Origin of the sequence: Candidatus Campylobacter infans (assembly GCF_013416015.1) — a bacterium.
In the GTDB taxonomy this organism is placed as follows: Bacteria; Campylobacterota; Campylobacteria; order Campylobacterales; family Campylobacteraceae; genus Campylobacter; species Campylobacter infans.
Map to the genome: position 1 here is coordinate 1491943 of NZ_CP049075.1, position 228998 is coordinate 1720940.

The following is a 228998-nucleotide window of genomic DNA, read 5'->3' on the forward strand; positions in this document are numbered from 1 at the left end:
ATCGCTTTTAATAGTTAAATCCAAAAAATAAGCTGTCGCTTCAAGCGTATCAGTGCCGTGAGTGATCACTATACCATCGACATCTTTTCTTTTTAATAACTCATTTACGCGCTTAGAAAGTTTAAGCCAAATTTCATTTGTCATAGCTTGTGAGCCGATATTTGAAACCTGCTCGCCCTTGATATTTGCTATATCTTTTAGCTGTGGGACAGCTGCAATAATAGCATCAACGGTGATTGTCCCTGATGTATAAGCAGTGTCTAGCTGGCTACTAGCTGAGCCTGCTATCGTGCCACCAGTAGCCAAAATCACAACATTTGGCTTTGCAAATAACGCTGTAAATGAAAGCGCTAAAACTACAAGAAGTTTTTTCATCTTGCCTCCTTTAAATGAAAGTTGGAAATTATAAAACTTTTAATCTTAGCGTTGTTTTAAAATTTAATAAAATTTTTAAATGAGCTGATATTAAAATTTATAAAATTTTAAGGGCGATTTTAAGCAAAATAGCTATAATGCGCGCACCTGAGTGGTTCGTGGCACGCTTTTTTGGGGGTCCAACGAAGAGTATTTAGTGGCGAAGTGGCTTGTATGGTGTGCGCTGCTTAATTTGCGTTTATCGCTGCAAGTGCCTAAAATACGAGGCTAAGCCACAAGTTTGGCTAATGTGGGCCGAGCTTAATTAGCGGACGGCCATTTGGGCTAAATTACACACTGCTTAATTCAATCATAGGATAAATCAATGAAAATTTTAATCATAGGAAATGGCGGCAGAGAATTTGCCCTAGCACTTCGCCTAAAAGCTGATAATAACGATATATTCATTGCTCCTGGCAATGCAGCAAGCAATGCAATAGCAAAAAATATCAATATACAAAATTTTAATGAACTTGCGCTTTGGGCTAAAAATGAGGGCATTGATTTATGTGTGGTTGGTCCAGAAAATGCGCTAGATGCGGGCGTGGTGGATATTTTTAAAGAACAAGGGCTTGCAATTTTTGGCCCAAGCAAAGCAGCTGCTAAATTAGAAAGCTCAAAAACTTTTATGAAAGACTTTTTGGCCAAAAATAATATCCGCACGGCAGCTTTTTTAAACACGCATGATTATAGCCACGCTTGCGAGTTTATAGATGAAATTTTTGCTAAAAACGCTAGCAAGGTAGTAATAAAAGCCGATGGATTATGCGCTGGCAAAGGCGTAATAATCGCAAATAACGCCGATGAAGCCAAAATGGCCACAAAAGATATGCTAAATGGGCAAAGCTTTGGCGATGCTGGCAAACGCGTGGTGATTGAGGAATTTTTAGATGGTTTTGAGCTTAGTTTTTTTGCTATTTGTGATGGAGAAAATTTTCTAAGCCTGCCAGTAGCACAAGATCATAAAAAATTATTAGATGGCGATATGGGGCCAAATACTGGTGGAATGGGAGCTTATGCGCCTAGTATGCTAGCTAGTAGTGATCTTATTTTGCGAGTTGAAAATGAAATTTTACGCCCGAGCTTAGAGGGTATGAAGCGCGATGGCACGCCTTTTTGTGGGGTGCTTTTTATAGGTTTGATGATTGTGGATAATGAGCCTTTTGTGCTTGAATATAATGTGCGTTTTGGTGATCCAGAGTGCGAGGTGCTGATGCCTTTAATTGGCGGTGATTTTGGCGAAATTTTATTAAAAGCAGCAAATGGCGAGCTTGAAAATATAAAATTAAATGGGCGTTTTGCTGTGGGCGTGGTAATGGCAAGCAAAGATTACCCTTATAAAAGCTCACAAGCGCAAATAATTAGCATAGATAATAAAGAACTAAGCGTAAATGAAGCCACTTCTTATAACACAAACGATTGTCATATTTGCTTTGCTGGGGTTAGCCAAATAAATGGCAAACTAGCAGCAAATGGCGGGCGCGTGCTTGTGTGCGTTGGGCTTGGCGATAGCATTGAAAAAGCACAAGCAAAAGCCTATGAGCTAGCAAAAAAAATTAGCTTTACAGGCGCGCAATACCGAAAAGATATAGCATATCAAGCACTTAGATAAATTAAAATTTATTTTTGGCGATGTAAGATTATTGAGCGCGGGGCTAAAAAGCCCGCTAATGCGGGCTAAATTTTAAAATTTAACTAATTTTTTGAAGCTTAGTTAAAAGAAAAAACCAGCCAATACATAAAATAAATAAAACACCAGCTAAAACGCTAAATCCAAGATATTCTAACGCACTAGATGAAACAAGCGAGCCAAAAAAACTGCCCACATACCCACAAGCCGTACTAAGCCCCAACCCAGCGCCCCTAAACTCAGGCTTTACAACCTTGCTAACATAGCCTTGAAGCATTGGCTCGTGCATATTAAAAGCTATGAAAAACAAAGCAGCCGCCATTACAAAAACAAAACGCAAAGCATAAAATTCCCCAAGCCAAAAAAGCACAAAACAACAAGCAAAAAGCCCCGTGCCAAAAAGTAAAATTTCTTTACCAAGCCCCTTTTTATCGCCTAAGGCTCCACTAAATCCCATAGCAAAAAATCCAAAAATCGTAGCCAGAGCATAAACTTGCCACAAATCAGCCTTAATATAATTCATTTTATTTACCAAAATTAAAGGCATAGCGACAAATACAGCATTTAGCAAGGCTTTTTGGGCTAAATTGCTTAAACTTAAAATGGCTAGGTTTTTATTAGCAAGTAGCTCTAAAATGCTAGGGCTTTGCTGGATATTGCGCGCTTGATTAGGGCTTGATGGCAAAAATAAAAAGAGCAAAATAAAACAACAAACACAAATAATCATACACAAATAAAACAGCGAACTAAGCCCAAATTTTGATGCCAAAATCGGCCCGCTAATCATCGCCGCGCTAAAACTAAGACCCATACCAACGCCAATAATTGCCATCGCGCGTCCGCGTTCATTTGCCCTGCTAAGATCAGCCACAAAAGCACTAGCCACACCGCCAACAGCACCAACGCCTTGGATAAACCGCCCTAAAATCATTATATATTCATTATTTGCGCTAGCACAAATCAAACTGCCAACAAAAAACACACCAAGCCCTAAAGCTAGCGTATTTTTGCGCCCTATTTTATCACTTAAACGCCCAAAAGGAAACTGAAAAATGATTTGAGCTAGCGCGTAAGAGCCTACTATCAGCCCGGTTAATACGCCATTTGCCCCATTAAAATCTTGCGCATAAACGCTCAAAACTGGCAAAACAACAAAGAGCCCATAAAAATGCGCACAAACTATAAAAGCCAAAACAAAAATTGATTTAAACATAAAAAATCCTAAAAAGGCGAAATTGTAGCAAAATTATCATAGTGTGAGTTTAAACTTTTAAATTAAAATTTTAAAATTTAGCCTTGTCAAAATCTAGCTAAATGCGTAAATTTTATTACAAATATCCAAGATTTTGCATTATAAATTTTATTATCAAAAACGCTATATAAAACATCAAACAAGCAATCAAACTATCCAAAACTCGCCAAATTTTTGGATTTGTAAAAAAGCGTGAAAGCATTTTTGAGCTATAACCAAGAGCAAAAAACCACACAAACGAAGCAGTGATGGCACCAGTGTAAAAATATGATTTTGCCGTATTTTCAAGCGTAGCACAAAAGCCACCCACGATGATAAAAGTATCAATATAAGCGTGAGGATTTAATAAACTAATGGCTAGGGTTTTAAGCGTGGTGGCTTTTAGGCTTTGAGGTTTAGCGCTTTTAATCTTGGCAAAATGCGTGCCTTGGATAGCCGATTTTAGGCTAGTTGCGCCGTATAATAATAAAAAAATCGCACCACAACTTCCTAGCAAAAGCATAAAATTTTGATTTTTTAAAGCAATAGCACCAATGCCAAAAACGCCAAAACCAAACAAAACACAATCACCCAAAAACGAAAGCAAGCAGACCAAAAAAATGCGATTTTTAGCCAAACCTTGCTCTATTACATAAAGATTTTGCACCCCAATCGCAGCAATCAAAACAAAACAAAAAATCACGCCATTAAGATAAGTATTTAACAAAAATAATCCTTCTTAGCCTTTTAAAATTTTAAAATTTATAATTCCTAGCAAAAGGGCATTTTAAACCGCTAGCTTAGCTAACAAGCAATTTTTTGGCCCCCACCCCCGCTTTCATATGCGCTTTTATTTAAAATTTGCGCTGGGTTTTTGGCGTTAAATAATAAATCAATAATGCTAAGAGATTGTATAAAATTATTTTGCTTGCCTTGTTGCTTATAAACTGGATGATTCATCGCAAAATATTCTATATTGATATTAGCCTTGGCAAATAAGGCCCTTGCTTCATCTTTTTGTAAATAATCTTTTGCGCCAATTGGCGAGAGATATTCATTAGCTTTTAAAATTTGACAAATTTCAAGCACTAATTTTTCTTTTTTTTGCGAGGACAAAGCCAAAGATGAAGCTTTTATAAAGGGAGTTTTTAATTTTAAAATTTGAGAAAATTGCTCGATTAAATAAATATTTAGCTGGCTTAAACTCTCAAAATTAAAAAGCGCGTATTCTAAAATTTCATAAATTTCTTTAAAATTTTGACTTTTTTGGTAATTTTGGCGCAGGGTTTTTAAAAGCACCATTTTCCATTTTTTCATATCACAAAGGCGCATATCTTGGATTAGGGTTTGAAGCGGGGCTTTTTGTAAATGCAAACTAATAAGAAAAGGCGCATCATTTACTTTAATTTTATTTCTACTATGCCAAGATTGCTTTTGAAACTGAACACAATCTAAAAACACAAAAGCATCAACCCTTGCAATCATCACAAAATACCCAATCCACGGGCAAAATGTAGGTTGCATAATCGCTATTTTCATTCAAATTCCTTTTAGCCTTAGCTTTATCAGGGCATTTTAATGCCACAAAAATGCCACGCATTTATAAAATAAATTAAAATTTTAAGTTTATTGCTTGATTTGTATTACTATGGTTTTTGTGATTATATCGTGTAAATTGCGCTTATTTTTGGTGAAAAAACACAAAAACGAACCGCCTATTAAAAAAAACACAACAAAACAAACATAACGCAGAAAATAGCACAAAAAACCTGCCCTTTTGCCTTGTAAGTTTAGAGCATAAATGCCTTGTGCTTTATATCCAGGACTTGCGCCCTTAAAAGCAAAAAACGCACTTTGAATCAGCCCAAAAATCAGCCAAACAGCAAAAATGGCAAGTTGATTTTGTAAAAAGTCGTTCTTGCCGTTTAAGATTATATAAGTAGTAAAATATAAAAGCGGTATAGAAATTAAAAATAAATCAATAATAAAAGCCTTAAAACGAGCAATTATGCTCGCTGGGAGAGCTTTTGTGCTCATTTTTAGTTGCCACGAGAGCCGGGCTTGATGGCTTTTTGACCGCTAGCACACAGCGGACAATTATCAGAGCTAAACATCTCAAAATCAAAATTTCCAAGAGCAAAAAACGGCTTATCGCTTGGTAATTTTGCATTTATTTTTGATGGTTTATCATCGCCATACATCGCACAAAACCCACGACTAGCAAGCGCGCCATATCCTACAACCTCGCCGCCTAATTCTTCGATGATTTTTGCACTTTCAAGGGCTGAGCCGCCAGTGGTGATAATATCCTCACAAATAATAAATTTTTCGCCCTTTCTTACCTCAAAACCACGGCGCAAGGTCATTTTGCCATCTACTCTTTCGGTAAAAATAAAGCGTTTTTTGCCAGCTCTTGCTAGCTCATAACCAGCCAAAATGCCACCAAGTGCTGGCGAGCAAACACTATCAAAGCTAATATTTGCGCTCTTAATTAAAGAAAATAATTCATCTGCTAATTTACCAGCAAGCTCTGGGTTTTCAAGCACTTTTGCGCTTTGAAGATAAAATTTTGAATGATTGCCACTACTTAATAAAAAATGCCCTTGCAAATAAGCGCCGGCATCTGTGTAAATTTTTTCTAAGTTCATATTTTTAAAAGCTCTGCTTCTTTATGTTTTACTAATTCATCGATTTTGTCTATAAAAGCATCTGTGTGCTTTTGAATATCATCATAGGCGCGTTTAATATCATCTTCGCCCATGGTTTTTTCTTTTTCTATTTTTTTTATTTCATCATTTGCGTCTTTGCGAATGTTGCGGATAGAAACCTTAGCCTTTTCGCCCATTGCCTTTGCTTCTTTTGCGCTTTTTTCGCGATCTTCGCGTGTCATAGGCGGGAAAAATAACTTCACACATTCGCCATCATTGTTAGGATTTACGCCTATATTTGCAGCTGCTATCGCGCTTGTGATATCTTTTAGCATTTTTTTCTCCCAAGGGGTTATGCTTATGGTGCTAGCATCGCTAGCAAGCACGGTAGCTACTTGATTTAATGGGGTTTGCGTGCCATAATAATCCACGCTGATATTATCAAGGATATTTATACTAACCTTACCTGAGCGCAAAGTAGCAAAATCGCGTTTTAATGCTTCTATGGCTTTTTGCGCGGCTTCATCTTGGGCTTTAAAAATATTATCAAGCATATTTTAATCCTTTGTGATATTTACATCGCTTGCTGATGTGCTGGTATTTGTATCTAGGCTAATGGGCGCGCTTGGTGCGTTATTTTGATTTGTTTGGCTAGCTTCTGGGACCAAGGATTTAAACTCTTTGCTTTGAACGACTGAGTTTCTTAGTGATTGATTATAAGTGTAGCCAAGTGCTAAGGTATTTAAAATAAATAAAAAGCCGATGAAAAATGTAAATTTAGCTAAAAATCCTGCTGGTCCTTTTGCGCCAAATAAGCTTTCATTACTGCCACTATATGCGCCAAGTCCTATTGAGCTTGATTTTTGTAATAAAACCGCTATGGTCAAAACCACAGCGAAAATGAATTGTAAAACTAAAAAAAGCGTGCTCACGGGTGCCTTACCTATTATTATTTATTGCACCAAGTATCTGCAAAAGTGAAATAAATAAGTTAAGTATATCAAGATACAATGCAACAGCTGCAAGCACAGGGCTATCGTATCCGCCACGGATTATCATTTGTGTATCATATAAAATATAAGCACTAAATAAAATAGCGCCAACGCTTGAAATCACCAAAGCAAGCACTGAGCTTTGCGTAAAAATATTTATAAGCGAAGCAACCACAACCACAATCAAAGCGATAAATAAAAATTTGCCCCAAACGCTAAAATCTCTTTTAGAATACATAGCAAACACGCTAAGTCCGCCAAAAGCCGCTGTCGTTAGCAAAAAGGCCTGAGCTATCACATCGCCCATACCTCTACCCACATAATAATTAAGTGTAGGCCCTAGCGTAAGTCCGCTTACAAAAGTAAAACCAAAAAGCATAAATAAAGCAAGTGCTGGCTTTTTCTTGCTCATAATTAGCCCAAATAACAAAGCAAATTCTAAAATTAAAAACAACCAGCTAAAAGTTTTAAGCACATGAAGGCCGATATATGCGCCAGCCGTGCCAGCTAGTAAAGATGCTGCTAGTAGCTGGTAAGTTTGCCTAATAAACACAGAACGAGAACTAGGGCTTACTTGCTCGCTTGCGTAATTTTCGTAACTTCTACCAAAATCTGTATTTTGCGTCTCTTGAACACTTTTGGTGTTTAACGCGCGATTTCTATCGTATAAACTCATTTTTGCTCCTTTTTAAAATTAAGTGGCGGAGTATAGCAAAAAAACATAAATTTATGCTAAATGTTTAAATATATTTACTTATGATGAAATTTTAAAATTTATAAATCAACTAATGGCAGCTTAAAAAATGACTAACGCTAGGCGATACAAACTTTGGCGAATAACGCACACTTACACTAAAAGGGCGCGCTAGGCCAGCTTTTAATCCCTGGCCTATAACAAAACTTTCTTCAACCGTGCTTATTTCAAATTTTCGTCTTTTCATCAAAAAAGTCTCCCACGAGCTTTTTGGCACGAAAAGATCAGGTTTTAAGCCCTCTAATTTTGATGGAGAGTTTATCACCCTAACATTTAAAGTGCATGAACTTATATCGAAGTTGCCTACATTTGTGATTACTCCGCTTATTTGCATGCTTTCATTCATTAAAATTCTAGTGTATTTGATGTTAGAAATTACTGCTTTTTTAGTGTATTCATCTATAAAAAAGCAAGCCATCACAGCTATTAAAAAATAGAGCATAAACAACGAACCCGCCGTTAAAATAATGCTTTTTATTGTTTTTGTTTTTCTCAAAGCTAAAAAGCCAATCCCGCCAAAAATCAAAAGCAATAAAATAAGAAAAATTATATGAATTATCGTAAAATAACCCATTAAAAACACTCCGAATTAACAACTACATTAAAATCGCTTGGGCGAAAATCTTTGATTACCATTTTTATATTATGGCTTTGATGTGGCGCGATGGTCGCATTTAGCTCGCTCATTCTGTGTTTAAATGGCTTTAAGCTATTTAAAAACTCCCTAAGAGCATTTTTGCCGTTTTTATGAAATTTTACATTAACACGGCAAAAATTAAAATCACGCTTAGAAAGATTTGTAAGATTTAAATCCACTATAAAAACATCACTATATTGTAATTGTTTGAGTTCGTTAATGTTAATTTGCCTTGTCCTCGTGCTACTATCTACAATCTTATAAGCAAAAAACAATCCAAAAAACAAAAACCCAGTAGCCAGCAAAAATAAAAAAGTGCCGATAATTTCGTGTTTTAGCACGGTCATAGTCGCTAAAATAAGCAATACCAAAAAAGTAGCAAGCACTAAGGATATAGCGATATAATCATAAATTTCAAAATGATTTAAATAAAAAAATATCTCAGTTCTAAGGTTGGTTATTAAATCTTTCAAAATAAACCCTTAATTATTTTTGCGTGAGTTTTTTTCATCAATTCCACTTAGCCCTTGCCTGCGCCTAAGCTCGCTTAATACGCGCTCAGGGTGGATATTTGCTTCTCCAAGTGCCACAATTAAATGAAAAAGCAAATCCGCACTCTCATAAATAGCATCATTTATAAAATCATTTTTGCTTTTTTCATCATTTAAAGTGCTTGCATTTTTTAAATCTTTTAAGGCAAAACAAAGCTCACCAGCTTCTTCGCAAATCTTTTTAAGATAAGCGTTTGTGCCGTTTTTATAAAGTTTTGCTATGTAGCTTTTGCTTGCATCGCCTTTTAATTTGCGCTCTAAGCAGGTGTGGTAAAGTTGGTCTAAAATTTCATATTGTGGTGCTGGGTTTTTTGCTGGTGCTTGGTTTAAAATTTGCGTGTTTTCATTAAAATTTACTTCATTAAAAAAGCAAGAAAACGCGCCCGTGTGGCAAGCACAACCCTTTTGCTCTACTTTTAATAAAATACTATCGCCATCGCAATCAATTTTTATTTCACAAATTTTTTGGGTGTTGCCACTGCTTTCGCCTTTTTGCCAAATTCGCCCTTTTGAGCGCGAAAAATAATGCGCAAAGCCAGTTTTTTTGCTTAGATTAAAAGCCTCTTCATTCATATAAGCTAGCATTAAAATTTCATTACTTCTACTATCTTGAACCACCACTGGCACGAGATTAGCGCATTTTTGCCAATCAATTTGCATATTAACCCCTAAAAAAACGGCAATTTTAGCCTAAAACGCATAAAAATAAAATTTAAAATTTAAAATTTGCTAGTAAATTTTAAAGAAGTTGCGTGGCAAAAAGCTTAACGCATTTAGCCCAAATGCCACGCTTTAAAGAAGTAATTAAAAATCATCAAAGCTTAGCGAGCCTTTTGAATAATTTGTTACCTTGCTTTCAAAAAAGTTAGATTTTTGATCATTAAATTTTGAAAAATCATCTACCCATTTGATTGGATGGCGCGCGTTGTAGAGCTTTTTTAAGCCAATTGAGCTTAGGCGGTTATCCACTAAATAATGAATGTATTCTTCGATTATTTCATCAGTAAAGCCCATTATTTGATTTTGCGTGATGTATTTGCCCCATTCGATCTCTAAAATTCCAGCTTGCTCGAACATTGAGTAAATTTTATCTGTGGTTTGCTTGGTAAATAAATCCTCGCGCTCTTTTCTAACGCTATTTATCATATTTTGAAATAACAATAAATGCGTGATTTCATCGCGTTGAATAAAGCGAATCATCTGCGCTGAGCCAAGCATCTTGCCAGCCCTTGCTAGCGCGTAAATGGCTGTAAATCCGCTATAAAAATAAATGCCCTCTAAAATTTGATTTGCCACCATAGCTAGCAAAAGCTTTTCATCTGTTACATCGCCTGCTAATTCTTCATAAACGCTTGAAATATAGTCATTTTTGCGCCTTAAAACCTCATCGTGTTTTTCCATTTCATAAATCAAATCTGTATTATCGCAAATGGCTTCAACCATCACCGCATAAGATTTGCTGTGATTTGCCTCTTCATAAGCTTGGCGCGCTAAAACCGCATTAATCTCAGGCGCGGTGATGTAAGGATTGATGTTATCTGCTAGATTGTTTGTTTGAAAGCTGTCCATTGAGATTAGCTGCGACCAAACCAAATCATACATTCGCTTTTCTGCTATGGTAAGATTATGCGCATAATCACGCACATCATCGGTGGTATCTACTTCTTTTGGAAACCAAGTGTTTGCCTCCATTAAATCCCAAAGTTTAAGCGCCCATTCGTATTTTGCTTTTGTAAAATTTAAAATTCCGTGCGGATTGCCGTTAAATACGCGCCTTTGGCTTAAATTTTCATTTGATGATGGGTTATAGATTTTTTTTCTTTGCATTTTTTTACCTAAATTTACTAAATTTTTTGGGCTTGGCATTATAGCTTAAAAGTTAAAATTTTTTGCCTATTAAAATTTTAAAATTTGTATTTTTAAATATTATCATCACAAATTTTAAATATTGATATTAAAATTTCTTTCATTTAACCATAAATTAAAGTTTTTTATAGCAAAATACGCGCTTTTATATTCTCAAAAAAAGGATTTGCCATGCAAGAGCAAATGAGCTTTAAGCAAAAATTGCTTTTAGTTTTAGCAGCTGTTATTGGGGCGTGGGCTTTTGGCGTGCTTGCGCTAAATAACGGCGAAGAAAAAATTAGCGCTACTTGGCTAGTAGTAGCTGCTGCTTGTATTTATATCATCGGCTATGGTTTTTATGGGCGTTTTGTAGCGATGAAAGTAATGGGCTTAGATGAGCGCCGCGCAACGCCAGCATATACGCTAAATGATGGCAAGGATTATCATCCAACTGGCAAATATGTGCTTTTTGGGCATCATTTTGCTGCCATTGCTGGTGCTGGCCCGCTTGTAGGCCCTGTGCTAGCAGCGCAAATGGGCTATTTGCCTGGTATGCTTTGGCTACTCGTTGGTGTGGTGCTAGCAGGCGCGGTGCATGATTTTGTGGTAATGATAATCTCAGTGCGCCATAACGGCAAAAGTCTTGGCGAAATGATAAAATTAGAAATGGGCAAATTCACCGGTGGCGTTGCGATGGTGGGGATTTTCTTTATTATGCTTATTTTAATTGCTATTTTGGCTATGGTTGTGGTTAAAGCTCTTGCTGATAGCCCGTGGGGTTTATTTACTATTACTATGACTATACCGATTGCTCTTGCTATGGGCGTTTGGACGCGTTATATTAGACCTGGTAAGGTTTTAGAAGCTAGCATTGTTGGATTTATCGCGCTTTTAGTTAGTATTTGGGCTGGGCATTATGTGGTAGCAAGTCCTTTTTGGAATAATTTTTTTAGTTTAAGTGGCGAGGCATTAGCCTGGGCGATTATGATTTATGGCTTTTGTGCGGCTGTTTTGCCTGTGTGGCTTTTGCTTGCACCGCGTGATTATTTAAGCACCTTTTTAAAGCTTGGCGTTATATTTTTAATGGGCGTTATTATTTTAATCGTTGGCCCTGAGATTAAAATGCCAGCTGTTACGATCTTTGCTAGCACGGGAGATGGACCTGTTTTTGCTGGGGATTTGTTTCCGTTTTTATTTGTAACTATTGCTTGTGGCGCAATTAGCGGTTTTCATGCTTTAATTAGCTCAGGGACTAGCCCAAAAATGGTTCAAAAAGAAACCCAAACTCTTTTTATTGGTTATGGCGCGATGCTAATGGAAAGCTTGGTTGGCGTAATGGCGCTAGTATGCGCTGTAATGCTAAGTCCTGGTGAGTATTTTTCTATAAATATGGGAGGATTAGGCACTGATATAGCAGCGGCTGTGCCTAAAATACAAGTTGTTTTAGACAGCATAAATGCTAATGGATATAATTTTACCATCACAGCTAGCGAGCTAGAAGCCCTAGCAAAAGGCGTAGGCGAAGAAACAATGCTTTCACGCACAGGCGGTGCGCCTACTTTTGCGCTTGGGCTTGCCTTACTTTTTCATGAGGTGTTAGGCGGAGTGGCGATGATGCCTTATTGGTATCATTTTGCCATACTTTTTGAAGCACTTTTTATTTTAACAGCTGTTGATGCTGGCACGCGCACTTGTCGCTTTATGATACAAGATATTTTAGGCAATATCTATCAAAAAGCAGGCGATACCACAAATATGACCTGGGCGATTATAGCTACACTAATAGGCGTAGCTGGCTGGGGGTATTTGCTCTATGCTGGCGTAACTGATCCTATGGGCGGAATTTACACGCTTTGGGCTTTATTTGGAGCTAGCAATCAAATGCTAGCAGGTATGGCTTTGTTATTTGCTACTGTTTATATCTTTAAAATAGGCAAGGCAAAATACTCTTTTGTTACGATTATACCGCTTGTTTGGGTGTGGATAGCTACCATGTATGCAGCACTTTGTAAAATTTTACCAAGCAATGGCGACCCAACTAGCGTGCATGATAAAGTAAGCCATGTAGCCACCGTGCAAAACAAAAGTGCTGAGTTATTAGAAATGACCGATATGGCCTTAATCGAAAAAACCAAAATTATAATTTTTAATAACACAGTAGATGCCATTCTTTGCGTATTATTTATGGTTGTTGTGCTAATCGTAACTTTTCAAGGCATTAGAATTTGTATTGCTTATGCAAGAAATAAAGGCAAAGAAGATTATCCATTAAAAGAAAGCAAATACATAGATATTAGCGAAGTTGAAGATAAAAAAACCAAAAATGAATATGCGTATGTTTAAAATTTGTTTTAGCTTTTTAAGGCGTGTTTGGAGTAGGATTGATGATGTTTTTTCAGCCATAGCTGGCTTGCCAAGCTATGATGAATATGTAAAACACGCCAAAAAAAAGCACCCAGATAAACCAATACTTAGCAAAAAAGAGTTTATTAAAAGCATTCAAAATGCCTCAACTAAACGCCCAAGATGCTGTTAGCACGCCCAAGCTTTGAGTTTCAAAGACCACGATTTGTGCTAAATAGCCAAATTTTAATGTAAAAAAGGCTAAATATGAAGCATTTTTTCATCATCGGTGGCTCATCTTTACAAAGAGATTTTTTACATTGTGTAAAAAGAGCTGGTTTTATTAGCCATGTATTTGATTATGACAAAAATTGCGTTTGTAAGGGCGAAGCTGATTTTTTTCACCTTATCTCCGTAGATGAAAAAGAACAAATCCTTGCCCTTGCTTTAAAATATCAAATCGCAGGCATTGGCACTAGCGCAAGCGAGCTAGGAAATATCACGGCGTGTTATGTGGGCGAAAAATTAAACCTAGGCACAAACTCATACCAAACAGCCCTAAACACAACAGACAAAAGCAAAATGAAAGAAATTTTTAAACGCTTTAATATACCCTGTGCTTCTTATTTAGTAGTTCAAGACATAAAAGAGCTTGAAAAGCTGGATTTAAAATTTCCACTTGTAATAAAGCCAAGTGATAGAAGTGCTGGCAGGGGTGTAATGCTTGTGCGTGATAAAAGCGAGCTTTTAGAGCATTTTGGATATTGTCAAAGCTTAGCTTATAATAAAAAAGTTTTGCTTGAAGAGCTTTTATATGGCAAGCAGTTTTCAGTAGAAACCATCAGCTCGCATTCAAAACACCGCATTATTGCTATTACAGAGGAGTATTTCAACGACTCAAATGATTTTTGCGAAACTAACAACCTAATCCCAGCAAGAATAAGCGATGATGAAAAAACTCTAATCCACAAAGAATGTTTAAGAGTGCTTGAAGCTTTTGATATAAAATTTGGCGCAGCTCACATAGAATTAAAACTAAATAAAAATAAAATAAACTTTATAGAAATAGCTAGCAGAACGGGTGGCTTTCGCGATGAATTAATACACAATGCCTTTGGCGTTGATTATAATGAGCTTTTACTTCAAAGCATACTTAAAGAAAACTTGCCAGATTTTAGCTTAAAGGCTAGGCAATTTTGTTTAGTTAAAATGATTTTACTAGAAAACATTTTGAGTTTTATAAGGCAATAAAAGCAAGCAAAGCCAAAATGCTTGTGCGCGATGAATGCGCTAATATAAAAGAAAACGCAGGTGATGAGTTTTTTAATGGATTTTCTAATTTACTTGATGCGAAGGGATATTATTATTTAAATATCCCTTTAAATGAAAATCCAGATTTATATATAAATGAAAATACTAAGGCTATTTTTGCGCGATAATTCTTATTTAAATGGCGCAAAACCTTTATCTTCTTTGGCAAAAAGTAAATTAAAGCCTAAAATTTTAAGTTCATCACATAAAATTTCAAAATCCAAAAATCTTCTGTAATGTTCATCATAAATAAAAGCATTATCCCCAAGAGCTAGGCCTTGATTATAAAGAGAGTTTTTAAGCCCTCTAGCTTCTACACAAAAAATCCCTTGCGCTTTTAAGGCCTTATACACAAAAGGCAACAAGCTTTCTTGCTCAGCCTTAGTAATACTATGTAAGGTAAAGCGCGAATAAATCACATCATAAGCATTAGAAATTTCATTTAAAGCACAAAAATCAGCATTTTCAAATTCTAAATTATTTTTTGCGTAATTAGCCTTTAAATACTCAATCTCGCTCTTACACGCATCAATTGCTTTTACGCGCATACCTTTTTCATAGAAAAACACGCTATCTCTACCATTGCCACAACCAAGCTCTAAAAGTTGCGCGTTTTTTGGAGCGTATTTTAAGATAAATTTTGCAAATAAAGATGGCAAAAAGGGGCTTTGATTGTTTTGATAAAATTTCGCCCAGTAATGTTTATCGTCATTTTTGCGCCCTTTTATATTTGCATAAAGCTCAATCAAACGATAACACAAATCAAAAAGAAAAATCCCACCCACAACATAACACATCAGCTCAAAAGAGCCTAGCATTATCCCAGTAGAAATTAAAATCGCCAACAAACTAGCATCAATGCCAAGCAAAAAACCACGATCTAAAAACCATTTTTTTAGCCCAAAGCGTTTGATGGATTTTAATTTTCTTAGCTGATTTAAGATATAAAAAGTAGTTATGCAATTATAAATATTCATACTAACAAGAGCAAAAATGCAAGCTTGTAATGAAATCAAATCGCAAAAAAATAAAAATATAAAAATCCCATTAAATGTTAAATTATCCACGCTTGCATCAAGCAATTTACCAATTTTTGATGAAAGATTTTTATAGCGCGCAAGCATTCCATCGATATGATCAAGCAAGCTATAAAGCAAAAATAATAACCCAGCGCAAATAAAATGCCCCAAATATATAAAGTAAAACGACAAGGCCGCAAAAATTGCGCTTAAAATGGTAATGAAATTTGGCGTTATTGGAGTTTTAGCCAGTGGCAAAAGTATAAATTTTTGAATAATTAGCACCCTAAAAAGATATTCACTAATATAATAAGACTTCTTTTCAAGCCTTTGGGCTTTTTTTAATTTTTCATCTAAATCCATTTTCTATCCTTTATAAAATTGTAAAACGCCAAATCGGTTTTGATTTATTTTTTTAAAGACCTAAAAGCGTAAAAAATAAGCTTTTAAAATTTTCATCTATAAAAATTGGGCAAAAATTTTGATTAATATTTGCTCTTAAATTAAGCCTTGTTTCAAAGCTCATTTTTTCAAGCTCCATTGCTATATTTTCAGGCCGAGTAAATATCAAATAGCCTTGATGAACGCCAAAAAGAGCAAGATTTTTTTGGTTGCTTGCAAGGACAAAAGAAATTATTGGCACACCTAAGCTTAAAAACTCATATACCGTTTGCCCACAAGCACAAACCCCTACATCACAACCAAGCATAAGCTCAGCCATTGGCGCATTTTCATAGCATTTAATAAACGAACTTTCTAAGCCCAAAAGCTCTTTTTTGTATTTAAAAGCCTTAGCTATTGCTATGTGTAAAATAACATTACGGCTTAAAAGATAGTTTTGAATACTCTTAGCAATAAAATAGCTTAAATTTTTATCATCACTCCCGCCAAGAGTAAGAAAAATATTTTTTATATTTTTGTTGATAGTAATTTTTTTAGCCTTTATAAACTCAGTTCTTAAAAACAAAAGCCCAAAAAGCGTTTTAGTTCGTGGGCTTAATTTATAAGGCAGTGTGCTTGCGTAAGGATTTGGGTTTATAATTAAATCTACATCATAAAATTTAAGCTCGCATTCATCATCTATACAAACTACTTTATAAAAAAATTTCTTTATATAAGTAAAAAAATCAGCTCTTACATCATAACTATCTATAAGTAAAATTTGCGCATCCAAGCTTGCCAAGGCTTGATGATTTGGTATTTTATAAAGCTTAAAACCTGCGTTTTTTATAAGTTCGTGTCCGTGGCTTAGCCACTTTTTATCATCACTTGCAAAGCTAATATCACAGCCTTTAAGATAAAAAGCTAGTCGCAAACAGCGCATTATATGCCCTAAGCCGATTTTTTCTCCGCCGTTTGCGTAGATTAAAATTTTCATTTTTCACAAATTATTACAAAATCATCATCAGCATAGCTATCATTATCAAAAGAAGTGCGGATGCGGTTTATTTCTAAATTTTTAAAGTGATAAAACACTCTTTTTACCTCGTCTTTATCAAAAAAATACATAGGCATATCATTTTCTTTAAAGGCTGAGCGTTTTTCATCGTTTTCTTGGATTATCACCTCGTATTTGCTAAGTTTTTTTGCCTTTTCATAGCGATAATCTTCTAAATTTCGCACAAGGATTAAAGCCTTTGAGCCTTTTTTAAGCACTCTAAATATTTCACCGGCTGCTTTTTGTATGCTTTGTTTATCATTATAATAAAGCACGCCAAAACAAATCAAACCATCAAAAAATTCATCATCATAAGGCAAATTATCAACACTTGCAATTTCAAAATTTGCTTTTAAGTTTGCGCTTGCTAGCAATTCTTGGCTTGCTTGTATGCCACTTGATGAATAATCGCAGCCATAAGCTTCAAAGCCATTTTCAGCTAAAAATTTTAAATGCCTGCCAGCTCCACAACCCAAATCCAAAATCGCTCCGCCTTGTTTAAAAGTGCGCAAGGCAAATGAAACGACTAATTGATGAGGATAGCGTGGCTGGTGGCGTTTTTGCTTATGTAGATTTATCCATTGCTCTTGATTTTTATTCATTTTTGTCCTTTAAGTTGCGATACAATCGCTAAAATAATTTTAATATTTTGTTTAATTTGCTTTTTACTTATACTCTCATCACACCATAAATTAACTATTTCTTTTTCAAGGCGCGCTGATTTTGGCGAAATTTTAAACCCAAAAATTTTTTCATTATTCATATACCAGCTACTACAATCAATGCCTTTTGCTCTAAGTGCTTGTAATAATTCATCTCTAAAATTTTTCATTCTAAAAGTATAACGCCAAGCAATGGAGCCATTTTGAATTTCTGGTTGTTTTATTAGCTTATGCTTTAAAAGCTTTTGATAGAGTTTTGCTTTTTGTTTTCTTTGCTTAGAAATTTTATAAAGGCTTGTTAGTTTTGTGCTTAAAATTTCATTTTTTCTTTCATCTTTAAAAATAAAGCAATACTTTAAAAATAAATTTTTTAATTCGTTTAAATAATTTTTATCAAGTGGATTTAGGGCGTAATATGTTTTTTTGTATTCATCAAATAATTCATTAAGATTAAATGGGCGCGGCAAAAGCTCTTTATTTAATGCTTTTAGCGGGCTAAGATTGTGCTTAAAGCTCACAATACCCCCCCCCCCGCATTAGAGAGAAATTTAGTATGCCCAAAGCTTAGCACAGAAAAATCGCTTTTTGAATTTACTTTATAAGTTTGCGCGCTATCTTCAATAAGTAAAATTTTATGAGTTTTAGCAAAATCAAAAACGCGCTCATCGCATAAATGCCCATAAAGATGAGCCACAAGCAAAATATCGAATTTTTCTTTTTTATAAAGAGCTTTGATGGCTTTAAAATCACTATTATAATCTTTAAAATTTGGCTCGCAAAAATAAATTTTTAATCCAGCTTTTAGCGCAGCAGATACGACTTGCGGGCAAATAATGCTAGGCAGAGCGATTTTATTTTTGCCTAAAATTTTAGCGCGCAAAAAGCAAAGATATAAAGCACTTGTGCCATTTGCGGTGTAAAGAGCGCGTGACACATTAAAAGCGTGAGCAATTTTTCTTTCTAATTTTGTCATTGTTTTAGCTTTTTGGCATAAGCGATTTAATTATTTATAATATTTAAAAATTCTTCATTATTTTTAGTTTTTTGCATTTTTGGGTATAAAAATTTAAGCGCTTCTACATCATCCATTGTAGCTATTACATTGCGAATAGCCCAAATTTTTGCTAAATTTTCAGGTTTTAGTAGCAATTCATCTTTTCTAGTGCCAGATTTTAAGATATTAAGTGCTGGGTAAATTCGGCGATCTGAGATATTTCTATCAAGCACCATTTCGCTATTGCCCGTGCCTTTAAACTCTTCAAATATCACATCGTCCATTCGCGAGCCTGTGTCGATAAGTGCAGTTGCCACGATAGTTAGCGAACCGCCACATTCTATATTTCTTGCTGCGCCAAAAAAGCGTTTTGGTTTGTGAAGTGCGTTTGCATCCACGCCACCGCTTAAAACCTTGCCTGAGCTTGGCGTTGCGGTGTTATAAGCACGCGCAAGACGCGTAATGCTATCAAGCAAAATCACCACATCGCGCCCGGTTTCTACCATACGCTTTGCCTTTTCTATTACTAGTTCGGCTACGCGCACATGATTAAATGCTGGCATATCAAAAGTAGAGCTAAACACCTCGCCCTTTACGCTACGCTCCATATCGGTTACTTCTTCTGGGCGCTCGTCTATTAAAAGCACGATTAATTGCACTTCTGGGTGATTGCGGGTAATGCCTTGTGCTAGTTCTTTCATTAATTCTGTTTTACCTGTGCGTGGCGGGGCTACTATCAATGCGCGCTGTCCTTTGCCAATAGGCGTGAATAAATCAAGCACGCGCCCTGTTAGGCGAAGTGGGTCGTATTCTAATTTTAACTGCTCGGTTGGAAAAATAGGCGTTAGGTTATCAAATAATGGTCTTTGCTTAGCTTCATTTATGCTTTTATAATTTATGGCTTCTATTTTTAAAAGAGCGTAATATTTTTCTTGCTCTTTTGGTTCGCGCACTTGGCCGGTGATTATATCGCCTACGCGCAAGGCAAATTTTTTGATTTGGCTAAGGCTAACATAAGTATCATTTTGGCTATCGCTTAAATCGCTTCCCATAGCTCGCAAAAAGCCAAAACCATCAGGCACAATCTCCAAAATACCAGTAAATAAAATATATCCGCCTTGTTTGGTTTGAGCTCTTAAAATTTCAAAAACCAACTCTTGGCGGCGGAATTCGCGTGGATTTTCTATATCCATAGAGCTGGCAATTTCTATAAGACGCTCTAAATCAAGCTCTCGCAATTCTTCAATAGTATGCCCATCTACTGGCGTGTGAGTTTGCATATGTTGCTTTTTGGTGCGAATATTATTTTCACCAGAATTTTGTGGATTTTCCATAAAAAACCTTTAAAATATTTGATAAGTTTAAGCTAAGATGTCATAGATAGCGCATTTGCGATATAAACGAAATGTGGCAATTCTAACTAAAAAAACTTAAATATAACTAAAACTTAAAAATATATAAAAGCACATTTAGCCGACCACAAAACGCTTTTAAATTTTAAAAGTTAAGCAAAACTTAAATCAAGCCATAAAAGTAAAATTTCAAGCTTTTATGCTAAAATGCGCGATTTTAAATTTTAAAATTTTAAATTACAGGCAAAACATGGAAACAATAGCTGAAAAATTACAACGAGAGGGCATTGAATTAGCAAGCATTCAAAAAAGAGCCCTTGCTTTTTTGATAGATGATATATTGCTTAATGGCTTGCTTTTTATAATATATTTGCCTAGTTTAATGCAGCTTTTTAATGACCCTCAAGCCCTAAGTGCTGCGCTTTCTAGCTTGATTTTAGAGATAATTGCCCTAAACTTGCTTTATCATACTTTTTTTATTTGGAGATTTGGTGCGACAGCTGGCAAAATGGCGTGTAAGATTATTTGCTTAGATACTACTATGCTTTCAACGCCTAGTTTTTTGAATGCTTTTTTGCGAGCTTGTATGAGATTGCTTAGTGCGTGGTGCTTTTATTTGGGCTTTGTTTGGGCTTTTGGCAATAACGAGCGTCAAACCTGGCAAGACAAAATCGCAAGGACAATAGTCTGTGAAGTCAAATAAAAATTTTATAAAAAGCATAATTTTATACGCTTTTATAATAAGCCTTTTAAACGCACAAAGCCAAAAGGTTCAATTTTTAGCAAGTAAGGTAGAAAAAAATGGCGATATCACAGAAGCTAGCGGTGATGTGCTGCTTTATTCGCCCTCTTATTTAATAAGTGCTAAACGCGCTATATATGATGAAAAAAATGAGATTGTAGAGCTTTTTGATGATGTTTATGTGCTAAAAGATGACAACCAAACCTCAAATAGCACCTACGCTAAAATAAATCTAGCAAATAACGAAATTTTAATAAACAATACCTTTGGATTAGACAAAAAAAGCGAACTTTGGGTGCAAGCAAAAAAGGTCTGCTCTAATGAAATTTTACTTCAAACGAACTCATCAATTACTTCAAGTTGTAATGTAGAAAACCCCGATTGGTTTATAAAATACTCGCGCGGAGAATTAGATAAAAAAGATGAATATTTAAGGCTTTATAATTCTGTGATGTATATAAATTTCCCATTTATTGGTGCTACGCCGGTTGCGTATTTGCCTTATTTTGGTTATAGCACAAATAAAAACAGGCGTAGCGGGCTTTTAACCCCAGAGCTAGGCTACACGCACCGCGAGGGTTTATACTACCAACAGCCCTTTTACATAGCCACGCACGATAATTGGGATTTAGAACTAAACCCACAAATTCGCTCAGTGCGTGGCGCAGGATTATATGGCACATTTCGTTTTGTGGATTCGCCTTATTCGCAAGGGTTAATTAGAGGCGGAATTTTCACAGATAAAAAATCTTACCAAATAAAAGAAAATCTCAAATACCAAGAACACTACGGCATAGAATTAGAATACGATAGAGATAAATTAGCCAAATATTTATATAATGGCGATTATGATGAGGGTTTATTATTAAGGGTAACGCAATTAAATGATGTGGATTATTTAAACTTGCGTAGCCGTAAAGAAAGTTTGGCTTATTCATCGCTAATTCATTCTAAATTAAATTATTATATCAACACTAGCGAGCATTATTTTGGCTTATATGGCAATTATTATATAGACACGGCAAAAATCGGCACAGAGCATAAAAACAAAGCCACAATCCAAGAATTGCCCGCCTTACAATACCACAGCTATTATGATACCTTTATAAACAAGCACTTTACCTATTCATTTGATGCCAAATACCACAACTACACGCGCTCAATTGGCACAAAAGCCCACCAATACGAGCTTTACGCGCCATTTGGATTTAATATAAATTTATTTGATGATTGGCTAAATCTTAGTTTTAATGAGCATTTGTATGCTAGCCGTGTGGATTATGTAAAAAATCAATTTTATGTGCCGTATTTAAATGATTTTTATTTAATGGATAAAAAGCACGATCAATACATTAGAAACTGGCATGAAATTTTATTAAATACAGACCTTGCAAGAGCGTATGATGTTTTTGGCGGTGTGTATCATAGTTTAAACTTAGAGCTACAATACATCAAACCAGGCTACAAGCACGGCGATATCAGCAGGTATATATATTCGAGTGATTATATTTTAGAGGATAATTTTATCAACGAACTTGATAGCGCCTACACCAGCCAAAGCGTCCAAGCAAGTATGGCGCAGTATTTATTTAATAACGATGGCAATAAAATTTTACGCCATTATATAAGCCAAAGCTACAATTTTAGCGCAAATAAATTAGGCGATACAAAAAATAAAATAGATTTATATTATGCTAGTTCAAAATTTTATAATAAATTAGTCTATTCTAATGCCCACAAAGATTTTACCGCCCTTCAAAGCGGCGCAAATTTTAATTATTTAAATTTTAGCCTAGATATTTTACACAACTACACCAAACGCTACGATAGCGATGCTGATACTAGCTTCGTGCGCTCAAATTATTTCCAAACAAACGCTGCTTATAAATTGCCACAAGATTATCAAATCTTTGGTGCGTGGGCTTATGATTATGAAAGAGATAATACAAAAATGTGGCTTTTAGGACTAACCCAAAGGCGCAGATGTTTTAGCTATGGCTTGTATTTTCGCCGTGATATAACGCCTAAAATCACATCAGCAGGCCCTGAAAGCGAGAGAAAAAGCGGGGTTTATGTGTATTTTACTTTTTATCCATTTGGAGAGTTTAATTATGGATTTTCTTTAAAAGAGGATGATAATAGTTAATGAAATTTACAGATCAAAATGACGCTGGCTCTAAGCTTTTAGAGATTTTGCCACGAAACGAGCTAAAAGCAAATAATTTTTTAATTCTTTGTTTGAATATAAAAAGCGTGATTATGTGCGATTTTGTAGCAAGAGGGCTAGATTTAGGCTATGAAATACTTTTTAGCGAAGATATCAAAACGCCAAATAACGATGAATGCGATATAGCTTGCGTTAGTGAAAGCGAAGATGTGGTAATAAATGAAGCCTTGCGGGTTAGTTTTGAGATCACAAAAGACTATATTTATGGGCGAGCCAAAAAATTGTATGAAGAAAAAATTTTAAAAAATGTCTATAAATACCGCAAAGGCGGGCTTTTAAGCCCGTTAAAAGATCGCAATATTTTATTGATTACTGATAGCTGTGAAACAGGCGCAAGACTAGCAGTGGCTACAAAATCACTAACTAATATGGGCGCAAAAAGCGTAATTTTAGGCATAGCCCTAATGCCAAGCGATATGGCCGAATACGCAAATACAATAGTCGATGATGTTTATTGCGCCTTTAAAATAGACGGCTTTGTAAGCACGGATTTTTACTATGAAAAAACCCTAGACAATGACGAAAACGCCATACTTAAAATTTTAGAAGATAGCCCATATTATCTACCATTAAAAAAGCAAGGAGTAAGCAATGCAAATTAACATTCAAGCAAACAATCAAGAACAAATCTTTGATATCAATCAAGTAGCCAAACAAGCAGCAGGTGCTGTTATGCTTAAAGTTGGCAAGGCTGTTATCTTAGCCACAATAGCAAGAGATGAAAATCAAGTAAGTGAGGATTTTTTACCGCTAACCGTTCAATACATAGAAAAACAATACGCCGCAGGCAAAATCCCTGGTGGATATATTAAACGCGAAACAAAACCTGGCGAGTTTGAAACGCTAACTAGCAGGATAATTGACCGCTCTTTACGCCCGCTTTTCCCAAAAGGCTATGCTTATCCTACGCAAATTACTGTGCTTGTATTAAGTGCTGATAGCCAAGTGGATTTACAAGTTGTTGCTCTAAATGCGGCCTCAGCTGCGTTATTTTTAAGCGATATACCAGTAAATCGCAATGTATGCGGGGTGCGCGTAGCTTGCGTGGATGAAAATTTTGTGCTAAATCCTAGTTTAGATGAACTAAAACAAAGCACGCTTGATTTGTATCTTGCTGGCGTTGATGATGAGCTTTTAATGATAGAAATGCGCTCATTGCCTAGCAAAAATGAAATTAGCGCTATACCTGTGGTAGCAATGGATTCTCTTATAGATATCCCAGCAAATTTTAATCAAAATATGAATGAGTTTAGCGAAGAAAAAATGCTTATGGCAATTGAGTTTGGCACAAAGGCTATCGCAAATGGCTCAAAAGCCTACAATGAAGCCTTTAAAGCGTATAAAAAAGCTGATGCCATCATCAATCTAAAACCTCAAATTGACAATTTAGACGCTTATGAGCTTGTGCGCGGTATGTATGGAGCTGATGTAAAATCAGCCATAAATCAAATGGCCAAAAGCGAACGGGCTAGCGAGCTAAGCAAAATCGCCCAAAATATCCTTCAAAGCGATATTTGCATCGCCCAAGGATGGAGCGAGGCTGATATTGTGAATGCTTTAAATAAATACAAAAAAGAAGTAGTTAGGGCTCAAATTTTAAATGAAGGGCTTCGCGCTGATGGGCGAAAGCTTGATGAAGTGCGCCCAATTAGCATACAAACAAATATCTTGCCAAGCGCGCATGGTAGTTGTCTTTTTACGCGCGGACAAACGCAAGCCTTAGTAGTAGCCACTCTTGGCAATGATAATGATGTGCAAATGAGCGAGCTTTTAACGCAAAAGACGCCAGTTAGTGAAAAATTTATGTTTAATTATAATTTTCCAGGATTTAGCGTAGGCGAAGCAAGCCAGCTAAAAGCACCAGGACGCCGTGAATTAGGCCACGGCAATCTAGCCAAACGCGCGCTATATCCAAGCATTGATGTAGATTTACCACAGAGCATTCGCTTAGTAAGTGAAATTTTAGAAAGCAATGGTTCAAGCTCGATGGCTAGTGTGTGCGGTGGCGCCTTAGCACTTAGAGCAGCTGGAATAGCAAGCATTAAATTAGTAGCTGGCGTGGCGATGGGACTTGTTTTAGAAGATGATAAATATGCGATTTTAACCGATATAATGGGGCTTGAAGATCACGATGGAGATATGGATTTTAAAGTAGCTGGCACGCACGAGGGCATCACAGCCTTACAAATGGATATAAAACTTGGTGGAATTTCAATGCAAATTTTATCCCAAGCCTTCAATCAAGCAAAGCAAGCAAGAGAGCATATTTTAAATATAATGGAAGAAGCAAATCGCCAAATAATCATCAATGAAGATGTTTTGCCAAAACTAGAATTATTTAGCGTAGATCCTAGCAAAATCGTAGATATTATAGGCCAAGCTGGCAAAACAATCAAAGAAATCATCGAAAAATTCGGCGTTAGTGTGGATTTAGACAGAGATAAAGGCGAGGTAAAAATCGCCGGAGATGAGCAAAAAAATGTCCGCGCAGCAAAAGATTATATAATCGAAATAACCCAAAAAGATAACGGCCGAAATTTTAAATCAAATTTTAAATCCCACAAGCCAGATATTAGCGCATTTAGCGTGGGTGCTGAGTTTGATGGCGTGGTTAAAACCACTACAAACTTTGGCGCGTTTATCGCTATAACTTCTGGATCAAGCAGTGCTGATGGCTTGCTTCACATAAGCAAAATTAAAAGCCCGTTAAAAACCAGCCAGAGCGTAAGGGTAAAAATCGCTGAGATTAAAAACGGCAAAATTTCACTTGATTTGCTTTAAAATTTTATTCTAGTTGGTGGGATTAAAATTTAAAAGCTAACTAGCCTTTTTAAGCCTTAATGGCGTAATAATGCCATTAAGCAAAGGCTAATAAATCGCCAAATTTTAAAAGCCAAAATCCATAAAGAAACAAAATGCAAAATCCTTTTATAGCTCTTAAATCTCGTAATTTTCGCATTTACTGGCTAGGGCTTGGTGCTAGCCAAACAGGCACTTGGATGCAAAATATCGCCCAACCCTGGCTTGCGCTTAAAGTTACAAATGATCCTGTGCTTGTAGGCATCGTCTCAGCCATGCATTTCTTGCCGATTATGATTTTTTCGTTATTTTCTGGGGTTTTGATTGATAGAATGGACAAAAAGCGGATTTTATTTTTCACTCAAGCTGGGCTTTGCGTGGTTTCGTTTATTTTTGCTCTTAGCGTGTTTATGGATTTTGCTAGTTTTGGCGTGATTTTAGTGCTGGCTTTTTTAACTGGACTTTTTAATAGCCTTGATTCGCCGACCCGCCATAGTTTTATTTATGAACTTGTAGAAAATCGCGCCCTTGTGCCAAATGCCGTTGCGCTTAATTCAATGAGCGTGAGCGTATCGCGCATTTTAGGGCCTGCGCTTGCTGGGATTATCATGGCTAGCTTTGGCATTGGCGCTTGTTTTTTATTTAATACCTTTTCATTTGTGGCGATTTTTGCTAGTTTGTTTTTGGTTAAACCAAAGCGCGCGCGCACGGCCAGAGCGCATTCAAGTATGCTAAAAAGCATAATTAAAGGCTTTATTTATATAAAATCGCACGAGCATTTACTTTCGCCCTTAATCGTGCTTTTAATTGTAGCCACCTTCGTGCCAAATTACAGCGTTTTGGTTTCAGCTCTTGTGCATTTTAATTTAGGTGGCGATGATACTAGCTATGGATATTTAATGGCATTCTTAGGCGTTGGAGCGTTTTTTGGAGCGTTTTTTGCAGCTAGCTTAGGCCAAAACTTAGCCAAAACCAGCAAAAACTCCAAAGAAATTTTAAATCAAAACACAAATAAAGCTCAAAAATCTAGCCAAATTTTAAATGCCCCGCCTTTAAACCATGAAAAACCCGCATTAAACACCAGCCAAAAAATCACGCTTTATTTGCCGTTTTTATCGGCTTTGATGCTTGCAAGCGTTGGCGTTTGGGATAATTTTTGGCTTTGTGGGCTAAGTTTAATTTTTACATCATTTTGCCTAATCATTACAATTAGCACGATAAACTCGCTCTTACAGCTTGGCTCAGATGATAAATACAGAGGGCGCGTGATGAGCGTTTATAGCTTGTTTTTTTTAGGTTCTACGCCCATTGGAGCGAGTTTTGCTGGCTTTGCGGTAAAGCATTTTGGCCCAGATGGAGCGTTTTTTATTAGTGCTTTTGTGGCTTCTTTTTTTCTTGGATTGTGGCATTTATTTGCCAAAAAATTTTAAAATCCAAATGCTAGCTTGCGCGCCAAATTTTAAAATTTTAAAATTTAAAATATCGCTGTTTTAAATTTTAAAATGTTAAAACAACAAATAAATTTTAAAATTTAGAGTTTTAAAATTTAAAACATCAAAATATCGCGCCCTTATTTTAAATTTTAAATTTTAAAATATCGCTATCTTAAAATTTTAAAATGTTAAAGCAATAAATAAATTTTAAAATTTTAATCCAAAAGTTTTTTAGCAAAGCTTTTTGCCTCATCGCTTATATGCTCGCCACTTATCATCCTAGCTAGTTCTCCCGCGCGCTCGTTTTTTTGGAGCTTTCTAACTTGTGAAATGCCATCTGTTTTTTGAACTATAAAATGATGATCGGCTTTTGAGCTAAGTTGTGGCTGATGCGAAATAGCAAAGATTTGATAATGCTTAGCTAGCATCGCAAGCACGCAAGCTATGCTCATAGCTTCTTTGCCGCTTAAATTCGCATCTATTTCATCTAAAAATAGCACTCCATTTTTTGCGCCAATTATTTGCGCGCTAGTTGCTATAAAAGCTAGGCGCAAGCGATTTAATTCACCACTTGAAATATTTTTAAAACTAGCTTCATTTAAGCTTAAATTAACCTCATCGCAACCAAACTCACAAAGCTCGCAACGCTTTAATTCTAAACTAAGCCCTTCTAAATAAAGCTTGTTAAGGTATGAATTTAGCATATCTTCAAGCATTTTGATGGATTTTTTTCTGTGTTTAGTTAATATCTGGCAAAGCTTGCTAGCTTGCTCGTTTAATTTTAAAATTTTACGCTCCAAATCGGCCTTTTCAAACTCGATTTTTTCGTATTTTTCTAATTCCATCTGGCGAATTTTTAGCACATTTAAGGCCTCGTCAATGCTGCCATAACGCCTATTTAACGCATTTAACGCTTCTATTCTATCTAGCAAACGCTCAATTTGTTCATCACTTAATTCTTCAAAACTTAAATTATCACGCACGCTTTTTAACTCATTTAAAGCAATACTTAAAAACTCCCCATCTACCCCACTAAGCTCTAATGCTCTAATAGCCGCGTTTTCATACTCAAAAATCCCGCTTGCCTTGCCCCAAGCTTCTATGATTTTATCTTTTTTGCTAATTTTATTTTTAAGCTCTATTAACTCGTCTAATTCGCCTATTTTTGGATTCACACCAGCGATTTTATCGATCTCAAATTTTAAATATTCCTTAATCTCTTCAATTTTATTTTCATCTTCATTTAAGGCATTTAAGCTTTCTTTTGTGGCTTTTAAATCCTTAAAAAGCGCGCTAAAATCGTTTTTTGCCCTTATAAACTCATCAGCACTAATTAAAGCATCACAAAGCATTAAAAGATTTTTATTTGATATTTCGTTGTTTTCTTTTGCGCTTAGATAGCTTATGTATGGTTTTATCAAGCCTTGGAGCTGTTTTTTGCTAAGGGATTGATTGTTTATAAAATACCTTGTGCTTGTTTGCTTGCTTGCTTTAAAAACATTGATTTCATCGCATTCTATGCCAAGGTCTATAAAATTTGCGCCAAAATCCTTGCTAGTATCGATCTCGCAAACCCCGCTCATACACTCTTTAAAGCCAAAAACGCTCAAAATCGCATTCATAAGAACGCTTTTGCCAGCCCCACTGCTACCAGTAAATACGCTAAAACCGCCATCAAAACAAAGCTCCACCTCGCCAAAACCTACTAAATTTTTAGCGTAAAATCTCTTTATCATTGATGACCCCAGCGAAGTTTTTGCCTTAAAACATCAAAATAATCATGCCCCATGCGCCTTATTAGATTTATGCTAGTTTGGCTTATGCCTACTTTTAGGCTATCATAATCTTTTAATCCCACATAATCTTGCCCGTCCATTAGCACCACTACATCATCATTTGAGCGAAACTCTACTTCAAAATTTGAAGGCAAAATCAGTGGGCGTTGCGTAAGGGCGTGCGAGCAAACCGGCGTGATGGCATAAATTTCACATTGTGGATGCATTATGGCTCCGCCAGCGCTCATATTATAAGCAGTTGAACCCATCGGCGAGCTTATTATAAGGCCATCACCTATATAAGAATTAAAATATTTTCCATCTAAAAATGCGTCTATTTGCGTAATGGAGTTGATTTTTTCGCGCATTAGCGTTATGTCGTTAAAGGCTAGTTTGCTTATGAAATTTTGACCTTTGATGAGTTTTGCTTGTAAAAATTTTGGCTGTTGGAGATAAAATTTGCCATTTTTAAGCTCAGCCAAAAATACCGCGCATTCATCAATTACCACATCAGTTAAAAAACCAAGCCTGCCAGTATGAACCCCAAATAAATACGCCCCATACTCCCAAAATTTTCTACAAGCACCGATATAATTACCATCTCCGCCAAGACAAATCACAAGTTTTGTGCGCGAAAAAATCTCATCTTTGCTTAATCCATCATTGCGCCCTAGTTCTTTTGCGCTGTGATTTTCAAGCAACATAGTAATGCCAAGATGAGATAAAATTTGCTCTAATTTTAAAATGGCATCTTTTTGAGTGCTAGCATCTTTTGTGGTAACTAATGCGCAATCTAAGCTTGAAAAATCAATCATTTTGTGCCTTTTTAAGCACATTTTTTATGAAAGCAAAATACAGCGCGCTTGCAAAAAATACACAAGAAAATATCACGAGAGCAAGCATTGATGGAGTATTAGCATTTAAAAAACCAACGCTAAAACTAAGCAAGCCAGCCAAAATAAATTGAATTGTCCCAAGCAAAGCAGATGCCGTGCCAGAATGCTCTTTAAAGCGCGCCATAGCAAGAGTTGTGGTATTTGGCATAATAAACCCTAACATCGCAATAGTAAAAAATAGCATTGCCTCATAAGCCAAAAAGCCAAAATCAGCGCACAAAAATAAAACCAAACTAAACCCGCTCATAGCCAAAAAAGCAAAGGCAAGAATTTTTTTTGGCTCTTTTTTTAGCACTAATTTTGCATTTATTGCGCTCATTATGATAAAACCTAGCGCATTAAAACCAAAAAGCAAGGCATAAATTTGCTCACTCAACCCAAAATGTGTAATAAAAACAAAACTTGATGCCGTAATGTATGCAAACATCGCAGCCATCGCAAAACCAGCTGATAAAACATAAATTAAAAAAACCTTATCTTTTAGCACGAATTTATAATTTGCAATGATTTTCTTTTGAGAAAAAATCTCGCTTCTATCTGTTTTGGGCGCGCTTTCATCAAGTTTAAAAATAATTAATCCTAGCAAAATAAAACCAAGAATAAACAAACTTATAAAAATGCTCTCCCAGCTAAAAAATTCTAATAAAATCCCGCCAAGCGAAGGCGAAAGCATAGGCGCAAGCGATGAAACTATCATCATTAAAGCAAACATCGCGCCAGCTTCATGCAATTCAAACAAATCATTTACAACAGCACGCGCAATCACCACGCCAGCACAACCACCAAGTGCTTCAAAAAATCTTAAAATTATAAAGGTATTGATATCAGGTGCGATCACACAGCCAAAACTAGCCAGTATAAAAAGACAAATTCCAAAAAGCAAGGGCTTTTTCCGCCCAAAAATATCGCTTAATGGCCCATAAATCAGCTGACCAAAAGCAAAAGCTATAAAAAAACTAGCAAGCGAAAGCTGAGCGTAAAACTCATTTGAATTAAAACTTTCTTTAACGCTTGTAAGAGCGGGCAAATACATATCAGTAGATAGCGGAGCGACTGCGCTCATCAAAGCTAAAATCACTACTAATTCTACTTTTTTATAACCTTCAATTTTAGTTTTTACTTGCATTTTTCGCCTTTAAAAAAATCTCAAATTATAGCAAAAAAGCACATTCTTGCTGGCAAAATTTTAAAATTTATTTGCTTTAAAATTTAAGATGAAAACCTGCTAGATATTTTGGCCTGTTTATTTTAGAATTAAAATTTATGCCTGAAAAAAGCATAAATTTTAAATATTAAAGGCCTCATCAATGGCTGCACAAAGTGTGTGGATAATTAAAATATGCATCTCTTGTATTCTAGCTGTATCATCGCTTGGAATGATTATAGCGTTATTACAAGCCTTCATTGCGCCTCCATCTTTGCCTAAGAGCGCAATTATTTGTATGTTTTTTTGCTCGGCGCAATTGATGGCTTCAAGCACATTTTGGCTATTGCCACTGGTTGAAATCGCCACTAACACATCGCCATCTTGCCCAAGAGCTAGCACCTGCCTAGCAAAAACAAACTCAAATCCATAGTCATTGCCAATAGCACTAAGTGCTGAGGTATCGGTACTTAGCGCAATAGCCGGCAATGGCGCACGCTCGCATTTATAACGCCCCGTTAGCTCAGCTGCAAAATGCTGGCTATCAGCTGCGCTGCCGCCATTGCCACAAATTAAAATTTTTTTGCCATTTTTTAGCGCGCTAATTATAATTTTGGCACATTCATTTATTTTTGGCGCAAGCGCGCTTATTTTTTCTACAACTTGCTTGTGAGAGTTTAATTCTGCCTCAAAATAATTCATTATTAAGCCTTTTTGCTGTCTTTTGCTGTTTTGTTTAAAAAATAAAGTCCGATAGTTAAAAATACAGCTATTACTAACACTGCGTATGCTGATGCGTCCATTTAATCCCCTGCCTCAAAACAATTCATTATTAAGCCTTTTTGCTGTCTTTTGCTGTTTTGTTTAAAAAATAAAGCCCGATAGTGCCAAATATAACTATCACCACCGCTGCATATGCTGATGCGTCCATTTAATCCCCTTTATCTAAATTTTTGGCTGTAATTATCGTAGCTAATAAAAAATAACTCCCTACAAATATAATCACAACCGCTGCTATAATGCTAGTAAAATCCAAAACCAGTTTTAAAACCCCACCAGCAATTAAAGCTATGCTTAAATTCATAAAAGAATTAATCGTCAATTCTTGCCATTTTTTCATTTTTACCCTTAAATTTTAAACGCCCAAAGAAACTAAAATATTAAAATTTAACATTCATTTTGGATTTTTTTTATTAAGTTTGTTGTGCTTTTGCCCTCTATAAACTCTATTAATCTTACCTCGCCAGCAAATTCTGCGCCAACCACGCTTTTACCGGCATAATCTGCGCCTTTAACCAAAATATCAGGTTGTAATTCTTTTATCAAATTAAGTGGCGTATCATCATCAAAAAGCACCACAAAATCCACGCATTCAAGTGCTGCTAGCATTGCTGCGCGGTCGTTTTGAGAGTTTATTGGCCTTTGTTCGCCTTTTAATGCCTTGATACTGCGATCTGTATTTAAACCAACAACTAAAATATCACCTAAATTTTTTGCTTTTTCAAGGTAGCTAATATGCCCAAAATGCAAAATATCAAAACAGCCATTTGTGAAAATAATTTTTTTGCCATTTTTGATGTGTTTTAGCTCATTTTGCGTGATAATCTTACGCAAAAAGCCATTTTTTGAGCTTTTTAATGCGTTAATCTCGCTCCAACTCGCATCAGCTGAGCCAACCTTTCCTACAACAACAGCAGCTGCTAAATTGGCCGTTTGAATAGCCTGGCTTATACTAAAACCATCTGCTAAGCAGTATCCAAGAGTGGCTAGCACGCTATCGCCAGCACCAGTTACATCAAAAACTTCTTTTGCCAAGGCTTCATACTGGCTAAAATCTCGCCCATCATAAAGCCCAATGCCCTGCTCGCTAAGCGTGATTAGTCCGTATTTTAAGCCATATCGCTCTTTTAATTGTTTTAGCGCCCATTTTATGCTTTCATCATCTTTTAAAACCCTGTTTAATGCTTGGCTAGCTTCTTTGCGGTTTGGGGTCAATAAAGTAGCGCCCCAATACTTACTATAATCCTTGCCTTTTGGATCGACTAAAACCATTTTGCTGGCATCTTTTGTGATTTTAATTATTTGCGTGCATAAATGCTGGCTTAGCACGCCTTTTGCATAATCGCTTAAAAGCACGATATCATAGTTTTTTAAAATTTGTGGGAATTTGGCGATTATTTCATCGCTTAAAGTAATTTCTTGAACACTTTCAGTATCCAAGCGTAAAACCTGCTGATGGCTTACAATAATACGGGATTTTTGGCTAGATTTTCGCCCGCGCTCTTTTAAAACTAGCTCACTTTTTGCCCCGCATTCATCAAGCAATTTTGATATTTGCCTGCCTGTTTCATCATCGCCAAGCACGCTTATTACGCCTGTATCTGCCCCTAGTGCGATTAGATTTGAGATCACATTTCCACATCCTCCAAGTCGCTTGCTTTCGCTATTTTTTAGCACGACTTGCACAGGTGCTTCTGGCGAGATGCGCTCACAACTCCCCCAAATATAATGATCCATCATCAAATCGCCAACCACTAAAATTTTAGGCATTTATTTCATCCTTAAAAATGCGTTTAATTTCATCTTTATAATCACTTATGCCAAGCTCTAAGCTAAATTGTGGCTGATATTTAAGGGCTGTTTGGCTTGTGCTTAAATCAGCTTGCGTGTGAAACTGATAACCGCGCTTGAAAGGATTTTTAATATATTCTCTTTGGCATTTTATATCTAACTCGTTTTCTAAAATATCTACTATTTGACTAAATGATCGCGCCTTGCCTGTGGCTGCGTTATAAACGCCGTTTGGAGCATTTAAGGCCAGTTCATTTGCAAGTATTATATCCTTAATATATACAAAATCCCTATATATCTTTTGGCTACCCTCAAAAAGCTTAACCTTGCCGTCTTTTAAAATTTGTAAGCCAAATTGTAAAATCATCGAAGAGGTTTTATTTTTGTAAAATTCCCCTGCGCCATAAACATTAAAATACCGAAGTCCCACTAGCTTTGCGCGCGGATTTTGAACGCAAAAATTATGCGCCATTTTATCCATCATTAACTTACTAAATCCATAGGCATTTAGTGGGTTTTCATTTTTGCCTACTGTTTGTGGGCTTGGCGCATCTCCATAAGTTGCCCCAGAGCTTGCGTATATTAAATTCGCATCGCATTTTAAACTTAATTTTAAAAGCTTAGTAAAGCTGCTTAGATTTACTTTCATCACCTGACTTTGCTCGCTTACGGTGGTATCTGAAATGGCTGCTTGATGAAAAATCGCCCTTGGGGCAAAATCAGCTATCATTTCAAGCGTGGCATCATCGCAAATATCGCCACAATAAACATCTCCGCCAAATCCTAGCAAATTTTTATAATGCCCAAAAGAGCGCAAATTGCCATTAGAAAAAATTTCTAAATCCCTAAAAATATCAACCACCAAAACCTCATCACCCCGAGCAGCGAAGTATTTGGCTAAATTTGAGCCGATAAAACCAGCCCCGCCTGTAATTGCAATTTTCATTTTTGACTTTCTTTTTTTTGTTCTTTTTTGTTTTCTTGTAACTTTTGTAATGGGTAAATTTTATATGTTATGTTTGCTATTGTATTGCCCATTGTGATTTTTAAAATATCGTTTTTTGGGATTTTAGCGACAAATTCCTCGACCTTATTTAAAAGATCTATGCTATTTTTAGCAACAATCATTTCATGCTTGGTTTCATAATCTACTTTTTTTACTTTAAATAGATCTTGAAAAAATTTTGGCGGCTTCATACACACTCTTTAAATTTTGTTTTTCGTTTATTTTGTAGCAATTTTTTATGCCAGCATTTTTGCCTGCTTGGATATCGCTATCTTTATCGCCTATTAAAATAGACGCATTCAAATCCACATCAAACTCAGCTTTTGCTTGTAAGATCATACCTGGTTTTGGTTTGCGACAAGCGCAATTACTTTGTGGTGCGTGCGGGCAAAAATATACTTTCTTAATATAAATTTCGCGCTTTTTAAAATTTTCAAGCATCCATTCATTTAATCTTAAAAAATCATCTTGCGTGTAATATCCGCGCCCAATGCCTGATTGATTGGTGATAATAAAAAGCGCATAACCAAGATTGCTAAATCCTTTTAAAACATCAAAAACATCAGGCATAAACTCAAAATCAGCAATCTTATAAACATAATTTTTATCAGCGTTAATCACGCCATCTCTATCCAAAAACACAGCCTTGATCATAGCGTAAGATTTTACACCAAATTTTATTTTTTTTCAAATTTTAGCTAATAAAAATTTTAAAATTAACATTTTATTTGGCGATTTAGCTATTTTTTAGTTATAAGATTTTAAAATTACGCCTAAAATTTTTCAAAGGAGGATACAATGAAAAAATTTTTGTTAATTGGTTTTGGAGCCGCTTTGGCATGTAGTATGAGCTTTGGTGCTGATGGTGCTGTTGTTTTTAAAAAATGCATAGCTTGCCACGGGGCTAAGGCTGAAAAAGCTTATTTAAATAAAGTTCCTGTGCTAACGACAGTAGATCCTGCTGAACGCCTTGAATTAATGAAAGGCTATAAGGCTGGCACGGTTGAAGGCGGTAAAGGCAAAATCGGCCAAGGCGCGATCATGAAAATTCAAATGAGCACATTAAGCGAAGAAGATATGGCTGCTGTAAATGAATATATAAGCACGCTAAAATAAGCATTTAACGCAAAGGCGGTGATTTTCACCGCCTAATTTAAAATTTCAAATTTTCATCATTTATTGATTTAAAATTTCAAAATTTATCCCTTAAAAAACATTTCAAGCGCAAGAATAAAGGCTTAAAAATATCTTAAAACAAAATTTTACTTTTGATTTTTAATCGTTTTATCTGCCTAAAAGTCTTACAATTTCAAATAAAAAAGGTGTGATATGCAAAAAAATATTTTGATTTTAGGTGGCGGATATGCTGGCTTGGCTTGCACGATGGGACTTGAAAAACGCCTTAAAAACGAGATTATAGCTGGCAAGGTTAAGCTAACACTAATCAACAAGCACGACTACCATTATCAAACCACCTTACTTCATAGGATCGCGCTTGGGACATATTCTGAGCGCAAGGGTCGCATATTTTACCGCAAAATTCTTCACAATACAAATTTCATAAAAGACATAGTTACAGACATTGATTTAAACGCGCGCAAAATTTATGGCGTAAATGGTTGCCACGAATACGATTATTTGGTAATTGCCCTTGGTTTTGAGCCAAATTTTATGGGCATTAGCGGAGCAAAAGAGCACACCTATAAACTAGCCACCATGAATAGCGCGCTCGAACTCTTACACGACTTGGAGATGAAATTTAAAAATTTTAGCCCAAAATCTAGCCCGCAAGATCTACATTTTGCCGTAGTTGGTAGCGGATTTACAGGCGTAGAATACGCAGCCGAGCTAAAAGACCGTATCGATGAATTATGCGATATTTGCGGGATTGATAGAAGTTTGGGCAAGATTTATTTAATCGCGCGTGGCGGCAAGGTGCTACCTATGTTTAGCAAAAAACTCTCCAATCTTTCACGCAAAAAGCTAACAAAGCGCGGCATTGAAATCATTAATGGTAGCGTAATAGAATGCTTTGATGGTGGTGTGATAGTAGAAAATGAGGGCAAAAAAGAAAAAATCCTAGCAAATACCGTGCTTTGGAGTGCGGGCGTAAAAGGCAATGAAATAATAAACAAACTAAGCGCGCAAAATGTAAGCGTGAAAAACTCGCGCATTATGGTAGATGCGTGCTTGCGCGTGGAAAATTTTGATAATGTTTTTGCGCTTGGGGATTGTGCGATGGCCTGTGAGCAAGACATAGTGCATGCGCCCACGGCTCAGCTAGCTACGCAAATGGGCGAGTATTGCTCCAAAAGTCTTGCAAAAATCATACAAGCTGATATCAAGGGCGATAAAAACGCTTGCCAGATTAAGCCATTTAAGTTTCATCACAAAGGCACGGTTTGCTCAATTGGCCATACAGACGCCGTAGGTTTTGCTTTTGGGGTTGGAATCGCTGGCGAAGTGGCGGCATTTTTAAAGAATTTCATAGAAAACAAATGGCTTTATGCCATCGGCGGCCCAGCAATGGTAATCAAAAAAGGGCAGTTTAGGTTTAGAAGTAGCGATTAGGGCAAATTTTCAGTTTAGTTTTAATTAAAATTTGCTTTTTGCTTTAATTTGTTTTTTGCTTTATAAATTTTAAAATTTAAGGTTTAAATTTAATTTTTTTTAGCAAATTTTTAGCGCAAATACTGCGCGCGTGTAAATGAATTTTAAAATTTAGAGTTTAAATATTTGGCTTATTTAAAAGCCTTTAAAAATAAAATTTTAAAGGCTAGATTTTAGCAAGTGGCTAAACTTAAAAATAAAATTTTAAAATTCAAACTTTAAAAAATAAAATTTTAAAGATTAACTTTTTAGCAAGTGGCTTGGCTTTTAAAATTTTAAATAAAATCAGCTAGTATTAAAAAGCCAAATTTTAAAATTTAACGCAAATTTTAAAAGCCACTAGCCAAAGTTCTAGCAAGTTCGCCTAAACTCTTTCATAAACTCTACCAAAGCTCTCACATCATCAATGCTTACCGCATTATAAATGCTAGCCCGCAAACCACCTAAAATGCGATGTCCTTTAAGGCCTATCATATTTTGCGCATTCGCAAGCTCTACAAAGCGCGCATCAAGCTCGGCACTTGGCGTTTTAAAGCTCACATTCATTAATGAGCGCGAATGGCTTTTTGCGTGCCCTGTGTAAAAATCATCTTCATCAATAATCTCATAAAGCATTTTGGCTTTTTGCTCGTTTTGCTTATAAATCGCGCTTAGACCGCCTTGCTCTTTTATCCAATCAAGCACCAAATCAAGCATATAAATAGCAAAAGTCGGCGGAGTGTTAGCTAGGCTATTTGCTTCAAGCTGAGTTTTGTAAGATAAAATAGTCGGCACATGCCCAAAAAATGGTGCTTTAAAACTGCCCTTTGGCTCAGCTTGGACGCGCTGGGCTAAATCTTTGCGGATTATTACTAGCGTTAGGCCTGCTGGGCCTGCGTTTTTTTGCGCCCCACCCCAAAATAGCCCGATATTATTTGCTTTAAAATCAATCTCCCTGCTTAATAAATCCGAACTAGAATCAATCACAAGTGGCGCGCCTTTTGTGTTTGGAAAACTTTTATATTGCGTGCCGTATATTGTATTATTTGAGCAAATATAGCAATAATCAGCATCGGCGCTAAAATCTATATTTTTTGGAATTTCATCAAAATTTGTGCTCTCACTACTGGCTACAATCTCATAATTAATGCCTAAAATTTTGGCATCTTTAATGGCTTTTTGCGTCCAAACGCCTGTATTTGCGTATTGTGCTACACCGCCAAAATACAAATTCATCGGCACTTGCGCAAATTGCATATGCCCGCCACCTTGTAAAAATAACACAGCATATTCATCGCCTAAATTATAAAAATCGCGGATTTTTGCGATAGCGCCATTGTGCATGGCTTCATAATCCTTGCCGCGATGGCTTACTTCCATTATATTAAAGCCTTTTTGATGGTAGCTTAAAAACTCATCTTGGGCTTTTTTTAGCACGCCCAGTGGCAAACCGCTAGGGCCTGCGCTAAAATTTTTCACTCTCATTAACATCTCCTTTAATTAGTGCTGATTTTGTCGCAAATGGCGATTTTAGCGTTACTTCATCGCCTGCTTTTAATTTATCTAGGCTGATTTTTTGCTCGTTTTTATAAATACTGACTAAATCTTTTGCTTTGTTAAAATATTCTTGCTTGCTTTTTAATAACAATTCGCATTTTTCTAAGTTGTGTTTGTAGCGGTTAAACCTTGTATCAAGCGCGTTTTGCATATTGTTTTGGGAATTCAAAATTTTAGCATTAAACACAGAAATTTTAGAATCCACACTAACGCTTGTTAATAAACGCATTTCATAATTTAATTGCGAACTTAGCGCATTTAGCTTTTCTTGCATTATTTCATTTAATTCATTAGCCATATTATCGATAAATTGTGCCAAATCAGCTCCATTTGGCAGCAAATCCTCTATGCTAGCTGTTGGCGTGATAGAGCGATGATCGCTTACAAAATCGCTTATTGTGTAATCAATCTCATGGCCTATGGCTGAAATAATGGGCGTTTTAAGAGCTAAGATTGTGCGCGCTAGGCTCTCATCATTAAAGCACCACAAATCCTCTTTGCTCCCGCCACCACGCGCTAAAATAATAACATCTAGCTCGGCATTATCTGCCATTTCTAAGGCGTTTATGATTGAATGCGGGGCATTTGCGCCTTGAACCAAGGTATCAAAACTTAAAAATTTGCTTAAAAAATATCCGCGCGCTTTGATTCTGTTTAATATATCAGCAAAAGCGGCTGAACTTAGGCTAGTTACGATCCCTACGCGTTTTGGGAATTGTGGCAAAGATTTTTTACCCACTTTTTCAAAGGTTTTGGCATCTTTTTGCTTAATCAATCCTTGAAATTTTAATTTTTCACACAAGGCATTAAAAGCCGCATCTAAATCTCCACTGCCTGCTAATTTTAAGCTCGTTAGGTTGATTTGATAGTTTCCACTTGGGCTATAAATGCTTAATTTACCGCGCCCAATCACCTTTAAACCATCTTTTAGAGCAAAATTTACGCGCGAGTTTGCGCCTTTAAACATCGTTGCGCTTATGCTTGATTTTTCATCTTTTAGCACAAAATACCAATGCCCGCTAGAATGCCTAATAAAACGCGAAATCTCACCCTCAATCTCTACATCATTATAATGGCTTTCAAGCAAAGCACTTGCTGCAAGGTTTAACTCTGTGATTGTCATTTTTTATCTCTTGCCTTCTAAAATCGGCTTTAATTTTAGCTCGTATTGGAGTTTATTTAATGAAGTGCTAAATAATTCAAACTCATTTGCAAGGCTACTTTCTATTCTAAAATCATTATCGATGAAAAGCCCGGCGATTATGTCGTAGTTGTGTTTTTTGCGGGCTGAATTGATGATTTCAAGGTAGGTTCTTGTGTTTAGTTCGCTCATATCCGCATCGCAAATTACTATTTTATATGGCCTTGCGCTTAAATGCTCGCCAAGATTTACCATATTGCGCGCGGTGTCGATTTTATCGCTGAAATTTCTAAATGCGCTAGCGTAGATATTGTTTGCAGCGGCTGATTTTTTAAATATCAATATATCGCGCAATTTATCATTTGCTAGCATTGCGTTTTGCTTGCGTTTAGTTAAAATTTGAGAAATTCTGCTTTTTAATAATTCTTTGCCCTGAACAGAATCATAATCTGCTTTAAGCAAATAATCATCAAAAACTAATTTATTATTTACAAGATTGTCGCTTCTATCGCTTATTGCGATAAATGAACAAGGCCTTTGTATGGCATCGATGTTTTGTTTATCCATTAAATCCAAATCCACAAAAACCACATCATAATGTAATAACGGGTTGATTTGAGTATGCACATGGCTTACTAATTCGCCCAAAGTGCTTGAAATAATAGCATCGCCAAGGACAAGCACGCTTAGATTGATGCGTTTTGTTAAAGATGAACTTGTTTTTTTGCCAGTGATTTTTTCATAAGCGTTAATAAACTCGCTAAGTGAAACAGGCTCTTTAAGCCAAATGGTGTAAGCATCGGTAAATTCTGGTTGCTTTGCTGAGATTAGTATGGTTTTTGCATCATCAAAGGGCTTTTTTGTCCCACGAACTATATATAAACTTTTTGGCAAGTAAGTATCTCTTAGCTTATAAGCTAAACCCAGATGGCTTAAATATGATTTTACAATATCAAAAAAGCTAGGCAATTTTTCGCCATCTAGGTTTGGCAATTTTGTTTCGTATATATTATCTGCTGAATATATCACAACCTCTTCGCCTTGGAATTTATTTTTATACCTAAAATCGCTCTTAAACTTAGCCTCTATGCTAAATCCTATTTTTGTGCCTGTGTTTGCCTTGCTTGTTATATCAAATTTTGAACCAAGCATTTGTAAGTATTGATTACAAAGCCTTAGATCCAATCCACCACTATTGTAAATTTGAAGTTTTGAAGCATTTGTATCTGTAAAGCCTTCAAAAATAATCTCGTGCTTTATGCCACTACCACCATCAACTACTGCGAATTTAATGCCAGTTTTATCATCTTTTGTTTGGTTTAATTTTGAAATTTGTAATAAAACCGCGCTACCATCGCCAATGCTGTATTCTATGGCATTATCTAATAAAGAAGTTAAAATAAACTCGATTTTTTCTTTATCTGCATCTAAAATACCCTCTAAATTAGGATCTACAAAAATCAAAAGTTCTATATTTTTACTAGATATTTTCTTGCTAAATTGCCCTACGAGATTAAAAGGTAAATCTAAGATTGAAAATTTTGTATTTTTTATTTTTATGGTTTCGCATTGTAGTTTGGATATGATTATTAGATTATTTAAAAGCTTTAAGAGCTTATTTGAGCTATCATCCATTTCTTCTAAATATTTAAGCAAATCTTTATGCTCCGTATTTGCTAGCTCTGTGCGTAAAATTTCATTATAGCCCATTCTTACATTCAATGGTTCTTTTATTTCAAAGCTGATATTTGATAAAAATGTTTTATGCTCTTTTTCGTCCATTTTTTTAGCATTATCTTTATCTAGGATTTTATTGGCTGTTTCATCGAATAATTCAAAAATTTGCTTGCTATCCATCGCGATGTTATGGTTAGCGGCTATTATTTGTAAGCGTTTTTTATATTCGCTTAATAATTGTATTTGCTTTTTGATATTGGTTTTATTAGAGATAAAAAGCCAAAGCATAAAAATAATATAAATTATAACGCCTATGGCTATAAGCAAATAAGTAAATAAGAGATTGTTGGATTGTTTGATGTTATTTTGCAAATCTGCGCTTATTGCGTAAATTTTTGAATTATAATTATTTTCTATGGTGTTTGTAAAATTAAAAAATTCCTCAAAACCAAAATCAGGTTTTTCGCCACGCAATAAAGCAAAATACAATTTATCTAAATTTTCGTGGGCTAAAATATAATCTTTATTTTCATCTATTTTTTTAATCGCATTTTTTAATTTATCATTATTGCCTTTATAAATGGCAAAAATATGGCTAATCCCCGCAGGACTATGTGCTATGATATTTGAATAATCTCTTTTTTGCTTTAACATAAAAGATAAAATTTCATTTCCCGTTTTATCTAAGGCTTGATTTTTTATAATATAGCCAATTAAAAAATCTCGCTTTTTATCTAGCTCGATAATATCCTTAAACACCGACATCATCACCAACACAGGAACGGTTTGTTCTATATCATTTGTGTAGGAATTTAAGCTTTGGACGCTTTGGAAAATTTCTTTATCAATCTCATCATAACGCGAAAATAGCTCAGCATTAAAATCGCTTCTGTTTTGATCTAAATCATTGCGGATATTAAATAATTTATCTAAGGCGTTATTTAGGCTATTTAGCTCGCGCATGGCTTTATTGCTATCTATGCGCAAAATTTCTATATTTTGATGATCCACATTAGCTTGTGAATATAAAAGCGCTTGCATGGCGCGCTCTTTATGGAGCTTTTGGGCGATTTGGGTTAGTTGGTTTATTTGTGTAAGAGCTTTATTTAAACGATTGTGCGAATTTATCTCAGCTATAACATAAAGCAAGAAAATTAAAGCAAAAATGCTAGCAATCGCCATCATAGAATAATTTGCCGCGTCATAAGTTTTAAGCTTATCATCTTTTTTGTAAAAGGTAAATTTTTGAAAAAATTTATTCATCTTTATTCTTAAAATTTAGTGTAAAAAATTTTGGGATTATATCACCGCTAGGCTTGAAATTTACTAAAATATTTAAAAATAGCTTTTGCGTTTATATTTATTTTAAACGCCTTATATCATCAAAAAATCCACTCTTAAAGAAAATTTTAATATTGATAAAAAATAAAATTTTAAATTAAACCAGCCCTAAGATGAGCACCTTAGGGCTAAAAATGCGCAAAATATAAATTTTAATTATTGCTCGCTTATATTGCTCCCAGCGTTAGTCACTTCGCTTATTTCATCGCTAGAAGCAATCAGCTCGCCATTTTCATCAAAAATTTCTTCATCTTTTTCTTCTTTTGGGCAGCAAGCAATGCTAACAACGCTTTCTCCATCTACATTTACAACCCTTACGCCACTTGTATTACGCCCAGCTTTTCTAATGCTTTGCATATCGGTGCGAATCATCTTGCCGCTTGTAGTAAGCGCCATTAAATCCATATTTTCATCTACCATCACCGCGCCGATTAAATCGCCGGTTTTATCTGTTAATCTCATACAAATCACGCCCTTGCCGCCGCGATTTGTTAGGCGATATTCATCGGCTGTCGTGCGCTTGCCAATGCCATTTTGGCTAACGCTTAAAATTTCTTGTGAGTTTGATTCTATAAAGGTTGCGCCCACGACAAAATCGCCCGCTTCTTTAAATCTTATTCCAGTTACGCCACGGCTGATTCTACCCATTTGGCGCACTTTATTGATGCGAAATTTCACGCACATACCCTTGCGCGTTATTATTAAAAGCATTGCCCCTTCATCATTTGGGCTTAATTCTTCACTCTCTGTGCTTAATTCTTCATTGCTTGTGCTTTGAGATAAAATTTCATTCATTTCATCTTTTATTTGGGCTAACTGCTCGCTAATTTCAATATCTAAATTAGGATTTTCTTCATCTTCAAGCCCATAATTTACGCGCGGAGCTACTTCGCCTGCTTCATTTTGGATAATTAAAGCAGTTACTAATTCATCGTTTTCATCAAGTTTAATTGCGCGCACGCCTATTGTGCGAATATTTTTGTATTCGCTTAAATTCGTGCGTTTAACCAAGCCGTTTTTAGTAAAAAACGCTAGCGATTTACTAGCATCAAAATCGCTTGTTGGGATAATGGCTTTAATCTTTTCATCAGGTTGAAGTGAGATTAAATTAACCACAGCCTTGCCCTTAGCCGTGCGCGAACCCTCTGGGATTTTATAAACTTTTAGCCAGTATAATTGCCCGCGATTAGTAATAAACATTAAAGTATCGTGGCTCATACAAGTAAAAAAGCTCTCAATAAAATCATCATCATAAGTCGTTACTGCCACCTTGCCCTTGCCACCGCGTTTTTGCTTTTCATAGCTTTTGCTTGGCACGCGCTTAATGTAGCCACGATGAGTGATTGTTACTACCATATTTTCATTTGGTATTAAATCCTCTATATCAATATCATCATAATCATCGATTATTTCGGTTTTGCGCGGACATTTAAATTTATTTTTTATCTCTAAAAGTTCATCTTTTATCAATGCTTCGATTTTTTGCTCACTTTTTAATAGAGCATCTAGCTGGGCTATTAGCTCAATAAGCTCAGCTAGCTCAGCTTCTAGCTTTTCGCGCTCTAAGCCTGTTAGCTTGCTTAATCGCATTTCTAAAATCGCCTTGCTTTGTTCTTCGCTTAGATTAAAATTTTGAATTAAACCAGCTTGTGCGCTTTGTATATCAGCACTTGCGCGAATTAGCGCAATTACTGCGTCTATATTATCAAGTGCTATTTTAAGACCTTCTAAAATATGCGCTCTTGCTCTTGCTTTTTGAAGTTCAAAAATAGTTCTACGGATAATTACGGTTTTTCTATGATTTAAAAATAACCTTAAAAGCTCTAAAAGATTGAAAATTTTTGGCTCTTTATTATGAATGGCAAGCATTATCACGCCAAAAGTAATCTCCATTTGCGTGCTTTTATATAAATTATTTAACACAATCTCGCTCATAGCATCGCGCTTTAATTCAATCACCAAGCGCACGCCATCTCTATCGCTTTCATCGCGCACCTCAGCTATGCCATCAATTATTTTTTCTTTGCCAAGTTCTGCTATATCAGCGTGTAATTTTGCCTTATTTACTTGATAAGGCATTTCATCTATTACTATTACATCTTTATTTGGTTTTTTTTCTATGTGGGTTTTGGCTCTTAATTTAATGCGTCCGCGCCCCGTGCGGTAAGCTTCAATAATGCCTTTTTTGCCAAAAATTGTCCCGCCTGTTGGAAAATCTGGTCCTTTTATATACTCCATAACCTCTTCAATACTTGCATTTTTATTTTCAAGCACTAAAAGCAAGCCATCAATTAACTCATCAAGGCTGTGTGGTGGAATATTTGTCGCCATACCAACAGCTATACCGCTTGATCCATTTAATAATAAATTTGGCACACGAGCAGGCAATACATCTGGCTCGATCTCACTATCATCATAGTTTGGCACGAAATCAACGGTATCTTTTTCTAAATCCTCTAAAAGCGCTTCAGCAAGCGTAGTCATACGCGCTTCTGTATAACGCATAGCCGCTGCGCCATCGCCGTCCATTGAGCCAAAATTGCCTTGTCCATCAATAGCAGGTATTCGCATACTAAAATTTTGTGCTAAACGCACCAAGGCATCATAAACTGCTATATCGCCGTGTGGGTGGTATTTACCTATTACATCACCTACTATGCGGGCTGATTTTTTGTGCTTGGATTTTGAACCAACGCCTAATTTTTCCATTGCGTATAAAATGCGTCTATGCACTGGCTTTAAGCCATCGCGCGCATCAGGCAAAGCCCGCCCGATAATCACGCTCATTGAATAATCCAAATAACTAGTTTTTATAGAGTCTTCTACATCAATTGTTTGAATATCTTGATTTTGTAGTAATTCCATTAAAGCGCCTTTGAAATTTTAAAATCGCAGATTGTATCAAAAATAAAGTTAAATTTCTTTTAAGAATTTGCTTGTGTTTTAAAATTATTGATATTTTGTGAGTTTAAAATTTGTGATTGTAGGTTTTAGCCTGCGTTGCGCGCTAACTTGGCGCGCAAATTTTAATCTTTATCTTGGTTGAATGCTAGAATTATCAGCTCCGCCATTTTTACTAAGTGCTTCTAGGCTTTGCCATATTGTATTTGCCGCGTTTTCATAGGCTTTTGCGCTAAGAGAGTTTGGGGCATAAAAGCTAAGTGGCTTACCATCATCGCCGCTTTGTCTAATAGCTGGTTCTAATGGAATTTGGGCTAAAATTTGGCATTCGTATTTTTTAGCTAGGGCATTTATGCCCTCACTAGAACCAAAAATTTCGTATTTTTCCCCGCAATTTGGGCAAATAAACCCGCTCATATTTTCTATTAAACCGCCGATTTTTATGCCTAATTTATTAAACATATCCAAAGCACGCGCACTATCATCTAAGGCTACTTTTTCTGGTGTGCTAACGCAAATTCCAAGACTTACAGGGACATTTTGTGCTAAGCTAAGCTGAGCATCGCCAGTGCCTGGTGGCATATCTAAAAATAAAACATCTAGCTCGCTCCACGCCACTTCATTTAAAAGTTGCTCTATTGCTTTCATTATCATAGCTCCACGCCAAATCAAGCTTTGGTTTGGTTCAATTAGCAAGCCCATACTCATCATCTCAATCCCATGGCTTAAAACTGGGCTTAATTTATTGCCCTTGATATTTGTTTTTGCTAGGCTAGCACCCATCATCGCAGGGATATTTGGCCCGTAAATATCAGCATCTAAAAGCCCCACACGCTTACCTAATTTAGCTAGGCTAATGGCTAAATTTAATGTAGTAGTTGATTTACCCACTCCGCCCTTACCGCTTGAAATCATCACAAAATGCTTGATTTGCGGGGCGATATTTTTGCTTTTTGGCCCTTGGCTTTGTTTAGCCTCTTTAAGCTCTGGCGTTAATATTTCGCACTCTATGCCAAGATTTAGCGCGCTTATTTCTTTAAGCAGTTTTTCTTTAATTTCAGGCTTTGAGCTAGGAATTTCTAATATAATTTTTGGTGTTGTAGCTTTTACAAAGCCAAAATCTACTATGCTTTTTTCAAAGCCCGGATATATTATCGTCTTTAAAAGTTGAATTATTTTCTCGTCCATCGTTTTCACCTGTGTTGTTATTTTCTGCATTTGCAAGCGTTTCTTTTGCTTCTTGCGTTTCTTGCTTAGCTTGATTTTCTTGTGCTTTTTGGCTAGCATTTTCATCAAAGCCTAAGCCTTTTGGCGTCATACGCATTTCTACGCTGTTTTGGTATTTTTGGCTTAATTGCTCTGTGGTATTTTGCTTAATTACATCAGCCTTGTTATACATAAAATAAACAAAACCAGCAATTATCGCCACTAAAATTAAAATTTTCATCTTACCCCCCTTAAAATTTGAAGATAAAAAAGCGCATTCTACAAAATTTTAAAAAATTTTAAACTTAAATTAGCATAAAATTTTAAAATTTGTAAATATTAAAATTTGAATTTTTAAGAAAATTAAAAGCATCTTTAAGATACAATCCGCGCTTTTAGTTTTAGGACTCGAGGCTGACGAAGAAGTGTTTTTAAAATCGCCACTATTTTAAAAACAGTTGGTTTGCTAAGGCAAACCTAAAAGTCCAATCCCAAAGTGGCCAATTATCAAAAGGACAGCAAATGAAGGTGCGACCATCAGTAAAAAAGATGTGCGATAAATGCAAGATTGTAAGACGCAAAGGCGTTGTGCATATAATCTGCGATAATCCAAAACACAAACAAAGACAAGGATAAAAAATGGCTCGTATAGCAGGTGTAGATTTACCAAAGAAAAAGCGCGTAGAGTATGGATTGACCTATATTTACGGCATAGGGCTATTTACTTCACGCAAAATTTTAGACGCGGTTAAAATTTCTTATGATAAACGCGTGCAAGATTTAAGCGAAGATGAGGCTGCAGCTATCCGCAAAGAAATCCAAGAGCATTATGTAGTAGAAGGCGATCTTAGAAAAAGTGTCGCTATGGATATTAAGGCATTGATGGATTTAGGTAATTATCGTGGTTTAAGACATAGAAAAGGCTTACCAGTGCGCGGGCAAAAAACCAAAACAAACGCTCGCACTCGCAAAGGTAAGCGCAAAACAGTTGGCGCTGCTGCTAAATAAGGATAAATAATGGCACAAAAAAAAGTAGTAAAGAAAAAAACAGCTAAAAAAAATATAGCCAAAGGTATAGTTTATATCTCAGCAAGCTTTAATAACACTATGGTTACAGTAACCGATGAAATGGGAAATGCCATAGCGTGGAGCAGTGCTGGTGGTTTAGGCTTTAAAGGTAGCAAAAAATCAACCCCTTATGCAGCACAACAAGCAGTAGAAGATGCCCTAAACAAAGCCAAAGAACACGGCATTAAAGAAGTAGGCATAAAGGTGCAAGGACCAGGATCTGGTCGCGAAACAGCTGTAAAAAGCGTAGGTGGCGTAGAGGGCATTAAGGTTCTTTTCTTAAAAGATATCACGCCACTAGCGCACAATGGTTGCCGCCCACCTAAACGCAGAAGAGTTTAAGTTAGTGTGTGCTTTACGCAAATATAAAAATTTAGCATTCACAAAACTTAATTTTTCATTTTTGAATTCTAATTTATATAGAATTCCCTAAATATATAGAAATTCTAAGGATAAAAAATGGCAAGATATACTGGAGCAGTAGAAAAACTTGAAAGGCGTCTTGGCGTATCTTTGGCACTAAAAGGTGAGCGTCGTTTAGCTGGCAAAAGCGCACTAGATAAAAGACCTTACGCACCTGGCCAACACGGACAAAGACGCGCTAAAATTAGCGATTATGGCTTACACCTAAGAGAAAAACAAAAAGCCAAATTTATGTATGGTTTGAGCGAAAAACAATTTCGCCGTTTATTTAGCGAGGCCGCTAGAAAAGATGGAAATACCGGAGAGCTTTTAGTTACACTTTTAGAGCAACGCTTAGATAATGTAGTTTATAGAATGGGCTTTGCTACAACGCGCCGCTTTGCTAGACAGCTAGTAACTCACGGACATGTGCTAGTAAATGGCAAGCGTGTAGATATACCATCATATCGCGTAGCCGAAGGACAAAAAATAGAAATTGCTGAAAAAACTAAGCAAAATCCACAAGTTGTCCGCGCCGTAGAACTAACTAACCAAACTGGCATAGTTGCTTGGGTAGATGTAGATAAAGACAAAAAATTTGGAATTTTCACAAGAATTCCACAAAGAGCAGAGCTTACAATCCCAGTAGAAGAGCGCTATATAGTAGAGCTTTACTCAAAATAGTGGGAGGCTCATATGAAAAAGGTAACCACAGAAGCATTTACCCCTACTGAAATTTCAGTAGAACAACTAGGCGGAGATAGCGCGAGAATTTCAGCGTGGCCTTTTGAAAATGGCTACGCAGTAACACTAGCTCACCCTTTACGCCGTTTGCTATATACTAGCACGGTAGGTTTTGCCCCAGTGGGCGTAAAAATCGAAGGCGTAAGCCACGAGTTTGATTCTATGCGCGGTATGCTTGAAGATGTTACTATTTTTATAGTAAATCTAAAAAATTTACGCTTTAAGCTTAAAAACGGCTCTAAACGAGAAGTAATTCATTATGAGTTTGAAGGCCCAAAAGAAATTAGCGGTAAAGATCTAAGCAATAATTTAGTTGAAATTGTAAATGCCGATGCGTATTTAGCCACCATCAATGAAGATGCCAAACTTTGCTTTGATTTAATCATAGAAAAAGGCATAGGCTATGTGCCTAGCGAAAATATTAGAGAATATTTAGAAAGCGGATATATCGCACTTGATGCGTTCTTTACGCCTGTTAAAAAAGCCGTGTATGAAATACAAAATGTGCTTGTTGAAGATAACCCAGATTACGAAAAAATCGTAATGACAGTTACAACCGATGGGCAAATCACACCGCTTGAAGCCTTTAAAAATGGTGTAGAGGCTATGTATAAACAAATGAGCATATTTAACAATGTCTTAAATGTAGATGCAAATAGCGCTATTAGCACAAGCACAAGCAAAAAAGAACACAGCAAATTATACGAAGATATAGATGGCTTAAATCTTAGCGTTCGTAGCCTAAACTGCCTTAAAAAAACAGGCTTATCTTTAATAGGTGAGCTAGCTTTAATGACTGAAAGCGAATTAAAAGAGCTTAAAAATTTAGGCAAAAAATCCCTTGATGAAATAAAAGAAGTGATGGCAGAAATCGGCTATCCTTTTGATAGCGGAGCATTAGAGGGACAAAAAGAGGCAATCCGCAAAAAACTTGCCGAGTTTAAAAAACAAAAGGAAAGTAAAAAATGAGACATAATCACGGATATAGAAAATTAGGGCGCACAAGCTCTCATCGCGCCGCTTTACTTAAAAATCTTAGCATAGCCATTATCAAAGCTGGTAAAATCGAAACCACCTTACCAAAGGCAAAAGAACTAAGAAGCTATGTAGAAAAACTAATCACAAGAGCTAGAAAAGGCGACAGCCAGGCGCACAGAGCTATTTTTGCTAGCTTACAAGATAAAGAAAGTGTTAAAAAGCTAATAGGAGAAATTGCTCCAAAATTTGTAGGCGTAAATGGCGGATATGTTCGTATCATCAAAACCCGCACTCGCAAAGGCGATGCTGCTCAAATGGCCTATATAGAGCTTACTAAGTAATTTTTGTGCTTGCATTAGCAAGCACGCTTCTTTATAAATTTTAAATAAAATCTACTTTTAAAATTTGTGCCAATTTTAAAGTCTTGTTTAAATTAATATCAAAACCAATCGCCTAAAATTTTCTTTTTAAAATTTGCGCCCAAATAAATTTTCAACAGGCATTTTTAAAATAAAAGATAAAATTTTATCTTAACTAGCTTTATTTATAAATAATTTATGCTAGCTTTGCTTTAAATTTGCTACAATGCGCGCTTAAATTATGATTTAGGCGATAAAATGATACCTTTTAGCGATGAAGAACTTTTAAATCCAGTAAAAGAAAGTTTAAAAAGTGTTTTGCCTATGCTTGAACGCGATGGTGGTGGTTTAGAGCTAATAGGCATAAAAGAAGGCATTGTGTATTTGCGCTTAATAGGCCATTGCGTGGCTTGCCCAGCTAGCGATATGACGCTAAAAAACGGCATCGAGCGCCAATTACGCATAGATATTCACCCAGAAATTATAGTAAAAAATGTAAGCAAGGATTTTAAACTATGAGCGAAAAAATAGCCACAAAAACAAAGCACGAAATCCCGCAAAATAACCGCGCCAAAACCGCATTAACTAAAAAAAACATCACCAAACCATCACCCGCTGCAGCCAAAAACCTTAGCGCAATTCAAAAAAACGCCAAACAAGCCCAAAGCGCGCGGGCAAACCGCACCCGCCAAAAACCACTAAATTTTAAAATTTTACGCCAAAAGGGCATAAGTTTATTTCGCAAAAAACTCTACGATCAAGCAAAAATCGCATTTTGTCTGGCTTACGAGCAAAACCCAAACAATGAACTTTTATCTTTTATAGAATTATGCACCTTAGCCAAGCACGATCAAAACGGCGTTAGCGGACTTTTTGAGCTATATTGTGCCAACATTTCAAAAAACCAAGAAAAAAATCTAACCCTTATAATTGATATACTTCAAAAAACAACCTACGCCCAAAGCGCGCAATCATCGCAAGATTCTAGCATTAGCTATGAAGATTTTTGCGATATTGTGCGAGCAAACGGCGATTTTGGCTCAACCTTTCAAAGAGTTATCCACTCTACGCGCATAGTAATTTCAAATAAAAAATCGCTAGTAGATTTTATCTCGCGCTTAATTGATAGCGGTTTTACCGATCTTGCCATTCATTATATGGAAACCACGCACACCTACCTTACAAATGAACTAGACGCATTAGCACAAAAATTAAAGAGCAAAGATGACTTTTAATGCCGGATTTTATTATATCGGCTCACTTTTTGGGCTTTTGCGTTTTGAGCTAGCAAGCCTTATAAAAACTGGTTTTGGCGAGATTAAAATTAGCGATCTTTACAGGCTTTACCCAGATAGCGATTTTAGCGATTTGGGCGAGTTTTGCGCGGATTTTAGCCAAGAAATTTCAATACAATATGCTAATTTTTTTATCGGCCCAAAAGATAGCACACTAAGTGATAACACAGGCTTTAAATACAGCATTGAGGGCGAACACATAGGCATCATCAATCTAAGCGCGCTCACTCAAAACGCCCTTGATACCAAGCTTTTAACCTATCGCCATAACCGCGTATGCTCAAAATTTTCAGAGTTTAATTACGGCCGTAGCGCCCAATTTAATGAAAATTTCAAAGTGCTAGAAAAGCACGATAAAATCATAATCGCCGATATTGTGATTTTTAAAAATCACAATTTAGGCTAAATTTTAAAATTTTAAGCAATAGCGCAAATTTTAAAGCAAAGGACAAAAATGCAAGAAGCCGTTTTTTTGATAACAAATCAAGTTCTTTTTGCGCTTGGGGCTACTTTATTAGCCTTTATTTGCGCCTTGCCCGGCTTTTTGCTAGATTTATTTTATGATATTAGCAAGTATAAGAATTATTTATTTTTTGGCTTTGCTTTAATTGTGGCTTTCATAAACACCATTAAAAACGGCATAGATTCTGGCTTTTTGATAAATATCTTGCTTAATTTAGCCGTGGTTTATTTTGGTCTTTTGATTTTAATTGCCTTTAAAAATATGGCTTCGCGTTTTGGAGCGTGTAAAATGTGCGATAAAATCAAAGCAAAACTAAGGAAAAAAATATGAAAATTTTAAATATAATAGACTCTTTTGGCTTTTTTTTTAGATTATTTTATGCGATGAATTCGCTAAAAAGTAGCGATGGCAAGCCAAGCGGTATGGTAAATGGATTTGCAAATTTTATTAGCAAACTAAAAAGCGATTTTGCTAGCGATTATATAGTATTTGCCCTAGATAGTGGTGGTGATACTTTTAGAAGTAAAATTTACCCAAACTACAAAAAAAACCGCCAAAGCCCGCCAAATGAATTAAAAGAACAATTAAGCGTTTGTATTCAAATGATACAAGATATGGGTTTTGCGAGCCTAGGCATAAAGGGTTATGAGGCCGATGATATCATCGCTAGCTTTGTGCGAGCATACAAAAACGAGCTTAAAATCAACATTTTAAGCCACGATAAAGATTTATACCAGCTAATAGATGAAAATGTAAGCATCATCTCCCCAGCTACCAAAACGCGCTACAATCGCGATGGCTGCTATGAAAAATACGGCATTTACCCAGAGCAAGTTAGAGATTTTTTAGCAATCACAGGCGATACATCAGATAATATCCCAGGCGTGCGTGGCATAGGCGATAAAGGCGCAAAAACCTTGCTCCAAACTTACACAAATCTAGAAAATATCTACGCAAATATCGATCAAATCGCAAACGAGCGGAGCAAAAAATGCCTAATTCAAAGCAAAGAAAACGCCTTTTTATCGCGCCAATTAGTAGAACTTTATGATAAATTAGAAGTTTTAAGCTTACAAGATTGCCTCTACCCAGCAAGCAACCCATTAGAGCGCGTTATACCAACGCTTCAAAGCTATTCGCTCAATAAAATACTATCAAGCTTAAATTTAAGCGCGCAAGCCAAAAATTTGAACGCCAATAATCAAAATTTTAACGCCCAAAACCCAAATTTTAACGCCCAAAAAAGCCAAGAAAATCAAACAAACATAAATCAAAATTTCACAGCCCCTAATTTTACTCTAATCAGCGATGAAAACGCCCTAAACTCCGCCCTTGATGGCATAAATGAAAACTCAAAAATAGCCCTTAATCTAATATCAAGCACCCAAAATTCCTACACCAAAATCACAGGTTTTAGCTTTGCTTTTAATTTAAATGAAGTTTTTTATGTAAGCATGGGGCATAATTATTTAGTTCAAAGCACGCAAATTAGCCAAAGCGTTGCCAAGCGAGCCTTAGAGCGCATTTTAAAAGCCAAAGTAATAAGCCATAATATTAAAGATGATTTTGAAATTTTAAAAAATTTCTTTAATTTTGATTTAGCTCAAAATTACGCCGATACAATGATTTTAGCGTGGCTTAGCGACCCACAAAGCAAATTAGAACTAGAAAATTTAGCAAGCAAAATTTTAAATTACCAAATGCTTAAACACGACCCAAAACAAGGCAATTTTTCTAGTATGGATCCAAAAATTTGTAAAGATTTTGCTTGCCAACGCGCTTATATCACCCTTAGGCTTTATGAGCATTTTATGCTTAGCTTGCCACAAGATCTTTTAAAGCTAGCAAACGAGCTAGAATTCCCATTTATTCGCACCTTATTTAATATGCAACAATGCGGAATCACACTAAACATTCAAGCCACAAAAAATCTCTCAAACAGCCTCCAAGAGCGCATTAGAGGCCTTAGAGATGAAATTTACGCCCTAGCAAACGAAAGCTTTAATATCAATTCACCAAAACAATTAGCCAGCGTGCTTTTTTCTAAACTAGGCTTAGAAGCAAGCAAAAAAACAAAAACAGGTTATAGCACCGATGAAAGCGTGCTTTTAGCCATTAAAAATGCGCATCCAATCGTGCCAAAAATTTTAGAATACCGCGAACTTTTTAAGCTAGAAAGCACTTATTGCCAGCCGCTAATCACCCTAGCTAGCAAAGACGCTAAAAGCAAGATTTACACGCATTTTAGCCAAACAGGCACAGCCACAGGTCGCCTAAGTAGCGCAAATCCAAATCTCCAAAATATCCCAGCCCGTGGCGATCTAGCAAATGATATGCGCTCGTGTTTTATCGCGCGCGATGGCTATATTTTGGCATCGCTTGATTATTCACAAATCGAACTTAGGCTTTTGGCACATTTTAGCGGTGATCAGGCCTTGCTTAGGGCATTTAGAAATGGCGAGGATATTCACATGCGCACGGCTATTTCGATATTTAAAGATGATTTAAAAGAGCACCGCGCCATAGCTAAGAGCATAAATTTTGGCTTAATTTATGGTATGGGCGCAAGACGCCTAGCAAGCCAGCTAAACATCAGCACCCAAGAGGCCAAAGATTATATAGCGCGCTATTTCAACGCCTTTGGCACGGTAAAAAGCTACCTTTCTAGCATAAAAGACAGCGCGCATAAAAATGGCTTTGTAAGCACGATTTTAGGGCGCAAACGCATTTTTGATTTTGCCTTTGCTAATGAAAGAGAAATAGCAATGTATGAGCGCGAAGCCGTAAATACGGTATTTCAAGGCTCAGCAGCTGATATTATAAAACTAGCGATGAATAAAATCACGCCTTTATTAAATGATGATTTTAGGCTAATCTTACAAATCCACGATGAATTGATTTTTGAATTAAAACAAGAGCTAGCAAGCACGCATTTAGCGCGCGCACAAGAGATTATGCAAAATGCTTGCGCGCTTAGCGTGCCTTTGCTTACCACATTAAGCACGGGCAAAACCTGGGGGCAATTAAAATAAGTTTTTAAATTTTGCTTTAAAATTTTAAACTTTGCCTTTTGGCTCGCGCGAATTCTTAGCGGATTAAAATTTGCTTTAAAATTTTATGCCAAATTATTAGCTGATTAAAATTTTAAAATTTGCCCTAAAATTCGTTTAAATTTTAAAATTTCAAACAATCTATAAAAAAAATTTAATAAATTTCTACAAAAAAATTTCATCAAAACGCTAAACAAATTTTACTCTTACCGATATGGCATTTGTTAACACGAAGTTAAACATCAAATTACACGCAAGCAGCGTAAGAAAGGTGCAGAATTTACCCGCGATTTCGCTAAAAAAGCTCTAAAAGCTCTAAAAGCTCTAAAAGCTCTAAAAGCTCTAAAAGCTCTAAAAGCTCTAAAAGCTCTAAAAGCTCTAAAAGCTCTAAAAGCTCTAAAAGCTCTAAAAGCTCTAAAAGCTCTAAAAGCTCTAAAAGCTCTAAAAGCTAAATCACGCTAAGTTCAGCTCCAAATAAAAGGAGTCCCAATGGGTTTTCGTATCAACACAAACATTTCGGCGATGAATGCTTATGTCAATTCATCATCAACCAGCAGAGCGCTTGATGAGAGTATCTCAAAGCTTAGCTCAGGTCTTAGGATAAACAAAGCAGCAGATGATGCCTCAGGTATGACCATAGCTGATAGCCTAAAAGCCCAAGCAAGCGCGCTAGGCCAAGCCATAGCAAACGGCAATGACGCAATAGGCATTGTTCAAACTGCCGACAAAGCAATGGACGAGCAATTAAGCATTCTAAATACAATTCGCACCAAAGCAGTTCAAGCAGCACAAGATGGCCAAACCTCACAATCACGCGAAGCTCTACAAAGCGATATTTCAAGACTACTTGAAGAGCTTGATAACATAGCAACAACTACTAGCTTTAATGGCCAACAGCTCTTAAATGGTAACTTCTCCAATAAAAATTTCCAAATCGGTGCATATGCTAATCAAACAGTTCAAGTCTCAATCGGTGCTACTGCTAGTGATAAAATCGGGCTTACTAGGTTTGAAACATCACAATTAATGGCGTATTCAGATGGCGGTATAAAAGATATTGTTCTAAAACTTAGCGGTATAGACGGCTATCCTAGTGGATATGAGTTTCAAACTATTAGCTCTACTGAATTTGAAAAATACGGTCTTAAAGCAGTAGCTGATAGAATAAATGGCGTGAGTGATTTAACAGGCGTAAGCGCAAAGGTTCTAAACTCAATCACCTTTTCAAATGTAGTAGCAGCTGGCGATATTAAAGGCCTACAAATAAATGGCATTGGCATAGGCGATGTTACAACAGTAGCAGGCGATAAAAATAATGTGCTAGTAAATGCCATAAATAAGGTAAAAGAGCAAACAGGCGTAGAAGCTAGCACAAAAGATGGTAAATTAACCCTAACAGCAAGAGATGGCAGGGCTATAACAATAAAAAGTACTCAAAGTCAAGCAAACTCTCAGCTTGGTACTGGAAAAGCTGGATTTAGCGTGGGCACTACTATCGTAGGCAAGCTAACTCTAATACGCCAAGATGCTAGGGATATAGTATTTAGAATGAGCGGATGTGAAGAAGTTAAAGCTATCAGCCTAGGCGCTGAAATAATAACAGGCGAGATGAGTGTAGCTGTAGGCACAGGCGTTACACAAAAAACCGTGAGCTTAGGCGATATGAATAGCGGTATATTAGATAAAGATTTGGCAGCTGCCATGGGATATTTTGCAGGTGGTATAAGTAAAACAGACCAACTAAGTGGCGTAACCACCTATTACGGCGCGCAGGCGATGATTAGCATATCTGAATCAGCCCAAAAAATACTTGATAGAATTCGTTCAGATCTAGGCTCCGTTCAAAACCAACTCCAAAGCACGATCAACAACATCAGCGTAACCCAAGTAAATGTAAAAAGCGCAGAAAGCCAAATCCGCGATGTGGATTTTGCCACAGAAGCAAGCAATTTCAACAAATACAACATCCTAGCCCAATCAGGCAGCTACGCGATGAGCCAAGCAAACACAATCCAACAAAATGTTATGAGATTGCTACAATAACTAGCTTTTAAAGCTTTAAAAGTTTTAAAAGATTGAAAGACTTTAAAAACTTTAAAGGGCGGGCATTGCGCCCGCCCCATCAAAGCAAAAAGTTTAAATCCCCCCAAAAATTTTAAACACTCAATAAATTTTAAAAATAATTTTTATAAATTTTAAATCTTGGCAAATTTTAAAAATCCACTAAAATTTTAAAAATAATGTTCATAAATTTTAATGATTTTTAATAAGTAAATTTTAAAATTTGACAAATTTTAAAACACAATTTTTATAAATTTTAAAAGCTTGGAGATTTAAAATTTGGTTATTTTTTGCTAGCAAGAATTAAAAATATCTAAGCAACAAAGGCTTGGCGGGGCTGAAATCGCCCCGCCCGTCCTAGCGTTGGAGCAATATTATCTCAATTTTAGCGCCAAAAACGCTAATTTTAAGATATAATACCACCTTAGGACGCTTGTTTTGCTTTCGCATACAAGATCCTTTGTTACTTATTAGCCTCCGCCAAAGCTTCGGCGGTGGCATTATATCAAAATTTTAAGCTACTTTTAAAAAATATCACAAAATTAAAAAATCTACAAATTTTAAAAATATTTTTATAAATCTTACACGAAGTTTGAAATAATAAATTTTAATCTAACACCAAAAGGACGGGGCTTTGCGCCCTGCGCCCTGCGCCACGCGCCACGCGCCCTAGCCTTTAAGCACAATAATCTTAAATTTAACGCCAAAAATTTTAAAAAAATATTTTTATAAATTTTAGAATTTGGCAAATTTTAAAATTTTAAACAAGCAAATTTTAAAATTTTTGCTACAATCAAGGCTTTATTTTAAGGCAAATAAGGCAAATTATGAAAAAAATCTTTTTTATCTTTGTTTTAGCTTCTATGGCTTGGGCTAAAATTTTAATCGTTTCATCTGTCGCGCCAGTTAGTTTTTTGGCTCAAAAAATCGGCGGCGAAAATGTAGAGCTACACACGCTAATTTCAGCCGATGCGCATAATTACGAGCCAAAACCTAGCGATATGAAAATCATCGCAAAGGCTGATGTTTTTTTGGCTATTGGGGTGGAGTTTGAGCGCGTTTGGCTAGAAAAGTTTAAAGCAAATGCCAAAAATCTCTTAATAACAAAACTTGATGAAAATATCACAAAAATCAAACAAGAGCATAGCCACGACCACGACCACGACCACGAAAGCGACCACGAAAGCGACCACGACCATGAGCTAGACACGCACATTTGGCTTGATCCACTAAATGCAAAAATCATCGCCCAAAACATCGCAAACACGCTAATAAAAATAAACGCCCAAAATCAAAAAACCTACGAGCAAAACCTAAATGCGCTCTTAAATGAACTTGATGAATTAGATAATTATGCAAAAACCGAACTAGCAGGGCTTAAAAAGCGCGCTTTTATCGTGTATCATCCAGCTTGGGGATATTTTGCTAAGCGTTATGATTTAGAGCAAATCAGCATAGAAAAAAACGCAAAAGAGCCAAAAATCAACGAGCTAGCAAGTATCATCAAAGACGCCAAAAAGCACGGCGTAAGCGTGATTTTTACAAATCCGGGATATTTAGGCCATAGCCCACAAGTAATAGCAAGCCAAATCGGCGCAAAAATAATCCAAATCGATCCTTTAAGCAATGATTATTTTAACGCCTTAAAACACGCCATTAAAGCCTTTAAAGATGCAAATAGTAATTAAAAATTTAAGCTTTTCTTATCAAAATGATCTTATACTTGATAATATCAGCTTAGAGTATAATAGTGATGAAATTTTAAGCATTATTGGCCCAAATGGAGGCGGTAAAAGCACGCTTTTAAAATTAGTTTTGGGATTATTAAAGGCGCGTTCTGGCACGATAAGCGCGCCAAAAAATCTAGGCTATGTGCCACAATTTATTCCGCTTAATGCGAATTTTCCATTAAGCGTGCTAGAAGTGGTGCTAATGGCTAGGCTAAATGGCAAGATTTTTAATTTTTACACAAAAGAAGATTATAAAATAGCCACAAGCGCGCTAGAAGCGGTGCAAATGAGCGAGTTTAGCGCGCGTAAAATCCAAGAGCTTAGCGGCGGAGAGCGCCAGCGCGTTTATATAGCGCGCGCAATCGCCACGCAGGCTAAAATTTTAATCCTAGATGAACCCACAGCCAGCCTAGACCCAAAGGCCGCAGCGCAAATTTACGAACTGCTAAAAACCTTAAATGAGCGTAAAATCGGCATTTTTATGGTAAGCCACGATGCGCAAATGGCACTAAATATCGCAGATAAAATCGCCTTTGTTAATAAAAGTTTATATTTACACGAAAATGACGCTAAAAATAACGCAAATATTTTTACGCTAGCAAAAAACAGCGAGCATTTTTGCGGTGTGGAGATGGCAGCGCTTTTACATAATGCCAAATGCGCGTGTAATAATTAAAATTTATTAACGCAAATCAAGCATAAAATATTTAAATAAATGAATTTTGGATTTTTGGCTATAATCGCGGGTTTTGGCTTTGGCGGATTAATTTATTTTATGAATTACAAAAGCAAAAATGGATTTGGCTTATTTTATGAATTTTAAAAGTAAAAAAAAATGATAGAAATTTTAAGTTTTGATTTTGCGCAAAATGCGATTATTGCGAGCTTGCTTTTAAGTGTTTGTGTTGGGATTATTGGCACTTTGGTAGTAATTAATAAAATGAGTTTTGTAGCAAGTGGCATAGCTCATGGGGCTTATGGTGGCGTTGGCATAGCGTTTTTTGCGGGCTTTTCGCCTAATCTTGGGGCTTTGGGTTTTGGGCTAATTCTTAGCGTTTTGATAGCTTATTTTAGCTTTAATGAACGCGGGCGTTTTGATAGCGTAATTGGCGCTATTTGGGCTTTTGGTATGGCTGTTGGCGTGATATTTGCTGATTTAAGCGATAAAATGAATGTGGATTTAATGAGCTATCTTTTTGGCTCGATTTTAGCCGTGCCAAAAAGCGATTTATACATTATCGCAGGGCTTGATGTGCTGATTTTGTGCTTTGTTGGTTTATTTTATAGAGCCATTTGCGCTGCTAGCTTTGATAGTGAGTTTGCCTTGCTCCGTGGGGTTAGCACGCGCGCGCTGTATTACGCACAAAGCGTGTTTATGGGGCTTTGCGTTGTGGTAAGCATTAGGCTTGTGGGGCTTGTGATGGTAATAGCCTTGCTTACAATCACGCCTTATATAGCAGAAAAATTTAGTAAAAATCTAGCCTTGATGATGGCTCTTAGCACCGCTTTTAGCGCGCTTTTTTGCCTTGGCGGGCTAGGACTTGCTTTTTATTTTGATTTAACAAGCGGGGCTAGTATTATTTTGCTAGCAAGCTTGACATTTTTTTTAATGAAAATTTTAAAGGACTAAAATGAAATTTAAAGCCTTAGAATTATGCGATAAAAACGAGCTAGAAAGCTATTTTAAAGCTTGCGGGGTCGAAGTTTCTGATTTAAGCTTTACTAATCTTTTTTTATGGCATTTTGGGCGCGAAATTAGCTGGGGCATACAAAATGAATGCCTAATAATCAAAACAAAATACCCAGATTCCAATCCTTTTATTTTTTATCCCTTACATAAAAATGGCGATCTCTTGGCCATAAAAAATGCGCTTGAAGCGTGTATTTTGTATTTTGAGAGCATTAAAATGCCTTTTAGCATTCATTCAATAAGCAAAAATCAAATGCTTCAATGCCAAGAGCTAATGCCTGGGCGTTTTGATTTTATTTATAACCCAGACCGCAGCGATTATGTTTATAGCGTAAGCGAACTAATAGCACTTGCGGGCAAAAAATATCACAAAAAAAAGACACATTTTAATAATTTTTTAAAGCAATATAATTTTAGTTTTGAGCTTTTAGATGAAAATAATGCGCCTGAGCTAGCGCGCGTTTATAATGGCTGGTTTGATAGCCTAAGCAATAAAAGCGATGGGCTTAAAAATGAATATATCGGCATTATCGCTTGTTTAGAAAATTTTAGTAGGCTTAGTTTTAGTGGCGGGATTATCCGTGTTGATGGACAAATCGCTGCTTTTAGCTTTGGGGAGGCTTTAAATGAGCGTTGCGTGGTGATTCACATCGAAAAGGCCGATATAAATTACAATGGCATTTATCAAGCCATTAATAGGGAATTTTTAGCTAGGTGCTGGGCAGATTATGAGCTAGTAAATCGCGAAGAAGATCTAGGCATCGAAGGACTTCGCAAGGCCAAACAAAGCTATCAGCCTTTATTTTTACAAGAAAAATTTGAAGCTAGCTTAAAAATTTAGCCTTGAAATTTTAAAATTCTGGGTTTAAAATTTGGGATTTAAAATTTTAAAATTTGTGCTTGAAATTTTAAAATTCTGAGTTTAAAATTTTAAAAAAACTTAAAATTTGGATTTTTAAATTTTAAAATTTGAGATTTAAAATTTTAAATATTTTAAAATTTAAAATTAAAATTTTAAAGCAGTTTTCTAAATCTTAAAACCATCTCAACGCGCCCAAGCGTGATGTGTAAATCCTTGGCGATACTTTCAATGCTCTTGCCGCTTTTATAAAGATCTACTATGTAATCTTCTTCTTTTTCAAAGCTTGGCGGAGTGATTTTGCTAAAATTTTCTGTGCGTTTTTCTAAATCATACATTCGCTCATTATGCTCGCTAGCAAAATCGCCCATATTATCTTCAAGCCGTTTTAAGCTCGCAATCATCGGCAAAATCTTGCTTGCGATGGCTTCATTTATCTTAGCATCAAGGCTTTTATTTATTTGCTCCATTTCAAGGCTGGTGCTTTGAGCGCTACTTATAAAGCCTTTGATTGATTCTTTTAAATGCGCGTTTTTCTTGCTTAATTCATAATTAGCTTGCATCAATTTATCAATGCTTCTAGCGTGATTTCTTAATCTTTTATTAAAAGATTGCATCCCAAGCCACACCCACAAAAACAACAATCCTATCAACACCAAAATTCCAAGTAAAATAATCAAATCATTACTCATAGCTTATCCATTATCTTTGCTCGCTCTAATCGCGCTTAATTCAGCTCTTGCCACATTTTGCGCCCATTCTTTTTCATCGCTTTTGCTAAAGCGCGTTATTTTAGCCGTTTTATCATCAAGGGCGATAAAATACAGCCCAATATGCTTTTTTACAAAACCTTGAATTAGCACCTTGGCAAAATACAGCTCGCCACTTTTTAAACACGCCTCATCAAAAGCAAAACCCTCATAGCCCAAACTAACCGCAAGATTTGAATTAGCAAGCTCTAAATTTTGTCCCTGCGCCTTGCTTTGGAGCAAATTTTCAATATTTTCAAGCTTTCTTAAAACTTCTATTAAAAGTTTTAGTGTGAGCGGATCTGTATTTTCGCCCTCGTCTTTTGCGCGCGCAAGGCTTAGCCATTCATCAAGGCCATTATTTAAACTAGCAAAAATACTCTCAAATCGCGCCTTATTTTGCTCGCTTACTAGCTCATAAGATACTTGCGCGCTTGCGTTTATTAGTCTTAATTGCTCTACCATAAATCCACCCAAATAAAAGCTACAAACAACACACTAACCCAAGCATTTAGCGTAAAAAATGCCTTATTTATTTTATTAGCATCCTTATCCACAATCAAATGCTCTGCATATAAAATAATCGCGCATATGAAAACGCCCAAATACGCCCAAAATCCAAGCCCCACAGCACCAACAAAAAATAACCAAAACACCACCGCGCCACTATGAAAAAGCCTAGCTATAAACATAGAAGCTTCTTTGCCATAATTAGCTGGTATGCTATAAAGGCCAAATTTTTTATCAAATTCTATATCTTGTAATGAATAAAGCACATCAAAGCCAGCAGTCCAAAGCATTACCCCACAACACAGCAACAACGACCAAAGCGGTATTTCTTCAAGCACAGCCACAGCACCAGCCACAGGCGAAAGCCCCAAACAAAGCCCCAAAAACACATGCGCCAAGGGAGAAAAACGCTTAAAATACGAATACGCGCCTAAAATAATTAAAATCAAAAACGAAAGCCAAAAAGCAAGCCAATTTATAAAAAATGATGAAAGTATGAAAACAAAAGCATTTGCCAAGATAAAAAGGGCTAAATTTTTACGCCCGATGCGTCCATCTACGCTTGGACGATTTGCCGTGCGTGGATTTAGCGCGTCAATTTTAGCATCTAAGTATCTATTTACGGCCATTGCGTAGTTTCTAGCACTTATGGCACAAAACAAAGCTAAAATTAACAATCCCCAGCCAAACCACAGCGTTTGATTTTGCATTTTAGAGCTAACCAACATCGCACAAAATATAAAAGGCAAAGCAAAAATCGAATGCTTAAAGACAATCAAATCACAAATATCACGAAGTTTATTAAACATAAAAAGCCTTAAAAAAGCATAATTTTATCAAAATAAACTCAAATAAATTTTAAAAAATAAGGCTTTTTTGGCAAATTTTAATCTAATTAGCAAAAACACAAAGATATTTTCAGCCATTTTAATAATAAAATTTTATGAAATCATTAAAAATTTTGTTACAATCTACAAATTTTATTTTAAGGATTTGATATGCCAAAACTTCTATGGGTAAGCCCTTTTAATCTCCACGACACTTCAAGCGGCGCAGCCGTTCAAGCGCGCCTAATGCTCCAAAAGCTAGCCCAGCGCGGTGTAAGCGTGCGCGTGCTTGGGAGCTTTTGTTTTGATAGTATGGCTGGGGCTAAGTCGCATTTCCCAAAATTAGAAGAAGAAATGAAAGAAAGCTCCAAAAAAAGCGCGCTTAATTTTAATCAAAATGGCATAGATTATACTTATTTGCCTTGTGCTAGTATAAATATGGGCGAAATGACCCACGATGAAAGCTGGAAGCTGTTTTCTAGGTTTTGCTCTATGCTTAGCACTTTTAGGCCTGATGTTTGTATGGGCTATGGTATGGGTTGTCTTGGCGCAGCAATCCACGCCGAATGCCGCAGGCGCGGTATCCCGCACGCTTATCCTATTTTTAATGGCAATCATCCATATTATAATTTTTTTGATAGCGATTTGCTTTTTACCGATAGCGATGCAAATGCACACCTTTATGGTATGCGCGATAGATTAAATCTAGCTACAACTGGCATTTTTGTAAATAAAGAAGATTATGTGGCCGATGAAAAAGATAAAACAGCAGAATATATCACTATGATAAACCCTGAGCCGCGAAAAGGTGGCGGGATTTTTGCTAAAATCGCCCTAATCGCACAAAAAGACCCAGAGCTTAAAAATGAAAAATTTTTATGCGTTAATAGCCGTGGGCATTTTAGCGCAACCATAAACGCGCTAAAAGATAGCAAGGGCAAAGGCTTAGAAGCTGCAATGTTTGAAAATGTCCAAATGGCTGAAAATACGCGCAATATGAAAGGCATTTATGCTATGACAAAACTTTTGCTTGCTCCAAGCGTGCCGAATTTTTGGTATGAGGGCTGGGGGCGAGTAGCTAGCGAGGCTGTGCTAAATCGCATACCTGTTTTGGTGGCTAAAAATGGTGGCTTAGAGCAAGCAATGGCCGGTGCTGGCATAGCCCTTGATGTGCCAAAAAGCGTAAATGAAGATATGCTAGCCTTGCCAAGCGATGATGAGATTAAGCCTTGGGTTGATGCGCTTAAAAAACTCTTAAAAGATAAAAAAGCAGGTGCGATGGAGCAGGCATTTGACGAGGCCGAAAAAGCCCTTGATATCGAGCGTAGCACAGATAGAGCCATGGAAATGCTAGCACCGCTTTTTGCTAAAAAAGCTAGCCAAAATCCACATCTTTTTATAAACGGCAATTTACGCCTAGATATTAGCGGAAATATAAAATAAATTTTAAAATTTGCTTTAAAAGCGCGCCTAAATCAAGCTAAATTTTAAAATTTTAAATTAAAAAGCGTAAATGATGATAAATTTTAATCAACAACCTTTATTTTTGGCTCCGCTTGCAGGGCTAAGCGATCCGCCCTTTCGCTCGCTCATTAAGCGCCATGGCTGCGATGTAACAATAAGCGAAATGATAAGCGCGAATGCTTTAATATACGAAAACGCAAAAACGCTTAAAATGCTTGAAAAATCGCCACTTGAAAGCCCTTACATCGTGCAATTAGAAGCAAGCGATGAGAGCGTTTTAGCGCGCGCAGTGGCTGTGCTAAATGAAATAAATGGCATTAGCGGGATTGATTTAAATTGTGGTTGTCCGGTGCCAAAAGTAATAAAACAAGGCGCAGGCTCAGCCCTTTTAAAAGAGCCAAAAAAACTTTGCAAACTCATTGAAACCATCAAAAAAACTAGCACAAAATCCTACACAAGCGCAAAACTTCGCCTTGGTTTTGATAGCGTGGTTTTGCCTAGTTTTGTGCGCGATATTCAAAATGCCGGAGCTGATTATATTTGCGTGCATGCGCGCACTAGAAGTGGCGGGTTTTCTACTCCGCCACTTTTTGAAATTTTAGGCGAGCTTAAAACGCTAAGTAATATCCCAATAATCGCAAATGGTAGCATTGATGAAAAAAATTATAAAGAAATTTTAAATATAAGCAGAGCCGATGGACTGATGATAGGGCGCGCAAGTATCGGCTCGCCGTGGATTTTTAACATTTTAAAAGGGCAAAATCCGCCAAATGCACAGCAAAAAAAGCAGATTATAAAAGAGCATTTTGAGCTTGTGTGTGGGCATTATGGCGAGTTTGGTGCTAGTATTTTTAGAAAGCATTTACACGAATATTCTAAAAATATGCGTGGCGCAAGCGAGTTTCGCACAGCAATAAATAGCGCAAATAACGAACAAATGAAAAATTTAATACAGCAATTTTTTTAAAATTTTAAAATTTTAATTATTTTTTTTTGCGCTTTAAACTCCGCACGGGTTTTTTAAAATTTTATTTAATTCATTATGATATGTGGAATTTAAGAAATAACGAGTTTATGCGAGTATATCAACTACTACTAGCTCAGGCTCAAATAGTAGAATTCAAAGCTCTAAGTGGCGGTAAGATGATTTAAAGCTAAAATTTTATAAATTTATAATAAAATTTGCGTTTAAACTTTAAGGGGGTAAAATGAAAAAATTCTTAGTTATTTGCGCTGTTTTAGCATTATGCGTGAGCGCGCAAGCCAAAACCAAAAACAAAAGCCTAGCCGAACAAGCAAAAATCGCGCTAGAAAACGGCAAACAAGAACAAGCTTTTAGAATGGCAAAAAAATCTTGCCAAGGTCAAAATCCAAAAGGTTGCGATCTTTTGGCGTATTTTTATACTGGCGCAGGGCATATTAAAAAAGACGATAATTTAGCCAAAAAATACTACACCCAAGCTTGTAATGGCGGTGTGGCAAGCTCTTGCGTGCAATTAGGCTCACTTGCTTTATCTGGGCAAACGCGCGATATACAAACGGCGATAAAATTTTATAAAAAAGCCTGCGCGCTTAAAGATAAAGTCGCCTGCCAAACAGCCAAAGAAATAGAACAAAACGAACATTGAAAGCTTGATCAAGCTTATATTTGGCTAGCTTTTAGCTAGCCAAAACGCAAATTTTAAACTCAATTTCTGCCTTATTTTAAAATTTCACATTTTTTTGCATTTTATATAAAGCTTTTTGTTTTATTGTCGATTTTTATTTTATTGTCGATTTATGAAGCATTTAAAATTTTAAAGAGATATTATGAAAAAAATTGTTTTAGCAATTATGCTTTTAGCTTATGCTCTTTTCTCAGCAGATAATTTTACTTTTGAAAAAGTAAATAATGCGCAAGAAGTTTCTAACAAAAAATTTACCCTAATAACAGGCGGACTTGATAAATTTAGCAATTTATGTAATAAGGAATGATTTATGGATATAAAATCTTTTCAAACAAATTTAGATTTAAACAACTTAAATTTTGACAAATATGCCGATATCATAAAACAAAATGCACAAATATCTAAAACAAGAACTCAACTTTATGGCGATAGAAATTTTAATACAATCAGCCAAAACAAAAATGAAAACTACATAGCTATAAAAAATAATAAGCCTATAACATACACAAGATATAAAGATTATACTATATACTCAAATAATATGGATTTATTATATTATGAAGGCACTAATTCAAATTATATTATCAACAAAAATACCGACACAAATTTAATCTCAAAACTAAGCTTAGTTGATAAAATGTTTTTACTTACTAAAAATGATGCCTTAGACAACGCACCTATTATAAAAGATGAAGCATATTTTATGCGAAAAATGCTTAATGATATGATAGCAGAGCAAACATATTTTATGCTTGGAAAATCGCTAGTTTCAAACGGACATCTCACAGGCGCTGAATATAATATGAATTTTGCTAGAAATTACAGCTACGCAAACAAATTCACTCCAAATGCTGGATACGCCAATAGCGATAATTACACAAATTCCATGCCCTTAATTCCAAATTCTTACTACCTAAACTCTTATGCAAACTCAAATTTAATTAATACAAAATTTGGCAAGGCTGAGATATTTTTGGATTTAGCTGGCAATAATGATGAACTTGGCATTGGCACTCTTAATAAAAACGCTCAGCTTTTTAGATTTGATAGCGATGGCAATGGCTTTGTAGATAAAAATGATATGTATTTTGATAAATTAAAAATAAGAGCTTATGATAAAAATGGTAATGAAATTATTAAAAAACTTAGCGATGTGGTTGATAGAATAGATTTAAAAGATTTTATAGATAGCAAAGAAAATGCCATTAAAAAATGGGATAAACAAGTAAGCAATTATGGCTGGGACGAAAAAACATACAATGCATCTTACGAATATATCAGCTCGTATAATCCATACTCACATTTTAAAGCCGAAGTAAGATATCAAAGTATGAATGAAAATGATTTAAAAGAGCTTGCAAAACTAGCAGATAATGATGGCTGGATAGATGCTTCAAAGCTAAAAAATTTAGCAAATTTAGCCTACGCAAAAATAAATTTTGATGGAAATTACAAACTAGAAGAGCTAAATTACGCAAAAGATCAAACAAGCAAAAATAGCGATCAATATTTAAAATTTAAAGCCTTATATGATGATTATATGGCTGAGCTTAACGCATTAAATGGCTTTTTTGATAGCTACAAGCAAGTAGCAAGCGATGAAATTATGGCTGAGTTTGGAGATATTATAAATAACCCAGAGTTTAAATCAAGCAAAATGCTAAAAATACAAAGCGAATTTGTGGCAATAACTGGCTTAAAATTTAGCCTAGAAAATCTCCAAAAAGTAAAAGATAGCTTTGAAACAGATAAAAAAGCCGCAGCAAATATGCTAATAGATACAGATTCGCTAACTGCTATAAGAATAAATGAAAACGGCACTTTTACGCTTAGATTTAATAGCGGCAGAGAAATAAATGTAAGCAAGCTTTACAAAGACAGCGGCAAGGCTTTTAACGAGGCATTAAATGTAAATGCTGATTTTATGGATGAAAAAGAGCTAAATGAAAAAATAGATTTAAGCGTGAGCGTGGTTAAAATCAAAAATGAAACCACAGGCAAATTAGAAGAAAAATCCCTAAAAGATTTAGGCGTGGAGCTAATCCAAAAAACCACAAACGGCAAGCTTTTTATCCTTAGAACCAAAGAGGGCAAAAGCATAGTTGTAAATCAAATTTACACCAAAACGCAAAATGAAGCACAAAACAGCCAAAACGCCCAAAGCGTCATAGATGAAAAAGAGAAATTTTATCCAAAGCCACTTAAAATTTGGGCTTAAAAGATAGCGGGATTAAAATTTTAATTTAAACCCGTGATGAATTAAAATTTAAGTTTAAATATCGCGCCAAAGAAAATTTTAATTTAAATCGCGCTTAAAAAAATTAGTTTAAATTGAGATGAATTAAAATTTATTTTTATCCCCTAACTAAGCCATAAAGCTTGCCAAACACATCATTTTGGTATATAAATAAAATTTTTCTTAGCCATTGCGCGCCGTTTTTTACGGCGATTCGGCGCACATCATCGCAAATGCCATCTGGGCGATTTATCCCGCGTTTTGTGGTAAAAAACAATTCATAGCCTAAGTTTTTAGCGATATTTAGCATATTTGCATCAAAGTTCCCGCGCGGCCAGCAAAGCACGCTATCATCGATGCCCAAGCGAGTTTTCATTATTTTTTTACAAAGCCCTAAATCACTAGCAAAATCATAACTACCAAAATAATCATCTCCGTGCGTATGCGTATGGGAGGCAAAATCGCAAATATCGCGCATTTGCGCAATTTCATCCCAGTTTAATACCACGCGCCCAGGCTCATTTGGGACGATTTTTTTACATTGACTATGCGAGCAAGGGCTAAATTCAGCCTTTTGCTCACTTGCTTTTTGCACCCAGCTAGTAACTAAAAATATGCTTGCGCGCAGGTTATAACGCTTTAAAATAGGATATGCGAAATAAAAATTATCCCGCCAGCCATCATCAAAAGTAATCAAAACACTTTTTTTAGGCACTTTTAGCTTGGCTTTTTTATACAAAAAAAACTCTTCCAAACTTAAAGCCTTATAACCACAGCGCGCCAAATACGCCATTTGCGCCTCAAACTCACTCACATTAGAACTTATAAAACTACTTTTTGGCAAAATATGATGATACATTAACACGCTTACGCTCAAAGTTTGGCCTTTTTTCGTGTTATAATAGCCAAAAATCTTAAAGGCTGAGAAAAAATGCGAAAAATCCGTATCTTACACACAGAATGGAGCGATGGATGGGGCGGACAAGAAATGCGAATACTGGCTGAAATGAAAGGCTTTATGGCTCAAAATTTTAAAATCGCACAAGATGATAATGCTTGCTTAATCGAATGCGAGCTAGCTTGTAAAAATGGAGCAAAGATCGCTAATTACGCGCTAGATGCAGGATTTGTCGTGCATTATTTGCCCTTTAAATCAAAATTTGATCTAAAAAGCATTTTTTCATTAGCCAAACTTTTAAAAGAGCGCAAAATAGATATTTTAAACACGCATAGCGGAATTGATACTTGGTGTGGAATTTTAGCCTCAAAGCTTGCTAATGTGCGCTCAATCCGCACTCGCCATCTCTCAGCGCCCATAAATCCAAGCAGATTAAATTTCATAAACGAATTAGCCGATTTCGTGCTAACAACTGGCAAAGGCGTAAAAGATGCGATGATAGCAAACAACCGCATAAACCCAAACAAAATAGCTTCAATCCCAACAGGCATCGATGAGAGCGTATTTGCGCCAAATCTTTACGATAAAAACGAATGCAAAAGCGCGTTTAATTTACCCAAAAATGCCGTAATTATAGGCTCTCTTGGGGTTTTGCGCTCGGTAAAAAATCAGCAAATGCTCTTAAATGCCATACTTGAAATTCATAAAATTCATAAAAATATTTATTTTATACTAGCAGGTGATGGCCCAAAAAAAGATGATTTAGAGCGTTTTATAAATGAAAACAAAATGAATGCTTACACAAAACTTATAGGCCACATAAATGAGCCTGCTAAATTCTTATGCGCGCTTGATATTTTCGTGCTTAGCTCCAAAAATGAAGGCGTCCCACAAGCCCTAGCCCAAGCACTTTTTATGCAAAAAGCCTGCCTTAGCACAGATGTTGGCAGTATAAAAGATTTATATGATGGGAGCAATTTTATTTTGTATGAAAATAGCTTAAATGCTTTAATTAGCGCGCTTGATGGGCTTTTAAGCAAGCCAGATAGTATTAAAAACCTAAGCCAAAATCCCCAAAATTTCGTGCGCCAAAATTTTAGTTTAGAGCAAATGTGCGCCAAACTAAAAAATATCTACTTAAAACTAAGCAAAAATTAAAGGTAAAAAATGACCCTACTTGATAATGCAGAGCTTTTATTTATCGCTATAATCATCATCTTAGGCTTAGGCTTGATAATTTATGTGCTTTATAATGAAAAAAAAGCAAATAATTAGGCAAATTTTAAAAAACTAAAAATTTTTTAAAAAATTTAAATATTGCTTGAAAAATTAAGCAAATTTTAAAAGAAATTTTAAATCCATTGCTAAATTTAGCCATTTTAGCCCCACGAGGGGCTAAATCCACAACAATAAATTTTAAAACTCAGTAAGTTAAAAAAAATTAAAAGCAAATTTTAAAAAAGTAAAAATTTCAAAATAAATTTTAAAAGCAAATTTTAAAAAAGTAATTTTTTTTAAAATTTAAAAATTACTTGAAAAATTAAGCAAATTTTAAAAGCAATTTTAAATCCATCGCTAAATTTAGCCATTTTAGCCCCACGCAGGGCTAAATCCACAACAATAAATTTTAAGCTCAAAAAGTAAAAAAAATTAAAAGCAAATTTTAAAAAAGTAAAAATTTCAAAATAAATTTTAAAATTTTCTATATTTTAGGTGAATTAAAATTTGATATTAAATCTAAGCTTTTTTGCTTAAAATTTCACAACCATCGTGCCAAATTTTAAGCAAAAGCCCTTAAAATTAAAATTTAAGGGCGTAAATTTTAATAACCTTGATCAATCATCGCATCGGCTACTTTTCTAAATCCTGCGATATTGCCACCAAGCACCAAATCGCCCGGCTTGCCAAACTCCACAGATGTTTCATAGCTAATGTCAAAAATATGTTTCATAATGTTTTGAAGCTCTTGATCAACCTTTTCAAAGCTCCATTTAAGCATACCAGCATTTTGGCTCATCTCTAAGCCGCTAGTGGCCACGCCGCCAGCATTTGCAGCTTTTGCTGGCCCATAAAGAAAATCGCTTTTTTCGCTCATAAATTTCATCGCATCAAGCGTGCTAGGCATATTCGCACCCTCTGCGAGCAAGCGACAACCATTATTATAAAGCACCTTAATATCTTCAAGGTTTAGTTCATTTTGCGTAGCGCAAGGAAAAGCCGCATCACAAGGCACATCCCAAACGCCATTTCTACCAGCTGGATATGCGCTAACTGGCGTAAATTTCGCATTTACGCGCTCTTTGGTGTAGTTTTGTAAGCCAACGCGCTCAACCTCTTTTAACCTTTTTAAAAGCTCTACATCAATGCCATCTTTATCATAAATATAACCCGTAGAATCACTCACTGTTACAGGTTTTGCGCCTATTTGGTAGAGTTTTTCGCAAGCATAAATTGCCACATTGCCAGCGCCTGAGATCACGCAAGTTTTGCCCTCTAAGCTGGCATTATTTTTAGCTAGCATTTCCATAGCAAAATAAATTAATCCATATCCTGTGGCTTCTGTGCGAACTAGCGAACCGCCCCAATTTAGCCCTTTGCCAGTTAATGCGCCATCAAAACGGCGGGTTATTTTTTTGTATTGTCCAAATAAATAGCCAATTTCGCGTCCGCCTACGCCTATATCGCCAGCTGGCACATCTATTACATCGCCAATTACGGTTTGAAGTTCTAACATAAATGCTTGACAAAAGCGCATAATTTCACTATCGCTCTTGCCTTTTGGGTCAAAATTTGCGCCACCTTTTGCTCCGCCCATACTAAGACCAGTTAGGGAATTTTTAAAAATTTGCTCAAAACCAAGAAATTTTATAACATCTAAATTCACACTAGGATGAAAGCGCAAACCGCCTTTATATGGGCCAATGGCTGAGCTAAATTGCACGCGATAGCCAAAATGCGGACACGCCTCGCCCTTATCATTTATATAAGTTACGCGAAACATTGTCGTGCGCTCAGGCATAACAATGCGGTCTAAAATGCGATGTTTGTGGTATTTGCTCTCTTTATCTAGCAAGGGCTGTAATGAGTTTAAGATCTCTGTTGCAGCTTGTAAAAATACGGTTTGCCCGGGGCTAATTTGTTTGATGCGTTCAAGTGTAGAACTTACATAAGATTGTCCGTCCATTTTGTATCCTTTAAGGTAAAATTGCGAAGTGATTGTAAAGAATTTTTGTTTAAGTTTAGCTTAATATATAAAATTTAGGCAAAAGTATTTTTAACTCTTTAAAATTTTAAAAAATAGCTTTGAGCATATCATTTAACGCATAAATCGCCCTGCCATACTCTTGAGCTGGCGTAAAAATAAAAATATAAAAACCTTATGCTTTAATCAAAAAGAGGAAAAAAGCTAAAAATTTATATTAGTGGCTTTAAAATTTGGTCTAAAATCTTGATTTTTTTCTAAAATTTTAAAATTTTCTAATTTTATGGCTTAAATTTTAAAGCCCTAGCGCGAGAAATAAAGAGATTTAGGGATTTTTTTTCTTTTAACCCTATATTATAATGTAAGTATTGTAAATACCATAAAATATCATCAGCAGGGATATTTCTGCTTTTTGCATAAGAGTTTAAAATGTATCTTGGTATTTTTATTTTTGTTTTTAAGAATTGTTTAATAATCTTTTCATAAGTACTTTTATTTTTAACATAAGCAAAATGCCCAAAAACAAAGGACAAATTAGTTTTTTTATGCCAAAGCTCTGCCATATCATAAAAATTATCCTTACCCTCTTTTAAATAAGCCTGCAAGGCTTTATCGCCTATAATAACCTCTCCATCAAGCCCTAAAATACGCGCAAGCATATTTGAACTATGGCTAGCAGGGTCAAGTTTGTGAGGGCTATTTTTGCGAACTAATACAGAAATTACTTCATTTTTAGCGCAAATTCCCATATTTAAAGTGCGGTATTTTCGCGCTTGTATGCTTGAAATGACAGCAGCATCGACCCGCCTTGCCTTTAAATCAGCACAAAGCTTGCTTGGTGTGCCAGTTTTGCGCGCGCTAGCCATTTTAAAGGCACTTTGCGCGCTCATAGATTTTAAGAAAATGTGAAAAGGTAGTAAGTTTAAATAATCTATTTTTCCAAAAAGCATTTGCAATTATAACAAATTTTAATCTAGCAAGGCAAAATTATCCAAAACTTAAAACGCCTTATTTAAACGCCGTTATATTCAAGCCAAAGCCTGAAAGTGCGGCAAATTCTCTATTTTTATTTTTGCTTAATAAGGTGATATTTTTTAGCTTAAATGCTAATAAAATTTGCGCGCCTATGCCATAACTTTTAGTGCTTTCATCAGCTTGTGGCGACAAAAACACAGCCACGCCGCCCTCGTCATTTAAAATTTTTAAATCCTCCATAAGTTCTTTAAATTTTACACTCTTTAATAAGCTCAAATCATCGCCAATGCGGTGAAATTTTACATTTACACTTTTATTTTGGCTAAGCCCACCAAAAACAAAGGCATAATGCTTGGCATTTGTGTGATCGCTTATTTCATAACTAAGGGCTTTAAAGCCAGCAAGTGATGATTTTTTGGGCTTATTTAATGTAATTAGGCTTTCATGGTGAAGGCGGTATTCGATAATTTCGCGAACGCTTATCATATTTAAGCCGTGTTCTTTACAAAATATTTCTAAATCAGGCTTTCTTGCCATTGAGCCATCATCTTTAACTATCTCACAAATCACAGCCACAGGCGCAAGCCCTGCTAAATGGCATAAATCCACGCTACCTTCTGTATGCCCTGTGCGCTCTAAAACTCCGCCACTTTTTGCAATTAAAGGAAAAATATGTCCAGGTCGCACAAAATCGCTAGCTTTTGTGGCTGGATTTACTAGCATTTTAATTGTCATATTTCTTTCATCAGCGCTTACGCCAGTTTTTGCGTTTTTTGCGTCAATGCTAATTGTAAAGGCGGTTTCGTGCTGGCTGGTATTTGCCCTAACCATTGGTTCAAGCTCAAATTTTTTAGCCAAACGCGAAGTAAGTGGAGCGCAAAGCACGCCTTTTGCGTGAGTTATCATAAAATTTACCTTTTGACTATCACAAAAAGCCGCCGCGCACACTATATCGCCTTCATTTTCTCTATTTTCATCGTCTATCATTACTACCATTTTGCCGTTTTTTATATCATCAATGGCTTGTAAAACATTCCTAAAAGGCATTTTCTCCCCTTGTTAGATTAAAATTTAAGCGCGCATTTTATATTTTTTTTGTTAATATTAAGACTAAATGGCTACAATTTTGGCTTTATTTTAAGGAGGCATTATGAAGGTTTTACTAATTAAAGATGTAAAAGGCTTAGGTAAGGCTGGGGAAGTAAAAGATGTAAAAGATGGATACGCCAATAACTTTTTAATAGCCAAAGGTTTTGCTCAAATAGCGACAAATGCGGTGCTTAAACAATTTGAAGCAAATAAAGTTAAAATGGCAGAATTACAAGCTTATGAACTAAGCCAAACACAAAAATTCGCAAGCGAACTAGAAAAAATCCAAATCAATCTAATAGTTAAAATAGGCGCAAATGGCGCGCTTTTTGGCTCAATCACAAAAGATGAAATTTCAAACGCCCTAAAAACTCAAAAAGGCTTAGAACTTGATAAAAAATGCCTTGAGTTCGAGCATATAAAAACGCCAGGAATTTATGAAATAACCGCAAAATTAAAACACGGCATAAATGCAAAATTCAAGCTAGAAATTAAAGGCGAATAATGTTTCACGCAACCACAATTTTAGCTTATAAAGGCAAAAATGGCTCAGTTATTGGCGGTGATGGGCAAGTAAGTTTTGGCGCAACGATTTTAAAAGGCAATGCTACTAAAATTCGCAAGCTTAATGACGGCAAGATACTAGCTGGATTTGCTGGCAGCACGGCTGATGCGTTTAATTTATTTGATATGTTTGAGAGAATTTTAGAAAGTAGCAAGGGCGATTTGATGCGTGCGGCCGTGGATTTTAGCAAAGAATGGCGCAAGGATAAATATTTGCGCAAGCTTGAAGCTATGATGTTAGTGCTTAATAGAGAGCATATTTTTATACTAACTGGCACCGGCGATGTAGTAGAACCCCAAGATGGCGTAATAGCAGCCATAGGTAGTGGCGGCAACTACGCCCTAAGTGCTGCAAGAGCATTACACGCTCATTATGATAAGCTAAATATCAACGAAGAAGAGCTAGTAAAACAAGCCCTAAATATCGCTGGCGATATTTGTATTTACACAAATAATAATATTAAAACCTTTGCTTTATGGGATGAAAAATGAATAAACAACCTAAACAAATAGTAAAATTTTTAGATGATTATGTAATAGGCCAAAACGAGGCAAAACGCGTAATAGCCGTAGCCTTACGCAATAGATGGCGCAGAATGCAACTAAGCCGCGATATGCAAGATGACATAATCCCAAAAAACATCTTAATGATAGGCTCAACAGGCGTGGGCAAAACAGAAATAGCGCGCCGTCTTTCTAAGATGTTTGGCTTGCCTTTTGTTAAAGTAGAAGCTAGCAAATATACAGAAGTGGGCTTTGTCGGGCGCGATGTAGAAAGTATGGTGCGCGATTTAGCCACAGCTAGCCTAAACTTGCTAAAACAAGAAGAACGCGAAAAAAACGCCGATAAAATCAACGACTACATAGAGAAAAAAATCCTTGAAAAGCTCTTGCCACCATTACCAAAAGGCGCAAGCGATGAAAAAATAAACGATTATGAGCAAAGTTATGCCAAAATGCGCCAAAGACTCCAAAATGGCGAGCTTGACGAGCTTAGCGTAACGCTTGAAATAGATCAATCCACCTTTGAGGCTAATAACAACCTACCGCCTGAAATGAGCCAAATGCAAGAAAGTTTTATTAAAGTAATAGGCATAGGCAGCAAAAAAGTAAAAAAAGAGCTTAAAGTAAAAGACGCCAAAGATGCGCTTAAAAACGAAGCTAGCGATAAAATTTTAGATATGGAGAGCCTAAAAAGCCAGGCTTTAAAACGCGCACAAGATGAGGGCATAATTTTTATCGATGAAATTGATAAAATCGCTGTTTCAAACTCAAATTCAAGCAGACAAGACCCTAGCAAAGAAGGCGTTCAGCGCGATTTACTGCCTATTGTTGAGGGCTGCACGGTTAGCACTAGCCTTGGCGCGCTTAAAACCGATCATATTTTATTTATTGCAGCCGGGGCTTTTCATATTAGCAAGCCAAGTGATTTAATCCCCGAGCTTCAAGGCCGTTTCCCACTTCGCGTAAATCTCGATAGCCTAGATGAAAACACCCTTTATGAAATTTTAACCAAGCCTAAAAATTCGCTAATCGCACAATACAAAGCCTTATTAAAAACAGAAAACATAGAGCTAGATTTTAGCGAAGATGCCTTGCGTAAAATCGCCCAAATCACGCATAACGCAAACGAAAAAATCGAAGATATCGGCGCTAGGCGTTTGCATACAATTTTAGAAAGAGTGCTTGAAGATATTAGTTTTGCTAGCGATGAATACAGCTTTAAAAGCGTCCAAATCACCGCCCAATTAGTAGAAAGCAAGCTTGAAAGCATAGCCCAAAATCAAGATTTAGCAAAATATATTCTTTAAAATTTTGCTATTAAAATTTAAAACCTTACTTTTAAAATTTCGCTAAAATTTCTAGCGAAATTTTAAAATTTTAAAGAAAAACAATGAACCTAAACATTCGCCTTGCTAACATAAATGATATAAAAGATGTTTTTATGCTAGCAAATGATGATATAGTAAGAGCAAACTCAATCAATACCTCAAAAATCAAATACGATGAGCATGAGCGTTGGTTTAAGGATAAAATCAGCTCAAAAGATACGATTTTTTATGTTTTAGAAGTTGATACAATCTTTGCTGGCTGTGCGCGAATAGATAGACAAGAAGATAATTTATGGCTTGTTAGCATAAATATTTTAGAGCATTTTCGCACTAAAAAGCTAGGTTATTATTTGCTAAAAAACATTTGCGAGCAAAACGCCACAAAATCCTTGCTTGCTTATATCAAAATCAACAATCTTGCGTCCAAAATAATCTTTGAAAAAAATGACTTTGTCCTTAGTGATGAAATTTTAATCAACGCCCAAAAATACTACATTTTTAAACGCCAGCAAAGCTCAAATTAAAATTTACGCATTATTTTTTAGCGCGCTTTCGTATAAATTTTGAATTTCTTGCGTGGTGCGTTTTATATCAAACTCACTCTCACATAACAAACGCGAGTTTATTTGAAACTGCCTAATTCTTGCTTTATCGCTTAAAGCCTTATCTAGCGCGCTAGCAAGGCCATTTATATCGCCAAATTTCACGCAAAATCCATTATATCCATCTTTTACTTGTTCAGCATTGCCACCAGCATTTGATGCCACAATAGCCTTAGCACAAGCCATCGCTTCAAGCAAAACCCTAGATAAACCCTCCCAAGCCGAATACAGCACAAAAAGCGTGCTTATACGCATTATTTGCTTAATTTTTTTGGATTCGCCATAGATTATTACGCGCTCATTTAGGGCTAAATTTTGTATTAAATCTTGCATTTTGGCTAGATATTCTTGCTTTTTGCTTCTATCTTGGCCCACTATTAAAAGGCGCGTGTTTTGATATTTTGGCGCGATTTTAGCATAAGCTTGGATTAGCTCTAAAATCCCCTTGCGCTCTTCTAGGCTTGCTATGGTGCTGATATATTCATTCTCATCAAGCCCTAGCTCTTTTAAGCATTGCTTAGGATCTAAATTAGCATTATACGCGCTTAAATCTATGCCATTTCGTATAGTTTTTAGTTTATTTGGATTAACTAAACTCATATTTTTTGCGCTATCGTATGAGACGGTAATTATTTTTGTAGCAAGGGCATTTAAATAGCGCATTAATCGCAAGCAGCGCTTTTTAGTAGGATCTTCACGCACAAACCAAAATATAGGCTTTTTGGCGATTTTTGCAGCAAAGGCTGGATATTTATAGTATGAAGTAAGCGTATTTAAATGAACTATATCGATTTTTTCATATTTTATGATTTTAAGCGTTTTAAGGCTAAGTCCAAGCCCTAAAAATCCGCTTTTTTTTGCGATATACACGCTAAATCCTTCATTTTTAGCCATTTGTGCTACTTGCTCATCTTCGCCAAATAAAAAAACAGGCCTAAAACGCGTTTTATCAATAAACCTTGCTATATTTAACGCAGAAATTGGGCTCCCACCAAGTGCTGCTCCGTGGCTAACAATTAGCACATTTTTCATCTTTTGCCCTTAAAATCATAATCAAAAATCCTAATAAATAAAACAAATAAAGCACCCGCAAATTATAACACTCAAACAATCCGCGCACGCCAAAATACGCCAAAACCGACAAAAACACCGCTAAAAGCAGTGGATTTTTCGTGCGGTAAAAGCCCTTAAAACTAAGCATTAGCACGCAAACAAAAAGCCCAAAAATACAAAGCGCACCAAAGACGCCATAATAATACAAATAACCCAAAAAAAACGGCTCATCATTCCAGTAATTTTGACGCCCATTATCTATCGTGCCATATTTTTTAGCAGTTTTTAGCCCCAATTTATCGGCATTTATTAGCGCGCTATCGTATTGTTCTTTGCCATATCCTAAGCCAAAAACCAAGCCATTAGTGGCCAAAATTGCATTAAATCGCTCTTTTATAATAAGCGTGCGCCCAGAGCTATCAAAGCCTTGTGTGAGCTTAAATTTTAAAACAGTCGAATGCCAAACAAGCGCGCCAAAAGCCACAAAAAAGCACAGCAAACAAACAACAAAAAGCTTTAAATGAGCTTTTATAAATGCCTTTATTTGCGCATTTTGCGTTAAACTAAGAAAAATTATCAAACTAAACGCACAAGCTAGCCACGAGCCGCGCGAACCAGTAAAAAGATCTAAAAATAAAGGCAAAATCACGCCAACAATCGCCACAAACACCCTTAAACGCGCGCTTTTAAGCAATAATAAAGCACAAAGCCCAAAAGGCAAAAATCTATCCACAAAATCCGCATAAGAACGACTCACCAAAACAGCTTGTAAGTAGTTATTTGCGCTTAAATTTTCAAAAGAGCTAATTAAAGAATAAAAATCATCGCCCCCGCCAATAACAAAAGCGCATAAAAAGCTATAAAATAGCCATAAAATCACTCTTTTATCCCCATTAAAAAGCAATAAAATCACAAGCAAAAACGCAATTGCCCTGCCAAAATGCCTAAACGCTCTAAAAAGCGAGGGATAATTTTCATCATAAGCAAAACTTGAAACCACAAAAACGCACGCTATAAAGGCACTTGCAAACATCAAGCCAACTTTGGCTGTTTTGTAATTTTCAAAAATATTATTTAGCGAAATTTTAAAATTTAAAAAAGCATAAAACAAAGCCAAAAATAAAGCTAAATAAAGGCTAGCATTTTTAAGCCCGCGCAACCAATCAATATGTTCTAAAAACACAAAAACGCTAAGCAAAAAAAAGCTTAAAATATATAAAATTTGAGAAAAATTTTTTTTATTTACAAAACTCATTTTTTGCCTTTTCTAGCGCGTTTTGTATGGATTCTAGGCTGATATTTTGTGCTAATTTGCTTTCATCTTGTAAGGCTATACAACACTTTCCCCAAGGTCGCCAACAAGCTAAATTAGTGCGCCCAAATAACGCAATTATCGGCACTTTAAGCGCAGGCGCAAGATGCGTTATCCCGCCATCAAGCGTGATTACTAATTTTGCTAAACACAAATAATTAGCCAGTTCATCTAGGCTTTTAGTATTTAAATGCTCAACCTTGCTAAGTGTTGCGATTTGCTCGCTTAAATGCTGATCTTGAGCCGTTATTACAATATCTTTAAAATTTGCTTTTAAAAGCTCTATGATGGATAGAATTTTATCTTTATCAATTTGATTTTCACGCACTCTTGAACTAATGTGAAAAAACACAAAATTTTGATACTTTTGATTTGGGTTTAATGGCGAATATAGCGTGCTTTCATCATTGTAAGTAATGCCAAGAGGCTCTAAACACAAAAAGCAAGCCATAACCTCATGCGTAAATGGTGCGATGATAATAGGGTGCGTGATGGAGCTTTTTTGATTATTTGGGGCTACGCCAATTATTTGCTTTGCCCTAGCAGTTTTTGCAAAAATCTCAGCCCAAGGCGAATAAGACGAGCGCAAAATCACGGCGACATCGTATTTGCGAATGAAAATTAAAAAAAGCACTCTAAGTTTTGAAAATCCAGCTTTTAATTTAGCAAGTAGATTTTTTTTATGTTTTGGCTTTGTGTAAGAAAAAATTTCATTAACAAAAGGATTATTTCTAATAGCGCAAAAATTATAACTATTTACCACTATATCAATATTTTCTGCGCCATATTTTTTGGCTAGGGCTTGGATTGCTGGCGTGGTACAAATCAAATCGCCAATATTATCATTTCTAATAAGCAAAATTTTCATCACAAACCTAAAATTTTATAATTTAAAAGCGCGAATTTTAGGCAAATTTTAATTAAAAGGTGCTAAAACTAGGCATTTATGATACAATAAGCAAAAATTAAGGCAACTTGTGGCAGACATCAAAAAAAACATAGTATTTTTAAGGCTAAATCCAAATGCCATAGGTGGCGCTCAAAATTACCTTTTGCGCCTAAAAAACGAGCTTGAAAGCGCTGGGATCAACTCAACAATCCGTTCATTTAAAAAGGCAAAATTTTTACCAAATTTTATTTATCCATCATGGCTTAAAGCATTGTTATTTAATGCTTTTGCCAAAAAAACAAAAGCCAGTGATGAGCTTTATTTTAGCTTAGAGCGCGTTACTTGCGCTGAGATTTATAGAGCAGGTGATGGCGTGCATAGAAAATACCGCACTTTAAAGCCATTTTGGTTTTTAAATCCACTAAATTTTGTTTATCCTTACCTTGAAAAACATTGCTTTAATTTTGCAAAGCTAATAATTACTAACTCAAATATGATAAAACGCGAAATAACCGAGTTTTATGGCATTGATGAGAGTAAAATTATCACTATTTATAATGGCATAAATTTACCCCAAAACATAAATAAAACTCACGCAAAACTTAGCTTAGAAAAAGAATTTCACATAACCTTTGATAAAAATGTGATTTTATTTGTAGGCTCAGGCTTTAAGCGCAAAGGTTTAGCTGAGTTTTTATTAGCTCTAAGCAAGCTAAAAAGCGAACATATCGCAATAATCGTAGGCAAAGATAAAAACAGCCAAAAATACAAAAATTTAGCCAAAAAGCTAAAAGTAAATGCAATTTTCACAGGACAAAGAAAAGATGTGAATACTTTTTACGAAGCTAGCGATTTATTTGTGCTACCAACGCATTATGAACCATTTTCTAATGTGATTTTAGAGGCTATGAGCTATGAAAATGCCGTCATCACAACAGCACAAAACGGCGCAAGCGAAATTTTAGATCAAAACTTTGTGCTAAATGCCCCAAATGATGAAAAATGCGCTATTTTGATAGATAAATTACTAAACAATCAAGCACTTTTAAAAAGCACACAAAGCCAAAATGCAAAAATAGCACAAAATTTTAGTATCGCAAAAAACGCAAAACTTACTTTAAAGGCGATAAATGCGTGTGTTTATTGAATTACCATCGTGGCTAGGCGATAGCGTGATGGCAAGTGCTAGCATAGAAAACTTAGTTCAAAATTTTAACTCATCAGCTTTAAAAATCGTATTTTTTGGCAGTTTTGTAAGCTGCGAGTTGTTTAAATCTAGCCCAAATTGCGAGCAAATTTTAATCGATAAAAGCAAAGAACAAACGCCTAAAATTTCATTATTTAAGCCATTTTACCGCCTTTTATATCTTAGAAAAATCGCTAAAAATTTAGGCCATTTTGATGTGGCACTTAGTTTTAGATCTCACCTTGCCAGCAAAGTCTTGCTAAATGCGATAAAAGCGGACAAAAAGGCGATTTTTAAACCAACGATAAACGCCACTCACCAGGTGCTAAAATATTTAAAATTTCTCAATTCCGCCCTAAACTTAAAGCCACTAAACAACGCCCCAAAACTACATTTTACCCCGCTAAATAAAGGCCAAAAAAAACGCCTTGGCCTAAATCCTGGCGCAAGTTATGGCGATGCTAAACGCTGGGGAGCGCATAATTTTGCCAAAGTCGCGCTAGAACTAGCAAAAGATTATGATATATTCATCTTTGGCGCGAAAAACGAAACACAAATAGCAGAGCAAATCGCGCAAATTTTAAATGAAAATAAAATAAAATTTACAAATTTATGTGGCAAAACAAGCATTAAAGAGCTGTGCGAAAATATCGCAGCACTTGATTTGTTCATCACAAACGACAGCGGGCCTATGCATATAGCAGCCGCTTTTAAAGTGCCGATGATAGCGATTTTTGGCCCCACAAAAGCAGACGAAACCGCCCCCTTTGGCAACGAGCGCGCAAAAATCATTAAATTAAATCTACCCTGCCAGCCTTGTATGCGAAGAACTTGCCCACTAAAACACCACAATTGCATGGAGCAAATAACGCCAAAAATGGTGCTTGATAGCATTTTGCTTTGAGCTAAAAAGCGCGCCAAATCAACGCGCAATTTAGCCTTATTACAAATAAAATCAGCATTAAAATAAAAGCAAATTTTAAAAAATTTAAGCAGTGAATTTTAAAAATAAATTTTAAAATTTTAAAGCAAAAAGGCTAAGTTTTTACCAAAATAATTTAAAATTTCAAGCAAATTTTAAAAATAAAATTTTAAATAACATAAAAAATTAAGAAATTTTACAAGCCAAGCTAGTGGCTGCTTCTTTTGCTAATTTATCGCAAAGCTCGTTTTCTTCGTGGCCGGCGTGCCCTTTAATCCAAATGGCTTTTACCTCGTGGCGCTTTAATTGCTCTAATAATTCAAGCCAAAGATCAGCATTTTTTACCTTTTGCTTGCTAGCTGTTTTAAAGCCGTTTTTAAGCCAAACTTCTAGCCATTCATTTATGCCCTTTACCACATAAGAGCTATCGGTGTAAAGCACCACAGCACAAGGCTCGCGCAAGGCTTTTAGCCCGTTAATGCCTGCTTGAAGCTCCATTTGGTTGTTTGTAGTATTTGCCTTAGCTCCGCTAGCGATTTTTTGCCTGCCGTTATAGCGTAAAATATACGCCCAGCCACCATCGCCCGGGTTTTTTAAACAGCTACCATCGCAAAATAATTCCACTTTTTTTAATTTATTCATTAGCTTTTTTGCCTTGAATTATTTTAGCTTTTATCATCACGCTGTTTGCTTGCATGCAGTTTGGACAGCGGTTAAAAAACACAGGATAGCTTAAAGCGCAATTTTTACATTCATAATCAAAAGCCAGTTTTGCGCTAATATTTTGCCCCTTGGCAAGCTTTAAAAGCTCGATTAAAAAGGCATTTTGGCTTTCATCATTTTGAATTAAAAAAAGCATTTTTTCATCAAGCAAATCAATACAAATTTCAAGTGGTGGCAAATCTTCTTCATTAACGCCCAAAAATCCAGTAATTTTGAGCTCTAAAATCAAGCGTTTAATAAAAGGCGTGCGAGGTTTTATCTGGCTTAAAAGCTCGATTTTTTGGGCAAGGCTTATGCTTTCATATGTGATTTGTAAGCCTTGCAAATACGCTCTAAGCTCGCTTACATCGATACCTTGGGCATAAAGCACATCACAACACTCAAAGCAAGCCTTAAAATCCCTTAATTTTTCTTGAATAAAAATCAAATCCTTTAAGGCCTGTTCATCTCTTGGCGAAGTGGCTAAAAGCTGCATATAAGCATCTTTTGCGCGCTCAAAAAACCCGGTTTTAATATAAGCTAAGCCTAATTTTTTAAGCAAATTTTCTCTTAAATTCGCTTCTTTTTTTAAAGCCTGTAAATACATCAAAACAGCATTATCCCAGTCGCCATTTTTAGCTAGCGCGTCGCCTACTTTTATTAAATCATGGCTTTTTAGCGTGCTAAGAGCATTAAAAATCGCGCTAGTATCATCGCTCTCGCGCTCAAATTTTTGTAAAAATTTATCAATGATTTTTTGCTTATTTTTACTAAGCAAAATACCCCAAAAATAGCTTAAAACGATAATCAACAAAACAGCAGTTATTAAAATAATTAATCCAAAAATAGGATCGCGGTAACCCGTGAATAAAAAATCCATAAAAATCCTAGCAGATTATGTGTGAGTAAGTAGTGGCCGGGAGAGAGGGATTCGAACCCCCGGAGGCTCTCACCTCAACGGTTTTCAAGACCGCCGCTTTCGACCACTCAGCCATCTCCCGACTTGGAGGCGACACCCAGATTCGAACTGGGGATCAAGGATTTGCAATCCCATGCCTTAGCCACTTGGCTATGTCGCCAAATAAGGCGCGAATGATAGCTAAGTAAAACTTAATCTTAGCTTTTCTTAAAATTTATTTGCCAGCCAAACACTAGATAAACCTTGCTAGCCAAATTTTAAAATTTACTTTTGCAAATCCCATAATAACGCTGTTTTGCCATCATCATCAAGGCCAACATCAGCCATACCTAAAATATTATATCCGCCATCTACATAATGAATCTCACCCGTAACCCCACTAGCCAAATCGCTTAGCAAATACGCCCCGCTTTTGCCGATATCTTCAATGCTCATATTGCGTTTTAGCGGAGCATTTATTTCATTATAGCGCAAAATCATCTTAAAATCCCCAATCCCACTAGCTGCTAGTGTTTTAATAGGGCCAGCGCTAATGGCATTTACGCGCACACCGCTTGCGCCAAGATCCCTTGCTAAATACCTAACACAGCTTTCAAGTGCTGCTTTTGCAACGCCCATTACATTATAATGAGGCACATATTTTGCCCCGCCAAGATATGAAAGAGTAAGAATGCTCGCATCCTTACTAAGCGTTGGCAGCACCGCGCGCGTAAGCGATACTAGCGAATACACGCTAGTTTCCATAGCCACATTAAAAGCATCTTTTGTGGTATTTATAAAATCATTTTCTAAGGCTTGTTTTGGAGCAAAAGCCACAGCATGAAGCACAAAATCAATCTTTCCAAAATCACGCTCAATTTGTGGTGCTAGCGCGTTTAAATGCTCATCATTATTTACATCTAATTCATAAATTTTATCGCTGCCAAGCTCATTTGCGATTGGCTCTACGCGCTTTTTAATCGCATCATTTAAAAAAGTAAATGCCATATCTGCGCCTTGATTTTTACACGCTGCGGCAATGCCATAAGCTATGCTCATTTTATTTGCCACGCCTACAATTAAGCCCTTTTTGCCTTGCATTATCATTTTTGATCCTTTGTTGCTATGTTTATTAGGTTTATGAAATTTTGCACATCCCAGCTAGCTGAGCCAACAAGCACGCCATCACAATGCTTTAAAGATGAAATTTCATTTATATTTTGGCAATTTACGCTCCCGCCATAAAGCAAGGGCGCATTGCTTAAACTTCGCAAATATTCTAAAATTTCAGCTATGTATTGGGTTTTAGCACTAACGCCTGTGCCTATGGCAAATATCGGCTCATAGGCGATTATAAGCTTTTCATAATTTAAATCAATCCCGCTAAGCTCATCGCTTAAAAATTCCTTAGCACTCGCATTCATATAAGTTATATCGTCCTCGCCAACGCAAAAAATAATCTTATAGCCTTTTTGCTTAGCAAAATTAAACTTTGCCTTGATCAGCTCGTCATTTTCACCAAGCCCGCGCCTTTCGCTATGGCCAATCAAAACAACATTTACGCCAAACTCATCAAGCATATTTGCGCCTACTTCACCAGTAAAAGAACCACTATCGCAAGGATAGAAATTTTGTGCGCCCTGGCTAAAATACTTACAAGCACTAGCCTCTACAAAAGCAACACTTGGCGGAAAAACAATTATTGAATTAAAATTTGCCTTGTTTGAATTAAAATTTTGAATATTATCCAAAAGAGTAAAATTATGGCAAATATCTCTTAATCCATCATTTAACGCCATCGCGTAGTTTTGAAAACTCGCCCTTGTGTGATTACATTTTAAATTCCCAGCAATTATCATTAAAATCCTTTATTCTTAAATTTTAAACACTTCTTTTAATCTATTTTCAAAATTTTCAATCGGCTCTAAATCTTGTAAAGTAAGCTTAAAATTTGCGCGTTTTGAGATGGCAAATTTTTGCCAATTTGCCCAACAGCATTGCCTTAAAATTCGTTAATTTTCTCAAAAATTCCATTTTCTTTGAATTTGGCAAGCTCGTTATACTTTTCCTTAATCAATTTTTTAAGCAAATCATTTAAATTCATCTTGCAAACCCCTTGTTTGCAAAATTTTTTGATTTTTTTTCATAAATCCGCCATTTGCATATCTTAATTTTTCAGGCATTAAAATTCCTTCTTTAACAGCACGCGCACGCCTGGGAGTTCTTTGCCTTCAATTAGCTCTAAACTTGCGCCACCGCCAGTGCTTACAAAGGTCATCTCATCGCTATCGCCAGCGCGCTCAACCACATCGGCTGTATCGCCACCACCTACAACGGTAGTTGCAAAACTCTCAGCAATAGCATGGCTCATTTTTATGCTACCTTTACTAAACTTATCCATTTCAAAAACGCCCATAGGCCCATTCCACCAAATCGTTTGCGCATCAGCAATTGCTTCTTTAAATAATTTCACACTCGCAGGGCCAATATCAAGCCCCATCCATCCAGATGGTATTTCTTGAACTGGCACATATTTTACAGCACTATCAGCGCTGTAAGTTTGCGCTGCTACCACATCAACTGGCAAATAAATTTTTACGCCTAATTCCTTGCCTTTTATTAAAATATTTGCTGCTTCTTCAATTAGCTCTTCTTCAAGCAAAGAATTACCAATATCTTCGCCCAAGGCCTTTAAAAAAGTAAAAGCCATACCGCCACCAATTATTAATTTATCAATGCGTGGCAAAAGATTAGTAAGGGCTTGGAGCTTGCCGCTAACCTTTGAGCCACCAGTTACAGCTACAAAAGGCCTGCTAGGACGGCGGATTAAATTTTGACCAAATTCAATCTCTTTAATCAGCAAAAACCCAGCCGCCCTATGCTCTTCATCAAAAAATTTCGTAATAGCATGAACGCTAGCGTGCGCCCTGTGGCACACGCCAAAAGCATCATTTACAAAAAAATCCGCCAAACTAGCAAGCTCTTTTGCTAAGTTTTCATCATCTTTTGTTTCGCCTTTTTCAAAACGGATATTTTCAAGCATTATAATCTCGCCCGCTTTTAGCTCGCTTGCGCGCCTTTTAGCATCAGCACCTATCACATCAGCGCATAGCTCCACATCGCCACATTCGTGCTTTTCAAGCAAGCGTGTCATTCGCTTTGCGATGGGCGCTAGGCTTAATTTATCATCCCAGCCTTTTGGCCTGCCAAGATGCGTGCATAAAATAATCCCACATCCTTGATCTAATAAATATTTTATCGTAGGAATTGCGCTTGCGATGCGCCTATCATCTGTGATATTACAAAACTCATCCATAGGCGTATTAAAATCACAACGCACTAAAACCTTGCTACCTTGTTTAAATTCTAAATCTTTAAGGGAGATTATTTCACTCATTAGTTTTATCCTTTTAGCTAAATCTATTACATTAAAAGTATTTTAAAATTTCAAGTATTTTAAAATTTTAATTGCGCTTTTACTTGGCTTAGCAAAAGCGCAAAATTACGAAAATTAAGAGTTTATAAATCCTGCCATCTCAACTAATCTAGCCGAATATCCCCATTCATTATCATACCACGCCATAATCTTTACCATATCCCCACAAATTACTTGTAACAAATCCGCTGCTACAATGCTAGAATAAGCGCAGGTGTAAAAATCAGAGCTTACACGCTCATCAAAATCCACAAGCATAATGCCTTTTAAGCTTGTATTTGCCGCGTTTATAAAAACTTGGGTTAATTCATCTTTGCTTGTGCTTTTATTTAAAACCGCCGTTAAATCCACCATAGATACATTTGCTACTGGCACGCGCACGCTTTGGCCGTGTAATTTACCATCTAAGTTTGGCATTACAAGCTTCATCGCTTTTGCCGCGCCTGTGCTTGTGGGGATAATGTTTTGCGCGGCTGCGCGACTTCTTCTTAAATCACGGCATTTAACATCAACTAAGCTTTGTCCATTTGTATAAGCATGAATTGTAGTCATCAGCCCTTTTTGTATGCCAAAATGATCATCAAGCACGCGCGCTACTGGCCCTAGGCAGTTTGTGGTACAACTCGCATTAGAAATAATCGCTTCGCCATTATATTTTTGATGATTTACGCCAAGCACAAATGTAGGCGTATCGTCTTTTGCTGGTGCGCTCATTATTACCTTTTTTGCGCCTTGTTTTAAGTAGGCCTCGCATTTTTGCGTGGTTAAAAATTTGCCCGTGCATTCAAGCACTACATCAATCCCGCTTAAATCCATATCACTAATCTCGCGCGTGCTATAAACGCGGATCTTTTTACCGCCAATGCTGATATAATCATCATCTATAATATCTACTTCTTGATTAAACTCGCCATGAACTGAATCATATTTAAGCAAATAGCGCGTCATTTTGCGCTCGCCAGTATCATTTATAATACAAAGTTCGTAATTTGGGTCATTTAGCACGATTCTACTAGCACAGCGCCCTATTCGCCCAAAGCCGTTTATTGCAATTTTTATAGCCATGATTTATCCTTGTTTTTGGGTATAATGGCGCGGATTTTACTAAAAATAGGATTAAAAAACATTGAATATCGCAATTTTTGGCGGGAGTTTTGATCCGCCACACACAGCTCACCTAACCATCGCAAAAAACGCCCTAGCCACGCTTAATATCGATCTTTTAATAATCACACCAGCTTTTTTAAATCCTTTTAAAACTAGCGTTTTTGCTAGCGCAAAACTGCGCCTAAAATGGTGCCAAATGCTTTTTGGCAAGCTAGAAAAAATTAAAATTAGCGATTATGAAATAGCCCAAAACCGCCCAGTAGCTAGCATACAAAGCGTTAGATATTTTAAAAATTTATACAAGCCAGATAAAATTTATCTAATCATCGGCGCTGATAATCTAGCAAATCTAACAAAATGGCACGATTATAATCACTTATGCGAACTTTGCGAGTTTGTGGTGGCTTTAAGAGATGATATAATCATAAATCCGCAATACAAAACCCTAAAAATAAATGAAAAAATTTCATCAACTTTTATAAGAAATCAAAAAGATTTTAGTAAAATACCGCCTTTATTACGCGAAGAGATTAAAAAATTTTATACACAAAGGTTAAAAATGCAAGATAGAATCAATAAAATAATTAAAATTTTAGAAGACAAAAAAGCAGAAGATGCCCAAGCTATCGATATGAGCGGGCGCGATTATATCGCTAAGTTTGTAATCATCGCCACCACTTTACACGCCAAGCACGCCGCAAGCCTAATCGATGAGCTAGCAACGCGCCTAAAACCCCTTGGAGAGCAGTTTTTAGGCAGTGAATGTAGCGATGAATGGAGTGTGATTGATTTAGGCGATATAATCATTCATCTAATGAGCCAAAACTACCGCGCAAAATACAATATAGAAGAGTTCTTAGATAAATTAAAAAAAGAAAATTCCTAAATTAAAATTTTAAAATTTATAAACAAAGGATAAAAAATGAGCTTTACCCAAGAAGATTTGTTACGAAAAGTAACACTAAAAAGCGGTGATATTGCACCAGAGTTTAGCGCGCTAAATCAAGATGGCGTAAATATCGCGCTTAAAGATTTTGCCGGCAAAAAAATAGTGCTTTATTTTTATCCAAAAGACAACACGCCAGGATGTAGCACGCAAGCTTGCGAATTTAGCCAAAATTATGATGATTTTGCCAGCAAAAACGCCGTAATTATCGGCATTAGCCCAGATAGCGTAAAAAGCCACGAAAGCTTTATAAACAAACAAAACTTAAAGCACATTTTATTAAGCGATGAAAGCCATGAAATTTGCAAGGCCTATGGAGTGTGGCAGGTGCGAAAAAATTACGGCAAAGAATACTTAGGCGTGGCGCGCACAACTTTTATTATAGACGAAAATGGCAAAATAATTAAAATTTACAAAAGCGTAAAGCCAGCAGGCCACGCAAATAAAGTGCTTAGCGAACTTTAACAATGCAAAATCGCCCCGATGAGCAAATCATAAAATTTCTTAAAAAACGCCACATTTTAAGCCTTTGTGTTTCTTGTGATGCGAAGCTTTTGAATTTAGATGAATTAGCCTTTAAAAATGCGGGGCTTTGCACGCCAAATCCAGCTCAAAACATCATCACTCACACAAACTCTTGCTTTTATGCATATTGTGAGGATTTAAACGCTTTAATAATTGCTAGCTCGCCACGCAGCGCCCATATTCAAATCGCCTTACAAAATCCTAAAATTTGCCTAAATATCGCACTTGATACTAAGATTATAGGATACATTCAAGGCATTCAAGCAAGGGCTGATTTTTTTGCCCTATCAAGCCTAAATCAAAACAGTCAAAAGCTTTGTGCGCGCGCGTATTTCGTGCGCTATCCTTATGCCATAAGCCTTAATCCCACACTTTATATCCTAAAACTCACCTGGCTAAAATACACAAACAACGCACTAAAAAACAAACTAATTTGGCAAAATCTTATTTAAGCAAATTTTAAATAAAAATTTTAAACTTATTAAGCTATAATGTAAGCTTTATTCTGCCATTAAAATTTTAAATATTTAAAATTTTATAGAGCAAATTTTAATCCAAAAGTAAAAATAATGGGCTTTAAACTAGAAAATAGCACGCTTTTTTTACAAGGCGAATTAGATTATAAAATCAATAAAAACGAACTTGCCAAGCTCCATAATCTTGCCAAAGAAAATATCACAAACATCGATATAAGCGAGCTTGTGCGCATTGATTATGCTATGGCTTGTTTGATTAATGCTTATTTTACTAAGGCTAAGATTACCGGCCAAAACGACAAAATAGTGCGCATTTTTGATTTTGTAAAAAATTCCAGCTTTGCCTTACCCTTACATAAAGAACGAAATTTAATAGAAAAAACCGGCAAAAATCTTTTTGATTTACAAGAGCAATTTATTAGAATTTGTAACTTTTTAGGACAATTTTTATTTTCTTTATTTATGTTTTTGGCTCCATCTAATTTACGCTTAAAAGAGCTAAGCAATTTTATCGCAAGTGCCGGAGTTAGAGCCATTTTTATTGTGTGCTTGACCTCATTTTTAATAGGCATAGTTTTAGCCTATCAAGGTGCTAGTATGCTTAGTGGTTTTGGGGCTAGTATTTTTGTTGTCGATATAATGGGCATTATCACCTTGCGCGAAATCGCCCCGTTAATTGCGGCTATCGTGGTTGCTGGGCGCAGTGCTTCAAGCTTTACAGCCCAAATTGGCGTTATGAAAATCACAGAAGAACTACCCGCAATGCAAACAATGGGTTTTGAAATTTTTCGTTTTGTGGTGTTGCCACGCATTTTTGCGCTTATGCTAGCCTTGCCTTTTGTGATATTTTTTGCCGATATTGTTAGTATTTTCGGGCAGATGGTAGTGTGTGCGTGGTATATGGATTTATCTTTTAGTGATTATTTACAAAGATTTAGAGAAAATGTAGAGCTTAGGCATTTTTGGATTGGGCTTGTAAAAGCGCCTATTTTTGGGGCTGTTATAGGGATAATAGGCTGTTTTAGGGGTTTTGAGGTTGATGGAAGCACGCAAAGTGTAGGCACGCTAACTACAAAAAGCGTAGTAAATGCGATATTTTGGATAATCGCCCTAGATGCTGGATTTAGCGTAATTTTTACCCAATTAAATATTTAAAATTTTAGGATAGTAATGATAAAAGCCACAAATATCAGCACCGCTTATGGTTCGCGCCTAATGCAAGATAAGGTAAGTTTTAGCATAAATGATGGCGAAATTTACGGGCTTTTGGGAGGCTCTGGCTCTGGTAAGACAACCTTGCTTAAAACGATGATTTATCTAAACGAACCAACCACTGGCGATATTTATTTTAATGGCATCAATCTATGGCAAACACCGCAAAATAAACGCCAAGCCATTAAATTACAAATGGGTGTGATGTTTCAATTTGGCGCGCTTTTTAGCTCTATGACCGTGCTTGAAAATATCGGCATAATGCTTAGAGAATACAGTCAGCTCAAAAATGCCGAAATTGACGAAATAGCAAAGCTTTGGCTACTTAAAGTAGGACTTGATAAAACAAGTGCCACTCTTTATCCATCACAACTTAGTGGCGGTATGAAAAAACGCGTAGCATTAGCGCGCGCACTTGTGCTTAGCCCAAAGGTGCTATTTTTAGACGAGCCAAACTCAGGCCTTGATCCGCTTAGTTCGCGCGCTCTTGATAGCCTTATTTGCGAGCTTAGAGATAGTTTAGGGCTTAGTGTGGTGATGGTTACGCACGATATTGATAGTATTTTTAATATCTTAGATAGATTTTTGATTTTAAACGGGCATAAAATCGCTTATGAGGGCGATTTAAACGGAGCAAAACAGCTTGAAAACAATCCCCTTGGCGATTTATTTTCAATGCGTAAAAATTAAAGGCAAATTTTATGGAAAACAAAAACTCTTATTTTATTGCTGGCTTGATTTTTGTAATTTTTTCTTTTGGCGCGCTTATTTTTATTTTGTTTATGAATGGCTACAAAAATGATTACGCAGATGAATATTTCATTCAAACCGATGAATTACCACGCGGAATTAAAAAAGGTGGTGCGGTGTATTTTGTGGGCGTAAATGCTGGGATTATAAAAGATGTGTATTTTTTGGATGCAAGTAGCGCAAAAGTAGAAATTGCCATATTAATGCAAAAAGGCTTGCCAATTAGTGCTAATAGCCTAGCACAAGTAGAAACAGCAGGCATTAGCGGAGTTTCATTTATAAATATTAGCCGCGGCGATGGCCTTGCATTTAGCCAAAAAAAGCGCATAATCCAAATCAAACAAGCAGGGCTTGCGCAAATTGAAAGCAATGTTTTATCAATTAGCCAAAAGCTTGATTTAACCCTAACTCATATAAATGAAATTTTAGGCGATGGTAATACTAGCGGGCTTTGGGGCTTTTTAAATCAAATCGCTAGCAAGCAAAACGCCGATAATTTAAGCGAAATTTTAATTAACGCAAAAGATTTTAGCGCAAATCTAAAAAACCTAGAACTAAACCAAACCATAAATAACCTAAACGCCCTAAGCACAGATATTCAAAAAAGCGCGCACACCTTTAATGCGCTAGCAAATACGCTCAATGCCCGCTTAGAGCGTGGAGAGTTTAATTATAAAGCCATTTTAATGGATACTAGCGATGATCTAGCCCTTACAAACGCCCAGCTAAGAGCTACGCTAAAACAAATCAGCCAAGCCTTAATAAGGCTTGAGCGTGATCCTTATGGCTTTTTCTTTAACAGCCCAAAAAAGGATAAAAAATGAAAAAATTATTTTTAATTTTTAGCTTTGCTTTTATGGCGATTTTATTTAACGCTTGCCTTGCCAAAAATGTAAATGAAATCAAATATTACGAGCTAGGGCTTGATTTTATGCCTAAAAATTGCGCTAATTTTGATGAAAATTTTAAAATTTCACCCAAAACAAGCCAAAAAATCAGCCTAAAACTCCGCCCAGTTACCGCAAGCCAAAACCTACAAACAAACGATATATTAATAAAATCCAAGTCCTTAGAGCTTTTTAGCCTAGATGACGCTAGATTTACCACAAGCCCAGCTCAAATGCTTGAAAACACGCTTATTAAAGCTTTAAGCAGTGATTGCGATATAAATCTTAATCAAAATTTCGCCCAAAACTCGCTTTTAGTTAAAATTTTAGAGTTTTACGCTACTAGCCAAAATGCCACCATCACAGCCACTTTATGGCTAAATGAAAAAGCAATCCTACTAAGCCAAAGCGCACCCATAAAATCTAGCTCAAATGATGAAATAATAAAGGCTATGGATATAGCAATGCAAGAATTAACCAAGCAAATTTTAATGATAATAAAAAATAATTAATTTATAAATTTTAAACTTTGCCTTTTGGCTCGCGCGAATTCTTAGCTGATTAAAATTTGCCTTTTGGCTCATGCGAATTCTTAGCTGATTAAAATTTGCTTTAAAATTTTATGCCAAATTCTTAGCTGATTAAAATTTTAAAATTTGCCTTTAATTCGCGCTAATTAGCCCAAATCTGCCCTTAAATTTTAAAATTTCAAACAATTTATAAAAAAATTTAATAAATTTTACAAAAAATTTCATCAAAAAGCTAAACAAATTTTTACTCTTACCGATATGGCATTTGTTAACACGAAGTTAAACATCAAATTACACGCAAGCAGCGTAAGAAAGGTGCAGAATTTACCCGCGAATTTCGCTAAAAAAGCTCTAAAAGCTCTAAAAGCTCTAAAAGCTCTAAAAGCTCTAAAAGCTCTAAAAGCTCTAAAAGCTCTAAAAGCTCTAAAAGCTCTAAAAGCTCTAAAAGCTCTAAAAGCTCTAAAAGCTCTAAAAGCTCTAAAAGCTCTAAAAGCTCTAAAAGCTCTAAAAGCTCTAAAAGCTCTAAAAGCTCTAAAAGCTCTAAAAGCTCTAAAAGCTCTAAAAGCTAAATCACGCTAAGTTCAGCTCCAAATAAAAGGAGTCCCAATGGGTTTTCGTATCAACACAAACATTTCGGCGATGAATGCTTATGTCAATTCATCATCAACAAGCAGAGCGCTTGATGAGAGTATCTCAAAGCTTAGCTCAGGCCTAAGGATAAACAAAGCAGCAGATGATGCCTCAGGTATGACCATAGCTGATAGTCTAAAAGCCCAAGCAAGCGCGCTAGGCCAAGCCATAGCAAACGGCAATGACGCAATAGGCATAGTCCAAACTGCCGACAAAGCAATGGACGAGCAATTAAGCATTCTAAACACAATTCGCACCAAAGCAGTTCAAGCAGCACAAGATGGCCAAACCTCACAATCACGCGAAGCTCTACAAAGCGATATTTCAAGGCTACTTGAAGAACTTGATAATATCGCCACCACCACTAGCTTTAATGGCCAACAGCTCTTAAATGGCAACTTCTCCAATAAAAATTTCCAAATCGGCGCCTATGCTAACCAAACAGTTCAAGTTTCAATCGGTGCTACTGCTAGTGATAAAATCGGGCTTACACGCTTTGAGACTTCGAGTTTGATGGCGTATTCATCTGGTGGTATAAGCGATGTAGTATTTGAGCTTAGCGGTATAGATGGCTTTCCTGGCGGGTATAAATTCCAAACCATTAGCGCGACTGAATTTAAAAAATACGGCCTTAAAGCCATCGCTGATAGAATAAATGCTGTAAGTGATTTAACAGGCGTGAGCGCAAAGGTTTTAAACTCAATCACCTTTTCAAATGTAATAGCAGCTGGCGATATTAAAGGTCTTAAAATAAATGGCATATCAATAGGCGATGTTACAACAGTAGCAGGTGATAAAAACCAGGTGCTAGTTAATTCTATAAATAAATTAAAAGAGCAAACAGGCGTAGAAGCTAGCACAAAAGATGGTAAATTAACCCTAACAGCAAGAGATGGCAGGGCTATAAATATAAATAGTTTAAGCACAGCAGGCTCTCAGCTTGGTACGGGAACAAATGCTAAATTTAGTGAAGCCAGTGGTACTACCATCGTAGGCAAATTAACCCTAATCCGCCAAGATGCTAGGGATATAGTATTTAGAATGAGCGGATGTGCAGAAGTTAAAGCTATAAGCTTAGGTGCTGATACAATCACAGGCGGTATGAGCATTGCTGTACAATCAGGTGCCACACAAAAAACTGTAAGCCTAGGTGATATGAATAGTGGAATTTTAAGCTCAACCTTGGCTGCTGCTATGGGGTATTTTGGTGGTGGTATAACAGGCACAGATCAACTAAGTGGCGTAACCACATATTACGGCGCGCAGGCGATGATTAGCATTTCTGAATCAGCCCAAAAAATACTTGATAGAATACGCTCAGATTTAGGTTCAGTTCAAAATCAGCTACAATCAACCATAAACAACATCAGCGTAACACAAGTCAATGTAAAAAGCGCAGAAAGCCAAATCCGCGATGTAGATTTTGCCACAGAAGCAAGCAATTTCAACAAATACAACATCCTAGCCCAATCAGGCAGCTACGCGATGAGCCAAGCCAACACAATCCAACAAAATGTTATGAGATTGCTACAATAACTAGCTTTTAAAGCTTTAAAAGTTTTAAAGACTTTAAAGGGCGGGCATTACGCCCGCCCACACTAAATTTTAAAATCATCTTAATTTTATGCCAAAAACTCTTTATGCCAAAAACTTTTTATGCCAAAACGCAAGATTTAAAATAATTTTTATAAATTTTAATGATTTTTAATAAGCAAATTTTAGAATTTAGCTAGTTTTGCTAGTAGATTTAGACAATATGTGAGCGATAAAGGTTAGCGGGGCTTTGCGCCCCGTATCCTAACGCTTGTGAAAATTATAAGATTGTTCTAAAAAATCGTCATTTTTGGTAAGTTCGCCTAATAAATCAAACTGCTTACCAATATTTGTAACTTTAAATTTTAAAACACAATCTTTTATCCACGGAAGTTCTTTTCTTAATTCTTTTACAAGACGAGTAATTTCTGCCTCTTTCATTGATTTTATAGAAACATAACCTGAATATTGATCGTGTTCAAAACCGTTCTCAAGCATAAAATTTTTAAGCTGTGAATAAGGTATGCTTGTATGGCTAAAATGTTCTAATAAAGCATTTGTAGATAAATCAAAATTTATTGATTTTCTCATTGCCATAACCTTGCTTTTTTTCCTTTTAAAAAAATAATTAGATTGTCGTTATTGCTTTCTTCTTCATCACTAAGCCACAACCAAGATTTAACAGATTTCGCAAAAAGATTATTTTCTTCTAAATAATCCCAACAAAAAGCACCTAAATCTCCTAGTTCTTTATCACTACCATCGCCGTGATATTCACACTTACCGACTTTAATTAAACCTATTTTTTGTGCTACTTCATCAATTTTTAACTCAAATTCTTGCGGGTCATAGCCAAGTGCAATGAGTTTATCATTGTCAAGCTCAAATTTTGTTCCTAACATTATTGCTCCTTACTTACAAATTCTAATAATTCAAGCTTAGGATGTTTGCTTTGCTTACGCATCGCAAGCTCCTTTGGAAAAATTGCCTCCGCCAAAGCTTCGGCGGCGGCATTATATCAAAATTTTAAGCTAATTTTAAAAATCTCACAAAATTAAAAAATCCACACAAATTTTAAAAATCTTTTCATAAATTTTAAAAGTTCAAAATCCAAGTAAATTTTAAAATTTTATAAAATCCAAAAATTTTAAAATTCGCCAAATTGTAACGATTTTAAGCAAGCTAAGTTTAAAATTTCAAGCTCCAAAACGCATTATTTAAAATTTTCTAAAAGCTTTTTAATTTTGCCACTTTGGCCTAATCTATACAGGGCAAAATCGTATTTTATGGGGTCGTTTGGGTCAAATTGTTTTAGATTTTGTGTGATTTCTAAGGCGGATTTGAAGTCATAAACACGGCGTGAGCATAATTTAAGCGCTTGGGCAACCTTGTGGGTGTGCGTATCAAGTGGCAAAATCAGCTCCGATTTTGGCAAATTTTTAAAAATCCCAAGGTCAATATCGCTATCTCTCACGCACCAGCGAAGCCACATATTATAGCGTTTATAAGGGGCTTTTGGGCTTTTTTCAAAGGCCTTGGCAAAATAAAAATTATAGCCCAAACTTCTATATTCATTAAGCCCATAAATACACGAAATAAGCGCGTTTATCCCATCAATCATCATAGCATTTTTTTCAAAACCCTTTTTTATTATGGCTTGAATATCCAAATCCTTTAAACGCGAAAAAGTAATGAAAATTTGCTCTAAATCCTTAGCATTTTCAAAGCGATAAATGCGCGGATTATCCCTAAAATACGCGCTTATCTGGCTTTGGCTTTTGTAAATTAATGAAAAATCAAGCGATTTTAAAAATTTCACAATCAACCTTGCATTCCCATACGCAAAAAGCGCGCAACAAAGCATTATAACAGGATCTTTAAACTCCCTTGCCACTTGTAACGGATCAGCCTCGCTAAAAAGCCCATCTTGGGAGCAATGAGCGTTATATTCATCATCTAATAGTCTTTTTAATTTTAAAATTTCCATTTTTATTCTTCTTGGTAAGATAAAATATCATCACGGCGTAAAATTTCACGCAAAAAAATCGTAGCATATGCGCCCTTAACAAGGCTAAAAGATAGCCTAAAATGCGCGTTTTGCTCATCGTATTTATAGCTAATATCGCTTGGGTAAATCACGCCGTGTCTGCGCCCACCACTAAGCAAACTCTCATAAATATAAAATGGCGCAAATACCGCATCTTCAAGCTCTTTTGCGAGATCTTTTGAGCCGAATGCTTTTTTGCCTAATAATAAAATTTGCGGGCTTTTTCTTTTTTCATTAAACGCGATTATTTCATCATCTAAGCTCTCACATAAAAATAACGCCCCGCTTGGATAATGCCCTAAAACCTCGCCTCTTATTAGCTTAAAAAATTGCTTTTGAGCTTTTATTTGCTTGGCGTCATCTTTGTTTATGTTAAAAATTTTGGCTAATTCTTGCGCGCTAAATTCCCTAGCAAAATGATTTATTTTTAAGCGAAAACTAAGATAGCGATTAAAAAGCTCGCTTTGAAAAGCTGAGAGTAAGAAATTTTGCATTTTTGGGTTTAGTTTGGATTTTTGTCCGTTATTTAGGGCATTTAAAAGCTCTAAGCCTTTAAGCGCGTTATCGCCAAACTTGCCAAATCTTTGAAAACCAAAATAATTAGGCAGGCCGTTTTGGCTTATAAAATTTATGGCATTTTCCAAACGCACAGCATCGCTTGGGCTTACTTTTTTAAGGCGGATAAAAAAGCTATTGCCTTTTAAATGGCCTGTGCGGATTTTATTATTGTGCTTTGTTATGTTTAAAATGCTTAATTTATCGCTATTTAGGTGCTTTAAGGCATTTTCAAAAGCACTTGGCAGGCTAATGAATTGCGATGTAAGACCTTGTTTATCTTTTAGCCCAGCAAAGCCCATATCACGGATTTTTGCGCCAGTTGCGCTAGAAATAATGCTAAGAGCTTGTGGCGTGGTTAAATCCTTTTTTTGAATATGTAAAATCAAATGCTCGCCATCACCGCTAAAATCATAAAGTGGCAATTCGCGCACCACAAAATCAGCCGAGCATTTGTTAAAATGTGCGTTTATTGGCGCGTGAGAACTAGCAAAAAGCAAAGGGCTAGAAGTGGCTAAAAGCTCTAAACTTTGGGATATTTGATCTTGCATTTGTAACCTGTCCTATTATGTTTAATTTTAAACGGCATTTTTTGGCTATGTTTTGTATTTTTGGCTTATTTTTAGGCGAAAAAGTAAAAAGCGCTTCGTATTCTTCGCCACTAAGTAGCTCAAACTTGCTTAAAATTTTATTTAAGCGCGCTCTTTGGTGCTTTTTAAGCAATTTTGGCAAATCATTTAATAACCCATCGCTTATATCCATACACGAACTTAAATATCTAGCACTCAAAAATATAAAATTTGAGCGTAAAACAGGCTTTTTAAAGCGCGCATTTTTGGCTAAAAATCCGCCGTTTTGTAAAATTTTTAAACCCTTTAAACTATTGCCTAATTCTCCGCTAAATGCGATAAAATCGCCATTTTTTGCTCTTTTTCTATATAAAATTGGCCTTTTAGTTTTAGCTATTATGCTTAGGCTAATGCTGATTTTATCGCCCTTTGTGGTATCTCCGCCTATGATTTTTACACCATAAGATGCGCAAACTTCTTTTAAACCAGCACAAAGCGCGTTTATTTCATTCATTGGCATAGTCTTAGGCAGGCTTAGAGCGCATAAAGCATAGCAAGGTTGCGCGCCCATTACAAAAGCATCGCTAAGATTTATAAGAGCGGCTTTTGCGCCTATTTCATAGCTACTAAGCCATTCTTTTTTAAAATGCACGCCCTCAATAAACAAATCCTTGCTAAAACAAAACTCGCCTAAAATCGCGCCGTCATCGCCATTTAAGCGATGTGAAAATAAATTTATAATGCTTTGTTCTTTATCCATAATGTGCTTTGTTTTTTGGCAAGATTTTAGACAAAAGCCACTTAAAAAGTGCTATAATTTTGCCCAAAAAGTCTTAAAATGCTTAAACAAAAAACACTCCAAAATCTAAATTTTAACGCAACAAACCCAAATTTTAGAGAGCTAAAAAACACAAAAATTAGCTCACGCTTCATCTATCAAAACGGCCAAAAATTACTAAACCTAGCAAGCAATGATTATTTGGGCATCGCAAGCGATAAGAGCCTAAGAGATGAGTTTTTAAATAATCTTAGCGATGAATGCTTTTTTGGCTCAGGTGCTAGCCGTTTGATATATAGCCCAAGCTATGATTACGGCGAGCTTGAAAGCAAATTTCAAAAATTATTTAAAAATAAAAAAGCCTTAATTTTTAATTCAGGTTATAGCGCAAATCTAGCCACGATAAATGCTTTAAATGATGAAAACACGCTCTTTTTGGCTGATAAATTAATTCATGCTTCAATGATTGATGCGCTTAAAATGGCAAATTTTAAACGCTTTAAGCATAACGACACAAACGAACTTGAAAATTTGCTAAAAAAATATAGAGCTAAGTTTAAGCGCATAATAATTTTATGCGAAGGCCTTTATAGTATGGATGGCGATTATGCGAATTTGGCAGATTTTAAGCACCTAGCAAATGAATGGGGCGCGCTTTTATTTGTTGATGAAGCTCATAGTTTTTTTAGCTTGCATGAGCTTGGAGAATGCGATGCTTGCGGGATTAGTAGCGATTTTATGCTTATTACTTTTTCAAAAGCTCTTGGGGGTATGGGAGCTGCGATTTTATGCGATGAAAACACGAAAAATCTGCTTGTAAATACAGCGCGATCTTTGATTTATTCAACCGCGCTAGCACCTATAAATATAGCCTGGACTAAGTTTATTTTAAGCAAAGATTTTAGCCAAAGGCGCAAAAATTTAGCCAAAAACATCGAACTTTTAGGGCTAAATAACAGCGCGATTTCTCCGGTGCTTTGCCAAGACAGCCAGCACGCTTTATGCGCTAGTAAAATGCTAGCAAAGCACGGCTATTTCATACCAGCCATTCGCCCGCCATCAGTAAAGCAAGCAAGGCTTAGAATTAGTTTGCGCGCAGATATTTTAGAGGCTGAAATTTTAAAATTACGGGAGCTTTTGGGTGAAATTTGAGCTAATTAAAGACGCAAAAAAATTAATTTTATGCTTTTTGGGCTATTCATTTTTGCCAAGTAGCCTAGCGCATTTAGAGCTTGGAGAATACGGACTTGGCGTGTTTTATGATTATAGCGATGTGAGTTTTGATTTAGAAAAAATTAATTTTTTTGCCTATGGAGATTCGCTAGCAAATTTTATCTTTAAAAAAGAGCTTTTTTTAGTTGGCTTTTCTCTTGGGGTTTTCATAGCTAGCAAAATAAAATTTCAAAACCCCTTAAAGCGCGCTGTGGCGATAAACGGCACGCCTTTTGGCATTGATGAAAACTTTGGCATAAAACAAAGCGATTTTAAGCAAAGCTTAGAAAATTTTAATTTTGCTGAGTTTAAAAAAGGCTGTTTTTTAAAAGATCTTGGGCGCGTAAATTTTGAGTTTAACAAACAAGCAAAAGCCGAGCTTAGCGCACTTTATCAAAGCATAATAAACTCTAAAAAAGATGAAAATTTCATCACCTGGCATAAGGCAATAATAAGCAAAAAAGATTTTATTTTTCCGCCTACTGCTACGAAAAATTATTTTAGTAAATTTGCCATAAACTGCGATATACAAACAATTAACGCGCCTCATTTTGCCTTTTATAATTTTAAAACTTGGGAGCAAATCCTTGCGCTTTAAAAATGCCAAAAATTACGATGAATTCGCCAAGGCTCAAAAATTCGCCGCAAATAACCTAATATCTTTGCTTACAAGCATTCAAAGCGATTTTAATGTGATTTATGAAATCGGCTGTGGTTCTGGGATTTTAAGCAAGATGCTTATGGCTAATTTGGGCTTTAAAAGGCTGATTTTAAATGATTTATTTAAGAGCCAAATTATGAATGAATGCGAGGCGCAAATAGGCGATATTACGCAAATATCAATGCCAAGCGGGCTTGATTTGGTTATTTCAAGTAGCGTTTTTCAGTGGATTTATCCGCTTGAAATTTTAAGCACTAAGATTTTTAAAAGCTTGAATAATGGCGGATTATGCGCGTTTTGTATGCTTTCGCTTGGCTCGCTAAATGAACTTAGCAGTTTTACAAATCAAAGCTTAGAATACAAAAACCCAGACCAAATTGATAAAATTTTTAGCCAAGATTTTCAAATTTTAGCCAAGCAAAATTATAATTTTATAGATAAATTTCAAAATTTAAAAGAGCTTTTAAACAGCCTAAAACAAACAGGCGTGAATAATTTAAATGGAAATTTTAAATTAAACAAAAGCTCGCTAAATGCGATGGATAAGCACTTTAATCAAAATTATAAGCTAAGCTATAATTTTTATTCTCTAATAATGCAAAAAACTTAAAATTTGCTTATTTAAAGCCTAAATTAAGGCGCAAGAGTTTTAAAATTTTATATAAAATCAAGCCTAAATAAGATATTATTGTGCGATGATTTTTCGTGTTTTTTTCATATCGGTTTTGTTGTTTAGCACGATATTTGCAAGGGATTTATTTCACGCTATTACGCCCATAGAAAATGCAAATGATTACGATCCTGATCGGGCGTTTTTAGGTAAAGAATTGTTTTTTGATACTCGCCTTAGTCCCAAAAAAATTTCTTGCCACGCTTGCCATAATTTAGAAGGCAAGATTAGCGGCACATCACAAACCTGTAATCTGCCAGTGCCTACTATTTTGAATGCTAGTTTAAATTATTATTTTGGACTTGATGGGCAATTTTCTAGCTTAGAAGATTCTATTAAGGCAGTAATTGAAGATACCGATCTTTATGCAAGTTCATCTACTTTTATGATAAAACAAATCAAAAAAAATCCATATTATGTAGAAAAATTCCAAGAAATTTACGGCACAAATATCATAAGCTATAAAAATATCATAAATGCGCTAGCTGAGTTTATAAGAGCGCTTAAAACTCCAAGCCGTTTTGATAAATTTTTACTAGGCGATGATGATATTTTAAGCCAAGAAGAAAAAAAGGGCTATAATGTTTTTGTAAAAAAAGGTTGCGTAGCCTGCCATAATGGCACAAATATCGGCGATGGCATCACCATAAAAATACGCCAAAACAATGGCACTATCCAAAATCACAGAGTGCCTACTTTACGCAATATCTTACGCACAGCACCTTATATGCGTATAAACTCGCCAAATATCTACGCCGCCATCACTTGGCTAAAAAATTCCATAATTGGACTTCATGTAACTCATACAGATATAGCACAAATAATAATATTTTTTGAAGCATTAAATGGCGATACGCCACTAATTTTAAAAGCCACAAGCGCAGAAGAGCTAAAAATGCTTTTAGATGAGCAGTTAGATTAAGGATAAAAAAGTGCAGCTAAAATCCCATAAAATGGCCATAAATTTTACATTTATATTTTTATTAACCCTTGCCGTAGTTGGCACTTGGTTTTTATACTATACAAACGCCACATTAAAGCACGGGCAAATCTACATCTCTTATATACTAGATATCCGCAAGCTAAATGATGAAATAGATGTGAGTATGTCTAGCCCTAATACCATAGTAAATTTTGATACCATCAACAAAAAAATGGATGAAATGATCCAAAAATTAAAAGCCACTTCAAGCTATAAAGGCTTTGATGATTTTTTCTTAGATCGTAGAAATAAGGCTATATTTTTGGATTTTCATAGGGCTGTTATGGCTAAAAAAACCCTGCTTGAAGATTATAAAACCCATAAATCTAGTTATATTGAGGGCTTGATATATTTATTATCAAACCTGCGAAATACAAAAGATGTGCGGATTATGTCAGGGCTTTTTACTAAGCTTGCTTTGATTCGTTTTGGCGATAATCTTAATGTTGATGAGTTTGAGCAAGAAATAGCCACCCTACACGCAAAATTAGCCCAATCAGAAACCCACGCTAGCGTTGATTATACTTACATAGGTAGGCTTTTAAAATTAAATGAAGAAGTAAAAATAGTTTCAAATATCGAAGTAATGAACACCCAGCTCAATATCTCCGCAAAAGCTTCTAATGTAATAACGGCTTTAAATAATTACAACAATAGAAATTTTACAATCTTACTTGTAGGTATTTTCATACTAGGCATTATTGTGCTGGTATTTTTTGTGCGTATTTTAAAATATTATTTTGAAAACCAAAAACTTAAAAAATACACAAACCAACTAGATGGAATTTTAGTCCTTAGTGATAGCTCGCTAGTGGCTATAAACTTACAAGGCCAAGTAATTCGCGCCACAAGAAGTTTTAAAGAAAACAATCAGCAGTATTTAGGCAAAAAATTAGAGTTTTTTTATGAAAACGGCGCAAAAATAGAAATCATAAACGATGTAAGCCAAACAAAAAGCACGCAAAAATATAATTTTTCAATGCGCAAAAACTCAAAAGGCAATTTAATTTATGAAAAAATCATTGCCGTGCCAAATTTTGATATGGCGGGCAAATTAATAGATATAGATATAATCTTACAAGATTTTACCGAAAACTACACCGTTAAAAATATGATAAAACGCGCTAAGTTTAAAGAAAAAGAAGCCTCTATTATAGATAGAGAAACCGAGCTACCAAATCACCTAGCCCTAAATGAAATGCTCAAAAAACAAGAACACGCGCATGTGCTTTATATCAGCTTAGATCAATTTAGCAATATAGTATTTTTCTACAATCAAGCCACCGTGCTTTTAATCTTAATAGAAGTTGGCAAAACCATAAATTTATTTATAGAAAACAACCACCTAGACGCCACCTTATACCACTTACAAGAAGATAAATTTTGTATATATTCTAAAAACAGAAGCATTGAAGCAAGCGCTAAACGCTTGCTTGCGTATTTTACACCTAGCATTATAATCTCAGATGATACCGGCCATGATATAAATATAGATCTAAATATCACAATCGGCATAAGCTTAAATGTAGATACCACCATAGCAGATCGCCTAACCCAAGCCAAACTAGCCCACCAAAAAGCAAAAAATAACGAAGAAAATCTAGCCTTTTACGAGCAAAACGATGAAAGCGAAAAAAATTACCGCCAAAATCAATACATCTCACGCCTAATCCGCTACGCCCTAAACACAAATAAAATAGTAGTAGAATGCCAGCCGATTTTTGATTTACAAGAAATTGATACTTACAACAACACCTATAAAGTTCATAGCTATGAAATTTTAGCCCGTATGCTTGATGAGCAAAATAAAGTCCATTATCCGGGCGAATTTTTAGGCGTTGCTAAGCAAGCTGGGCTTTATTTAAATATCACGCGCGCTGTGATAATCCGTGCTTTTGAGCTAATCAACCGCTTTGATTACCGCTTTTCTATAAATTTATCCACTGCTGATATGATAAACCCTAGCGTTAGAGAGCTTTTATTACAAAAACTAGATGAAAGCGAGCATTCTAGCAATGTAACAATAGAAGTGCTAGAAACCGAGGATGTCGAGGGCGCATTTGATGAAGTTTTTGAGTTTTTAAAGCTTGTGCGCTCGCATGGGTGTCGCGTGGCTATTGATGATTTTGGTAGTGGGTATGCCAACCTTGCGATGTTGCTTGAATTAAATGTCGATTATATCAAGCTTGATGGCTCTATCGTGCGCCGTTTGCCTTATGATAAAGACGCTGTCCAGCTAATAGGCGCACTAGCAAGCTTTACTAATACCGAGGGCTACACGATGGTAGCTGAGTTTGTAAGCGAACAAGAAATTTTAGATGTGGTTAAAAGCCTAGGGATTCGCTACGCACAAGGCTTCTTGCTAGGCAAACCTGTTACTTTAAATTAAAATTTTAAATTTATTTTAAGGCGCGCTGGCTTGGGATAATTTTTATTTTAAGGCGCACTGGCTTTAAAATTTATTCTGCGCGTTTGCTTTTTAAAGTAACCGCGCGCATTTAGTTTAAAATTTTATCTTTAAAAATAAATTTTATTATAAGGGCGAAATTTTAAAATTTACTCAAATAATATTTTGGCTGATTTTAAAATTTAAAAATCAGCGCAAATTTTAAAATTTTTTCTTTTAGATTTAAGGTTTTGATTGTGTATTTGTTAAATTATCATTTAAATTTAGATTTTCAAAGGCGTAATCATTTGGATTATCTAAGGCGTGGCGGAATTTTTGCATATCGATTTTTTTATCCCAAATCGCCACTATCAAACAGGCCACAGAATTACCGCAAAGATTGCCCACAGCGCGCATTTCACTCATAAACTTATCCACACCAAGCAGCACAGCCACCGTTGCTACTGGTATGACATCGTGCAAACTAGAAAGCGTCCCAGCAAGCACCACAAAACCACTCCCAGTAACGCCCACAGCGCCTTTTGATGTGATCATTAAAATTATCAAAATGCTAAGTAAATGCATAAAACTTAGCTCAATGTCAAAAGCTTGCGCTAAAAATATAACGCTCATTGAAAGATAAATATTAGTACAATCCAAATTAAACGAATAGCCAGTTGGCACAATCAAGCCCACACAGCCTCTATGAATGCCAGCTGCTTCTAGCTTTTTCATAAGCGGAGCAAGGGCAACCTCGCTAGAACTAGTCGCAAACACCACCAAAACTTCTTTTGCGATAAAGCGCATAAACTTAAAAATATTGATTTTTACAAAATAACAAATCGCCCCAAGCACGCCAAAAATAAAAATCAAACAAGCTATGGCCATCACAACAAGCAAACTAAGCATTCCAACAAGGCTAGAAATTCCAAATTTCCCAATCAAATAAGCCATCGCACAATACGCCGCTAGCGGGCTAAGCCACATAAAAACACTTAAAATTTTAAGCACTATGCTTTGGGCTTTATTTAGCGGGATTAAACAAGCTTTTTTGATTTTTGCGGGAGCAAAACTAAGAGCAATAGCCACACAAATTGCCATAAAAAGCACTTGTAAGGTCATAGCCTTAATAAAAGGCGTTATAACCACGCTTAAAGCTATAAAGAAATTTGCAATTAAGCCAAAAATGCTGGTATTTTCTAAATAAGGAATTAGCGGAGTGCTTGGTATGGCGCTTTTTAAAATCGCGCTAATTGAGCCTACATCGCGCGTATTTTGCGTGAATTGCTCCACACTGCTAGCGTCTAAATGCGTGATATCAAGGTGCATTCCATGCCCTGGAGCCAAAAGCAAAGCAGCGCCAATGCCAACGGCTAATGCCAGCGTGCTAACTAGCTCAAAATACACAAAACCTTTTAGCCCAATCGAACCTACATCGCGCAAATCTTCAAGCCCCACAATGCCCGAAATTATCGTTAAAAAGATAATTGGTCCAACCATCCATTTAAGGATTTTAATAAACCAATCAATGCCGATTTTGCTTTGTATGCCAAGCTCAGGCATAAAAAAGCCCACACACACGCCAGCCACGATAGCCAGCACCACCCAAAATGCAAGATTTGTGAGTAGTTTTTTCATAAAATTCCTTTTTGCGCTCAGGCTGGAACTAGCGCGTTTTATAACGATTTTTAAACAAAGCCTAAAAAATTTTTGAATTATAGCGCAAATATAAAACTTTAAGCCCAATTTAAGTGTATTAAAAAATTTTAAAATTTTATGCGAAAACGACGCTTTTTTGCGGGCAATTTAAGCAAGATAAAAAATTTGCGGGCGTTTAAATTAAAATTTTAATAGATTATTAAGTTAAAATTCGCGGGCCAAATTAAAATATTGCGCCTTTTGGCTGAAATTTTAAAATTTGCTCGATTTAAAAAATAAAATTTTAAAATTTACTAGATTAAAATTAAAATTTTAAACTTGCGCGCTACTGAGAATTTAATTTTGTTATAAAAAATTATTGATTTTCTAGCATTTTTAAAATCGTTAGCAAAGCATCGCTAGCGCGCGCTCTGTGCGAGATTTTTGCCTTTATACTCTCATCAAGTTCGCCAAGCGTGCGCCCAAAACCATCAGCAATAAACATAAAATCATAGCCAAAGCCGTTTTCGCCGCGCTCAAATGGTATTACTTGCCCGTGTAAAAAACCATGGACGATATAGCAAATTTCATTTTGACTAGCGTTTTGATTAAGATTAAAATTTGCGCTAAAATCCGCATTTTTTGCGCCATTAGCGTTTTGATTAAAATTTGCGCCCTTGCCTTGATTTTTGCCAAAATTGCCATAAATTAACGCCAACGCCGCCGTGTAAAAAGCGCGCGAACTTTTTAAATTAAGCTCATTTAATTTAGCTATCATCTTGGCTCTATTGCTTGCTGGCGTGGGCTTAGCGCAAATATCGCTACTATAACGGGCTGAAAAAATGCCCGGCTCGCCATTTAAAGCCTCCACGCTTATACCGCTATCATCGCTAAGCACGGCTAAATCGCCATTTTCCCATGCACTTTTGCATTCGTCTAATAAAGGATTTTTTGCCCCATCAAAGGCCTTTAAAAGCGCGTTATAAACGGCTTTTGCTTTGATTTTTGCATTTTTGGCAAAGCTGTTTTCATCCTCAATAATTTCAAAAGGTTCTAAAATTTCGCTATAAGCGATGATTTCGTGCGGAGCTAGCAAGCTTTTAAACTCTTTTAATTTGCCAGCATTTGAAGTAGCTAAGATAATTTTCATATTTAACCTTATTTAAATGCGCGCATTTTAGCTAATTTTGTAGCTTTTTTTGCTAAAATCTGCCTTTTAATCACCAAAAGAAAGCCACTAAATGCAACTTTACACAAAATACATTGCTTGGGTTTATTGTAAGACTTTTTTTATTGTTTTTATCGCTTTGGAGCTATTTTTTGTGGGCATTGGGCTTTTAACCAACCTTGATAATATCCCAAAAAGCGCGAATTTAGCCCTGCTTTATATGCTTTATTCTAGCGGAGTGGCTATAAAATATATCTTACCACTTAGCATTGTTTTAGCTAGTATTATAAGCGTAATAAATTTTATAAGAAACAACGAATTAGTCAGCTTTTTAGCCTTAGGATTAAATAAAAGTTTGGTGTTTAGACCCATACTTGTTATTTCAATACTTATTATTTTAGTGTATATTGTTTTACAAAGCACGCCCCTAGCGTATGCAAATGATTTACAAAAAACCCTAACCAACAAAGAAAGCATAAACTACAAATCAAATTTTTTAAAAGACGATAATAAAATGATTTATTTTATTACCTCATCAAAGGACGATAAAAAGGTAATCGCGCCTTATATTTTTGAATTTGATAATGGAGTTTTAAGGCGCAAAGTAGCAGGCCATGAGGCCAGATTTAATGGCAAAGAATGGATTTTGGATTATGCTTTTGGCTTAAAACTCCCACAAAACATAACCTTAGGCCAAGAAGGCCTTTTAAGAGAAAAAATTTTTAACTATAAATTTTTAAAAGGTTTTAATCCACAAGTAGTTTATAACCTGCAAGATACAAATAGCGAATATTCCGTATTTGACGCGCTAAAATCAATAGAAGCTTTAAAAACAAAAGATTTAAACACCACGCAAATTAGAGCTAGTTTGTATTTTACGATATTTTTCCCATTTTTTGCGCCTTTTATGAGTTTGATTATGTATTATTATATGCCGATTATTTCGCGCTTTTCTAGCCTTAGCATCACTGGATTTTTATGCGTTTTGGCAACGCTTTGTATGTGGGGCGTGCTGTTTGCTTTATGGCGTTTTGGGCAAAATGGCGTGATTTTACCTGAAATTGCGGTGATCTTGCCGGTTATGCTTTTGGGGGCTTTTGGCGCGTATAAATACAAACTAGCTAAATAAAATTTGCCAAAAAGGAGAAAAAATGAAACATTTATTAATTATAGGCGCTGGCGGGGTTTCGCGCGTGGCTACATTTAAGGCTGCTGTGGCGATGAAAAATAACGATGGCTTTAATAAAATCACGCTTGCAAGCAGAACCAAAAGCAAATGCGATGAGATCGCAAATTTTATTTTTGAGCGTCTTGGCGTTAGCATAAATACAGCTAGCATAAATGCCGATGATAGCGCGCAAGTGGCTAGTTTGATTGAAAAAATCGGCGCGGATTTACTGCTAAATTTAGCCTTGCCTTATCAAGATTTAAGCTTAATGGACGCTTGCGAAAAAACTAAAATTTCATATATCGACACAGCAAACTACGAGCATCCAGATACCGCAAAATTCGAGTATAAAGAACAATGGGCAAAAAACGAAGCCTTTAAAAACGCTGGGATTTTGGGCTTATTAGGCTCTGGCTTTGATCCTGGCGTTACAAATGTATTTTGCGCTTATGCTAAGCAAAATCTTTTTGATGAAATTTATGAAATTGATATTTTAGATTGTAATGCTGGCGATCACGGCTATGCTTTTGCGACAAATTTTAATCCTGAGATAAATTTGCGCGAGGTTTCGGCTAAGGGGCGTTATTATAAAGATGGCAAATGGATTGAAACCGAGCCACTAAGCGAGCATTTTAGCTGGGATTATCCAAAAATCGGCCCAAAAGAAAGCTATTTAATGTATCACGAAGAACTTGAAAGCCTAGTAAAAAATATCCCAAGCCTGCGCCAAATCCGCTTTTTTATGACCTTTGGAGAGAGTTATTTAAGGCATATGCGTTGCCTTGAAAATGTGGGAATGTTGCGCATTGATGAAGTTGAACACAATGGCGTAAAAATCGTGCCAATTCAGTTTTTAAAGACCTTGTTGCCAGATCCTGCTAGCCTTGGAGCGCGCACAAAGGGCAAAACAAACATAGGTTGTGTTATAAGCGGAGTGTATAAAAATAAGGCGCGCAAAGTTTATATTTACAATGTTTGCGACCACGAAGAATGCTTTAAAGAAACTAACGCCCAAGCAGTAAGCTACACCACAGGCGTGCCAGCGATGATCGGCGCAAAGCTAGTAGCAAAGGGCGTTTGGAGTGCTTTGGGTGTGAAAAATATGGAAGAATTTGATGCCAAGCCTTTTATGGACGAGCTAAATCAAAACGGCTTGCCGTGGGAGATAATCGAGCTTTAAGCTTAAAATTTGGGCTTTAAATAATTTTATTTAAAAAAATTATTTTAAGCCTTAAAAATGCTTAATTAAAATTTGGGCTTCAAATTTTATTTATTTAAAGCCCTTAAAATGCTTAATTTAAAATTTTTTGGCTTTAAAATTTGTTTTAAAGCCAGCAAAATTATAAATTTTAAAGCCGTAAAATTATAAATCTTAAATCCAGCAAATTTTAAAGCCGTAAATTTTAAAGCCCGCCCAAAGAAATTTTTCAAATAAATTTAAACCCTAATTTAAAATAAAATTTTAAAGTCGCAAATTTTAAATAAAATAAAAATATCTTATAAATATTTAAAATTTTTCTTAAAAATTTAAATTTTGCCCCCTAAAAACTCAATAATTTCTAAGCAAAATTAGCTAAAATCTCAGCTTTACCACAGATTCAAGGATCTAGCATGACAATAAATGAAATTTGCGCCATTGGCAAAGTAGAGCAAAACGAGCAAAGCACGCAAATCATACAACAATACCAAGACTACATCACGCGCTGGCTAGATAGCGATGAGTTCAAGCAAAATCACGCCCAAAAACCCTACCCGCCTTTAATCAACCCAGCAAAAATGGAGTATGAAGGCTCAGATCCCTTGCACGCTTGGGTGCTAAATATGCCCTTGCCAAAATATTATGATTTTGTAGCTTTTGGCTCGCATGCTAGCGGGTTTCATTCGGCCATACCAGCTTTTATGGGCTTGTGCGGGGTTATGCGCACAATGCTAATAAGAGAAGATTACTCTACCCCGCAGCGTTACAAAGGCTCAAAGGGTAATTATATTAGAATATTTGAAGAATTGCTTAGATATAGGGTTTGTGGCTTTAAGCGCGTTTATTTACAGCTTACAGATATGGTTTTTGATGAAGATACCAAAAAGCTTTATAGCCTAATCGATGCTAGCAAAGCACTAAATGTCGTGCGCGATCCTATAAAGGTGCTAACTGGTATGGCAGCTTGCCCGCATCGCCCTGAAATGATGGTAATCAAAGACAACCAAGAATGCGCATTTGGCCTAACGCTTGATAAAAATCCACATCAAATTTTAAAAAATTACATTTATTATTGCAATTCTGGGCTTACTACTGATGTAAGATCTGATGAAATTTCCTTAATGCCAAATATAAATAGCATTGATTTATGGCTTTGCGATCCTAGCCAGAGTTTTCACGATGGCGCGACCTTTAATCTACTCAGCGCTAGCCTTAAAAACATCAAACTAAAACAAACTGATGATTTTGTGGGCGACAAAGCCTTTGATACTATGTGCGAATTAGCCGAGCATTTTGGCTTTGATAAACCAAAAGAAGAAGATAAATGGCTATTTGAGCAAAGAGTAAGCGATTATAAGCATTTAATCCCTATGCATTTATACGCGCACCCAAATATGCTACTTTACACAGATAAAAAGCTAAAAACCCCAACACAGCTTTCACAAGAACTAGTAGATGAGAGCGCAAAACTAGCCGTAATAAGCCAGTTTGAACCTAGAAATTTCACAGCCAAGCACCTTGATATAAGCGAACTTTTTGAGCTAGCTGATCCAACTTTATGCGTATTTTTGCATGGCTATGAAGATGGCATAAAATTATTAAAAAACCCAAAACTACTAAAAAAATGCCAAAAATACATAAAAGAGCTAAGCTCTGCTATGAAAGATAAAGCCATAGAAGAAAAAACTAAAAAATTTAGCGTAGATGATGCCATAGAATATTTTAAAACCCACAAACTCCAAAGGCAAATTTTAAAATTTAGTATGAAACAGCATTTATTTATGCTTGAAAAATTTCAACCAGATATTATACAAAGCTGGCAAGGCTATCAAAGATTTTTAGAGCTTTGTAAAGACGATGAACCACTAAACCCAGATGATTTAAACGGCACACAAGCTCAGGTGGTAGCATACTAATGAGCGCGCCTACAATAATATCCATAATGGGACTAGCAGGCGCTGGCAAAACGACCACAGCCAAAGCCCTAGCAAAAGAGCTAAAAGCAAGAGGCGAGCAAGTGATTATAATAGATGGCGATGAGTTTCGCGGGATTTTTGGCCTTGGCAAATACGACAAAGCCAGCAGAATAGCCTACACCGCTCAAAGAACAGCCCTATGCATAGGCTTAGCAAAGCAAGATTTTATTGTGATAAATGCTATTATTTCACTCTTTAATGAAAGCTACGAGCTGATAAAAGATCTAACAAGCCAGGCTAACATTAAACATAAGCAATATTATTTAAAATGCCCTATCGATGAATTAGAAAAGCGCGATCAAAAAGAACTTTATAGCAAGGCAAAAGTCGGCAAAATGCGCAATGTAGTAGGCGTAGATATTGGCTTTGATGAGCCAAATGCTGATTTAGTGTGCGATGGCACGGCTTGCGTGGATGAAAATGTAAAAAAAATCATAAAAGATCTAGGATTATAATGCTAAGCTTTATTATTGCCCCCCCACAAATATTTAAAAATAAAAGGCTAGTAAAATGAATGTAGCCATTTTACTAGCAGCTGGCAACGGCACAAGAATAAACTCCAAAACCCCAAAACAATTCATAAAAGTGCTTGATAAACCGGTATTATCCTACACAATAGAAAATTTTAATAACTGCGATGAAATAGACGCCATTTGCCTAGTAATCCAAAATCAATGGCGAGCATACACAAAAACTCTATTAAATAAATGCGCTAGCAATAAAGTTCGCTGGATTTTAGAAGGTGGCGAGGATTTTAATGGCTCTGTTTTAAATGCCATAAATGGCTTAAAAAATGAATTAAAAGATAATGATATAGCAGTAATTAGCTTTGGCGTATCACCGCTTACAACGCATGAGAGCATAAAAGATAGCATTCAAAAAGCTAAATTATACGGCAATGGCATAGCTAGCGATGATATGAGATTAAGCCTATGTATAAAAGCCGATGAGCAAAAAAGCAAAGCATACATAAATAGAGAAAATATAAAAGCTTTTAGCAATCCTTGGAGCTTTAAATTTGGCCCTTTATTGCAAAATTATAATCTAGCGCAAAAAACTAATCTTTTAAATAAAATCGAGCCGCGCACAACTAGCTTATATCTAGCCTTAGGACAAAAAATTTATTTTTCTAAAAGCTCGGTTTTTAACCTAAAAATCACATATGAAGAGGATTTGGATATTTTTGAGGGCTTATTACTACTAAAACAAAAAAGGCAAAAAAATGCTAAGCTATAAAGAATTTATCATCGCAAGATTAGCCTTAAAAGGCGATATAAACGCTAAAAGCGTGCTAGCAAGCACAAAGCATAAGGTATTTAAAAACGAACTTGAAATAAACAAACTAATAAATAAATTAAAAGATCAAAATTTATTAACTAAACAAAAACTAAAAAGCGAGCTAAATAAATTTAAAGTAAAAAATGCCATCATTTTAGCAGCGGGCGGGGCTGATATAAATGATAAATCTAGCTACTCAATGCCAAAAGGCTTATATGTAAAAGATAATGAATGCCTAATACAAAGGCAAATAGAGCAATTAAAAAATGCTGGCATTAATGATATCACGCTAGTGCTTGGCTATAAGCAAGAAATGTATTTTTATTTACAAGAAAAATACGGAGTAAAATTAGTAATAAACCCTGAGTTTAGAAAGAAAAATAATATTTATTCCTTATTTGTAGTAGCAAATAAATTAAACAACACCTACATTTGCAACTGCGATAATTATTTTTTACAAAATCCCTTTAATCAATACGAATACAAAGCTTTCCACACAGCCGTAATGAAAAAAAATGCCAAAAATGAATTATTTGCCTATACAAATGAAAATAATAAAATTTTAAATGTATGTAGCGATAATCCAAACCTGCCTTGCTTATATGGTTTTGCGTATTTTGATAAAGAATTTAGCAAAAAAATTAAAAATTTGCTGAGTAAGCACATAGATAATTTTAGGGTTTATACTTTGTTTTATGAAGAATTTATCGCTAAGCACGCAGAGCAATTAAATATGTATCTTCATCTTTATGAAAGTTCGTTTATATTAGAGTTTGATAGCATACAAGAAATTCAAAATATCTCTACTTTATTTTTAGATAATATCTCAACTAATATAAATAAAATAATTTGCGAGGTCTTAGAATGCACAAAAAATGAAATAAACGCAATTTCAATCTTGCAAAAAGGCCTTACTAATATTCTTTTTACCTTTAATGTAAAAGGGCAAAAATACATTTTTCGCTATCCTGGGGATAGTAGTGAGTTTTTTATTTACCGCAAAAACGAGCTAAAAGCACAACGCCTTGCCACAAAAGCAAAAGTCGATAACACTTGTATTTATATAGATGAAGCTGGCATTAAAATTTCAAAATTTCGCCAAAATTCGAAAACTTAAATAAAATTTACTATAAAGATATAAATTTTATGAAAAATCTAGCTAGAAAAATACGCGCTTTTCACGATGCTAGCAAGGACGATTTGGATTTAAATCAATATGAATACAACCCCTTAGAACAAACCGAGCGTCTAATAACACAAGCATCAAAAACCAAAGGCGATTTAAATAAAATATTTGCCAAAGAATGCGAGCAAATAAATGAATTATTTGCTTACACGCAAAAAGATAATATCACAAAAGTGATGTGCCATAATGATATAAATGCCGATAATTGCTTGTATAAAAGGGCTGAGTTTTTTGATATTATAGATTTTGAGTTTGCTGGATATAATGATAGGGCTTATGATTTTGGGCGCGTTATAGCTGGGTATTTGCCAGACAGCGAGCAAATAGATGAAATTTTAAGCGCGTATTATGGACGAAAAATCACGTATATAGAAAGATTACATTTTATAGCTTATGTGGCCATACATAATTATTATTATTGTGGCTGGGCTTTGTATAAAGAAAGCATAAATGAAAGCAGCAGGGATTGGCTTATATTTTTTTATGAAAAAGTAAAAATGGCTTTAAATTACGCCCTGCCACGCTATAAAGAGCTCTATGGTTAAAATTTGGCTTCATTAAAATTTATAGTTTTTATTAAAATTTAAGGTAGTGGGTGTGCGGAATTTTTAACAAAATAAGCAAAAAATAAGCAAAACTCGGTAAAATTGCGCCCTTTATTTTAGCAAAAGGACAGCACATGAAAACAAACATACATCCAGAATATGTTGAATGCACCGTAACTTGCGCGTGTGGCAATAACTTTAAAACACGCTCAAATAAGCCTGAGATTAGGCTAGATATCTGCTCTGCTTGCCATCCGTTTTTCACAGGTAGCGAAAAAATCGTAGATAGCGCCGGTCGCGTTGATAAATTTAAGAAAAAATATAACCTTAAATAGCCTTGCTTTACTTTTTGCCAACTCCAATCGGCAATTTAGGCGATATTTCAGCTAGATGCCTGGACATCTTAGAGCTAGCAAATATCGTAATTTGCGAAGATACAAGAGTGGCAAAAAGCCTTTATAATTTATTAAAAATTTCACCCAAGAATAAAAAATTTTACTGCCTAAACTCACACAATAGCGATGAATTTTGTGCTAAATTCACAAATCTTAAAGAAATTTTAAATGAACAACTTTGTGCTTATTTAAGCGATGCAGGAATGCCCGGCATTAGCGATCCTGGCGAATTTTTGGTAAATTTTGCTAAAAATAATAATATAGAATATTTTGTCTTACCAGGTGCTAATGCCGCGCTTTTAGCGGCTGTGGCTAGCGGTTTAATTAAAAAAGAGTTTATTTTTTTAGGATTTTTGCCAAATACTGGCAAAGAGCGTGAAATTGCCTTACAAAATGCGCTGAGTTTAGCTTATCCTGCCATCATTTATGAATCCCCAAAACGCATTTTAAAATTAGTAGAAAATATCGCAAATATCGATGAAAATAGAGAAATTTTTGCCATAAAAGAAGCCACAAAAAAATTTGAGAAAAAATTTTTTGGCAGAGCTATTGAAGTTTTTCAAATACTTAAAAATGCAAACTTACAAGGCGAATGGACCTTGATAATAAAAAACGCCAAAGAACAAAACACGCAAAATCTCAGCCCAAAAGACATTTTAGCACTTGATATCGCGCCTAAAATCAAAGCCAAACTTCTAAGCAAAATCACGGGCGAAAATGCTAAAAAAATATATGAAAATTTAATAAATAAAGCTAAATTTTAAGCTATTTTGGCTATGCTTGCGCGATGATTATTTTTGGCAAACAGCTATTTTTGCATACTTTAAAACACTATAAAAATAAAATAATTCGTCTTATGCTAGCAAAAGAAGTAGATAAAGAAATTTTTAACTTAATCAACAAAGCAGGCATAAAAATTGAGCGCGTAGATGCTAAAAAAGCACAAGCCCTTGCTCGTGGCGGCAATCATCAAGGCTTTTTGGCTGAGGTTAGTGAGTATGAGTTTTGCGAGCTTAAAACTCTTAAAAACGCAAAAAGCTTGGTGGTTCTTAGCAAAATTAGCGATGTAGGAAATATCGGCTCTATCGTGCGAAGCTGTGTGTGCTTGGGCGCTGATGGCCTAATTATAATCAATAACCAAGCCCTAAGCCAAAGCGCAATTAGCGGTATAATGCGCGCTAGTAGCGCAGCAGCATACGAGCTAGATATAGCACAAGCTAGCGATGAATTAAGTTTGCTAAATGAGCTAAAAATGGCTGGGTTTGCGTTATTTGCTGCTGATATGAATGGCGTGGATATAAAAGAATTTATTAAAAATAACGAAAAACCCGAAAAATTTGCGCTGATTATGGGTAGCGAGGGCGCAGGATTAAGCAAAAAAACACTAAATAAATGCGATAAAACCTTAGCGATTAAAATGCAAAATGGCTTTGAAAGCCTAAATGTCGCTGTTGCTTGCGCTTTAATTTTTGATAGGATAAAAAATGGCTAATGAAATTTCAAAACTAAAAGAATACAACCTAGAAGAAATATCAAAAACAACCAAAATACCGCTTGAATATTTAGAGAGTATGCTAAAAAATGATTACGCTAAGCTAATAAATGTAAATGTCAAAGCCTACACCAAAATCATTAGCAGAGAATACGGCATCGATACAAGCGGGTTTTTAAGCAATTTTGAATCTTTTGTGGCCAACACAAACGAAAACCAAACAGAAAAAGTTAAGATTAACCCGCGCTTGCATGGGTATTGCGCAAAAGAAAAAAGCAATTCTACTCTTTGGTTAATTTTAATGCTTATTTTAATGGCTCTTGGCATTTGGGGCTCAAAAATGCTACAAAATATCGACTTTTCACATCTTGTCCCAGATAATATAACAATCCACGATGAAGATGCCCAAACAAACGAAGCAAACGCCACAAATGAAGAACAAGAAGATGAAGAAAGCGATTTAATAATAAACGATATAAGCCAAACAGACCAAAACCAAACAAGCCAGATCCAAGCAAATGAAGCTAACGCCACAAGTGAACCAGCCCAAACAAACGAGCAAAACCAAATAGAACAAAGCCAAATAGAACAAAGCCTAGCCGAGCAAAGCCCAAAAATAGCACATTTTACTCCCAAAAAAAGCATTTGGATCGGCATAAAAAACCTAGATGATATGCAAAAACGCTCATTTAATGCAAAACAGCCTTTTGATATAAATCTTACTGGCAATATGCTTTTAGTTACAGGGCATGGGAGATTAAGCCTAAGCTATGATGAGCAAAACAAAACCTACAACCAAAAAGACACCTTGCGCTTTCACATAACCAATGGCGAGATAAAAAAGCTAAATTTTAAAGAATTTATAAAATTAAACAAAGGTCCATTATGGTAAGCAAAGGTATAAAATTTGGCGCATTTATTTGGCTTTTTGCTTTGTTTTTGCCTGCTTGGGGGGCTAATTTACGCTCAGATTTACAAAGCCTAATCCCTCAAAATGAGATTGTAATTGCTCAAATTTTACAAAACGAAAACGCTTATATAGATAAAAGAAATAATGTAAATTACGCTACTTTAAGCAAAGAGCTAAAAGCTAGGGATTTATTAGATTTACAAATCCAAAACGAAGCAAACATCAATATAACCTTTAAAGGCGCACAACACAAAGCCTTGGTTTTAATAAACGCCGTTACAAAAAGCCTGGATAAAATCGGCTATAAATATTTTTTAAGCTCGTTTTTTGAAGTAAATGAAGGGATTATGACCTGGGCAATCGTGCCAAACTCGCGCACCTTAATAGACCCTGGCGCACTTTATGTGGAGCTATTAAAAAACCGCGTTTATATCAAAAGCATAAAAAAGCAAGGCCAAACTAGCTTTGTTTATGAGCTAGATGCGCATAATGCCATCTTAGATGGTATAGATTTAAGCCTTAGTGGAGTAAGGCCAAAAGAGGCGTATTTTGTAACTTGTGCTGGGCGTGCAAATATTTCAATAAAAAGCCAAGTAGGCGATAGCTGGACGCCGTTGATTTATTTTTTTGATAAAAACCTAAAACTAATACAAACAATCAAAGAACAAAGCCATAAAAGCGCTATGGATTTACAACTGCCAAATGGCACCTTTTATGTGATGATTGATGATGCTATGAGCCTTGAAAATATCAAGCAGGGTTTAAGCATTAGCCTGCGTTAATTCATAATTTTAGCTTTTAGCAGAGTACATTTTATAAATTTTAATTATAAACGCGCGCTAAATTACTAAGCGCTTAGCCAAAAAGGTGGCTTAGAGCATAGTGGATTAAAACTAAAAATGGGCGATTTTATCCGCAGTTTTTATAATTATGCTGAAATTTTAATAATCTTGCTTGTTTTAAATTTTAATAATTTTATTTGCCTTAAATTTTAATTAAATCACAGCCCAAAATTCTTGCCACAAGCAAACTTTTTGTCCAAGCCAAAAACCTTACAATACTCGCAAAACACGCAACTAACGCTTCTTTTAGCGCAAACAACTGGAATGCTTCGCTTTTTGGCTTGCGATTTAATTTTTTTCATTGTGTTATGGTTTAAAAAACTAGTCAGCATCACCACGCATTCTACATTTTGCGGGATAGCCTTGCGATTTACTCTATTTTCATTTCTTGCGTCCCAATGCTCTATATTGCTTGCTCCAAGATCGCTAAGAACTGCTTTGATGTGTGTTATTTCATCTGCGCCTATTACCAAAACTGACATTTTAATCCTTTTTTATAAAATTGATATTAGCTATTATATTTATAAATACTTAAATTTCTCTTATATTTTGATTGTGCTTATCAATTACAAAAAATTTAAAATTTTGTTTATGCTATAATGCGCGCTTTTAATTTAAAATTTACAAGGCAAAAAATGAAAAAATATCTAATCCTTTTAGCTACTGCTTTTATTCTTAGTGCTTGCTCATCGCCCTTAAATATCCCAAACGCAAGAAATAAAGAGCTTTTAGCCTATACTAGCAAATTTGAAAAAGGTGATTTTTTAGCGCTTGGAGCGTATATAAATCCAGTTTATGATAAAGAAAAAAGCAAGGAATTTGAATATTTTATATTAAACATAATCCCAAAAAACGCGCAAATTTTAAATGGCACAATAAGCGTGAATAATGAAAATTCCGGCATAACGATAAAAGAATTATCGCCAGATGATGAAATTTTAAAAGATATAGATTTTAAAATTTCGTGGGCAAAATATTATTTAATTAGCGCGCCTGTAAAAAATAGCGCAGTTTTACATTTAAATTTTAATGCTGTTGTGAGCGAAAAGTATCCGAGCGTTCTGGTATCATTAAGCTTTCAAAAAATTGCGAAATCTTTGTATTGGAGCCCAAGATAGCGCGGTAGATTATATAATTAGCAAGCACCTTTTTGCCATAATCACGGCTTTCGCTAAATGGAACTAGTTCCATTGATAAAAATGGCTCGTATTTGTTTTTGGCATTATTTGGATTAAAAATTTTACCGCCTAAAAGCATTTTTTTCACAAATCCTATCCCGCCATTATAAGCATAAGCTACAAACACCGGACTTTTTAAATAAGTTTGTAAATAATCTAAATGGTGATTTGCGAACTTATAAGCAATTTCTGGTTTAAACATATCGCTTTCATCAAAATCTGGTATTTTTAGCTCTTTTTTGCCTATATCGCGCGCTAAAAAAGGCATAAATTGCATCATACCAAGAGCATAAGAAGTAGAAACCGAACCTGGAATAAAACGGCTTTCTTGCCTTGCAAGAGCAAGGATTAGGGCTTGTCTTTTTACATCTTTTGTGCCGATTTTATCCATAAAAGGCAAGGGATAATAATGCTTTTTATAATTATGTGCGCGCTCCATTAAATAAGTGTATTCGCCAAGAGTGTTTTTGGTATAAAATTTACCCGCATATTTCATCAGCTCGCTACCTTTTAGCTTATTAGCGTGCGCTTTTTCTTTCTCCCAAGCAAAAGGATTTGTTATATCATAGTTTTTGGCTTTTTTTCTTGTAGGTTTTGGCACTATTACATCAAAGGGCTTGGTGCCTAGCTTTTCATATGCGTATAAACTATAAATATTTATGCTATTGCTTTTGGCTAAATTTTCTAAAACCGCCCTATCTTTACTAATTAAATACACCCAAAATAGCGCATTATCTCTATAAATCGCATTTTTGGGCGTTTTGGCTGCTTGCTTGAAAAAGGCTAAGGCTTTTTTATCTTGATTATGTAAAATCGCATTCACACCAGCTAAAAACGCCACATCTGCGCGCGGTTTTGATGGATGTAGCTCCAATAACTGCTCTTTTAGCTCATCGTGCTTATCTAAAATCACAGCTTCATTTATCAAGCTTAAAAAAGCCCAATTACCGCTAAGATTTGCCCACAGCCCGGGGGAAAATTTAGCTAAGTTTAGCACCTCTTTTTTATTTTCAGCCGTGTGATAATACTTCAATAAAGCAAAATCGCTATTTTGAGAAAAAAGAAAATCCAGCCCCAAATCATAGCTTTTTATAAACACATAAAGGCCGTAATCGTGCTTTTTATAATGCTTTGCTAGCTGGGCTCTTTGCTCAGGGCTTAGATCGCTTAAATATTTTTTGGTAATCACATCTCTTTGGCATTGTTTTGAGAGCGTAATTAGCTCGCCTTGACAACGCGTATGGACATTATATTCACCTAAAATTTCATCAAATTTTGTTTTAATTCTGCCTGAGTAGCGATAAATTTTCTCCCTTAAAGCTCTTAATTTTGCCTTATTTACTCTTTTTTCATTTGCATAGCGGTATATATAATAATCCTTTGCAAGCCCGCTTGGAGCAGTTAAAAGCTCATCATAACTAGGAATAGCCCCAAAAGCACCGCTAAAAAAAACAAAAATTCCACAAAAGATTAAAATTTTATTAAAACGCGCGCGCAATCTCACTAAATAACCTCATCAAAAATATATCTACAAATTGTAAAACTAAAATTATAATAAGCGGAGCCAAATCAATCCCGCCAAATACAGTAGGAATGCGTGTTTTACGCACAAGCACGTAAGCTGGCGCACTTAGGCGGTATAAAATTTGAACGATTTTATTAAAAGGATCTGGATTAACCCAACTAAGCAGCGCACAAGCAATTATCACAAAAATATACGCTGTAATTATTAAATGCAATATTTGCGCAATGGCCATTAAAAAACTATTCAAAACAATCATTATTTTAAAATTTCCTTTAAATCATCTTTAATCAAAGCATATAGTTGGCTTAGCTCGGGGCCATGGCTAGCATTACTTAGCAACAAGCGCAGTGGCATAAAAAACGCCTTACCTTTTAGCCCGGTTTTTTGGCTTAAAATATTTTGAAGTTGCTTAAAATCATCTGGCAAGGATTTATTTTCTACTAATTCTAAAAGCGCATTTTTGATGATTTTTGCGTTAGCTTGCCATTCATCATCAATTATTTTTGGAGAGTAAATTTTATTAATTTTTTCTTTAATTTGTGTGATTAGGCTGGCTTCTTGTGTGAAAAAGCGCGCTAATTCTGGCTTAGTAAATCCTAGCTGCTTTAAGCGCGCATCACTTGCTTGACGGATATGCTCTCTATTAATTTGCGCTAATTTATCCTCATCAAATTTAGCCGGACTTTTTGAAAGAGATTTTAGGCTAAACCATTCTTTTGCTTCTTGAAGCGTGAAAATCTCGCACGGAGTTTTATTGCCAAGCAAAAGCAAATAATTAGCAATAGCCTCGCTCATATAGCCTTGATTTAATAGCCATTTTACCGAGCTTGAGTTTTCTCTTTTACTCATTTTTTGGCCTTGGGCGTTTAAGATTATTGGCAAATGCGCGTGTTTGATTTTGGAGTTGTAGCCAAGGGCTTGTCTTATTAGATTTTGGCGCGGGGTATTGCTTACATGATCTTCACCTCTAATCACGCAACTAACGCCTTCAAGCATATCATCAATCGCGCAAGCAAAATTATAAGTAGGCGTTTTATCTGCTCTTAAAAGCACAAAACTATCAAAATTACAAGATTCAAAACTAACCCGCCCTTTTATCTCATCATCAAAACTAAAATCCGCATCTTTTGGGATTTTTAATCTAACCACGCCAGGGCGAGGATTATTAAAAACCTCGTCAGCGCTCAAATGCTCGCAAGTCCCATCATAGCGATATGCTCTGCCTTGCTCTTTTGCAATTTGCTTTTTATTTTCTAGCGTGGCTTCATCACAAAAGCATAAAAACGCCTTGCCCTCACTTAGTAATTTTGCAGCAAATTCTTGGTGAAATTTTAAGTTTTTGCTTTGATAATACAGCATCTGGTAGCTAATGCCAAATTCTTTTAAAATTTCTAAAATTTCAGCATCTTTGCCTGGTATATTTCGCTCTTTATCAGTATCTTCAATGCGCACGATAAACCCGCTATTATCTTGTAAAGAACAAACATAATTTATCAGCGCAGCGCGTAAATTGCCTATGTGCATATCGCCAGTTGGACTAGGGGCAAATCTATACATTTTTATCCTTTCATAATCTTAAAATTTTAAAATTTGGCGTAAATTTTAAAATTTAATAAATTATTTCTTGTATTAATAATTGAATACTTTGCGTGCCGCGAAAATTATTTTTACTAAGTATAAATAAAACATCGATAAAATCGCCTTCTTTTGGCACATAATCATAATTAAAAAACACAGCATCCAAGTTGCGTCCAGCCTTAAAAAGCCTTAGCCTTAAATGCGATTCATTTGCGCCTATTGTGCGAACAAGCACCACTTTAACACCATAAAGCCAAAATGTAGGGCGCGGATTTTTTTGTCCGTATGGCTCGTAAGAACTAATTATATCCATTAGCTCCATATCGATGCTATTAACATCAATTTCGCCCAAAACTTCATCACTTAAAGCAGTTGTTTGAAAATTATGCAACACGCAAGTATTATTTATAACATAACGAAACTCTTCAAGGCGCGATTCTTCAAGCACAACCCCAGCTGCGCCTCTATGCCCGCCATAGCTAATTAGCATTTTTTCTTGTGCGGCGATTAATTCTAAAATATTAAAACGCCCAACACTTCTAGCACTGCCTTTTGCGCGCCCTTTTTCACAGCTAAACACAATAGCTGGCCGCTTATACATCTTAGCCAAGCGACTAGCCACAATGCCAAGCACGCCCTCATGCCAAGCATGGCCATAAGATACGATTATATTGTCGTTTTCATTTACATTTTTAATGCTATCTTCAAAAAGTATTCTTTCTTCATCTTTTCTGGCTTTATTTAAATCTTGTATGGTTTTGAATAATTCTTGTGCTTCTTGCGTGCTTTTAGCGCGTAAAAACTCGTAACTAAGCGTGGCATCGTCCATTCTGCCAGCTGAGTTTATAAGTGGGGCTATACTAAAACTAATATCATCAAAATTAAAATTTTCTTTATCATAATGCCTAGCAATCACATCAAAACAAGCTCTTGTGCGTTTATTGATATATTTTAACCCCTCTCTTACAAGCACGCGGTTCATATCTCTTAGCTCCATCATATCAGCCATAATGGCAATGGCTAAAAGATCTGTGAATTTGCCCATATTATAGTTTTTTAAACCCAAAAGCTCTTTTATGCTAGCTACTAAATACCACGCCACCTCAGCACCGCAAATTTCTTTAAAAGGAAAATTATCATCAAGTTGTTGTGGATTTATGATAGCATAAGCCTTTGGCAAGCCATCGCCTAGCATATGATGATCGGTTATGATTAAATCAATGCCTACTTGTTCGCATTTTTGCCCAGCCTCAAAGGCTGTAATGCCGTTATCAACGGTGATGATTAAATCTCTATCTCTTAGCTCATCGATTATAGCTTCATTTAAACCATAGCCATCTTTAAAGCGATTTGGGATTCGCACGATTAAATCTTTTACGCCCACATCATCAAAAAACTCAGCCAAAACCGCACTAGAACAAACCCCATCGCAATCATAATCGCCCACAACAGCGATTTTTTGCCCCTTAATAATGGCTTGTTTTATGCGCCCAGCTGCCTTATAAATATCTTTTAATTCTTTTGGCAATGGCAAGGTGCTAAGCTTTGTGTGTTTATCTTTACTAAAACGCTTGTTTAAAATTTCTAAAATTTTAGTTTTATTTAATAAATTAGGCATTTGGCTTGAATACACTCTTTGCGTGTTTGCATTTATCATCATTTTTTACTCATCATCACTCAGCGCAACTAACCTTAATAAAGCCAAGAATTACAGGATTTGGCTTAGTTAGGCGCGAGGTAAATTCAGGATGAAACTGAACGCCAAGAAAAAATGGATGATTTTTTAATTCACAAGCTTCAATTAAGCCCTTACTTTCACCACTAATTATCAAGCCATTTTTTTCGTAATCTTGGCGATATTTTGGGTTTGCTTCATAACGATGGCGATGGCGTTCGATTATTTTGCTTTGGTTATCATAAATTTTAGCCAAAAGTGAGCCTTTTTTTAGCTCGCATTCATAGCTGCCAAGTCGCATAGTCCCGCCTAATGGACTTTTGTGCGTGCGAATTTGCTTTGTGCCGCTTGCGTCTATAAAATTATCTATTAAATAAATCACATTTTCTTTACAAGCACTATCAAATTCCATACTATTTGCATTTTCAAGCCCTAAAACATTTCTTGCAAACTCAATAAGCGCAATTTGCATGCCAAGACAAATTCCAAGATAAGGTATTTTATGCTCTCTTGCGTATTTAGCCGAGCATATCATACCCTCTACGCCCCTACCGCCAAAGCCACCAGCAACCAAAATCCCGCTACAATCTTTAAAAATTTCGCCAACATTATTTTCATCTATGCGCTCACTATCGCACCATTTTAGATTTACTCGCGTATCTAAGCTGGCCCCAGCGTGAATTATGCTCTCAGTTAAGCTTTTATAACTTTCTTTTAAATCTGTGTATTTGCCTACAAAAGCTATTGTGATAGCGTTATTTGGTGCTACTACGCGCTTTACTAAACTATCCCAATTTTGCATATTTGCGTTTAATTTACCAAGGTTTAATTGCTTGGCAATCGGCTCTAAAATATCTTGTGCCATAAAATTTAGTGGTAATTGATAAATGCTTGCTAAATCTGGGCTTTCAATCACGCAAGAGCGCGCCACGCCACAACTTGATGCGATTTTATCCTTTAAATCACGATTTAAACTCTGCTCACAGCGACAAACTAGCATATCAGGGATTATGCCTATACGGCGAAGCTCACCCACGCTATGCTGAGTAGGTTTTGTTTTTAATTCGCCAGCAACCTTAATAAAAGGCACTAAGGTTAAATGAATAAACATCGCATTTTCTTTGCCTAATTCGCCCCCAAGCATTCTAATGGCCTCTAAAAACGGCAAACCCTCTATATCGCCTACTGTTCCGCCAATTTCTACAATCAAAATATCATTAGCTTTTGCAGCTAGCTTTATGCGCCTAATTATTTCATTTGTGATGTGTGGGATTACTTGAATGGTTTTGCCCAAATAATCGCCCTGGCGTTCTTTTTGGATTACTGTGCTATAAACGCAACCTGTGGTAAAATTATTATTTTGGCTTAAATTTTCATCTAAAAAACGCTCATAATGCCCCAAATCCAAATCCGTCTCAGCCCCATCAGCCGTAACAAAAACCTCGCCATGCTCTAATGGACTCATCGTGCCTGGATCTACATTTATATATGGATCTGCTTTTAAAATACTTACCTTTAACCCAGCGCTTTTTAATAAAGTTGCAATAGAAGCAGCAGCTATGCCTTTACCAAGAGAACTAAGCACGCCACCTGTTATAAAAATAAATTTACTTTTCACTTTTGTCCTTATGATTTTAGCGCGGGATTTTAGCAAATATAGACTTTAAAGAACTTTATGCGGTTTTAGCAGGTATTATTAAAATTTCAAGCAAAACAGCTTAAAAATATTATAAATTTTAAAATTTATTAAAAAATTAAATTATTTAGCGCACAAATAAAATATGCCACAAAATATTTTACGCTACATTAAAATTTGAAATTTTCAAGCCAAAATATCAAGGGTTTTTAGCTAAATTTTAAATTATCATTGTTGCTGGATTTTTCGTCATTTGCTCTAACAGCTTTAATGCATTTTAAAATATAACTTATTTGAGGATTTATCGCTTTTGGTTTTAAAATTTGTAAATTTTAAAACCAAGCACACGCCAATAATTATTCAAGCTTTCTTTTGCTCAGCTAAAAGCTCTAAAATTTTATTTGCTTGCATCATAGCAGCGATGCCTACGCGTGGAGCCATTAGCCCATTGCCAATGCTTGCAGCGCGCTCTAAATCACCACAAATCCACACATTACTAGCAAATTGCGTAATTTTAATATCTTGGCTTGCTCCATAGCCTGCTACGCCACTAGAAGCGATGATTGTTTTATTTTTTAAAGTATTTAAAAGCATAGCCTTGCTTTTTGCGTTATCAAAGCATTCAGCCACTATCTTACAAGGCTCAAACACCGCATTTACATTGCTTTCATCAAGGTAAATATCTTGCGTGGTAACTTCTACAAAAGGATTTATGTGCGCAATGATTTGCTTTAAGGCAGTGGTTTTTTTCTTGCCAATATCGCTTATGAAATACTGCTGACGATTTAAATTACTAGGATCTATTACATCAAAATCTACTAATTTTAATTTAGCCACACCTACTCTTGCAAGCGCGATAGCCACAGCACTACCAAGCCCGCCAAGCCCAGCTACGCCGATATTTGCGCGCTCTAAGGCCACATTTAGCTCAGGGCTATTTCTAGCTTGCATCATTTCTTTTAGCATATGTTTTGGTGGTATTTGGCCTTTTTTGATGAAAATCACGCTATCGCCATCATTTAAGGCTAAATTTTCATTTATAGCAAAACCTTTATAAACGCAAAGATCATTTACGCTAAATCCTAGCTCATCGCGCAAGGCAAATAGCGTATTAGCTGTGCTTTCATAGCTCTTAGCATTAACTTTTAGCTTCATTTTCTTTTATCCAGCTAATCGCATCTTGTGCGTTATTAAAAACGCATTCAAAATAATCTTGTAAATCCTTGCCAAAGCCACAACGCACGCCAAGAGCGCGCACGCTTGCAGCCTTAGCGGCTAAGGCATCAAGGGCTGTATCGCCTATCATAAAAGCATTTGTAGATGGTTTATTGATGGCTTTTAAGGCTGTAAATATAGGCTCAGGATCTGGCTTTAATCTGCTTACATCATCTGCGCCAATTACTGCTTTAAAATATTTTAAAACACCCAAATGCTCTAATAAAATGCGCGAATATTTGCTAGTTTTTGTAGTAACCACGGCCAAATCCGCAAAGCTAGAAGCACTTTTAAGCGCGCTAGCACAACCATCAAGCAAAATAGTTTCATCTAAATAATGCTTAGCATAGCATTCTTTATAAATTTTAATAAACTCGTCTATTTCATCTTTTGGAGCGCCAAGACTAGAAAACATAAATGAAAGTGGATGCCCAATTAAAGCTTTTATTTGCTCATCTTGTGGAATTTTATGATTTAAACTAGCAAAGGCAAACTTAAAAGCACGGTAAATAGGCACCGTGCTATCAATCAAAGTCCCATCTAAATCAAATAAAATGCTAGTTTTCATCATAAAAATTTTATTTTTTAGTTAAAGTTTTAGGATTTTTGTTTTCATTTGTGCTTTGTGGTAGATCCTTTGGTATATCGGTATTTTCAGCACTTGGGACAAAATGACTTACTACTTGTGGGAATGGTATGGAAATACCATTTTCATCAAAGGCGATTTTTACACTCTCAATTAGCGAAAAATACGCATTCCAATAATCATCGGTTTTTACCCAAAATCTAGCAGCTAAATTCACACTAGAATCAGCCAACTCTAAAACACCCACAAAAGGCTGTGCTGGCGCTTCTTCGCCCTTTAAAACCAAGTCATTTGTATTGGCTATTTTTAAGATTATATCGCGGGCTTTTTTAATATCATCGCTGTAATCAATGCCAAAAACCAAATCCACACGCCTGTGTGGTTGGAGCGAAAAATTAACAATGCGCGCGCCAATTACTTGCGAGTTTGGCACGATTATCGTGCGGTTATCTGCTGTTAAAACATAAGTGCTAAATAAATTTATATCTCTTACTTTACCACTTGCACCATTTATATCCACAGAATCGCCCAGTTTAAACGGCCTAAAAAATATAATTAACGCACCAGCACCTACATTGCCAAAAGTATCTTTAAACGACATACCAATAGCCAAGCTCAGCGCGCCTATTACGGCTACAAAACTAGTAGTTTCAATGCCTAAATTTGAAAGTGCTGCTAGTATTATAAAAATAAAAAGCAAGGTTTTTATGGCATTTACTACAAAATGCGCTAGCATACCATCTATTTTTGCGCGAGCAACTAACTTTTCAAGCAAAATGCTAATCTTACCAATTATCCATTTACCGATAAAAAATATAAGTAAAGAAATTATTATTCGCAAAGAATATTGCACACAAAGCATTAACAAATGTGAATAATCGATATTTTCTATTAAGTGTGCGTATTTTGAAACTTCTTCTAAAACTAAATCATCGGTGATATTTAAATCTCTTATACTAAGTTCTTGCGTGGAATTTAATTCAGGCATTTTTAACTCACAATATTTTATTAAAACCCTGATTATAAATTTTAATCAGGGCGAAATTTTAAAATTTTAAACTAAGATTATTTACGAAATTTTGCATCTACGCGGCGATTTTTAGCGCGTCCGTCTTCTGTTTGGTTGCTAGCAATAGGATTATCCTTGCCAAGTCCTGTTGTGCTTATGCGACTAGCGTCTATGCCGTGTTTTACTAAAACTTGCGCCACAGCATCAGCGCGGCGTTTAGAAAGCTTTAAATTATACCCGCTTGAACCTATATCATCGGTGTTGCCTTCAAGCAATACCAAATAACTTGGATTTTGTTTTAATAGCTCTGAAACCTCAGCGATTTTAGCCTCATACTCAGGCGTAATGGCCGCGCTATCAAAACCAAAATAAACACCAAGTTGCAAACGAATTACCTTCTCACAGCCAAACTCATCTACTACTTGCCCTTGTGGAGTGCCAGGGCAGCGGTCTATATTATCAGGCACGCCGTCCATATCCTCATCGCCAATAACTGGCGCGCTAATTACTTCTTGCACACTTGCTTTTTGGCCTAAGCCTATACCAAAGCCAAGGCTTATTAATTGCTTATCATTACCATGCTTGATAACATCTCTACCTTCTAATTTAACAGCTATTTGATTAGTTAAATCATATCTTAGCCCAAGGCCTACTTGCCCAAAACCACCCCTTTGAGAATCTTGATCATTGTGGGTGTAATGCTGGAAACCACCGCCAGCTAAGGCATAAATGGCAAAATCATCTGTGATATAGAAATTTTTTACTAAGTTAGCATAATAACGACCGATATTTGTTTTATCGTAGGAATTTTGGTTGTAGCCTTTATTTATGCGATCTTTGTATTTTACAGACAAGGCTTGATCGATACCTAATTCAATCTGGCTGAGCCAAGGAAAATCCAAATTTCTGGCTACTTTTATACCATAAAAAGCGCTATCTTTTAAATTTTCGTGTGCATAGTGAGAAAGTCCGGCAAATGGAGTAATTTCGTAGTTGTAGTTACTAGCTGCAAAAACCGCACTAGCAGCACATAATGCCAAAGTAATTTTTTTCATAAGATCTCCTTAGATTTTAGGCGCGCATTTTAACAAACTAAGCTTATATTTACTTAAATCTCGCTTATTTTTTACTTACCATTGAATAAATGTTTTGGCTTTTTTAATCTCGTTAAAAGAAAATTTACTTTTGCCATCATCATTGCTAAAAGTTATCATTTCGCCATCAACGCTTATTATTTTGCCTATAAACACGCTTTTATCATTTAGCGTGATTTTTGCTTCTTCGCCCAAACTTAGCGCAAAATGCTCGATTTTACTTAATTTACGCTCTAATCCAGGGCTTGAAACCTCTAAAAAATACTCACCCTCAACAGGCGCCATAACATCAAAAATCGGCGAAAGAACCCGGCTTACTTTTTCACAGTCTTCTAAGCTAACGCCACCATCTTTTATAATATAAACGCGGTAAATCGTGCGAGAGTTTTGGCTTGTTAGCTCGCTATCATAAAGCTTTACGCCACATTGAGAGATTATAGAAGCTAAATCAAAATTTTGCATTATTTTTTACCCTTTTCTAATTCGGCTTGAACCTTTTTAAATAGCGCGTCCATTTTGTTTTGACGCTCTAAACTATCATCAAATTTAAAATGCAGTTTTGGCGATTTATACCAGCCAAGAGCTTCTACGCAAAACTCCTCTATCGCGCCACTTGCAAGCTTTAAATGCCTTAATACATAATCTTGTTCTTTTTCATCAAGCATCATTTTATCCAAATAAATAAAAGCATCGTATTTACCGCGCTTGCATTCTACATCAGTTACGCAAAGCCCCTTTAAAAGCTCATCACCCAAATTACCAAGTGCTTGCGAAATCACTTCTTTTAAGGCGCTCGAAGCGCGAAGTAGCTTGATTTTGGCTAAATTTTCTTTTCTTTGATCCATTTTAACCTCTTTTAGCGTTGATATTAAAATTTTAAGTTGTTAAATCTTAATCGCAATTAAAATTTTAAAATTAAGGCGCGAAATTTTAATAAAAAATTATAAATTTTTGCTTTTTATGCTTGCTTTGTGTATCTTTGCACCTCGTTTAACATATATTCATAAACTTGCTGTTGCGTGGTTATATCATCATCTTCGCTTTCGCACATCATTTGGCGCAAATGCGCAAAATCAATCTTTTTAGCATATCTTGGCACAGATTTTAATTCATTATCTATATCGATTAACAAACTATCTAGCGTCTTAGTGCGATAAACTTTTATTTGCTTTACATAATCTTTTATGGCATGAAGCAAGAGATTAGAGCGTTTTTCATCATTACCATAAATAGAGCTAGCAATTTGTGTGATCACGCTATAATCGCCATCATCTAAGACCATTTTAGCGCACAGCATAGCACTTAAAACCTTAGCGCGAAACTCTAACGAACGATACCTAGCCGTTAAAAGCTCGCCAAATAATGAAAAAAAATGAAATTTAAACATTCATAATCCTATCTTAAGCATTTTTTGATAAAATCCCCCTCGCCTTTTCTTAGACCTGTGCAAGGCTTATTTTAAGCAGAGCTTCAGGGTGGGAACACAGCAGAGCACTTAGTTTAGGTTTGTGCCGCAGTTATCTGAGAAAGGGTTTAAAATTTCTAAAAAACTCTCTAAATTTTTCTCTAAATTTTCTAAATCCGCGCTATTATCGATAATAAAATCGCTCAACAGCCTTTTTTGTTCTATATCCATTTGGGCGTTTATTCTTAAAAGTGCTTGATTTTTTTCTAAATTATTTCTAGCGATTAAACGCCTTAGAGCTAGGCTTTTTGGTGCGTAGATTAAGGCTACTTTAAAATTATATTTTTGCTTGCCACCACTTTCAAAAAACAATGGAATATCCACAAAATACAGCTTTTTTTCTTTTTCTAATTTTTTGGCTTTTTTTATTATTTGCTCATAAATTAGTGGATGTAAAATTTCTTGTAGTTTTTGTCTAGCTTGATTATCGCTAAATACAATTTTGCCAAGCTTTGCGCGATTTATTGTGGGCTGATTTTTTAGCTTTTGATTAAAATTTCTCTCTAATAAATCAGCCCCAAAAATTTGTGCTATTTGTTTTGCTTTTATATTTAAAATTTTATGGGCTATTTCATCGGCGCAAATCACGCTGTATCCGCGCGCAGATAGCATTTTAATAACCGTGCTTTTACCACTTGCGATAAGCCCTGTTATCACAATGCCATATTTAAAAGCTTCTGGCATTATTTCTTTTTGCGCGCGATTACTTCTATTTCAATCTTTGCGCCCTTTGGCAAGGCCTTTATGCCAACAGCTGAGCGCGCAGGATACGGCTCTGTAAAAAAGCTTGCATAAATTTCATTTACCGCGCCAAAATCATTTATATCGGTTAAAAAAATCGTGCTTTTTATCACATTTTCGTAGCTTAACCCAGCCGCATTTAGCGCGCCACCTACATTTTTTAAAGCTTGCGTGGCTTGGGCTTTAATATCACCTGAAATTAGCTCGCCAGTATTTGGATCTAGCGGGATTTGACCTGAGAAAAACACTAATTTACCGGCTTTTCGCCAAATGCTATATGGACCTATGGCTTGTGGATGATTCATTTTTTGTCCTTTTTTGAGATGCGAGATTTTAGCATATTTAAGCAAGTTTTAGCTAAAATCTCGCCCTTTATCACGCATTTTAAGGATAAATAATGATAAGCTACAAACAAGCAGGTGTGGATATTGATGCGGGCAATAGCTTTGTAAGTGCGATAAAACCGCTAGTTGATAGCACCAAACAAGCAGGCTGCATAGGTGGGATTGGCTCATTTTCTGGTGCTTTTGCCTTGCCTAGTGGTTTAAAAGAGCCAGTTTTGCTAGCAGCAACTGATGGCGTAGGCACAAAGCTAAGACTAGCCATAGATAGCCAAAAATACGAAGGTGTGGGCATTGATTTAGTGGCGATGTGCGTTAATGATCTTATTTGTAATTTTGGCAAGCCTTTATTTTTTCTTGATTATTATGCTAGCGCCAAGCTTGATATAGAAGTGGCAAAGGCCGTGCTTAGCGGTATTGCAAAGGGTTGTAAGCTTGCAAAATGCGCATTAATTGGTGGGGAAACAGCAGAAATGCCATCAATGTATGAAAAAGGCGATTTTGATCTGGCTGGTTTTGCCGTGGGCGTGGCTGAAAAAGCCCAAATCGATAGACGAAATTTCGTCCAAAAAGGCGATATTTTGCTAGCCTTGCCTAGCTCAGGGCTGCATTCAAATGGCTTTTCTCTAGCGCGCGCTGTCATCAAAAAGCTAAATTGCGATTTAAATAGCGATTTTAACGGCAAAGCTTTGATAGATGTGCTTTTAGAGCCAACGCGCATTTATGTAGATGAGTTTTTGCGCTTAAATGATTATATTAACGCGCTTGCGCACATTACAGGTGGCGGGATTAGCGAGAATTTACCGCGCATTTTGCCTGCTGGACTTGGCGCGCGCATTCAAAAAAGCAAGATCAAAATGCCCGAAATTTTCAAACTAATATCACGCGAAGTAAATGAAAACGAAATGGAGCGCACTTTTAATTGTGGCGTGGGTATGATTTTGGTGATTTCAAGCAAGAACGCAAGCCACATTTTAGCAAACACAGACGCGTATGAAATCGGCGAAATCATAGCAGGAAAAGGCGTGGAGTATGTTAAATAAATTGCGTTTTTATTTAACATTTGTTAAATAAATCCTACTTTTATTTAAAATTTACGCGCCTATTTATATTAAAATTTGTTTAAATTATTAAAATTTTAGGCGCTTTTAGGCACTAAATTTATTAAAATTTCTAGGCATTAGCTTATTAAAATTTGTGGTGTTGAATTATTAAAATTTTAAACATTAACTTATTAAAATTTGGGTGTTGGATTATTAAAATTTGATAAATTTTTGGGTGCTGAATTATTAAAATTTTGAGTGTTTAATTATTAAAATCTTAAACATAAACTTATTAAAATTTCAGGCGTTGAATTGTAATTGGTTCGCCATATTCTCGCAGGCGAACTAATTTCTAGCAGGCTAATTTTTAGGCGTGATAACTTCTTTTAGCCACTCAAACAAAATAATTTCTTTTAACGGCACAAGCGTGATAATTTCTTTTAATTGAGCAAATAAACTGTTTTCTTTTAACAGCGCAAGATATTTTTATTTACGCTCGCTCATTTCTGGGCGTGCTAATTTCTTTTAAATAAGCTTTGTTTTGGATTAAGATTTATCCGCGCCGTATTTAGCCCAATAATCCGCCACGCTTTTAATCGCCTTGCGCCCGCAAACTCTCAGCCTCACGCCAAATTCTCAGCCACGCGCCACGCACCCGCCTAGCTCTCAATCGCGCAACCGCCTCGCACGCGCCACACTCTTAGCCCCGCGCCACGCAAATTTTTATCCGCCAAAACACCAAAATTTTAAAATTTAATTTTTAACCCACGCCCAAACTGCCCGCCACGCGCGCCCTACTCCGCTAGCCATTTGTGCCACGCCGTTATTTAAAGCAACCCGCGCCAGCAAATTCTCAGCCACGCCCAAACCGCGCGCCAATCGAACTGCCACGCCCTTTATTCTCACCGCGAACCCACAAACCCAGCCAAAAACCACTAAAATTTATAAAACCTTTACCAAATTTTAAAGAAATTTATTAAAATTTTTTAAAAAAATTGAAAATTTTTTTTAAAAAACTTTATGTAATTTAAGCTTAGTTTAACCCCCCCCCCTATAATTCTTGTGCTTGCTTGAAGCAGGCACTAAGCAGACGGTGGCTTACTCCAAAAATCTCAATCATTGTGGCTGCCGTTTGTTTAGAAAATCAACAAAAGGAGTTCTTATGAAAAAAGGCTTTACTATGATTGAGCTAATTTTCGTTATCGTAATTTTAGGTGTTTTGGCGTCAGTGGCGATTCCAAGACTAGCAGCTACCAGAGATGATGCAGAGGTGGCAAAGGCGGCGACAAATCTTACTACGGCAGTGAGTGATATTACGGCTTATTATACGGCGAAGGGTAATTTTAACGGTGTTACAAGCGATTTTACCAAGATTACAAACGCACTAACTAAAGATGGCAAGCTTAATGTAAAGGGTAAAACTGAGTGCGTAAGTGTGGCATTGCCAACTACTAATGCTGGACAACATAACACTTCAAGTAAGGTCGAAATAACTTTAACTTTCAAAGATGACGATGCCGTATGCAAAACACTAAAAACACTACCAGGCATTAAAGCGATGTGTGGCAAGAGTGGTGATCAAGAAAGCATCAGCAATACTTGCACAATCCAAGTTGGTGGCTCAGGTGGCATACAATTCTAATCTAATTTAAAGCTTAATTCGCGCTAATTTATTTTTAGCGTTAATTTTAAAATAAATTTTAAGCTTAATCACCCCTTGGAATTTTAAAATTTCAAGGGGTTTTTTATTTTTATTCTTTCAAATTCTAAATTTCAAAAATATTTTTCAAAATCTGCGCGGAATTTAAAATAAAAAAAGCAAAACTCACAAAAAACGCGTGGCATGCGTGGCGTAAAAAAGCACGGCTAAGAGTGTGGCAAGGGATTTGGCGCGTGGCGTTTAAGTGGCTTGGCGCGTGGGCGTGCGAACAAAAAAAAAAAAACGCGTGGCGGGCGCATTTGGCTTGGTGGTTTAGCGTGGAGCGTAAAAGCGCGTGGCTGAGTGCGTAGTGGGCGAGTGGGTTTAGTTTGGTTTGCGTGGTTTAAAAACACGCGGGCGGACACGCGTTTAGTTTAGTTTGCGTGATTAAAAAACACGCGGGCGGGCGCAAACAAAAAAAACGCGCGATAAAACATTAAATCAAAAGCATAAAATCATAAATCTTAAACACTAAATTTTAAACTTAATAAACAAAATCCGCGCAAAAAATATATAAAAATTTTAAAATTTGTAGTTTTGCGGATTGAATTAATGTGCGGTTTGGGCGTGGTTTGCTGAACTTTGCGTGGTTTATGAAATTTGGCTTTGCGTGTGCTGAGTTGGTAAAACTCAAAAATGGCTTGGGAGCAAATTTCACAAAGTAAATTTTAATTTCATTTTGCTATAAAAGCCGTGATTTATGGAGCAAATTTTAATTTTAGTTTTATATAAAAGCCGTAATTTATAAAGTAAATTTTAATTTCGTTTTGCTATAAAAGCCGTAATTTATAGAATAAATTTTAAAATTTATTTGCTTGGGCTGAAATTTTGAAAAGATTTAAAGGCTTATAAAGATTAATTTTGCTTTTTGGCTTTTAGGCTAAATTTTGAGCTTAATTCTTTTATATCGGCGCCATTTAAGGCCGAATACACCGCGCTTTTGGCTGATTGCAGCACGGGATCTAGCAAGGCCTTTTCATCATCGCTAAACTTACCCAGCACAAAATCTATCACACCACACTCACCGCGCCCGACCCCTATGCGAATGCGCTCGTATTGGTTGCCAATCATCGCATCAAGGGATTTTATGCCGTTGTGTCCACCGCTGCTCCCGCCTAGCTTAAAGCGCAAATCGCCAAGATTTAAATCAATATCATCATGGGCTACCATTACGCGCTCAATCTTATAAAACTCGCGCACAATTAGCGCGCTTTGTCCGCTCGCATTCATAAAAGTGCTTGGTTTTAGGATCAAAAGTGAGCTTTTTTTGTATAAACTGCCCTTAAATTTGGCAGAGCTAATATCGCTAAAATCGCCATCTTTTAGCAGCAAATCAGCTAGCATAAAGCCTGCGTTGTGTCTGGTGTTTTGGTATTTATCGCCTACATTACCTAAGGCTATTAAAAGAATCATTTAGAATACACTAAAAGCCCGCAAAAACGAGCTTTTAAAATAAATTATTTAGCTTTTACTACGCCAAGAACTGCTACGCTAGCTGGCTCTACCATACTAACGCCTGCTGGCACAGGGATATCGCGCACTAGCACGCTATCGTCTAAATCAAGTGGATTTACATCGATCACAAAACTATTTGGCAAATCTTTACCAGCGCATTTTACGGCTAAACGGCGTTTGCTTATAAGCAATAAGCCTTTATTTTTAAGCCCTATTGGTGTGCCACTAGCAACTACTGGGATATAATACTTACTAACTACATCAGGTAAAACTACCTTTAAATCCACATGTTTTAGTTCGTTTGTAACTGGGTGCTTTTGGTATTCTACCACTACTACTTCGTAAGTTTTGCCTGCTACTTTAACTTGAAATTTTAAACTATCTTTGTTTTTAACAGTTCTTAAAAAATCATTTACTTTAAATGCAGCATTGATATTTGCAAGACCTTTGGCGTAAATGTTGGCAATTAGATAACCATCTTTTCTTAAAGCTTTTGTCGCTTTTGAGCTAATACTCTCTCTAACGATGCCCTCTAACATTTGTTTATCCTTTGTGTAAAAATAAGGGCGCAATTGTAGCAAGTAATGCTTACAAGGCGCTTAAAAGATTAAAATTTTAATCTACATCTTTTAGAGATATTACATCTCTTTCGTTTTCTACGCCTGTCATTTTAGCGTGCGCTTGCTGGATCAATATAGCCAAATCATTTGGTTTGCTTGATGCCATTAAAGCGTTTTCTTTGGTGATAACGCCCTCGTTAAATAAGCGCAATAAATCGCGGTCAAAGGTTTGCATACCACTACTTTCACCACTTTCAACGATGGCTTGACCGATTTCATCTTGGCGACTTTTCAAAATAAGCTGCTTAATGCGCGGACTCTGAAGCATAATCTCTACTGCTGCTACGCGCCCGCCGTCTTTTCTGCGACATAAGCGTTGAGATATAACCCCTTGTATAACATCAGCGCAACTCATCTTAGCATGCTCTAACTCAGGGCCTTTAAACATACCCAAAATACGATTTATTGTTTCTTGCGCGTCTTTGGTGTGTAAAGTAGCTAGCACTAAGTGGCCTGTTTCTGCTGCCATTAAGGCAATGGTTAGTGTTTCAAGGTCGCGAATCTCACCAACTAATATAATATCTGGGTCCTCACGCAAGGCAGCACGCAAAGCACTAGCAAAATCTGGCGTATCTTGCCCTACGCTGCGTTGGTTTATAACGCAACCTCTATCTTCGTGAATAAACTCAATAGGATCTTCAATAGTAATTATGTGGGATTTTCGGCAATTGTTTATATAATCAATCATACTCGCTAAGGTGGTTGATTTACCACTACCAGTAGGGCCTGTAACTAGTATCATACCGCGATGAACATGATCGCATAAATTTTTCACACTCTCAGGCAATCCAAGACTCTCTAATGGCGGGATTTTCGTAGGGATCACACGAAACACAGCGCTTACGCCGTCCATTTGAAAAAATATATTTGAACGAAACCTAAAATTTTCATTTAATTTATAAGTAAAATCCACGCTTTTTTTGCTTATCAATTCATCAAAACGCCCTCTTAATAGCTCTTTTGCAAGAGTTAATCCCTCGGCTGTGCTTATAAATCTAGCATTTTCTACTGGATAAAGCTCACCATTAACGCGCTTGCGAATTATTGAATTTGCCTTTACATGCAAATCACTCCCGTGGCTACTAATTAACTCTTCTAAGTAGCCATTTAACTCATCTCTTAGCTTAAAATCAAGCTTGCTTACATCAACTGACATGTGCTTACCTCAACTATTTATTTGATTTTTGTTCTGTTTTATTTAAAATTTGAACGCTTTTTGTATTAAAATTTTCATCTATTTCGTTATTTTTTATTGAAACCAAGATATCGTCAAAGTCTTCTTTAAAGCTTCTAATTCCTTCATTAAATAAATCCTTACAAACGCTTTCGTATTTAATGCCCGCATTCTGGCAAGCTACGAAAAATTTTGAAATCGTGTCTTTATCGACTGGCTTTTTAAGCTTATGATCGCGTGCTTGAAAAGCTTTGATGGCATCAAGTGGGGCTGTGTTTATGCTGTGAGAAAATAAAAGCTCGTCTATATAATAATCTTTTGCTAATCTAGCATCTTTTACGCCCGTGCTAGCAAATAGGGCGCGCACATTTTTTAGCCCGCATTCTTCTATTTGATAATATGCTAGCGTGGCGTTGTAAATGCCGTATTTATCGCATTCAATGCCAGCTGCTTTTAATTTATCATTTAATGCTCTATCAAAACGGCTAACAAAAATGCTTATAACGCATTCAGGCTCTGGCGCATTTGGATAGCGTTTTTTATAGCCTTTTAAGCCTTTAAAAAAGGCGTTCAAGCAACTTTTAACTTGCTCTTGGCTAAACACCAAGGTAGCATTTACATTTATGCCCTTTTTTACTAGCTCGCTCATAGCTATATAACTACGCTCGCAAGCTGGCAATTTAATCATAACATTTGGCATTTTTATGCTATTAAACAGCTTTTTGCCTTCTTTTAGGCTCATTACACTATCATCAAAAAGCTTTGGATCTATTTCTATGCTTATAAAGCCATCATCGCCGTTTGCGTAATTTGTCAAAAGCTTATATGCGCTGGCTTTTATATCTTGTGTGGCTAAAATTTCATAAAGTTCTTTTGGGGTTTTTTTCTTAATGTATCTATTTATGGATTCTTTATATGCCTTGCTTGTTAAAAGGGCTGATTTAAAAATGGCAGGATTGCTAGTGGCTCCATTTATAACGCCCTTAGCGATTAAATCCTTAAATTGAGCGTTTATAAAATCTCTTTCTATAAAATCGCACCAAAGTGAAAATTTAGTATCTTTATACATTATAATCCTTTAAACTCATAAAACAAGCGCATAATTTTAGCATATAATTTTCTTAATTTCACACAAATCTTTGCGATCTATAATATGCGTTGCCGCATTTTTTAAAATTTCTTTTGCACAAAATGCTATACAAGTGCTTGCTTCTTTGAACATAGAAAGATCATTTGCTCCATCGCCAATAGTTGCTACCTCGCTACTATCAAGCCCTAAAAAACGCTTCAATCTAGCAAGCATTTTTCCTTTTGAATCCCCAAACATCATCTCACCGCCAATTTGGCCGGTTAAGATATCGTTTTTGTGGTGTAATTCATTTGCAAAATTTATATCAAAACCAAGCCTAACTTGAGCGGCATCTGTGGCCATATGAAAACCGCCTGAAAAAACAACTACTTTAATCCCGTGAGCTTTTAAATACGAAATTATCTCAGCAGCGCCAGGCATCATAGGCAAATTTGCTACGATTTTTTTAGCATCATTTAAGCCAATGCCTTTTAAAAAAGCTACGCGTTCTTTTAGGCTTTCATAAAAATCAAGCTCACCGGCCATAGCGCGAGCAGTAATGGCTGAAACTTCATCCATTTTGCCCACAGCCTTAGCCAAAAACGAAATAGTCTCGCCATCCATCAAGGTGCTATCAAAATCAAAAACACAGAGTCTAATCAAGCATACACCTTAAAAATCTCGTTTTAATAGCCCTTCGGCTTTTAAAATAGTAAGAATATTATTATCACGCTTGCCAATGCCTGCTATCATACCCTTAGCATGTAATAAAGTTTCAGGTGGCGGATCGATTTTGCTTTTTTTCATTCTTATAGCCTCTGTTAATCTATCTATAACAAAACCAGCCACATTATCTTCATAAACCATTACTATATAACGCGTGGTATCTGTGATTTTAGGATTTTGTACCCCAAACATCACGCGCAAATCAATCAAAGGTGTTACATTTCCGCGCATATTAAACACGCCCAAAACAAAATCTGGCACACCAGGCACGCGTGTAAATTCAATCGGTTTAATAATTTCTTTAATATAAAGAATTGGAATAGCGTATTCTTCTTCGCCTACTATAAAGCCTACTAATTGCTCTACTTCATCAGCATCAACTTGCGCGGGATTTTCAACCTGGCGTTTTTGCCTACGCAAAACTTCATTTAATTTATCCATTTTCTATCCTTATACTAGCTTAATATTCTTGCGAACGACATTTTCTAAGTATTCGGCTGAGTATGGCTTTGTTATATACTCTGTCATACCTACTTCTACACCACGCAAACGATCGCTTTTGCTTGTTCTACTTGTTACAGCAATTAGCGGTAAATTTCGATATTTAGAGTATTTGCGTATTTCGCTAGCTAAGGTGTAGCCATCCATTTTTGGCATTTCTATATCGATTAAAACAGCATCAAATTGATGATCGCCTGATTTAATGATATTTAAAGCCTCTAAGCCATCTTTTGCTTCCATTAGTGTTATGCCAGTTGGGCTAAGAGATTTTTGCATAATGGTTCTATCCATTTTAGAATCATCTACTATTAGCACGCAATAATCGCTTGGTTTTTCTTTGGCTGATGATTTTTGTTCGCTTTCTATGCTAGATCTTATATCTACTTTTATTTCTTTTGCCATATCCATAATAACGCCTACATCAATAATCAGCGTTACGCGTCCATCGCCTCGTATAGTCCCGCCTGCTATGCCATTTATTCCAGCTAGATAATTACCCAAAGATTTAATAACAATCTCTTCTTGTCCAATTAAATTATCTACAATTATGCCTAATTTAGTCTCAGCCACATTTATAACAACCACATAGGTTTGATCTCCACTTTCAAGCACTTGTTTTACACCAAAAAGATCGCTAAGTCTTACTAAACTTAGCACCTCATCTCTTAATCTAAGCACATTTTTGCCTTCGATTGTGTAGATATTATCAATTGGCACGCGCACGGTTTCGCTTACATTTGCTAATGGTATGGCATAAACTTCTTCTTGTGTGCCAACTAAGAGCGATTGAATAATAGCTAGGGTTAATGGAATTTTAAGCTTAATGGTAGTGCCTTTGCCTACTTCACTATCTATATCTATCATTCCGTGAAGTTTTTCTATATTTGTTTTAACAACATCCATACCCACGCCACGGCCGCTTACATTTGTAAGCTTTTGAGCCATTGAAAAACCAGGTCTAAATATAATGCCAAAAGCTTCTTTATCTGTCATAATATCAGCTTCGTTTTCAGTGATTATCCCGCGTTCAACGGCTTTTTGTCGTATAAGATCAGCATCGATGCCCTTGCCATCATCTACTATTTCTACTACTATGTGATTGCCTTCATTATAAGCTTTTAATTGTATTTTGCCACGCTCATTTTTACCAGCTTTTGCTCTTAAAGCTGGCTCTTCTATGCCGTGATCGCAAGAATTACGAATAATATGCGTTAGCGGATCGCCTATTTCTTCTACTATTGATTTATCAAGCTCGGTTTCTTCACCGCTAATTTCTAAATCAATTTGCTTATTTAAATCGCGCCCTAAATCACGCACCACGCGCGGGAATTTATTAAATACCTTAGCAATAGGTTGCATACGCGTTTTCATCACGGCTAATTGCACATCAGTAGTTACTAAGCTTAGCGATGAAACTATATGATTTAGCTCTTCTAAAAACTGCTCGCCCTCATAACGCTCTTCTACATCGTTATAAATTGTTAATAAGCGGTTTTTGCTAAGAACTAACTCGCCTACTAGATTCATTAAATAATCAAGCCTTGCAACCTCTACGCGAATTGTTTGATCCATAGAGCTTGAACTAGATTTTGTGGGAGCGTTAGGGCTTGTTTTGCTAGCCTCGCTATTTGCTGCTGGGGTAGGATTTGGCGTAGCAGGTGCTGGGCTAGGTTCATTTTTTGGCGTAGCTTGTGTGGCTGACGCTGGTTTGGCAGCATTTTTTTGTGCGCGTCTTGCTTCATCTTCTGCTTTGCGAAGTTTTAATAAACGCTCAATTTCTGATTCTACTTGCTCTTCGCTTAGAGTATTAGGATCTACATCATCAGATGGACCAGTAGAAAGTGCCTGGTTAGAAACAGGTTCTGGCTCTGGCTTAGCACTTAGCTCTTCGCCCTCGCTTAATGCCGTTAAATGCTTACAAATTTCATTTATATCTATGCCAGCTGCTGTGTCTGAGCCATTATCTCTTATGCTAAATAGCAAATTTTTCATCATATCTACTGATTTTAGCACCACATCCATAATATCAGGCGTTATTTTTAACTCGCCACGGCGTGCTTTATTTAGCACATCTTCCATATGATGCGTAAGTTCAGTTAAAATATCAAAATTTAAAAACGAAGAACTACCTTTAATCGTATGCGCTACGCGAAATATTCTATTTAATAGCTCTAAATCATCTGGATTTGCTTCAAGCTCAACTAAATCGTGATCGATTTGCTCAATTAACTCAAATGCTTCAACTAAAAAATCTTCTAATAATTCTTGCATGTCGTCCATTAAGCACCTCCTTGAATGGCTTTTTTGCGTTCATTTAAAACGCGAATTACTTCATTGTAAAGTTGTGTGGCATTAAATTTAGTCAAATATCCATCTCCACCAACTTCTTTGCCTTGAATTTCACTAAATTGATTACTAATAGATGAATTAAAAATAATAGGAATATTGATAAATCTTTTATCTTCTTTCATTCTGGCTGCAAAATGAAAGCCGTCCATTTGTGGCATCTCTACATCAGAAATAATTATTCTAAGGTTATTTTCTAAATCTTCTTTATATAAAGCGTATAAATCATTAAGCTTTTCAAAGCCTTCTACTCCATCTTTTGCTTCTATTACTTTTAAGCCCATTTTGCTTAGAGCATCGCTTACTAAATGGCGGGCTGTTATGCTATCATCAAGCACAAGAGCAAAGCCATCTAAGCGCGAAACTTCTTGTATATCAAGATCTAGCTTAGGTTGATAGATGCCAAGTTCTTGAACTATGCTCTCAAGATCAAGTATCAATAAAACATCATCATTTTCTATGCGCGTTACGCCGGTGATTTTGCTTTTATCTAAGGCTCCGCCACCTGCTCCGCCACCTGTAAAATTTGCTGGCTCGATATCTTTCCAATTTATTCGGCGAATGCGCTTTGCTTCATGGACAATAAAACCTATATAAATATTAGAAAATTCTGAAATAATAACGCGCGGTTTTAAAATCCTCTCACTAGGCGGATCAATTCCCATCCAGCGCGCCAGGTTGATAACAGGGATCACCACACCACGCAAATCAAAAATACCTTCTATATAATCAGGTGTGCCGGGCAACTCAGTCAAATTTGGCATCTTGATGATTTCTTTAACCTTTGCGACATTTACCCCATAAATTCCTTCATAAACATCGCTTTCAGTTGTTCCGCGTTTAAAAATGCGAAAATCAACAAGCTCCATCTCGCCTGAGCCCGTTTTTAAGACATTATCATCAAACATTAAGGCTCCTTTTTGTTACTTTAAGTTTAAAGTCCGCGCATTCTAGCATAAAAAAACTTTGTTCGCACGCAAAACAAGGCAGGTTTATATAAAATATTTTTTCAATCTGCGCGCTAATGCCTTGATGATAATGCCCCTCAATCACCACATCAGCGTTATATTTGCGTAGCCTTGGGATCATTTTATTTGTGAAATTTGAAATTTTATAATCTAGCTTTTTTTGGTTTTGAAATTTTAAAATTTTCTTTGAAATTTTAAAATTTAGCGCCGTATCGATGTAATTTAGCGCCCATAAAAGTGGCTTGATCCTTAAAATTTTAAGCGCTAGCATTTCTTTAAAACTCAAAAATATATCACCATGAGCAATCGCTACTTTCAAGCCCTTAAAACTAAAAAGCGCAGGCTGAGCATTAAGCGCAAAAACCCGCACATTTGGCAAAATCCCAGCCAAATTAAAATCGTGATTGCCCTCAAAATAAAAAATCTCACAATCCTTGCCAAGTTCGTTTAAAAGTGTGATGTATTCGCTAAAAAATTGTTTTGAATAAGTAGTAAAGGTTAAAAAATCAAACATATCGCCAAGCAAAAAAATTTGTCTTGGCAAGGGTTCTTTTTGACTTTTAAAAGCTTTTAAAAGTCGTAAAAATGCGCGTTTATCGATATTTTCGTGCGAATCACTCAAAAAAATAGCATCAGGTAAAATTTCAATCATCAAAACTTCTTAAAAGCATTTAGTTAAAATTCTGCCTTTAAAATTTGCCAAATTTTAAAATGGCAAATTTTAATCAGCTAAATGCCACAGCCAAGCTCAGGCAATGCTAAGTTTTCATCAAACCCGCAAAGAATATTTGCATTTGCCATAGCTTGCGAGCTAGCCCCGCGCAATAAATTATCAATACTAGAACAAACCCAAAGTTTATTGCCCATTTTTTTGGCATAAATATCGCAAAAATGCGTCCCTGCTACATTTTTGATACAAGGCGGGGTGTTTAAAATGCGAATAAACTTATCATCTTTATAAAATTGCTTTAAAATTTCTAATGGCTCAATATCGCAAAATTCATCTTTTATGCTCGCATAAATACTTGCTATCATACCGCGATTTAATGGCAACAAATGCGGAACGAAAAGCACATCAAAGCTAGCATTTGTGGATTTTTCAAAATGCTCTTTAATTTCGATTGAATGGCGATGTGTAAAAGGGCTATAAGGCGTGCAATTTTCATTTGCGCTTACAAAATGCGAGCTTTCTTTTAAGGCTTTACCAGCTCCGCTTAAACCGCTTTTTGCATCGATGATTAATCCATCTTTTGGATTTAAAAATTTAGCAAAAGGCAAGGCCGCAAGCAAAGAGCAAGTAGGATAACACCCCGGATTTGCGATTAAAGTAGAGTTTGCGATAGCTTGGCGGTTAATCTCAACCAAGCCATAAGTAGCGCGTTTAAGCCCTAAAATATCAATATGATGAGCATAATGCGCTTCGTAATTTTCTAAGCTGATGCGATAATCAGCCGAAAGATCTACAATTTTAAAATCTTGTGGTAACTCTTTTATATAATTCATGCTTTGAGTGTGTGGCATAGCCATAAATACAAGCTCGGCGCGCTCTTTTAACTCGCTTACATTCACCACATTAACATCTAAATCTATTACGCCATTAAGCTGAGTAAAAATATTTGAAAGTGAATTTTTAGAGGTCGTGGCCGCGTAGCTTAGCTCAAATTCTGGGTGATTTTTGATTAATTTTACAAGCTCTAAACCAGTATATCCGCCAACGCCTAAAATCCCTACTTTTATGCTCATTTTGCGTCCTTTAAAATTTTATGGCTTTATAGCAAATATTAGTTATTTCAATCTCAACTTGTCCTTTTGGCAAGTTTAGCTCTATTTGATCGCCTATTTTACGCCCCATTAGTTGCTTAGCAAGCGGTGTATTTGCACTAATTAAACCTTTATCTAAATCGCTTTCTATGGCTCCAACTATCGTGTATGTAGCACTTTTGCCAGTGTCTAAATCCTCATAGCTAACGGTTGAGCCAAATTTTACTATATTATGCTCATAGCTTGATGGATCAATCACCTCAGCTTCATTTATTAGCTTGCCAAGTTCAGCTATGCGCCCATCTATAAATCTTTGGCGTTCTCTGGCGGCTTGATATTCAGCGTTTTCTTTTAAATCGCCGTGAGAGCGCGCAATATCAAGCTCTTTTATCACCTCAGGTCGCTCTACTAATTTAAGATTTTTTAGCTCATTTGTTAATTTTTCATAGCCATAAATTGTCATTTGCTCCATATAATTATCCTTGTTTATATTAAAATTTGCGCTTTTATAAATTGTAAATAAAATCTGCTTTTGTCATTTTGCCGTGTTCGCGCAAGAAAAGTAAGGCATCTATGCGCGGGTATTCATCGCCTTCGCTAGCTAAAAGAGCTGAGCGCAATTCATCTATCATTTGTAAATCATAAAGTATATACAAATAGCTTTCTGTGGCGTTTTGCTGAATGCTTTTTAATTCTTTAAATATAGCAATTAAAGAATCAGGCGCAATTTTTTTCTTTAAAATTTTAGCGATTTGTAGATATTCGTTTGCGCTAAGTTCGTTTTTGCTTAATATATTAAATAATTCGTTGCCTTTTAGCTCTAAGTCTTTATTTGCGTAGCGTGAAATTAAAATTTTAATACTTTCAAAATCTAGCTCATTTATATATTTATTTATTTGTTCGCAATTACCACAATCAATCAACGCTTTTATCGCGCATTTTTTCAAGCCCTCATCTAAATCACTGCTGTCATTTAGCACATTTATGGCGTATTTGTGATCGGCTAAAATTTTGTTTTTTTCGTTTTGTATGTAGAGAGGATTATTTTTGAGCAATCTAAATCGTCTAAGCTCAGCTATTTGGCCATTTTTAACCTTTATAAAAGCCTCATAAGCCAGATTTAACTCATCATCGCTAAATTTTTGCTGTGTGCTTTTTATCCACGGATTTAAGCTTTTAGTAACCTCAGCTGAACTATCAAAAAATTTAGTCTTAAACTCTTTATTGCTTTCTAAGCCCAAAAATACTTCTTTTGCCATAGCATTATAAAGATTTAAGTCATTTTTAAGCGCTCTTGCATCAAAAAAGCTTTTCATACTATGATAAATCATATGCAAAATACTTAAAATAGCCAAAATCACAAGCGGTATAACAACCCAAGTAGCCACGCTAAAAGTAATTTCTTGCTTTAAAATTTTAATTGTGTATTCGCCACTATAAGTGCTAAAAACTATCATCCACATAAGCGCGATGTAAATAGTAGCGTATAAGGTGTAGAGTTTTGTTTGCATTTTTATCCTTTATTTGTGATATGGGTGCTTAGCATTTATGCTTAATGCGCGATAAATCTGCTCAAAAAGCACAAGTTTTGCGATTTTATGAGCCATTGTTAAGGGCGAAAAACTAATAACTTTTTGCATCTTAGTTTTAAAATCGTTTGAAAATCCATAAGCTCCGCCTATGAAAAAATTAACCCTGCTTTTATTTTCTAATAAACTAGCAAAGCCTTTGCTATCTAGCATAATGCCCTTTTCATCAAGGGCGATATTATAGCCACTTATACACGGCAAATACGCAATTTCATAAGATTTTTGCGCATTTTGCTTTAATGCGTCTTGGCTATTTTCACTTTTAAAATTTGCTTTTAGGGCTTGGGATTTTGATATGTTTGCGTTAAATTTATTTATATTTTGAATCTTAGCCCAAGGCAGGCTATTTTTAATATAATCTTTAATCTCATCAAAATCTTTTGCTTTTTGGCAAGAAAACACATTTATTTCTATCATTTTTATTTTAGTAAAAATCTTAGCACTTGCGCTATATATGCTTTTTGCTCGCCACGCTCAACTATGGCATCAATTAATCCATGCTCTAATAAAAACTCCGCCCTTTGAAAACCTTGTGGCAAGGTCGCTTTAATGGTTTGTTCTATTACCCTTTGTCCTGCAAAGCCTATTAACGCGCCAGGCTCAGCAATAATAATATCCCCAAGCCACGCAAAACTAGCCGAAACACCGCCCATCGTAGGATCAGTTAGCACCGAAATATAAGGCAATTTAGCCTGTGCTAAAAGCTGTAAGGCTGCGCTAGTTTTGCTCATTTGCATTAAAGAAAAACTGCTCTCTTGCATTCTTGCTCCGCCACTTGCGCTTACTATTATTAGCGGTTGTTTATAAGATATGGCGCGTTTTACTGCGCGGGTGATTTTTTCTCCCTCAACCGAGCCAAGCGAACCGCCCATAAAACTAAAATCAAAAACCACAAGCTGAACTTTTAGCTCTTCAATACAACACTCCCCAGAAATCACCGAGCTATAACGCCCTGTTTTTGCCACGCTTTCATCTATGCGTTTTTTATAGCTTTTTTTATCCACAAATTTTAATGGATCGTTTGGTTGTAAATTTTCATCAAATTCTTTAAAAGTATTCACATCGGCTAATAATTTCACGCGCTCTTTTGCGCTTATTCGCATATGATAAGCGCATTTTGGGCATACATTAAAACAAGCATGCACCTCTTTATAATACATCAGTGAATTACAGCTTGGGCATTTAATCCAGTGGCTTGGAGCTTCATTTGGTGCGCTTTGTGGTTTGCGAATTTTACTAATTAAATTACCTAGCATTTTTGGCCTTAAAAATTTTGGCGCAATTATACTAAAAAAACCTTTTATTTGGCTTGCTTGCTTAGAGCAAGCGCGCTTTATTTAGTAAATTTTAAAATTTATTCTTTTAAGTCATAACACATTAAAAGTATTTTACTATTTGCAACTTAAATTTTAGGTTGTAAGGAGTAAAAATGAGCCTTTTGTCTTTCTATTTTGAGAAAGGTGAGTTTGTGTTAAAAGTAAAGAGAGTTGCGAAAGCTAAAAAAAGTGGCACGCTTGTGTTTCAAAATAAAATGAATTCTATTTTATTTCCAGTTAATTTTACTGCGTTTGATTACGATATTTTTTTTACTATTTGCTGGTATGTAAAACAGCAAGGTTATACTGATAGTCGCCAGTTTATTGAGATGCCGTATTCTGAGCTTACTAGGTTTTTTGATAAATCTTGGAATAAGACTCGTGTTAATGAACAGATAGATTTATTTGCTGACAAGGTTTTGGGTAGAGATGGTGCAGCGGTTTACCGAAGTATCATTCCAAACGCTGATGGTTTTTACAAATCTGTCGGTATATTTTTTATTAGAATTGATACTTTTAGAAACAAGCAAATTTTAAAATTCAAAATGTCTACCGATGCCCTTGATGTTCTATTTGGCGTTCTTAAATTTATGAAAATTGACTTAAATAAATTTGTTTCTATTCGTGGCAAATTTGCCAAGATTTTATATAGGCTATTGCTCCAATATGAAAATATTAAGGCTGATAGAAATGGGTTTAAGTGTGTGAATTTTAATAGAAGCGACTTTGAGAATCTTATGGCTGTGCCTAGCGGTTACGATGCTACTGATTTGGATCGGCGTGTTTTAACTCCATCGCTTTCTGAGCTTGGCGAAACTTATTTTGAAAAGATACTTTTTGAGCCAGTTTATTCTGCTGGCTCTAAAAAAATTCAAGGCTATTCTTTTAAATTTTTGTGTTGAAATCGCATTATACTAAATTTTTATCTTTTTTATTGCTTTTTTTAAAATTTTCGCATCGTGCTTTTTACCCCCTTATTCGCATTGCTATGTATTCATCTAGCTCTAGGTCGTAGTTGTTTGCTTCTGCTTTAAACATCATCAGCTCATCAAATGTGAATATATCTTTTAATTCATATGTAGCTAAAATTTTAACATCGCTGTATGTTAAGACACTTATGTCTAGACTCTCGGCTTTTTTGCGGATTGCTTCTTTTTTTTCTTCGGTCACAAATATGATGTAATTTTTTATGTGCTGTTTATCCTTTGGGTCGTTTGGTTGTGGGGCTTCTTTTAGCCCCATTTTAAATCTTACATACTCGCTCATGCTTGTGTTATGCCATTTTGCTTTGTCATAGATAGTGATTAAAATTTCATCTTTTATTTGTGGCACTTGCGTTGTTAGTGCCATTTCTATGTATTTTGCGAGGGTGTATGTTGGATATTTTTTGCGTATATTTACACTTAGCTCTTTTGAAAATTTTACACCTACGGCTACCCTATTGCTTTTTGGTGTGCGAGCGAGTTTATACTTGGCTTTTTGTGGCTCATTTAGCTCTATGTCTTGTGCATATTCATCCAGGTTGGCGGTTGAATTATTTGCTCTTTTAAAATCCATGTCACTTTCCTTTGAAATTTTATAAAATTTTAGCCTATTTAGCATTAAAAAATAATAAAATGATAAAAAATAAAATTATGTATTTTTTAATTTTTCGCTAAATTTTAAAAAATATAATTTTTAAATTTTCGCTAGTAAATCGCTAGTAAAAATTAAAAATCAATCATCGGCGTTTTTGGTTTTTCTCTTAAAAAATTTCTTTACATAACCCAGCTATCTCTGCTTTTGCTTTGTTTTTGCTATCTTGCATCTCTACAACGCCTAAGCCCATTTGCGTAGCTATTTTGTAGATTTCTCTCTCATAGATTATGGTGTTTGCCAGTTTTATGTAGCTCTCTTGCTCACTCTCGCTTGGCTCTGCGTTGATATACTCTACAAATGCCTTTAAACTCTCTATTTTCTTTTGTAAAAAGGGGTTAGGACTGGCTCTGCTGATTACTATTAGTGCTTTTAAATTTGGATTTTTCTCTTTTGCCATTTTGACACGATCTACCATTTTATCAAGGACACTTACATCTAACTGGGCTGGGACTGCTGGAATTGCGATCATGTCGCTTAGTCCTATAGCTATGTACATCTCACGGCTCGCCCATCCAGCAGTGTCTATGATGATGTTTTTGTTTGGCTGTTTTTCTCTCATTTCTGCTAAAAAACCCTTTAAATATTCGCCCACTTTGTGGGTGTAAATAAAGAGCTTGGCAGATGCTCTTGGCTTACTAGTGTCATCATCTACTTCGTTGCGGATATTTAGAAACGATGCTACCGATTTTTGTGGGTCGGTGTCTATGAGCAGTGGCAGCTCACCACTTACTCTGCCTTGCTCTATAGCTATGTTGATTGCTAGAGTGGATTTTCCGCTTCCGCCCTTTTCGTTGCAGATCGATACTATCATTGTTGTGTCCTTTCTTTCACCTACGCATACATATAATGCATGTTATTTCTTTTTTTTAAAATTTGCGCGGGCGGTTGCCCGCAAATTTTAGTATTCAACAAATTCGTCATCAAATCCCCCTAAAATGTGGCGTTCGCAAAATTCAGTGAGCTTTTTTATTTTTTGCGCGTCTGTTGTTGTTGTCGATATCACAATCTTAGTCTTATCAAGCTCGCAATCTATCGTTAAGTAGCGCGATTTGCTTTTAATGCTTTGCTTTATATAGTAAAGCGTTATACTGAATTCTCTGCTATATAGTGTATAACTGACATCTACTGATATTTCATAATCTCTATCTATTAGCTCTGCTAACTCGTCTTTTGCTTTGGCATTTAGCTCTTCTTCTAGTATGCTTATTTCATCGCTTGCGCTGTGTAGCGTGTCTAGTATTTCTTCAATATTCATTTTTTATCCTTTCTTTTAAAATTTCGCGGATTTACCGCGCTGTTTTACTCGCTTATTTTTGCATAACTGTTAGCAAATCTAAAACTTTTTGCACTCTGTCGCGCAATTCGTAAATATCGTTTTGCGTTGCACTGATATTCTCGCAAAATTGTATTTTCCAAACTTGCACCTGGCTCATCATATTAGATACTTTTCTTTTGGCATCTTCTGCTGTGTCAAAATATCCTATATGTGCTTGATAGTTATACGCATAAACAACCGCGTGTTCTATCTTATCTTTTTCCATTTTTTTCTCCTTTTTTAAAATAGACATCTTTGCCTTTCTTGTGATAGATTATACCAAAAATTAACTTAATAAATAATAAAATCTTTAAAATAAAAAAAGTTATTCTATTTAAATTAACATAAAAAATTAAAAAAATTAAAAAAGAGAAAAAAAACATAAAAAATATAAATAAATTTTAAGCCCCTTTTAAGTCTTAAAATGCTTTTTCTTCTCCCTTTTTAAATTCTCTCACCGCTTGCGGTGCTACTTGGTTTTTAAAAATTTTGCTATATGTTTGTGTTTTTAATGAGGTTTTATGTAGATTTATTTTACTATTTTGTTTGATAGCAAATTATCTTTTTTTTGATTTTTTGTTGTCGAATTAGTTTTGTGCAGTAGGCTAGTGCCTACTGCTTTGTTTCTTCCTATTTTTACCCTTTTCTCTGCGACAGCATGAAGTGCATTTTGATGATAAAATAAAGCATTACATTAAATGCTAGGTAACATATAATGTTGATTGTGATAAAAAATGCATTAGCATCTATTAGCGTGTGTATTCCGCTTGGAATTTTAAAGTAATACAGCACGGCGTTCATTACAACTCCTAGCATGTTTAATGCTAAAAAAGCCCACGCAAATCGCTTTGCTGGGTTATTGAAGAGTTCTAGTTTCTTTCCTTTTTTCATTGCTCTGTTTCAAATAGGCTTTTATCATCATCGCTTGTTGTGTTGGCGTTTTGCTCTGCTGCATTGCTTGGCATTGTTTCTTGACTAGATTGCGATACTGGCTCTACTTGTTGTGATTGTGGCTCTTGTTGCGGTGCTGACATTTGCACATTTTGATTGGTGCTTGGTTGGGCATTTTGATTGCTGTCTAGCATTTGCATTTTTTCTACTTGGATTTCGTGGCGTGAGTGCCATTGTCCGTTTTGGTCTTGCCATTGTTGCAGTTCAATTTCGCCATCTATTAAAAGCCTTGAGCCTTTGCGTAGGTATTGGTTTGCTATCTCTGCTGTCTTACCCCAAAAGTTTAAATTTATAAACATCACTTTTTCTTGTTGTTGGCCATTTCTATCTCTATATCTCTTATTTACGGCTATTGCACTCGTGGCTTTTGGTGTGCCATCTTGCAGATAGCGTAGCTCTATATCTCTTGTGAGATTACCTAGTAGAGTTGCGTTGTTAAACATTTTTTGTTCCTTTAAATTTGGTTTGTTACTTTTTGTCTTGGTCTTAGATTGCTTGCGCGTTGAATGATTATCCTTGTAAATAATTCTTTTCCGTTTAGTACGGCTGATTTGGTGTTATTTTCGGTATAATTTTGCTTTACTAGCTCAGGGTAGCGGTCTTTAATTTCAAAGTCGCACCCAATAATATTAAACTGAGCTGGATTGTGTCTTAAAAAAAAAGTTAAAGGCACACCCATGATTCCATCATAGTCTATTGGTATGTTTTTATAGTTGGTTACCTCTATGATTTTGTAGTTGTCGTATTCAGGGTATTTATGCTCGTTTCCTTTGTATTTTTGCGTTAGCCTTACTCCGTTCATGTGCTTGTTGCTTTTTAGGTTTGTGAACCAGCTAATATTTGAAAAGCGTTTTTTCGTGCCGTTTGGGCGTGTAAATATGCAGACTTGGTGGTTTCCTAGCCAAATTCTGCCCTTTTTATATAGTTCAAATATCGCCTTATATGTGATTGAGTATGTTCCGCCTACGATTAAAAATTTCTTCTTTTGGTCTTCGCAAATTTTGATTAAATCTCTAAAAAGCGAGAATGGCGGATTTGTTACTATAATGTCGCCCCCGGCGATTATCTCTTTTACTTCATCACTACGGAAGTCGCCCCTACCTTGTAGTTCGGTTTGGCTTTCTTTATTTTCGGTGATTTCTATTTTTGTGCCTTTGACGGTTGGATCATTTATGTTAAATGTTGTAGTGATTAGCTTTTTTAATCCTAGCTCTTTAAAATTTAGTAAAAAATAGCGGTAAAAATTGCTTCTTAAGCCATCGTTGCAAGGACAGACTACCACTTTGTCTTTAAAGTGCAATTTGTAGTCTTCCATCTCTATTCTTATCTCATCATAGCTTGTATAAAACTCATCATCTATTTCATACTTTGCTTTCATAAAGTAGATGTTTGTTTTTTTCTCTTTGTCTGCCATCCAACCACCAGCATTTTTGCCGGTAGGCTGTGGCGGTGTTTGTGTTATGTTATTTGTATTTTGGCTAATTTCTTGCATTTTTTTATTTCTTTTTTTATCTATTTTTTATGTATTTATCTATAAATTTTGAGCATTCTTTCGCATCGATTTCTGCTTTTTTTGGAAGTTCAATTTTGTTTTGCTGTGCTAGGCTCTTTGCCCATGTGAGCTGTTTCTCGCTTGGCGGGCGGATGTCTTTGGCTTTGTTTTTGTCTATGAACTCTGAGCAGATTTTCCAGTTGGTATCCCAGCCTTGCGGTAGATCTATTTTTAAATTCTTGGCTAGGCTCTTTGCCCACTCCATTTGCTTTTCAGTCGGTGGTTTTGGTGCGCCGTCATTACTGCTTAACTCTTTAAAGCCCATTTTTTCGTGTAGCGGCTTGATAAAGTCTAGGTATCCTACTTTACCAGCACTTATTTCATCTAGCACATCTTCCATTTGCTTGGTAAATTCTGCACTGCTTATCCAGTCATCATCGCTTTTTATGCTTTGCATAAATGCCAAGCCTTTGGCTGTGGCTACGATGTCTTGCTTTTTGCCTTTCGTTTGGATTTCTATGTAGTTTCTTTCTAGCAGTTTTGGCAAGAATGTGGCGTATGTGCTTGGTCTGCCAATTCCAGCTTTTTCTAAAAGGGAGATAAAGTTGCTCTCTTTGTAGTGTGGCGGTGGTGTTTTCTTTACATCTGCTAGTTCAAAGCCTAGCACTTGCATTTCATCGCCTTGCTTTAAATTTAGGCTTATTTCTTGTGTATCTTTGTCTTTGTCATCTTCATCATCTACTTGCTCTTTTAAAGCCCCTTTAAAGCCCTTATAAATGCATTTTGTGGTCTTTGCTTTAAATATTAGGGCATTTATACTGATGTCGTAGGTAGTGTTTTCGTTTATGGCGTTCTTGGCTTGACTTAGGACTGAGTTTAAGAATATCAGCTCATATAGTGCTTTTTCATCGCTTGACAGATTATCTCGCTCTGCGATTTGCTCTATTTCATTATAGTCGTGGATGTGGCTTATGCGGATAGCTTCGTGTGCTTCTGCTTGGCTTTGGCTTCCAGCTTTGTACTCTTTTCTTTCATACCATTCGGCTGAGCCAAATTTCGCCCTCACTTCATCCATAAATTCTGCAGATATGGTGTTGCTATCGGTGCGGTGGTAGGTGATTAAGCCCTTTTCAAAGAGCTTTTGAGCCAGCCCCATAGTTTTATCGCTTGAAAAGCCTAGCTTTTTATTCGCATCTTCTTGAAGTTGGCTCGTGCGGTATGGTGCTTGTGGTTTTTGCTGGCTCTCTTTGGTGTCTAGGGCGTAAAGCTTGGCAACCGCTCTGCTTAGCTCTGCGATTTTGGCTACTGCTTCCCCTTTGTCGCTGAATATATTGTCATTTATGGCTGTAAATTCTACACCGCTTGCGGTTTTTAGTTTTGCTTTGATTTTATAATCAACTTTTGCGTTTGCTTTGTTGTCGCTAAACTCTTTTATTTCAAGTTCTCGCTTTACGATTAGTCCAAGTGCTGGCGTTTGAACTCTGCCTACGCTATTGTTTTTATCGTTTAGCTTGTTTATGTATTTTGGGCTTAGTATATAGCCGACTAATTTGTCGCCGACTGCTCTTGCTTTCCAGCTTTCATACTCTTTTAAATTTGAGCTTGAAAAGGGCACGGCATTTGCCAAGCCTTTGTTGATTCCGTTTTCAGTGATTTCGTGGAATTCTGCCCTTTTTACGCTTTTTGCGATGTTTTTTATGGTGTCATATACCATGTAACCGATTGCGTATCCCTCTCGGTCGGGGTCGGTTGCGATGACTACATCTTTGCCTTTGCAGTCGTTAAAAATCATATTCATGTTATAACTGCTTTTTTCTTTCATTTCTAGCTGTGGCTCGTAGCTTTCGTAGTCTTGCACAATCTGCTTTGTAAGCTCTTTAAAATGCCCTTTTGTTGCATAGACTTTTGCTCCAGTGATGTGGGCTATCTTGTCGCATTTATTTGGGCTTTCTATGATTATTATCGTGTTTTGCATTGTTTATCCTTTTTTTGAAATTTTGCGCGAGCGATTGCCCGCAAGTGTTTAATAAAATCGCAAGAATATATCGTTGTCATATATATACTTGAAATCTACATCATTGTTTGTAAAAATCTTATGTTTGCTGTTGCGTTCTAGCAAGCTTTTTGCTAGTTCTAACAATTCGTGTATGTTAAGACTTCTATCTGTTTTGTCAATCTCGCTTAAAAGTTCATCAACGCTGATACTTGTAAGCGTTTCTTCAATCTCGCTCTGCCTCATTAATTGTTTCCTTGAAAAAGTTTGTTTTCATTTTTTATCCTTTCTTTTTAAAATTTACGGCACTGCATGTCCGCCACGAAATTGTAAAAAACCTTGATATGCCTTTGCAGTTGCGTTGCCTAGTGCTTTTGTTCCGCTTGCTATGTCTTTTGCTGTGTTGCTTATTGCTTTGCCAGTTGAGCTGGCGATTTGAGCTCCAGCTTTACCGCCAGTTGCGCTACCAAATGCTCGCATTGCTCCGCCTATGAAACTATTGCCCATTGCTTTGCTGGCAATTCCGCCAGCAATTGTTTTGCCAGCTATCGCTCCAGCTATTGCTCCGCCAGCGATTCCGCCAGCTCCGCTTTCCATCTGCGTGGCTAGCACTGAGTTTATCCAGTTTGGGATGCGTTTTAGTAGGACTATGGCGGTGATGCAAGTTATCGTGCCAGTAATTAGGTATTCAAATTGTTTAGTAAATAAATCGCCTATCGTGTTTGGGTTTGCCCATTTTTCCATTTCGATGGTTGGATTCATTGCTAAATTTAAAGCGATAAATGCCAAAGGGGCGATGATGGAGTATGATAGGTATAGTTTATACCAGCTCCACAAATATGGGATAAATCTTGTAAAAATTAAAAACGGAAGCACCAATGGCAAGGTGCTTAGGAGTAAAAACGCCATAAATTTGCTAAAAAATATCACTATTGTGATACCGATTAGTAGAATATAAAATACTACATAAAATATCCAAAATGGTAGCATTACAAAAAATGTTCCCACATAGGCTACTAGGTAGTCTACTGGGTCGTTGAATGTAAAGCCTAGAAACGATGACTGCGATGATTTTAAAGTCCAATTTACACCGTAATTCCACATTAGACTTCTTATGTTATCTACTCTATTTGCTGACTCGGTTACTATGCTTGCGAAGTCTTGGCTTTGAAATATTGAGCTTACGACTGATGTTATAATATTTTCTGGTATCATTAGCAGATGTAAAAATTCGGTATAAACATTAAAAGAAGTAAGGACTGCAAAAATTCCGCAAACTATCAGCACATATTTGCCAGCTTTCCATATTTCATCGTATGTTGGGTAGCCAGTTTTTATTTGGCGAATTAGCCAATAAACGACTATTAGCATTATGATTGTCGTGCTGGCTGTGCTATAAACTAAATCGTGAGCTCCGTTATAAAATTTTTCAAATAGGCTCATTACATTTTCTTGCATCACATTTTGAATTTTATTTATCCAGTTGCTGTCGGTGAGTAATTGTTTTGAGACTTGTTCGGTTTGTGCCATGCTTATCTTCCTATCATTTGGTTTGTCACTACTCTTAGTGCCTTGCCGTTGCCTATTGGCTTTATTTCTATTATTTGTCTTATTGCTTCTTTATCGCTTTTTTTAATCTCTTTTGTTTCTATTTTGTATGTTTGCTCGCTATCTATTATCTCGGTTTCTTGTGTTTCTTTGTCGTTTATTACGACTTTCTTTGGCTTGTTCTTATATTCTAGTCCTAAGAATTCTAAAAAATTAAAAAGCATTAACTTAAAATCCTTTAAATTTGGGGCTTTCACCCCATCTACCCATTGTTTCATTGCTGACTATCGCTCCATGCCTTTATCTTGGGCTTTGGTTTGCTTTTTGTTCTTGGTTATGTCTATGCGTTGAGCTGGGTTAAAGTAATCGACTCCCTTGATTTGAGCTTGGGTTAGACTATTTAGCTGATTTGCTAAATTTCCACCTAAGCCAAGTGTCTTGCTGTAATCTACATTTACTTCATACGGCTTACTCTTGGCTTCTTCTCGGTAGTTTTGGACTGCCGTTAGGTCACGCTCTTTGATTTTTTTCGTATCTAGTCCATCAAACTGACTGACATGATAGAGTGTCTTGGTTTCAAAGCGTGGCTTGATTGGGATACGCTCTTTTACTTGATAAGTAATAGGCTCTTTGGTTTTAGGGTCTAGTTTTGGCTTTTTTGTCTTTGGGTCGATTACTTGTGCCATTACTTTTTCACCGTTACTATCAAATTTAGGGCGTATCTCTTCGGTGGCAATGTAGAGCATTTTTACACCTTCAACCCTTGCTTGCTTTCCGCTTTTGGTCATTTCAATTTCGCCATTTTCGTTGTGTTTGAGTTTTAGTGTTCCACCCATAGCATTTCCTTGCTCCATCGTTACAAATTGGGCTTTATCGTATCCTTTAATTGCCATTTCTGCACGAAGTAGCATGCTGGTTTCTCTTGAATATGTCTTGCCAGTACTTGCGTTGTAGGGCATAGTATTATCCACTTGCTCTGCGGTCATGTCCTTGTGCCAGTCGGCTTTTGCTGTTTTATGAGCTTCAAAAAGCTTGTATTTTATGTAATTATCAAAGCTTTCTTTCTTCTCAGCGTTATTCATTTGCTCCCAACTCTTTTTTTCTTGTATTTTTGCCATTTTTCTTTCCTTTATATCTGTCTTTTACTCATAACTTTTGGGCTATGAGTCTTGGTTGGGCGTGATTGCATCAGCGTTTTCTAGGCTTTGATTATCTATGTGTAGATGTTCAAAGTCCTTGCTTTCGCTTTCGCTGATTTCAAACTCGCCATCTTCGCTCTGTGCAAACTGCTCGGCAAGATGCTTTTGGTATTCTTTATACGCTTTTTCTTGGGCAAGTTTTTCTGCGTATGTCATCTTTACTCCTTTGGGTAGATTCAGAGTTTTTTAGGCTCTTATCAAAGATTTTAAAATTTGGCTTTTAAAATCTTTGATAAAGTCCTTTAAAAAATAATAAAATATTAAAAAATAAAATTGCTTATTATTTAAATTTAGCCAAAAAATAAAAGAATAAAATCTTTAATTTTTCTCTAAATTCTAAATAAAATTTATTAAAATTTTATGTTTTTCTACTCCTTGTCCGCTACTTTGATTTTTAACGCTTTTAGTAGCTCATCTCTTTGTTCTTTATTCATATCTACGATTTCTATCTTTGGCTCTTGGATTTTTTGGTCGTTTGTGGTGCTGCTGCGGTCGCTTTTGCTTTGTTCTCTTTTTGGCTCTACTGGGCTTGATTGTTCGCTTTCTTGCCCTTTTGGAACTACTGTTATTTTATCCGCTCCGTTCCATTGTTTCATCTTAAACCAGTAAGGCACTTTTGCTTTGATTGGCATCTTATAAAAGCCCTTTACGAGTATTAAAATATCGCTACTATCTTGGTTTTTTAGATCTTGTGCGGTTACCAGTCTCTTGGCTTCTTTGCTTCTGCTTATATTGTTTTTTAAAATGTCAAAGTTTCCTTGACTTCGGCTTATTTTTATGTTTGTATAATCGCCTATTAGCTTGCTGGTGTCTTCGGCATCCTTGTCTGAGTTCATATTAAAAATCACTTGATATCCGCTGTTGTTTTTAAGTATGTTCATATCATCATCGCCATAGTACTTCTTGGTTTGCTCATGGCTTTGAGTAACAAATACGGGCAATAATCCATAGCTTCGGCACAGGGCTGGGGCTTCTAGTACGAATGGCATTTTCCCCATTCGCACGAACTCATCGCCGAACCAGTATATAAATTTGGCTGGGTCTGAGCATTCCGTTCCGCTCATTATCTTTTTAAATAGTGTTTCCATAAATATGCGGATTAGCGGTGCTAGGATGTCTATATCTTCGGTTTGCACGACCACATACATCGAGATTCGCTTCTCTCTTAAATCTTCAAATGTAAAGCTCATCTTATTTGTGGCACTTGCTACTTGTGGATTTGAGAATACTTTCATAAAAGTGTCATAGGTTGATTTTATGCTCGCAAACTCATTGTCGGCGGCTGTTAAGTAGGCTCTTGCTTGGTTTCTTGTGCTTTCATCAAGGCTTTCATCAAAGCTGGTTTGTTTTAGCCAAATTTTAAAGGTATCTACATCGTAGTCCCTTTCTCGCTCAGCGTCTGGGTCGTCTTCATCAATTTCTTTCATCGCTTCTTCGCCAAATTTCTCATCAAGGTATTCAAAATAATCAGCCTTTGGTGCTTGGGCTAGTTGTGCGAATGTGGCGTGTTTGTCTTTTTGCATAAAATATTCAGCAAAAAATACGAACATCGTTTTTGCTGATACGATCCAGTGGTCGTTTTCTTTGCCTTTTTCGCCTACGAATATGGTGCTTGCGATTTGCTCAGCTAGTTTTTTAATGTGTAGGTATTCTAGGTCTTTTACTAGGCTATTATCAAATGGGTTGAAAAACAGCGTATTATCCCATGAAAAAGGGGAGAAAAGTTGTATTTCATTGCCTAAGTATTTTTGGCGGTAGCCAGCTGTTTTTTGATAAAGCTCGCCTTTGATGTCGGTTATAACGCATGAATTTGGAACGGTTAGCAGATTTGGGATAATCATACCAGCCGTTTTACCAGAACCAGGCGGTGCTACTACTAGCGTCGATAATGGCTGAGTTGCTCTTATTAATTTTGGATTTGGGCTATCAATATCTAGGCATCCTAGCACCAAGCCAGTTTCGTAGTTAATGTTCATTCGTGGGAAGTCTGCTGGCTCTGCAAATCTTGCTGAGCCATAGTCTTCGTTTTCTTTGAAGTATGGCATTATCCACCATAAAAAAATGATTAAAAACGGCAGAACTAGCACGAATATTGCTATATATGCTTTTAATTTGAGCATAGGATGACCGAAGTTTTGTAAAATTTTCCACGCTACCGCTGGGACATTTATTATGTCAGGGTAAAACATAACTTTTACTACTAAAAGGTAGCAAAAAATGCCCAGCAGAATTGATAGAATAAAGCGTTTAGCCCATGTAGATGGGCTTGTCTTTTGGTCGGCTGAGCTATTCATTTTCTGCCCCTTTATCTTGCTTCTTTGGTGTTTTTATGTGTGCTACATTTAGATTGATTTTTAGTTTTTTAATGTCGGTATAAAATTTATCAATCATTATTTTAAACTCTTGCATTGTCCTTTCGAAGTCGCTTTTTGCTTCTGCTTCTTTTGTAATGTCTGCGTTTAGTTGAAATGCGATTTGGTTTAGATTTGCTCCTATGTGACTAAATTCTTTTAAAAATTCGTTTTGGAGTTTGTTGTTTAACTCTACTTGAGCTAGTGTTTCGCTGTATTTGGCAATATGCACTAGCTTCCTTACGACTGCTGATTTACTTTCGTTTCTTTGTTGAGAAAGTAAGCTTAGGGCTTTTAGGTCTATTGGCGTAAAATAGATTAATCTTGCTTCTTTGTGCTTATTCATGTCGTTTCTCTCCCAGCTTGCATTGATAGCATCAAGGCATCTTGCTTTAAATTTAAAATATCCGTTACTACTCTTTTGTTTTTCTGCCTTGAAATTTGGATTATGTAGTCTATAGCTGTGATGATTAGACTATCTAGCATTCTATCATCTACGCTGGAGAGTCCCCCGCCTAGGATGACATTTGTTTTAATCGCCTTTATGGCATCTAGTGGGCTGTTGGCGTGGAGTGTGCTGAGATTGCCAGCGTGTCCTGTGTTGTTTACCCTTAAAAAAGAGAATGTGTTGCGGATATCTATCTCGCCTAAGAATAGGCGATCAGGTCGCAGACGCATTGCATTATCTATGGCTACTTGGTAGCTATAAATTTCAGTTGCTATTTTTGGCACAGCTAGTTGAGTTTTATTGTGATTTTCTACTCTTAACTCTTGGCTGTCTTCTATGGTTACTACTCGCTCGTTTGGGTCTATCTCGCCCATTAAGCTATTTAAAAAACTTGTTTTTCCACTGCCAGTGCCACCGCTTAAAAGGACATTTTTCTTTTTGCGGATTAGCTCTTTGATTTTTTCATAACTCCAGCCTTTATCTATGACTTTCTCGCTTAGCACAAAGCTTTCTAGCTTAAAGGCTTCTTTGCTTGGTATTCTTATGCATATTGCAATTTCACTATTAAATAGGCTTGATTTGTGCTGAGCTTGGACTCTATATCTTAAAAATGGGGCTGGAAGTTCACAGCTTAGGTGGCAGTGGGTTTCATCAAAGCGTTGATTTCTGCGAGTTGCTAGTGATACTAAAAAATAATTTAAAAATTTAGCATCTAGCTTTGGGTCGTGGAGCGTTTCCCAGTGATCGCCGTAGTCTACTTCTATCTCGCACGGCTTGTTGAATATCAGCTCGTTTGCTTTTAGTTTTAGGTATGGCTTTAAAACACCCAAGATATTTTCTAACAGAACATTATTTGCCATTGCTTACTACTCTTGCTTGCCTTGCGTGGCTGTCGTGCCGTTTTGTAGTGCTTCTTTTTCTGCTACTAGTTTTTCTAGTTTCTCTTTTTCTCTTAGGTAGCAAGCTTCGGCTTTTTCGGTCTTTTTAAGTTGTATTGCTATCTTTTCTAGCAGTTTATTATTTGCCTTTTTGTTTGCTATTTCTGCTGTGATTTGGTTTTTTAACTCATCATATTTCATTTGTTTTCCTTTTAGTCATTAAAGTATTGCATTAAAACTTCGCTATTTTTTGGCTTGGCAAACCACATGTGGTTTGTCGGCACTAAAAATATACGACTAGCACTTCGTATCTCAATGGTAGGCTGGATTTGTGCTTGTTGGTTCATTATTTCTTGGACTATTGTGCCTATATCGCTTCTTGCAGATGAGTAAATTTCTGAGGCGTAGTTGTTATTTGCACTGCCGTTGGTGTTAATTTTTGAGGCGATGCCTAGCATTAGTGCGTTGGTTATTGTGCTAATGCTATACGCTATGCCGTAGCGTTCCCAATATTTGTTGTTAATCGCTCCTATCGATCCGTTCATACCCATGTTGTCCGCCGTCATCGCATTGGTTAGCTTTATATTGATGCCTTGCGGTGTGATAATCTCTTGCCACATGATTTGAAGCCTGTCAATGCCTAGCTTTGTATCGCTGGTATAAAAACCTATTGCTTTGCTACCGCGAGGTATAAGTACGGCTCTGCCCATTGTGGCGTAGATGTCCTGCTCGATTTGGGCGGTAACTATTCCGCTTAAATCTGAGCTTATAGCACTTGTTAGGATGGCTGGGATCATTCTGCCAGCTCTAATTGTGCGGTATAGCTTGTGTTCGTTTGTGCTTGTATCAACTGACTTTTGATTTGTAAAGCTATCAACGCCGTATTGTGAGCTGTTTTTTGTTTCGCCATGCACTCCACTGTTTCGGTTGGCTAAAATTTGAGCACGCATCATCTGCTTCATTTTTGCTTCGTAGCTTATCTCTTTGTCTTGGCGGATTTGCCTTTTAATGCTTTCTTGTTTGGCTTGTAGCTCGGCTTGCCTTTGCATTGCCCTTTCTTGCTGGGCTTGTTGTCTTGCTTGTATCTGCTCAGGTGTTAAATCGCTCATCGCTCGTGGTAGTTCGCCTTGTGGCGTTGGCGGTGTTGGCTCTATCCCCCTTTGCCTTTGTTCTTCCATTTTTTTTAAAATTTCGCCGATGTCTTCTTGGCGTTCTGTGGTGTTTGGCTGTCTTGTTCCAGCTTTGTAGATGTAGTCATCAACTGGGAATTTTGAATTCTCAAATAAGTGATTTAAATTTTCTTGCTTATGTAAGTTTCTTATAATTTCCGCTTCTTCACCACTTGCCGTGATGTTATCATCGGCAAAAAGGGGAGCGGATAGCACCGCCAGTGTCGCTATGCTAAAAATAAGGCTTTTTCTCATCTTAGTTTTATTCCTTTTACTCATTTTACAGCTTTACTCTCTTTTTTCTTTGTTTTAGCACTTCTTTATCGGTATTTAAATTCTTTCTTATCTTTTTTCTTTCTTTTTCAGTTTGTGTTTCTATGCGATTAACGCAGACATAGCTGTCGCCACTTTTAATGGTAAATTTTGGATTTATGGTTTCGGCTATGAGATAGTCGCCTATGACTCTTGTTTCTACTGGGTTGTCTTGGTTATCTATAACTGCGTAAAGCGTAGGAATTTGAGGCATCTCATCTTTTGCGTATTTAAAGTATGTAAATTTTTTATCGCTAAAAATTTCTGCTGATAGTAGCCACTCATTTTCTTTTTTGGCTTTTTGCGTATAGCCTTTGTAGATGTCAGTTTTTAGCACTTTTAGTTCGGCTATGCCGTCTTTTATGACAAAATAGTTCTCATCTATGGCTTTTTGCTTTGCTAATTTAGCCTTAACCGCTTCATCATCTTTTATATAGATGATGAAGGCTGGGTCGTTACTGTTTTTATAGTCGGTTGAAAAGACATAAAAGGTATGAATTTTACCATCACTTGTGAAAATTGTTAGGCTTGTATCAATGCCTATTAGTTGTGGAATAATCGCTAATGCATTTGCTTGGCTTGGTATGCTTTCAATTTTAAAACCAGTTTGATCGCCTAGCACGAAGTTGTCTATCTCGCTATCAAATATTAGCGTGGTAGCCATTGCGTGTCGTGTGCGGATTTTGATTGTTTTGCTGGGTTGGTAGTTTATGGTTTTTGTGTTTTCGTATCCGCTGTAGCTCTTGGCGTGAAATTTATACTGCAAGGCTTTTAGGTCTTGGTTGCGGATAGCGTTTTTCATGAGATCTAGCTCTTCTTTGCTTAGCTGCCTTTCGCCATCTATGTATTTTTGCTCGGCTGGGCTTATTCTGCTGTTTTGGGCCGGTGCGTTGTATTGCTCGTAGTTTGTGTACGCACTTGCTTGCTCACTTCTTAGCCCTAGCGGATTGATTTTAAAATTTGACTTTATGCTTTTGTTTAAATTGCGATTTTTATCGTTGAATATATCTTCGCCCATTAAAGCATCTTTGTCACCTTGCGTTAGTGTTTGCTGGGCTTGTTGTTGTTGCTCTGCGACTAGTTGTTGGGTTTGTCGCATAATGGCACGCACTTCGTTCATTTGTGTATCTGTTAGCCCAGCTTGGTCGGCTTGGTCGTTCGCATTTAAACTTAAGGCTAAACTTGCTAGCAATGATAGCTTTATAAATTTTTTCATTTTGAGCCTTTCTCATTTATGATTTGTGTTACTTGGTATTTAGTGACCACGAAGCCAGTTGGGTTTTTCATCGCATCGGCGTATGATCTGCTGTCGGTACGGAAGTCAAACTCTAGGGCACTTCTATATTTTTTATAGCTTACTTCTGAGCGTGATGGTGTTGTGATTTCTGCTTGAAAATCTATTGTTGCTACACTATTGCTTAAAATCACAACATTTAAAATTTGAATGTTGCGGATATAGCCTTTGGCGGTGTAGATTGAGTTTGGGTCGCTTACTAGGTTTTGAAATGCTTCCCATACTGGTCTTGCACTTTGACTTCTTACTTCGTTGTAGCGTTCTATGTCATCTATGCGGTTGATTAGCTCTCTGCTTTTTACATAGCCAGCTATGATGCTTTTTAGTAGCTCTTGGTCGTTTCTGACATTTAGGTCTGTGTCGCTAATTGTCACAAAGCGTGAGTCTGCATCTGAGAATTTAAGTAGTACTGGCTTGGTTTCTTTTAATGGAGTTAGTAGAGCTATAGCAATACTTAGTGCTATGCTTACACCTGCCAACGCGCCTATTGTGTAGAGCATATATGCTTTAATACTTCGCTCTGCTTTAAATAGAAAATTTGGATCTATTTTTTTATCTTCTAGTGCCATGTTAGCCCGCCTTTATGATTGTGTCGTAGCAAGCACAAGGGCTTACTCTTTCTATTTGTGCTGGTTTGTTTGCACATCCGCTTATAAATAGTGCCGTTAGCACTGCTGTAAAAATCAATACTTTTTTCATTTTTCATCCTCTATTTTGGTTTTGTTTTTCTATGTAGTATTTTCGCCAGTGGACTGGGCTATCTTTTTGGAGTTGCTTCATTAGCATGACATTGTTTGAGCTTGATGAAAATACTCGCAAATAATCGCCTAGCCTTGATAAATCTACATTTAGTTTAGCACTCTCGCCACGTAGCTTCATATTTAAAAGGATTTGCCTTGCGTTTGATGGTGTTTCTTTTAAAAATTTTGCTTCGCTTGGTTTTAGGCTTATGGTGTCTTTTAACTCTTGTAGGGTTTCATCACTGTTGGTTGGGAATACTATGTAATTTGCGATGTTATCAAGGAATGATGAGCCACGCTCGATGCTGTTAAATAGGCTTATGTTTTGAAAGCCCATGCACATTACTCCGCCGATTTTACGAACTTCTAGGATGGCTTCTAGGATTTTTTCTTGCATGGTTTCATCGCCTAAATAGTCTTTTAGTTCATCTATAAAGCAAAAAAAGCCACGCTTGTCGGTGCTATTTTTGGCTTGATTTTTAAGCTTGTGAAATATGTAAATTGCCGTTAAGCCTGCTGTCTTTTTGTTTGTTAGGATGCCATCCATGTTTAGCACTGATAATTGTTTTGTGAAATTTAGGGCATCTTCTTTGTTATCAAATATTGAGCCTTTAAAATTTTCAAACCTTATTTTTAAGCGTGAGTGTTCTTCATTGTCTGCTGGGAGGTTTATTATGAAATCGCTAAGCGATAGCACTTGCCCATCTTGCTTCATGTCGTAGCTAAAATCTACTGTGTTATTAATGTCTTTTATTGCTTCGTGTTCATCGTTTTTTACTTCTGCCATAAAGCGTAACCACGATTTCAAAAAATCCCTATTTTCACTGGTGTCGGTTAGGCTAAATGGATTTAATTTAAATTCATCACTTTCGCTGTCGTGATACTCGCCATCCATGTAGTTTGTGAAGTTATACATACCACGCAATTTATCCATAGCAAAAATATTTATTGGATATTTGAATAGATTTGTCATTAAAAATTGAGCTATGGTCGTTTTTCCAGCACCAGTTCCGCCTATAATCATCGTGTGTCCAGCTGGGCGATCTCCTACTGGTTGCCAGTGGAAGTTAAAAAGGTAAGGTGTGCCGTTTAGATTCTTAAATGTTGTTATCGCTTCATCACCCCAGTCGTTTTTGTCAAAGCCTTGCACATCGTTTTCAAAGTTTGCGATGGTGGCTAGATTTGAGATGTTTAGCGTTTTCTTTCTTGCGTTTAAATTTCCACGACTTGGGTATAGTGAAAAATAGAGGGCTTTTTGATTTAGTGTTTCTCTTACGACATTTATACCTTGATTGACTAGGATATTCATTAGCTCGTTTGATTTGTTATCCAGTTCTTCTAGGCTGTCGGCTAGGCAGTAAATTGAGAAACTTGTTTGCACTAGGTTCTCTCTATCTGCTTGAATTAGTTCCATTAGCTCATCTAGTTGCTCTTTTACAAAATCAACCGAGAACGCCTTTGTATCTCGTATTTTTTTGATTGCTTTGCGTTTTTCGTATGGCACTAGATGAATGTAAACCATGAATTCATTGTGACTTTTGATTAAGTCTGATGTGATGATTGACTTTATCTGCTCGGTTTCGTATGCCTTGACGCTCACAAATCTTGCGTATTTAGTTGAACCATCGTTTCTATAAAATTCTATATAATCTTTTTTAAATTCGGTGTATGAGCTTATGTAACTATCGCTGAGTAACTCATCTTTAAAGGCTAGGTTTGTTTCGTTTGCGTTTGAGTAACTGGCGTAAAAATTTAGCATATCATCGCCACTCATTTTGTGTGGCTGGTAGATTGAGAGATGATTTTTTATATTTTGGTATGTGGTTTCTAGTAGCTCTATCTTTTGTTTTAAATTTGCACTACTGCTATCTTTGTTCTCTTTTTTTTCACTGGTCATATCGGTCTTAAAATTTTCTAGCATGCCAGTAATGTTTTTTGTGCGTGTTGAGATAAGCAAAAAGTATCTAATGCCGTAGATGTCTTGGTTTGTTTCCCATTTTTCTATTATCTCGCTTGCGTATTGATTTATATCTCTTTGCTTTTTGCCTTTGCTCTTTGCTTTTTTCTTATCAATGATTAAATTTATTTCTATGTCATCTTTTAGTGATGTAAAAAACATCACACGGCTGAGCAGATATTCGGTTTCATCATCAAGGCTAATTCCAGCATAGCTTGTCCCCTTTAACTCAACACCGATACTAACATTGCCATCTTTTGTAATTAAAAAATTTTTTCCGTATTTGCATGCGATATTATTTTCGCTTGCCATTGTATAAACTTGCGGTTCTGCTAACATGATTATTTTATCTACTTGTTTATTTGCTAGGCTGATTTTTTCTAAAACGCCCATTTTTTCATCTATTGCTTTGTTTGATAAATTTTTATTTTGTTCATCAGCACCGAGCTGTTTTTCAAGCTCTTTTTTCATTTTTTCTCTTTGCTTATCTTTTTGCCAGTCTTTATAAATTTGTATGATACTTCTTGTCATCTATTTGCCTATGCGTAGAATTTATTTTGCTTGATTTTCATTTTTGAACTTATGATGTCGTATATATCTTCATCAAAGAATTCCATTAAAAATAAAACAAACCACACTATTGCAACGATTGCTAATGAATATAAAAGCAACGCAAACCATGACACAGCCAAAACAACTACTAAAATTAAAAGGCTAGTGGTTGTTAGCCCCATTATCTTTGTTCGCTTTGTTAAGTCCATATAGCAATCAGTTACAATCATTTTTATTTCCTTAAATCGCAGATGCTATGCCGTATGCAATACCAATCAATGCACCGATGCCAACTAGCAATTTGATGTTTTGACTGATGGCTTCTGGTTTAAATGCCATGCCAGTTAAAAAGACAACGATGTAAATAATTCCAAAGGTAATGATTACTGTCTTTGCAACTTCTGCACTCGCTACGCCAGCTTCCGTGATTTGTTCGGTGGCTTGTTGTTGTATTTTTGTGAAGATATTGTTTGATGCTCCAAATACAAACATTGGACTAAATGAAACTAAGAAAAAAGCCTTTCTTAGAAAACTTATTAATTTTTGCATTTCTGCTCCTTGTGTAAAGATTGATTTTTTAATCGGTGTTACTATACTAAATTCAGCAATTCGGACTTTTTGTAATTTTATTTTTTTAAATGCCGAGATAAAGGATATAAAAATAAAAGAATAAATTTTTAAAAAGTCTTTTCATTTACTTTTTAAAATTTTTTGTTTTATGGAGCGGTGGGCGTTTGCATTTATTTTTGAACTTTTTCGTTTAATTATAAAATTACACATTTTGTCGGTTTCAAAAATTTTAAAAAAAATTTGCAAATTTTTTTATTTTGTTTATTTTTATGTTTTTTCTTACTCTCTTGGCTTTTGCTAAATATTTTAAAATTTTCTAGATATTTTTAAATTTTGCTAAATAATTTAAATTTTTCATATTATTTTTGGTGTTGCTAGTTCTTTTTAAAATTTTCAAATATATTTTTTGAAGTTGTTTGATAAATTTTTGACTACTACTATTTTGACTAAAAACAAAAAATAACGCTTTTTTGTTTTATTTTTGAAAAATGGTAATTTTTCAAAAATCGCCCTTAAATGCCGTTAAAATCGGCTTTTTAGGGCAATAGTGATATATAAAAGGGGTTATCCTGCCCCTACACTCTTCCTTTTTTCTATGCTAATATCTTTTTTATCATTTTTACAAATATTTTTATAAGTTGCAAGGATTGTTTTGACAAGAGCCGAATATGAAGAGATTGAGAACAATATAAAATCTATCAGAGCTGGTCGCACTCGTAGAGTTGCAGAGCATAGACAGCATGTTAGTTTTTCTATGGGTGCAAAATTTTCACGCTCGTATGTTACACGACCAAAAAATAAATTTTCCAAGCAAGTCGTTGTTAAAATGATTTCAAATTTACCAACTGATAGGATTAGTGCTTGTCTTAATTACACGCTTGAGAACTCTCTTGATGGCTTCGCCATCAATGAAAAAGGGGAGAGAGTAAAGACTGATAAAGTTTTAAGAGAATGGGGCAATGATTTTGGACTTAATAAAAATTCAAAGGATGCGTGGCATTTAATGTTTTCGATTAAAGAGCCATGCGATAATGAGCGAACTCTTAAAAAATTAGAGGCGAGCGTGCGTGATGTGCTTGGTAATAATTTTGCTGGACACAAATATGCATTCGTGCTTCACACACACCAAAATAATCCGCACATCCATCTCATACTCAATAAACGCAACGATTTTACAAAAAAGAAAATTCATTTTAATAGCCGTGATGAGATTAAAGACTTCTTTGATGATGTTCGCACAAACTTTGCTTATGCACTTGGAACTCGTGGGCTAAAATATGAAAATAAGCATTTTTATCAAAAGGATATAAAAGCCGAGTTTAATAAAATAAAAAAGAATATCAAGCTTGAGGCTGATGATTATATTGCAAAGGATGCCGTTGCCGATTATTATTTAAAAATACAAAATAAAAATAAAGAAAAAGAAAGAACTACGGCTTCTCGCATCGATGCTATGAATGCCGAGCTTGAAATTTTAAAAAAAGAAAATTTTGAGCTTGAACGGCTTTTTTGGGAGCTTCGTAAAAATAAAAATAAACGCTATTTTAAAGTTGGTAAACAATTAGGTGAGCATAATAAAATTTTGAAAGCTAAACGCTATGCGGTGCTTAACGAGAATAAAAAACTTGATAAAATTATAAATCAAGGCTTTAAAATTAACGAGATGCATCTTGTCCACTATAAAGACCAATCTGCTGGGTTAGCGTTGCTTGAAAATTTTACTTATAATTTTGAAAAGATTTATCCAAAAAATAGCCCCTTAAAGCCAAGCAAGGCAGATTTTGAGATGTATCATAAGGCTCGCCGTGCGATCGCTGTGCATCGCAATCGTGAGAGCGACTTGGCTAGGAAGTATTTTGAGGATAGTTTGGTGCTTACTCGCATGTTTGGCTCTGAGCAAAATATTTTTAAACTAAGCAAGGCACTTGATGTTTTAGATAAAAATTTGCATATTTACGAGCATTCCGCTCTTAATAATGGCGAGATGACTGATTTTCTAAAAACATTAAAAAGCAATAAGGAATTTATGACTAATGTTGCTAATAAACGCTTTGAGCGTGTATCGCAGAGGCTGTTAAAGGCAGAAAAAATCAACGCTAATGATTTTTTGTATAAAGAGTACATAAAATGCACGCAGGTGCTTGGTGTTAAGGCTGATGAGCAGATTTTGATTAAAGTAAAAGAGGAGCAAAAACTTTACAAGGATGTGCTGGCGAAGCGTGGCATAAAAATTGCAAAGCTTTACAGCAAATCTCACAGCTCTGCCCACGATAAATCACAAAATTCAAGCAACGAGCGTGGGGGGCGTGAGCGAGTTTTTATTAAAAAATAATAAAAAATTTAAAAATAAAATTGCAGATGATTTAATTTTAGGCAAAAAATTAAAGAATAAAATCTTTAATTTTTCGCTAGAATTTGAGTAAAAAGTTAGTATTTTTTAAATAATTCTTGATGTCTGCCTATGCGATATAATGTCAGAGTTGTTTCATCTCTTTGATAAATTATCACAAGGTCGCCGAATACATGACACTCTCTATAAAATCTCATATTGCCTTGCAATTGGTGTTCTTTTCTTTCATCGCTTAAAACATCGGCGGTTTGTAGCTCGGTTAAAACATCATCTATTTTATCTAAGTCCCAGCCTTGCTTTTTGACTAATTTGTAGTCTTGTTTATAAGAGCTTCTCGCTTCAATTTCACGCATTTTAGTCGTCCGCTTCCATTGCTTTTCGTAGCTCCGCTACGCTTTTAAATCTACCGACCGATACACTGTTATTGATTGCTTCAAGAGTTTCTTTTGTTGGTATTAGACTCTTGTCGTAGTCGATATATTCCACTTTGACTTGTGAACTAATTTGTCTTATTTCTTCAACTGCTCTTTGTATAATTTGAGCCACTTGTGGCGTGTTGTCTGCTATAATATTTGCTCCAAACATTTCTTGCTCCTGTTGCTTTAGTCTGCTAATTCTTTCATTCTCTTATCGAGATTTTTTACATCAACGCTAAATGAATATTTTTTTTCACAATAATCCGCATCTAACGCATAATTTCTATCAAACCGACTCTCGTTTCCATACCAACCCTTTTCATTAAGTTCATCTCTCTTTTTGATTATTTTTTCACACTCTTCTTTTGTTAACTCAGTACTTGTATTTTTTTTCTCAATTTTTGGCAGTTCAGGCAGTGTGAGATTGCACCCAGCAAGCATCAACCCAGCCACAGCTGTTGTTGTAAGTAATTTAATTTTCATCGTTTATCCTTTCAGTTTTTGTCTTAGATTATAGCAGATTTTCTATACATTAACAATAAAATTTGCTTATAAACTTAAAAAATTTCTCTTGCTTTTTCATCTCTGCTAAAAGGCATAGCGCGCTTAGGATTTCTTGTATTTTCATTTTTTGTCCTTTTTTTAAAATTTGCGCTGGCATTGCCGCGCTTTTTTGTGTTAATCGCGGAAAAGCTCGAGAAAACTATCAATATCTTTTATTCATCTCTTCATATATCGGCACTAGCACTTCTTCTTTGCGGTGTCGGAAGTCAAAGCCTAAGCTATCTATATAATCTGCCATTAGCTCTAAACAGCCCTTTAAATGCTCCAGCTCCCTATCGCTTAAATTTGCTAGCTGTTCTGGCTCAAGTGGTAGCGGTAGCCCCACCAACTCATTCATCATCTCGTATGCTCTCTCATATATATTGTAGGTTTTGTTTATCGCTGGCTTGTGCCTTTTGCTAAATTCGTGTATTTCATTTAGCATTTTTATCTCTTTATCTCTTTCCCAACTACTCATTATCTATTTTCCTTTCAAATTTAGGGGCTTTCGCTCCTTTGATTACGCTCGGTCTTGCCAGCCTAGCGCGACAGCTCGATGGCTTGCTCTTTGATGTTGTCTAGGACTTCATCTTTGTTGCTTATTTCGCATCCAAATTGCTCCGCCAACTCTATGATTGCCTTTTGTAATCGGTAGCAGTCTTTTATCTTGGCTTGGCTCACTTGTTCTAAGTCATCCATCCACTCACACTCATTTAATGCTTGGAGTGTTTGCTCGTGTCTGCAGTAGCTCATAAAAATGTGACTCATTTTTCATCCTTTGGTTTGTTTTGTCTAGGCATCTTTGCCTTTCTTGTGATAGATTATAGCAAAAATTAACTTAATAAATAATAAAATCTTTAAAATAAAAAAGTTATTCTATTTAAATTAACATAAAAATTAAAAAATTAAAAAAGAGAAAAAAACATAAAAATATAAATAAATTTTAAGCCCCTTTTAAGTCTTAAAATGCTTTTTCTTTCCCCCTTTTAAATTCTCACACCGCTTGCGGTGCTACTCATATTTGCCTAACTCTTGCTTATATTTTTGTCTTTTATCAACTCTACCGCTTATTGCCTTATTTTCATAAATGCTGGGGCGTTGCGGGGTTTTTCCCCGCTCAATATCCCAAAAAGCCGAGACCATAGGCTAGGCTTTGGCGTGTCAGCACCGAAGCTTGCAAAGGTGCAGACCGCCCCCACCATAAAAGCCGACATTTTGTGTATTTTTGTATTTTGCAAAAACAACGCAAACCCCTATAAAAAGGGGATAAAAGCAATATTTTAAAATCTTATACAATGCTTAAACTTCAAAAAACAAGACTAAATGCTAGGATAAAATATCAGCAGAGGTGCTGGCAGAAGATTTGACAGAAAAGAGAGTAGAAAAGAAAGAGAACAATCACATCGCTCTTGAGAAATCTTTCTCTATTTTTCTATCCAACAACGAAAGTCTTTTAAAGCAATCTTTTGTTCCACTAATACTTGATAATTTTGGAGCTACTTGTTTAAATTTAAAAGATCCCATACTAAAAAGCTCTTTTACACGCTCATTCTTTGCATAAGGCTGTAAGAAATCGTATTTCTTGTATAATGACTCTACTTTACTTTTAAATGCTTCTACTGGCTTTACAATACTCTCTCTACTAATTTTATTAACTTCAATGCCTAATGTCTTTCCAACTATCAAATCATCATTAAAATCTTTAAGTGCTGGCATAACCCTACTAACAATCCCACTCCCTAGCACTTGCTCTGTCGTGCTTGTAAACTCCACACCCTTGCTATCATTGTCAAATCCCAGCACAAACTCTGCATTTGGTGTCAGCCTTTGCAATTCTTGCATTGCTGTCTTTTGTGATTGCGATATTTGACCATTTGTTGAGCATAGCAGTGTTTTTGCTAAGTCATAGCCTTTCATCTCACATAGCGAGAGTGTGTCTATCATGCTCTCGCAGATTACCACTCTTTCAAACTCTGCTGGGCGTGTTTGTCCAGCACTATCTGCTTTTAAAACTTCTAAGCCCTTAATGCCACTACAAAGCTGTTTTAACGGCTTGTCGTAGGCTTTGCCATCTTTGTCTTTTGTGATTGGCTGTGCTAGGTAGCTTACATAGCCAGTCTGCTTTAAAAACTCCGCTCTGCCACCGCTTATTTTTTGCAGTGTGTATGTTGGCACGATTGCGTTGCCGTATTTGCCATCCTGTTTTAGGTTGCTAAATTTGCCCAATAATTCGCTACTGATTTTTCTTTTATCACACAAGAACGACTTGTCATTCTCGCCTATCTTGCTCATATGTTTAAATTCTTTGATGATTTTATTTGCTAAGAACTGATTGTTTCCTATCGGTATGCTATGAACTTTTATCTCTTTTATCTCTGCTATTTTGCTTTCATCTAGCAGATCTTTTACTTGCATACCACGATTCTTGCAGAAGTTGTAAATATTGCCTCTATCCATATAATCTTGGGGGTTAAAATAGAGATAATCACCATTTTTATTCCTACTAACAATAACTTTATCGTCGTTTTGATTTTTTAATACGCGCCAACTTTGACTATCTTTATTTCTATCATAAATGTAGCCATTTTGAGTTAAAATTTCATTTAAGGGTATTTTAGTTAGATTATTCATCTATCAATTATCCACTCGCATCGAATAGACCCACTACGAAGATTACATCTATAACTTAAATTTTCAGCTTCGCATTCTGTTGGTAATGTCGGTGGATTTTTTGATTCGCCTAAAAAAATATTTTGATTTCGACAATCTTCGCGTGAATGACAGCTTTTTATCATCCCTGCTTTTGAATTTAAAATACTAGGATCACAATTTGGATTAGCTATTTGAGAAAATGCGCCTGCTACAATTGCGCCTTTAATAGCTTGCATTTGGGGCGTATTATCTGCGGGGCATTTGTTTAAGAATTGCTTGCGTTTATTTGCTGTGTCGCTTGGCTTTTTGCCTACAATTGAAAAATACTTTTTAATGCTTGGTTTGCACTCGCTAGGGCGTGCACTTGCTGGTAAGCATAAAATAGCTTCACATGCGAGCTTTTTATCGCCAGTTAGTTGGTCGCTTGCCATTGCTGTGCTTGCTAGGATTGCCCCAGCTGTGAGTGTTAAAACTAGTTTTTTCATTGTTGCTCCTTGTAGTTTAGTGTTATTTTGTTGGGTCTGTGAATACAAATTTTGGCAAGCCTAGTGCATCTTTTGGTAGTTGTTTGGTTGTTGGCTCAAACAGCGTATCGTTTCGCTTATACTCTACGACTTCTCGCTGGTAGTCTTCTTCGATTAGATCATTACTTGTTTTGCTGTTTGATTGATTTATGCTTGCCATTGTGCTTGTGTAGTTGATATTTAGCTCATATTGGTGTTGCATCATTTCAAGCATTTTAAGCAGTAGTGTATTTGTTAGGGCTTGTGCTTGTTTTTGGTTGTTGGCTTTGTTTAGTTGCTTGGCAAGATATTTAAGGTCTTCTTGCATTTTTGCTTGTGAATATGGATTGTTTTTATCTTTGCTTGTGAATGTATCTTGAAATGCTAGGAGCTTGTCTGTTTTATCCGCTACATCTTTTTGTTTCATAAATTCTGCTACATTTTTTATTTCTGCTATTTGTGCTTGATATTTTGCTCTTTCTATTGGGTCTGCGATTTTGTTCATGTCTTGGTTTAGTTTATCTACCATTTTTCGCACATTCGCTCCGTTTCGTAGTGCGGTAGTGCAACGATTAATTTTGCTCTTTATGCTACTTGCTTTTCCCACTTCAATTCCAAAGAACGAGTTTTTCTGCTTCATAAAACTACAAGCACTCTGCACTCTTGCAATATTTCCCATGATATCATCTGGGATATTGCTTACACTATTGTAGAGCGATTGCATATCGCTTACCATGTTTTGCACATCGCCTAGTATGTCGTAGACGCTGTTCATATCCACGCCTAGCTCTTTCATCTGCTTTTCAAAATTTAGCGTGTCGGTTACCATTTGCTCGTACATTTTAATTTGCTCGGCGTAGTCTTGGAGTGTTTGTTTATAGCCAGTTACTGCTTGTGCTATGGCTGCGACATCTATGGTCGGTATGCCAGTTGCGTTTGCGTTGCTTAAAAATAGCGATGTTGCCACACTTATGGCGACTAGTGATTTTTTTATTTGCTCTTGCTGTGGTTGTTCTTTGATTTGTTCGGTTTCTTTTGTCATCTTTGCATCCCCCTATCTTGTCCTTGTCCTTGCTCTTGTTTTTTGTCTTTGTTTAGGATTTTATCTTTGGCTTCATCTAGCGTTTTATTAACCTTTTGATAAAATTTAGGATACGCTTCTTTAAAATTTGGCGTATCTTTTTCAATATCGCCCATCATTTTTCGCAGTTTTTCGTATCCTTGATAATCCAGCCCTTTTTTGACTTGTTTATCATAGCTGTCTTTCATTTTTGCGTAGTTGGCTCGCTCTTTTTCCATTTGGTTTAGTCCGCTCTTGACTTTTTTACGGTTTTCGTAGGTTTCTTTTACGAGGTCGCCGACTGCTTGTTTAAAATTTGGACTATCAAAGGCTAGTTCTAGCTTCTCTTGTCGTTGGCGGTCTTTGGCTTCGCTGTCTTCCTTACCTTGTTTTAACATCATTTCAAGTGAGCGGTCTAGCTCTTGCAAAGCTGTGATTACGCTCTCGATTCCGTTTGAATTCATTAAATTGTCAATTGATTTTTGAAAATTTGCTTCAAGTTTGGATTGTTGGTCTTTTAGGGCTTCTAGCTCTTTTTCGTGTTGGAGTTCTAGTTCATCAGCTCGTTTATTCCAGTCTTCTTGCTCGGCACTTAGTTTTTCGGTGTCGCTTTGTGCGTTTTCAACACCATGCTCATTTTCTTTCCCGTTTTTATGTGCTTCTATCTCTGCTTCTTTTGCCTTGATTTGTTCTTCTATTTTTTCTTTTTCTTGCAGTATATTCATACTTTCTTTCAAATTCTCGTTTGTATCTACTTCATCAAGTCTATCTTTTACAAACTCACGCTTTTGCTTATTGCTCATCATTATGTCAAGTTCTGCTTGCTTTTCCTTGATTTGCTCATCTACTTGCTCTTTTTCGCCTAGCGTATTTATTGCTTGCCTTGCATGCTCGTTTAAATTTGCGTTGTTTTGACCTAGATTTTGGCGGATCTTCTCTTCTCTTGCCTTTTGGACTTTCTTTTCTTCGTGTTCTCTTATTTTTTCTAGTCTTTTTTCTGCTAGGTCGCCGATGTTGTTGTTTGGATTATCTAAAATTTGAATAATTTTTTCCATCTCTGCTGGTGTGCGATGTCCATACATGTTTTGATCTTCGACATCTTGTTTAATTTCTACTTCTTTGATTTTTTTTTCTAAAATTTCACGCTCTTTTTGCGTGCTTGTCTTTTCTAGTTCTTTTTCGTAGTTCATTCGCTCGGTATCTAGGGCTATGCTTCTCTTTTGAAATTCTATGACCTCTTTTTCTAGTTTTTCTTGCTCTTTTTCTTCACCATTGCTCTTGCTTTGATTTTGGCTATTTTCTTGTTGTTCTTGTTCTGCTAAATATCCCCATTCTGCTAGTTGCTCTTGTGTTAGCTCTTCTGCCATTTTATGCCTTCCTTTATATTATATTTAAGAGATTAAACATTGAAATTTTATCATTTACTAGCGTAGTAAAAAATAAAAAAAGTGATATATAAAAAAATCAAAAAATGGCTAAAATTCAAAAATCGCCATAAATGCCTTTTAAATGCTCTACAATCAATTTTCACTCTTTTGCCTAGTCTTTACTCTCTTTTTTCTTTTTCGTGGCTCATATCCCCCTTAAAATTGCAAAAAATGTTAAGCTCATTTTAAATTTTTTCTCGCTCTCTAATATTTCAAAAAAAGTGACACTTAGTTTAAGTAAATTTCTTAAAACTCAAAATTTAAAAGCAAGGCTATTTGACTTAAAAAAGTTTAAGGGTCTTTGAAATTTGAAATTCAAAATTTCAAATTTCAAAAAAAAAATTAAATTTAAAAAAAATTTCAACTGCCTATTATATATTAACATAATATTTTAAGAAAAAATTAAGTTTGCTAAAAATTTAAAAATTCAATATAACACAACACTTTAAATAAATTTTTTTTCCCTTTTTTAAATTTTGTATTTTATATTATAGTACATTCCGACATTTTGTAATTTCTTAAACTTTTTATTTAATTTTTGCTTAAGCCGTTAAATGCTGTTTATAGTTTTATTTGATGCAATTTATTACTTTTAAAACTTAAAGTATAAAAGCGTAAAAAGCCGACATTTTGTAACGCTTAGGGCAAAATTTGGCTATTTTTAAGCAATATTTAATTTTTAAAGCCCGTTTTTATGGGCTTTAAGGTTCAAAGGATAATTTTATTCTTATTTAATAATCTTAAATAGTTTCTTTTGTGCTTTGTTTTTGTTGTCTTATGGTTCTATTGGGTATTTTTTGCTATAATACCGCCATGAAAAATCTACCAAAAAATAAAAATATTTACATTCATCAAAATTACTTTTATATTGATACTACCATTAATGGCAAGCGGATTCGCCGTTCTACTGGTATTAAAAAATCGCCCATAGCGTTTGAATTTGTGCGTAAGAACTACGATTTGTTTCTTGGGTCTAGGGCTAATGTTGAGCAGGCTCAGCGTAAATTTCGCGAGATTGAGGATGCTCATGTTGATTTAATGCTTAGAAAAGGGGAAGGAAGTTTTGGTGGTAGGAAGTTAAATACTAGCGAGTATAGCTTTGATAGTGTGATTTCTCGTTTGCTGGCTGAAAAGTCTTTTTTAAAACATAAGACTCGTAATGGTTACAACAGCTCCGCTAATGCGGTTAGCGAGTTTTTGGTCAGCAAGGGCATTGCTTATTTGAGTGACTTTGAGAGACATCATAGCATCGAGTTTATTCAGTATTGTAAGGATAAGGGTTTAAAGGATAGCTCTATTAGCAATTATTGCTCTTTTTTAAAAATGATTTTTCGCTATGCTTTAAGTAATGATTTGATCGCTAAAAGTCCATTTTTTATGCCAAGATTTAAGCAAAATTTAGAGGATTTGAATAGTAAAAATTTTACGCCTTTTAGCCTTGATGAGATTTTAGAGCTTATTAAAAATGCCGATAGTGAGCTTCGACTTTTTTTAGTGGTTGCATTCTTTACTGGTGCTAGGACTGGCGAAATTTTAGCGCTTACTTTTGGGGATTTGGACTTTGAAACAAAAGAGATTCGCATTAGTAAAACTCTTTCCGACGATGGTGTGCTTGATTCACCAAAGACAAAGTCTAGCAATCGCACGATCGACATGCTTGATATTGTTGCTAGTGAGCTTTTGGGACATGGGCTTGGCGACAGCGATGAGCGTATTTTCTCTCTTACTCGCACGAGTTATAGGACTAGATTTAATAATTTGCAAAAAAGATTAGGCTATAATCTTCGCAGACTTTACGACACACGACACTCATTTGCTTCTATTATGCTTAGTCGTGGGGAAGAACCAATGTGGGTTGGCACAAAAATGATGGGGCACAAAGATTTAAATGAAACTTATCGCTCGTATGCCAAGTATTTGCCTCAAGAAGTCAAGCAGAGAGCTGTTTTTTTAAACGATATTATCATTTAAAATGGAGTAATAATTCATTGATCAAGTCGTTATTCAAGCAATATATTGACAAAGCATAAGACTCGTAATGGTTACAACAGCTCCGCTAATGATATTGTCATTTAAAATTTTGATTTTTGGCATCTTTTTTTAAAAGTATGCTATAATTACGAAAATTTATTAAAATTATAGATTTGACTTTTGGCACTTCTAATGTTCTTAAAATCCCTATTTTATGGGGCTTTGTCTTAATTCTTTTAAAATTTATTCTTTTAAAATTTGCTACAAATATTAAAAAACTTAAAATTTTAAATCATCGTTGCGATTTTTATCGCAACGAAAAAGAATAAAAATTATTTATTTATCGCGCTTTGCTTTGCTGGATCTTTGGTATCTACCCAGATATTTGGCACGGCACCGCCAGGGGTTAGGAAGATTTTTGCATCTGTGTTTTCTTTTAATGCTTCGTTGAAATGCTTTTGAATTTCTATTTGTTTGAGATTTAAAAGATTATTAGTCAAGCTTTTTGCGATTTCGTTATTTGCGTAAGCTTGCGCAGCAGCTTCGATCTTAACAGCATCTGCCTTGCCTTGTGCTTCTATTTTTACAGCCTCAGCCGTACCTTTGGCAAGAGCGGCTTTTTTAAGCGCTTCTTGGTTTGCTTTTTCTACTTCGTATTTGGTGCGTTCTGCTTCTTGCTTAGCGATTTGAACGCGCTCGATTTGCTCTTTAACCTTTGCTGGCAAGATGATTTCGCGTAATTGCACGCTAGCTAGCGATACTGGCTGATTTGCTTGCTTATCTATATCTTGTCTAATGGCCGCATCAATAGCAGCAGCGATTTCATTTCTGCGCTCTGGTAGTTCTTCGGCTGTGTATTTACCAGTAACTGAGCGCACGACATTTCTAACTACTGGATCAATTATTTTATTTTCCCAGCTAAAACCCCAAGATGCGATGGTTTGTGGCGCGTTTTGTGGATTTAGGCTGTATTGAACAGTAATATCCACAGAAACTGGCAAGCCACGAGAATCAAGCACTGAAATTGTATCTTTTGTTTCTATACCGCTGCCGCGCATATTTGCTTCGTTGCGACCTTCGCTTGAGGTGTAATTTATTTGGCGCACCTTTATATCTACTACGCGAACTTCTTGTATGAAAGGCACAAAAAAGTGAAAACCCGCATTTAAAGGATTTAAATCAAACTTGCCCGCTGTTGATTTAATGCCTACTTCGCCTGAGTTTATCACAACAAAAGGCCTTGCTATGATTAAAACCGCAATAATCACAATTAGCGCATAAATCAAACCTGAAAATTTATTAAAATTTGGCATTTTTGGCATATTAAAATCCATTTTTGGCATACCGCTTTTTTGGCCGTTGGAGTTGTTGTTGTTTTTATTAAAATAATCATTTAAATCTGCTGGCATTTTTATCCTTAATCTATATAAGTGATGTAGTGATCGTATTTTTTATTGCGCCCTGTAACTGCTTCAAAATACGCATCTTGTAATCTTTTAGCAATCTGGCCTCTTTTGCCTGAGCCGATTTTGCGCCCGTCAATATTTGTAATAGGCGTAACCTCAGCTGCTGTGCCTGTAAAAAATGCTTCATCAGCCATATAAGCGCTATCACGGCTGATTCTTTCACGGCGCACTTCATAGCCTAAATCATGGGCAATTTCTATTACTGTGCTTTGGGTTATGCTCTCTAAGCTAGTATCGTTTGGTGGCGTTATAATCACGCCATCACGCACCATAAAAAAGCACTCCCCTGGACCTTCTGCTATAAAACCTTGTGGATCAAGCAAGAGCGCCTCGTCATAGCCAGCCGTTATGGCATCATAGCCAGCCATTTGTGAATTAAAATAATTCGCACTTGCTTTGGCCTTTGCCATCATTGTATTTGCGCCCGGTTTTGCCCAAGAGCTAATTTTAACCTTAATGCCATTTTCTAAGGCTTCCTCACCCATATATGCGCCCCACTCCCACGCAGCAACTGCTACATTTACAGGGCAGCCGATGTGGCTAACGCCCATTTTGCCATATCCTAAAAATACTATCGGGCGCAAATAAACATTATCATTAAAGCTATTTTTTTTCATTACTTCAATATGCGCGTTATTGATTACATCAACGCTAAATGGAATTTCTAGCAAGCAAAGCTTAGCTGAATTAAAAAGCCTTTTTGTATGCTCTTGTAAGCGAAAAATCCCAAAACCATTTTTAAGCTTATATGCTCTAATGCCCTCAAATACGGCATTTCCATAATGTAAAGAGTGGCTTAAAATATGCGTGGTAGCATCTGCCCATTTAATTAAAGCACCATCTTTCCAAATAATCTCAGCCTCTTTTAGCGCCATTTTTCACCTCGCATTAAAATTTGGCGCGATTTTATTCAAATTTTAATAAATATCTATTAAATATAATAAAATTTAATGTATTTTTAAAAATTAACTTTTGAAATTTTAATTATTGAATTAAAATTTACAAAAACGCAAGGAAATTTTATATATAATCAAAATTTTAAGTTCATTATTAAAAATTACAAAAGGAATAAAAATGTTTGAATTACGAAAATTATCTTATGAAAAAGATAGCTTTGATGATTTTTTAAGCCCAACTACTTTTTATTTTCACCACGGCAAACACCATCAAAACTATGTAAATAACCTTAACAATCTAATCCAAAACAGTAGGTTAGAAAACGCTAATTTATACGATATCATCAAGCAAACAAACGGCGCGCTTTTTAATAACGCAGCACAAATTTACAATCACGATTTTTATTGGGATTGTATCGTGCCAGTAAGCCAAATAGACCAAATTAACGCAGATTTTCAAAATGCCTTAGAGCTAAATTTTAACGGGCTAGATAGCTTTAAAGAAAAATTTTTAAGCGCAGCAAATGCGATTTTTGGCTCTGGCTGGTGCTGGCTGGTGCTAAACTTAGAAAATAATAAATTAGAAATTATCCAAACCAGCAATGCCAACACGCCTATTGTGGATGAAAAAATTCCTTTGCTTGTCGTTGATGTATGGGAGCATGCTTATTATATAGATCATAAAAACGCGCGCGCTTCGTATTTGGAGAAATTTTTTAATCATATAAATTGGGCTTTTGTAAGCACTGCGTTTAACTGGGGCAAAAAAGAAGGCTTTAACTCAGTGAAATTTTACATTCATAATCTACACGGCAAATAAGCCTTTAACGCAAATTTTAATCTTAGGCGTGATTGAAGAGAAAATCGTGATTAAATAGAAAATTTTAATCTTAGGCGTGATTGAAGCACAAATTTTAACTCAATCACGCACTAAAATTTCTAGGCTTAAAAAGCCTAGAATGAAGTAAGTTTAGCCTTTATGTGGCAAAGCACATTAATGCGCTACTGCCTCACTAGCACCGATACCACTTTGAGCGCGGAAATCTTGCGCAGCAAAGCCCTTTTTGTCCTCATCTGCTCTCTTGCTTGAATCAAATTTAGAAATAGCCCAAATAGCAATAAAGCTTAATGGCATAGAGAAAATTGCTGGGTGATTGTATGGGAAAATCGCATTTTCAAAGCCTAGCACATTTACCCACACGCTAGGGCTTAAAATAACAAGGGCAAGAACGCACACAAGCCCTATGATACCACCATAAAGCACACCATTTGTGGTTAGGTTTTTCCAATAAATGCAAAGCAAGATGATAGGAAAATTCACACTTGCAGCAATGGCAAAGGCAAGTCCCACAGTAAAGGCGACATTTTGTCCCTCAAAGCCAAGTCCTAAAATGATAGCTAAAATTCCAAGCCCTATGGTAGAGCCTTTGGTTACACGCATTTCAGTTTGTGGATCGCATTTGCCGTCTTTACAAACATTGACAAACAAATCATGGCTTATCGCACTTGCACCAGAAATGGCTAGTCCAGCCACCACAGCCAAAATCGTAGCAAAGGCAACCGCTGAGATAAAGCCTAGCAAAACATCGCCACCAAGCACCTTTGCCAAAAGTACGGCTTCCATATTTGGCGGAATGGTAAATTGTCCAGCTTCGTTGATAAACTCAGGATTGCCAAGCAAAAAGGCTATGGCTCCAAAGCCGATAACAAAGGTAAGTATGTAAAAATACCCAATTAACCCCGTAGCGTAAAATACGGATTTTCTAGCCTCTTTGGCGTTTTTAACCGTAAAAAAGCGCATTAAAATGTGTGGCAATCCTGCTGTGCCAAACATAAGCGCAAGTCCTAGTGAAATCGCGCTCACAGGGTCTGGCAAAAAGGTCCCTGGCTCCATAATCGCAGCACCCTTTGAGTGATTGTTTATCGCCATTTCAAAATAACGAGCCAAGTCAAAGCCGCTTAAATACAAAATCATTATCGCCATAAAGGTAACCCCACCAAGAAGTAAGCAAGCTTTGATGATTTGCACCCAAGTTGTAGCGTGCATTCCGCCAAAGGTTACATAGCAAATCATCAAAATGCCAACGATAATCACAGCATAAGAATAAGGCAAACCAAAAAGCACTTGTATTAGTCCGCCAGCACCTACCATTTGAGCGATTAAGTAAAATACTATCACGCTTAAACCAGAAATTGCCGAAATCGTGCGAACTTTTTTAGACTCTAATCTATAAGCGATAATGTCTGCAAAGGTGTATTTACCTAAATTTCTAAACTTTTCAGCGATTAGAAAAAGCACGATAGGCCAGCCCACCAAAAAGCCAATGGCATAAATTAGTCCATCAAAGCCGTTTGCAAAGACAAGCCCAACAATGCCCAAAAAGCTTGCCGCACTCATAAAGTCGCCTGCTATGGCTATGCCATTTTGCATACCTGTGATATTGCCTCCAGCGGTGTAAAATCCTGCCGCGGATTGTGATTTTTTGCTCGAAAAATATGTGATTGCTAGTGTAGCAAGGACAAATACCAAAAACATTCCTATGGCAAAGTAATTGCGCTCACCTTGCGCAAATGCGCTTGTATCAAGCCCTGCCGCATAAAGTGTGCCAAATGCACCAAATAACGCTACAAAAAGTAATTTTTTCATTTTTTACCTCCGCTTTGCCCTAAGCCCTCGCCCTTTATCATAGCTTCAAGCGCGCCACTTTCTTGTAAATCTTCTAAAATTTCGGCTTGTTCTTTATCAAAATATTTATTAGCAAAAAGCGTATAAAGCCCTGTGCTAACAATGGCAAGCCCAATAATAAAAATCCCCAAAATAATCCCAAGCGTAATGCTACTAGGCCCTAAACGATACCCAAGCACTTCTGGGAAAAACCCTACACTTGCTACAAAACCGTAGTAGCAAACCAAAATCACAAGCGAAAGCCAAAGACAAAATTTATTTCTAAATGAAACAAACTTATAAAATCTAGCCACCGCACCTTCTTGCGTGATTTCTCTCATAAGAACTCCTTTTATTAAAATTTTAAACCCACAAACTATAATAAATTTTATCTGCTAATATTAAAATTTAAAATTTATCACTTTTGTTAATGCTGATTATTGCGTTTTTTGTTAAATAATTTTTCGCATAAAATGAAAATTGTTAATTTGACTTAATTAAAGCTGAAATTTCTTTAAAATTCGTGTGCTTGCTGTCTTTTAAAAGAGCAAACACAACGCTCTCACTTGGCAAAACGCTTATGCTTTTTGAAGAGTCATTTTGCAAAGAGCGAAAAAAATCAAGCGCGTAAATTTGGTGCGTGGCGTTGCGTGAGCTTAGCGCGTCCGCTGCTAGCACGCATTCATAGCCCAAATCCACAGCCTGCATTACGCTTTGAAGCACGCAAATGTGAGCTTCTATGCCAAAAATGACAAGGGTTTTACACCCGCTATTTGCGATAAATTCACGCATATCCCTGTCGCCAAATATCCCAAAGCTCGTTTTTTCAAGCACTTTTGCGTTTTGAGGAATTTTTATTTGCTCGCAAGTTTTGCCAAGTCCCTTTGGATACTGCTCACTTACAAGGCTTTGCGCGCCTAAAATTTCAGCCACTTGCAAAAGCAAATTTGCATTTTTTATCACCTCATCTTTGTGCGCCATTAAGGGCAAAAGCCTTTCTTGTATGTCTATGCAAACAAAGAGCGTATTTTTGGTATCTAGTAGCATTGAGCGTCCTTTTTGTGTTTAATTTCACAAATTCTAGCCTAAATTCGCTGATTTTTACAAATTTTAAACTAAATCTGCTAATTTAACGCTAGCTTTAAGCATCCATAAGCCCTAAAATGCTAAATTTGCGAGCATTTAAAAGCAAATGAAATTTAAAAAAAAGTAGTAGAAATTATTAAAATTTACAAATTTACACGCCAAAAGGGCGAATTGTGCCAAATTCGCCCAAAGGATAATGATGAAAAAAACTTGCCAAAATTTAAACTACGACACCAAATTTGAGCAAAAAAGAGCCTTTGAAAAAGAGATTTTGCTAAACCGCGTTAAAAATTACAAAAATATCTTTGAAAGTGTGCGCGCAAGGCAAATCACCTGGCATATCAAAGAGCATTATGGCGATGAGCTTGAATTTTTATGGCTTGACTCGCCAAATTCGGCTATCTTTCGCCACAAAGAAAACAAAAAATGGTATGCGCTTGTAATGGCTTTAAATGCCCGTAAATTAGGGCTTGAAATAGATGAAATCATCAACATTATGAATGTCAAGGCAAAGCCCAAAATCATCGATGATTTAGTGGATAATGTGAGCTTTTTTCGCGCTTATCACATGAACAAAAAGCACTGGCTTAGCATAAAGCTAGATGAAAGCGTGAATTTAAAAACCTTAAAAAAGTTCATTGATGAGAGTTATGAAATGACGAGCAAAAGGGGGTAAAAATGCAAAATGAGACTTTAAAGCTAGTTTATCCGCAGTGGCAAGGCGGGGATATAGTGGCGTTTTTCAAGGATTTAAAGCCAAGCGAGGCGGCAAGAGGCTATGTTTTGGGCGCGCAAATTTTAAATTTGCTCGTTTCAAATTTAAACGCAAATTTAGACAAAAACACAGCCTTTGTGCCTATTAGCGTGGATTATGAGAGCGATAAAAGCGGCAAAAGGCTGGTGCAAGATGGCATTATCGATAAATTCATCTTGCAAGAGCAGACGAAAAAGGCTTTTGAACTTTTGCGGGCTAAAAATCCAGCCAAAATTCTTACCCTTGGGGGCGAGTGTGCCGTCTCTGTCGCGCCTTTTAGCTATCTTGCTGAAAAATACAAAGATGAAGTAGCGATGATTTGGATTGATGCGCACCCTGATTTGGGCGTGGCTGGGGACGATTTTTACAAGGGCTATCACGCGATGGCAGTAAGCGCGCTTGTGGGGGACGGCGAGTTGTCAAAAGTCTTTGCTTTGCCAGCTCACATAAAGCCGCAAAATGTGCTTTTTGTGGGTTTAAATTCAAACGAAGCGCAGCATTACAACGACAGGCGCGAGAGTTTAGGCATACAAGCCATTTGGGGCAAAGATATACTCGCTAATGAGGCAAAGGCGATGAGTGAGATTCGCGCGTGGCTGGCAAAAAGTGGGGCGAAAAAGGCGCTCATTCACCTTGATTTAGATGTTTTAGACCCCAAAGAACTTTACGCAGCTGTTGGCAATACAGGCATTTTAAGCGTGGCAAATGTGAAAAATGTCATAAATTTAATAAGCCAAAACACCCAAGTAGTAGGGCTTAGCGTAGCTGAGCATTTGCCAAAGGTGCAAATCAAACTCAAAGAATTACTCTCAAATTTACCGCTCATTAAAGAGTGAATTTAAGGCTTGAAATTTAAGACACGCAGATTTAGCGATAATTTATCTTGCATAAATAAAGCTTATTACTAGCAAAATGATGGCAAACAAAACTAAACTTAGCTTTTAAGCCAAAACTTGCCAGCAAAGCGCAGTGACGAAAGGCTTGTGCGCTGCCAAAAAAAACGCAGCTTGCCAAGCCTTAAAACATAGCTTGTCGCAAACTCGCAAACCAACAATTCATTACCAAAACAAAACCCATACCTCAAACTTGCGTAAATTAAATTTGATTTTGACATTAGTGCCTTGCCAAGATTAGTAATTCAAAAAGCAATGATTAACGGCATATTTTTGCACTTATGTGATATAATTTATTTAAAATTTAAAGGATATAGTATTGGCAAAAATAAATTTACTCGAATTTCATAATCTTTTTATGTCGCAAGACATAAGCAAAGATGAAGTCAAACAATTTTTAGAAATTCATAAATTAAAAGAACAGGAATTTGAAGGTTTAAATAAATTGTGTGAAATTTTTAAAGATGAGGATATAAAAGCATTTTCTCCGCATATTTTTGAAAATTACTATATCAACTATGAAATAGCTCAAATCGGTAAAGAATTTGATATTTTACGAATTGGCGAAAATAGCGTTGTTAATATAGAGTTAAAATCACAAAAAGATGAGTCGAAAATTCTCAAACAGCTTCAAAAAAATTATTATTATCTCTCATTTTTACAAAAAGAAATTTATTGTTTTACTTTTATTAGCGAAACTAGCGAATTTTATTATTTTGATAAAAACAATGAAAAATTAGAGCTAATAAATATTGAAACTATTTTGGAACAAATCCGTGAAATTAAAGACACCGAAACTAAAATTGATGATTTGTTTGTGCCGAGCAATTACCTTGTTTCACCTTTTAATAACACAGAAGCCTTTTTAAAAAATGAATATTTTTTAACAAAAAGCCAAGAAGAAATTAAAACTAAAATTTTAAAAGCTATTGATGATAAAACTGCAAAAATCTTTTCAGTAGAAGGTAAAGCTGGAACCGGAAAAACCTTACTTACTTATGATATAGCTAAAACTCTAATCGAACTGGGATATAATATTGTTATTGTGCATTGTGCAGCTTCAAATGAGGGAATTGATAAATTAAGACAAAACGATTGGAATATAACTAGCATTAGGGATTTTAAAATGGAGCAAGCGAATATTTACATTTTTGATGAAGCACATAGATTATTTCTCGGACAGTTAAAAGATTTTTTTAAAACAGATAATATTTTTATCTTTTCACATGATATAAACCAAAAAATTGATAGTAAAAATAAAACAGGAGAAGCCGAGCAAGCGGTTAGCGCCATTATAAAATCCGCTGGCAAAAACCACTATGAGGTAAGCACTAAAATTAGACACAATAAAAAACCTATCTCATTTATTAGAAAATTTTTTCAACTAGCAAGAATTCAAGAAGATGAAATGAAAGGAGATAGTTATAAAGATATATCATTTTACTATGCAACTGATAATGACAATGCGAGAATATATGTTGAATATCTTAAAGAACAAGGTTGGGAGTATATTTATCTTACCGCTTTCGATGGCGAGAAACTAAACAGCGTGCGATTTGACTCAATGCAAAGCGCCCATAAAGTTATAGGACAAGAATTTGATAATGTTGTGGTAGTTATTACGCCTGATTTTTGTTATAATAATGACAAGAGGTTGAGCTATAAAAGCATAAGCTACTATAACCCGCTTCAAACCTTATTCCAAGCTGTAACTCGCACACGAAAAAAGCTTAAATTTGTCATCATAAACAACCCGGAAGTTTATAAAGCCTGTATGGAGATTATCCACAGAAAATAAGGCATATGTTTTATTAAGTGGGCGTATGGCATAATAAATCGAATTTGATTTATAAGGCAGTTGATGAATTTGGCGTTAGATTTTAATAACCCATGCAACAAAATTTCCGCAAAGCCCATACAAATCCCGCTAAAAGTCGCTGACATTTTTTGCGGAGCAGGCGGGCTTAGCTATGGACAAAAGGGCGCATTTGTTTGAAGAGTATTTAAGGATTTTACAGCCACAAATTTTTATCTTTGAAAATGTCATAGGAGCGTAAAATGCAAGTAAATATACAAGCTGTTGTTGATGATTTAAAAAATATAAACATTAAAAATGTTATTTTTGAAGCACTCGCCAATGCCATTCAAGCAAAAGCGAGAAATTAATGTCAAAATATACACTAATAGCTTAATTAAGGACAATCAAACACCATATATTGAAAAAATGGCAATAATAGACAATGGTGAAGGTTTTATAGAAGCAAATTTAAAATCTTTTGAAGAATATCGCACAACACATAAAAAGCATTTAGGTTGTAAGGGAATAGGTCGATTGATATATTTGAAGATTTTTAAAAATATCAAAATTCAAAGTCAAAATATGGAAATCGATTTTAACATAAGTGGAGTAAATAGTGAAAAGGTAAGCGAAAATTATGAATTAACAAATATTTTATTTTTAAACCCTATACAAAATTGTTATATCAATTTTAACACTATCACACAAGATATTAAAGAGCATTTTTTGGCTGATTTTAAGCTACAAACAAAAGAAATTCGCATTAACATTTATGAAAATGGAACCTTTAAAGAAAGCATAAAAAGCACGGATATACCGCATTTTGAAACAAAAAATTTTCAAATAAAGAATTATTCTTTCAACATTTCATACATTTTTGGTAATGATAAATTTAAAAACGAGGGATTCTATGCTGCAAACAAAAGGGTTGTTATCAAAAATTCCGAGCAAGAGCAAGATAGAAAATATGATTTACCAAAAGAAAAAGATATTAGAATTGTTTATATTTTGGAATCTGAATATTTTGATAAGAATGTTAATGATGAAAGAAATGAATTGCAGATTTATCCTAAACAAAAAAACACTCTGCAATTTGAGGATTTGAATTGGGATGAAATTTATAGTGAATTAGAAAATCAGCTTAGCACAATCTACAAAGAGCATAATTTTAATATAGATAAAACTATTGAAACAAATAGACAACAATTGGCGGCTAATTTGCCTTATCTTAGCGCATATTTTGCTGATAGAAATGAGTTGAATATAAAAGATATGCAAGATAAAGCCAAGCAAGAATTTGATGATGATAAAGAATTTTTAAGGCAAGAAAAGAATAAATCTAATAAAAATTATGAAATAAAACTAAACAAAGTTACACAAGCAGAATTGGCAGAATATATATTTGATAGAGATAAAATCATTCAAAAGCTAAAACAATCCGTAAAAAATGGGGATGTAGAGGAAAAAATCCACAATCTTTTTATGGCAAAAAGAACAAACGATGAAACGCAAAATTACAAATCAAACAATATTTGGCTTTTTGACGATAGATTTATGAGTTATGATAAAATTTTTAGCGACATACAGATTAAAAATATTTTTCCACAATTGCACAAAAATATAGAAAGACCCGACATATTAAGCATCATTTCAAATACTTATGAAAAAGAAAAAATTACTGATATTTTGCTGATAGAGTTTAAAAGACCAGAACCCAATAAAGAATATTTTTCAAGGGCAAACCAGCAACTATTGGATTACGCCTCATATATTAACGAATCATTATCGCAAGCAAAATTAAGAATTTGGGCTTATGGATTTTTAGAGATTGATGATAATATTCAAAGGACAATTCGCAATCAAGATTTCAATGAAATTTATACAGGTTCTAGATTTCCAATATTTTACAAATATAACGCAAGAAATAATGTAATTGTCAATTTTATGGATTATAATGCTTTAATTTGTGATGCTGAAAATAGAAATAAGCTATTTTTAGATATTTTAAGAGGAAAATGTATTCAAACGGAAATAAAGACGAAAGAGTAACATTGTCCTAAAAACAAAACCACCCACCTCAAACTTGCGTAAATCAAATTTGATTTTTACATTAGTTTTTGTATGCTAAAATGTCAAAATTACTTAATCAAAAAGGCTTAATTGATGAGTGCTAGCGTCAAATCAAATTTGTATGATTTGCTTAATAATTTTTATGCGCTTGATTGTGTGCATTTTATGCGGACGCAGTTGCAAGATGAAAGTATTGATATGGTGCTTACTTCTCCGCCTTATGATGATTTGCGAAACTACAATGGCTATGCTTTTAACTTTGAAAAAATAGCAAATGAACTTTACCGCGTCCTTAAAAAAGGCGGTGTCGTTGTTTGGGTTGTCGGAGATAAAATCAAAAATGGCAACAAAAGTCTAACAAGCTTCAAGCAAGCCCTTTATTTTCAGCAAATCGGCTTTAATATGCATGATGTTATGATTTATGCAAAGAAAAATACTCCGTTTATGCGCTCAAACGCCTATACAAACGGCTATGAATATATGTTTATTTTGTCAAAAGGAAAGCCTAAAACTTTTAATCCACTAAAAGAACCAACGGCTAGAAATGGCTTTGAAATGCTTGTAGCAAATAAAGGTGCGGATGGTAAAAATAATAAAGTTTTAAAAGAACTTAAAAAAGAAAAAACCAAAAGCAATATCTGGTATTATGCTGTGGGGCTTGGCGGGACGACAAATGATAAAGAAGCTTTTAAGCATCCAGCTGTTTTTCCAGAGCAGTTGGCACTTGACCATATTTTGTCGTGGAGCAATGAAGGAGATATTGTGTTAGACCCTATGTGCGGTTCAGGCACTACTTGCAAAATGGCTTTTTTAAATAATCGCAATTTTATAGGCGTAGATATAAGTCAAGAATATATACAAATTGCTACAAAAAGATTGCAACAATACAATCAAGGATTATTTGTATGTTAAAGAATGATGATTTTGTTATTGCAACGATACAATTAGATGATATAGCCACAAATTCTGTCGGTATTATAAAGACACTAAATGGCAGTTCGGCAATGGTGCTATTTATCGGCGCAAATGAGCTTAAAAAAGTGGAATTTAAAAACTTGCGAGCTATTGATATTTACAAAACAGGCAAGGGATATGATTATAAAATTTGCAACATTTGCCATATTTTAAAAGCTACTGACGAATTTGAGATAAACCAAACCGATGCCAAAGGACTTAAAACCACTCGCCCAAGTTGCAGAGAATGCCGAAAGCAAATAGATGGTGTAAAATTATCTATATCCGAGAAAAAACGAATGGATAAAATCGCTCCACCAAAGGGCAGTATTTTTGTTTGTCCTATTTGTGAAAAATGAAGCATTGTTGGGGTAACGGCAAATTTAGTGCGAGACCATAATCACGATACAGGCGAAGGCAGAGAGTGGATTTGTGATAGTTGTAATACGGGATTAGGGAGATTTAAAGACAATCCAAAATTTTTGCAAAAAGTGATAGAGTATTTGAAAAAATACGAAAAATAGTGTATTTTTATCAGTAACAAAAATCTTGTAGCCAACAACGATGTGATTTTAATGCGAGTGGGCTGTGGTGATTTGGCAAAAAAATATGCAAAACAATCTGCTTAATCGCTGTTTTGCTATCTATCCTGCCGAGTGTCTAATTCTTGGAGTTCTTTTTTAATCACTCTTATAAACGAACCGCTATCAAGGTAATAGTTAGGATAGGCTTGTTTGAGCAGTTTAAATTTGTCAAGTGAAATTAACACAACATCGGTATTTTGATTTTTTTTTGAGTCTTGTTCGCAAACATCATAGAATTTCTTTGCCTCTGCAAAGTTTTTTCTGTTAAAGCCCGCAATACTTAACTTATTTTTCTCAAAATTAAGCACCACTATAAAATAATAACCTTTCTTTTCATTAGCTTTCTTTTCATTAGCTCGCCTTTCTATATTTTGCACTGAAACAGCTAATCCGGATAAATTTTGAAGAATGTTATGTTTTTGGTTTAATTCAGCAATTTTTTCGCATATATCTTTTTTTGATAAACTTTTATATTTGCTTGATATAGTCGTATTTTCTGTGTAAGAAAATAATGCACTAGATAATTTAAAAAACTCTTTGTGATAATTCTCTCCCTTGCCTTGTTTAATCTTTGACTCGCCTTTCATTCCCAAAACCTCCACAGCCGTAGCCCAGTAGTGTTGTAGTTGAGTTCTGATTTGAAGTTCTAGGTGCATTTTAGCATCTTTATGTTCAAAGATTTGATGAATAGAACGATAGCCATCATCTTTTGGTTCTTGTATATAATCTTTTGTCTAATCAATTTAAATTTAAACTTAATCTTTTTATCCTCTTTTGAATAGGTTTGTTCCATAAGCTTTTGAAAATTTTGGACTTGCTGTAATTCTTTAAAAACAACCCTAACCCCAGCAATATCTTGCATCGTGTCAAATTCATATTAGGAAATCTTTTGAGTTTAAATTCAATAGAACTGAGTCTTTTGAGCCTTCTTGCGACAATGATAGCTTTGAGATTATTAACTTTTTTAAGCTTTCTGTTGATGGCATTAACCATAGCCGTCATAATGGAGATATGCTTACTGCGCCATAAAGATATGGTTTTATAATCCTCATTTGTGGCTTTATCATCTCTTACATTTTCGCCAGCTTTTCTTACTTGGTTTTTGCTAATGATAATGTCATTTTTGCCCATTTTCACAATCTTCTTGTTTTATTTGCATTAAGCTGTGCTAAGTATAGCAAAAATAAAATAAGCATTCAAATATGCTAGCAATTTTATAAAATCCATTTCTTTATTACAAATATACAAAATACAAGAGTTGCTTATTTTGATATGTCAATTCGCCAAACAAAACCGACCTTCAAATCACTTATTTTTTGGAATGAAGCCTTCGGCGAATTTGTATTTTTCTCTATTTTGTATGTATAAAAAGCCGATGACGCTAAAAACCACCGCCCCTAAAAAATTCACAAACAAATCCTTCATCGTGTCGATCAAGCCGATGTCTAAATAACCGTTTTCTATGGTCGTTACCGAGCCGTCTTTTGAGTAAATTTGCGTTTTTATGATGTCTTTTACCGCAACAGGCACATTTTCTTTGTTTGCATTAAGCAACACCGATAAAATTTCTGTAACGCAGATTTGGCGACAATTTATCTTGCATAAATAAGACTTACTAGCAAGATGATAACAAGCAAATGTTTAAGACAAATCTTGCTACCATAGGTGTGGTAATAATATTTATAAGCCCAGCCACGCTGGGCTAAGACTCGCAAATATCCATAAAATCATCGCTAAATCAAAAAATTAAGCTTGGCAAATTTACTCCCAAAAAAAGCCAAAAATCTTTAAAATAGCTTAAAAACGAGTAAATAAAAAAAATTGCGCCTTAAAATCCATTTGCTTACAAAAACATTACAAGCAAGGCTTTAAAGCCTGCTTGATACATTATTTATACATTATTTATCGCGAGAATTTGCGCGAATAAAAACCCTAGCAATTTAAATTATTTAAAATAAATTTTAATTTCTTTTGATTGTAAGATTAATTTATCGTTTTCTTTGCTAAGCGCGAATTCACCGCGTAAATGCGAAAGCAAAGTATCCTCAAAAGCCATCACTTCAGGCGGGCAAAGCATTTTTGTAGCGCCACCATTGCTCGCAAAGGCGATTTTATTGCCATTTAAACTAAACGAGCCAAAAAAGCTATTACAGCCCGCAAAGCCGTTGTAATCGGCTTTTGAAAACGAAATGCTTGCCCTGTCGTCTTGTAAAGACGATGGCATAAAGGTTTTGCCTGAAACAATGATTTTATCGATAATAAGGCTTTTATTTTCTATATCGCCAAACGCCACGCCGTTGTTGCCAGCACACGCTATAAACGCCAGCGCGCAAGCCATCATGTAAAGGTATTTTTTCATCTTTATCCTTTCGGTTGTTTAAAATTTGCGAGAGATTGTAACGAAGTTATGTAAATTAAAGGCATAAATTAGGTAAATTCAAGCATTATTTTTTATTACCACGCTTTACTTTCGCAAAACTCGCTAATGAAATTAATCTTTTAAGCAATGATTTAAGCTTTGCGCTTAGCAGACAAATTCTTGTCATTTATGTTAAAATTTTAAAAATCCAAAAAAGGCAAGGTATGCAAGAAATCCAAAAAGAACAAAACGAGCGTTTTTGGCGCATAAATGAAATCTGTAAGCTAATCGCAAAAACACCACTTAGCACCAGCCAAATCGCAGAAAAATTAGGCGTGAGCGAACGCACTATCCAGCGTGATCTAAACGGCGTGCTAGCCAAATACGGAGCTGTGCGAAATGGCAGGCTGTGGAGCATAGATGAGAGCAAAATAGACCCAAAAGACGAAAATCAAATCATTCTAGCGGTGCTTGATAAAATGGCAAAAAATGTAGGCAGCGAGTTTTACTCTAAGGCGCATGGCTTGCTAAAAGGCATAAGCGCGGGGCTAAATCACCCGATTTTTGTAAATCTAAATACTGAAAAGCTAGAAAAAAAGAACATTGAGCTAATAAAAATTTTAGAAAGCGTCATCGCAAGCCACAATGAAATAGAGCTGCTGTATTTTAGCAAAACTCACAGGCTCTCACCCATTAAAATTGCGCTATTTGATGGCTTTTGGTATCTGCTTGCAATGGCTGGCCAAAAGATCAAAAAATTTCATCTAAAAAGCATAAAAGAGATAAAAATTCTACCTAACAAGTTTAAGATAGATGCTAGTTTAGAAAACCGCATTAAAAGCGCTAATTCAGTGTGGTTTGATATAAACGAGAAATTTTATGTAAGATTGTGCGTAGATAAAGGAATAAGAAAATTTTTTGAGCGCAAGCCACTGCCAAATCAGCAAATAATGCGAGAAAATAGCGATGGTAGCATAGAAATAGAGATTCAAATCACACATCCTATGGAGATAAAACCGCTGATTTTCTACTACCTTCCACGCATAAAGGTCATTGAGCCACAAAGCCTAGCCGATGAAATACTAGCCGATATAGAAAGATATTTAAAAGAGATAAAAGGCGGTGAGTTTATGTGAAAATTTTATATTACGACATAAAAGTGTCTGCTTATCTTGCTAGAATGCCAAAAAACAAAAAAAACTAGCTCTATATCAAGTGCTAAAAATAAAAAAGCAAATAAGGCGCAATAGCGCAAAAGCACGGAAAATATCAAGGGTTTTGCTAGTCTTTGTGAGTAAAATTTTAAAATTGTGCGCAAATTTTACTAATTGTTTTTTTTTTGCTAAATTTTAAAACCGAAATTTTAAAAGGAGAGTAGTATGAAACTACAAGAATTGCTGCCTGTTTTGGCTGATAAACAAAACGAGTTTAAGGTACATTGTGCTATTGGCGGGGAAGGAAGAAATCCGCATATACCACTAAATGAATTTTTAAAAGGCAAGTTTGACGAATACCAAAACCGCCAAACACAAAGAAATTTTGAGCGCAAATATATACTTTCTTTGTGTTATTTAAGCAAAGATGAGTGGCTATTTGTAGGCGTTTATGAGAGTTTTGGCATAGTTGGCACTAACGACACAAAAGACCGATATATATATAAAACAGAACTAACTGATATTGGCAAAGAGTTTATCGGCAAGCTAGTGATTGGATTTAAAAAGGAGTTTCGCCAAAGCTATCCAAACCTTGAAACCTGCCTTGATGCTATGGAGGTTTTGGAGATAAAAAGAGAAGTGATGGAGGTAAAATTTCCAGGCTATAATAGCGTAAATGTAAGTTGGAGCGAACTTGAAAGCTTGATTAAAACACAAGCTTGGACAACTGCCTTAGCAAATCAAAAAGCCGTGTATTTGATAGTAGATTGTAAAACTGGCAAAAAATATGTAGGCTCTGCGTATGGTGCTGATATGATTTTAGGTCGTTGGCAAGACTATATCAAAGACATGCACGGGGGAAACAAACAATTAAAACAGCTTGATTTGGAGTATATAAAAAATAATTTTAAATTTTCAATTTTAGAAATTTTCAAATCTAGCGTAGATGATGAAATCATAATAAATAGAGAAAATTTTTGGAAAGACGTTTTATTAACTCGTGGAGAGTTTGGCTATAACGATAATTAGCGATTTTGTTAAAAACCGACAATAAATAGTCTGCAATTCTAGTTAAAATTCTAACTAGAATTGCCAAAAACGCAAAAAATGTATCGGCCAAAAGGATAATAAAATGAACGAAAAACTCACAAAATATTTAGCATTCTTAGAAGATTTTCAAAAATTCAGCCAAATGCCAAAGGCACAAAAAGCGCAAATGCTAAGCCAAATAAATGAACTTATCAAAGCTGATGGTTTCTGGGTGCTAAACTCAAAGAAAAACGAGCTAAAAGCACGCATTAGCAAGGCTCTTTTTGCTAGGCTTTATAGCGATGTCAAAGCCCAGATTCTAGCAAAAATCAAAGAGCAGAAATTTAGTATTTTTAGCATTTTTAGCAAAGAGCCAAATCAAAAATACCCAAAAGAACTAAAAGAGCTTAGAAAGCGTGGAGATATAGATTTTGCCGTGGTTTTTGGCAGGGGCAAAGATGAAAGCGGCGCGGTTTTTGTTAGTACTTTTATTGTTTTTGAAAAAAGCCCTTGCTTACTTGTGCCAATCATACAAAAAATCGTCCGCAAGCATAACTGCGCTAGAAAATATATCAGCGGATATAATAAATTAAATCTTTATGACGCTTTTGATGAAAGTAGCGAGCTTTGCGATGTCGCCACGAAGTGTGATGTAATAAATTTTAATGAAAACTGCGCTATAAACCTAGCCCAGCTTGCCAAAATCATACCACGCCCAAAAGGGCTAAAAAATTTTGCTTTCACACACTCTAAGGTACTGTTTTACGAGCGTTTGAGCGCTGAAATTTTAAACGCAAATAGGCAAATCATCGGCTCTATTACTTGCTACACGGCTAGGTCGCTATGGAGCGATAACTATGCCATAAGCTCGTATTTCAAAGCCCAGAGCCTAATGGATTGTGGGAGATACTAAAATGCATTTATAAGCGTTATTGCTAAAAAATGCGCGATGAAGTAAAATTTTAATTTAAAATTTAAAATTTTAAAGCAAACAAAGTAGCAGTTAGAGTGAAATTTAACATTAAAATTTTAATGATTTTAAAAATTTATTCAGCTAAAAAAATGCTACATTTTCGTAATTTTTACTTAAAAATTTTATTATTTATGCCCCCCCCCCTATTTTTTTAGGATTGTGAGGTTCAAAGATAAAATTAAAAAAAGGGAGAAAAATGAAAAAAATTTTAATACTTACAGGATTTTTTGCTTACAGCTTAGCACAAGATAATTTCTGTCAAAACTTACAAGATTGCATGCAAAAACAGCACGAATATTGCCAAATGAACGCCAAAGAATCAAATATTAGCGATAAATGCAAGCAAGCGCGCCTAGCGGTTGTGGAGCTAAGATGCGAGCAAGGCGAACACTGGGCTTGCCAAAGAGCGCAATCTCTAAAAGCCCGTTATAACAAGCAAAAAGCGACCAACTCAGCCAATTAAATTTTATTTTTAATTTAAAATTTCAAAATTTTTAAGCGCTAGATTTTAAAATTTAGGATTTAAAATTTGCCAAATTTTAAAATTTAAAAGATTTGGCGAATTAAAAAATTTGCCAAATTTTATGATTTTAAAATTTCATCAAATTTCAAAATTTAACGCGCCAAAAATTAAGAAATTTTAAAATTTAAACATTCAAAATCAAAGAAATTTCAAAATTTAGCGCAAAGCTAGCTTGGCATTACCAAGCTAGCTTTTGATTATTGCTTTAATTGTAAAAGCGTATTTAGCATTGTATCGCTTGTGGTGATGGTTTTAGAATTAGCCTGATAACCGCGTTGAACTACGATTAATTGCGTAAATGCGCGAGATAAATCCACATTGCTCATTTCAAGTGCTGAGCCTGAAATTTTACCGCGTGCGCCTGAATTTGCTGCGCCAATTACTGCCGCGCCACTATTTGCCGTTTCGCCAAAAACATTACCGCCCAAATTTTCTAAGCCGTTGTTATTTGTAAAGGTTGCCATGCCAACTTGTGCAAGGGCAAGCGAGCGCCCGTTTGTAAAGCTACCGATAATTTTGCCGTTTTCGTCTATTCTTAGATCATTTAGCGTGCCACCTTTATAGCCATCTTGTGCGATGTTATCGGTTGATGATTTGGCATCATAGCTTCTCATACCCTCAAATCCGCCCAAGGTGCCAAAATTTAAGGCTATGGTTTGGCCTGCGCTTGAGCCGTTATTTGGCGTTAGGGTTATGCTTGATGGCTGATAGCCTAAAATTGAGCCATCGCTTTTAAAGCGTATTTCGCCTGTTATGATGTTTTTATACACAGGCGCGTCTGGGTTTATTTGGGCAGGTTCAGGCACGCGTATTACCATACTCCATCTAGTGCCGTTTTCTTCTGTTTGTTCTACTTTGCGAAATTCTATTGCTACTTCGTGTTTTGTGCCTAGGCTATCATAAACTTCTGTTGTCATCGAATGGCTTGCCATTTTAATGGCTGAGCTTACCTTGGTTGAGCTTGAACCAGAGGTTAAAGAGCCTGAGATTGAGCTAAAAACATCAGTTAGCTTTTGATTTACATTAACCGTATCAGATGAAAAGCCCGTAACGGTTAGGGTTAGGGTGTGGTCATCGGCATCGGTATTACGATTTACCGCTGCATTCTGCGGATCTCTATTATCTATGGTATCGTTACCCGCGTTATTACCGCCACCTGCGGCGGCTCCGTTGCCATCTTGTTCATTCCACGCATCGCCTGCTGGGTTAGAAATACTAAATTGCCCTTGCTCGTTTATCGTTACTTCTACGCCGTCATTGCGATTGGCTGTGGCGTTTTGTGTGAAGGTGCCATCCTTTTGCCACGCTTCAACGGCGGCCGCGCCCGCAGCTGAGAGTATTTGCGTAACTCCATTTGCGCCTTCATTATAATTTACATAAAGCCTAGCATCTGTTTGCATTGCACGGCGTAAATCCTCAGTGGTTCGCACCTTGCGATCTGTGGCATCGTTGTATTCATGCGTGGCTGTATCAGGGGCAGCTTTTGAGTAGGTGTATTTATAGGCTGTGATGATAGTGGCTGAGCCTGTCGTAGGTGCTTGTTGTCCTTGATTAGCACCACCAAAAATAAGACCGCCCACAGCGTTTGCATTATTACCGGCATTTGCCACCAATTTAATATTTTTCATATTCTCAGTTGTGCCTGTGTTATTTTGATTTACAAGCTGTAATCTATTGCCATTTACTATGCTTGCGCTTACGCCCGTTTGTGCTTGCTTGGCATTTATTAGTGCTTCTATTTCGCCTAAGGTTTTTACATTGCCTTGGATATTTACGCCGTTTAGATCTATATTTAAATTAGTGCCGGCGTTCGCGTCTAAGCCTGTTATCTCGCCTGAGGTGTATTTAGCATCGGCATAGCTTACCCAAATGCCTTGATTTTCTCTTAAATTTAGCGAGCTTCCTTTCTCATTAAAAATCACGCCCAAATCCACGCCTTTTTCGTGCATTTTGACATTGCCTTTTGCATCGGTGTAAAACTCAGCCCAGTTTTCGTTATTTTCAGTAGAATTGCCTAGATCAGTAGTGCCAAAAAGCTCGTTGTTATTATTTATCAAGCCATCGCCGTTTTTATCTACCCAGCCATGGTGATGATCTAGGCTATAAATAGGCGAACTTTGAGAGCCTATTTCATTACCGCTATTTAAATTGCCTTTATAATTTATCTCAGTGGTTGCATTTGCTGGTATTGAAAGGCCTGGTTCTATTACTATATTTTTGATTGGGCCTGTTGGGTCTATGGTGTTTGTTTCTTCATCTCTCATCCAGCCTTGGACGATATAGCCGTTATTATCTACAAAATTACCCAAACTATCTCTGGTAAATTGCCCGTTTCTAGTGTAATATCTAGTAAGTCCGCCATCTGGGCTAACTATGAAAAAGCCGTTGCCTTGTATAGCCATATCTGTATTTGAATCTGTCGTTTCGATAGAGCCTTGTGAAAAAATTTGTTGCGTGGATACTATTTGCGTGCCAAGGCCGATTTGCATCGCGTTTTTACCGCCTAATTCTCCCTCAGGCGCAGTAGCTGGGCGCGCTGTTTGGCTAAATTGATCAGAAAAATTAGCCCGTGAATATTTAAAACCTACGGTATTTACATTTGCGATATTGTGAGATTCCACATCCATCGCTACTTGGTGAGATTGAAGGCCAGAAACACCTGACCATAAAGAACGCATCATAACTAAATCCTTTCTTATTCTAAAATTTAGAATAATCTAAATATTTTCGTAGCTTTTCAAGCAAGTTTCATTCCAAATTAATTTTTTTAAATTTCAAGCTACATAAAGAGAAATTTTGAGATAATTTGCCCTTTTAAAATTTCAAAAGGCATAAATAATGAAGGTTATCAAACGCAACGGACGCACAGAAGAGCTAGATATAGCAAAAATCAAAAAATACACAACACAATCAGTCGAAGGGCTTGAAAATGTCAGCCTAAGCGAGCTTGAAGTGGATGCGAAAATTCAATTTCGCGATATGATAAGCACAGAAGAAATACAACAAACCCTAATCAAAACCGCCGTAGATAAAATAGATGTAGATAGGCCAAATTGGAGCTTTGTAGCGGCTAGATTGTTTTTGTATGATTTATATCATAAAACCACAGGATTTAGCGGATATAACACGCTTAGAGAGTATTTTGAAAAAGGCGAAAAACAAGGGAGAATTTTTTTAGGGCTAAAAGAAAAATATGATTTAGATGAATTAAACGCTTACATAAAACCTGAGCGGGATTTACAATTTACTTATTTAGGCATTAAAACGCTTTATGATCGCTATTTGATTAAGGATAAAAAAGGCGCGCCTATTGAATTACCTCAGCAAATGTTTATGGCAATAGCTATGTTTTTGGCTCAAAATGAATTAGATAATATGAGCTGGGCTAAGAAATTTTATGATTTAATAAGCACTTTTGAGGTAATGCTAGCCACGCCTACACTTAGCAATGCGCGCACTACGCGCCATCAATTAAGTAGTTGTTATGTAGGGAGCGCACCTGATAATATTGAGGGGATTTTTGATAGTTATACTGAGATGGCGCTTTTGAGTAAATTTGGCGGTGGGATAGGCTGGGATTGGTCTAAGGTGCGAGCTATGGGCGGTAGCATTGATGGGCATAAAAATGCCGCTGGTGGCGTGGTGCCGTTTTTAAAAATCGCAAATGATATAGCAGTAGCAGTTGATCAGCTAGGCACGCGCAAAGGCGCAATAAGCGTTTATGTAGAAATCTGGCATATGGATGTTGATGATTTTTTAGAGCTTAGAAAAAACTCAGGCGAAGAGCGCAGAAGAACCCATGAACTTTTCCCTGCTTTATGGATAAATGATTTATTTATGAAACGCCTTAAAAATAACGAACGCTGGACGCTTTTTGATCCAGCTGATACGGCTGATTTATGCGATTTGTATGGAGAGGACTTTGAAAAACGCTATTTAGAATACGAAAAAGATGAAAACATCGCTAAAAGTAGCGTGTTAGCAAAAGAATTATGGAAAAAGGTGCTAACAAATTATTTTGAAACAGGAATGCCGTTTTTGTGCTTTAAAGATAACGCAAATAAGGCAAATCCAAACTCGCATGAGGGAATAATTAGAAGCTCAAATCTATGCACTGAAATTTTTCAAAACACCGAGCCTAATTACTATCAAATAAAAGTAGAATTTAGCGATGGTAGCATTGGAATATATGATGAAAACGAATTAGTAAAAATAGATGGTGGCATACAAAAACCTGCTAAAAAAATAACCAGCCTTGATAGCATTGATAATAAAAGCATTTTTATAGTAACAAAACACAAAAACGATGGCAAAACAGCAGTTTGTAACCTAGCTAGTATAAATTTAAGCAAAATACACACCAAAGAAGATATAGAGCGCGTAGTGCCAATAGCAGTGCGAATGCTAGATAATGTAATAGAGCTAAACTTTTACCCGATAGCAAAGGTAAAGCGCACAAACCTTAAAAGCAGGGCAATAGGCCTTGGAGTTATGGGCGAGGCGCAAATGCTAGCAAATAAACGCATAAACTGGGGAAGCTACGAGCATTTAGAGCTAATCGATCAAATAATGGAAAACATCAGCTATAACGCCATTAAAGCTAGCTCAAACCTAGCCTTAGAAAAGGGCAAATACCCTGATTTTGAAGGTAGCAAATGGAGCAAGGGGATTTTTCCTATTGATTGTGCTAATGAAGAGGCAAAACGCCTATTAACGCGCGAAGAACTTTTTGATGATATGGCTTGCGATTGGGCTAGTTTGCGCCAAAAGGTCAAAACAGATGGTATGCGAAATGGCTATTTGATGGCTATCGCGCCAACTTCTAGCATTAGCATACTTGTAGGCACCACGCAAACTATTGAGCCTGTTTATAAACGCAAATGGTTTGAACAAAATTTAAGCGGTATGATCCCAACTGTGGTGCCACAGCTTAGCTTGGATACTTGGGATTATTATATAAGCGCGTATGATTTAGACCAACGCTTGCTTGTGCGCGCAGCTGCTGTGCGCCAAAAATGGATAGATCAAGGCCAAAGCCTAAATATTTTTATGAGTTTAGATAAGGCAAGCGGTGGATATTTAAATGAAATTTACACTCTTGCGTGGCAGCTTGGCATAAAATCTACATATTATCTACGCTCACAAAGCCCAGAATCAGCGCATTTAGACAACAAACCAGTAGCAGATAGAAGCATTGAGTGCCAAGGCTGCCAATAATAAATTTTAAATTAACGCCATTATAAGGGGATGAAAAACGGTGGCATAGATTTACAAGCTTATGAACTCTATGTTTTATAAATCAAAAAAATTTATTAGAATGTGTCAAATGTAGTAGATATGCGTGGTATGTTTTATGACATACTCACCACGCATATATGCTGGGTTTTCATTATCAAAAAATTTAGTCTATTTGATAAATCAACAATAACCGCAAGTCTTAGAACTTGGATAAAATTTATTAATCTTAACAACATTTATTTTAGTTGCTAGGATATTAATAAACTCATTAAATGCTAAATCATTTATCTTTGCCCCAAATTTTAGCCATAGCCTTTAAATTTTCAATAAAAATATTGTCGTATTTTTTAGCTAAAACATTTGCTAATTTAAAGAAATAATCTTTTTTTGATTAGCTAATTTTATATGAAATTTAGCTAATTCTAATTTGGCTTTTAATCTATTATTTGAGCCTTGAAAATAACCGCAAAGGTTGTATCTTAAATTTAATAAAAACTTGCTAAATATCCAAATTTATTTTGTTAGAGTTACTAAATGATAGCTGATTTTATAGCTTTCATTTTCATAGCTGCGCGTTAAGATATCTATATCAATTTTGCTAAATTTCGCAAATACGCGTTTAATTTCTGCCTCGTCAAAATAATATATCATTTGTCCTTCTTCTGACTCCATAATAGATTTTGTAGTTTTAGCTTGATATTTGCCGATTTTTTCACCATTTATATATCTAAAATCTCCCAAATTTCTAAACTGCAAATACGCCTTTGCACCTGGCTTTAAAACGCGGTAAATCTCATCAGCGCAACGCTCCACAAAGTCGCCATCACCATACATAATCACGCCATAACACAAAACGCCATCAAAAAACTCATTTTGATATGGTAAATCACTAGCACAACCAACGCATAAATTTGCCTTCAAACCATTTGTATTTAGTAGATTTTGCACATACTCTATACTGCTTGGTGCGTAATCTAATGCGTAAGTATCAAATCCCATACTAGCAAGCATTGCCGTGTGCCTTCCGCCACCGCAGCCGATATCGCAAACTCTCTTGCTGCCCTTGAAATTTCGCATAAAAAATTCCGCCACAAAGTCGCTAGGATATGATGGAACTGAGCCGATCACGCTATTTTGATAGTGAGCGTTCCACATTTGCCCTCCCCCTAAAACCTTAAAATTGTTTTGCATTATTTCTCTCCTGTGATTATAAAAAGTTCTTTTAAAAATTTGCCATTTTCGTAGCTTGTTTGGGTTAAATTTATGTCTAAATTCTTAAATTTAGCAAACATTTTTGTAAGCTCATCACGACTAAAAGTTTTTGGCGTTTTTGTATTGTTTGTTTGTAAATGCGAGTGCGTATCATTTGAAGTAAAAACTGAAACTAAAACTTTCTGACCATTTTGTAAAAGTAAGTATATTTCATCAACGAAATTTTGTGGATTTTGCTCATAATTTAGTGCCAAATAAGAAAAAATACCATCAAACTTAAGACTTTTATCAAATTGGCTTTTTAAACAAAAATGCTCGAGCCCACCACCATTTTTAAAATTTGCTTTTGCTAAATTTAGCAAGTTTTCATCATCACTCACGCTTAAAAAATCAAAACCGCTAAAAGCAAAAAAGTTCGCAAAACTCTCATCAATAAAGCCGTATTCTAAGATCTTAGTCCCTCTTTTAAAAGTCCTAAAAGCATATGCTACGACGCCATCTTGTGCGTATTTCATTTATTCTCCTTTAAAAATATTTTTCGTGCTTTTTCATCCCATTTTATCAAGCGCGGCAAAAGCGGAATTAGTTCCAAAACAATTATCATTGTAAAGCTTAAATTTATCCATATTTGCACCCAAAACGCTTAAAAATGCGCCACCGCTTATAAATTGTGTGTGCTACGCTTATAAATTCAGCGTGGTAAAACGCGCGCGCCACGCGTTTTTTATTATTTTAAATCATACACGGATTTAAAATTTTAAAATTTGCTTTAAATCTGCCAAGAATTTGGCACAAATTTTAAAATTTCAAGCCAAAAGGCCTGCGCCCCCAATTATTTGGCTTCGCTCTTTGGCATAAATGCGCTTGCCATCTTTTAAATCGTATTTCCAAATAGGCGCATTTGCCTTAAAATCTTCTACAAATTCATCTATCAAGCTAAGCGCTATTTTTCTTTGCTTGCTACAAACTGCTGAAATATAGCTAGTTTCGTGCTTTAAAACATCGCCTTTTGCGTGGGCAAGTAGCACTTTTGCGCCAAATGCGCTAGCTTTTTGCTCCCAAGATTTAAACCATTTTAAAAGCAAAGGCTCGTAAATATCAAAACTTAGCCCATCACAGCCATTTTCATCGCGCACAACGCCTATAAATGTAATAATCGCGCCATAATTTAAAAGCTTGTTTTCATCATACCAACGATTTAAAATTTCAGCCGTATTTAAGCTACCATCAAATAATTCCATTTTACCCTCCACAAACTGGTGGCAAAACACAAACCACATCGCCATCATTTAAAATTTGCTCTAAATCCATTGCTATTTCGTCATTTACGCTAATAGCACAAAGTCCAAGCCACTTTTTTAAATCATCATCTTTATTTAAAATTTGCTTTAATTCTTTTAAATTTTTTATGCTTAGGCTAAGGTTAGCTTTATGGCTTAATGGCCCTAAAAATTTTACTTCTATCATATTTTTACTCCAATTGTGTTGTAATTTATGTAATTTACAAAAGCTCCGTTTTGGATTTTAACATTTTCTCGCTTGGTAAAATCCACCAAAAAACTACCGCTTTTATGCCCGCTAAACTCCACACACAACCTGCTAGCAAAGGCGATTATTTCATCGCTTAATTTTTGCTTGGCGGTTTTTACGATGATGTGCGCGCTTTTTTGGGCTTGTAAATGAAACCAAAAATCATCTTTTTTGGCATTAGCAAGCAAAATGGCGTTGGCTTTTTCATTTTTGCCTACGCTAATTTTATAATCGCCAAAATAAAAATTTTGTATTAAATCGGCGTGTTTTTGGGGCTGTTTTGGAGCTTTTTTAGGCATTAAAATTTCAAGCTCAGTTGCGTTAGTGGCGTTAAAAACTGCTACTCTTAAACGCTCTAAAAACTCGATTTTTTGGCTTAAATTGCTAGTTTGTAAGCTTATGCGGCTAGCTTTTTGGCGGAGTTTTTTACATTCTTTAAACATTTCATTTGCGCAGATTTTAGGCGAGTTTTCAAGGCTGAATTTTAAAATTTCGCCCTCAAACTCAATATTAAAATTTCTTTCATAATCTTTTAGCAAATACAAATTCCCCCACAAAGCACTAGCTTGCTTAAATAACGCATCTGCCGTATTTTCTAGGCTTTGCTTGCTGGGTAGGGATTTTAAATTTTGAAGTAGTTTTTCAAGCTTTTTATCAATGCTTGCAATTTTATTTTGCTTGATTTGATTAAATCTTTGGAGTTTGATTTTTTTAAATTGAGCCTTAAAAAACTCATCAAAATCCACAATTTTCTCCACGGCTTTTTCTTTTATCAAAATAGGCTCTAAATGACAATACACCTTGCCCGGCATTATTGGGTGTTTGGCGTTATTTTGGTGGTGCAAGGCTTCTAAAATTTTATCTTTTTCATCTGTTAGCACAGCATTTGTAAAGCGACCTGTAAATTCAAAATAAATATTTGAAATTTGCTCTTTATACGAGCCACTTAAAAGCACTTTGAGATGTAAAATTCTATTATTTTGCGGGACTTGAATGGCTTGAATGCGCGAATTAGAAAAAAGCTTTTTTAAAAGCACATCAAAAGGGGCTTTGTATTCTTTAATGGAGCTTAAATCATCTGCGCTATAAATTGCTGAGTTTGATTTATTTAAATCAAAAATCAGCTTTAATTTACCATCAAAAACGAGCAAAAAAGCCATATCAGCTACGCGCTTAATTTGTGTGATTTTTTTAGTATTTTGGCTTAAAAAGCTAGCAATTTGAACCAGATTTGCGTATTTCATAGCAGAGATTGTAGCAAAAATCTGCTATAATGCGCGAATTTTTAAAAATTTTAAAGGATTTTAAATGCCCCAAACCATCACCGAAAAAATCTTTTCAGCTCACTGTGGATATAAAGCAAAAGCCGGCGACATCGTAGATAGCCCTATTGATATGGTAATAGGCAATGATATAACCACGCCTATTTCTATAAAGGCTTTTAGGCAAAGTGGAGCCAAAAAACTAGCCAACCCGCAAGGCTTTGCTATTGTAATGGATCATTATATCCCAGCAAAAGACATAATGAGCGCAAATCAAGCCAAAATCAGCAGAGAGTTTGCCTATGAGCATGATTTAGCAAATTTTTTTGATGAAAAAGACATGGGCATAGAGCACGCGCTAATACCTCAAAAAGGTTTAGTAATACCAGGCGATGTAATAATCGGCGCTGATAGCCATACTTGCACGCATGGCGCGCTTGGCGCATTTAGCACAGGTATGGGTAGTACTGATCTTGCTTATGCGATGATTACGGGCAAAAACTGGTTTAAAGTGCCAAAAAGCATAAAGGTAATATTTAAAAATCGCCCGGCTGAGCATATTTATGGCAAGGATTTAATTTTAGAGCTTATAGGCCAAATTGGCGTTGATGGCGCGCTTTATCAGGCTTTGGAATTTTGTGGTGATAGCCTTGAGTATTTGGATATGGATAGTAGATTTAGCCTGTGTAATATGGCAATAGAAGCTGGCGCAAAAAACGGAATAATCGCAGTAGATGAAATAACAAAAGAATTTTTAAAAGGGCGCGATTTAAGGGCCGAGCCAAAATTATATTATAGCGATGAGGGCGCAAGCTATGAGCGCGTGATAGAAATAGACACGGCAAAATTAGAGCCTGTCATTGCTTATCCATTTTTACCAAGCAACACCAAAAACATAAGCCAAGCTCTAAAAGACGATATAGCAGTAGATCAAGCTTTCATCGGCTCTTGCACAAATGGAAGATTGAGCGATCTAAGAATAGCTGCTAAAATTTTAAAAGGCAAACGCGTAGCCAAAAAAACACGCCTAATCATCACCCCAGCCACGCAACAAATCGCCCTAGCAGCGCAAAAAGAGGGCTTAATGGATATCTTTGTAGAAGCTGGCGCGCTAGTTAGCAACCCAACCTGTGGCGCGTGCCTTGGCGGATATATGGGGATTTTAGGCGCTAATGAAAGCTGTATTAGCACCACAAACCGCAATTTTATCGGGCGTATGGGTGATAGAACCAGCAAGGTATATCTAGCAAACTCAGCTGTCGTAGCAGCTAGTGCAATAGCTGGTAAAATCGCAGATCCGCGCGAGCTTTGATCGCCGCAAATAGCGTTATTTAGTAAAATTAGGCATAAATTAATTTGCTTATAAATTTTGCAGGCTTTAAGGGCTAAATTTTAAAATTTGCCATTTTAAATTTTAAAATTTGCCCGTTTAGTTTTTCAAAAATTCGCTAATTTAAATTTTAAAATTTATTTAAAGGCTTTTAGGCGTAAGGAATTTAACACCACGCAAACCGAGCTTAAACTCATCGCCATCGCGCCGTATGCTGGGTTTAAGCTAAGATTAAATAACGGATAAAGCGCGCCAGCGGCCACTGGTATGCAAATCAAATTATAAACAAAGGCCCAGGCTAGATTTTGCTTGATGATTTTGCGCGCAAAAGCGCATAATTTAAGCGCGTAAATGCTAGCTTTTAAATCATTTTTAATCAGCAAAATATCGCCAGCATCTTTTGCTATATCAGCGCCACTACTAATAGCAATAGAAACATCTGCTTGAGCCAAAGCAAGAGCATCATTTATCCCATCGCCCACAAAAATAACCCCGCCTTTTTCTTGTAGCTCTTTGATTTTTTCTAGTTTTTGAGTGGGCAAAACCTCGGCAAAAAAGCTATTTATGCCTAATTCATCAGCTACGCTTTTAGCGTTTGTTTGCTTATCGCCTGTTAGCATAATAGGCTCTAAGTTTAGGGCTTTTAGGCTTTGTATTGTGAATTTTGCGTCTGCTTTAATGCTATCATTTAAGGCTATGAATCCGCGGTATTTGCCACCAATTGCTACCAAAACGCTAAGATTTTTAACGCAAGGTTCTTGGAAAATTACTCCATGCTTTGCTAAAAGCTTAGCATTGCCTATTAAAATTTGGCCGTTTTCATACTCTAATCCTAAGCCAGCAAGTTCGTTTAAGTTGCCACTTGCTTTTTCGTAAATTTTAACATTTTCGCAAATCGCTTTTGAAATTAAATGCCCGCTTAAAGCACAAACGCCAGCCACAAGGCGCAAATCATTATCATTTAAAGTGCTTTTTACAATGCTTAATTTTGCGTTAGTAAGCGTGCCGGTTTTATCAAAAACTATGTATTTTGCGCCATTAAAACGCTCAAAAATACTAGGATTTTTAATCAAAACACCCTGCTTTGCTGCTTGGCTAATAGCACAAACGCTAGCTATCGGCGCAGCCAGCCCAAGCGCGCAAGGGCACGAAATAATCAAAACGCAAAGCGCATTCATTATTCCAAGTGGTAAATCAAAAAAAGACCAAATGGCAAAAGTTATAAAAGAAAGTGCGATCACCAAAGGCGTAAAAACATTTGCTATTTTATCGGCTAAGCGCGATATATTAAGCTTAAAGCTGCCACTATCTTGTAAAAGCTCTAAAATTTCAGCCAATAAAGTATTATCTATGCTTTTAGAAATTTTTACATTTATAAAGCCATTTATATTTGTGGTGCCAGCAAAAACGCTATCATTTACGCTTTTATATTTTGGCAAACTCTCGCCTGTGATAGAACTTTCATCAATTTGCGCCCCACCGCTTATTATTTGCCCATCACTTGGGATATTAAAGCCACTTTTTACGCTTACGACATCACCTATTTTTAGCTCTTTTACATCAATTATTTTTTCTTTGCCATCAGCACCTATTAAAATGGCAGTTCTAGGGCTTAAATCCATTAAGGTTTTTAAAAAATCTTTGGCTTTTTGTTTTGAATTAGCTTCTAAAAATTTACCAAAAAGCACAAAGGCTATAATCATCGTAGGGCTATCAAAATACAAATAACGCATATTTTCAGCAAAAATTTCAGGCACAAAAAACACAAAAGCAGAATAAAAATAAGCACAAAGCACACTAAGGCTAACAAGCACATTCATATCATAGTTTTTAGCCCTAATGCCTAAAAACGCGTGCTTTAAAAAGCCAAAACCACACCAAAACACGCTTAGCGAACAAGCCAAAAAAGCAACCAAACCAGCATAAAAACCCAAAATATGACTACAATACATCACCACACAAGCTAAAATCACGCTTGCTATAAGTTTATAAAGTAGTGATTTTATCGCGTTTTGCTCTGCTTTTGCAAGTTCTGAGTAATCATTACAAACGCCATAGCCTAATTTTTTAATTTTTGCTTTAATTATTTTTTGTAATTCATCAATATCGCGCCCTTTTTCTATCTCAAAAAGCGCGCTATTATCAGCAAGGCTAACCTTTGCGCTTTTAATGCCATCAAGCTTTGAAGTGGCGCGAGTTATGGCGTTTGCGCAATTTACACAAGACATACCAGTGATATTTAAGCGGAGTTTTTTCATTTTAAAATTTTAAATTAAGGCTTGATTTGCCCAAGCACCTCAAAACCCAAATCGCTCAAAGCATCTTTAAAAGCCTCAATTTCATCATCTTTTAGCTCTACGCTTAAACGGCGCGGATTAAAGCTAAAATCTATACTAATATCGCCAAAATCATCACAAAGCGCGTTTTTAATGGTATTAGCGCAGTTTTGGCACTCGATATTTGCTACCTCAAAAATCATTTTCAATCCTTTGTAATTTTAAAATTATAATGCGCAGATTTTAAATCTTAAATTAATAAAATTTTAAACTTTATTAAAGATAAAATTTCACATAAATAGCCTTTTTTAGCTACAATTAAAATTTTAATTTAAAACAGGCGCGCTTTATGGATAAAAAAATCAATTTTTATGATCTTAGATGGATGATGTCGCTTTTTGGCACTGCTGTGGGGGCTGGAATTTTATTTTTACCGATAAAAGCGGGCGTTGCTGGGATTTATCCTGTTTTTGTGATGGCGCTTTTAGCCTTTCCTATGACTTATCTTAGCCATTTGGGACTTGCTAGATTTTGTGCTGGACAAAAAGGCGATATTAGCGATGTTAGCGAGCATTACTTTGGCTTTAAAATCGGCTTTATAATCACAATTTTGTGTTTTTTTGCATTTTTTCCAGCTTGTATTATGTATGGTGTGGGCATCACAAATACCACAATAAGCTTTCTTAACAATCAAATGGGCTTAGAAAATATCAATCGCTTAGTGGTTGTTTTGGTGCTTATTTCAGCTCTTATGCTTGTTATGGTTTTTCACGAGGATTTAGTTATTAGAGTGTGTGAGTGGCTGGTGTATCCGCTGTGTGTTATTTTGCTTTTATTTTCTTTATATTTAACTCAATTTTGGGATTATTCTAATTTTTCTTATTTGCCAAATTTTAAAGATTTTAGCCACACTATTATTTTTGCCTTGCCGATTTTAGCCTTTGCTTTTGAGCATACGCCAGCTATTTCGACCTTTTCGCAAAGTATGGAACGACATTATGGCAAAGCACATCAAGATGAAAAATCAAGGCGAATTTTATTTTGTAATGCTGGTTTGTTGCTCTTTTTTACGATGTTTTTTGTGTTTTCTTGCGTGATGAGCCTAAGCCCTGCTGATTTAGCCCTAGCAAAAGAGCAAAATATCCCAATCGTTAGCTATTTTGCCAACAAATTAAATAATCCGCTAATGGGCATTCTTGCGCCATTAATTGCGGTTTTGGCTATTTCTACTAGCTTTTTTGGGCATTATTTTGGAGCAAAAGAAGGACTAAATGGAATAATTTTCAAACTCTGTAAAATCACACACGAAAGACCGCCAAACAAGCGTAAAATCGCCTTTTTCTCTGGGCTTGGCTTTTATTTGCTTATGCTTGTTAGCTCTTATTTTAATCCTAGCATTTTAGGCATTATAGACACTCTTACTGGCCCTGTAATAGCAATGATTTTATTTTTATTGCCTGTACTTGGTTTTTATAAGGTTAAAAGACTTAGAAAATACCGCAATATCTTAGCAGATATTTTTATTGCGCTTTTTGGAGTGCTTACAATAGCAACGGTGCTTTTTAATATTTTTGCTTAATTTAGCGCGTTTTATTAAAATTTCTAGCATAATTTTTTGGCTTAAAATCATTAAAATTTGCTATAATCGGCGCTTTATTTTTCACAAAGGATACAAATGGGACGAGCTTTTGAATACCGAAGGGCAAGCAAAGAAGCAAGATGGGATAAAATGAGTAAGCTATTTCCAAAGCTTGGCAAGGCAATCACCATAGCAGCAAAAGAAGGTGGCTGCGATCCTGATATGAACCCAAAACTTCGCACCGCGATAATGACGGCAAAAGCGCAAAATATGCCAAAAGACAACATTGACGCAGCCATTAAAAGAGCAAACGGCAAAGATAGCGCAGATATTAAAACGATTTTTTATGATGGCAAGGCAGCACATGGCACACAAATCATCGTTGAAACCGCAACCGATAACCCTACGCGCACAGTAGCAAACATAAAAGCCATTTTTAATAAAAACGGCGGAGAAATGCTGCCAAGTGGCTCGCTTAATTTTATGTTCGCGCGCAAGGCTGTTTTTTGCGTGGATAATTATACTGGCGATATTGATGAGCTAGAATTAGGCTTGATTGATGCAGGGCTTGAGGATTTACAAGCACAAGATAATCAATTAAAAATAATTGGCGATTATACAAGCTTTGGGACGCTTTCAAATGCGCTTGAAGCTTTAAATATCCAAATTAAAAAAGGCACGCTCGAATACCTGCCAAATACGACTATCACGCTTGATGATGCGCAAATGAGCGAGCTTGAAAAACTGCTTGATAAGCTTGAAGATGACGATGATGTCCAAGCCGTTTATACAAATATAGAATAAGGACAAAAATGGAAAAACTTAAAATTTACCAAATCAACCAAGCCGAACTTGAAAAATGTAAATTTGCCACAATCACCACAGATAAAGGCATAATGAATGTAGCCTTACACGCAAGCAAAGCCCCCCAAGCTGTTAGTAATTTCGTGCATTTAGCAAAATCTGGCTTTTATGATGGATTAAGCTTTCACCGCGTAATTTCCGGCTTTGTAGCACAAGGTGGCTGTCCTAATGGCGATGGGCGCGGGGGTCCAGGCTGGCGAATAGCTTGTGAATGCGATAATCAAGGCCTTTGCCACAAGCGCGGGACTTTATCTATGGCGCACGCTGGGCGCGATACTGGCGGTTCGCAATTTTTCATTTGTTTTGAAGCGCAACCTCACCTTGATGGCGTTCATACAATCTTTGGCGATTTAGAAGGCGAGCAAAGCTTTAAAGTGCTTGATAAGCTAAAACAAGGCGACAAAATCAAAAGCATAGAGATTAAACAAAGCCTTTAAATTTTAATAAATTATAAAATTTAGCGCCAAAAGAAAATTTCAAAAGAAGTATCAAAGCTTTTTGATGCTTCTTATTTTAATAATCCACTTAAAATAAATCTTATTATAAAGCATTTCATTAGCTCTTAGCTGCTTGCAAGCGCAAATTTTAATAAAATATTTTGGCAAATTTCATAATTAAATTTTAAATAAAATAATTCAAAATTTTATTTCATTTAAAATTTACCACTTAAAATTTTAAAATTTTGTCCTTTTTATAAGGATAAAATTCTTAGAAATTTTAGTAAAAAGCGCAAAATCTCTTGTAATTTAAATTTTTTTTGATATAATCACGCCCTTTATTTGCAGACCAAGCGCAAGTGCGCCTCTGGCAATAAAGACAAATAAAGCGTCATTTGCAAATCCAAACCCGCCAATGACAAGTTATTTTAAAGGACAATTCATGGAAAGAATAAGGCTAAAACTTAAAGCCTATGACCACCGCGTTTTGGACCGCACAGTAAGTGCCATAGTCGATGCAGTTCGCAGGACTGGTGCTGATATCCGCGGACCTATACCAATGCCTACTAAGCTTAAACGCTACACAGTGCTAAAATCTCCACACATCAATAAAGACAGCCGCGAGCAGTTTGAGATGAGAATTCACGGCCGTATGCTTGATATACTAGCAGCTACGCCAGATACCGTAGATAGCCTAACCAAGCTTGACCTTGCGCCTGAGGTGAATGTAGAAGTGCGCGCACTTGGCAATAAATAAGGTGGTAAAATATGGAATATATAGTTGAAAAAATCGGTATGAGCCGAACGATCGGTTTGCCTAGCGTGCCAGTTACTTTAATAAAAGTAATACCAGCAAAGGTTTGCGCTCTTGGCGAAGATGGGCGTGCCATCGTAGCTTATGCTCACACAAAAGCATCAAATAAAGCAATCAGTGGCCAACAAGCCAAATATGGCCTAAGCAAAGAATTTAATAGCTTTGCGACCCTAAGCGTGGCTAATAGCGAAGCTGGCAGCGATGTAGATGTAAGCCCGCTAAAAGAGGCTAAAATTTTAAAAGTAAGTTTTAATACAAAAGGACGCGGTTTTTCTGGCGTAATTAAACGCCATGGTTTTGCTGGTGGTCCAAAAAGCCACGGCTCACGCTTTCATAGACGCCCAGGCTCTATTGGTAACTGCGAATGGCCAGGACGCGTTCAACCTGGTATGAAAATGGCAGGACATTATGGCAATGAAAAAACTAGCGTTAAAAACGAAATAGTAAGCTTTGATGAAGCTAATGGCGTTTTAGTGCTAAAAGGCTCTGTGCCAGGATTTAATGGCGCTATGGGTCGTATAAAGGTGGTAAAATGAGTAAAATTTCAGTATTAAACGAGAAATTTCAACCTAGCGGTGAGTTAGCCTTGCCTGATAGCTACGAGAAAATAAACTCACACAATTTATATTTATATGTAAAAAGCTATCTTGCTAGCATTCGCTCAAACACAGCACACACTAAATCTCGCTCAACAATCAGCGGTGGTGGCAAAAAACCATGGCGTCAAAAAGGTCGTGGCGGAGCAAGAGCAGGCTCAACTCGCACACCTGTATGGGTAGGCGGAGCAGTAGCTTTTGGTCCTAAAAGCGATAGAAACTACAACCAAAAAATCAATAAAAAACAAAAACGCCTTGCTTTGGAATTTGCTTTAAATGAAAAAGCCACAAACGGCAAGCTTTTTGCGCTTGAAAGCATTAAAATAGAAAGTGGCAAAACAAAAGATGCGGCCGCTATGATTAAAACAGCAGGCGTGCGTGATGCGCTAATTATCTTAAATAGCCTAGAAGCTAGCACTTTACTAGCATTTAGAAATTTACAAAATTGCTATGTAGTAGATGCAAGCGAGGTAAATGCCTATTTAGTAGCTGTGTATGGCGCAGTAATAGCCGAAAAATCAGCGCTAGAATCAATTATAAAAGAGGGCTAAGATGGCAGATATAACAGATATCAAATCTATACTTTATACAGAAAAAACCCTAAGCTTACAAGAAAATGGCGTGGTTGTTATACAAACATCACCGCGCGTTACAAAAAACGGGTTAAAAGAGGTATTAAAACAATATTTTGGTGTAACGCCACTTAAAGTCAATTCTTTAAGAATGGACGGAAAAGTTAAGCGTTTTAGAGGTAGGGCTGGTGTGCGAGATGATTTTAAGAAATTCTATGTAACCTTGCCTGAGGGCGTAAGTCTAGCTAACCAGGAGGCATAAAATGGCGATAAAATCATACAAACCATACACTCCAAGCAGGAGATTTATGACAGGTATTTCTAGCGAAAATATCACAGCAAAACCAAGCGTGCGTTCTTTGCTAGTTAAACTACCAGCTACTGCAGGACGCAACAATAACGGCAGAATAACAAGCCGCCACAAAGAAGCTGGCGCTAAAAAACTATATCGTATAATTGATTTTAAACGCAAAAAATACGATATTCCAGCAAAGGTAGAAGCCATTGAATACGATCCAAATAGAAATTGTCGTATAGCTTTATTGTCTTATCTTGATGGCGAAAAACGCTACATTATCCACCCAAGTGGCTTGAATGTAGGCGATATGGTAAGTGCTAGCCAAGCAGGACTTGATATTAAACCAGGTAATGCTATGAAACTAAAAAGCATTCCAGTAGGTACCATCGTGCATAATATAGAATTAAAACCTGGTAAAGGCGCTCAAATAGCACGCTCAGCAGGCGGTTATGCACAGCTAATGGGTAAAGAAGAAAAATATGTAATCTTGCGCTTACCAAGTGGTGAAATGCGTCAAGTATTAGCTGAATGTATGGCTACAATTGGCGTAGTAGATAATGAAGAATGGGCAAATGTAACAATAGGCAAGGCTGGACGCAATCGCTACCGCGGAATTCGCCCACAAACTCGTGGCTCAGCGATGAACCCAGTAGATCACCCACACGGCGGTGGTGAAGGCAAGAAAAACTCAGGACGCCACCCAGTAACTCCTTGGGGCAAACCAACCAAAGGCGCAAAAACTCGCCGTAAAAAAGCGAGCGATAAGCTAATAATTTCAAGAAGAAAGGGCAAATAGATGGCTAGATCATTGAAAAAAGGTCCATTTGTAGACGGCCATGTGATGAAAAAAGTTCTAGCCGCTAAAAAGGCTAACGACAACAAACCTATCAAAACTTGGTCAAGACGAAGCACCATAGTGCCTGATATGATAGGGCTAACATTTAATGTGCATAATGGCAAAAATTTTATCCCTGTATATATTACAGAAAATCACATAGGATACAAGCTTGGCGAATTTGCACCTACACGCACTTTTAAAGGCCATAAAGGCTCAGTGCAAAAGAAAATTGGTAAGTAAGGGGTAGGCAATGAGTAAATCTATAATAAAATTTGTTCGCTTATCTCCAACAAAGGCGCGCTTAATAGCAAGAGAGGTTCAAGGCATGAATGCTGAACTTGCCCTTGCAAGCCTAAGCTTTATGCCAAATCGTGGTGCTAAATACATAGCCACTGCCATTAGCTCAGCCGTAGCAAATGGTGGCTTTGAACCAGAAGAGGTAATAGTTAAAAGTTGTCGCGTGGATGCTGGTCCTGTATTAAAAAGATTTCGCCCAAGAGCCAGAGGATCTGCTAGTAGAATCCGCAAACCTACTAGCCATATCCTAGTAGAAGTATCTAAAGCTAATAGTAAGGAAGCATAAAATGGGACAAAAAGTTAATCCAATAGGCCTAAGATTAGGTATAAATAGAAACTGGGAATCTCGCTGGTTTCCTGCTAAGTCTAGCTTAGCTGATGGTATTGCTGAGGATTATAAGATTAGAAAATTCCTAAAAGCAAAATTATATTATGCTGGAATTTCACAAATCCTAGTAGAGCGCACAGCTAAAAAAATCCGCGTAACAGTAGTAGCAGCAAGACCTGGCGTGATTATCGGCAAAAAAGGTGGCGAGATTGAAAATTTACGCGCAGATGTAGTAAAGCTAGTAAATAAAGATGTAGCAATCAATATAAAAGAAGAGCGCCGCGCAGGTAGCTCTGCTCAGCTAGCAGCCGAAAATGTAGCTATGCAACTAGAACGCCGCGTGGCTTTTCGCCGTGCTATGAAAAAGGTAATCCAAGGCGCACAAAAAGCAGGTGCTAAGGGTATAAAAGTAAGCGTTGCAGGTCGTTTAGGCGGAGCTGAAATGGCTAGAACTGAATGGTATCTTGAAGGACGCGTGCCACTACATACTTTACGCGCTAAGATTGATTATGGTTTTGCTGAGGCGCATACAACTTATGGCAATATAGGCATAAAAGTATGGATTTTCAAGGGTGAAATTTTACAAAAAGGCATTCAAGCAGAAAAAAGCGAAGATGCTACACCAAAACGCCCAAGACGCACTAGAAGGAGCAAATAATGCTACAACCAAAAAGAACAAAATTTCGCAAAATGATGAAAGGGCGCAATCGCGGTTATGCAAATAACGCAAATACCTTAGCCCTTGGCGATTTTGCACTTAAAGCTATTGAGGCTGGTCGCATTAACTCTCGCCAAATAGAATCAGCTCGCCAAGCTTTTACTCGTCATACCAAAAGACAAGCAAAATCTTGGATTAGAGTATTTCCTGATAAACCTATCACCAAAAAACCACTAGAAACTCGTATGGGTAAAGGTAAAGGTGGAGTAGAAGAGTGGGTTATGAATATAAAACCGGGCAGGATTATATTTGAGCTAGCAGGCGTTAGCGAAGAGCTAGCAAGAGAAGCGCTAACCATCGCTATGCATAAGCTACCTTTTAAAACTAAGTTTATAACAAGGCAGAGCGAAAATGAAATATACTGAGTTAAAAGATAAAAGCGTGGCTGAGTTAAACACGCTACTAAAAGAAAAAAAGGTGCTTTTATTTACACTTAAACAAAAGCTTAAAACAATGCAGCTAACTAATCCAAATGAGATTCGTGATGCTCGCAAAGACATCGCAAAGATCAATACTGCGATTTCTCTAACTAAGTAAAGGATAGAAAATGGCAGTAGAAATGAAAAGACAAATTCAAGGTCTTGTCGTAGCACGCGCAGGCGATAAAAGCGCTACTGTGCTAGTAGAGCACAAGGTTATGCATCCAAGATACCATAAATTTGTAAAAAGATTTAAAAAATACATAGTTCATGATGAGAAAAACGAGCTAAAAATAGGCGATACAATAGCAGCAATAGAATGCCGCCCATTAAGCGCACGCAAAAAATTCCGCCTAAAAGCAGTTTTGAAAACAGGAGTTGAATAATGATACAAAGTTTTACAAGACTAGCAGTAGCTGATAATAGCGGAGCAAAAGAATTAATGTGCATAAAGGTTTTAGGTGGTAGCAAACGCCGCTACGCAAGCCTAGGCGATGTAATCGTATGCTCTGTAAAAAAGGCCTTACCAAATGGCAAGGTTAAAAAAGGTCAAGTAGTAAAGGCTGTGGTAGTTCGCACTAAAAAAGAAGTTCAAAGAGCAGATGGCGCACTTATTCGTTTTGATGAAAATGCGGCTGTGATTTTAGATGCAAAACGCGAACCTATTGGCACTCGTATTTTTGGACCAGTTGGTCGTGAAGTACGCTATGCAAATTTTATGAAAATTGTCTCATTGGCACCGGAGGTTTTATAATGGCAGTAAAATTTAAACTAAAAAAAGGCGATAGTGTTAAGATTATCGCTGGTGATGATAAAGGCAAGATCAGTAAAATTTTAGCTGTTTTACCAAAAGAGCATAAGGTAATTTGCGAAGGCATAAACCTAGCTAAAAAAGCTGTAAAACCTAGTGAAAAATATCAAAATGGTGGCTTTGTGAATAAAGAAGTGGCCATTGATATTTCAAATGTAGCAAAAGTAGAGGGCTAAGAGATGGGATTTCAAGCAAGATTACAACAAAAATATAAAGACAGCGCTCGCCCAGCTTTAAGCAGTGAGTTTGGGATTAAAAATCCTATGCTAATACCGGCCTTAGAAAAAGTAGTAATAAGCGTTGGCGCAGGCGAATTAGCAAAAGATCAAAAAACATTACAAAATATGGCTGATACTATCTCGCTAATAGCAGGACAAAAAGCCGTCATAACCAATGCTAAAAAATCAGTAGCGGGCTTTAAGGTGCGCGAGGGCTTCCCTGTGGGCATTAAAGTAACGCTTAGAAAAGAACAAATGTTCGTTTTTCTTGATAAGCTAATAAGCATTGCTTTGCCACGCGTTAAGGATTTTAGAGGCTTGCCAAGAAACGGCTTTGATGGGCGCGGTAATTATAACTTTGGCCTAACAGAACAGCTAATGTTCCCAGAAGTAGTATATGATCAAATCATCCGCACTCATGGTATGAATATAACCATAGTAACCACCGCACAAGACGATAAACAGGCAATGAAGCTATTAGAGCTTTTGGGCCTACCATTTGCAAAAGGAAAGTAAAATGGCAAAAAAATCAATGATAGCAAAAGCGGCACGCCCAGCTAAATTTTCAAGCCGCAAATACACTAGATGCAATATTTGCGGGCGTCCGCATTCAGTGTATCGCGACTTTGGAATTTGTCGTGTGTGCCTAAGAAAAATGGCTAATGAAGGTCTAATCCCAGGCCTTAAAAAAGCAAGTTGGTAAGGACAGATAATGAATGATTTAATCTCAGATGCGCTAACTCGCATCCGCAATGCAGCCCTTCGCAAACTAGATACTACAAAGCTTTTACACTCTAATGTCGTAGAAGCTACACTTAAAATTTTAGAGCAAAAAGGCTATGTAGAAAGCTATAATGTAGTTAGCGAAGATAATAAAAAATTTATAAATGTAGTGCTTAAATACGATGAAACTGGCAAAAGCGTAATCAATGAACTTAAACGCATCTCAAAGCCAGGACGCCGCGTATATAAAGGCAAAGATGAAATAAAACGTTTCAAAAATGGCTACGGCACAATTATCGTAAGCACAAATAAGGGCGTTTTAAGCAATGACGATGCCCATAAAGAAGGCGTTGGCGGCGAAATACTTTGTACCGTTTGGTAAGCTCTTTTTAGCGCACCTTTGCTAGGTGCGCTAGCTTAAAATTTTAATCTTTTTAAAATTTCTTTTTAAAATTTCTTAAATTTTAAAATTTTTTTGTTGGCTTAGCCCGCGCGGGGCTAACAACGGCTAACCTTGGTAGTGAATTAAAATTTCTTTTTAAAATTTCTAAGAATTATGCCTAACTCAAAAAAATAATTTAAAATTTTAAACACATAAAATTTACAAGATTTTCTACTAAATTAATTTATAAGTTTTAAATAAAAATTTAAATGAGTTATAAATAGCTAGACGCCCGTTAAAACAGGCGTTGCTTGATACAAAAAAATTAATGCCAAAATTAAGTTTATTCTTTCTTTTCTTTGTGTAAATTGACATTTTTTCCATTTACAAATAAATGCGAAACTAACGATGAATGCAAAATCATATCAAGCGGGAGCTGTTTGATATCGCTACCTTTTGGCAAAATCGCCACAGCTATATCAGCTGGCGCGCCTTTTGTGATTATGCCGTTATCAAGGCGCAGAGCCTTTGCTCCGTTTCTTGTAGCCATCATTAACAAGTCTTTTGAAAGAGTATTTATAGAACTTCTATGTGTAAATAGCGCAGCCCGCATCTCGTCCCAAATATTTAAACTAAAATTTGAACTCATACCATCGGTGCCAAGCGTTATATTTGCATGCTTGGAGGCGTTTTTAATATCAAGCGTGAAGCCATCGAGCAAGCGATTTGAACGCGGACAATGCGCAATGTGCAAAATATCCTCAAAATAATCCCTAGCATACAAACAATGCGCAAAAATCGTAGTTTCTTTATCAAAAGCTGATAAAAATGATTTTGCTGTATAAAATGGCTTAGATTCATGGCTAAAACTAGAAAGCCATTTTTTAAAATCTCCGCTTTCATCTTCGAGCCAGATTTTTTCAGCCTTGCTTTCTAAAAAATGCGTGCTAACTAGCGTGTTTTCGCTTTTTGCCAATTTTACGGCGCGCCCTAAAAGTTCAGGATGCGTAGAATACGGTGAATGCACGCTAATTGCTGGGGTAAAAAGTTCGCTTTTGTGAATTTTTGCTTCTTTAAAACGCGTTAAAAACTCAGCCCAATTTTTTTCTATTTCGTTTTCTTTCGCGCCTAAAATTTCAGTAAAAAACACAGTTCTAGCTTCGCTTTTAGCCAGCACGCTTAAATCCTCGCCAAAACTTGAAATTTCACCAACCGTGCCAACTCCACTTTCTAGCATACTTTTTAAAGCCCGTCTTATCACGCCTTTATTTAGCTTTTTTAGCAAGGCTTCTCTTTGGGCTAAAACGCTACCAAGCCAAGAAATAAAATCGCCGTATTTTAATCTAGCTTTATTTATGCTAAATTCTAAATGCGTGTGTGTATTAATAAATGCTGGCAATGCTACATAATTTGGCACTGAGATTATTTCATCATTTGGGCTAATTGACAATTCTTTAAGCGGGATTAATTTTTCAATGTGAGTGTCAAACAAAATCGCGTGGTCTTGCAAAATCCTAAAATCATCATCACAAGTTATAATATACTTTGGCACCAATACTTTCATAAACAAACCCTTTAAAATTAAAAATAACAAAATTGTAGCAAAAATTTAGAAATTTTTTTGTAAAATATGCGATTTATTTTAGATTAGGAGCTAAAAAAAATGAAAATTAGAGTAATTCAAGGTCCAAATATCAATATGCTAGGAAAGCGCGATCCATCGATATATGGCGTTATGAGTATGGATGATATCCACGATAATATGAAAAAAGTAGCCGATGCCGCAGGCCATGAAATAGAATTTTTTCAAAGCAATTACGAAGGCGAGATTGTCGATAAAATCCAAGAATGTTTAGGCAAGGTAGATGGTATTATTATAAATCCTGCCGCATTTACGCATACTTCTATTGCTATTTTAGACGCACTCAGTGCCGTAAGGCTACCTACTATTGAGGTGCATATATCAAATATCCACGCAAGAGAGGAATTTCGCTCTAAAAGCATGACCGCACCAGCAGCTACTGGCGTAATAGCAGGTTTTGGCCCATTAGGCTATCATATAGCAATTATTTCTATGATAGAAATTTTCAACCAAATAAAAGCCGCAAAAGCCGCAAGAAAGACACAACAAGCCTAAATGCAAAATTTCATACTCCAAAATGAAAATGCCGTTTATTATGAATGCGGATATAGCTGTGATAATGAAATATTCATTAAAGCTGGCGATGAACAATTTTTTATAACAGATGCAAGATATGGCATCGAAGCAAAAAGTCACTTAAAAAATACACATTTAATCGTGGCACAAACTTCTTTAATCAAAGAAGCAAGATTATTATTGCGCAAATTAGCCCCTAAAAAACTCAGCCTAGATCCGGCTGATTTTAGCTATCAAAGCCTAAAAGATTTAACACGCGATATGTATTTTAGCCTAGATTTTGCGCATAATTTTTCTCAAAAAAAACGCATAATCAAAAATGCCGATGAAATTGAAATTTTAAAAAAAGCGGCAAAATTGGGCGCAAAGGGCTTTAATAAAATAGCAAAAAAACTATCCAAAATAATCGCAAATAAAGAAAAAATTAGCGAGCAAAGATTAAATTTTTTAAGCGCGCAAATTTTACAAAAACATGGCCAATTAGGGCTTAGTTTTGCGCCTATTACGGCTTTTAATGCAAACGCTGCCAAAGCGCACGCTTTGCCTGAGAACATTATTGCAAAAAAGGGAGATTTATTTTTGCTAGATGCTGGCATACGCTATCAAAGGTATTGTAGTGATCGCACCAGAACCCTTGAATTAAACCAAAAAATGCAAATGAGCAAAACGCAAAAGTTCAAAGACAGCAAAAAAAATGAAATTTATCAAATAGTTCTACAAGCCCAGCAAGCCGCGATAAATGCGGTAAAACCTGGCGTTTTGGCTTGTGATATTGATGCTAAGGCGAGATCTGTGATACAAAAAGCAGGATATGGCAAAAATTTTTTTCATAGCACAGGGCATGGCGTAGGGCTTGATATACACGAATTACCGCGCATTAATCAATCAAGCACCGAGATATTAAAAGAGGGTATGATTTTTAGCATTGAGCCTGGGATTTATTTTGAGGGGGAATTTGGAGTAAGAATCGAGGATGTCGTAGTGGTTACAAAAAACGGCTGTGAGATATTTTGATTAAAATTTGCGTTTTGTAATAGTAGCTTTGGCAAAAAGATAAATTTTAAAATCACCGCTTTATATGCTAAAATGACAAAATTTATAGCTAAAATGGCAAGCAAATGAATATGTATTGTAAAGGTGTGCGATGCTTGATAAAATCGCGCTTTTATCCAAAAATAAAGCAAAATAATAAAAATTATAAATATGAAATAACGCTTAGCATAGGTGGCAACATCGGCTCAAAAGCGCAAATAATCAAGCGTTTTAATAATTTATATTTTGCCTTAACCAAAGATAAACGCTTTTTTGTGCTTAAAAGCTCGCCAATTATCAAAAATGCGGCATTTGGCTACACAGAGCAGGCTGATTTTTTAAATGCCATTTTAAAGCTAAACACTTCGCTTTATGCTGGGGAGATTTTAAAAATTATGCAAAATTATGAAAAAAAATTTGGTAGAAAACGAAGCTTTAAAAATGCTCCGCGCACGCTAGATATTGATTTGGTAAATTTTAGCGCAAAAACTAAACAAAGCCAACGCCTGCGCTTGCCTCACCCACAAGCACACACGCGCCTTAGCGTGATTTTACCTTTGGCATTGATAGGAGAAATTTTATGATTAAGCATTATTCTTTTACTGGTGAATCGCCTGCGCTTGCCTTACAAAAAGCAAAAGACGAACTAGGCGAGGATCTAACGCTAGAAGCCACCAAACAAATCCGCCCTAAAACGCTAAATCAAAAAGCGATTTATGAAATAATAGTCGGGCGAGAAGAAAAAAACGATGAACCCTTAAAAAGCGTGCTAAATGAGCAAAACTTTACCATCGAAAATGAAATTTCAAATGCCAAAACAAAAGATACCAAAAATACGAATTTTTCAAATGTTATTCAAAATTTTAATAATCAAAATTTCACAGACCCGCTAGATGAGCAAGAGCACAAAAACGCCATCAAACGCCAAATCCAAGCCTACACAAATCTAGGCAAAAAGCAAAATAATTTTTCTAACGCAAACTTAAACGCTAGTCCTAGCGACACAAAAAAAGCCAAAGACGATGAAGACATCGCGCTTAGCTTTTCTAAAACAGCAGAGCAAATAGCACAATTAGCAAACATCACGCCAGCAAACACAAGCGACTACGATGAAAAAATGAAAAATATGCAAAAAGATTTAGAAAAAAAGGTTGATAAATTAGGCGATCAGCTCCTATTGATAGCTGATGCGATGTGGAAAGATGGCGCTACAAATAGAGGCGATATAAATATACCACGAGAATTTGCTACCATTTATAAAAAAGCCGCAAGCAGCGGTATGAAAAGCGAGCATTTAAAACAAATAATGGAGGTTACAATCGCCAATATGCCAAGCAAAATGATTAGTAACCCGGCAGCAGTAGAGAGGTATTTTTATTTTTTGCTTGAAAAAATGCTACCGCGCAAAAAAACACACGATATAGCAAATAAAC

245 protein-coding genes, 2 tRNA genes, 1 other RNA gene and 3 pseudogenes (2 of these 251 only partly in view) are annotated in these 228998 nt (G+C 36.0%); 111 read left to right on the forward strand and 140 right to left on the reverse strand.

Going from position 1 to position 228998, the window contains the following annotated elements:
• Window positions 1–375, reverse strand: the start of a protein-coding gene (locus CINF_RS07460; RefSeq protein ID WP_179975081.1) for a type II asparaginase. The gene continues 663 nt to the left of window position 1, outside the view; only the first 375 of its 1038 coding nucleotides appear in the window; it begins with the start codon at window positions 373–375; its stop codon lies beyond the left edge, outside the window.
• A 364-nt stretch (window positions 376–739) separates the two neighbouring features.
• On the opposite strand from CINF_RS07460, the gene purD reads away from it, so the two are divergent.
• Complete coding sequence (gene purD / locus CINF_RS07465; RefSeq protein WP_179975082.1) at window positions 740–2026, forward strand: phosphoribosylamine--glycine ligase; 1287 nt, start codon at window positions 740–742, stop codon at window positions 2024–2026.
• A gap of 79 nt (window positions 2027–2105) precedes the next feature.
• On the opposite strand, the gene CINF_RS07470 is transcribed toward purD, so the two are convergent.
• The 12 genes from CINF_RS07470 to CINF_RS07525 all read right to left on the reverse strand — a co-directional run bounded on the left by CINF_RS07470 (window position 2106) and on the right by CINF_RS07525 (window position 10684).
• The gene (locus CINF_RS07470) at window positions 2106–3257 is read right to left on the reverse strand and encodes an MFS transporter (RefSeq protein WP_179975083.1); all 1152 of its coding nucleotides are present in this window, start codon (window positions 3255–3257) and stop codon (window positions 2106–2108) included.
• Window positions 3258–3372: 115 nt separating this feature from the next.
• The gene (locus CINF_RS07475; protein ID WP_178696833.1) at window positions 3373–4002 is read right to left on the reverse strand and encodes a LysE/ArgO family amino acid transporter; all 630 of its coding nucleotides are present in this window, start codon (window positions 4000–4002) and stop codon (window positions 3373–3375) included.
• A gap of 77 nt (window positions 4003–4079) precedes the next feature.
• A complete protein-coding gene (locus tag CINF_RS07480; protein WP_179975084.1) occupies window positions 4080–4814 on the reverse strand; it encodes a WbqC family protein in 735 nt (244 codons plus the stop codon).
• Window positions 4815–4901: 87 nt separating this feature from the next.
• Window positions 4902–5312 (reverse strand): RDD family protein, encoded by a 411-nt coding sequence (locus CINF_RS07485; RefSeq protein WP_179975085.1) that lies wholly within the window; start codon window positions 5310–5312, stop codon window positions 4902–4904.
• Window positions 5313–5314: 2 nt separating this feature from the next.
• Window positions 5315–5923 (reverse strand): orotate phosphoribosyltransferase, encoded by a 609-nt coding sequence (gene pyrE, locus CINF_RS07490; RefSeq protein WP_179975086.1) that lies wholly within the window; start codon window positions 5921–5923, stop codon window positions 5315–5317.
• A complete protein-coding gene (gene frr, locus CINF_RS07495; RefSeq protein ID WP_179975087.1) occupies window positions 5920–6477 on the reverse strand; it encodes a ribosome recycling factor in 558 nt (185 codons plus the stop codon). The genes pyrE and frr overlap by 4 nt, the downstream gene beginning before the upstream one ends.
• Window positions 6478–6480: 3 nt before the next feature.
• A complete protein-coding gene (secG, locus tag CINF_RS07500) occupies window positions 6481–6855 on the reverse strand; it encodes a preprotein translocase subunit SecG (RefSeq protein ID WP_179975088.1) in 375 nt (124 codons plus the stop codon).
• 7 nt (window positions 6856–6862) lie between these two features.
• The gene (locus CINF_RS07505; protein WP_179975089.1) at window positions 6863–7591 is read right to left on the reverse strand and encodes a Bax inhibitor-1/YccA family protein; all 729 of its coding nucleotides are present in this window, start codon (window positions 7589–7591) and stop codon (window positions 6863–6865) included.
• A gap of 109 nt (window positions 7592–7700) precedes the next feature.
• Window positions 7701–8243 carry a DUF2393 family protein gene (locus tag CINF_RS07510; RefSeq protein ID WP_179975090.1) on the reverse strand — a complete coding sequence of 181 codons (543 nt, stop codon included), beginning with the start codon at window positions 8241–8243 and terminating at the stop codon, window positions 7701–7703.
• Window positions 8243–8779, reverse strand: coding sequence for a DUF2393 family protein (locus tag CINF_RS07515; RefSeq protein WP_178696825.1), 537 nt, complete (start codon window positions 8777–8779; stop codon window positions 8243–8245). The genes CINF_RS07510 and CINF_RS07515 overlap by 1 nt, the downstream gene beginning before the upstream one ends.
• 9 nt (window positions 8780–8788) lie before the next feature.
• Window positions 8789–9517: a bifunctional phosphoribosyl-AMP cyclohydrolase/phosphoribosyl-ATP diphosphatase HisIE gene (gene hisIE, locus CINF_RS07520; protein WP_178696824.1), complete on the reverse strand. Its 729-nt coding sequence runs from the start codon at window positions 9515–9517 to the stop codon at window positions 8789–8791.
• Window positions 9518–9661: 144 nt separating this feature from the next.
• A complete protein-coding gene (locus CINF_RS07525; protein WP_178696823.1) occupies window positions 9662–10684 on the reverse strand; it encodes a ribonucleotide-diphosphate reductase subunit beta in 1023 nt (340 codons plus the stop codon).
• Between the two features lie 222 nt (window positions 10685–10906).
• Here CINF_RS07525 and CINF_RS07530 point away from each other — a divergent pair, with 222 nt between their 5' ends.
• From CINF_RS07530 to CINF_RS07545, 4 genes are all read left to right on the forward strand, one after another.
• Entirely contained in the window at window positions 10907–13045 is a 2139-nt protein-coding gene (locus CINF_RS07530) for a carbon starvation CstA family protein (RefSeq protein WP_179975960.1), read from the forward strand.
• Window positions 13038–13238 carry a CstA-like transporter-associated (seleno)protein gene (locus tag CINF_RS07535; RefSeq protein WP_179975091.1) on the forward strand — a complete coding sequence of 67 codons (201 nt, stop codon included), beginning with the start codon at window positions 13038–13040 and terminating at the stop codon, window positions 13236–13238. The genes CINF_RS07530 and CINF_RS07535 overlap by 8 nt, the downstream gene beginning before the upstream one ends.
• A gap of 74 nt (window positions 13239–13312) precedes the next feature.
• Window positions 13313–14296 (forward strand): ATP-grasp domain-containing protein, encoded by a 984-nt coding sequence (locus CINF_RS07540; RefSeq protein WP_179975092.1) that lies wholly within the window; start codon window positions 13313–13315, stop codon window positions 14294–14296.
• A gap of 17 nt (window positions 14297–14313) precedes the next feature.
• Window positions 14314–14484, forward strand: coding sequence for a hypothetical protein (locus CINF_RS07545; RefSeq protein ID WP_179975093.1), 171 nt, complete (start codon window positions 14314–14316; stop codon window positions 14482–14484).
• Window positions 14485–14487: 3 nt separating this feature from the next.
• Here the strand turns inward: CINF_RS07545 and CINF_RS07550 are convergent, their stop codons facing one another.
• From CINF_RS07550 to rho, 6 genes are read right to left on the reverse strand one after another with little or no spacing between them, the layout of a single operon-like run.
• The gene (locus tag CINF_RS07550) at window positions 14488–15738 is read right to left on the reverse strand and encodes a CDP-alcohol phosphatidyltransferase family protein (protein ID WP_179975094.1); all 1251 of its coding nucleotides are present in this window, start codon (window positions 15736–15738) and stop codon (window positions 14488–14490) included.
• Window positions 15739–15790: 52 nt separating this feature from the next.
• A complete protein-coding gene (gene pseG / locus CINF_RS07555) occupies window positions 15791–16753 on the reverse strand; it encodes a UDP-2,4-diacetamido-2,4,6-trideoxy-beta-L-altropyranose hydrolase (protein ID WP_179975095.1) in 963 nt (320 codons plus the stop codon).
• Window positions 16750–17415 carry a class I SAM-dependent methyltransferase gene (locus tag CINF_RS07560; RefSeq protein ID WP_179975096.1) on the reverse strand — a complete coding sequence of 222 codons (666 nt, stop codon included), beginning with the start codon at window positions 17413–17415 and terminating at the stop codon, window positions 16750–16752. The genes pseG and CINF_RS07560 overlap by 4 nt, the downstream gene beginning before the upstream one ends.
• Window positions 17412–17993, reverse strand: coding sequence for a DegT/DnrJ/EryC1/StrS family aminotransferase (locus CINF_RS07565; protein WP_179975097.1), 582 nt, complete (start codon window positions 17991–17993; stop codon window positions 17412–17414). Before CINF_RS07565 ends, CINF_RS07560 begins: the two co-directional genes overlap by 4 nt.
• A complete protein-coding gene (locus tag CINF_RS07570; protein WP_179975098.1) occupies window positions 17990–18448 on the reverse strand; it encodes a DegT/DnrJ/EryC1/StrS family aminotransferase in 459 nt (152 codons plus the stop codon). Before CINF_RS07570 ends, CINF_RS07565 begins: the two co-directional genes overlap by 4 nt.
• Before the next feature lie 26 nt (window positions 18449–18474).
• On the reverse strand, window positions 18475–19803 hold the full coding sequence (rho, locus tag CINF_RS07575; RefSeq protein ID WP_178696815.1) for a transcription termination factor Rho: 1329 nt from the start codon (window positions 19801–19803) through the stop codon (window positions 18475–18477).
• A gap of 268 nt (window positions 19804–20071) precedes the next feature.
• Here rho and CINF_RS07580 point away from each other — a divergent pair, with 268 nt between their 5' ends.
• The 5 genes from CINF_RS07580 (at window position 20072) to CINF_RS07600 (ending at window position 27019) form a co-directional block, all read left to right on the forward strand.
• Window positions 20072–20524 (forward strand): RDD family protein, encoded by a 453-nt coding sequence (locus tag CINF_RS07580; protein WP_179975099.1) that lies wholly within the window; start codon window positions 20072–20074, stop codon window positions 20522–20524.
• On the forward strand, window positions 20511–22709 hold the full coding sequence (locus tag CINF_RS07585; RefSeq protein ID WP_179975100.1) for an LPS-assembly protein LptD: 2199 nt from the start codon (window positions 20511–20513) through the stop codon (window positions 22707–22709). The genes CINF_RS07580 and CINF_RS07585 overlap by 14 nt, the downstream gene beginning before the upstream one ends.
• A complete protein-coding gene (locus CINF_RS07590; RefSeq protein WP_179975101.1) occupies window positions 22709–23392 on the forward strand; it encodes a sodium:proton antiporter in 684 nt (227 codons plus the stop codon). Before CINF_RS07585 ends, CINF_RS07590 begins: the two co-directional genes overlap by 1 nt.
• On the forward strand, window positions 23382–25571 hold the full coding sequence (locus CINF_RS07595) for a polyribonucleotide nucleotidyltransferase (RefSeq protein ID WP_179975102.1): 2190 nt from the start codon (window positions 23382–23384) through the stop codon (window positions 25569–25571). Before CINF_RS07590 ends, CINF_RS07595 begins: the two co-directional genes overlap by 11 nt.
• A gap of 134 nt (window positions 25572–25705) precedes the next feature.
• Window positions 25706–27019 (forward strand): MFS transporter, encoded by a 1314-nt coding sequence (locus tag CINF_RS07600; RefSeq protein ID WP_179975103.1) that lies wholly within the window; start codon window positions 25706–25708, stop codon window positions 27017–27019.
• Between the two features lie 218 nt (window positions 27020–27237).
• Here CINF_RS07600 and CINF_RS07605 read toward each other — a convergent pair whose 3' ends face one another.
• From CINF_RS07605 to gmhB, 9 genes are all read right to left on the reverse strand, one after another.
• Window positions 27238–28758 (reverse strand): DNA repair protein RecN, encoded by a 1521-nt coding sequence (locus tag CINF_RS07605; protein ID WP_179975104.1) that lies wholly within the window; start codon window positions 28756–28758, stop codon window positions 27238–27240.
• Entirely contained in the window at window positions 28755–29612 is an 858-nt protein-coding gene (locus CINF_RS07610) for an NAD(+)/NADH kinase (RefSeq protein WP_179975105.1), read from the reverse strand. Before CINF_RS07610 ends, CINF_RS07605 begins: the two co-directional genes overlap by 4 nt.
• Complete coding sequence (locus CINF_RS07615; protein WP_179975106.1) at window positions 29605–30819, reverse strand: multidrug effflux MFS transporter; 1215 nt, start codon at window positions 30817–30819, stop codon at window positions 29605–29607. The genes CINF_RS07610 and CINF_RS07615 overlap by 8 nt, the downstream gene beginning before the upstream one ends.
• Window positions 30820–30978: 159 nt before the next feature.
• The gene (gene gmhA, locus CINF_RS07620) at window positions 30979–31542 is read right to left on the reverse strand and encodes a D-sedoheptulose 7-phosphate isomerase (protein ID WP_420808775.1); all 564 of its coding nucleotides are present in this window, start codon (window positions 31540–31542) and stop codon (window positions 30979–30981) included.
• Between the two features lie 226 nt (window positions 31543–31768).
• On the reverse strand, window positions 31769–31957 hold the full coding sequence (locus tag CINF_RS07625) for a hypothetical protein (RefSeq protein ID WP_178696805.1): 189 nt from the start codon (window positions 31955–31957) through the stop codon (window positions 31769–31771).
• Between the two features lie 47 nt (window positions 31958–32004).
• Window positions 32005–33387, reverse strand: coding sequence for a D-glycero-beta-D-manno-heptose-7-phosphate kinase (gene rfaE1, locus CINF_RS07630; RefSeq protein WP_179975108.1), 1383 nt, complete (start codon window positions 33385–33387; stop codon window positions 32005–32007).
• Window positions 33380–34354 carry an ADP-glyceromanno-heptose 6-epimerase gene (gene rfaD / locus CINF_RS07635; RefSeq protein WP_179975109.1) on the reverse strand — a complete coding sequence of 325 codons (975 nt, stop codon included), beginning with the start codon at window positions 34352–34354 and terminating at the stop codon, window positions 33380–33382. The genes rfaE1 and rfaD overlap by 8 nt, the downstream gene beginning before the upstream one ends.
• Complete coding sequence (locus CINF_RS07640) at window positions 34351–34605, reverse strand: hypothetical protein (protein WP_179975110.1); 255 nt, start codon at window positions 34603–34605, stop codon at window positions 34351–34353. The genes rfaD and CINF_RS07640 overlap by 4 nt, the downstream gene beginning before the upstream one ends.
• Window positions 34571–35068 carry a D-glycero-beta-D-manno-heptose 1,7-bisphosphate 7-phosphatase gene (gene gmhB, locus CINF_RS07645; protein WP_179975111.1) on the reverse strand — a complete coding sequence of 166 codons (498 nt, stop codon included), beginning with the start codon at window positions 35066–35068 and terminating at the stop codon, window positions 34571–34573. The genes CINF_RS07640 and gmhB overlap by 35 nt, the downstream gene beginning before the upstream one ends.
• A gap of 144 nt (window positions 35069–35212) precedes the next feature.
• Here gmhB and CINF_RS07650 point away from each other — a divergent pair, with 144 nt between their 5' ends.
• Window positions 35213–35530 (forward strand): c-type cytochrome, encoded by a 318-nt coding sequence (locus CINF_RS07650; protein ID WP_179975112.1) that lies wholly within the window; start codon window positions 35213–35215, stop codon window positions 35528–35530.
• A gap of 213 nt (window positions 35531–35743) precedes the next feature.
• A complete protein-coding gene (locus CINF_RS07655) occupies window positions 35744–36985 on the forward strand; it encodes an NAD(P)/FAD-dependent oxidoreductase (protein WP_179975113.1) in 1242 nt (413 codons plus the stop codon).
• Between the two features lie 390 nt (window positions 36986–37375).
• Here CINF_RS07655 and serC read toward each other — a convergent pair whose 3' ends face one another.
• The 6 genes from serC to CINF_RS07685 form a co-directional block, all read right to left on the reverse strand.
• Window positions 37376–38488, reverse strand: coding sequence for a phosphoserine transaminase (serC, locus tag CINF_RS07660; protein WP_179975114.1), 1113 nt, complete (start codon window positions 38486–38488; stop codon window positions 37376–37378).
• Complete coding sequence (gene xseA, locus CINF_RS07665; protein WP_179975115.1) at window positions 38469–39683, reverse strand: exodeoxyribonuclease VII large subunit; 1215 nt, start codon at window positions 39681–39683, stop codon at window positions 38469–38471. Before xseA ends, serC begins: the two co-directional genes overlap by 20 nt.
• A gap of 3 nt (window positions 39684–39686) precedes the next feature.
• Window positions 39687–42641: a sensor histidine kinase gene (locus CINF_RS07670; protein WP_179975116.1), complete on the reverse strand. Its 2955-nt coding sequence runs from the start codon at window positions 42639–42641 to the stop codon at window positions 39687–39689.
• Window positions 42642–42875: 234 nt separating this feature from the next.
• A complete protein-coding gene (gyrA, locus tag CINF_RS07675) occupies window positions 42876–45584 on the reverse strand; it encodes a DNA gyrase subunit A (protein ID WP_179975117.1) in 2709 nt (902 codons plus the stop codon).
• Between the two features lie 168 nt (window positions 45585–45752).
• A complete protein-coding gene (locus CINF_RS07680; protein WP_179975118.1) occupies window positions 45753–46808 on the reverse strand; it encodes an Mrp/NBP35 family ATP-binding protein in 1056 nt (351 codons plus the stop codon).
• The gene (locus CINF_RS07685; protein ID WP_178696793.1) at window positions 46756–47067 is read right to left on the reverse strand and encodes a hypothetical protein; all 312 of its coding nucleotides are present in this window, start codon (window positions 47065–47067) and stop codon (window positions 46756–46758) included. The genes CINF_RS07680 and CINF_RS07685 overlap by 53 nt, the downstream gene beginning before the upstream one ends.
• 281 nt (window positions 47068–47348) lie before the next feature.
• On the opposite strand from CINF_RS07685, the gene rpmJ reads away from it, so the two are divergent.
• The 16 genes from rpmJ to CINF_RS07765 all read left to right on the forward strand — a co-directional run bounded on the left by rpmJ (window position 47349) and on the right by CINF_RS07765 (window position 61507).
• Entirely contained in the window at window positions 47349–47462 is a 114-nt protein-coding gene (rpmJ, locus tag CINF_RS07690; protein WP_178696792.1) for a 50S ribosomal protein L36, read from the forward strand.
• Between the two features lie 3 nt (window positions 47463–47465).
• Window positions 47466–47834, forward strand: coding sequence for a 30S ribosomal protein S13 (rpsM, locus tag CINF_RS07695; RefSeq protein WP_178696791.1), 369 nt, complete (start codon window positions 47466–47468; stop codon window positions 47832–47834).
• A gap of 9 nt (window positions 47835–47843) precedes the next feature.
• On the forward strand, window positions 47844–48236 hold the full coding sequence (gene rpsK / locus CINF_RS07700) for a 30S ribosomal protein S11 (RefSeq protein ID WP_178696790.1): 393 nt from the start codon (window positions 47844–47846) through the stop codon (window positions 48234–48236).
• A gap of 117 nt (window positions 48237–48353) precedes the next feature.
• Entirely contained in the window at window positions 48354–48980 is a 627-nt protein-coding gene (gene rpsD, locus CINF_RS07705) for a 30S ribosomal protein S4 (protein WP_178696789.1), read from the forward strand.
• A gap of 12 nt (window positions 48981–48992) precedes the next feature.
• Window positions 48993–50009, forward strand: a complete 1017-nt coding sequence (locus tag CINF_RS07710; protein WP_178696788.1) for a DNA-directed RNA polymerase subunit alpha — start codon at window positions 48993–48995, stop codon at window positions 50007–50009.
• Complete coding sequence (gene rplQ, locus CINF_RS07715; RefSeq protein WP_178696787.1) at window positions 50006–50359, forward strand: 50S ribosomal protein L17; 354 nt, start codon at window positions 50006–50008, stop codon at window positions 50357–50359. The genes CINF_RS07710 and rplQ overlap by 4 nt, the downstream gene beginning before the upstream one ends.
• Window positions 50360–50635: 276 nt before the next feature.
• Window positions 50636–50896: a NifU family protein gene (locus CINF_RS07720; RefSeq protein ID WP_178696786.1), complete on the forward strand. Its 261-nt coding sequence runs from the start codon at window positions 50636–50638 to the stop codon at window positions 50894–50896.
• Entirely contained in the window at window positions 50893–51612 is a 720-nt protein-coding gene (locus CINF_RS07725; RefSeq protein ID WP_179975119.1) for a hypothetical protein, read from the forward strand. The genes CINF_RS07720 and CINF_RS07725 overlap by 4 nt, the downstream gene beginning before the upstream one ends.
• On the forward strand, window positions 51602–52078 hold the full coding sequence (locus CINF_RS07730) for a hypothetical protein (RefSeq protein WP_179975120.1): 477 nt from the start codon (window positions 51602–51604) through the stop codon (window positions 52076–52078). Before CINF_RS07725 ends, CINF_RS07730 begins: the two co-directional genes overlap by 11 nt.
• A 48-nt stretch (window positions 52079–52126) precedes the next feature.
• Window positions 52127–52465: a hypothetical protein gene (locus CINF_RS07735; protein WP_179975121.1), complete on the forward strand. Its 339-nt coding sequence runs from the start codon at window positions 52127–52129 to the stop codon at window positions 52463–52465.
• The gene (polA, locus tag CINF_RS07740; RefSeq protein WP_179975122.1) at window positions 52462–55167 is read left to right on the forward strand and encodes a DNA polymerase I; all 2706 of its coding nucleotides are present in this window, start codon (window positions 52462–52464) and stop codon (window positions 55165–55167) included. Before CINF_RS07735 ends, polA begins: the two co-directional genes overlap by 4 nt.
• A gap of 507 nt (window positions 55168–55674) precedes the next feature.
• A complete protein-coding gene (locus tag CINF_RS07745; RefSeq protein ID WP_179975123.1) occupies window positions 55675–57228 on the forward strand; it encodes a flagellin B in 1554 nt (517 codons plus the stop codon).
• A gap of 845 nt (window positions 57229–58073) precedes the next feature.
• A complete protein-coding gene (locus tag CINF_RS07750; RefSeq protein ID WP_179975124.1) occupies window positions 58074–58934 on the forward strand; it encodes a metal ABC transporter solute-binding protein, Zn/Mn family in 861 nt (286 codons plus the stop codon).
• Window positions 58918–59652: a metal ABC transporter ATP-binding protein gene (locus CINF_RS07755; protein ID WP_179975125.1), complete on the forward strand. Its 735-nt coding sequence runs from the start codon at window positions 58918–58920 to the stop codon at window positions 59650–59652. The genes CINF_RS07750 and CINF_RS07755 overlap by 17 nt, the downstream gene beginning before the upstream one ends.
• 159 nt (window positions 59653–59811) lie before the next feature.
• Window positions 59812–60606 (forward strand): metal ABC transporter permease, encoded by a 795-nt coding sequence (locus CINF_RS07760; protein ID WP_179975126.1) that lies wholly within the window; start codon window positions 59812–59814, stop codon window positions 60604–60606.
• Between the two features lies 1 nt (window position 60607).
• On the forward strand, window positions 60608–61507 hold the full coding sequence (locus CINF_RS07765) for a DUF2156 domain-containing protein (protein ID WP_179975127.1): 900 nt from the start codon (window positions 60608–60610) through the stop codon (window positions 61505–61507).
• 173 nt (window positions 61508–61680) lie between these two features.
• Here the strand turns inward: CINF_RS07765 and CINF_RS07770 are convergent, their stop codons facing one another.
• Genes CINF_RS07770 through mqnP form a run of 3 tightly spaced genes read right to left on the reverse strand, consistent with a single transcriptional unit; the run spans window position 61681 to window position 63593 of the window.
• Window positions 61681–62217 (reverse strand): DUF6115 domain-containing protein, encoded by a 537-nt coding sequence (locus CINF_RS07770; protein WP_179975128.1) that lies wholly within the window; start codon window positions 62215–62217, stop codon window positions 61681–61683.
• Between the two features lie 3 nt (window positions 62218–62220).
• Complete coding sequence (locus CINF_RS07775) at window positions 62221–62739, reverse strand: hypothetical protein (RefSeq protein WP_179975129.1); 519 nt, start codon at window positions 62737–62739, stop codon at window positions 62221–62223.
• Window positions 62733–63593 carry a menaquinone biosynthesis prenyltransferase MqnP gene (gene mqnP, locus CINF_RS07780; RefSeq protein WP_179975130.1) on the reverse strand — a complete coding sequence of 287 codons (861 nt, stop codon included), beginning with the start codon at window positions 63591–63593 and terminating at the stop codon, window positions 62733–62735. The genes CINF_RS07775 and mqnP overlap by 7 nt, the downstream gene beginning before the upstream one ends.
• A gap of 189 nt (window positions 63594–63782) precedes the next feature.
• Between mqnP and CINF_RS07785 the strand changes: the two genes are divergently transcribed.
• From CINF_RS07785 to CINF_RS07810, 6 genes are all read left to right on the forward strand, one after another.
• Window positions 63783–65054: a glycosyltransferase family protein gene (locus CINF_RS07785; RefSeq protein WP_179975131.1), complete on the forward strand. Its 1272-nt coding sequence runs from the start codon at window positions 63783–63785 to the stop codon at window positions 65052–65054.
• A gap of 73 nt (window positions 65055–65127) precedes the next feature.
• Window positions 65128–66042: a tRNA dihydrouridine synthase gene (locus tag CINF_RS07790; protein WP_179975132.1), complete on the forward strand. Its 915-nt coding sequence runs from the start codon at window positions 65128–65130 to the stop codon at window positions 66040–66042.
• Between the two features lie 26 nt (window positions 66043–66068).
• Window positions 66069–66227: a hypothetical protein gene (locus tag CINF_RS07795; protein ID WP_179975133.1), complete on the forward strand. Its 159-nt coding sequence runs from the start codon at window positions 66069–66071 to the stop codon at window positions 66225–66227.
• A gap of 56 nt (window positions 66228–66283) precedes the next feature.
• Window positions 66284–66703: a tetratricopeptide repeat protein gene (locus CINF_RS07800; RefSeq protein WP_178695470.1), complete on the forward strand. Its 420-nt coding sequence runs from the start codon at window positions 66284–66286 to the stop codon at window positions 66701–66703.
• 181 nt (window positions 66704–66884) lie between these two features.
• On the forward strand, window positions 66885–67049 hold the full coding sequence (locus tag CINF_RS07805; RefSeq protein WP_179975134.1) for a hypothetical protein: 165 nt from the start codon (window positions 66885–66887) through the stop codon (window positions 67047–67049).
• Window positions 67050–67052: 3 nt separating this feature from the next.
• Window positions 67053–68960 carry a hypothetical protein gene (locus CINF_RS07810; protein ID WP_179975135.1) on the forward strand — a complete coding sequence of 636 codons (1908 nt, stop codon included), beginning with the start codon at window positions 67053–67055 and terminating at the stop codon, window positions 68958–68960.
• Window positions 68961–69096: 136 nt separating this feature from the next.
• Here CINF_RS07810 and CINF_RS07815 read toward each other — a convergent pair whose 3' ends face one another.
• Complete coding sequence (locus CINF_RS07815) at window positions 69097–69855, reverse strand: polysaccharide deacetylase family protein (RefSeq protein ID WP_179975136.1); 759 nt, start codon at window positions 69853–69855, stop codon at window positions 69097–69099.
• A 54-nt stretch (window positions 69856–69909) separates the two neighbouring features.
• Between CINF_RS07815 and CINF_RS07820 the strand changes: the two genes are divergently transcribed.
• On the forward strand, window positions 69910–71034 hold the full coding sequence (locus CINF_RS07820; RefSeq protein ID WP_179975137.1) for a glycosyltransferase: 1125 nt from the start codon (window positions 69910–69912) through the stop codon (window positions 71032–71034).
• A 664-nt stretch (window positions 71035–71698) separates the two neighbouring features.
• On the opposite strand, the gene gdhA is transcribed toward CINF_RS07820, so the two are convergent.
• The 3 genes from gdhA to CINF_RS07835 form a co-directional block, all read right to left on the reverse strand.
• Window positions 71699–73060, reverse strand: coding sequence for an NADP-specific glutamate dehydrogenase (gdhA, locus tag CINF_RS07825; protein WP_178697132.1), 1362 nt, complete (start codon window positions 73058–73060; stop codon window positions 71699–71701).
• A 299-nt stretch (window positions 73061–73359) separates the two neighbouring features.
• On the reverse strand, window positions 73360–74028 hold the full coding sequence (locus CINF_RS07830; RefSeq protein ID WP_179975138.1) for an MqnA/MqnD/SBP family protein: 669 nt from the start codon (window positions 74026–74028) through the stop codon (window positions 73360–73362).
• A 58-nt stretch (window positions 74029–74086) separates the two neighbouring features.
• A complete protein-coding gene (locus CINF_RS07835; RefSeq protein WP_179975139.1) occupies window positions 74087–75100 on the reverse strand; it encodes a bifunctional 3,4-dihydroxy-2-butanone 4-phosphate synthase/GTP cyclohydrolase II in 1014 nt (337 codons plus the stop codon).
• A 103-nt stretch (window positions 75101–75203) separates the two neighbouring features.
• Here CINF_RS07835 and rplI point away from each other — a divergent pair, with 103 nt between their 5' ends.
• The 4 genes from rplI (at window position 75204) to CINF_RS07855 (ending at window position 78062) form a co-directional block, all read left to right on the forward strand.
• On the forward strand, window positions 75204–75647 hold the full coding sequence (gene rplI, locus CINF_RS07840; RefSeq protein ID WP_178697129.1) for a 50S ribosomal protein L9: 444 nt from the start codon (window positions 75204–75206) through the stop codon (window positions 75645–75647).
• On the forward strand, window positions 75647–76198 hold the full coding sequence (gene hslV, locus CINF_RS07845) for an ATP-dependent protease subunit HslV (protein WP_178697128.1): 552 nt from the start codon (window positions 75647–75649) through the stop codon (window positions 76196–76198). The genes rplI and hslV overlap by 1 nt, the downstream gene beginning before the upstream one ends.
• Window positions 76195–77517: an HslU--HslV peptidase ATPase subunit gene (gene hslU / locus CINF_RS07850; protein WP_178697127.1), complete on the forward strand. Its 1323-nt coding sequence runs from the start codon at window positions 76195–76197 to the stop codon at window positions 77515–77517. The genes hslV and hslU overlap by 4 nt, the downstream gene beginning before the upstream one ends.
• Before the next feature lie 83 nt (window positions 77518–77600).
• Window positions 77601–78062, forward strand: a complete 462-nt coding sequence (locus CINF_RS07855; protein ID WP_179975140.1) for a GNAT family N-acetyltransferase — start codon at window positions 77601–77603, stop codon at window positions 78060–78062.
• Between the two features lie 3 nt (window positions 78063–78065).
• Here the strand turns inward: CINF_RS07855 and CINF_RS07860 are convergent, their stop codons facing one another.
• From CINF_RS07860 to CINF_RS07870, 3 genes are read right to left on the reverse strand one after another with little or no spacing between them, the layout of a single operon-like run.
• Window positions 78066–79172 (reverse strand): glycosyltransferase family 4 protein, encoded by a 1107-nt coding sequence (locus tag CINF_RS07860; RefSeq protein WP_179975141.1) that lies wholly within the window; start codon window positions 79170–79172, stop codon window positions 78066–78068.
• Window positions 79150–80448, reverse strand: a complete 1299-nt coding sequence (locus CINF_RS07865; protein WP_179975142.1) for an O-antigen ligase family protein — start codon at window positions 80446–80448, stop codon at window positions 79150–79152. Before CINF_RS07865 ends, CINF_RS07860 begins: the two co-directional genes overlap by 23 nt.
• Window positions 80432–81373, reverse strand: a complete 942-nt coding sequence (locus CINF_RS07870; RefSeq protein ID WP_179975143.1) for a glycosyltransferase family 9 protein — start codon at window positions 81371–81373, stop codon at window positions 80432–80434. Before CINF_RS07870 ends, CINF_RS07865 begins: the two co-directional genes overlap by 17 nt.
• 109 nt (window positions 81374–81482) lie before the next feature.
• Between CINF_RS07870 and CINF_RS07875 the strand changes: the two genes are divergently transcribed.
• Both CINF_RS07875 and waaF read left to right on the forward strand, forming a co-directional pair.
• Window positions 81483–82541: a glycosyltransferase family 4 protein gene (locus CINF_RS07875; protein ID WP_240156114.1), complete on the forward strand. Its 1059-nt coding sequence runs from the start codon at window positions 81483–81485 to the stop codon at window positions 82539–82541.
• Window positions 82525–83484, forward strand: a complete 960-nt coding sequence (gene waaF / locus CINF_RS07880) for a lipopolysaccharide heptosyltransferase II (RefSeq protein WP_179975144.1) — start codon at window positions 82525–82527, stop codon at window positions 83482–83484. The genes CINF_RS07875 and waaF overlap by 17 nt, the downstream gene beginning before the upstream one ends.
• A 204-nt stretch (window positions 83485–83688) precedes the next feature.
• Here the strand turns inward: waaF and rnhA are convergent, their stop codons facing one another.
• From rnhA to gap, 8 genes are all read right to left on the reverse strand, one after another.
• Window positions 83689–84144, reverse strand: a complete 456-nt coding sequence (gene rnhA, locus CINF_RS07885; RefSeq protein WP_179975145.1) for a ribonuclease HI — start codon at window positions 84142–84144, stop codon at window positions 83689–83691.
• A complete protein-coding gene (locus CINF_RS07890) occupies window positions 84137–85084 on the reverse strand; it encodes a hypothetical protein (protein WP_179975146.1) in 948 nt (315 codons plus the stop codon). Before CINF_RS07890 ends, rnhA begins: the two co-directional genes overlap by 8 nt.
• Window positions 85085–85117: 33 nt before the next feature.
• Window positions 85118–85205: transfer RNA gene (locus CINF_RS07895), tRNA-Ser, on the reverse strand.
• A 3-nt stretch (window positions 85206–85208) separates the two neighbouring features.
• Window positions 85209–85283: transfer RNA gene (locus CINF_RS07900), tRNA-Cys, on the reverse strand.
• Window positions 85284–85387: 104 nt separating this feature from the next.
• Entirely contained in the window at window positions 85388–86209 is an 822-nt protein-coding gene (gene fabI, locus CINF_RS07905; RefSeq protein ID WP_179975147.1) for an enoyl-ACP reductase FabI, read from the reverse strand.
• Window positions 86206–86961, reverse strand: coding sequence for a triose-phosphate isomerase (locus CINF_RS07910; protein WP_179975148.1), 756 nt, complete (start codon window positions 86959–86961; stop codon window positions 86206–86208). Before CINF_RS07910 ends, fabI begins: the two co-directional genes overlap by 4 nt.
• 323 nt (window positions 86962–87284) lie before the next feature.
• Window positions 87285–88499, reverse strand: a complete 1215-nt coding sequence (locus tag CINF_RS07915) for a phosphoglycerate kinase (RefSeq protein ID WP_179975149.1) — start codon at window positions 88497–88499, stop codon at window positions 87285–87287.
• A 114-nt stretch (window positions 88500–88613) separates the two neighbouring features.
• Entirely contained in the window at window positions 88614–89603 is a 990-nt protein-coding gene (gene gap, locus CINF_RS07920) for a type I glyceraldehyde-3-phosphate dehydrogenase (protein ID WP_179975150.1), read from the reverse strand.
• Window positions 89604–89664: 61 nt separating this feature from the next.
• On the opposite strand from gap, the gene nadD reads away from it, so the two are divergent.
• The 9 genes from nadD (at window position 89665) to CINF_RS07965 (ending at window position 97137) form a co-directional block, all read left to right on the forward strand.
• Window positions 89665–90531: a nicotinate (nicotinamide) nucleotide adenylyltransferase gene (nadD, locus tag CINF_RS07925; protein WP_179975151.1), complete on the forward strand. Its 867-nt coding sequence runs from the start codon at window positions 89665–89667 to the stop codon at window positions 90529–90531.
• A gap of 36 nt (window positions 90532–90567) precedes the next feature.
• Window positions 90568–91056, forward strand: a complete 489-nt coding sequence (gene bcp / locus CINF_RS07930) for a thioredoxin-dependent thiol peroxidase (protein WP_179975152.1) — start codon at window positions 90568–90570, stop codon at window positions 91054–91056.
• 2 nt (window positions 91057–91058) lie between these two features.
• Window positions 91059–91568 (forward strand): hypothetical protein, encoded by a 510-nt coding sequence (locus CINF_RS07935; protein WP_179975153.1) that lies wholly within the window; start codon window positions 91059–91061, stop codon window positions 91566–91568.
• Between the two features lie 117 nt (window positions 91569–91685).
• On the forward strand, window positions 91686–92747 hold the full coding sequence (locus tag CINF_RS07940) for an MlaE family ABC transporter permease (protein ID WP_179975154.1): 1062 nt from the start codon (window positions 91686–91688) through the stop codon (window positions 92745–92747).
• A 15-nt stretch (window positions 92748–92762) separates the two neighbouring features.
• Window positions 92763–93494, forward strand: coding sequence for an ABC transporter ATP-binding protein (locus tag CINF_RS07945; RefSeq protein WP_178697111.1), 732 nt, complete (start codon window positions 92763–92765; stop codon window positions 93492–93494).
• 11 nt (window positions 93495–93505) lie between these two features.
• Window positions 93506–94378 carry an MlaD family protein gene (locus CINF_RS07950; protein ID WP_179975155.1) on the forward strand — a complete coding sequence of 291 codons (873 nt, stop codon included), beginning with the start codon at window positions 93506–93508 and terminating at the stop codon, window positions 94376–94378.
• On the forward strand, window positions 94375–94953 hold the full coding sequence (locus tag CINF_RS07955; RefSeq protein WP_178697109.1) for an ABC-type transport auxiliary lipoprotein family protein: 579 nt from the start codon (window positions 94375–94377) through the stop codon (window positions 94951–94953). The genes CINF_RS07950 and CINF_RS07955 overlap by 4 nt, the downstream gene beginning before the upstream one ends.
• Before the next feature lie 276 nt (window positions 94954–95229).
• A complete protein-coding gene (locus CINF_RS07960) occupies window positions 95230–95550 on the forward strand; it encodes a hypothetical protein (protein WP_179975156.1) in 321 nt (106 codons plus the stop codon).
• Window positions 95551–95577: 27 nt separating this feature from the next.
• Window positions 95578–97137 (forward strand): flagellin B, encoded by a 1560-nt coding sequence (locus CINF_RS07965; protein WP_179975157.1) that lies wholly within the window; start codon window positions 95578–95580, stop codon window positions 97135–97137.
• Window positions 97138–97398: 261 nt separating this feature from the next.
• Here CINF_RS07965 and vapD read toward each other — a convergent pair whose 3' ends face one another.
• The 5 genes from vapD to CINF_RS07990 form a co-directional block, all read right to left on the reverse strand.
• Window positions 97399–97725, reverse strand: coding sequence for a VapD family protein (gene vapD / locus CINF_RS07970; protein WP_179975158.1), 327 nt, complete (start codon window positions 97723–97725; stop codon window positions 97399–97401).
• A complete protein-coding gene (locus CINF_RS07975) occupies window positions 97722–98036 on the reverse strand; it encodes a hypothetical protein (protein ID WP_178695958.1) in 315 nt (104 codons plus the stop codon). The genes vapD and CINF_RS07975 overlap by 4 nt, the downstream gene beginning before the upstream one ends.
• Before the next feature lie 311 nt (window positions 98037–98347).
• A complete protein-coding gene (locus CINF_RS07980) occupies window positions 98348–99121 on the reverse strand; it encodes a TIGR02757 family protein (RefSeq protein WP_178695960.1) in 774 nt (257 codons plus the stop codon).
• Window positions 99122–99123: 2 nt separating this feature from the next.
• Window positions 99124–100287, reverse strand: coding sequence for a tRNA pseudouridine(13) synthase TruD (gene truD, locus CINF_RS07985; RefSeq protein WP_179975159.1), 1164 nt, complete (start codon window positions 100285–100287; stop codon window positions 99124–99126).
• Window positions 100241–101065, reverse strand: coding sequence for a thiamine-phosphate kinase (locus CINF_RS07990; protein ID WP_179975160.1), 825 nt, complete (start codon window positions 101063–101065; stop codon window positions 100241–100243). Before CINF_RS07990 ends, truD begins: the two co-directional genes overlap by 47 nt.
• Before the next feature lie 78 nt (window positions 101066–101143).
• Between CINF_RS07990 and CINF_RS07995 the strand changes: the two genes are divergently transcribed.
• From CINF_RS07995 to CINF_RS08015, 5 genes are all read left to right on the forward strand, one after another.
• The gene (locus CINF_RS07995) at window positions 101144–102235 is read left to right on the forward strand and encodes an aminotransferase class I/II-fold pyridoxal phosphate-dependent enzyme (protein WP_179975161.1); all 1092 of its coding nucleotides are present in this window, start codon (window positions 101144–101146) and stop codon (window positions 102233–102235) included.
• On the forward strand, window positions 102225–102893 hold the full coding sequence (locus tag CINF_RS08000) for a pimeloyl-ACP methyl esterase BioG family protein (protein ID WP_179975162.1): 669 nt from the start codon (window positions 102225–102227) through the stop codon (window positions 102891–102893). The genes CINF_RS07995 and CINF_RS08000 overlap by 11 nt, the downstream gene beginning before the upstream one ends.
• On the forward strand, window positions 102847–103566 hold the full coding sequence (locus CINF_RS08005) for a methyltransferase domain-containing protein (RefSeq protein WP_178695968.1): 720 nt from the start codon (window positions 102847–102849) through the stop codon (window positions 103564–103566). The genes CINF_RS08000 and CINF_RS08005 overlap by 47 nt, the downstream gene beginning before the upstream one ends.
• 85 nt (window positions 103567–103651) lie before the next feature.
• Complete coding sequence (locus tag CINF_RS08010; RefSeq protein WP_179975163.1) at window positions 103652–104548, forward strand: cytochrome-c peroxidase; 897 nt, start codon at window positions 103652–103654, stop codon at window positions 104546–104548.
• 10 nt (window positions 104549–104558) lie between these two features.
• The gene (locus CINF_RS08015) at window positions 104559–106997 is read left to right on the forward strand and encodes an EAL domain-containing protein (protein WP_179975164.1); all 2439 of its coding nucleotides are present in this window, start codon (window positions 104559–104561) and stop codon (window positions 106995–106997) included.
• A gap of 240 nt (window positions 106998–107237) precedes the next feature.
• Here CINF_RS08015 and CINF_RS08020 read toward each other — a convergent pair whose 3' ends face one another.
• Complete coding sequence (locus CINF_RS08020) at window positions 107238–108632, reverse strand: cation:dicarboxylate symporter family transporter (RefSeq protein ID WP_179975165.1); 1395 nt, start codon at window positions 108630–108632, stop codon at window positions 107238–107240.
• 376 nt (window positions 108633–109008) lie between these two features.
• Window positions 109009–109782 carry a non-canonical purine NTP pyrophosphatase gene (locus CINF_RS08025; RefSeq protein WP_179975166.1) on the reverse strand — a complete coding sequence of 258 codons (774 nt, stop codon included), beginning with the start codon at window positions 109780–109782 and terminating at the stop codon, window positions 109009–109011.
• 91 nt (window positions 109783–109873) lie between these two features.
• On the opposite strand from CINF_RS08025, the gene CINF_RS08030 reads away from it, so the two are divergent.
• The 12 genes from CINF_RS08030 (at window position 109874) to CINF_RS08085 (ending at window position 120730) form a co-directional block, all read left to right on the forward strand.
• Window positions 109874–110929 (forward strand): LptF/LptG family permease, encoded by a 1056-nt coding sequence (locus CINF_RS08030; RefSeq protein WP_178695978.1) that lies wholly within the window; start codon window positions 109874–109876, stop codon window positions 110927–110929.
• Window positions 110930–110951: 22 nt separating this feature from the next.
• A complete protein-coding gene (locus tag CINF_RS08035; RefSeq protein WP_179975167.1) occupies window positions 110952–112148 on the forward strand; it encodes a saccharopine dehydrogenase family protein in 1197 nt (398 codons plus the stop codon).
• Window positions 112149–112579: 431 nt separating this feature from the next.
• Window positions 112580–114082 (forward strand): DUF2972 domain-containing protein, encoded by a 1503-nt coding sequence (locus tag CINF_RS08040; protein ID WP_178697136.1) that lies wholly within the window; start codon window positions 112580–112582, stop codon window positions 114080–114082.
• Window positions 114082–114597: an adenylyl-sulfate kinase gene (locus tag CINF_RS08045; protein WP_179975168.1), complete on the forward strand. Its 516-nt coding sequence runs from the start codon at window positions 114082–114084 to the stop codon at window positions 114595–114597. The genes CINF_RS08040 and CINF_RS08045 overlap by 1 nt, the downstream gene beginning before the upstream one ends.
• Before the next feature lie 55 nt (window positions 114598–114652).
• Complete coding sequence (locus CINF_RS08050; RefSeq protein ID WP_179975169.1) at window positions 114653–115378, forward strand: IspD/TarI family cytidylyltransferase; 726 nt, start codon at window positions 114653–114655, stop codon at window positions 115376–115378.
• The gene (locus CINF_RS08055) at window positions 115365–116537 is read left to right on the forward strand and encodes an NTP transferase domain-containing protein (RefSeq protein WP_179975170.1); all 1173 of its coding nucleotides are present in this window, start codon (window positions 115365–115367) and stop codon (window positions 116535–116537) included. Before CINF_RS08050 ends, CINF_RS08055 begins: the two co-directional genes overlap by 14 nt.
• 20 nt (window positions 116538–116557) lie before the next feature.
• Entirely contained in the window at window positions 116558–117151 is a 594-nt protein-coding gene (locus CINF_RS08060; protein ID WP_275690523.1) for a phosphotransferase family protein, read from the forward strand.
• Between the two features lie 134 nt (window positions 117152–117285).
• Window positions 117286–117486: a 50S ribosomal protein L31 gene (gene rpmE / locus CINF_RS08065; protein WP_178697137.1), complete on the forward strand. Its 201-nt coding sequence runs from the start codon at window positions 117286–117288 to the stop codon at window positions 117484–117486.
• A gap of 2 nt (window positions 117487–117488) precedes the next feature.
• On the forward strand, window positions 117489–118310 hold the full coding sequence (gene rsmI, locus CINF_RS08070) for a 16S rRNA (cytidine(1402)-2'-O)-methyltransferase (RefSeq protein ID WP_179975172.1): 822 nt from the start codon (window positions 117489–117491) through the stop codon (window positions 118308–118310).
• 23 nt (window positions 118311–118333) lie between these two features.
• Window positions 118334–119038, forward strand: a complete 705-nt coding sequence (gene rlmB, locus CINF_RS08075; RefSeq protein WP_178697139.1) for a 23S rRNA (guanosine(2251)-2'-O)-methyltransferase RlmB — start codon at window positions 118334–118336, stop codon at window positions 119036–119038.
• Window positions 119031–119930 carry a helix-turn-helix domain-containing protein gene (locus CINF_RS08080; protein WP_179975173.1) on the forward strand — a complete coding sequence of 300 codons (900 nt, stop codon included), beginning with the start codon at window positions 119031–119033 and terminating at the stop codon, window positions 119928–119930. The genes rlmB and CINF_RS08080 overlap by 8 nt, the downstream gene beginning before the upstream one ends.
• Complete coding sequence (locus CINF_RS08085) at window positions 119924–120730, forward strand: hypothetical protein (RefSeq protein ID WP_178697141.1); 807 nt, start codon at window positions 119924–119926, stop codon at window positions 120728–120730. The genes CINF_RS08080 and CINF_RS08085 overlap by 7 nt, the downstream gene beginning before the upstream one ends.
• Window positions 120731–120948: 218 nt before the next feature.
• Here the strand turns inward: CINF_RS08085 and CINF_RS08090 are convergent, their stop codons facing one another.
• Complete coding sequence (locus tag CINF_RS08090) at window positions 120949–121272, reverse strand: DUF2325 domain-containing protein (RefSeq protein WP_178697142.1); 324 nt, start codon at window positions 121270–121272, stop codon at window positions 120949–120951.
• Between the two features lie 153 nt (window positions 121273–121425).
• On the opposite strand from CINF_RS08090, the gene CINF_RS08095 reads away from it, so the two are divergent.
• Window positions 121426–121908, forward strand: coding sequence for a hypothetical protein (locus CINF_RS08095; RefSeq protein ID WP_179975174.1), 483 nt, complete (start codon window positions 121426–121428; stop codon window positions 121906–121908).
• Here CINF_RS08095 and CINF_RS08100 read toward each other — a convergent pair.
• The 12 genes from CINF_RS08100 to CINF_RS08155 all read right to left on the reverse strand — a co-directional run bounded on the left by CINF_RS08100 (window position 121817) and on the right by CINF_RS08155 (window position 133673).
• A complete protein-coding gene (locus tag CINF_RS08100; protein ID WP_179975175.1) occupies window positions 121817–123472 on the reverse strand; it encodes a lytic transglycosylase domain-containing protein in 1656 nt (551 codons plus the stop codon). The two genes, CINF_RS08095 and CINF_RS08100, sit on opposite strands and share 92 nt — an antisense overlap.
• Complete coding sequence (locus CINF_RS08105) at window positions 123450–123746, reverse strand: YggT family protein (protein ID WP_179975962.1); 297 nt, start codon at window positions 123744–123746, stop codon at window positions 123450–123452. Before CINF_RS08105 ends, CINF_RS08100 begins: the two co-directional genes overlap by 23 nt.
• A gap of 2 nt (window positions 123747–123748) precedes the next feature.
• On the reverse strand, window positions 123749–125050 hold the full coding sequence (gene gltX, locus CINF_RS08110) for a glutamate--tRNA ligase (RefSeq protein ID WP_179975176.1): 1302 nt from the start codon (window positions 125048–125050) through the stop codon (window positions 123749–123751).
• A 52-nt stretch (window positions 125051–125102) separates the two neighbouring features.
• Entirely contained in the window at window positions 125103–126731 is a 1629-nt protein-coding gene (gene recJ / locus CINF_RS08115) for a single-stranded-DNA-specific exonuclease RecJ (protein WP_240156115.1), read from the reverse strand.
• A 13-nt stretch (window positions 126732–126744) separates the two neighbouring features.
• Window positions 126745–128364, reverse strand: coding sequence for a CTP synthase (locus CINF_RS08120; RefSeq protein ID WP_240156116.1), 1620 nt, complete (start codon window positions 128362–128364; stop codon window positions 126745–126747).
• Between the two features lie 378 nt (window positions 128365–128742).
• Window positions 128743–129537 carry a sulfur carrier protein ThiS adenylyltransferase ThiF gene (thiF, locus tag CINF_RS08125; protein ID WP_179975177.1) on the reverse strand — a complete coding sequence of 265 codons (795 nt, stop codon included), beginning with the start codon at window positions 129535–129537 and terminating at the stop codon, window positions 128743–128745.
• Complete coding sequence (locus tag CINF_RS08130; protein WP_178697160.1) at window positions 129521–130165, reverse strand: HAD family hydrolase; 645 nt, start codon at window positions 130163–130165, stop codon at window positions 129521–129523. Before CINF_RS08130 ends, thiF begins: the two co-directional genes overlap by 17 nt.
• Before the next feature lie 10 nt (window positions 130166–130175).
• Window positions 130176–131171 carry a mechanosensitive ion channel family protein gene (locus CINF_RS08135; protein WP_240156117.1) on the reverse strand — a complete coding sequence of 332 codons (996 nt, stop codon included), beginning with the start codon at window positions 131169–131171 and terminating at the stop codon, window positions 130176–130178.
• A gap of 77 nt (window positions 131172–131248) precedes the next feature.
• The gene (locus tag CINF_RS08140; RefSeq protein WP_179975178.1) at window positions 131249–132247 is read right to left on the reverse strand and encodes an OmpA family protein; all 999 of its coding nucleotides are present in this window, start codon (window positions 132245–132247) and stop codon (window positions 131249–131251) included.
• Window positions 132248–132322: 75 nt separating this feature from the next.
• Window positions 132323–132748, reverse strand: a complete 426-nt coding sequence (rimP, locus tag CINF_RS08145) for a ribosome maturation factor RimP (protein WP_179975179.1) — start codon at window positions 132746–132748, stop codon at window positions 132323–132325.
• Window positions 132748–133131 (reverse strand): 30S ribosome-binding factor RbfA, encoded by a 384-nt coding sequence (rbfA, locus tag CINF_RS08150; protein ID WP_178697152.1) that lies wholly within the window; start codon window positions 133129–133131, stop codon window positions 132748–132750. Before rbfA ends, rimP begins: the two co-directional genes overlap by 1 nt.
• 113 nt (window positions 133132–133244) lie before the next feature.
• The gene (locus tag CINF_RS08155) at window positions 133245–133673 is read right to left on the reverse strand and encodes a hypothetical protein (protein ID WP_178697153.1); all 429 of its coding nucleotides are present in this window, start codon (window positions 133671–133673) and stop codon (window positions 133245–133247) included.
• A 46-nt stretch (window positions 133674–133719) separates the two neighbouring features.
• On the opposite strand from CINF_RS08155, the gene ffs reads away from it, so the two are divergent.
• Window positions 133720–133817: signal recognition particle sRNA small type (gene ffs, locus CINF_RS08160), an RNA gene on the forward strand.
• Window positions 133818–133820: 3 nt separating this feature from the next.
• Here ffs and coaE read toward each other — a convergent pair.
• Together coaE and CINF_RS08170 are read right to left on the reverse strand one after the other, a co-directional pair.
• Window positions 133821–134435: pseudogene (gene coaE / locus CINF_RS08165) on the reverse strand (dephospho-CoA kinase); the annotation flags it as partial.
• Window positions 134435–134797, reverse strand: coding sequence for a RidA family protein (locus CINF_RS08170; protein ID WP_179975180.1), 363 nt, complete (start codon window positions 134795–134797; stop codon window positions 134435–134437). The pseudogene coaE and the gene CINF_RS08170, both read right to left, overlap by 1 nt.
• Before the next feature lie 92 nt (window positions 134798–134889).
• Here CINF_RS08170 and purM point away from each other — a divergent pair, with 92 nt between their 5' ends.
• Window positions 134890–135876 carry a phosphoribosylformylglycinamidine cyclo-ligase gene (gene purM / locus CINF_RS08175; RefSeq protein ID WP_179975181.1) on the forward strand — a complete coding sequence of 329 codons (987 nt, stop codon included), beginning with the start codon at window positions 134890–134892 and terminating at the stop codon, window positions 135874–135876.
• 753 nt (window positions 135877–136629) lie between these two features.
• Here purM and CINF_RS08180 read toward each other — a convergent pair.
• Window positions 136630–136767 carry a hypothetical protein gene (locus tag CINF_RS08180; RefSeq protein WP_179975182.1) on the reverse strand — a complete coding sequence of 46 codons (138 nt, stop codon included), beginning with the start codon at window positions 136765–136767 and terminating at the stop codon, window positions 136630–136632.
• 271 nt (window positions 136768–137038) lie between these two features.
• Here CINF_RS08180 and CINF_RS08185 point away from each other — a divergent pair, with 271 nt between their 5' ends.
• Window positions 137039–137518: a type II secretion system protein gene (locus CINF_RS08185; RefSeq protein ID WP_179975183.1), complete on the forward strand. Its 480-nt coding sequence runs from the start codon at window positions 137039–137041 to the stop codon at window positions 137516–137518.
• A 912-nt stretch (window positions 137519–138430) separates the two neighbouring features.
• On the opposite strand, the gene pth is transcribed toward CINF_RS08185, so the two are convergent.
• The 14 genes from pth to accD all read right to left on the reverse strand — a co-directional run bounded on the left by pth (window position 138431) and on the right by accD (window position 151040).
• Window positions 138431–138988, reverse strand: coding sequence for an aminoacyl-tRNA hydrolase (gene pth / locus CINF_RS08190; protein WP_179975184.1), 558 nt, complete (start codon window positions 138986–138988; stop codon window positions 138431–138433).
• A gap of 44 nt (window positions 138989–139032) precedes the next feature.
• Window positions 139033–139569, reverse strand: coding sequence for a 50S ribosomal protein L25/general stress protein Ctc (locus CINF_RS08195; RefSeq protein ID WP_179975185.1), 537 nt, complete (start codon window positions 139567–139569; stop codon window positions 139033–139035).
• A 76-nt stretch (window positions 139570–139645) separates the two neighbouring features.
• Window positions 139646–140806, reverse strand: coding sequence for a type IV pilus twitching motility protein PilT (locus tag CINF_RS08200; protein WP_179975186.1), 1161 nt, complete (start codon window positions 140804–140806; stop codon window positions 139646–139648).
• A 13-nt stretch (window positions 140807–140819) separates the two neighbouring features.
• Entirely contained in the window at window positions 140820–141893 is a 1074-nt protein-coding gene (locus CINF_RS08205) for a transaldolase (protein WP_179975187.1), read from the reverse strand.
• Window positions 141894–141929: 36 nt separating this feature from the next.
• Window positions 141930–142556, reverse strand: a complete 627-nt coding sequence (gene serB, locus CINF_RS08210) for a phosphoserine phosphatase SerB (protein ID WP_179975188.1) — start codon at window positions 142554–142556, stop codon at window positions 141930–141932.
• A gap of 9 nt (window positions 142557–142565) precedes the next feature.
• Window positions 142566–143060: a chemotaxis protein CheW gene (locus CINF_RS08215; RefSeq protein ID WP_178696008.1), complete on the reverse strand. Its 495-nt coding sequence runs from the start codon at window positions 143058–143060 to the stop codon at window positions 142566–142568.
• Between the two features lie 9 nt (window positions 143061–143069).
• Window positions 143070–145400, reverse strand: a complete 2331-nt coding sequence (locus tag CINF_RS08220; protein WP_179975189.1) for a hybrid sensor histidine kinase/response regulator — start codon at window positions 145398–145400, stop codon at window positions 143070–143072.
• The gene (locus CINF_RS08225) at window positions 145400–146374 is read right to left on the reverse strand and encodes a chemotaxis protein (protein WP_178696012.1); all 975 of its coding nucleotides are present in this window, start codon (window positions 146372–146374) and stop codon (window positions 145400–145402) included. Before CINF_RS08225 ends, CINF_RS08220 begins: the two co-directional genes overlap by 1 nt.
• Complete coding sequence (locus tag CINF_RS08230; protein ID WP_179975190.1) at window positions 146367–147086, reverse strand: UDP-2,3-diacylglucosamine diphosphatase; 720 nt, start codon at window positions 147084–147086, stop codon at window positions 146367–146369. Before CINF_RS08230 ends, CINF_RS08225 begins: the two co-directional genes overlap by 8 nt.
• Window positions 147087–147163: 77 nt before the next feature.
• Window positions 147164–148177, reverse strand: a complete 1014-nt coding sequence (gene argC, locus CINF_RS08235; protein WP_178696016.1) for an N-acetyl-gamma-glutamyl-phosphate reductase — start codon at window positions 148175–148177, stop codon at window positions 147164–147166.
• Window positions 148178–148187: 10 nt separating this feature from the next.
• On the reverse strand, window positions 148188–148667 hold the full coding sequence (gene greA, locus CINF_RS08240; protein WP_275690507.1) for a transcription elongation factor GreA: 480 nt from the start codon (window positions 148665–148667) through the stop codon (window positions 148188–148190).
• A gap of 34 nt (window positions 148668–148701) precedes the next feature.
• The gene (locus CINF_RS08245; protein WP_179975191.1) at window positions 148702–149706 is read right to left on the reverse strand and encodes a hypothetical protein; all 1005 of its coding nucleotides are present in this window, start codon (window positions 149704–149706) and stop codon (window positions 148702–148704) included.
• Between the two features lie 9 nt (window positions 149707–149715).
• Window positions 149716–150198: a 23S rRNA (pseudouridine(1915)-N(3))-methyltransferase RlmH gene (locus tag CINF_RS08250; protein WP_179975966.1), complete on the reverse strand. Its 483-nt coding sequence runs from the start codon at window positions 150196–150198 to the stop codon at window positions 149716–149718.
• Between the two features lie 5 nt (window positions 150199–150203).
• Window positions 150204–151040: an acetyl-CoA carboxylase, carboxyltransferase subunit beta gene (gene accD / locus CINF_RS08255; RefSeq protein ID WP_179975192.1), complete on the reverse strand. Its 837-nt coding sequence runs from the start codon at window positions 151038–151040 to the stop codon at window positions 150204–150206.
• 173 nt (window positions 151041–151213) lie between these two features.
• On the opposite strand from accD, the gene CINF_RS08260 reads away from it, so the two are divergent.
• Window positions 151214–152002, forward strand: a complete 789-nt coding sequence (locus CINF_RS08260; protein WP_179975193.1) for a replication initiation protein — start codon at window positions 151214–151216, stop codon at window positions 152000–152002.
• Between the two features lie 64 nt (window positions 152003–152066).
• Here the strand turns inward: CINF_RS08260 and CINF_RS08265 are convergent, their stop codons facing one another.
• The 23 genes from CINF_RS08265 to CINF_RS08370 form a co-directional block, all read right to left on the reverse strand.
• Window positions 152067–152657, reverse strand: a complete 591-nt coding sequence (locus CINF_RS08265; protein WP_179975194.1) for a hypothetical protein — start codon at window positions 152655–152657, stop codon at window positions 152067–152069.
• A 187-nt stretch (window positions 152658–152844) separates the two neighbouring features.
• On the reverse strand, window positions 152845–153549 hold the full coding sequence (locus CINF_RS08270; RefSeq protein WP_179975195.1) for a nucleotide-binding protein: 705 nt from the start codon (window positions 153547–153549) through the stop codon (window positions 152845–152847).
• An 87-nt stretch (window positions 153550–153636) separates the two neighbouring features.
• Window positions 153637–153993 carry a hypothetical protein gene (locus tag CINF_RS08275; RefSeq protein ID WP_179975196.1) on the reverse strand — a complete coding sequence of 119 codons (357 nt, stop codon included), beginning with the start codon at window positions 153991–153993 and terminating at the stop codon, window positions 153637–153639.
• A 52-nt stretch (window positions 153994–154045) separates the two neighbouring features.
• Window positions 154046–154279 carry a hypothetical protein gene (locus CINF_RS08280; protein WP_179975197.1) on the reverse strand — a complete coding sequence of 78 codons (234 nt, stop codon included), beginning with the start codon at window positions 154277–154279 and terminating at the stop codon, window positions 154046–154048.
• 661 nt (window positions 154280–154940) lie between these two features.
• Complete coding sequence (gene ssb / locus CINF_RS08285) at window positions 154941–155447, reverse strand: single-stranded DNA-binding protein (RefSeq protein WP_179975198.1); 507 nt, start codon at window positions 155445–155447, stop codon at window positions 154941–154943.
• Between the two features lie 11 nt (window positions 155448–155458).
• The gene (locus CINF_RS08290; RefSeq protein WP_179975199.1) at window positions 155459–156496 is read right to left on the reverse strand and encodes an adenine-specific methyltransferase EcoRI family protein; all 1038 of its coding nucleotides are present in this window, start codon (window positions 156494–156496) and stop codon (window positions 155459–155461) included.
• A gap of 16 nt (window positions 156497–156512) precedes the next feature.
• Window positions 156513–158471 (reverse strand): type IA DNA topoisomerase, encoded by a 1959-nt coding sequence (locus tag CINF_RS08295; RefSeq protein ID WP_179975200.1) that lies wholly within the window; start codon window positions 158469–158471, stop codon window positions 156513–156515.
• Between the two features lie 48 nt (window positions 158472–158519).
• The gene (locus CINF_RS08300; protein WP_179975201.1) at window positions 158520–158735 is read right to left on the reverse strand and encodes a hypothetical protein; all 216 of its coding nucleotides are present in this window, start codon (window positions 158733–158735) and stop codon (window positions 158520–158522) included.
• Between the two features lie 54 nt (window positions 158736–158789).
• Window positions 158790–160019 (reverse strand): type IV secretion system protein, encoded by a 1230-nt coding sequence (locus CINF_RS08305; RefSeq protein WP_179975202.1) that lies wholly within the window; start codon window positions 160017–160019, stop codon window positions 158790–158792.
• Window positions 160020–160021: 2 nt separating this feature from the next.
• Window positions 160022–160315 (reverse strand): hypothetical protein, encoded by a 294-nt coding sequence (locus CINF_RS08310; RefSeq protein ID WP_179975203.1) that lies wholly within the window; start codon window positions 160313–160315, stop codon window positions 160022–160024.
• 6 nt (window positions 160316–160321) lie between these two features.
• A complete protein-coding gene (locus CINF_RS08315; protein WP_179975204.1) occupies window positions 160322–161155 on the reverse strand; it encodes an ArdC-like ssDNA-binding domain-containing protein in 834 nt (277 codons plus the stop codon).
• Between the two features lie 42 nt (window positions 161156–161197).
• Window positions 161198–161392 carry a hypothetical protein gene (locus CINF_RS08320; protein WP_179975205.1) on the reverse strand — a complete coding sequence of 65 codons (195 nt, stop codon included), beginning with the start codon at window positions 161390–161392 and terminating at the stop codon, window positions 161198–161200.
• 212 nt (window positions 161393–161604) lie between these two features.
• Window positions 161605–163530, reverse strand: a complete 1926-nt coding sequence (locus CINF_RS08325; RefSeq protein ID WP_179975206.1) for a type IV secretory system conjugative DNA transfer family protein — start codon at window positions 163528–163530, stop codon at window positions 161605–161607.
• A complete protein-coding gene (locus CINF_RS08330; protein ID WP_179975207.1) occupies window positions 163523–163933 on the reverse strand; it encodes a plasmid mobilization relaxosome protein MobC in 411 nt (136 codons plus the stop codon). The genes CINF_RS08325 and CINF_RS08330 overlap by 8 nt, the downstream gene beginning before the upstream one ends.
• On the reverse strand, window positions 163930–164895 hold the full coding sequence (locus CINF_RS08335; protein ID WP_179975208.1) for an ATPase, T2SS/T4P/T4SS family: 966 nt from the start codon (window positions 164893–164895) through the stop codon (window positions 163930–163932). The genes CINF_RS08330 and CINF_RS08335 overlap by 4 nt, the downstream gene beginning before the upstream one ends.
• Before the next feature lie 6 nt (window positions 164896–164901).
• A complete protein-coding gene (locus CINF_RS08340) occupies window positions 164902–165114 on the reverse strand; it encodes a hypothetical protein (protein ID WP_179975209.1) in 213 nt (70 codons plus the stop codon).
• Window positions 165115–165125: 11 nt separating this feature from the next.
• Window positions 165126–166361, reverse strand: a complete 1236-nt coding sequence (locus CINF_RS08345) for a DNA type IV secretion system protein ComB10 (protein WP_240156118.1) — start codon at window positions 166359–166361, stop codon at window positions 165126–165128.
• A 1-nt stretch (window position 166362) separates the two neighbouring features.
• Entirely contained in the window at window positions 166363–167610 is a 1248-nt protein-coding gene (locus CINF_RS08350; RefSeq protein ID WP_179975210.1) for a TrbG/VirB9 family P-type conjugative transfer protein, read from the reverse strand.
• Window positions 167607–168257, reverse strand: coding sequence for a VirB8 family type IV secretion system protein (locus CINF_RS08355; protein ID WP_179975211.1), 651 nt, complete (start codon window positions 168255–168257; stop codon window positions 167607–167609). Before CINF_RS08355 ends, CINF_RS08350 begins: the two co-directional genes overlap by 4 nt.
• 1 nt (window position 168258) lies before the next feature.
• A complete protein-coding gene (locus tag CINF_RS09115; protein ID WP_275690508.1) occupies window positions 168259–168387 on the reverse strand; it encodes a hypothetical protein in 129 nt (42 codons plus the stop codon).
• 3 nt (window positions 168388–168390) lie between these two features.
• Window positions 168391–170916, reverse strand: coding sequence for a VirB4 family type IV secretion/conjugal transfer ATPase (locus CINF_RS08360; protein ID WP_179975212.1), 2526 nt, complete (start codon window positions 170914–170916; stop codon window positions 168391–168393).
• Between the two features lie 8 nt (window positions 170917–170924).
• Window positions 170925–171167: a hypothetical protein gene (locus CINF_RS08365; RefSeq protein ID WP_179975213.1), complete on the reverse strand. Its 243-nt coding sequence runs from the start codon at window positions 171165–171167 to the stop codon at window positions 170925–170927.
• Window positions 171168–171177: 10 nt separating this feature from the next.
• Complete coding sequence (locus tag CINF_RS08370; RefSeq protein ID WP_179975214.1) at window positions 171178–171486, reverse strand: hypothetical protein; 309 nt, start codon at window positions 171484–171486, stop codon at window positions 171178–171180.
• A gap of 673 nt (window positions 171487–172159) precedes the next feature.
• Here CINF_RS08370 and CINF_RS08375 point away from each other — a divergent pair.
• Window positions 172160–173839: a relaxase/mobilization nuclease domain-containing protein gene (locus CINF_RS08375; RefSeq protein ID WP_179975215.1), complete on the forward strand. Its 1680-nt coding sequence runs from the start codon at window positions 172160–172162 to the stop codon at window positions 173837–173839.
• Between the two features lie 95 nt (window positions 173840–173934).
• Here the strand turns inward: CINF_RS08375 and CINF_RS08380 are convergent, their stop codons facing one another.
• The 10 genes from CINF_RS08380 to CINF_RS08420 all read right to left on the reverse strand — a co-directional run bounded on the left by CINF_RS08380 (window position 173935) and on the right by CINF_RS08420 (window position 180398).
• The gene (locus CINF_RS08380; RefSeq protein WP_179975216.1) at window positions 173935–174210 is read right to left on the reverse strand and encodes a type II toxin-antitoxin system RelE/ParE family toxin; all 276 of its coding nucleotides are present in this window, start codon (window positions 174208–174210) and stop codon (window positions 173935–173937) included.
• 1 nt (window position 174211) lies between these two features.
• Window positions 174212–174442, reverse strand: a complete 231-nt coding sequence (locus CINF_RS08385; RefSeq protein ID WP_179975217.1) for a hypothetical protein — start codon at window positions 174440–174442, stop codon at window positions 174212–174214.
• 17 nt (window positions 174443–174459) lie between these two features.
• Window positions 174460–174756, reverse strand: a complete 297-nt coding sequence (locus CINF_RS08390) for a hypothetical protein (protein WP_179975218.1) — start codon at window positions 174754–174756, stop codon at window positions 174460–174462.
• A 223-nt stretch (window positions 174757–174979) separates the two neighbouring features.
• Window positions 174980–175294, reverse strand: a complete 315-nt coding sequence (locus tag CINF_RS08395; protein ID WP_240156119.1) for a hypothetical protein — start codon at window positions 175292–175294, stop codon at window positions 174980–174982.
• A 62-nt stretch (window positions 175295–175356) separates the two neighbouring features.
• Window positions 175357–175584, reverse strand: coding sequence for a hypothetical protein (locus CINF_RS08400; RefSeq protein WP_179975219.1), 228 nt, complete (start codon window positions 175582–175584; stop codon window positions 175357–175359).
• Between the two features lie 243 nt (window positions 175585–175827).
• The gene (locus CINF_RS09120; protein ID WP_275690509.1) at window positions 175828–175959 is read right to left on the reverse strand and encodes a hypothetical protein; all 132 of its coding nucleotides are present in this window, start codon (window positions 175957–175959) and stop codon (window positions 175828–175830) included.
• 255 nt (window positions 175960–176214) lie between these two features.
• Window positions 176215–177447 carry a toprim domain-containing protein gene (locus tag CINF_RS08405; RefSeq protein WP_179975220.1) on the reverse strand — a complete coding sequence of 411 codons (1233 nt, stop codon included), beginning with the start codon at window positions 177445–177447 and terminating at the stop codon, window positions 176215–176217.
• Window positions 177444–177953 (reverse strand): TrbM/KikA/MpfK family conjugal transfer protein, encoded by a 510-nt coding sequence (locus CINF_RS08410; RefSeq protein ID WP_179975221.1) that lies wholly within the window; start codon window positions 177951–177953, stop codon window positions 177444–177446. The genes CINF_RS08405 and CINF_RS08410 overlap by 4 nt, the downstream gene beginning before the upstream one ends.
• A 22-nt stretch (window positions 177954–177975) precedes the next feature.
• Window positions 177976–179013 carry a type IV secretion system protein gene (locus CINF_RS08415; RefSeq protein ID WP_240156120.1) on the reverse strand — a complete coding sequence of 346 codons (1038 nt, stop codon included), beginning with the start codon at window positions 179011–179013 and terminating at the stop codon, window positions 177976–177978.
• Window positions 179010–180398 (reverse strand): coiled-coil domain-containing protein, encoded by a 1389-nt coding sequence (locus CINF_RS08420; RefSeq protein ID WP_179975222.1) that lies wholly within the window; start codon window positions 180396–180398, stop codon window positions 179010–179012. The genes CINF_RS08415 and CINF_RS08420 overlap by 4 nt, the downstream gene beginning before the upstream one ends.
• Before the next feature lie 873 nt (window positions 180399–181271).
• On the opposite strand from CINF_RS08420, the gene CINF_RS08425 reads away from it, so the two are divergent.
• Window positions 181272–182429: a tyrosine-type recombinase/integrase gene (locus CINF_RS08425; RefSeq protein ID WP_179975223.1), complete on the forward strand. Its 1158-nt coding sequence runs from the start codon at window positions 181272–181274 to the stop codon at window positions 182427–182429.
• Between the two features lie 332 nt (window positions 182430–182761).
• Here the strand turns inward: CINF_RS08425 and CINF_RS08430 are convergent, their stop codons facing one another.
• Both CINF_RS08430 and CINF_RS08435 read right to left on the reverse strand, forming a co-directional pair.
• Window positions 182762–183838: an SPFH domain-containing protein gene (locus CINF_RS08430; protein ID WP_178696022.1), complete on the reverse strand. Its 1077-nt coding sequence runs from the start codon at window positions 183836–183838 to the stop codon at window positions 182762–182764.
• A gap of 8 nt (window positions 183839–183846) precedes the next feature.
• On the reverse strand, window positions 183847–184770 hold the full coding sequence (locus tag CINF_RS08435) for a branched-chain amino acid transaminase (RefSeq protein ID WP_179975224.1): 924 nt from the start codon (window positions 184768–184770) through the stop codon (window positions 183847–183849).
• A 199-nt stretch (window positions 184771–184969) separates the two neighbouring features.
• Between CINF_RS08435 and CINF_RS08440 the strand changes: the two genes are divergently transcribed.
• Window positions 184970–185611, forward strand: a complete 642-nt coding sequence (locus CINF_RS08440) for a superoxide dismutase (protein WP_179975225.1) — start codon at window positions 184970–184972, stop codon at window positions 185609–185611.
• A 174-nt stretch (window positions 185612–185785) separates the two neighbouring features.
• Here CINF_RS08440 and CINF_RS08445 read toward each other — a convergent pair whose 3' ends face one another.
• The 3 genes from CINF_RS08445 to CINF_RS08455 all read right to left on the reverse strand — a co-directional run bounded on the left by CINF_RS08445 (window position 185786) and on the right by CINF_RS08455 (window position 188503).
• Window positions 185786–187438: a cation acetate symporter gene (locus tag CINF_RS08445; RefSeq protein WP_179975226.1), complete on the reverse strand. Its 1653-nt coding sequence runs from the start codon at window positions 187436–187438 to the stop codon at window positions 185786–185788.
• The gene (locus tag CINF_RS08450; protein WP_179975227.1) at window positions 187435–187797 is read right to left on the reverse strand and encodes a DUF485 domain-containing protein; all 363 of its coding nucleotides are present in this window, start codon (window positions 187795–187797) and stop codon (window positions 187435–187437) included. The genes CINF_RS08445 and CINF_RS08450 overlap by 4 nt, the downstream gene beginning before the upstream one ends.
• A 142-nt stretch (window positions 187798–187939) precedes the next feature.
• Window positions 187940–188503: an isochorismatase family protein gene (locus CINF_RS08455; protein ID WP_179975228.1), complete on the reverse strand. Its 564-nt coding sequence runs from the start codon at window positions 188501–188503 to the stop codon at window positions 187940–187942.
• A gap of 238 nt (window positions 188504–188741) precedes the next feature.
• Between CINF_RS08455 and CINF_RS08460 the strand changes: the two genes are divergently transcribed.
• The 7 genes and pseudogenes from CINF_RS08460 to CINF_RS08490 all read left to right on the forward strand — a co-directional run bounded on the left by CINF_RS08460 (window position 188742) and on the right by CINF_RS08490 (window position 195535).
• On the forward strand, window positions 188742–189218 hold the full coding sequence (locus CINF_RS08460; protein WP_179975229.1) for an MmcQ/YjbR family DNA-binding protein: 477 nt from the start codon (window positions 188742–188744) through the stop codon (window positions 189216–189218).
• A gap of 2 nt (window positions 189219–189220) precedes the next feature.
• Complete coding sequence (locus CINF_RS08465; protein WP_179975230.1) at window positions 189221–190132, forward strand: arginase family protein; 912 nt, start codon at window positions 189221–189223, stop codon at window positions 190130–190132.
• Between the two features lie 376 nt (window positions 190133–190508).
• Window positions 190509–191987: an ATP-binding protein gene (locus CINF_RS08470; protein ID WP_179975231.1), complete on the forward strand. Its 1479-nt coding sequence runs from the start codon at window positions 190509–190511 to the stop codon at window positions 191985–191987.
• Between the two features lie 63 nt (window positions 191988–192050).
• Window positions 192051–192185 (forward strand): DNA cytosine methyltransferase, encoded by a 135-nt coding sequence (locus CINF_RS09125; protein ID WP_179975232.1) that lies wholly within the window; start codon window positions 192051–192053, stop codon window positions 192183–192185.
• A 141-nt stretch (window positions 192186–192326) separates the two neighbouring features.
• Window positions 192327–194036: an ATPase gene (locus CINF_RS08480; protein ID WP_240156121.1), complete on the forward strand. Its 1710-nt coding sequence runs from the start codon at window positions 192327–192329 to the stop codon at window positions 194034–194036.
• A gap of 114 nt (window positions 194037–194150) precedes the next feature.
• On the forward strand, window positions 194151–194969 hold the full coding sequence (locus CINF_RS08485) for a DNA-methyltransferase (RefSeq protein WP_179975233.1): 819 nt from the start codon (window positions 194151–194153) through the stop codon (window positions 194967–194969).
• Window positions 194963–195535 (forward strand): annotated as a pseudogene (locus tag CINF_RS08490) (Hpy99I family type II restriction endonuclease). Before CINF_RS08485 ends, CINF_RS08490 begins: the two are co-directional and overlap by 7 nt.
• 116 nt (window positions 195536–195651) lie before the next feature.
• Here CINF_RS08490 and CINF_RS08495 read toward each other — a convergent pair.
• The 4 genes from CINF_RS08495 to CINF_RS08510 form a co-directional block, all read right to left on the reverse strand.
• A complete protein-coding gene (locus CINF_RS08495) occupies window positions 195652–196317 on the reverse strand; it encodes a nucleotidyltransferase family protein (protein ID WP_179975970.1) in 666 nt (221 codons plus the stop codon).
• A 16-nt stretch (window positions 196318–196333) separates the two neighbouring features.
• On the reverse strand, window positions 196334–196726 hold the full coding sequence (locus CINF_RS09035) for a hypothetical protein (RefSeq protein ID WP_240156125.1): 393 nt from the start codon (window positions 196724–196726) through the stop codon (window positions 196334–196336).
• Window positions 196727–196900: 174 nt separating this feature from the next.
• On the reverse strand, window positions 196901–197152 hold the full coding sequence (locus CINF_RS08505) for a hypothetical protein (RefSeq protein WP_179974640.1): 252 nt from the start codon (window positions 197150–197152) through the stop codon (window positions 196901–196903).
• A gap of 388 nt (window positions 197153–197540) precedes the next feature.
• Entirely contained in the window at window positions 197541–197954 is a 414-nt protein-coding gene (locus CINF_RS08510) for an META domain-containing protein (protein ID WP_179975235.1), read from the reverse strand.
• Window positions 197955–198178: 224 nt separating this feature from the next.
• Between CINF_RS08510 and CINF_RS08515 the strand changes: the two genes are divergently transcribed.
• From CINF_RS08515 to CINF_RS08530, 4 genes are all read left to right on the forward strand, one after another.
• Window positions 198179–199090, forward strand: a complete 912-nt coding sequence (locus CINF_RS08515; RefSeq protein WP_179975236.1) for a helix-turn-helix transcriptional regulator — start codon at window positions 198179–198181, stop codon at window positions 199088–199090.
• A 243-nt stretch (window positions 199091–199333) separates the two neighbouring features.
• Window positions 199334–200137, forward strand: a complete 804-nt coding sequence (locus CINF_RS08520) for a GIY-YIG nuclease family protein (RefSeq protein ID WP_179975237.1) — start codon at window positions 199334–199336, stop codon at window positions 200135–200137.
• A gap of 103 nt (window positions 200138–200240) precedes the next feature.
• Entirely contained in the window at window positions 200241–201050 is an 810-nt protein-coding gene (locus CINF_RS08525) for a hypothetical protein (RefSeq protein WP_179975238.1), read from the forward strand.
• Window positions 201051–201306: 256 nt separating this feature from the next.
• Window positions 201307–201573 (forward strand): hypothetical protein, encoded by a 267-nt coding sequence (locus tag CINF_RS08530; RefSeq protein WP_179975239.1) that lies wholly within the window; start codon window positions 201307–201309, stop codon window positions 201571–201573.
• Window positions 201574–201830: 257 nt separating this feature from the next.
• On the opposite strand, the gene flgE is transcribed toward CINF_RS08530, so the two are convergent.
• The gene (gene flgE / locus CINF_RS08535) at window positions 201831–204314 is read right to left on the reverse strand and encodes a flagellar hook protein FlgE (RefSeq protein WP_179975240.1); all 2484 of its coding nucleotides are present in this window, start codon (window positions 204312–204314) and stop codon (window positions 201831–201833) included.
• A gap of 157 nt (window positions 204315–204471) precedes the next feature.
• Here flgE and CINF_RS08540 point away from each other — a divergent pair, with 157 nt between their 5' ends.
• Complete coding sequence (locus CINF_RS08540) at window positions 204472–206850, forward strand: ribonucleoside-diphosphate reductase subunit alpha (protein WP_179975241.1); 2379 nt, start codon at window positions 204472–204474, stop codon at window positions 206848–206850.
• Between the two features lie 534 nt (window positions 206851–207384).
• Here the strand turns inward: CINF_RS08540 and CINF_RS08545 are convergent.
• The 5 genes from CINF_RS08545 to CINF_RS08565 all read right to left on the reverse strand — a co-directional run bounded on the left by CINF_RS08545 (window position 207385) and on the right by CINF_RS08565 (window position 210857).
• Window positions 207385–208062, reverse strand: a complete 678-nt coding sequence (locus CINF_RS08545) for a class I SAM-dependent methyltransferase (RefSeq protein WP_179975242.1) — start codon at window positions 208060–208062, stop codon at window positions 207385–207387.
• Window positions 208062–208598 (reverse strand): class I SAM-dependent methyltransferase, encoded by a 537-nt coding sequence (locus CINF_RS08550; protein WP_179975243.1) that lies wholly within the window; start codon window positions 208596–208598, stop codon window positions 208062–208064. Before CINF_RS08550 ends, CINF_RS08545 begins: the two co-directional genes overlap by 1 nt.
• A 291-nt stretch (window positions 208599–208889) precedes the next feature.
• On the reverse strand, window positions 208890–209324 hold the full coding sequence (locus CINF_RS08555) for a molybdopterin synthase catalytic subunit (protein ID WP_179975971.1): 435 nt from the start codon (window positions 209322–209324) through the stop codon (window positions 208890–208892).
• A 1-nt stretch (window position 209325) separates the two neighbouring features.
• Window positions 209326–209550: a MoaD/ThiS family protein gene (locus tag CINF_RS08560; protein ID WP_179975244.1), complete on the reverse strand. Its 225-nt coding sequence runs from the start codon at window positions 209548–209550 to the stop codon at window positions 209326–209328.
• Complete coding sequence (locus tag CINF_RS08565; RefSeq protein ID WP_179975245.1) at window positions 209547–210857, reverse strand: NFACT RNA binding domain-containing protein; 1311 nt, start codon at window positions 210855–210857, stop codon at window positions 209547–209549. Before CINF_RS08565 ends, CINF_RS08560 begins: the two co-directional genes overlap by 4 nt.
• Window positions 210858–210921: 64 nt before the next feature.
• Between CINF_RS08565 and leuC the strand changes: the two genes are divergently transcribed.
• Window positions 210922–212187, forward strand: coding sequence for a 3-isopropylmalate dehydratase large subunit (leuC, locus tag CINF_RS08570; protein ID WP_179975246.1), 1266 nt, complete (start codon window positions 210922–210924; stop codon window positions 212185–212187).
• 155 nt (window positions 212188–212342) lie between these two features.
• Here the strand turns inward: leuC and CINF_RS08575 are convergent, their stop codons facing one another.
• Both CINF_RS08575 and CINF_RS08580 read right to left on the reverse strand, forming a co-directional pair.
• Window positions 212343–214463: a heavy metal translocating P-type ATPase gene (locus CINF_RS08575; RefSeq protein ID WP_240156126.1), complete on the reverse strand. Its 2121-nt coding sequence runs from the start codon at window positions 214461–214463 to the stop codon at window positions 212343–212345.
• Window positions 214464–214477: 14 nt separating this feature from the next.
• Window positions 214478–214684 (reverse strand): heavy-metal-associated domain-containing protein, encoded by a 207-nt coding sequence (locus CINF_RS08580; protein ID WP_179975247.1) that lies wholly within the window; start codon window positions 214682–214684, stop codon window positions 214478–214480.
• Window positions 214685–214830: 146 nt separating this feature from the next.
• On the opposite strand from CINF_RS08580, the gene CINF_RS08585 reads away from it, so the two are divergent.
• The 19 genes and pseudogenes from CINF_RS08585 to rpsH all read left to right on the forward strand — a co-directional run bounded on the left by CINF_RS08585 (window position 214831) and on the right by rpsH (window position 224375).
• Window positions 214831–216060, forward strand: coding sequence for an SLC5/6 family protein (locus CINF_RS08585; RefSeq protein ID WP_179975248.1), 1230 nt, complete (start codon window positions 214831–214833; stop codon window positions 216058–216060).
• Between the two features lie 96 nt (window positions 216061–216156).
• Window positions 216157–216864: a YebC/PmpR family DNA-binding transcriptional regulator gene (locus CINF_RS08590; protein ID WP_179975249.1), complete on the forward strand. Its 708-nt coding sequence runs from the start codon at window positions 216157–216159 to the stop codon at window positions 216862–216864.
• An 8-nt stretch (window positions 216865–216872) separates the two neighbouring features.
• Window positions 216873–217361, forward strand: a complete 489-nt coding sequence (locus tag CINF_RS08595) for a peptidylprolyl isomerase (RefSeq protein ID WP_179975250.1) — start codon at window positions 216873–216875, stop codon at window positions 217359–217361.
• A 442-nt stretch (window positions 217362–217803) separates the two neighbouring features.
• On the forward strand, window positions 217804–218118 hold the full coding sequence (gene rpsJ / locus CINF_RS08600; protein WP_178695631.1) for a 30S ribosomal protein S10: 315 nt from the start codon (window positions 217804–217806) through the stop codon (window positions 218116–218118).
• 11 nt (window positions 218119–218129) lie between these two features.
• A complete protein-coding gene (rplC, locus tag CINF_RS08605; protein ID WP_179975251.1) occupies window positions 218130–218711 on the forward strand; it encodes a 50S ribosomal protein L3 in 582 nt (193 codons plus the stop codon).
• On the forward strand, window positions 218708–219322 hold the full coding sequence (gene rplD / locus CINF_RS08610; RefSeq protein WP_178695627.1) for a 50S ribosomal protein L4: 615 nt from the start codon (window positions 218708–218710) through the stop codon (window positions 219320–219322). Before rplC ends, rplD begins: the two co-directional genes overlap by 4 nt.
• A gap of 1 nt (window position 219323) precedes the next feature.
• Window positions 219324–219605, forward strand: coding sequence for a 50S ribosomal protein L23 (locus tag CINF_RS08615; RefSeq protein WP_178695625.1), 282 nt, complete (start codon window positions 219324–219326; stop codon window positions 219603–219605).
• A gap of 1 nt (window position 219606) precedes the next feature.
• The gene (gene rplB / locus CINF_RS08620) at window positions 219607–220437 is read left to right on the forward strand and encodes a 50S ribosomal protein L2 (RefSeq protein ID WP_179975252.1); all 831 of its coding nucleotides are present in this window, start codon (window positions 219607–219609) and stop codon (window positions 220435–220437) included.
• On the forward strand, window positions 220438–220719 hold the full coding sequence (gene rpsS, locus CINF_RS08625) for a 30S ribosomal protein S19 (RefSeq protein WP_178695621.1): 282 nt from the start codon (window positions 220438–220440) through the stop codon (window positions 220717–220719).
• Window positions 220720–220729: 10 nt separating this feature from the next.
• A pseudogene (rplV, locus tag CINF_RS08630) lies at window positions 220730–221053 on the forward strand (50S ribosomal protein L22); the annotation flags it as partial.
• A gap of 10 nt (window positions 221054–221063) precedes the next feature.
• Entirely contained in the window at window positions 221064–221762 is a 699-nt protein-coding gene (rpsC, locus tag CINF_RS08635; protein ID WP_178695617.1) for a 30S ribosomal protein S3, read from the forward strand.
• On the forward strand, window positions 221762–222187 hold the full coding sequence (rplP, locus tag CINF_RS08640; RefSeq protein ID WP_178695615.1) for a 50S ribosomal protein L16: 426 nt from the start codon (window positions 221762–221764) through the stop codon (window positions 222185–222187). Before rpsC ends, rplP begins: the two co-directional genes overlap by 1 nt.
• On the forward strand, window positions 222174–222359 hold the full coding sequence (gene rpmC / locus CINF_RS08645) for a 50S ribosomal protein L29 (protein WP_178695613.1): 186 nt from the start codon (window positions 222174–222176) through the stop codon (window positions 222357–222359). Before rplP ends, rpmC begins: the two co-directional genes overlap by 14 nt.
• Before the next feature lie 10 nt (window positions 222360–222369).
• Entirely contained in the window at window positions 222370–222627 is a 258-nt protein-coding gene (gene rpsQ / locus CINF_RS08650; protein ID WP_179975254.1) for a 30S ribosomal protein S17, read from the forward strand.
• Window positions 222627–222995, forward strand: coding sequence for a 50S ribosomal protein L14 (gene rplN, locus CINF_RS08655; RefSeq protein WP_178695609.1), 369 nt, complete (start codon window positions 222627–222629; stop codon window positions 222993–222995). Before rpsQ ends, rplN begins: the two co-directional genes overlap by 1 nt.
• Window positions 222995–223228 carry a 50S ribosomal protein L24 gene (rplX, locus tag CINF_RS08660; protein WP_178695607.1) on the forward strand — a complete coding sequence of 78 codons (234 nt, stop codon included), beginning with the start codon at window positions 222995–222997 and terminating at the stop codon, window positions 223226–223228. Before rplN ends, rplX begins: the two co-directional genes overlap by 1 nt.
• 3 nt (window positions 223229–223231) lie before the next feature.
• A complete protein-coding gene (rplE, locus tag CINF_RS08665) occupies window positions 223232–223786 on the forward strand; it encodes a 50S ribosomal protein L5 (RefSeq protein ID WP_178695605.1) in 555 nt (184 codons plus the stop codon).
• 1 nt (window position 223787) lies between these two features.
• Window positions 223788–223973, forward strand: coding sequence for a type Z 30S ribosomal protein S14 (locus CINF_RS08670; RefSeq protein ID WP_178695603.1), 186 nt, complete (start codon window positions 223788–223790; stop codon window positions 223971–223973).
• A 6-nt stretch (window positions 223974–223979) separates the two neighbouring features.
• Window positions 223980–224375, forward strand: coding sequence for a 30S ribosomal protein S8 (gene rpsH, locus CINF_RS08675; RefSeq protein ID WP_178695909.1), 396 nt, complete (start codon window positions 223980–223982; stop codon window positions 224373–224375).
• Between the two features lie 343 nt (window positions 224376–224718).
• On the opposite strand, the gene mqnF is transcribed toward rpsH, so the two are convergent.
• Complete coding sequence (gene mqnF, locus CINF_RS08680) at window positions 224719–225939, reverse strand: aminofutalosine deaminase family hydrolase (RefSeq protein WP_178695601.1); 1221 nt, start codon at window positions 225937–225939, stop codon at window positions 224719–224721.
• Window positions 225940–226038: 99 nt separating this feature from the next.
• Here mqnF and aroQ point away from each other — a divergent pair, with 99 nt between their 5' ends.
• The 4 genes from aroQ to flhF all read left to right on the forward strand — a co-directional run.
• A complete protein-coding gene (aroQ, locus tag CINF_RS08685) occupies window positions 226039–226512 on the forward strand; it encodes a type II 3-dehydroquinate dehydratase (protein ID WP_178695599.1) in 474 nt (157 codons plus the stop codon).
• On the forward strand, window positions 226513–227547 hold the full coding sequence (locus CINF_RS08690) for a M24 family metallopeptidase (protein ID WP_179975255.1): 1035 nt from the start codon (window positions 226513–226515) through the stop codon (window positions 227545–227547). It abuts the gene before it with no gap.
• Window positions 227548–227651: 104 nt separating this feature from the next.
• A complete protein-coding gene (gene folK, locus CINF_RS08695) occupies window positions 227652–228149 on the forward strand; it encodes a 2-amino-4-hydroxy-6-hydroxymethyldihydropteridine diphosphokinase (protein ID WP_240156127.1) in 498 nt (165 codons plus the stop codon).
• Window positions 228146–228998 carry the 5' portion of a flagellar biosynthesis GTPase FlhF gene (gene flhF, locus CINF_RS08700; protein WP_179975256.1) on the forward strand. Its footprint extends 611 nt past the window's final position, so only the first 853 of its 1464 coding nucleotides appear in the window; it begins with the start codon at window positions 228146–228148; its stop codon lies off the right edge, out of view. The genes folK and flhF overlap by 4 nt, the downstream gene beginning before the upstream one ends.

Bases quoted from the DNA above. Each gene is read 5' to 3' on its own strand.
- CINF_RS08360 (WP_179975212.1), bottom strand. From the start codon at position 170,916: ATGACAAGAAGTATCATACAAATTTATAAAGACTGGCAAAAAGATAAG.
- argC (WP_178696016.1), bottom strand. From the start codon at position 148,177: ATGAGCATAAAAGTAGGGATTTTAGGCGTTGGCGGATATACTGGTTTA.
- CINF_RS08400 (WP_179975219.1), bottom strand. From the start codon at position 175,584: ATGAGTCACATTTTTATGAGCTACTGCAGACACGAGCAAACACTCCAA.
- CINF_RS08045 (WP_179975168.1), top strand. From the start codon at position 114,082: ATGAGCGCGCCTACAATAATATCCATAATGGGACTAGCAGGCGCTGGC.
- CINF_RS07570 (WP_179975098.1), bottom strand. From the start codon at position 18,448: ATGACAAAATTAGAAAGAAAAATTGCTCACGCTTTTAATGTGTCACGC.
- CINF_RS07805 (WP_179975134.1), top strand. From the start codon at position 66,885: ATGAAAAAAATTGTTTTAGCAATTATGCTTTTAGCTTATGCTCTTTTC.
- rfaD (WP_179975109.1), bottom strand. From the start codon at position 34,354: ATGAAAATTGCAATTACAGGCGGGGCTGGTTTTATCGGCTCAAATTTA.
- CINF_RS07560 (WP_179975096.1), bottom strand. From the start codon at position 17,415: ATGAATAAAAATCAAGAGCAATGGATAAATCTACATAAGCAAAAACGC.
- folK (WP_240156127.1), top strand. From the start codon at position 227,652: ATGAATATGTATTGTAAAGGTGTGCGATGCTTGATAAAATCGCGCTTT.
- gap (WP_179975150.1), bottom strand. From the start codon at position 89,603: ATGGCTATAAAAATTGCAATAAACGGCTTTGGGCGAATAGGGCGCTGT.
- CINF_RS08365 (WP_179975213.1), bottom strand. From the start codon at position 171,167: ATGATTGTAACTGATTGCTATATGGACTTAACAAAGCGAACAAAGATA.
- CINF_RS07480 (WP_179975084.1), bottom strand. From the start codon at position 4,814: ATGAAAATAGCGATTATGCAACCTACATTTTGCCCGTGGATTGGGTAT.
- CINF_RS08350 (WP_179975210.1), bottom strand. From the start codon at position 167,610: ATGAAAAAATTTATAAAGCTATCATTGCTAGCAAGTTTAGCCTTAAGT.
- rpsQ (WP_179975254.1), top strand. From the start codon at position 222,370: ATGGCAGTAGAAATGAAAAGACAAATTCAAGGTCTTGTCGTAGCACGC.
- CINF_RS08430 (WP_178696022.1), bottom strand. From the start codon at position 183,838: ATGCCAGCAGATTTAAATGATTATTTTAATAAAAACAACAACAACTCC.
- waaF (WP_179975144.1), top strand. From the start codon at position 82,525: ATGCGTGTGTTTATTGAATTACCATCGTGGCTAGGCGATAGCGTGATG.
- flgE (WP_179975240.1), bottom strand. From the start codon at position 204,314: ATGATGCGTTCTTTATGGTCAGGTGTTTCTGGCCTTCAATCTCACCAA.
- CINF_RS07535 (WP_179975091.1), top strand. From the start codon at position 13,038: ATGTTTAAAATTTGTTTTAGCTTTTTAAGGCGTGTTTGGAGTAGGATT.
- rlmB (WP_178697139.1), top strand. From the start codon at position 118,334: ATGATTATTTTTGGCAAACAGCTATTTTTGCATACTTTAAAACACTAT.
- CINF_RS08615 (WP_178695625.1), top strand. From the start codon at position 219,324: ATGGCAGATATAACAGATATCAAATCTATACTTTATACAGAAAAAACC.
- CINF_RS08310 (WP_179975203.1), bottom strand. From the start codon at position 160,315: ATGAAACAATGGGTAGATGGGGTGAAAGCCCCAAATTTAAAGGATTTT.
- CINF_RS08465 (WP_179975230.1), top strand. From the start codon at position 189,221: ATGCAAAATGAGACTTTAAAGCTAGTTTATCCGCAGTGGCAAGGCGGG.
- rplQ (WP_178696787.1), top strand. From the start codon at position 50,006: ATGAGACATAATCACGGATATAGAAAATTAGGGCGCACAAGCTCTCAT.
- CINF_RS07640 (WP_179975110.1), bottom strand. From the start codon at position 34,605: ATGAAGCCGCCAAAATTTTTTCAAGATCTATTTAAAGTAAAAAAAGTA.
- CINF_RS07550 (WP_179975094.1), bottom strand. From the start codon at position 15,738: ATGGATTTAGATGAAAAATTAAAAAAAGCCCAAAGGCTTGAAAAGAAG.
- CINF_RS08345 (WP_240156118.1), bottom strand. From the start codon at position 166,361: ATGAGTAAAAGGAATAAAACTAAGATGAGAAAAAGCCTTATTTTTAGC.
- CINF_RS07870 (WP_179975143.1), bottom strand. From the start codon at position 81,373: ATGAAAATTTTGCTTATTAGAAATGATAATATTGGCGATTTGATTTGT.
- CINF_RS08185 (WP_179975183.1), top strand. From the start codon at position 137,039: ATGAAAAAAGGCTTTACTATGATTGAGCTAATTTTCGTTATCGTAATT.
- serC (WP_179975114.1), bottom strand. From the start codon at position 38,488: ATGAGAGTGAAAAATTTTAGCGCAGGCCCTAGCGGTTTGCCACTGGGC.
- CINF_RS08380 (WP_179975216.1), bottom strand. From the start codon at position 174,210: ATGCGTGAAATTGAAGCGAGAAGCTCTTATAAACAAGACTACAAATTA.
- CINF_RS08450 (WP_179975227.1), bottom strand. From the start codon at position 187,797: ATGAGAGAAATCACGCAAGAAGGTGCGGTGGCTAGATTTTATAAGTTT.
- purD (WP_179975082.1), top strand. From the start codon at position 740: ATGAAAATTTTAATCATAGGAAATGGCGGCAGAGAATTTGCCCTAGCA.
- CINF_RS08435 (WP_179975224.1), bottom strand. From the start codon at position 184,770: ATGGCGCTAAAAGAGGCTGAGATTATTTGGAAAGATGGTGCTTTAATT.
- CINF_RS07955 (WP_178697109.1), top strand. From the start codon at position 94,375: ATGAAAAAATTATTTTTAATTTTTAGCTTTGCTTTTATGGCGATTTTA.
- CINF_RS07935 (WP_179975153.1), top strand. From the start codon at position 91,059: ATGCAAAATCGCCCCGATGAGCAAATCATAAAATTTCTTAAAAAACGC.
- CINF_RS08415 (WP_240156120.1), bottom strand. From the start codon at position 179,013: ATGACAAAAGAAACCGAACAAATCAAAGAACAACCACAGCAAGAGCAA.
- CINF_RS08245 (WP_179975191.1), bottom strand. From the start codon at position 149,706: ATGCAAACAAAACTCTACACCTTATACGCTACTATTTACATCGCGCTT.
- CINF_RS08335 (WP_179975208.1), bottom strand. From the start codon at position 164,895: ATGGCAAATAATGTTCTGTTAGAAAATATCTTGGGTGTTTTAAAGCCA.
- CINF_RS08530 (WP_179975239.1), top strand. From the start codon at position 201,307: ATGAAAAAAATTTTAATACTTACAGGATTTTTTGCTTACAGCTTAGCA.
- CINF_RS07995 (WP_179975161.1), top strand. From the start codon at position 101,144: ATGCTTAAACAAAAAACACTCCAAAATCTAAATTTTAACGCAACAAAC.
- CINF_RS08525 (WP_179975238.1), top strand. From the start codon at position 200,241: ATGAACGAAAAACTCACAAAATATTTAGCATTCTTAGAAGATTTTCAA.
- rplN (WP_178695609.1), top strand. From the start codon at position 222,627: ATGATACAAAGTTTTACAAGACTAGCAGTAGCTGATAATAGCGGAGCA.
- CINF_RS08055 (WP_179975170.1), top strand. From the start codon at position 115,365: ATGCTAAGCTATAAAGAATTTATCATCGCAAGATTAGCCTTAAAAGGC.
- pyrE (WP_179975086.1), bottom strand. From the start codon at position 5,923: ATGAACTTAGAAAAAATTTACACAGATGCCGGCGCTTATTTGCAAGGG.
- CINF_RS07800 (WP_178695470.1), top strand. From the start codon at position 66,284: ATGAAAAAATTCTTAGTTATTTGCGCTGTTTTAGCATTATGCGTGAGC.
- CINF_RS08095 (WP_179975174.1), top strand. From the start codon at position 121,426: ATGAAAAAATATCTAATCCTTTTAGCTACTGCTTTTATTCTTAGTGCT.
- purM (WP_179975181.1), top strand. From the start codon at position 134,890: ATGATAAGCTACAAACAAGCAGGTGTGGATATTGATGCGGGCAATAGC.
- recJ (WP_240156115.1), bottom strand. From the start codon at position 126,731: ATGATGATAAATGCAAACACGCAAAGAGTGTATTCAAGCCAAATGCCT.
- CINF_RS08520 (WP_179975237.1), top strand. From the start codon at position 199,334: ATGAAACTACAAGAATTGCTGCCTGTTTTGGCTGATAAACAAAACGAG.
- CINF_RS08050 (WP_179975169.1), top strand. From the start codon at position 114,653: ATGAATGTAGCCATTTTACTAGCAGCTGGCAACGGCACAAGAATAAAC.
- CINF_RS09125 (WP_179975232.1), top strand. From the start codon at position 192,051: ATGAATTTGGCGTTAGATTTTAATAACCCATGCAACAAAATTTCCGCA.
- CINF_RS07760 (WP_179975126.1), top strand. From the start codon at position 59,812: ATGATAGAAATTTTAAGTTTTGATTTTGCGCAAAATGCGATTATTGCG.
- rplE (WP_178695605.1), top strand. From the start codon at position 223,232: ATGGGATTTCAAGCAAGATTACAACAAAAATATAAAGACAGCGCTCGC.
- CINF_RS07595 (WP_179975102.1), top strand. From the start codon at position 23,382: ATGCAAATTAACATTCAAGCAAACAATCAAGAACAAATCTTTGATATC.
- rplI (WP_178697129.1), top strand. From the start codon at position 75,204: ATGAAGGTTTTACTAATTAAAGATGTAAAAGGCTTAGGTAAGGCTGGG.
- rpmC (WP_178695613.1), top strand. From the start codon at position 222,174: ATGAAATATACTGAGTTAAAAGATAAAAGCGTGGCTGAGTTAAACACG.
- CINF_RS08575 (WP_240156126.1), bottom strand. From the start codon at position 214,463: ATGAAAAAACTCCGCTTAAATATCACTGGTATGTCTTGTGTAAATTGC.
- CINF_RS07605 (WP_179975104.1), bottom strand. From the start codon at position 28,758: ATGATAAAGAGATTTTACGCTAAAAATTTAGTAGGTTTTGGCGAGGTG.
- CINF_RS07615 (WP_179975106.1), bottom strand. From the start codon at position 30,819: ATGCAAGTAAAAACTAAAATTGAAGGTTATAAAAAAGTAGAATTAGTA.
- CINF_RS08195 (WP_179975185.1), bottom strand. From the start codon at position 139,569: ATGTTAGAGGGCATCGTTAGAGAGAGTATTAGCTCAAAAGCGACAAAA.
- CINF_RS08390 (WP_179975218.1), bottom strand. From the start codon at position 174,756: ATGAAAATTAAATTACTTACAACAACAGCTGTGGCTGGGTTGATGCTT.
- CINF_RS07745 (WP_179975123.1), top strand. From the start codon at position 55,675: ATGGGTTTTCGTATCAACACAAACATTTCGGCGATGAATGCTTATGTC.
- CINF_RS08140 (WP_179975178.1), bottom strand. From the start codon at position 132,247: ATGAAAAAAATTACTTTGGCATTATGTGCTGCTAGTGCGGTTTTTGCA.
- rplC (WP_179975251.1), top strand. From the start codon at position 218,130: ATGGAATATATAGTTGAAAAAATCGGTATGAGCCGAACGATCGGTTTG.
- CINF_RS07915 (WP_179975149.1), bottom strand. From the start codon at position 88,499: ATGAGTGAAATAATCTCCCTTAAAGATTTAGAATTTAAACAAGGTAGC.
- gyrA (WP_179975117.1), bottom strand. From the start codon at position 45,584: ATGGAATTACTACAAAATCAAGATATTCAAACAATTGATGTAGAAGAC.
- CINF_RS08225 (WP_178696012.1), bottom strand. From the start codon at position 146,374: ATGTTTGATGATAATGTCTTAAAAACGGGCTCAGGCGAGATGGAGCTT.
- CINF_RS07765 (WP_179975127.1), top strand. From the start codon at position 60,608: ATGAAATTTAAAGCCTTAGAATTATGCGATAAAAACGAGCTAGAAAGC.
- rpsD (WP_178696789.1), top strand. From the start codon at position 48,354: ATGGCAAGATATACTGGAGCAGTAGAAAAACTTGAAAGGCGTCTTGGC.
- CINF_RS07600 (WP_179975103.1), top strand. From the start codon at position 25,706: ATGCAAAATCCTTTTATAGCTCTTAAATCTCGTAATTTTCGCATTTAC.
- thiF (WP_179975177.1), bottom strand. From the start codon at position 129,537: ATGAAGCTAAAAGTTAATGCTAAGAGCTATGAAAGCACAGCTAATACG.
- CINF_RS08330 (WP_179975207.1), bottom strand. From the start codon at position 163,933: ATGAATAAGCACAAAGAAGCAAGATTAATCTATTTTACGCCAATAGAC.
- CINF_RS08585 (WP_179975248.1), top strand. From the start codon at position 214,831: ATGGATAAAAAAATCAATTTTTATGATCTTAGATGGATGATGTCGCTT.
- rimP (WP_179975179.1), bottom strand. From the start codon at position 132,748: ATGCAAAATTTTGATTTAGCTTCTATAATCTCTCAATGTGGCGTAAAG.
- CINF_RS07865 (WP_179975142.1), bottom strand. From the start codon at position 80,448: ATGAGTTTTGTAAATAAAAAAAATTTTTCTCAAATTTTATATATTTTA.
- CINF_RS07950 (WP_179975155.1), top strand. From the start codon at position 93,506: ATGGAAAACAAAAACTCTTATTTTATTGCTGGCTTGATTTTTGTAATT.
- pth (WP_179975184.1), bottom strand. From the start codon at position 138,988: ATGATTCTTTTAATAGCCTTAGGTAATGTAGGCGATAAATACCAAAAC.
- CINF_RS07835 (WP_179975139.1), bottom strand. From the start codon at position 75,100: ATGCCTTTTAGGAATGTTTTACAAGCCATTGATGATATAAAAAACGGC.
- CINF_RS07590 (WP_179975101.1), top strand. From the start codon at position 22,709: ATGAAATTTACAGATCAAAATGACGCTGGCTCTAAGCTTTTAGAGATT.
- CINF_RS07830 (WP_179975138.1), bottom strand. From the start codon at position 74,028: ATGCTTTTTGGAAAAATAGATTATTTAAACTTACTACCTTTTCACATT.
- CINF_RS08205 (WP_179975187.1), bottom strand. From the start codon at position 141,893: ATGTATAAAGATACTAAATTTTCACTTTGGTGCGATTTTATAGAAAGA.
- CINF_RS08545 (WP_179975242.1), bottom strand. From the start codon at position 208,062: ATGCAAAACAATTTTAAGGTTTTAGGGGGAGGGCAAATGTGGAACGCT.
- hslU (WP_178697127.1), top strand. From the start codon at position 76,195: ATGAATAAACAACCTAAACAAATAGTAAAATTTTTAGATGATTATGTA.
- CINF_RS07530 (WP_179975960.1), top strand. From the start codon at position 10,907: ATGAGCTTTAAGCAAAAATTGCTTTTAGTTTTAGCAGCTGTTATTGGG.
- CINF_RS07545 (WP_179975093.1), top strand. From the start codon at position 14,314: ATGCTTGTGCGCGATGAATGCGCTAATATAAAAGAAAACGCAGGTGAT.
- CINF_RS08280 (WP_179975197.1), bottom strand. From the start codon at position 154,279: ATGGAAAAAGATAAGATAGAACACGCGGTTGTTTATGCGTATAACTAT.
- CINF_RS07940 (WP_179975154.1), top strand. From the start codon at position 91,686: ATGGGCTTTAAACTAGAAAATAGCACGCTTTTTTTACAAGGCGAATTA.
- CINF_RS08230 (WP_179975190.1), bottom strand. From the start codon at position 147,086: ATGATTGAAATTTTACCTGATGCTATTTTTTTGAGTGATTCGCACGAA.
- CINF_RS08270 (WP_179975195.1), bottom strand. From the start codon at position 153,549: ATGATAGTATCGATCTGCAACGAAAAGGGCGGAAGCGGAAAATCCACT.
- CINF_RS08295 (WP_179975200.1), bottom strand. From the start codon at position 158,471: ATGCAAAACACGATAATAATCATAGAAAGCCCAAATAAATGCGACAAG.
- xseA (WP_179975115.1), bottom strand. From the start codon at position 39,683: ATGACAATCACAGAGTTAAACCTTGCAGCAAGTGCTTTGCTTGAAAGC.
- frr (WP_179975087.1), bottom strand. From the start codon at position 6,477: ATGCTTGATAATATTTTTAAAGCCCAAGATGAAGCCGCGCAAAAAGCC.
- CINF_RS08480 (WP_240156121.1), top strand. From the start codon at position 192,327: ATGCCATTCAAGCAAAAGCGAGAAATTAATGTCAAAATATACACTAAT.
- truD (WP_179975159.1), bottom strand. From the start codon at position 100,287: ATGCAAGATCAAATATCCCAAAGTTTAGAGCTTTTAGCCACTTCTAGC.
- CINF_RS08265 (WP_179975194.1), bottom strand. From the start codon at position 152,657: ATGGATTTTAAAAGAGCAAATAATTCAACCGCCAACCTGGATGAATAT.
- CINF_RS07750 (WP_179975124.1), top strand. From the start codon at position 58,074: ATGAAAAAAATCTTTTTTATCTTTGTTTTAGCTTCTATGGCTTGGGCT.
- gmhB (WP_179975111.1), bottom strand. From the start codon at position 35,068: ATGATCAAGGCTGTGTTTTTGGATAGAGATGGCGTGATTAACGCTGAT.
- CINF_RS07505 (WP_179975089.1), bottom strand. From the start codon at position 7,591: ATGAGTTTATACGATAGAAATCGCGCGTTAAACACCAAAAGTGTTCAA.
- gltX (WP_179975176.1), bottom strand. From the start codon at position 125,050: ATGTATAGATTTGCCCCTAGTCCAACTGGCGATATGCACATAGGCAAT.
- rpsS (WP_178695621.1), top strand. From the start codon at position 220,438: ATGGCTAGATCATTGAAAAAAGGTCCATTTGTAGACGGCCATGTGATG.
- CINF_RS08670 (WP_178695603.1), top strand. From the start codon at position 223,788: ATGGCAAAAAAATCAATGATAGCAAAAGCGGCACGCCCAGCTAAATTT.
- CINF_RS08290 (WP_179975199.1), bottom strand. From the start codon at position 156,496: ATGCAAGAAATTAGCCAAAATACAAATAACATAACACAAACACCGCCA.
- greA (WP_275690507.1), bottom strand. From the start codon at position 148,667: ATGGAGCAAATGACAATTTATGGCTATGAAAAATTAACAAATGAGCTA.
- CINF_RS07525 (WP_178696823.1), bottom strand. From the start codon at position 10,684: ATGCAAAGAAAAAAAATCTATAACCCATCATCAAATGAAAATTTAAGC.
- CINF_RS07890 (WP_179975146.1), bottom strand. From the start codon at position 85,084: ATGGATTTTTTATTCACGGGTTACCGCGATCCTATTTTTGGATTAATT.
- mqnF (WP_178695601.1), bottom strand. From the start codon at position 225,939: ATGAAAGTATTGGTGCCAAAGTATATTATAACTTGTGATGATGATTTT.
- CINF_RS08555 (WP_179975971.1), bottom strand. From the start codon at position 209,324: ATGGAATTATTTGATGGTAGCTTAAATACGGCTGAAATTTTAAATCGT.
- CINF_RS08080 (WP_179975173.1), top strand. From the start codon at position 119,031: ATGGCTAATGAAATTTCAAAACTAAAAGAATACAACCTAGAAGAAATA.
- CINF_RS08305 (WP_179975202.1), bottom strand. From the start codon at position 160,019: ATGGCACAAACCGAACAAGTCTCAAAACAATTACTCACCGACAGCAAC.
- polA (WP_179975122.1), top strand. From the start codon at position 52,462: ATGAAAATTTTAAATATAATAGACTCTTTTGGCTTTTTTTTTAGATTA.
- CINF_RS08420 (WP_179975222.1), bottom strand. From the start codon at position 180,398: ATGGCAGAAGAGCTAACACAAGAGCAACTAGCAGAATGGGGATATTTA.
- CINF_RS07650 (WP_179975112.1), top strand. From the start codon at position 35,213: ATGAAAAAATTTTTGTTAATTGGTTTTGGAGCCGCTTTGGCATGTAGT.
- CINF_RS08540 (WP_179975241.1), top strand. From the start codon at position 204,472: ATGAAGGTTATCAAACGCAACGGACGCACAGAAGAGCTAGATATAGCA.
- CINF_RS08220 (WP_179975189.1), bottom strand. From the start codon at position 145,400: ATGGACGACATGCAAGAATTATTAGAAGATTTTTTAGTTGAAGCATTT.
- CINF_RS08410 (WP_179975221.1), bottom strand. From the start codon at position 177,953: ATGAAAAAACTAGTTTTAACACTCACAGCTGGGGCAATCCTAGCAAGC.
- CINF_RS08560 (WP_179975244.1), bottom strand. From the start codon at position 209,550: ATGATAGAAGTAAAATTTTTAGGGCCATTAAGCCATAAAGCTAACCTT.
- rho (WP_178696815.1), bottom strand. From the start codon at position 19,803: ATGGAAAATCCACAAAATTCTGGTGAAAATAATATTCGCACCAAAAAG.
- CINF_RS08085 (WP_178697141.1), top strand. From the start codon at position 119,924: ATGGTAAGCAAAGGTATAAAATTTGGCGCATTTATTTGGCTTTTTGCT.
- rpmJ (WP_178696792.1), top strand. From the start codon at position 47,349: ATGAAGGTGCGACCATCAGTAAAAAAGATGTGCGATAAATGCAAGATT.
- CINF_RS08550 (WP_179975243.1), bottom strand. From the start codon at position 208,598: ATGAAATACGCACAAGATGGCGTCGTAGCATATGCTTTTAGGACTTTT.
- CINF_RS07685 (WP_178696793.1), bottom strand. From the start codon at position 47,067: ATGAAAATTTTAATTTTAGTGGCGATAATTGCTGGTTTTGTTTATTTT.
- CINF_RS08455 (WP_179975228.1), bottom strand. From the start codon at position 188,503: ATGCTACTAGATACCAAAAATACGCTCTTTGTTTGCATAGACATACAA.
- CINF_RS09120 (WP_275690509.1), bottom strand. From the start codon at position 175,959: ATGGTCTCGGCTTTTTGGGATATTGAGCGGGGAAAAACCCCGCAACGC.
- CINF_RS07965 (WP_179975157.1), top strand. From the start codon at position 95,578: ATGGGTTTTCGTATCAACACAAACATTTCGGCGATGAATGCTTATGTC.
- gdhA (WP_178697132.1), bottom strand. From the start codon at position 73,060: ATGGACGGACAATCTTATGTAAGTTCTACACTTGAACGCATCAAACAA.
- CINF_RS07655 (WP_179975113.1), top strand. From the start codon at position 35,744: ATGCAAAAAAATATTTTGATTTTAGGTGGCGGATATGCTGGCTTGGCT.
- ssb (WP_179975198.1), bottom strand. From the start codon at position 155,447: ATGTTTAACAACGCAACTCTACTAGGTAATCTCACAAGAGATATAGAG.
- CINF_RS08580 (WP_179975247.1), bottom strand. From the start codon at position 214,684: ATGATTTTTGAGGTAGCAAATATCGAGTGCCAAAACTGCGCTAATACC.
- CINF_RS07670 (WP_179975116.1), bottom strand. From the start codon at position 42,641: ATGAATAAATTTTTTCAAAAATTTACCTTTTACAAAAAAGATGATAAG.
- rplP (WP_178695615.1), top strand. From the start codon at position 221,762: ATGCTACAACCAAAAAGAACAAAATTTCGCAAAATGATGAAAGGGCGC.
- CINF_RS08590 (WP_179975249.1), top strand. From the start codon at position 216,157: ATGGGACGAGCTTTTGAATACCGAAGGGCAAGCAAAGAAGCAAGATGG.
- CINF_RS07625 (WP_178696805.1), bottom strand. From the start codon at position 31,957: ATGAAAAAATGGCAAGAATTGACGATTAATTCTTTTATGAATTTAAGC.
- CINF_RS07730 (WP_179975120.1), top strand. From the start codon at position 51,602: ATGACTTTTAATGCCGGATTTTATTATATCGGCTCACTTTTTGGGCTT.
- CINF_RS07755 (WP_179975125.1), top strand. From the start codon at position 58,918: ATGCAAATAGTAATTAAAAATTTAAGCTTTTCTTATCAAAATGATCTT.
- CINF_RS07485 (WP_179975085.1), bottom strand. From the start codon at position 5,312: ATGAGCACAAAAGCTCTCCCAGCGAGCATAATTGCTCGTTTTAAGGCT.
- CINF_RS07785 (WP_179975131.1), top strand. From the start codon at position 63,783: ATGCCAAAACTTCTATGGGTAAGCCCTTTTAATCTCCACGACACTTCA.
- CINF_RS08565 (WP_179975245.1), bottom strand. From the start codon at position 210,857: ATGAAATACGCAAATCTGGTTCAAATTGCTAGCTTTTTAAGCCAAAAT.
- CINF_RS08370 (WP_179975214.1), bottom strand. From the start codon at position 171,486: ATGCAAAAATTAATAAGTTTTCTAAGAAAGGCTTTTTTCTTAGTTTCA.
- CINF_RS08325 (WP_179975206.1), bottom strand. From the start codon at position 163,530: ATGAATAGCTCAGCCGACCAAAAGACAAGCCCATCTACATGGGCTAAA.
- CINF_RS07820 (WP_179975137.1), top strand. From the start codon at position 69,910: ATGCGAAAAATCCGTATCTTACACACAGAATGGAGCGATGGATGGGGC.
- CINF_RS08405 (WP_179975220.1), bottom strand. From the start codon at position 177,447: ATGAATAATCTAACTAAAATACCCTTAAATGAAATTTTAACTCAAAAT.
- hisIE (WP_178696824.1), bottom strand. From the start codon at position 9,517: ATGCAAATTGATTGGCAAAAATGCGCTAATCTCGTGCCAGTGGTGGTT.
- CINF_RS08595 (WP_179975250.1), top strand. From the start codon at position 216,873: ATGGAAAAACTTAAAATTTACCAAATCAACCAAGCCGAACTTGAAAAA.
- leuC (WP_179975246.1), top strand. From the start codon at position 210,922: ATGCCCCAAACCATCACCGAAAAAATCTTTTCAGCTCACTGTGGATAT.
- accD (WP_179975192.1), bottom strand. From the start codon at position 151,040: ATGCTAGGTAATTTAATTAGTAAAATTCGCAAACCACAAAGCGCACCA.
- rpmE (WP_178697137.1), top strand. From the start codon at position 117,286: ATGAAAACAAACATACATCCAGAATATGTTGAATGCACCGTAACTTGC.
- aroQ (WP_178695599.1), top strand. From the start codon at position 226,039: ATGAAAATTAGAGTAATTCAAGGTCCAAATATCAATATGCTAGGAAAG.
- rbfA (WP_178697152.1), bottom strand. From the start codon at position 133,131: ATGGATCAAAGAAAAGAAAATTTAGCCAAAATCAAGCTACTTCGCGCT.
- CINF_RS08395 (WP_240156119.1), bottom strand. From the start codon at position 175,294: ATGAGTAGTTGGGAAAGAGATAAAGAGATAAAAATGCTAAATGAAATA.
- CINF_RS08010 (WP_179975163.1), top strand. From the start codon at position 103,652: ATGATTTTTCGTGTTTTTTTCATATCGGTTTTGTTGTTTAGCACGATA.
- CINF_RS08510 (WP_179975235.1), bottom strand. From the start codon at position 197,954: ATGAAAAAATACCTTTACATGATGGCTTGCGCGCTGGCGTTTATAGCG.
- CINF_RS09035 (WP_240156125.1), bottom strand. From the start codon at position 196,726: ATGGGCAAAAATGACATTATCATTAGCAAAAACCAAGTAAGAAAAGCT.
- CINF_RS07810 (WP_179975135.1), top strand. From the start codon at position 67,053: ATGGATATAAAATCTTTTCAAACAAATTTAGATTTAAACAACTTAAAT.
- CINF_RS08200 (WP_179975186.1), bottom strand. From the start codon at position 140,806: ATGTCAGTTGATGTAAGCAAGCTTGATTTTAAGCTAAGAGATGAGTTA.
- rpsC (WP_178695617.1), top strand. From the start codon at position 221,064: ATGGGACAAAAAGTTAATCCAATAGGCCTAAGATTAGGTATAAATAGA.
- CINF_RS08385 (WP_179975217.1), bottom strand. From the start codon at position 174,442: ATGTTTGGAGCAAATATTATAGCAGACAACACGCCACAAGTGGCTCAA.
- CINF_RS08355 (WP_179975211.1), bottom strand. From the start codon at position 168,257: ATGGCACTAGAAGATAAAAAAATAGATCCAAATTTTCTATTTAAAGCA.
- CINF_RS08320 (WP_179975205.1), bottom strand. From the start codon at position 161,392: ATGACATACGCAGAAAAACTTGCCCAAGAAAAAGCGTATAAAGAATAC.
- CINF_RS08425 (WP_179975223.1), top strand. From the start codon at position 181,272: ATGAAAAATCTACCAAAAAATAAAAATATTTACATTCATCAAAATTAC.
- rpsK (WP_178696790.1), top strand. From the start codon at position 47,844: ATGGCACAAAAAAAAGTAGTAAAGAAAAAAACAGCTAAAAAAAATATA.
- CINF_RS08090 (WP_178697142.1), bottom strand. From the start codon at position 121,272: ATGTCAGTTTTGGTAATAGGCGCAGATGAAATAACACACATCAAAGCA.
- CINF_RS08690 (WP_179975255.1), top strand. From the start codon at position 226,513: ATGCAAAATTTCATACTCCAAAATGAAAATGCCGTTTATTATGAATGC.
- CINF_RS08275 (WP_179975196.1), bottom strand. From the start codon at position 153,993: ATGAATATTGAAGAAATACTAGACACGCTACACAGCGCAAGCGATGAA.
- CINF_RS07990 (WP_179975160.1), bottom strand. From the start codon at position 101,065: ATGGATAAAGAACAAAGCATTATAAATTTATTTTCACATCGCTTAAAT.
- CINF_RS08155 (WP_178697153.1), bottom strand. From the start codon at position 133,673: ATGTTTAAATTTCATTTTTTTTCATTATTTGGCGAGCTTTTAACGGCT.
- CINF_RS08460 (WP_179975229.1), top strand. From the start codon at position 188,742: ATGAAAAAAACTTGCCAAAATTTAAACTACGACACCAAATTTGAGCAA.
- CINF_RS08030 (WP_178695978.1), top strand. From the start codon at position 109,874: ATGCAACTTTACACAAAATACATTGCTTGGGTTTATTGTAAGACTTTT.
- hslV (WP_178697128.1), top strand. From the start codon at position 75,647: ATGTTTCACGCAACCACAATTTTAGCTTATAAAGGCAAAAATGGCTCA.
- CINF_RS07770 (WP_179975128.1), bottom strand. From the start codon at position 62,217: ATGAGTAATGATTTGATTATTTTACTTGGAATTTTGGTGTTGATAGGA.
- CINF_RS07855 (WP_179975140.1), top strand. From the start codon at position 77,601: ATGAACCTAAACATTCGCCTTGCTAACATAAATGATATAAAAGATGTT.
- CINF_RS07725 (WP_179975119.1), top strand. From the start codon at position 50,893: ATGAGCGAAAAAATAGCCACAAAAACAAAGCACGAAATCCCGCAAAAT.
- mqnP (WP_179975130.1), bottom strand. From the start codon at position 63,593: ATGTTTAATAAACTTCGTGATATTTGTGATTTGATTGTCTTTAAGCAT.
- CINF_RS08440 (WP_179975225.1), top strand. From the start codon at position 184,970: ATGTTTGAATTACGAAAATTATCTTATGAAAAAGATAGCTTTGATGAT.
- CINF_RS07975 (WP_178695958.1), bottom strand. From the start codon at position 98,036: ATGTTAGGAACAAAATTTGAGCTTGACAATGATAAACTCATTGCACTT.
- rpsJ (WP_178695631.1), top strand. From the start codon at position 217,804: ATGGAAAGAATAAGGCTAAAACTTAAAGCCTATGACCACCGCGTTTTG.
- CINF_RS07735 (WP_179975121.1), top strand. From the start codon at position 52,127: ATGCAAGAAGCCGTTTTTTTGATAACAAATCAAGTTCTTTTTGCGCTT.
- rplD (WP_178695627.1), top strand. From the start codon at position 218,708: ATGAGTAAAATTTCAGTATTAAACGAGAAATTTCAACCTAGCGGTGAG.
- pseG (WP_179975095.1), bottom strand. From the start codon at position 16,753: ATGAAAATTTTAATCTACGCAAACGGCGGAGAAAAAATCGGCTTAGGG.
- CINF_RS08315 (WP_179975204.1), bottom strand. From the start codon at position 161,155: ATGGCAAAAATACAAGAAAAAAAGAGTTGGGAGCAAATGAATAACGCT.
- rplB (WP_179975252.1), top strand. From the start codon at position 219,607: ATGGCGATAAAATCATACAAACCATACACTCCAAGCAGGAGATTTATG.
- CINF_RS08300 (WP_179975201.1), bottom strand. From the start codon at position 158,735: ATGAGGCAGAGCGAGATTGAAGAAACGCTTACAAGTATCAGCGTTGAT.
- rfaE1 (WP_179975108.1), bottom strand. From the start codon at position 33,387: ATGCCTAAAATTTTAGTGGTTGGCGATTTGATGATGGATCATTATATT.
- CINF_RS07720 (WP_178696786.1), top strand. From the start codon at position 50,636: ATGATACCTTTTAGCGATGAAGAACTTTTAAATCCAGTAAAAGAAAGT.
- CINF_RS08215 (WP_178696008.1), bottom strand. From the start codon at position 143,060: ATGGATAAATTAAATGAAGTTTTGCGTAGGCAAAAACGCCAGGTTGAA.
- CINF_RS08260 (WP_179975193.1), top strand. From the start codon at position 151,214: ATGAGCCTTTTGTCTTTCTATTTTGAGAAAGGTGAGTTTGTGTTAAAA.
- CINF_RS07470 (WP_179975083.1), bottom strand. From the start codon at position 3,257: ATGTTTAAATCAATTTTTGTTTTGGCTTTTATAGTTTGTGCGCATTTT.
- CINF_RS07680 (WP_179975118.1), bottom strand. From the start codon at position 46,808: ATGGACGAGAAAATAATTCAACTTTTAAAGACGATAATATATCCGGGC.
- CINF_RS07775 (WP_179975129.1), bottom strand. From the start codon at position 62,739: ATGGTAGAGCAATTAAGACTAATAAACGCAAGCGCGCAAGTATCTTAT.
- CINF_RS07710 (WP_178696788.1), top strand. From the start codon at position 48,993: ATGAAAAAGGTAACCACAGAAGCATTTACCCCTACTGAAATTTCAGTA.
- CINF_RS08170 (WP_179975180.1), bottom strand. From the start codon at position 134,797: ATGAATCATCCACAAGCCATAGGTCCATATAGCATTTGGCGAAAAGCC.
- CINF_RS08020 (WP_179975165.1), bottom strand. From the start codon at position 108,632: ATGAAAAAACTACTCACAAATCTTGCATTTTGGGTGGTGCTGGCTATC.
- CINF_RS07790 (WP_179975132.1), top strand. From the start codon at position 65,128: ATGATAAATTTTAATCAACAACCTTTATTTTTGGCTCCGCTTGCAGGG.
- CINF_RS08340 (WP_179975209.1), bottom strand. From the start codon at position 165,114: ATGAAATATGATGAGTTAAAAAACCAAATCACAGCAGAAATAGCAAAC.
- CINF_RS07910 (WP_179975148.1), bottom strand. From the start codon at position 86,961: ATGATAATTGCTGGGAATTTAAAATGTAATCACACAAGGGCGAGTTTT.
- CINF_RS08025 (WP_179975166.1), bottom strand. From the start codon at position 109,782: ATGAAAATTATCTTAGCTACTTCAAATGCTGGCAAATTAAAAGAGTTT.
- CINF_RS08515 (WP_179975236.1), top strand. From the start codon at position 198,179: ATGCAAGAAATCCAAAAAGAACAAAACGAGCGTTTTTGGCGCATAAAT.
- CINF_RS07960 (WP_179975156.1), top strand. From the start codon at position 95,230: ATGGCATTTGTTAACACGAAGTTAAACATCAAATTACACGCAAGCAGC.
- vapD (WP_179975158.1), bottom strand. From the start codon at position 97,725: ATGAGAAAATCAATAAATTTTGATTTATCTACAAATGCTTTATTAGAA.
- CINF_RS07980 (WP_178695960.1), bottom strand. From the start codon at position 99,121: ATGGAAATTTTAAAATTAAAAAGACTATTAGATGATGAATATAACGCT.
- rnhA (WP_179975145.1), bottom strand. From the start codon at position 84,144: ATGAATAAATTAAAAAAAGTGGAATTATTTTGCGATGGTAGCTGTTTA.
- CINF_RS07540 (WP_179975092.1), top strand. From the start codon at position 13,313: ATGAAGCATTTTTTCATCATCGGTGGCTCATCTTTACAAAGAGATTTT.
- CINF_RS08040 (WP_178697136.1), top strand. From the start codon at position 112,580: ATGACAATAAATGAAATTTGCGCCATTGGCAAAGTAGAGCAAAACGAG.
- CINF_RS07945 (WP_178697111.1), top strand. From the start codon at position 92,763: ATGATAAAAGCCACAAATATCAGCACCGCTTATGGTTCGCGCCTAATG.
- CINF_RS08135 (WP_240156117.1), bottom strand. From the start codon at position 131,171: ATGCCTGAATTAAATTCCACGCAAGAACTTAGTATAAGAGATTTAAAT.
- CINF_RS07580 (WP_179975099.1), top strand. From the start codon at position 20,072: ATGGAAACAATAGCTGAAAAATTACAACGAGAGGGCATTGAATTAGCA.
- CINF_RS08035 (WP_179975167.1), top strand. From the start codon at position 110,952: ATGAAACATTTATTAATTATAGGCGCTGGCGGGGTTTCGCGCGTGGCT.
- CINF_RS08130 (WP_178697160.1), bottom strand. From the start codon at position 130,165: ATGAAAACTAGCATTTTATTTGATTTAGATGGGACTTTGATTGATAGC.
- CINF_RS07510 (WP_179975090.1), bottom strand. From the start codon at position 8,243: ATGGGTTATTTTACGATAATTCATATAATTTTTCTTATTTTATTGCTT.
- CINF_RS08445 (WP_179975226.1), bottom strand. From the start codon at position 187,438: ATGAAAAAATTACTTTTTGTAGCGTTATTTGGTGCATTTGGCACACTT.
- fabI (WP_179975147.1), bottom strand. From the start codon at position 86,209: ATGATAATGCAAGGCAAAAAGGGCTTAATTGTAGGCGTGGCAAATAAA.
- bcp (WP_179975152.1), top strand. From the start codon at position 90,568: ATGAGCTTTACCCAAGAAGATTTGTTACGAAAAGTAACACTAAAAAGC.
- CINF_RS08485 (WP_179975233.1), top strand. From the start codon at position 194,151: ATGAGTGCTAGCGTCAAATCAAATTTGTATGATTTGCTTAATAATTTT.
- CINF_RS07610 (WP_179975105.1), bottom strand. From the start codon at position 29,612: ATGATTGATTTTTCAAGCTTAGATTGCGCATTAGTTACCACAAAAGAT.
- rplX (WP_178695607.1), top strand. From the start codon at position 222,995: ATGGCAGTAAAATTTAAACTAAAAAAAGGCGATAGTGTTAAGATTATC.
- rpsM (WP_178696791.1), top strand. From the start codon at position 47,466: ATGGCTCGTATAGCAGGTGTAGATTTACCAAAGAAAAAGCGCGTAGAG.
- CINF_RS09115 (WP_275690508.1), bottom strand. From the start codon at position 168,387: ATGAAAAAAGTATTGATTTTTACAGCAGTGCTAACGGCACTATTTATA.
- CINF_RS07860 (WP_179975141.1), bottom strand. From the start codon at position 79,172: ATGAAAAATGTGCTAATTGTTAGCCACGGAGCAGCACTTGGTGGGAGC.